Source organism: Actinocorallia longicatena (assembly GCF_039534125.1).
Lineage (GTDB): Bacteria > Actinomycetota > Actinomycetes > Streptosporangiales > Streptosporangiaceae > Actinocorallia > Actinocorallia longicatena.
The window spans coordinates 390,433-566,823 of sequence record NZ_BAAAUV010000002.1 but is presented as its reverse complement, the minus strand read 5'-3'; the positions used below and the strand labels follow the sequence as shown (position 1 = coordinate 566,823).

General features: G+C 71.4%; 171 protein-coding genes, 3 tRNA genes and 2 pseudogenes (1 of these 176 only partly in view). 92 read left to right on the top strand and 84 right to left on the bottom strand.

From position 1 onward, the window contains the following. The 6 genes from ABD785_RS05665 to ligD (ABD785_RS05640) form a co-directional block, all read right to left on the bottom strand. The coding region (locus ABD785_RS05665) for a DEAD/DEAH box helicase (protein WP_344822866.1) at positions 1-1,650 on the bottom strand (1,650 nt) is incomplete at its 3' end. 442 nt (positions 1,651-2,092) lie between these two features. Beyond that, entirely contained in the window at positions 2,093-2,713 is a 621-nt protein-coding gene (locus ABD785_RS05660; RefSeq protein ID WP_344822864.1) for a TetR/AcrR family transcriptional regulator, read from the bottom strand. Between the two features lie 128 nt (positions 2,714-2,841). Beyond that, on the bottom strand, positions 2,842-3,009 hold the full coding sequence (locus ABD785_RS05655) for a hypothetical protein (protein WP_344822862.1): 168 nt from the start codon (positions 3,007-3,009) through the stop codon (positions 2,842-2,844). Positions 3,010-3,021: 12 nt separating this feature from the next. Further along, entirely contained in the window at positions 3,022-4,470 is a 1,449-nt protein-coding gene (locus ABD785_RS05650) for an FAD-dependent oxidoreductase (protein WP_344822860.1), read from the bottom strand. A gap of 62 nt (positions 4,471-4,532) precedes the next feature. Further along, positions 4,533-5,390 (bottom strand): non-homologous end-joining DNA ligase, encoded by an 858-nt coding sequence (gene ligD, locus ABD785_RS05645; protein WP_344822858.1) that lies wholly within the window; start codon positions 5,388-5,390, stop codon positions 4,533-4,535. Continuing rightward, complete coding sequence (ligD, locus tag ABD785_RS05640) at positions 5,383-6,339, bottom strand: non-homologous end-joining DNA ligase (protein WP_344822856.1); 957 nt, start codon at positions 6,337-6,339, stop codon at positions 5,383-5,385. The genes ligD (ABD785_RS05645) and ligD (ABD785_RS05640) overlap by 8 nt, the downstream gene beginning before the upstream one ends. Positions 6,340-6,430: 91 nt before the next feature. Between ligD (ABD785_RS05640) and ku the strand changes: the two genes are divergently transcribed. Beyond that, the gene (gene ku / locus ABD785_RS05635; protein ID WP_425547734.1) at positions 6,431-7,255 is read left to right on the top strand and encodes a non-homologous end joining protein Ku; all 825 of its coding nucleotides are present in this window, start codon (positions 6,431-6,433) and stop codon (positions 7,253-7,255) included. A gap of 160 nt (positions 7,256-7,415) precedes the next feature. On the opposite strand, the gene ABD785_RS05630 is transcribed toward ku, so the two are convergent. Beyond that, on the bottom strand, positions 7,416-8,120 hold the full coding sequence (locus ABD785_RS05630) for a TetR/AcrR family transcriptional regulator (protein ID WP_344822852.1): 705 nt from the start codon (positions 8,118-8,120) through the stop codon (positions 7,416-7,418). Between the two features lie 106 nt (positions 8,121-8,226). On the opposite strand from ABD785_RS05630, the gene ABD785_RS05625 reads away from it, so the two are divergent. Next, positions 8,227-10,353 (top strand): MMPL family transporter, encoded by a 2,127-nt coding sequence (locus tag ABD785_RS05625; protein WP_344822850.1) that lies wholly within the window; start codon positions 8,227-8,229, stop codon positions 10,351-10,353. Between the two features lie 6 nt (positions 10,354-10,359). Here the strand turns inward: ABD785_RS05625 and ABD785_RS05620 are convergent, their stop codons facing one another. The 4 genes from ABD785_RS05620 to ABD785_RS05605 all read right to left on the bottom strand — a co-directional run bounded on the left by ABD785_RS05620 (position 10,360) and on the right by ABD785_RS05605 (position 13,937). Continuing rightward, a complete protein-coding gene (locus ABD785_RS05620; RefSeq protein WP_344822848.1) occupies positions 10,360-11,286 on the bottom strand; it encodes a serine hydrolase in 927 nt (308 codons plus the stop codon). A 1-nt stretch (position 11,287) separates the two neighbouring features. Then, positions 11,288-11,587, bottom strand: a complete 300-nt coding sequence (locus tag ABD785_RS05615) for an MGMT family protein (RefSeq protein ID WP_344822906.1) — start codon at positions 11,585-11,587, stop codon at positions 11,288-11,290. Between the two features lie 151 nt (positions 11,588-11,738). Then, a complete protein-coding gene (gene moeZ / locus ABD785_RS05610; RefSeq protein ID WP_344822846.1) occupies positions 11,739-12,920 on the bottom strand; it encodes an adenylyltransferase/sulfurtransferase MoeZ in 1,182 nt (393 codons plus the stop codon). 111 nt (positions 12,921-13,031) lie between these two features. Further along, positions 13,032-13,937 carry an ROK family protein gene (locus tag ABD785_RS05605; protein WP_344822844.1) on the bottom strand — a complete coding sequence of 302 codons (906 nt, stop codon included), beginning with the start codon at positions 13,935-13,937 and terminating at the stop codon, positions 13,032-13,034. Between the two features lie 195 nt (positions 13,938-14,132). Between ABD785_RS05605 and ABD785_RS05600 the strand changes: the two genes are divergently transcribed. Genes ABD785_RS05600 through ABD785_RS05590 form a run of 3 tightly spaced genes read left to right on the top strand, consistent with a single transcriptional unit; the run spans position 14,133 to position 17,635 of the window. Then, positions 14,133-14,834 carry a hypothetical protein gene (locus ABD785_RS05600; RefSeq protein ID WP_344822842.1) on the top strand — a complete coding sequence of 234 codons (702 nt, stop codon included), beginning with the start codon at positions 14,133-14,135 and terminating at the stop codon, positions 14,832-14,834. 42 nt (positions 14,835-14,876) lie between these two features. Next, positions 14,877-16,460: a serine/threonine-protein kinase gene (locus ABD785_RS05595; protein WP_344822840.1), complete on the top strand. Its 1,584-nt coding sequence runs from the start codon at positions 14,877-14,879 to the stop codon at positions 16,458-16,460. Next, complete coding sequence (locus ABD785_RS05590; protein WP_344822838.1) at positions 16,457-17,635, top strand: S8 family serine peptidase; 1,179 nt, start codon at positions 16,457-16,459, stop codon at positions 17,633-17,635. The genes ABD785_RS05595 and ABD785_RS05590 overlap by 4 nt, the downstream gene beginning before the upstream one ends. Before the next feature lie 7 nt (positions 17,636-17,642). Here the strand turns inward: ABD785_RS05590 and ABD785_RS05585 are convergent, their stop codons facing one another. Further along, entirely contained in the window at positions 17,643-18,107 is a 465-nt protein-coding gene (locus ABD785_RS05585; protein WP_344822836.1) for a PPOX class F420-dependent oxidoreductase, read from the bottom strand. 73 nt (positions 18,108-18,180) lie between these two features. On the opposite strand from ABD785_RS05585, the gene ABD785_RS05580 reads away from it, so the two are divergent. From ABD785_RS05580 to ABD785_RS05540, 9 genes are all read left to right on the top strand, one after another. Further along, positions 18,181-18,930: an SDR family NAD(P)-dependent oxidoreductase gene (locus tag ABD785_RS05580; protein ID WP_344822834.1), complete on the top strand. Its 750-nt coding sequence runs from the start codon at positions 18,181-18,183 to the stop codon at positions 18,928-18,930. A 61-nt stretch (positions 18,931-18,991) separates the two neighbouring features. Further along, entirely contained in the window at positions 18,992-22,180 is a 3,189-nt protein-coding gene (locus ABD785_RS05575) for an ATP-dependent helicase (RefSeq protein WP_344822832.1), read from the top strand. 67 nt (positions 22,181-22,247) lie between these two features. Further along, the gene (locus tag ABD785_RS05570) at positions 22,248-25,505 is read left to right on the top strand and encodes an ATP-dependent helicase (protein ID WP_425547738.1); all 3,258 of its coding nucleotides are present in this window, start codon (positions 22,248-22,250) and stop codon (positions 25,503-25,505) included. Positions 25,506-25,544: 39 nt separating this feature from the next. After that, a complete protein-coding gene (locus tag ABD785_RS05565) occupies positions 25,545-26,276 on the top strand; it encodes a hypothetical protein (RefSeq protein WP_344822830.1) in 732 nt (243 codons plus the stop codon). A gap of 132 nt (positions 26,277-26,408) precedes the next feature. Further along, entirely contained in the window at positions 26,409-26,774 is a 366-nt protein-coding gene (locus ABD785_RS05560; RefSeq protein WP_344822828.1) for a hypothetical protein, read from the top strand. Further along, on the top strand, positions 26,771-27,535 hold the full coding sequence (locus ABD785_RS05555; protein WP_344822826.1) for a hypothetical protein: 765 nt from the start codon (positions 26,771-26,773) through the stop codon (positions 27,533-27,535). Before ABD785_RS05560 ends, ABD785_RS05555 begins: the two co-directional genes overlap by 4 nt. Continuing rightward, on the top strand, positions 27,532-27,912 hold the full coding sequence (locus ABD785_RS05550; protein WP_344822824.1) for a roadblock/LC7 domain-containing protein: 381 nt from the start codon (positions 27,532-27,534) through the stop codon (positions 27,910-27,912). The genes ABD785_RS05555 and ABD785_RS05550 overlap by 4 nt, the downstream gene beginning before the upstream one ends. Before the next feature lie 73 nt (positions 27,913-27,985). Next, positions 27,986-28,474 (top strand): class I SAM-dependent methyltransferase, encoded by a 489-nt coding sequence (locus ABD785_RS05545; RefSeq protein ID WP_344822822.1) that lies wholly within the window; start codon positions 27,986-27,988, stop codon positions 28,472-28,474. Between the two features lie 76 nt (positions 28,475-28,550). Beyond that, positions 28,551-28,853, top strand: coding sequence for a hypothetical protein (locus ABD785_RS05540; protein WP_344822821.1), 303 nt, complete (start codon positions 28,551-28,553; stop codon positions 28,851-28,853). Between the two features lie 33 nt (positions 28,854-28,886). On the opposite strand, the gene ABD785_RS05535 is transcribed toward ABD785_RS05540, so the two are convergent. The 5 genes from ABD785_RS05535 to ABD785_RS05515 are packed head-to-tail and all read right to left on the bottom strand — an operon-like array spanning position 28,887 to position 35,198. Next, the gene (locus tag ABD785_RS05535; protein WP_344822819.1) at positions 28,887-29,543 is read right to left on the bottom strand and encodes a hypothetical protein; all 657 of its coding nucleotides are present in this window, start codon (positions 29,541-29,543) and stop codon (positions 28,887-28,889) included. Between the two features lie 41 nt (positions 29,544-29,584). Then, on the bottom strand, positions 29,585-31,192 hold the full coding sequence (locus ABD785_RS05530) for an AMP-binding protein (RefSeq protein ID WP_344822817.1): 1,608 nt from the start codon (positions 31,190-31,192) through the stop codon (positions 29,585-29,587). A gap of 60 nt (positions 31,193-31,252) precedes the next feature. After that, complete coding sequence (locus ABD785_RS05525) at positions 31,253-32,737, bottom strand: IucA/IucC family protein (RefSeq protein WP_344822815.1); 1,485 nt, start codon at positions 32,735-32,737, stop codon at positions 31,253-31,255. Next, entirely contained in the window at positions 32,728-34,116 is a 1,389-nt protein-coding gene (locus tag ABD785_RS05520) for an IucA/IucC family protein (protein WP_344822813.1), read from the bottom strand. Before ABD785_RS05520 ends, ABD785_RS05525 begins: the two co-directional genes overlap by 10 nt. Beyond that, positions 34,113-35,198: an ATP-grasp domain-containing protein gene (locus ABD785_RS05515; RefSeq protein ID WP_344822811.1), complete on the bottom strand. Its 1,086-nt coding sequence runs from the start codon at positions 35,196-35,198 to the stop codon at positions 34,113-34,115. Before ABD785_RS05515 ends, ABD785_RS05520 begins: the two co-directional genes overlap by 4 nt. A 69-nt stretch (positions 35,199-35,267) precedes the next feature. Between ABD785_RS05515 and ABD785_RS05510 the strand changes: the two genes are divergently transcribed. After that, entirely contained in the window at positions 35,268-35,894 is a 627-nt protein-coding gene (locus ABD785_RS05510) for an HD domain-containing protein (protein WP_344822809.1), read from the top strand. Here the strand turns inward: ABD785_RS05510 and ABD785_RS05505 are convergent. Beyond that, entirely contained in the window at positions 35,839-36,117 is a 279-nt protein-coding gene (locus tag ABD785_RS05505) for a DUF4031 domain-containing protein (RefSeq protein ID WP_344822807.1), read from the bottom strand. The two genes, ABD785_RS05510 and ABD785_RS05505, sit on opposite strands and share 56 nt — an antisense overlap. Positions 36,118-36,143: 26 nt before the next feature. On the opposite strand from ABD785_RS05505, the gene ABD785_RS05500 reads away from it, so the two are divergent. The 5 genes from ABD785_RS05500 to ABD785_RS05480 all read left to right on the top strand — a co-directional run bounded on the left by ABD785_RS05500 (position 36,144) and on the right by ABD785_RS05480 (position 40,797). Next, positions 36,144-37,520, top strand: coding sequence for a dipeptidase (locus ABD785_RS05500; RefSeq protein ID WP_344822805.1), 1,377 nt, complete (start codon positions 36,144-36,146; stop codon positions 37,518-37,520). 43 nt (positions 37,521-37,563) lie between these two features. Then, complete coding sequence (gene nudC / locus ABD785_RS05495; protein ID WP_344822803.1) at positions 37,564-38,460, top strand: NAD(+) diphosphatase; 897 nt, start codon at positions 37,564-37,566, stop codon at positions 38,458-38,460. Continuing rightward, positions 38,461-39,522, top strand: a complete 1,062-nt coding sequence (locus ABD785_RS05490) for an alginate lyase family protein (protein WP_344822801.1) — start codon at positions 38,461-38,463, stop codon at positions 39,520-39,522. Between the two features lie 79 nt (positions 39,523-39,601). Then, positions 39,602-40,219 (top strand): RNA polymerase sigma factor, encoded by a 618-nt coding sequence (locus tag ABD785_RS05485; RefSeq protein ID WP_344822799.1) that lies wholly within the window; start codon positions 39,602-39,604, stop codon positions 40,217-40,219. Continuing rightward, entirely contained in the window at positions 40,216-40,797 is a 582-nt protein-coding gene (locus ABD785_RS05480; protein WP_344822797.1) for a hypothetical protein, read from the top strand. The genes ABD785_RS05485 and ABD785_RS05480 overlap by 4 nt, the downstream gene beginning before the upstream one ends. Positions 40,798-40,883: 86 nt before the next feature. On the opposite strand, the gene ABD785_RS05475 is transcribed toward ABD785_RS05480, so the two are convergent. Continuing rightward, complete coding sequence (locus tag ABD785_RS05475) at positions 40,884-41,144, bottom strand: glutaredoxin domain-containing protein (protein ID WP_344822795.1); 261 nt, start codon at positions 41,142-41,144, stop codon at positions 40,884-40,886. 101 nt (positions 41,145-41,245) lie between these two features. Here ABD785_RS05475 and ABD785_RS05470 point away from each other — a divergent pair, with 101 nt between their 5' ends. Together ABD785_RS05470 and tesB are read left to right on the top strand one after the other, a co-directional pair. Further along, complete coding sequence (locus ABD785_RS05470; RefSeq protein WP_344822793.1) at positions 41,246-43,339, top strand: ATP-dependent DNA helicase UvrD2; 2,094 nt, start codon at positions 41,246-41,248, stop codon at positions 43,337-43,339. Positions 43,340-43,376: 37 nt separating this feature from the next. Continuing rightward, the gene (gene tesB, locus ABD785_RS05465) at positions 43,377-44,240 is read left to right on the top strand and encodes an acyl-CoA thioesterase II (protein ID WP_344822791.1); all 864 of its coding nucleotides are present in this window, start codon (positions 43,377-43,379) and stop codon (positions 44,238-44,240) included. Between the two features lie 64 nt (positions 44,241-44,304). On the opposite strand, the gene ABD785_RS05460 is transcribed toward tesB, so the two are convergent. Further along, entirely contained in the window at positions 44,305-45,213 is a 909-nt protein-coding gene (locus tag ABD785_RS05460; protein WP_344822789.1) for a hypothetical protein, read from the bottom strand. A gap of 271 nt (positions 45,214-45,484) precedes the next feature. Between ABD785_RS05460 and ABD785_RS05455 the strand changes: the two genes are divergently transcribed. The 3 genes from ABD785_RS05455 (at position 45,485) to ABD785_RS05445 (ending at position 46,504) form a co-directional block, all read left to right on the top strand. After that, positions 45,485-45,808, top strand: coding sequence for a hypothetical protein (locus ABD785_RS05455; protein WP_344822787.1), 324 nt, complete (start codon positions 45,485-45,487; stop codon positions 45,806-45,808). A 121-nt stretch (positions 45,809-45,929) separates the two neighbouring features. Continuing rightward, complete coding sequence (locus ABD785_RS05450; protein ID WP_425547733.1) at positions 45,930-46,223, top strand: WhiB family transcriptional regulator; 294 nt, start codon at positions 45,930-45,932, stop codon at positions 46,221-46,223. Next, entirely contained in the window at positions 46,223-46,504 is a 282-nt protein-coding gene (locus ABD785_RS05445) for a hypothetical protein (protein WP_344822785.1), read from the top strand. The genes ABD785_RS05450 and ABD785_RS05445 overlap by 1 nt, the downstream gene beginning before the upstream one ends. A 112-nt stretch (positions 46,505-46,616) precedes the next feature. Here the strand turns inward: ABD785_RS05445 and ABD785_RS05440 are convergent, their stop codons facing one another. Beyond that, positions 46,617-47,951 (bottom strand): ABC1 kinase family protein, encoded by a 1,335-nt coding sequence (locus ABD785_RS05440; RefSeq protein WP_344822783.1) that lies wholly within the window; start codon positions 47,949-47,951, stop codon positions 46,617-46,619. Positions 47,952-48,197: 246 nt separating this feature from the next. On the opposite strand from ABD785_RS05440, the gene ABD785_RS05435 reads away from it, so the two are divergent. Both ABD785_RS05435 and ABD785_RS05430 read left to right on the top strand, forming a co-directional pair. Next, positions 48,198-48,761 (top strand): M48 metallopeptidase family protein, encoded by a 564-nt coding sequence (locus ABD785_RS05435; RefSeq protein WP_344822781.1) that lies wholly within the window; start codon positions 48,198-48,200, stop codon positions 48,759-48,761. Then, positions 48,758-49,327 (top strand): hypothetical protein, encoded by a 570-nt coding sequence (locus ABD785_RS05430; protein WP_344822779.1) that lies wholly within the window; start codon positions 48,758-48,760, stop codon positions 49,325-49,327. Before ABD785_RS05435 ends, ABD785_RS05430 begins: the two co-directional genes overlap by 4 nt. On the opposite strand, the gene ABD785_RS05425 is transcribed toward ABD785_RS05430, so the two are convergent. From ABD785_RS05425 to ABD785_RS05405, 5 genes are all read right to left on the bottom strand, one after another. Continuing rightward, positions 49,324-50,100, bottom strand: coding sequence for an ABC transporter permease (locus ABD785_RS05425; protein ID WP_344822777.1), 777 nt, complete (start codon positions 50,098-50,100; stop codon positions 49,324-49,326). The two genes, ABD785_RS05430 and ABD785_RS05425, sit on opposite strands and share 4 nt — an antisense overlap. Continuing rightward, the gene (locus ABD785_RS05420; RefSeq protein ID WP_344822775.1) at positions 50,097-51,074 is read right to left on the bottom strand and encodes an ATP-binding cassette domain-containing protein; all 978 of its coding nucleotides are present in this window, start codon (positions 51,072-51,074) and stop codon (positions 50,097-50,099) included. Before ABD785_RS05420 ends, ABD785_RS05425 begins: the two co-directional genes overlap by 4 nt. Positions 51,075-51,220: 146 nt before the next feature. Then, a complete protein-coding gene (locus ABD785_RS05415; protein ID WP_344822772.1) occupies positions 51,221-51,886 on the bottom strand; it encodes a PadR family transcriptional regulator in 666 nt (221 codons plus the stop codon). 54 nt (positions 51,887-51,940) lie between these two features. Then, the gene (locus tag ABD785_RS05410) at positions 51,941-52,474 is read right to left on the bottom strand and encodes an NUDIX hydrolase (protein ID WP_344822770.1); all 534 of its coding nucleotides are present in this window, start codon (positions 52,472-52,474) and stop codon (positions 51,941-51,943) included. Between the two features lie 17 nt (positions 52,475-52,491). Beyond that, the gene (locus ABD785_RS05405; RefSeq protein ID WP_344822767.1) at positions 52,492-53,820 is read right to left on the bottom strand and encodes a zinc-dependent metalloprotease; all 1,329 of its coding nucleotides are present in this window, start codon (positions 53,818-53,820) and stop codon (positions 52,492-52,494) included. Between the two features lie 89 nt (positions 53,821-53,909). On the opposite strand from ABD785_RS05405, the gene ABD785_RS05400 reads away from it, so the two are divergent. The 3 genes from ABD785_RS05400 to ABD785_RS05390 all read left to right on the top strand — a co-directional run bounded on the left by ABD785_RS05400 (position 53,910) and on the right by ABD785_RS05390 (position 56,751). Continuing rightward, positions 53,910-54,968: an NAD-dependent epimerase/dehydratase family protein gene (locus ABD785_RS05400; protein WP_344822765.1), complete on the top strand. Its 1,059-nt coding sequence runs from the start codon at positions 53,910-53,912 to the stop codon at positions 54,966-54,968. Between the two features lie 184 nt (positions 54,969-55,152). Then, on the top strand, positions 55,153-55,593 hold the full coding sequence (locus ABD785_RS05395) for a molybdenum cofactor biosynthesis protein MoaE (protein WP_344822761.1): 441 nt from the start codon (positions 55,153-55,155) through the stop codon (positions 55,591-55,593). A 21-nt stretch (positions 55,594-55,614) separates the two neighbouring features. Continuing rightward, a complete protein-coding gene (locus ABD785_RS05390; protein ID WP_344822758.1) occupies positions 55,615-56,751 on the top strand; it encodes a YlbL family protein in 1,137 nt (378 codons plus the stop codon). Between the two features lie 20 nt (positions 56,752-56,771). On the opposite strand, the gene ABD785_RS05385 is transcribed toward ABD785_RS05390, so the two are convergent. Further along, positions 56,772-57,263 (bottom strand): PPA1309 family protein, encoded by a 492-nt coding sequence (locus ABD785_RS05385; protein WP_344822756.1) that lies wholly within the window; start codon positions 57,261-57,263, stop codon positions 56,772-56,774. A 113-nt stretch (positions 57,264-57,376) separates the two neighbouring features. Here ABD785_RS05385 and ABD785_RS05380 point away from each other — a divergent pair, with 113 nt between their 5' ends. The 3 genes from ABD785_RS05380 (at position 57,377) to ABD785_RS05370 (ending at position 63,762) form a co-directional block, all read left to right on the top strand. After that, entirely contained in the window at positions 57,377-60,349 is a 2,973-nt protein-coding gene (locus tag ABD785_RS05380; protein ID WP_344822753.1) for a UPF0182 family membrane protein, read from the top strand. A gap of 45 nt (positions 60,350-60,394) precedes the next feature. Continuing rightward, positions 60,395-60,468 (top strand) — tRNA-Met (locus ABD785_RS05375). Positions 60,469-60,681: 213 nt separating this feature from the next. Beyond that, positions 60,682-63,762, top strand: coding sequence for a M14 family metallopeptidase (locus ABD785_RS05370; RefSeq protein ID WP_344822750.1), 3,081 nt, complete (start codon positions 60,682-60,684; stop codon positions 63,760-63,762). Positions 63,763-63,814: 52 nt separating this feature from the next. On the opposite strand, the gene ABD785_RS05365 is transcribed toward ABD785_RS05370, so the two are convergent. Further along, the gene (locus ABD785_RS05365) at positions 63,815-64,957 is read right to left on the bottom strand and encodes a serine hydrolase domain-containing protein (protein WP_344822748.1); all 1,143 of its coding nucleotides are present in this window, start codon (positions 64,955-64,957) and stop codon (positions 63,815-63,817) included. 89 nt (positions 64,958-65,046) lie between these two features. Between ABD785_RS05365 and ABD785_RS05360 the strand changes: the two genes are divergently transcribed. After that, complete coding sequence (locus ABD785_RS05360; protein WP_344822745.1) at positions 65,047-65,727, top strand: hypothetical protein; 681 nt, start codon at positions 65,047-65,049, stop codon at positions 65,725-65,727. Between the two features lie 15 nt (positions 65,728-65,742). On the opposite strand, the gene ABD785_RS05355 is transcribed toward ABD785_RS05360, so the two are convergent. After that, positions 65,743-66,474, bottom strand: coding sequence for a FadR/GntR family transcriptional regulator (locus ABD785_RS05355; protein WP_344822742.1), 732 nt, complete (start codon positions 66,472-66,474; stop codon positions 65,743-65,745). Positions 66,475-66,602: 128 nt separating this feature from the next. Between ABD785_RS05355 and ABD785_RS05350 the strand changes: the two genes are divergently transcribed. The 6 genes from ABD785_RS05350 to ABD785_RS05325 all read left to right on the top strand — a co-directional run bounded on the left by ABD785_RS05350 (position 66,603) and on the right by ABD785_RS05325 (position 72,097). Further along, entirely contained in the window at positions 66,603-68,126 is a 1,524-nt protein-coding gene (locus ABD785_RS05350) for an amino acid permease (RefSeq protein WP_344822739.1), read from the top strand. A 2-nt stretch (positions 68,127-68,128) separates the two neighbouring features. Further along, a complete protein-coding gene (locus ABD785_RS05345; RefSeq protein WP_344822737.1) occupies positions 68,129-69,472 on the top strand; it encodes a glutamine synthetase family protein in 1,344 nt (447 codons plus the stop codon). Continuing rightward, the gene (locus tag ABD785_RS05340; RefSeq protein WP_344822735.1) at positions 69,472-70,827 is read left to right on the top strand and encodes an aldehyde dehydrogenase family protein; all 1,356 of its coding nucleotides are present in this window, start codon (positions 69,472-69,474) and stop codon (positions 70,825-70,827) included. Before ABD785_RS05345 ends, ABD785_RS05340 begins: the two co-directional genes overlap by 1 nt. Before the next feature lie 31 nt (positions 70,828-70,858). Further along, a complete protein-coding gene (locus tag ABD785_RS05335) occupies positions 70,859-71,623 on the top strand; it encodes a 3-oxoacyl-ACP reductase (RefSeq protein ID WP_344822732.1) in 765 nt (254 codons plus the stop codon). Positions 71,624-71,673: 50 nt separating this feature from the next. Beyond that, positions 71,674-71,747: transfer RNA gene (locus ABD785_RS05330), tRNA-Met, on the top strand. A gap of 276 nt (positions 71,748-72,023) precedes the next feature. Beyond that, a tRNA-Met gene (locus tag ABD785_RS05325) sits at positions 72,024-72,097 on the top strand. 91 nt (positions 72,098-72,188) lie between these two features. Here the strand turns inward: ABD785_RS05325 and bdeA are convergent. Beyond that, positions 72,189-73,055 (bottom strand): bis(hydroxyethyl) terephthalate hydrolase, encoded by an 867-nt coding sequence (gene bdeA / locus ABD785_RS05320; protein ID WP_344822730.1) that lies wholly within the window; start codon positions 73,053-73,055, stop codon positions 72,189-72,191. A 253-nt stretch (positions 73,056-73,308) separates the two neighbouring features. On the opposite strand from bdeA, the gene ABD785_RS05315 reads away from it, so the two are divergent. After that, positions 73,309-73,812, top strand: a complete 504-nt coding sequence (locus tag ABD785_RS05315; protein ID WP_344822728.1) for a hypothetical protein — start codon at positions 73,309-73,311, stop codon at positions 73,810-73,812. Here the strand turns inward: ABD785_RS05315 and ABD785_RS05310 are convergent. Further along, positions 73,809-74,060: a DUF5955 family protein gene (locus tag ABD785_RS05310; protein WP_344822726.1), complete on the bottom strand. Its 252-nt coding sequence runs from the start codon at positions 74,058-74,060 to the stop codon at positions 73,809-73,811. The genes ABD785_RS05315 and ABD785_RS05310 overlap by 4 nt on opposite strands. 253 nt (positions 74,061-74,313) lie before the next feature. On the opposite strand from ABD785_RS05310, the gene ABD785_RS05305 reads away from it, so the two are divergent. Genes ABD785_RS05305 through ABD785_RS05295 form a run of 3 tightly spaced genes read left to right on the top strand, consistent with a single transcriptional unit; the run spans position 74,314 to position 77,707 of the window. Further along, positions 74,314-74,607 (top strand): ubiquitin carboxyl-terminal hydrolase 14, encoded by a 294-nt coding sequence (locus ABD785_RS05305; protein WP_344822723.1) that lies wholly within the window; start codon positions 74,314-74,316, stop codon positions 74,605-74,607. After that, positions 74,604-76,274: an FAD-dependent oxidoreductase gene (locus ABD785_RS05300; protein WP_344822719.1), complete on the top strand. Its 1,671-nt coding sequence runs from the start codon at positions 74,604-74,606 to the stop codon at positions 76,272-76,274. The genes ABD785_RS05305 and ABD785_RS05300 overlap by 4 nt, the downstream gene beginning before the upstream one ends. Then, positions 76,271-77,707 (top strand): ATP-binding protein, encoded by a 1,437-nt coding sequence (locus tag ABD785_RS05295; RefSeq protein ID WP_344822717.1) that lies wholly within the window; start codon positions 76,271-76,273, stop codon positions 77,705-77,707. The genes ABD785_RS05300 and ABD785_RS05295 overlap by 4 nt, the downstream gene beginning before the upstream one ends. On the opposite strand, the gene ABD785_RS05290 is transcribed toward ABD785_RS05295, so the two are convergent. From ABD785_RS05290 to ABD785_RS05275, 4 genes are read right to left on the bottom strand one after another with little or no spacing between them, the layout of a single operon-like run. Further along, positions 77,688-78,869 carry an ROK family protein gene (locus ABD785_RS05290; protein ID WP_344822713.1) on the bottom strand — a complete coding sequence of 394 codons (1,182 nt, stop codon included), beginning with the start codon at positions 78,867-78,869 and terminating at the stop codon, positions 77,688-77,690. The genes ABD785_RS05295 and ABD785_RS05290 overlap by 20 nt on opposite strands. After that, entirely contained in the window at positions 78,866-80,095 is a 1,230-nt protein-coding gene (locus ABD785_RS05285) for an RNA polymerase sigma factor (RefSeq protein WP_344822711.1), read from the bottom strand. Before ABD785_RS05285 ends, ABD785_RS05290 begins: the two co-directional genes overlap by 4 nt. Positions 80,096-80,152: 57 nt before the next feature. Continuing rightward, complete coding sequence (locus tag ABD785_RS05280; protein ID WP_344822709.1) at positions 80,153-81,919, bottom strand: sigma-70 family RNA polymerase sigma factor; 1,767 nt, start codon at positions 81,917-81,919, stop codon at positions 80,153-80,155. A 41-nt stretch (positions 81,920-81,960) separates the two neighbouring features. After that, positions 81,961-83,415 (bottom strand): MFS transporter, encoded by a 1,455-nt coding sequence (locus ABD785_RS05275; RefSeq protein ID WP_344822707.1) that lies wholly within the window; start codon positions 83,413-83,415, stop codon positions 81,961-81,963. A gap of 38 nt (positions 83,416-83,453) precedes the next feature. On the opposite strand from ABD785_RS05275, the gene ABD785_RS05270 reads away from it, so the two are divergent. Continuing rightward, the gene (locus tag ABD785_RS05270) at positions 83,454-84,560 is read left to right on the top strand and encodes a VldE C-terminal domain-containing protein (RefSeq protein ID WP_344822705.1); all 1,107 of its coding nucleotides are present in this window, start codon (positions 83,454-83,456) and stop codon (positions 84,558-84,560) included. Positions 84,561-84,574: 14 nt separating this feature from the next. Further along, positions 84,575-84,892: a (2Fe-2S) ferredoxin domain-containing protein gene (locus ABD785_RS05265; RefSeq protein WP_344822703.1), complete on the top strand. Its 318-nt coding sequence runs from the start codon at positions 84,575-84,577 to the stop codon at positions 84,890-84,892. Between the two features lie 55 nt (positions 84,893-84,947). Here ABD785_RS05265 and ABD785_RS05260 read toward each other — a convergent pair whose 3' ends face one another. Beyond that, complete coding sequence (locus ABD785_RS05260) at positions 84,948-85,409, bottom strand: hypothetical protein (protein ID WP_344822701.1); 462 nt, start codon at positions 85,407-85,409, stop codon at positions 84,948-84,950. Between the two features lie 125 nt (positions 85,410-85,534). Between ABD785_RS05260 and ABD785_RS05255 the strand changes: the two genes are divergently transcribed. The 7 genes from ABD785_RS05255 to ABD785_RS05225 all read left to right on the top strand — a co-directional run bounded on the left by ABD785_RS05255 (position 85,535) and on the right by ABD785_RS05225 (position 93,684). Continuing rightward, complete coding sequence (locus tag ABD785_RS05255; protein WP_344822699.1) at positions 85,535-85,708, top strand: hypothetical protein; 174 nt, start codon at positions 85,535-85,537, stop codon at positions 85,706-85,708. Positions 85,709-85,766: 58 nt separating this feature from the next. Further along, on the top strand, positions 85,767-86,921 hold the full coding sequence (locus tag ABD785_RS05250) for a winged helix-turn-helix domain-containing protein (RefSeq protein ID WP_344822697.1): 1,155 nt from the start codon (positions 85,767-85,769) through the stop codon (positions 86,919-86,921). A 128-nt stretch (positions 86,922-87,049) separates the two neighbouring features. After that, the gene (locus tag ABD785_RS05245; protein ID WP_344822695.1) at positions 87,050-88,696 is read left to right on the top strand and encodes an AMP-binding protein; all 1,647 of its coding nucleotides are present in this window, start codon (positions 87,050-87,052) and stop codon (positions 88,694-88,696) included. A gap of 81 nt (positions 88,697-88,777) precedes the next feature. Then, on the top strand, positions 88,778-89,920 hold the full coding sequence (locus tag ABD785_RS05240) for an acyl-CoA dehydrogenase family protein (protein WP_344822693.1): 1,143 nt from the start codon (positions 88,778-88,780) through the stop codon (positions 89,918-89,920). Positions 89,921-90,017: 97 nt separating this feature from the next. Next, positions 90,018-91,349, top strand: a complete 1,332-nt coding sequence (locus tag ABD785_RS05235) for a cytochrome P450 (protein ID WP_344822691.1) — start codon at positions 90,018-90,020, stop codon at positions 91,347-91,349. After that, positions 91,346-92,131 (top strand): SDR family oxidoreductase, encoded by a 786-nt coding sequence (locus ABD785_RS05230; RefSeq protein ID WP_344822689.1) that lies wholly within the window; start codon positions 91,346-91,348, stop codon positions 92,129-92,131. Before ABD785_RS05235 ends, ABD785_RS05230 begins: the two co-directional genes overlap by 4 nt. Before the next feature lie 86 nt (positions 92,132-92,217). Then, complete coding sequence (locus ABD785_RS05225; protein WP_344822687.1) at positions 92,218-93,684, top strand: carboxylesterase/lipase family protein; 1,467 nt, start codon at positions 92,218-92,220, stop codon at positions 93,682-93,684. Here the strand turns inward: ABD785_RS05225 and ABD785_RS05220 are convergent. The 5 genes from ABD785_RS05220 to hisN all read right to left on the bottom strand — a co-directional run bounded on the left by ABD785_RS05220 (position 93,681) and on the right by hisN (position 98,885). Further along, complete coding sequence (locus ABD785_RS05220; RefSeq protein ID WP_344822685.1) at positions 93,681-94,454, bottom strand: VOC family protein; 774 nt, start codon at positions 94,452-94,454, stop codon at positions 93,681-93,683. The two genes, ABD785_RS05225 and ABD785_RS05220, sit on opposite strands and share 4 nt — an antisense overlap. A gap of 80 nt (positions 94,455-94,534) precedes the next feature. Then, complete coding sequence (locus tag ABD785_RS05215; protein WP_344822683.1) at positions 94,535-96,343, bottom strand: class I SAM-dependent methyltransferase; 1,809 nt, start codon at positions 96,341-96,343, stop codon at positions 94,535-94,537. A gap of 230 nt (positions 96,344-96,573) precedes the next feature. Continuing rightward, positions 96,574-97,815, bottom strand: coding sequence for an FAD-dependent oxidoreductase (locus tag ABD785_RS05210; protein ID WP_425547732.1), 1,242 nt, complete (start codon positions 97,813-97,815; stop codon positions 96,574-96,576). 32 nt (positions 97,816-97,847) lie between these two features. Continuing rightward, positions 97,848-98,039 (bottom strand): hypothetical protein, encoded by a 192-nt coding sequence (locus ABD785_RS05205; RefSeq protein WP_344822681.1) that lies wholly within the window; start codon positions 98,037-98,039, stop codon positions 97,848-97,850. Positions 98,040-98,090: 51 nt separating this feature from the next. After that, on the bottom strand, positions 98,091-98,885 hold the full coding sequence (hisN, locus tag ABD785_RS05200) for a histidinol-phosphatase (protein ID WP_344822679.1): 795 nt from the start codon (positions 98,883-98,885) through the stop codon (positions 98,091-98,093). 114 nt (positions 98,886-98,999) lie between these two features. Here hisN and ABD785_RS05195 point away from each other — a divergent pair, with 114 nt between their 5' ends. Continuing rightward, entirely contained in the window at positions 99,000-99,830 is an 831-nt protein-coding gene (locus ABD785_RS05195; RefSeq protein ID WP_344822677.1) for a hypothetical protein, read from the top strand. 160 nt (positions 99,831-99,990) lie between these two features. Here the strand turns inward: ABD785_RS05195 and ABD785_RS05190 are convergent, their stop codons facing one another. The 3 genes from ABD785_RS05190 to aroA form a co-directional block, all read right to left on the bottom strand. Further along, positions 99,991-100,770: an MHYT domain-containing protein gene (locus tag ABD785_RS05190; RefSeq protein WP_344822674.1), complete on the bottom strand. Its 780-nt coding sequence runs from the start codon at positions 100,768-100,770 to the stop codon at positions 99,991-99,993. A 73-nt stretch (positions 100,771-100,843) separates the two neighbouring features. After that, on the bottom strand, positions 100,844-101,650 hold the full coding sequence (gene rsgA, locus ABD785_RS05185) for a ribosome small subunit-dependent GTPase A (RefSeq protein ID WP_425547731.1): 807 nt from the start codon (positions 101,648-101,650) through the stop codon (positions 100,844-100,846). A gap of 196 nt (positions 101,651-101,846) precedes the next feature. Beyond that, the gene (gene aroA, locus ABD785_RS05180) at positions 101,847-103,109 is read right to left on the bottom strand and encodes a 3-phosphoshikimate 1-carboxyvinyltransferase (protein WP_344822672.1); all 1,263 of its coding nucleotides are present in this window, start codon (positions 103,107-103,109) and stop codon (positions 101,847-101,849) included. A 138-nt stretch (positions 103,110-103,247) separates the two neighbouring features. On the opposite strand from aroA, the gene ABD785_RS05175 reads away from it, so the two are divergent. The 6 genes from ABD785_RS05175 to ABD785_RS05150 are packed head-to-tail and all read left to right on the top strand — an operon-like array spanning position 103,248 to position 109,917. Further along, entirely contained in the window at positions 103,248-104,630 is a 1,383-nt protein-coding gene (locus ABD785_RS05175) for a cytochrome ubiquinol oxidase subunit I (RefSeq protein ID WP_344822670.1), read from the top strand. A 10-nt stretch (positions 104,631-104,640) separates the two neighbouring features. Then, positions 104,641-105,648 (top strand): cytochrome d ubiquinol oxidase subunit II, encoded by a 1,008-nt coding sequence (gene cydB, locus ABD785_RS05170; protein WP_344822667.1) that lies wholly within the window; start codon positions 104,641-104,643, stop codon positions 105,646-105,648. After that, entirely contained in the window at positions 105,645-107,231 is a 1,587-nt protein-coding gene (cydD, locus tag ABD785_RS05165) for a thiol reductant ABC exporter subunit CydD (protein WP_344822665.1), read from the top strand. The genes cydB and cydD overlap by 4 nt, the downstream gene beginning before the upstream one ends. Next, complete coding sequence (cydC, locus tag ABD785_RS05160) at positions 107,228-108,796, top strand: thiol reductant ABC exporter subunit CydC (RefSeq protein ID WP_344822663.1); 1,569 nt, start codon at positions 107,228-107,230, stop codon at positions 108,794-108,796. The genes cydD and cydC overlap by 4 nt, the downstream gene beginning before the upstream one ends. Before the next feature lie 10 nt (positions 108,797-108,806). Further along, positions 108,807-109,550, top strand: a complete 744-nt coding sequence (locus ABD785_RS05155) for an SOS response-associated peptidase (protein WP_344822660.1) — start codon at positions 108,807-108,809, stop codon at positions 109,548-109,550. A 34-nt stretch (positions 109,551-109,584) separates the two neighbouring features. Next, on the top strand, positions 109,585-109,917 hold the full coding sequence (locus tag ABD785_RS05150; RefSeq protein WP_344822657.1) for a TraR/DksA family transcriptional regulator: 333 nt from the start codon (positions 109,585-109,587) through the stop codon (positions 109,915-109,917). A gap of 54 nt (positions 109,918-109,971) precedes the next feature. Here ABD785_RS05150 and ABD785_RS05145 read toward each other — a convergent pair whose 3' ends face one another. From ABD785_RS05145 to ABD785_RS05120, 6 genes are all read right to left on the bottom strand, one after another. Further along, a complete protein-coding gene (locus tag ABD785_RS05145; RefSeq protein ID WP_344822654.1) occupies positions 109,972-110,343 on the bottom strand; it encodes a DoxX family protein in 372 nt (123 codons plus the stop codon). Positions 110,344-110,428: 85 nt separating this feature from the next. Then, on the bottom strand, positions 110,429-111,769 hold the full coding sequence (locus ABD785_RS05140; RefSeq protein WP_344822652.1) for an HD-GYP domain-containing protein: 1,341 nt from the start codon (positions 111,767-111,769) through the stop codon (positions 110,429-110,431). Beyond that, entirely contained in the window at positions 111,763-113,064 is a 1,302-nt protein-coding gene (locus ABD785_RS05135; RefSeq protein ID WP_344822649.1) for an HD-GYP domain-containing protein, read from the bottom strand. Before ABD785_RS05135 ends, ABD785_RS05140 begins: the two co-directional genes overlap by 7 nt. Positions 113,065-113,429: 365 nt before the next feature. Next, entirely contained in the window at positions 113,430-114,344 is a 915-nt protein-coding gene (locus ABD785_RS05130; protein WP_344822646.1) for an NAD-dependent epimerase/dehydratase family protein, read from the bottom strand. 9 nt (positions 114,345-114,353) lie between these two features. Beyond that, positions 114,354-114,653, bottom strand: a complete 300-nt coding sequence (gene rsrA, locus ABD785_RS05125; protein ID WP_344822644.1) for a mycothiol system anti-sigma-R factor — start codon at positions 114,651-114,653, stop codon at positions 114,354-114,356. Further along, entirely contained in the window at positions 114,650-115,258 is a 609-nt protein-coding gene (locus tag ABD785_RS05120) for a sigma-70 family RNA polymerase sigma factor (RefSeq protein ID WP_344822642.1), read from the bottom strand. The genes rsrA and ABD785_RS05120 overlap by 4 nt, the downstream gene beginning before the upstream one ends. Before the next feature lie 210 nt (positions 115,259-115,468). Between ABD785_RS05120 and ABD785_RS05115 the strand changes: the two genes are divergently transcribed. The 5 genes from ABD785_RS05115 (at position 115,469) to bioB (ending at position 119,667) form a co-directional block, all read left to right on the top strand. After that, entirely contained in the window at positions 115,469-116,245 is a 777-nt protein-coding gene (locus ABD785_RS05115) for a methyltransferase domain-containing protein (RefSeq protein ID WP_425547730.1), read from the top strand. 45 nt (positions 116,246-116,290) lie between these two features. Beyond that, complete coding sequence (locus ABD785_RS05110; RefSeq protein ID WP_344822638.1) at positions 116,291-117,652, top strand: acetyl-CoA carboxylase biotin carboxylase subunit; 1,362 nt, start codon at positions 116,291-116,293, stop codon at positions 117,650-117,652. Positions 117,653-117,662: 10 nt separating this feature from the next. Then, positions 117,663-117,848, top strand: a complete 186-nt coding sequence (gene bsaP / locus ABD785_RS05105; RefSeq protein ID WP_344822636.1) for a biotin synthase auxiliary protein BsaP — start codon at positions 117,663-117,665, stop codon at positions 117,846-117,848. A 99-nt stretch (positions 117,849-117,947) separates the two neighbouring features. After that, complete coding sequence (gene bioD / locus ABD785_RS05100) at positions 117,948-118,679, top strand: dethiobiotin synthase (protein ID WP_344822634.1); 732 nt, start codon at positions 117,948-117,950, stop codon at positions 118,677-118,679. After that, the gene (gene bioB / locus ABD785_RS05095; protein ID WP_344822632.1) at positions 118,672-119,667 is read left to right on the top strand and encodes a biotin synthase BioB; all 996 of its coding nucleotides are present in this window, start codon (positions 118,672-118,674) and stop codon (positions 119,665-119,667) included. The genes bioD and bioB overlap by 8 nt, the downstream gene beginning before the upstream one ends. 72 nt (positions 119,668-119,739) lie before the next feature. On the opposite strand, the gene ABD785_RS05090 is transcribed toward bioB, so the two are convergent. Together ABD785_RS05090 and ABD785_RS05085 are read right to left on the bottom strand one after the other, a co-directional pair. Beyond that, the gene (locus tag ABD785_RS05090; RefSeq protein ID WP_344822630.1) at positions 119,740-120,495 is read right to left on the bottom strand and encodes a GntR family transcriptional regulator; all 756 of its coding nucleotides are present in this window, start codon (positions 120,493-120,495) and stop codon (positions 119,740-119,742) included. Between the two features lie 87 nt (positions 120,496-120,582). Continuing rightward, positions 120,583-121,731, bottom strand: coding sequence for an 8-amino-7-oxononanoate synthase (locus ABD785_RS05085; RefSeq protein WP_344822628.1), 1,149 nt, complete (start codon positions 121,729-121,731; stop codon positions 120,583-120,585). 41 nt (positions 121,732-121,772) lie between these two features. Here ABD785_RS05085 and ABD785_RS05080 point away from each other — a divergent pair, with 41 nt between their 5' ends. Next, the gene (locus ABD785_RS05080; RefSeq protein ID WP_344822626.1) at positions 121,773-123,299 is read left to right on the top strand and encodes a sensor histidine kinase; all 1,527 of its coding nucleotides are present in this window, start codon (positions 121,773-121,775) and stop codon (positions 123,297-123,299) included. An 87-nt stretch (positions 123,300-123,386) separates the two neighbouring features. Here the strand turns inward: ABD785_RS05080 and ABD785_RS05075 are convergent, their stop codons facing one another. Both ABD785_RS05075 and ABD785_RS05070 read right to left on the bottom strand, forming a co-directional pair. Next, the gene (locus tag ABD785_RS05075; protein WP_344822624.1) at positions 123,387-123,647 is read right to left on the bottom strand and encodes a WhiB family transcriptional regulator; all 261 of its coding nucleotides are present in this window, start codon (positions 123,645-123,647) and stop codon (positions 123,387-123,389) included. A gap of 244 nt (positions 123,648-123,891) precedes the next feature. Next, positions 123,892-124,830 (bottom strand): diacylglycerol/lipid kinase family protein, encoded by a 939-nt coding sequence (locus ABD785_RS05070; protein WP_344822898.1) that lies wholly within the window; start codon positions 124,828-124,830, stop codon positions 123,892-123,894. A gap of 54 nt (positions 124,831-124,884) precedes the next feature. Between ABD785_RS05070 and ABD785_RS05065 the strand changes: the two genes are divergently transcribed. Then, the gene (locus ABD785_RS05065; protein WP_344822622.1) at positions 124,885-125,286 is read left to right on the top strand and encodes a hypothetical protein; all 402 of its coding nucleotides are present in this window, start codon (positions 124,885-124,887) and stop codon (positions 125,284-125,286) included. Positions 125,287-125,300: 14 nt separating this feature from the next. On the opposite strand, the gene ABD785_RS05060 is transcribed toward ABD785_RS05065, so the two are convergent. The 4 genes from ABD785_RS05060 to sodN form a co-directional block, all read right to left on the bottom strand. Then, on the bottom strand, positions 125,301-126,089 hold the full coding sequence (locus tag ABD785_RS05060; protein WP_344822896.1) for an RNA polymerase sigma factor SigF: 789 nt from the start codon (positions 126,087-126,089) through the stop codon (positions 125,301-125,303). 50 nt (positions 126,090-126,139) lie between these two features. After that, entirely contained in the window at positions 126,140-126,550 is a 411-nt protein-coding gene (locus ABD785_RS05055) for an ATP-binding protein (protein WP_344822620.1), read from the bottom strand. Between the two features lie 75 nt (positions 126,551-126,625). Next, on the bottom strand, positions 126,626-127,099 hold the full coding sequence (locus ABD785_RS05050; RefSeq protein WP_344822618.1) for a GNAT family N-acetyltransferase: 474 nt from the start codon (positions 127,097-127,099) through the stop codon (positions 126,626-126,628). A gap of 84 nt (positions 127,100-127,183) precedes the next feature. After that, the gene (gene sodN, locus ABD785_RS05045) at positions 127,184-127,597 is read right to left on the bottom strand and encodes a superoxide dismutase, Ni (RefSeq protein ID WP_344822616.1); all 414 of its coding nucleotides are present in this window, start codon (positions 127,595-127,597) and stop codon (positions 127,184-127,186) included. A gap of 76 nt (positions 127,598-127,673) precedes the next feature. Between sodN and ABD785_RS05040 the strand changes: the two genes are divergently transcribed. After that, on the top strand, positions 127,674-128,003 hold the full coding sequence (locus ABD785_RS05040) for a S24 family peptidase (protein WP_344822613.1): 330 nt from the start codon (positions 127,674-127,676) through the stop codon (positions 128,001-128,003). On the opposite strand, the gene ABD785_RS05035 is transcribed toward ABD785_RS05040, so the two are convergent. Beyond that, positions 127,961-128,467 (bottom strand): ABATE domain-containing protein, encoded by a 507-nt coding sequence (locus ABD785_RS05035; RefSeq protein ID WP_344822611.1) that lies wholly within the window; start codon positions 128,465-128,467, stop codon positions 127,961-127,963. The genes ABD785_RS05040 and ABD785_RS05035 overlap by 43 nt on opposite strands. Positions 128,468-128,654: 187 nt before the next feature. On the opposite strand from ABD785_RS05035, the gene ABD785_RS05030 reads away from it, so the two are divergent. Further along, positions 128,655-129,626, top strand: coding sequence for a right-handed parallel beta-helix repeat-containing protein (locus tag ABD785_RS05030; protein WP_344822608.1), 972 nt, complete (start codon positions 128,655-128,657; stop codon positions 129,624-129,626). An 18-nt stretch (positions 129,627-129,644) separates the two neighbouring features. On the opposite strand, the gene ABD785_RS05025 is transcribed toward ABD785_RS05030, so the two are convergent. The 5 genes and pseudogenes from ABD785_RS05025 to ABD785_RS05005 all read right to left on the bottom strand — a co-directional run bounded on the left by ABD785_RS05025 (position 129,645) and on the right by ABD785_RS05005 (position 136,547). Beyond that, positions 129,645-130,610 carry a zinc-binding dehydrogenase gene (locus tag ABD785_RS05025; RefSeq protein ID WP_344822606.1) on the bottom strand — a complete coding sequence of 322 codons (966 nt, stop codon included), beginning with the start codon at positions 130,608-130,610 and terminating at the stop codon, positions 129,645-129,647. A 14-nt stretch (positions 130,611-130,624) separates the two neighbouring features. Then, on the bottom strand, positions 130,625-131,809 hold the full coding sequence (locus ABD785_RS05020; protein ID WP_344822603.1) for an NAD(P)-dependent malic enzyme: 1,185 nt from the start codon (positions 131,807-131,809) through the stop codon (positions 130,625-130,627). 361 nt (positions 131,810-132,170) lie between these two features. Continuing rightward, positions 132,171-132,543 (bottom strand): annotated as a pseudogene (locus ABD785_RS41280) (PadR family transcriptional regulator); the annotation flags it as partial. Between the two features lie 71 nt (positions 132,544-132,614). After that, positions 132,615-132,800, bottom strand: coding sequence for a DUF6104 family protein (locus tag ABD785_RS05010; protein ID WP_344822598.1), 186 nt, complete (start codon positions 132,798-132,800; stop codon positions 132,615-132,617). A 96-nt stretch (positions 132,801-132,896) separates the two neighbouring features. Beyond that, on the bottom strand, positions 132,897-136,547 hold the full coding sequence (locus ABD785_RS05005; RefSeq protein ID WP_344822596.1) for a multifunctional oxoglutarate decarboxylase/oxoglutarate dehydrogenase thiamine pyrophosphate-binding subunit/dihydrolipoyllysine-residue succinyltransferase subunit: 3,651 nt from the start codon (positions 136,545-136,547) through the stop codon (positions 132,897-132,899). 206 nt (positions 136,548-136,753) lie between these two features. On the opposite strand from ABD785_RS05005, the gene ABD785_RS05000 reads away from it, so the two are divergent. Beyond that, positions 136,754-137,395, top strand: coding sequence for a DedA family protein (locus ABD785_RS05000; RefSeq protein WP_344822593.1), 642 nt, complete (start codon positions 136,754-136,756; stop codon positions 137,393-137,395). On the opposite strand, the gene ABD785_RS04995 is transcribed toward ABD785_RS05000, so the two are convergent. Then, a complete protein-coding gene (locus tag ABD785_RS04995) occupies positions 137,385-138,431 on the bottom strand; it encodes an NAD(P)H-dependent amine dehydrogenase family protein (RefSeq protein WP_344822590.1) in 1,047 nt (348 codons plus the stop codon). The two genes, ABD785_RS05000 and ABD785_RS04995, sit on opposite strands and share 11 nt — an antisense overlap. A gap of 207 nt (positions 138,432-138,638) precedes the next feature. On the opposite strand from ABD785_RS04995, the gene ABD785_RS04990 reads away from it, so the two are divergent. Together ABD785_RS04990 and ABD785_RS04985 are read left to right on the top strand one after the other, a co-directional pair. Continuing rightward, positions 138,639-139,538, top strand: coding sequence for an SDR family oxidoreductase (locus ABD785_RS04990; protein ID WP_344822588.1), 900 nt, complete (start codon positions 138,639-138,641; stop codon positions 139,536-139,538). Between the two features lie 14 nt (positions 139,539-139,552). Continuing rightward, positions 139,553-140,332 (top strand): enoyl-CoA hydratase/isomerase family protein, encoded by a 780-nt coding sequence (locus ABD785_RS04985; RefSeq protein ID WP_344822584.1) that lies wholly within the window; start codon positions 139,553-139,555, stop codon positions 140,330-140,332. Between the two features lie 73 nt (positions 140,333-140,405). Here ABD785_RS04985 and ABD785_RS04980 read toward each other — a convergent pair whose 3' ends face one another. The 5 genes from ABD785_RS04980 to ABD785_RS04960 form a co-directional block, all read right to left on the bottom strand. Next, positions 140,406-140,597 carry a hypothetical protein gene (locus ABD785_RS04980; RefSeq protein ID WP_344822582.1) on the bottom strand — a complete coding sequence of 64 codons (192 nt, stop codon included), beginning with the start codon at positions 140,595-140,597 and terminating at the stop codon, positions 140,406-140,408. A 127-nt stretch (positions 140,598-140,724) separates the two neighbouring features. Further along, positions 140,725-142,275: an endonuclease/exonuclease/phosphatase gene (locus ABD785_RS04975; protein ID WP_344822580.1), complete on the bottom strand. Its 1,551-nt coding sequence runs from the start codon at positions 142,273-142,275 to the stop codon at positions 140,725-140,727. A gap of 62 nt (positions 142,276-142,337) precedes the next feature. Further along, entirely contained in the window at positions 142,338-143,423 is a 1,086-nt protein-coding gene (locus ABD785_RS04970) for an alcohol dehydrogenase catalytic domain-containing protein (RefSeq protein WP_344822578.1), read from the bottom strand. A 46-nt stretch (positions 143,424-143,469) separates the two neighbouring features. Beyond that, on the bottom strand, positions 143,470-143,661 hold the full coding sequence (locus tag ABD785_RS04965; protein WP_344822576.1) for a ferredoxin: 192 nt from the start codon (positions 143,659-143,661) through the stop codon (positions 143,470-143,472). 8 nt (positions 143,662-143,669) lie between these two features. After that, positions 143,670-143,846 carry a hypothetical protein gene (locus ABD785_RS04960; RefSeq protein WP_344822574.1) on the bottom strand — a complete coding sequence of 59 codons (177 nt, stop codon included), beginning with the start codon at positions 143,844-143,846 and terminating at the stop codon, positions 143,670-143,672. 68 nt (positions 143,847-143,914) lie between these two features. On the opposite strand from ABD785_RS04960, the gene ABD785_RS04955 reads away from it, so the two are divergent. Further along, the gene (locus tag ABD785_RS04955; RefSeq protein WP_344822572.1) at positions 143,915-144,565 is read left to right on the top strand and encodes a class I SAM-dependent methyltransferase; all 651 of its coding nucleotides are present in this window, start codon (positions 143,915-143,917) and stop codon (positions 144,563-144,565) included. Positions 144,566-144,608: 43 nt separating this feature from the next. Here the strand turns inward: ABD785_RS04955 and ABD785_RS04950 are convergent, their stop codons facing one another. The 8 genes from ABD785_RS04950 to ABD785_RS04915 all read right to left on the bottom strand — a co-directional run bounded on the left by ABD785_RS04950 (position 144,609) and on the right by ABD785_RS04915 (position 153,741). After that, positions 144,609-145,709: a prenyltransferase/squalene oxidase repeat-containing protein gene (locus tag ABD785_RS04950; RefSeq protein ID WP_344822570.1), complete on the bottom strand. Its 1,101-nt coding sequence runs from the start codon at positions 145,707-145,709 to the stop codon at positions 144,609-144,611. Then, entirely contained in the window at positions 145,699-146,421 is a 723-nt protein-coding gene (locus ABD785_RS04945) for a class I SAM-dependent methyltransferase (protein WP_344822894.1), read from the bottom strand. Before ABD785_RS04945 ends, ABD785_RS04950 begins: the two co-directional genes overlap by 11 nt. A 50-nt stretch (positions 146,422-146,471) precedes the next feature. Next, a complete protein-coding gene (locus ABD785_RS04940) occupies positions 146,472-147,743 on the bottom strand; it encodes a glycosyltransferase family 4 protein (RefSeq protein ID WP_344822568.1) in 1,272 nt (423 codons plus the stop codon). Positions 147,744-147,931: 188 nt separating this feature from the next. After that, positions 147,932-149,170, bottom strand: a complete 1,239-nt coding sequence (locus ABD785_RS04935; RefSeq protein ID WP_344822566.1) for a cytochrome P450 — start codon at positions 149,168-149,170, stop codon at positions 147,932-147,934. A gap of 51 nt (positions 149,171-149,221) precedes the next feature. Then, positions 149,222-150,097: an SDR family NAD(P)-dependent oxidoreductase gene (locus ABD785_RS04930; protein WP_344822564.1), complete on the bottom strand. Its 876-nt coding sequence runs from the start codon at positions 150,095-150,097 to the stop codon at positions 149,222-149,224. A gap of 140 nt (positions 150,098-150,237) precedes the next feature. Beyond that, a complete protein-coding gene (locus ABD785_RS04925; RefSeq protein ID WP_344822562.1) occupies positions 150,238-151,206 on the bottom strand; it encodes an MBL fold metallo-hydrolase in 969 nt (322 codons plus the stop codon). A 77-nt stretch (positions 151,207-151,283) separates the two neighbouring features. Next, the gene (locus ABD785_RS04920; RefSeq protein ID WP_344822560.1) at positions 151,284-152,438 is read right to left on the bottom strand and encodes a steroid 3-ketoacyl-CoA thiolase; all 1,155 of its coding nucleotides are present in this window, start codon (positions 152,436-152,438) and stop codon (positions 151,284-151,286) included. Between the two features lie 103 nt (positions 152,439-152,541). Continuing rightward, positions 152,542-153,741, bottom strand: coding sequence for a cytochrome P450 (locus tag ABD785_RS04915; protein ID WP_344822558.1), 1,200 nt, complete (start codon positions 153,739-153,741; stop codon positions 152,542-152,544). A gap of 136 nt (positions 153,742-153,877) precedes the next feature. On the opposite strand from ABD785_RS04915, the gene ABD785_RS04910 reads away from it, so the two are divergent. The 7 genes from ABD785_RS04910 (at position 153,878) to ABD785_RS04880 (ending at position 160,599) form a co-directional block, all read left to right on the top strand. Next, positions 153,878-154,861: a 3-oxoacyl-ACP synthase III family protein gene (locus tag ABD785_RS04910; protein ID WP_344822556.1), complete on the top strand. Its 984-nt coding sequence runs from the start codon at positions 153,878-153,880 to the stop codon at positions 154,859-154,861. Positions 154,862-154,890: 29 nt separating this feature from the next. Further along, positions 154,891-155,625, top strand: coding sequence for a glycosyltransferase family 2 protein (locus tag ABD785_RS04905; RefSeq protein ID WP_344822554.1), 735 nt, complete (start codon positions 154,891-154,893; stop codon positions 155,623-155,625). Further along, positions 155,622-156,791 (top strand): cytochrome P450, encoded by a 1,170-nt coding sequence (locus tag ABD785_RS04900; protein ID WP_344822552.1) that lies wholly within the window; start codon positions 155,622-155,624, stop codon positions 156,789-156,791. Before ABD785_RS04905 ends, ABD785_RS04900 begins: the two co-directional genes overlap by 4 nt. Then, positions 156,788-158,272, top strand: coding sequence for a class I adenylate-forming enzyme family protein (locus ABD785_RS04895; RefSeq protein ID WP_344822550.1), 1,485 nt, complete (start codon positions 156,788-156,790; stop codon positions 158,270-158,272). Before ABD785_RS04900 ends, ABD785_RS04895 begins: the two co-directional genes overlap by 4 nt. After that, positions 158,269-159,150: a DUF4232 domain-containing protein gene (locus ABD785_RS04890; protein WP_344822548.1), complete on the top strand. Its 882-nt coding sequence runs from the start codon at positions 158,269-158,271 to the stop codon at positions 159,148-159,150. Before ABD785_RS04895 ends, ABD785_RS04890 begins: the two co-directional genes overlap by 4 nt. A 76-nt stretch (positions 159,151-159,226) precedes the next feature. Continuing rightward, entirely contained in the window at positions 159,227-160,105 is an 879-nt protein-coding gene (locus ABD785_RS04885) for a MerR family transcriptional regulator (RefSeq protein ID WP_344822546.1), read from the top strand. A 95-nt stretch (positions 160,106-160,200) separates the two neighbouring features. Then, a complete protein-coding gene (locus ABD785_RS04880) occupies positions 160,201-160,599 on the top strand; it encodes a hypothetical protein (protein ID WP_344822544.1) in 399 nt (132 codons plus the stop codon). 95 nt (positions 160,600-160,694) lie between these two features. Here the strand turns inward: ABD785_RS04880 and ABD785_RS04875 are convergent, their stop codons facing one another. From ABD785_RS04875 to ABD785_RS04865, 3 genes are all read right to left on the bottom strand, one after another. Continuing rightward, positions 160,695-160,979 carry a sulfurtransferase TusA family protein gene (locus tag ABD785_RS04875; protein ID WP_344822542.1) on the bottom strand — a complete coding sequence of 95 codons (285 nt, stop codon included), beginning with the start codon at positions 160,977-160,979 and terminating at the stop codon, positions 160,695-160,697. A gap of 122 nt (positions 160,980-161,101) precedes the next feature. Further along, positions 161,102-161,698: a Uma2 family endonuclease gene (locus ABD785_RS04870; protein ID WP_344822540.1), complete on the bottom strand. Its 597-nt coding sequence runs from the start codon at positions 161,696-161,698 to the stop codon at positions 161,102-161,104. 114 nt (positions 161,699-161,812) lie between these two features. Next, a complete protein-coding gene (locus ABD785_RS04865) occupies positions 161,813-162,199 on the bottom strand; it encodes a nuclear transport factor 2 family protein (RefSeq protein ID WP_344822538.1) in 387 nt (128 codons plus the stop codon). 56 nt (positions 162,200-162,255) lie between these two features. On the opposite strand from ABD785_RS04865, the gene ABD785_RS04860 reads away from it, so the two are divergent. Together ABD785_RS04860 and ABD785_RS04855 are read left to right on the top strand one after the other, a co-directional pair. After that, positions 162,256-162,822, top strand: coding sequence for a PadR family transcriptional regulator (locus ABD785_RS04860; RefSeq protein ID WP_344822536.1), 567 nt, complete (start codon positions 162,256-162,258; stop codon positions 162,820-162,822). 111 nt (positions 162,823-162,933) lie between these two features. After that, complete coding sequence (locus tag ABD785_RS04855) at positions 162,934-163,863, top strand: NAD-dependent epimerase/dehydratase family protein (RefSeq protein ID WP_344822534.1); 930 nt, start codon at positions 162,934-162,936, stop codon at positions 163,861-163,863. Positions 163,864-163,879: 16 nt separating this feature from the next. On the opposite strand, the gene ABD785_RS04850 is transcribed toward ABD785_RS04855, so the two are convergent. Together ABD785_RS04850 and ABD785_RS04845 are read right to left on the bottom strand one after the other, a co-directional pair. After that, positions 163,880-164,149: a DUF397 domain-containing protein gene (locus tag ABD785_RS04850; protein ID WP_344822532.1), complete on the bottom strand. Its 270-nt coding sequence runs from the start codon at positions 164,147-164,149 to the stop codon at positions 163,880-163,882. A 17-nt stretch (positions 164,150-164,166) separates the two neighbouring features. Then, positions 164,167-164,751 (bottom strand): TetR family transcriptional regulator, encoded by a 585-nt coding sequence (locus tag ABD785_RS04845; RefSeq protein ID WP_344822530.1) that lies wholly within the window; start codon positions 164,749-164,751, stop codon positions 164,167-164,169. Between the two features lie 156 nt (positions 164,752-164,907). On the opposite strand from ABD785_RS04845, the gene ABD785_RS04840 reads away from it, so the two are divergent. From ABD785_RS04840 to ABD785_RS04810, 7 genes and pseudogenes are all read left to right on the top strand, one after another. Next, complete coding sequence (locus tag ABD785_RS04840; RefSeq protein ID WP_344822528.1) at positions 164,908-166,482, top strand: AMP-binding protein; 1,575 nt, start codon at positions 164,908-164,910, stop codon at positions 166,480-166,482. Beyond that, positions 166,479-167,477 (top strand): annotated as a pseudogene (locus ABD785_RS04835) (acyl-CoA dehydrogenase family protein); the annotation flags it as partial. The gene ABD785_RS04840 and the pseudogene ABD785_RS04835, both read left to right, overlap by 4 nt. Positions 167,478-167,537: 60 nt before the next feature. Continuing rightward, a complete protein-coding gene (locus ABD785_RS04830; RefSeq protein ID WP_344822892.1) occupies positions 167,538-168,692 on the top strand; it encodes an acyl-CoA dehydrogenase family protein in 1,155 nt (384 codons plus the stop codon). Positions 168,693-168,768: 76 nt separating this feature from the next. Continuing rightward, positions 168,769-170,022 carry an OB-fold domain-containing protein gene (locus ABD785_RS04825; protein WP_344822527.1) on the top strand — a complete coding sequence of 418 codons (1,254 nt, stop codon included), beginning with the start codon at positions 168,769-168,771 and terminating at the stop codon, positions 170,020-170,022. Continuing rightward, on the top strand, positions 170,019-171,185 hold the full coding sequence (locus ABD785_RS04820) for a lipid-transfer protein (protein WP_344822525.1): 1,167 nt from the start codon (positions 170,019-170,021) through the stop codon (positions 171,183-171,185). The genes ABD785_RS04825 and ABD785_RS04820 overlap by 4 nt, the downstream gene beginning before the upstream one ends. Before the next feature lie 48 nt (positions 171,186-171,233). Then, positions 171,234-171,824, top strand: coding sequence for a Uma2 family endonuclease (locus ABD785_RS04815; RefSeq protein WP_344822523.1), 591 nt, complete (start codon positions 171,234-171,236; stop codon positions 171,822-171,824). Between the two features lie 52 nt (positions 171,825-171,876). Next, on the top strand, positions 171,877-172,329 hold the full coding sequence (locus ABD785_RS04810) for a pyridoxamine 5'-phosphate oxidase family protein (RefSeq protein WP_344822522.1): 453 nt from the start codon (positions 171,877-171,879) through the stop codon (positions 172,327-172,329). A gap of 135 nt (positions 172,330-172,464) precedes the next feature. Here the strand turns inward: ABD785_RS04810 and ABD785_RS04805 are convergent, their stop codons facing one another. Then, on the bottom strand, positions 172,465-174,033 hold the full coding sequence (locus ABD785_RS04805; protein ID WP_344822520.1) for a DHA2 family efflux MFS transporter permease subunit: 1,569 nt from the start codon (positions 174,031-174,033) through the stop codon (positions 172,465-172,467). 148 nt (positions 174,034-174,181) lie between these two features. Here ABD785_RS04805 and ABD785_RS04800 point away from each other — a divergent pair, with 148 nt between their 5' ends. The 3 genes from ABD785_RS04800 to egtB form a co-directional block, all read left to right on the top strand. Then, positions 174,182-174,811 carry a TetR family transcriptional regulator gene (locus ABD785_RS04800; RefSeq protein ID WP_344822518.1) on the top strand — a complete coding sequence of 210 codons (630 nt, stop codon included), beginning with the start codon at positions 174,182-174,184 and terminating at the stop codon, positions 174,809-174,811. A 105-nt stretch (positions 174,812-174,916) separates the two neighbouring features. Next, positions 174,917-176,089 carry a glutamate-cysteine ligase family protein gene (locus tag ABD785_RS04795; RefSeq protein WP_344822516.1) on the top strand — a complete coding sequence of 391 codons (1,173 nt, stop codon included), beginning with the start codon at positions 174,917-174,919 and terminating at the stop codon, positions 176,087-176,089. After that, positions 176,077-176,391, top strand: the 5' end (the start) of a protein-coding gene (gene egtB / locus ABD785_RS04790; RefSeq protein WP_344822514.1) for an ergothioneine biosynthesis protein EgtB. 948 nt of this gene lie beyond the right edge of the window; the window shows 315 of its 1,263 coding nt (coding positions 1-315); it begins with the start codon at positions 176,077-176,079; the stop codon falls past the right edge of the window. Before ABD785_RS04795 ends, egtB begins: the two co-directional genes overlap by 13 nt.

Sequence of the window (176,391 nt, the reverse complement as noted above, 5' to 3'; positions counted from 1 at the left end):
GGCGATGGGCTCGGCGGCCTTGCGGGTGCGGGTCCGGCGCGCGGGGGCTTCGACCGCGGCGGCCTCGGTGATCGGGGCCTCCTCGGTGACGGCCGCGGCGGCGGGCCTGCGGGTGCGGGTCCGGCGGGCCGGGGCCTCGGCGGGCTCGGCCGCCGGGGTCTCGATGGTGACGGCCTCGACGGGCACGGCCTCGACGATCTGTGCCGGAGCCTCGGACGAGCGCCGGCCGCGGGAACGGGACCTGCGCGCGGGGGCCTCGGCCGGAACGGCCTCGGTCACAGCGGCGGGCGACTCCTGCGCGACACCGCCGCGGGTGCGGGTCCGCGTGCGGCTGCGCCGCTGACGGGCCGGACGCTCCGAACGGTCGGAGTCCCTGTCCCTGTCACGGTCCCGGGAACGGTCGCCCTCACCGCGGCGCGGGGTCCGCTGGCGGCCGGTCTCGCCGATGTCCTCGAGGGCCTCGGCGTTCAGGCCCTCACGGGTGTTCCGCTGGTCCTTGGGCAGGGTCCCGGTCGCGGACCGGGGGATGTTCAGGACCTCGTACAGCGTGTCGGAGGTGGAGTACACCTCTTCGGGCGTCGGGACGTCCATGCCGAGGGCCTTGTTGATCAGCTTCCAGCGCTGGGTGTCGTTCCAGTCGACCAGGGTGATCGCGATGCCCTCGCGGCCGGCCCGGCCGGTGCGGCCGATCCGGTGCACGTAGGCCTTGTCGTCCTCGGGGCACTCGTAGTTGACGACGTGCGTCACGTCGTCGACGTCGAGCCCGCGGGCGGCGACGTCGGTGGCGATCAGGACGTCGATCTTGCCGGACCGGAACGCCCGCAGGGCGCGCTCGCGCTGGCCCTGGCCGAGGTCTCCGTGGACGGCCGCGACCTGGAAACCGCGCGAGGTCAGCTCGGTCGCGACCCGGTCGCAGGTGCGCTTGGTCTGGCAGAACACCATGGTCAGGCCGCGGCCCTCGGCCTGGAGGACCCGTGCGAGCACCTCCGGCTTGTCCATCTGGTGGGCCTGCCACACGTGCTGGACGACCCGGGGCTGGGCCTCGGACTCGGCGTGCGCCTCGGCCCTGACGTTGGTGGGCCGGGTGAGGTAGCGGCGCGAGAGCGTCATGATCTCGCCGGGCATGGTCGCCGAGAACAGCATGGTCTGCCGGACGGTCGGCAGCTTCGCGATGATCCGCTCGATGTCGGGCAGGAAGCCCAGGTCGAGCATCCGGTCGGCCTCGTCGAGGACGAGGACCTGCACCTGGGAGAGGTCGAGGTACTTCTGCTTCACGAGGTCGAGCATCCGGCCGGGGGTGCCGACGACGACGTCGACACCGTCACGGAGCGCCTCGATCTGGGGCTCGTAGGCGCGCCCGCCGTAGACGGCGAGGACGCGCGAGCCGAGCTTGCCGCCCGCGAGGACGAGGTCCTCGTGGACCTGGATGGCGAGCTCGCGCGTCGGGACGACGACGAGCGCCTGAGGGGCCTTGCCGCCGTGGGTGATCCGCTGGAGGAGCGGGATTCCGAACGCCAAGGTCTTGCCGGTGCCCGTGCGGGCCTGGCCGATGATGTCCTGGCCGCCGAGCGCGATGGGGAGCGCGAGGGCCTGGATCGGGAACGGCGTGGTGATGCCCTCGGTCGCGAGCGCATCGGCGATTTCGGGCATGACCCCGAGGTCGGTGAACGTAGTCAGGGCTTTCAGCCTCCGTAGTTGGGCGGCGAGTCTTGACACCTGCCTTGATGCGCGGCGCAGCAAGGCTCAGAAAGGCGAGCCGCGCGCCAGCGCGGGAGGGACCAGCCGTCGATCTTCGTTTGGGTGACCGCATTGAAGTGAGGTGTTGCGCGGGGTGGACGCAAGCCGCACAGTCGAGCGCGGCAGCGCGCGGTCACACTCCGCCACCCAGTGTACCGGTTGCCCGACGTTCCCCGCTATAGCAGATCCGTCACGTCCGCGGCGGCCCAATTCTGCAAAGTGAAGATCTCTCATTGAGGACCCATTGGCCCGCGGGCGTCACGACGGTCCCGGTCGATCCCGGGCAGGCCAAAGCCGTCCGGCACGCCACCGCGGCGGCCGGTACGGCCTGAGGATCAGCTGATCGCCGAGCGGATCAGGGGGTGCGGGGGAAACCGGAGATGCCGCGCCAGGCGAGGCGGGCGATGACGTTCTCCGCCGTCTCCTTGGGGATCGACTTCTGCTGCGACAGCCAGTAGCGGGCGCTGACCTCGGCCATGCCGACCAGGCCCATGCCGAGCAGATAGGCCTCGTCGACCGGGGCCTGGGTGTCCTCCTGGATCACCTTGGCGATCATTTCGGCGCACTTGTGGTTGGCGCGCTCCACCCGCGCCCGCACCTGGGCGACGTTCCGGAGGTCGGACTCGAAGACCAGGCGGTAGGCCTCGCCGTCGCCCGAGACGAAGTCGAAGAAGGCCTGCATGCTGGCGTGCACGCGGAGCTTGTTGTCGGTCGTCGAGGCGAGGGCGTCGCGGACGGTCGAGACCAGTCCTTCGGCGTGCTCGTCGAGCAGGGCCAGATAGAGCTCGAGCTTGCCGGGAAAGTGCTGGTAGAGCACGGGCTTGCTGACTCCCGCGCGCTCGGCGATCTCGTCCATCGCGGCGGCGTGGTAGCCCTGCGCGACGAACACCTCCTGCGCGGCGCCGAGCAGCTGCCGCCGGCGGGCCATGCGCGGCAGCCGGGTGCCTCGGGGTCGGGCGTCCGGAGTAGTCGTCACGACCGTGCTCCTCTTTGCTTTGCCATACACCCGTTGGGTGTGGGAACAACTTCATCTGCGGTTTCTTGCACCGCCGACCAATCCCATCATCCTACGCGCGAGTAACCTCGTGGGTCACCATTGAAAATTCACCGATATTCGTCTTCGTCCAGCCGGACCTCGCGGCGCTGCTCGGTGACGTCGGCCTCGTCGGCCTCCAGCGGGACCGGCCCGGACGTCGGGGACTCGGGTTCCTCCACGTCCGCGCGCTGTTCGAGAATGTCGCCTTCCGGTGCGTTCTCCAGCGGATCGGGCATGGTCAACACCTCCTATCGGGCGAGCTCCCGGAGCGAGGGCTCGATGGCTTCACCGTACGTCGGGAACGCCCGGACGACATCGGCCAGGGCCGCCACCGGCAGCTCAGCCCTGATGGCCAGGGCGATCTCGGCCATCCAGTCCGGGGCTCCGGGACCCACGGCCGCCGCCCCGGTGAGGACCCCGCGGGCCTCGTCGGCGTAGAGCTCGACCCGTCCGACGGCGCCGGGCGTCAGGGCGGCCCTGACGGTTCCGGCCAGGTCGCGTCCGGCCACCGCCAGCCCCGGGACGGGCGGCGAGCCCGCGGCCCAGACCGGGGGAGCGGTCTGGACGGTCCTCGGCAGCGCCCGGTAGTCGGCGGTCCTGTCGAGCCCCAGCAGGTTGTCGATCACGACCCTGGCCTGTTCCAGCGACGCGTCGGACCGGCCGGTCACGCTCCCGGCCGCCCAGACGCCCTCGGTGATCCGGCACCGCTCGTCGGCCTCGAGCCCGGCCAGGCCCAGGTTCTCCAGGCCGAGCCCGTCGATCCGGGGACGCCGCCCGGCCGCCAGCAGGATCCGGTCGGCCGTGAGGGCCGTCCCGTCCGACAGCAGCAGCCGCGGCGCCTGCTCGCCGCGCTCGGCCAGGCTCAGCCGGACGCCCGTCCTGACCACGACGCCCGACCGGCCGAGGATCTCCGCGAGCAGGAGGCCCGCGAACGGCGCCTCCGCCGGGAGCAGCCTGCCGGACTCGCACACCAGGGTGACCTGGGAGCCGTACAGGGCGTAGACCTGGGCCAGCGCGCAGCCGACGGGGTCCCCGCCGAGCACGACGAGCCGCCGGGGCAGCACACCGGAGTCCAGCGCCTCCGCGGTCGTCCAGGTGGGCACGTCCCGCAGGCCGGGGACGACCGGGAGGACCGGTTCACCGCCCGTCGCGATCACCAGGGAGCGGCTGGAGTGGGTGGCCGCGTCCTCCTCGCCGAAGACCGTCACCAGGCCGGGCTCGGTGATCTGCCCGATCCCGGGCAGCAGCACCGCACGCTCCCGCTCGCGCCGCGAGACCGCTTCCAGCGCCCCCATCAGGCCGCCGACGGGGTCGCCGCGCTCCAGCCGGAGGTCGTGCGAGGTCTCGGCGGGATCGCTCCAGCCGCCGTCGCCGTCGTGCTCGGACCCGTCGGACCAGGGCCCCTGCTCGGCGCCGCCCCCGGACCACGCGGTCCGGTCACCCCCGGCGGCCCGGCCGGGCTCGGCGGGCGGACGCGTCCGCACGGGCGAGGGGACCCGCGCCACCAGCGCCTGGGCGCGCGCCCAGGGATCGCGCCGCTGGGCGGCCTCCTGGAGCGCCGCGCACCGCTCGGCGAGCCGGTCCCCGCCGACCCGGTGGCTCTCGACCAGCGCCACGGAGCGCCCGGCCGAGGCCAGCGCGTCCGCGATCCGTGCGCCCGCGGTCCCGGCGCCGAGGACGATCACGTCAAAGTCCATGCCCGCCACCCTGCGGACGCGCCCGGCCTCCCCGCAGGGTTTTTACCGAAGCAGAGAACGCGCTATCCGAGGAGCGGGGCGAAGAGGTCTCCGTGCTCCTCCACGCGGGCCAGAACCTCGTCGGGGGAGGAGCGGACGGGATCACCGGCCTCGATCTCGGCCCAGGTCAGGGGGGTGGAGACGGAGGGGGAGGCGGCGGCGCGCAGGGAGTAGGGCGCGACGGTCGTCTTGGGGCCGCTGTTCTGGCTCCAGTCGAGGAAGATCTTCCCGGTGCGGAGCTTGCGTTCCATGCGGCTGAGGACCAGGCCGGGATGCTCGCCCTCGAGGCGCTCGGCGACGCGCTTGGCATAGGCCGGGGTGTCGACTCCCTTGACCGGCACGTACAGGTGCAGGCCCTTCTTGCCGCTGTTCTTCGGATGGGCGGTGAGGCCGTCCTCGGCCAGCACGTCGCGGACGAGCAGCGCCACCGCGCAGGCCTCGCGGAAGGTGGCGGGCTCGCCGGGGTCGAGGTCGAAGACCATCAGGTCGTTGTCCAGGATCCGGTCGCCCGGATCGACCCTCCACTGCGGGACGTGCAGTTCGAGCGCGGCCAGGTTCGCGCACCACACCAGGGTCGCGAGGTCCTCGATCATCACGTACTCGACCGACTCGCTGCGGCCGCCCGGCGTGGGGATCACGACGGTCCGCACCCAGTCCGGGGTGCCGCGCGGGGCGTTCTTCTCGAAGAACTTGATGCCGTCGACCCCGTTGGGGTAGCGGATGCGGGTCACCGGCCGCCCGGCCAGGTGCGGCAGCAGGACCGGGGCGATCCGTGTGTAGTAGTCGATCACCTCGCCCTTGGTGAAGTGCTCGTAGAGGGGCTTGTCGAGGTTGGACAGCGACAGGGACTTCCCCTCGACGGTGACCTGGACCTTACTCACGCGTGACCTCCAGCGGGTCCTGGTCGGATCTCAGCCCGCGCCAGGACGGATGCCGCAGCCGCCCCTCGGCGGTCCACTCGGCGAAGGCGACCTCCCCGACGAGCAGCGGCTCCACCCAGCGGGCGTCCTTGGCGACCTCGCGCGGGATCTCCCCGGCGCACGGGGTGCCCGGCCTGGCCAGCGGCTCCAGCAGCGCGGACAGCTCGTCGAGCAGGGCGTCGCTGAAGCCCGTCCCCACATGGCCGGCGAACACCAGCGCGTCGCCGTCGTAGAACCCGCAGAGCAGCGAGCCGACCGAGCCGAGCCGCCGCCCCTGGCCCGGACGCCAGCCGACGATCACGACCTCCTGGGTCCGCACGTTCTTGATCTTCCGCCAGGACGAGACCCGCTTCCCGGGCGCGTACCGGGAGTCCAGCCGCTTGGCGACCAGCCCCTCCAGGCTCTCCTCGCGGGTGTAGGTGAGCAGCTCCATGACCTGCTCACGGTCCTCGGCGGGCAGGTACGGCGGCACCTCGACGGGCCCGGCCGCGATGTCGAGCTCCTCCAGCAGCTCGCGCCGCTCGACGTAGGTGAGGTCCATCAGCGACTTGCCGTCGAGGAGCAGCAGGTCGAACACCACGTACCTGATGGGGACGGTCCTGATCAGGGTCGGCGAGGGCCGGGCGACGTGCATCCGGCGCTGGAGCCGCTCGAAGGAGGGCCTGCCGTCGGCGAAGGCGACGATCTCACCGTCCAGGACGGCTTCGTGCTCCCCGAGCAGATCGGCGAGGGCGCCGAGCTCGGGATAGTTCGACGTGACCGGCCGTCCGCGCCTGCCGCACACGCGGACGCCGCCGGATTCCACGTAGGCGAGCGCGCGGACCCCGTCCCACTTCAGTTCCAGGGCCCAGCGCTCCAGGTCGTCCGGTAGCTCTCCGAGGGTCGCCAGCATCGGTTCGATCAGGTCCACACCGATCTCCTACCCCCGAATCAGACCGAGACCTCCTGGGTATGGGCCCATTATGCGAAGCATCTGGAAGGGCGCCATCTCGTTCGGGTTGGTGACGATTCCCGTCAAGCTGTACTCGGCGACCGAGCAGCGCGACGTGGCGTTCCACCAGGTCCATCGCGAGGACGGCGGCCGGATCAAGTACAAGCGGGTCTGCCAGATCGACGGCGAGGAGGTCCCCTACGGCGACATCGCCAAGGGCTTCGAGCTGCCGAGCGGCGAGATGGTCGTGCTGACCGACGAGGACTTCGCCGACCTGCCGCTGACCACGTCGCGCCGGATCGACGTCCTGCAGTTCACGCCGCTGGAGCAGGTCGATCCGATCTACTTCAACAAGACCTACTACCTGGAGCCCGACGGGCACGGCGCCAAGCCCTACGTGCTGCTCAGGGACGCCCTGGAGCAGTCCGGGCAGGTCGCGGTCGTCAAGGTCGCGCTGCGCCAGCGCGAGTCCCTGGCCACGCTGCGGGTCGTGGACGGCGTGTTCGTCCTGGAGACGATGCTGTGGCCGGATGAGGTCCGCCAGGCCGCGTTCCCCTTCCTGGAGGAGGAGATCGAGGTCCGTCCGCAGGAACTCGCGATGGCCTCCTCGCTGATCGAGACGATGGCCGCCGACTTCGACCCGTCGGAGTACAAGGACGCCTACCGCGAGGCCCTCCAGGCCGTCATCGACGCCAAGGCCGAGGGCCGCGACGTCGTCCAGCCCGCCGACCGGTCCGACGACGCCCCCGCCGCCACCGACCTCCTGGCAGCCCTCCGCGCCAGCGTCGACGCCGCCAAGAAGTCCCGCACCCCGGCCAAGAAGACCCCGGCCCGCAAGGCCCCCGCCGCCAAGAAGGAACCCGCCAAGAAGCCGGCGACCCGTAAGTCCGCCTAGGCCGTGTCTTACGGATCTTCGGTCCTACTGCGCGACGCCCAGGCACGCACCTCGCAGGCTTGTCGTCGGTCGACGGCCAACCAGGCCGACTCCCTCCTCCGCACCTCCGAGGCACGCACCTGACCGCCGCTCGCTACGGACAAGATCCGTAAGACACGGCCTAGGGCTTCGCCAGGCCGATGTGGGTGGCGACCTCTTCGAGCATGAGGAGGAAGAGGGGCTCGGGGTCGTCGAAGGCGAAGGCCAGGTGGCCGAAGACCTCGAGGCTGACGGCGCCCTGGAGGCGGACCCAGCACTGGAGGAAGAACTGCATGCAGCCCAGGGGGAGGGCGGTGCCGACCGAGTCGCGGTAGCGGGCGAGCTGCACGCGCAGGCGCGGGTCCAGTGACTCCTCGGGCGGGACGGGGAAGGGGTTCCCGGCCCACAGTTCCTCGAAGAGATGGAGGAAGGTCAGTCCGAACTGGCGGCCGCATTCGGCCGCGAAGTCGTCGGTGTAGACGTCCTCGATGCCGGGGAACGGGGTGCCGAACAGCAGCGCGTACTCGCGCCGGTGCTCCAGGGCCCAGCGCCGGAAGGTGAGCGTCGCGGCGAGGAACTTGCCGCGCATGTCGGCGTGCGGGACGGCCTTGATCTCGGTGTGCAGGGCGATGGTGAGCTCGTTGAACAGGGTCCCGACCATGTGCCGCACCAGCTCGGCGTGGCTGGGGAAGTAGCGGTAGAGCGCGGGGGCGGTCATGCCCATCTCGCGGGCGATCGCGCGGAGGGTGACGGCCTCGGGCCCCTCGTCGATGAGGATCTTCCGGGCGGTCTCGGTGATCTCGACGATGGTCGCCGCGCGCACCCGCTCGCGCCGTCCCAGCGTCATGTGACCTACCTCTCTCTTGACCCCTGCCCTCGCCGGTGCGATGTTAACACCGACCCAGAAAATTAACGGTGTTTACCAACGTGACTGACGGTCACTAGGGGGAATCATGTTCGAGACCTGGGGGCGGGTCGTCCACCGGCGGCGCAAGCTGATCCTGTGGCTGTCCCTGGCCGCCGTCCTGTTCTTCGGCGTCTGGGGGACAGGGGTCTTCGGGGCGCTGACCACCTCCGGCGGCTTCGAGACGCCGGACAGCGACAGCCACACCGCCGCCACCGCCATCGAGGACGCCTTCGGCCGGTCCGAGCCCGACGTCATCGTCCTGTACGAGGGCGGGAGCGCCGACGACCCCGCCACCAGGGCCGCCGTGACGGCCTCGCTCGCCGCGCTGCCCCAGAGCAGGATCGCCGGAACGCAGACCTTCTGGTCGACCGGCTCTCCGGCGTTCGTGAGCGCGGACCGCAGGACGACCTACGCCGTCCTGCGGCTGGCCGGCGACGACGCCCAGGTCCGGACCGACAACTACCTCGCGATCAAGGACGACCTGAGGAAGGCCGACGGTCTCCGGGTGCGGCTCGGCGGCCACGTCGTCACCGAGGACGCGATCAACAGCCGGGTGAGCTCCGACATCGCCAAGGCCGACGCCATCTCGATCCCGATCCTCCTGATCCTGCTGGTCGTGATCTTCGGTGGGCTGGTCGCGGCGTCGCTGCCGCTGGTCATCGGCGGGGTCGCGATCCTCGGCTCGTTCACCGCGCTGCACGTCCTCACCTACTTCACCGAGGTGTCGATCTTCTCGATCAACATCACCACGTTCATGGGGCTCGGCCTCGCCATCGACTACGGGCTGTTCATGGTGTGGCGGTTCCGCGAGGAGCTGGCCCGCGCGCAGGACACCGAGGAGGCGGTGGCCAGGACCATGGCGACGGCGGGACGGACCGTCGTGGTCTCCGGAGTGACCGTCGCGGTGTCCCTGTCGGGGCTGCTGCTGTTCGACCAGCTCTTCCTGCGGTCGATGGGGCTCGGCGGCGTCGCGACCGTGGTCGTGGCGATGCTCGCCGCGATCGTCGTGCTGCCCGCCCTGCTGTCGGTGCTCGGCCCGCGCGTCAACTCCCGCAGGGTCCGCAGGTCCGGCGCCGTCCGGGCGGGGAACCGGTGGGAGCGGCTGGCCAAGGCCGTCATGAACCGCCCGATCGTGGTCAGCGTCGCGATCGTCGCGGTGCTGCTGGCGCTCGGCTCGCCCTTCCTGCGGATCAACTGGGGCGGGGTCGACACCCGGGTCCTGCCCGAGGGCACCGAGACGCGCGTCGTCGCCGAGACCCTCCAGCGCGACTTCCCCGCGAACGTCACCACCCCGATCGACGTGGTCGTCAGGAACGCGCCCACCCAGCAGTACGTGAGCGCGCTGCGGGAGGTGAAGGGCGTCACCGGGGCCGAGGTCGTGGGCACCGCGGGCCAGGTGACCCGGATCGCGGTCCGCTACGCCGAGCCGCCGACCTCGGTCGAGGCCCGCCGCATCGTCGAGCGGGTCCGTGACGTGCCCGCCCCCGGCGAGACCTACGTGGGAGGCGAGACCGCGACGCTCGCCGACCAGCTCTCCAGCCTCGGCCGGATGCTGCCGTGGCTCGCCGTGGTCGTCGGCGGGGCGATCTTCGTGCTGCTGTTCCTCGCGTTCGGCTCGGTGCTGCTGCCGGTCAAGGCGATCCTGATGAACCTGCTGTCGCTGTCGGCGACGTTCGGCGCGATCGTCTGGATCTTCCAGGACGGCAACCTGGCGGGCCTGCTGGACTTCACCGCCACCGGCGACATCGCCCCCGCGATGCCGATCCTCATGCTGGCCATGCTGTTCGGCATCTCGATGGACTACGAGGTGTTCCTGCTGTCGCGGGTCCGCGAGCAGTACGACCTGACCGGCGACAACACCACGGCCGTCGCGACGGGCCTCCAGCGGACCGGCTCGATCATCACCAGCGCCGCCCTGCTGTTCATCGTGGTCATCGCGGCGTTCTCGACCTCGGGGATCACCTTCATCAAGCTGACCGGGGTCGGCATGGTGATCGCGATCCTGGTCGACGCGACGATCGTGCGGGCGCTGCTCGTCCCGGCGACGATGCGGCTGCTCGGCGATCTCAACTGGTGGGCTCCCGGGCCGCTCAAGCGGCTCTACACCCGCTACGGGATCCGCGAGGAGGACGAGCCCGCCGTCCGCGAGCCGGCCGCGCCGGTCGCCTCCTGAGGGGGTTCAGACCGCCGGGGTCGTCGCGCGGAAGGCGTCGGCGACCCTGGCCACCAGGTGCTCGGCGGTGGTGATCCCGTAACCCATGGACGGGTTGTGGTTGGTCATCACCGCCACCAGCAGATCGTGCCCGTGGCCCTCGATCCGTCCGACGCTGTTGACCGCCCAGCGGTCGCCGTCGCGCTGGTGGGTCATCCAGCCGTTCTTGTTGTAGACCCGGTCGCCCTTGAGCGCCCCCGCGCCCACCCCCCACCGCTGGTCCTTGACGACCTCGCTCATCAGGCCGAGGACGAAGTCGCGGTGCTTCCGCTCCAGCGGCCCGGAGAAGAGGTTCTCCATCAGCCGCTCCTGGTCGCGCGGGGTGGTGCGGGTCAGGCTCCAGCAGAGCAGGTCGAGGCACTGGGCGTCGATCGCCTCGGTGTGCTTCAGCCGGAACGACCGCCGGTTCGCCGCGTTGACGCCCGTCGCGCTGCCGGCCCGCCGGAAGTTCCGGTCGGCGGCGAAGTTGTCGCTCTCGCGGATCATGATCCCGGCGTCGTACTTCTCGTCCGCGCTGAGGCCCCGGTGGGCCTTCTGCCGCTTCAGCAGCAGCGTCATGAGGATGTCGAGTTTGGCGACGCTGGCCGTCACGAACTCGGTGTCGGGCCGGTAGGAGTAGCGGCGGCCGGTGGTGCGGTCGAGCACGTGGATGCCCGCGCCGCTGGCCCGCCCGCCCAGGTACCTGCGCAGCTCACGGTCCAGCGCGGCCTTGTCGAACTTCTTCGGCTTCACCGGGACGGCCGTCGGCGAGGCCGTGGGAGCCGCCGTGGAAGAGGGCCCGGCCGGCGGCACCGAGGCCGAGGCCCGCTCGGCCCGCGGGGCCTGGCCCGACGAGCACCCGCAGCACACCGCGGCGGCGAGGCCGAGCCCGGCCGCCATCCTCCCGAAACCCATGTCAGGAACCATCCCACCGGGCGTTGCGCAGATCTACTCGATCTTCACCCCGAAGAGGCGTTCCTTCCTTCAAATACTGCTCACGGGCCCGCCGCTCGTGGCCGGGCAGCATCTTCCCGTCCGCCCGGATCACCCGCCACCACGGCACCCCGCCGCCCTGCGTGGCCAGGACCCGGCCGACCTGCCGGGGCCCGCCCACCCCGAGATACTCCGCGACGTCGCCGTAGGTCATGACCCTGCCGGGCGGAATCCGCTCGACCACCTGGAGCACCAGCTCCCCGAAGTCCTCCACCCGCCAGATCCTGCCACGAACCCCACCGGAAGCTACTCGACGCCTGCCGAGACGCTCCGGCGGATCGTCGGGCGGCCGCTGGTCGAGGCCGACGGGGGCGAGCACGGGTGAGGCCCCGGACCGGTGGGTCCGGGGCCTCACCCGTGGTGCTCGGTGGTGCTCAGTAGCTGGGCAGGCTCGGGTCGATCTGGCGGACCCAGGCCAGGACGCCGCCGCCGACGTGCACGGCGTCGGAGAAGCCCGCGCCCTTGACGACCGCGAGGGCCTCGGCGGAGCGGACGCCCGACTTGCAGTGCAGGACGATCTTGCGGTCCTGCGGGAGCTTCTCCAGGGCGTTGCCGTTGAGGAACTCGCCCTTCGGGATCAGGGTCGCGCCCGGGATCGAGACGATCTCGTACTCGTTGGGCTCGCGGACGTCGATGAGGAAGATCTTCTCCTCGTTGTCCAGCATGCTCTTGAGCTCGCCGACGGTGATCGTCGAGTCCTTGGCGGCGTCGGCGGCCTCGTCGGAGACGGCGCCGCAGAAGGCCTCGTAGTCCTCCATCAGCTCGGTGATGGTCGGGTTCTCGCCGCAGAGCGGGCACTCCGGGTCCTTGCGGACCTTGAGCTGACGGTAGGTCATCTCCAGGGCGTCGTAGATCATCAGACGCCCGACGAGCGGCTCGCCGATCCCGGTCAGGAGCTTGATCGCCTCGTTGACCTGGATGGAGCCGATGGACGCGCACAGCACGCCCAGCACGCCGCCCTCGGCGCAGGAGGGGACCATCCCGGGGGGCGGGGGCTCGGGGTAGAGGCAGCGGTAGCAGGGGCCGTGCTCGGACCAGAACACCGACGCCTGGCCGTCGAACCGGTAGATCGAACCCCACACGTACGGCTTGTTCAGCAGCACGGCGGCGTCGTTGACCATGTACCGGGTCGCGAAGTTGTCGGTGCCGTCGACGATCAGGTCGTACTCGGAGAAGATGTCCAGCACGTTGTCGCGGTCGAGCGCGACGTTGTGGACCCTGACCTCGATCAGCGGGTTGATGTCGCGCACCGTCTGCGCCGCCGACTCCGCCTTGGGCAGGCCCAGCGTGGACTGACGGTGGATGATCTGGCGCTGCAGGTTGGACTCGTCGACGACGTCGAAGTCGATGATCCCCAGCGTGCCGACGCCCGCCGCGGCCAGGTACATCAGCGCGGGCGAGCCGAGGCCGCCGGCGCCCACACAGAGCACCTTCGCGTTCTTCAGTCGCTTCTGCCCGGTCATCCCCACATCGGGGATGATCAGGTGCCGCGAGTACCGGTTGACCTCGTCACGGGTCAGCTCGGCCGCGGGCTCGACCAGCGGTGGCAAAGACACGTTCCACTCCAGAGTTGGGCACTCATATGACTGCTGTCCAGGGACAACTTTCGCACGGGCCGCCGCATTCCCGGAAACCCGGTCTCACCCTTCGGTACTCCCGGCCGGGCCTCAGGCCGTCCGGCCGAGGAGGGCGGCGCCGAGCAGGCCCGCCCGGTCGCCGAGGGCGGCCCGGACGATCCGCACCGGCCGGTGGAAGGTCATCCGGCGCTCGACCGCGGCCCGGACGGGCGCCAGCAGCGTCTCGCCCGACTCGGCCAGGCCGCCGCCGACGACGATCTGAGCGGGCGCGCAGATGCTCATGTAGGCGAGCATGGCCGTGGCCAGCCCGTCGGTGCAGTCCTGCCAGATCTCCATGGCGAGCGGTTCACGGGTCTGCACCCGCCGCGCGACCTCGGCCGCGCTGGTCTCGGCGCCCGCCCGCTCGGAGTAGCGGCGCGACACCGCCGACGCCGAGGAGATCGTCTCCAGGCAGCCGCGGGCCCCGCAGCCGCAGACGGTCCCCTTCGGGTCGATCTGCATGTGGCCGATCTCGCCGCCGTAGCCGTTGCCGCTGAACGGCCGCCCGTCCATGATCATGGCGGCGGCGATGCCGGTGCCCAGCGGCAGGAAGAGCATGTCGCGTTCGCCCTGGCCCGCGCCGAGGACCGATTCGGCCAGCCCGCCGGCCCGCACGTCGTGGCCGATCGCCACGGGCAGGTCGATGTGCTGGGCGAGATGGCCCCGCAGCGGGAAGTCGCGCCAGCCGATGTTGGCCGAGTTGCGGACGACCCCGCTGCCCTCGTCGATGATCCCGGGGATGACCACCCCGGCGCCGGAGGGCCTGAGTCCCCGCTCACGGGCGTTGTCGGTGAGCCGCTGGACGACGCTCACCAGCCGCTCGGTGACCGCTCCCGGCCCGTCCTCGCGTCCCGTGTCGTACATGGAAACCGTGATCACATGCGCACCGTCGCCGACGAGCCCGGCCTTCATGCGCGTCCCGCCCACATCGAGTGCGACGACACACGTGTCCGCCATGGGACGACTCCTTGGTTCGGGGGCTCGCGCGCGGGGACGGTACGGGGTCAATCAGCGGGTGGTACTAACAGCGGGTGGTACTAACGCCGTCCAGATAATGCCTTGTCCTGCGGTGAAGGCGGTAATCGAAAAGAAACTTTCCAGGTAGCGGACCCGATGGCCCGCGCCGTGCTCTTGTAGTAGAACAGGTCCATCATGCGCGACGCGTCCGGCCGGGTGATGGCCGCTCTGGCCTCCGCCGCCTGCCTGGCCGTGGTCGTGCTCGCGATCTTCCGGATCCAGGCCGAGCTGACCAGGCCCCCCTCCCCGGCCGAGTGGCGCGACGCGATGGCCGTCGAGCTGGCGAACCGCTGGCAGCACCGGCCCGTCGGGACGATCTTCCCCGACACCCTGGGCTACGCCCCCGACCTGGGCGGTACGGAGACCGCGACCCGGGTCGGGATCGGGCCGACCTCCGACTGCCCCGCCGCCTTCGACGAGGCGCTGAACGCCCTGCTCAAGGGCTGCCAGGGCGCGCTGAGGGCCACCTACCTCGACCAGACGCAGGGATTGGTGATCACGGTCGGGCTGGCGGCGTTCCCCGATCCACCGGCGGCCGAACGGGCGCTGAAGGCCGTCCCGACCGAGGGGCACGCCAGCCCCGGCCCGCACGCCCTCGGGTTCCCCGGCTCGGTCGTCGCCCGGTTCACCGACACCACCCGCCAGGCGAGCGCGTTCCGGCGTGCCGGGCCGTATCTGGCCGTCACCTCGACCGGTTACACCGACGGGCGCACCGGACGGGCGAAACAGAAACAACCCGATCTGTTCACGGTCGCGCCGCAGCTCGCCGAGCAGATCCTCGACCGGCTGACGGCCCCGCTGGCGCCCTCGTGCCGGATCACGGAGTACAGATGCTGAATTCTGGTGGGATCATGCACGGTAAACCGGACGGAGGCTGACGTGTCGGACGTGGTGGTGCTCGGGGGGCGTTACGAGCTCGAGCAGATGCTCGGCAAGGGCGGGATGGGCCAGGTGTACCTGGCCACGGACAACCGGCTGGGCCGGAAGGTCGCGGTGAAGGTGCTGCCGCAGGCCCCCGCCGAGGACCCCGAGGGGGTCGTGCGCTTCCTGCGCGAGGCGCGGCTCGCGGCGACGCTCCAGCATCCGGGGATCACCGTCGTGCACGACGTGGACCAGGACGGCACCGTCCTCTACCTGGTCATGGAGCTGCTGAACGGCGACGACCTGGCCAAGCTGCTGGAGCGGAACGCGGGCGGCCTGGCCACAGCGCAGGCGATCGACCTGGCGATCCAGATCGCCGACGCCCTCGGTGCCGCGCACTCCGCCGGGGTGATCCATCGCGACCTGAAGCCCGCGAACGTCATGGTCATCGACGGTGGCCGGGCCAAGCTGTGCGACTTCGGCATCGCCAAGCACCTGTCGTCGGCCACGGGCCTCACCGGCTCCGGAGTGCTGGGGACGCCGGTCTACATGGCGCCCGAGCAGTTCCTGGGCCGGCAGATCGACGCCCGCACTGACATCTACCTGCTCGGCGGGATGCTGCACGAGCTGTTCTGCGGGCAGCCGCCGTTCCCCATCGACGAGGGCATCGAGGCGCTGGTCCAGGGGCATCTGAAGTACGAGCCGAAGGGGCCGCGCCACCACACGCCGTCCGTTCCGGCCGAGGCCGACCGGCTGGTCAGGGACATGCTGGCCAAGGAGCCCGGCGACCGGCCCGCGGACTGCAAGGAGGTCGTGCGGCGGCTCAAGGCCATCGCCCAGCCGTCCGGGGCGCAGGTCCCCGCGCAGGCCCAGGCCCCCGCCTCCCCGGTCGACGAGTACGAGCAGCTCTCGCGCCGGGCCGCCCGCTACTGCCACGAGGGCCGGTTCGCCGACGCCGTGACGGCCGCCGACCAGGCCGCCCAGGGCCGTGCCCGGGTCCTCGGTCCCGAGCACCCCGACACCCTCAGCAGCCGCAACATCCTCGCCTCGGCGCTCTACCTCGCCGGGCGCGGCGCCGAGGCCGAGGGCGTCGCACGGACGGTCGCCCAGGCCAGGACCCGGCTGTTCGGCCAGGACAACGCCAAGACGCTGCGGAGCTGGCTCCTCCTCGCCAAGATCCTCTACACGATCGGCCGGGCCGGGGAGGCGCTGCCGATCGCGCAGGGCGTCTCCCGGGACCGCGGCCGGATCTTCGGCCCGGAGAACACCGAGACGCAGGAGGCCCGCAACACCGAGGGCTGGGCGCTGCACGCGCTGAACCGCAACCCCGAGGCGATGACCGTCGCCTACGAGACGGCGACCGCCCGCGGCCGGCTCCTCGGCAACGAGCACCCCGACACCCTCGAGACCCGGCTGCTGCTCGGCCAGGTCAACCACGCCCTCGGCCAGCTCCCCAAGGCCCAGGCGATCGCGACGGCGCTCCAGGCGGACTGCCTGAAGGTCCTCGGCCCGGCCCACCCGCTCACGGCCAAGGCCCAGACCCTGTACGCGGCGGTCGGCGCGCTCGGCTACCACGCACCGCCGGTGCCCTACTACAGGTGATCGGGAGGGCCGCCCTCGTCCTCGTGCCGGGACTGCTGCTGTGGAGCGGCGGCCCGGCGGCGGCCGACGCCGTCCGCGACAAGCAGCAGCCCGTCCTGAACGGGCTGAACGTCCCCGCTGCCTGGGCGATGACGCGCGGCGCCGGGGTGACGGTCGCGGTGCTCGACTCGGGCGTCGACCCCGCCCAGCCGGACCTCGCGGGCTCCGTCGTCGAGGGCCCCGACCTGACCGAGGGGGCCAACCCGCCGGGCGTGGCCCCGCAGCGGCTGCACGGCACCAACATGGCCTCGATCATCGCCGGGCACGGCCACGGTCCCGGCGGCGCCGACGGCGTCATGGGCGTCGCCCCAGAGGCGAGGATCCTCGCCCTGCGGGTGATCCTGGAGAACTCCGAACCGGGCTTCACGACCTACAACACCGACAAGCGCTACGACCGGGTGATCGCCGACGGCATCCGCTACGCCGCCGACCACGGCGCCCAGATCATCAACATGTCGCTCGGCAAGCCGATCCCGACCCGTGAGGAGCGGCAGGCCATCGCCCACGCCGTGGCCAAGGGCGTGGTCGTGGTCGCCGCCGCGGGCAACGAGGGCGCCTCGAAGACGGCGAAGAAGAACGGCAACGCCCCCTACTCCTTCCCGGCGTCCTTCCCCGGCGTGATCTCGGTGGCGGCCGTGGACTCCGAGCACCGGCACGCCGGGTTCTCCAACGAGAACTCGGCGGTGGTGGTCTCGGCGCCCGGGGTCGACATCGTCGGCGCGGGCCCCGGCGACTCCTACTGGATCGGCGACGGCACCAGCCCCGCGACCGCCTTCGTGTCCGGCGTGGCCGCCCTGATCCGGGCCAGGCATCCCTCGCTGGCCCCCGCCCTGGTCACCCAGGCGATCATCACCAGCGCCGCCCACCGGCCGGCGTCCGGCTACAGCCTGGCGGTCGGCTTCGGCGAGGTCGACGCCGCCGCGGCCCTCCGGACCGCCGACACCCTCGCCACGACCCGCCTCAACGGCCTGGGCGCCGCCCCCGGCGCCCCGCTGCTGCCCGCGGCCCCGCTCCAGGTCACCCACCACGACACCCGCCTGATCGTCACCAGCGCACTGACCGGCCTGATCGCCCTGGCCGCCACGGTCGCGACGGCCCTCCTCGCGGTCCGCCGCCCCCGCGAGGAAGAGCTCTAGCACGGGTTCAGGACGGGGCCAGATGGGGCGGGAAGCCGCCCGTGGAGATCGGGCCCCAGCGGGTGATGTCGAGGAGGATGAGGGACTTGTCCTGGCGGGCCATCGCCGCCCGGTAGCCGTCCCAGTCGGGATGCTCGCCGGAGACGCAGCGGAAGTAGTCGACGAGCCCGTCGAGGGCCTCCGGCATGTCGAGGACGGTGACGTCGCCGTCGACCTGGACGTACGGGCCGTCCCAGGTGTCGGACAGCACGCAGATCGACGCCCGCGGGTTCCGCTTCCCGTTCACGGCCTTGGCGCGGCCGGGATAGGTGGCGACGGCGATCTGCCCGGCTGAGTTCACCCCGCAGGTGACGGGCGAGAGCTGGGGCCGCCCGTCGGACCTGGTCATGGCCAGCAGCCCCCGGTGGCGGGGCCGCAGGAACTCCAGCAGGCCGTCGAGATCGACGCGGTCGGCGGTGGCGATGTTCGGCATTCGCCCACGCTAGCCGCGGGGGACGACATTCCGCGGGAGGCTTGATCGCCGCCGTTCCGGGCACGGCGCCGGGATGAGCGTGGTGGTCACCGGGGGAGCCCGGGGGGTGGGGCGGGCCGTGGCCGAGCGGCTCGCCGAGCACGGGACGGTCGTCGTGGTCGACCTCGACGAGGAGGCCCTGGCGTGGACCGAGGGCGTGGAGAGGATCACGGCCGTCGTCGGCAGCGCCGCCGATCCCGCGGTCGCCGAGCGGGCGGCCGACACGGCCGGGGCCCTCACCGGATGGGTGAACAACGCGGCGGTGTTCCGTGACGCCTCCCCGCACACGGCCCCACCGGAGACGATCCTGGAGCTGATCGAGCTGAATCTCGCCCCCGCGGTGGTGGGCTCGGCCGCCGCCGTGCGACGGTTCCTCGCGGCCGGGACGGGCGGAGCGATCGTCAACATGTCGTCGCACCAGGCCCAGCGGCCGGTCCCCGGATGCGTGCCCTACGCGACGGCCAAGGCGGCGATCGAGGGCCTGACCAGGGCGATGGCCGCCGAGTACGGCCCCGACGGCATTCGCGTCAACGCGGTCGCGCTCGGCTCGGTCAGGACCGGGCGCCACGACGACCTCCTGGCGGCCGAGCCCGGACGCGCCGGGGAGATCACCCGCCGGATGCGGGACCTGCACGCCCTGGGACGCATGGGGCTGCCGGGGGAGGCGGCGGAGGCCGTGGCGTTCCTGCTCTCGGAACGCGCCGGGTTCATCACCGGAGTCACCCTCCCCGTCGACGGCGGGCGTGCGATCCTGGCGCAGGATCCCGAATCCGCACGGGAGTGAACCATGCGACATGCAGTCGCATTGGCCCGAGTAGGCCGGATCTTGCGTTTGAATCACAAGGGTGTCCAGTGCTCCCTATCGGCTCGTGCGTCGCGGCGGTTCCGCCGGGGTCGTCGGCGCGCCGCGGCTGGACGAGGCGCAGCGCCGGGTCGTCGATCACCGGGGCGGGCCGCTGCTGGTGCTGGCGGGTCCCGGGACCGGCAAGACGACGACGCTGGTCGAGGCGGTCGTCTCCCGGGTCGAGGAGGGAACCGATCCGGAGCGGATCCTGGTGCTCACCTTCTCGCGGAAGGCCGCCGAGGAGGTCAGGGACCGGATCACCGGGCGCCTCGGCGTCACCACGAAGTCGCCGTTCGCGCTGACCTTCCACTCCTACGCCTGGGCGCTGCTGCGGCGGCAGGCCGTCCTGGACGGGATGGAGCCGCCCCGCCTGCTCACCGGCCCCGAGCAGCTCCTGGAGGTGCGGCGGCTGCTGGCGGGCGAGATCGAGGACGGCGCGAAGGGCTGGCCCGAACGCCTGCGCCCGGCCCTGAACACCCGGGGCTTCGCCGAGGAGCTGCGCGACTTCACGCTGCGCGCCCTGGAGCGCGGCATCGAGCCGCAGCGCCTGTTCGAGCTGGGCCGGCTGCACGGCCGCGACGACTGGTCGGCGATCGCCCACTTCATGCACCGCTACGCGCTCCGCTTCGACCTCGACCCGGTCGCCTCCTACGACTACACCGAGATCATCCGTGAGGCCGCGGGCATGCTGACCCACGACGAGGACGTCAGGGCCCGTGAGCGCGGCGCCTATGACGTGATCTTCGTGGACGAGTACCAGGACACCGACCCCGCCCAGGAGCACCTGCTGAAGCAGCTCGCCGGGGACGGGCGCGACCTGGTGGCCGTCGGCGACCCCGACCAGTCGATCTACGGCTTCCGGGGCGCGGACGTCCGCGGCATCCTGGACTTCCCGACCCGCTTCCCCCGTCTCGACGGAACCCCCGCCGAGACGGTCGCCCTCACCGTCTGCCGCCGGATGGGCGCGCCGCTGCTGGAGGCGTCCCGGCGGATCGCCCGGCGGCTGCCCGGCATGGCCGAGCACCGTGTGCTGACCGTCCCGGACCGGCAGCCCGCCCCCGAGGGCGCGGACCTGCCGGGGCTGCGCAAGGGCGAGCCGTCGCCCGAGGTCAGGGTCGTGGTCGCCGACAGCGCCAGCCAGGAGGCCGCGCTCGTCGCCGACGAGCTGCGCCGGGCCCACCTGCTGGAGGGCGTGCCGTGGTCGCGCTGCGCGGTGCTGATCCGCGGCGTCCACCAGGTGCCGGGGCTGCGGCGGGCGCTCGGCCAGGCCGGGGTGCCGGTCACCGTCCTCGGCGACGAGCTGCCGCTGTACGCCGAGCCCGCGGTCCGGCCGCTGCTGATGATCCTGCTGGCGGCGCTGAAGCCCGGCTACCTCGACGACGTGGTCGCCGAGGAGCTGCTGACCGGGCCGCTCGGCGGCGCCGACGCCCTGGCCATGCGCCGCCTCAAGCGCGCCCTGCGCGACCTCGAGGACCTCGCGGGCGGCTCCAGGCCCCTGAGCGAGCTGCTCGTCGCCGCCCTCGACGACGACCGGGAGCTGCTGCTCGTCCACGACAAGGTGAAGGCGCCCGCCCAGCGGATCGCCCATCTGATCAGGACGGCCCGCGAGGGCTCGGGCTCCGCCGAGGACGTGCTGTGGGCCGTATGGGAGCAGACCGGGCTGAGCGACCGCTGGCTGACCGAGAGCAAGCGCGGCGGGGCCAGGGGAGCGGCGGCCGACTCCTCTCTCGACTCGGTGGTCGCCCTGTTCGACCACGCCGCCCGGTTCGTGGACCGGCTCCCCAAGGCGGGCGCGGTCCTGTTCGTCGACGACCTCGCCGGCCAGGAGATCGCCGGGAACACCCTCGCCGAGCGCTCGCCCGACGGGGAGACCGTCCGGATCCTCACCGCCCACCGGTCCAAGGGCCTGGAGTGGGACGTGGTGATCGTCGCGGGCGTCCAGGAGGGGATGTGGCCGGACCTGCGGGTGCGCGGCTCCCTGCTGGGCATCGAGCAGCTCCTGGAGGATCCGGGCGACCTCGACGCCGTATCCGGCGCCGCGGTCACCGCGAAGATCATGGCCGAGGAGCGGCGGCTGTTCTACGTGGCCGTCACCCGGGCGCGCAAACGCCTCGTCGTGACGGCCGTCGGCGGCGACGACACCGAGGAACGGCCGTCGCGATTCCTCAACGAGCTGCTCCCCGGCGCCCTCGAACAGGCCCAGCTCGACGAGCGGACCCGCTGGCTGTCACTGCCCGCGCTGGTCTCCGACCTCCGCTCGATCGTCGCCGACCCCAAGCGCCCGGACGGGCTGCGCCGCGCCGCGGCCTCCCATCTCGGACGGCTGGCCAGGGCGGGCGTCCGGGGGGCCAGGCCCGAGAACTGGTACGCGATCACGTCCCTGTCCGACGCGGGCCCCGCCTTCGGCCCTGAGGAGCCGATCACGATCTCACCGTCCCAGGTGGAGACCTTCACCACCTGCGGGCTGCGCTGGCTGCTCACCAGCGCGGTCGGCGCCCAGGAGGGCGGCCCCGGCGAGTACAGCACCATGGGCAAGGTCATCCACGCGGTCGCCGAGCTGGCCGGGGCCCGCCCGGACGTCTCGGAGAGCGACCTCGCCGGACGCCTCGACGAGATCTGGAGCGAGCTCGACTTCCGCTCCGCCTGGTACTCCGAGAAGCAGCGCAAGCAGGCCTCGGCCATGGTCGACAAGTTCATGGACTGGCACAAGACCAACCCCAACGAGATCGTCGCGCTGGAGGAGTCGTTCCGGGTCGAGCTCGGACGGGTCGTGATCCGCGGCCGGATCGACCGCGCCGAACGCGACGCCCACGGGCGCGGCATCATCATCGACATCAAGACCGGCGGCTCGCCCGTCCCCGCCGACCAGGTCGATCGCAATCCGCAGCTCGGCGTCTACCAGTACGCCGTCATGCTGGGGGCGTTCGAGCGGCATGGGCTGGTCGAGCCGGGTGGGGCGAAGCTCGTCCAGGTGGGCAAGGCCGCCTACACCCGCAAGGCGCGCGAGCAGGCGCAGCGTCCGCCCGGCGAGGACGGCGACCCCGACTGGCCCAGAAAGCTGGTCGAGATCGTCGCCACCGGCATGGCCGGCGAGGTCTTCAAGGCGACCGCGAACGACAAGTGTCGGACCTGCCCCGTACAGTCCTGCTGCCCGGTGAACGAGAACGGAGGCGAGGTCGGGGAGCCGTGAGTGAGCGAAGCGAGGTCACCGACAAGTACAAGATCGGCTCCGGGCCGACGAAGGAGGCTCGGAGATGATGATCTCTCCGGGCGAGCTCTCCTTCCGGTTGCAGCAGAGGTTTCCGCCGACCGAGGAGCAGGCCGAGGTCATCCGGGGGCCGCTGGCGCCCATGCTGGTGGTGGCGGGCGCCGGGTCGGGCAAGAGCGAGACCATGGCCGCGCGGGTGGTGTGGCTGGTCGCCAACCGGCTGGTGCGGCCCGAGCGGGTGCTGGGGCTGACCTTCACCAGGAAGGCCGCCGCCGAGCTGGCCGGGCGGGTCAGGGAGCGGCTGGCCGTGCTGCACGAGCATCCCGACCTGGTCGATCCCGAGGTCCTCGACGGCGAGCCGACCGTCTCGACCTACCACGCCTACGCCTCCCGGCTGTTCGGCGACCACGCCCTGCGCGAGGGCCTCGAGCCGACGATGCGGCTGATCTCCCCGGCGGTGGCCTGGCAGATCGCGACGCGCGTCGTCGACGCCTACGACGGGCCGATGGACCAGATCGACTGGGCGCCCGACACCGTCACCCGCGCCGTCATCGAGCTGTCCGGCGATCTCGCCGAGCATCTGCGCGGCCCGGCCGACATCCGGCTGATCGGCCGGAAGCTGGAGGAGATGTACGCCTCGGTCGACAAGCCGCTGGCCAAGCAGAAGGACATCCTCGCCAAGCAGGGCACCCGCGAGCAGCTCCTTCCTCTCATCGAGGCCTACAGCGCGGCCAAGCGCCGCCGCGAGCTCGTCGACCACGGCGACCAGATGTCGCTGTCGGCGCGGATCGCCGACCGGCATCCCGAGGTCGGGGCGTTCGAGCGGTCGCGCTACTCGGTGGTCCTCCTGGACGAGTACCAGGACACCAGCCAGGCGCAGCTCGTCCTGCTGAAGGCCCTGTTCTCCGGCGGGCACCCGGTGACGGCCGTCGGCGACCCCTGCCAGTCGATCTACGGCTGGCGCGGGGCGTCGGCGGGCAACCTGATGAACTTCCCCATGCACTTCCCGGCCGAGGCGGGGCCCGCGCCCCGGCTGGAGCTCACCCAGAGCTTCCGCAACGGCGAGCGGATCCTCGACGCCGCCGCGCGCGTCCAGGCCGATCTGCGGTCCGAGCTGCGCGGGGTGTCGCCGCTGCGGCCGGGAGCGCCGCGGGTGGGCCGCGGCAGGGTCGAGTGCGCGCTGGTCACGACCGTCGAGGAGGAGGCCGAGCGGATCGCCGAGCGGGTCGTGGCCGTCCTGCACTCCGCGCACGCCCCCGACGGGGCGGAGGCCGAGGAGCCGCTGAAACTCAGCGACATCGCGGTCCTGTGCCGCAAACGCTCCCAGTTCGCCCTGATCCGCAAGGCCCTCGAGGAGCGCGGGATCGCCGTCGAGGTCGTCGGCCTCGGCGGGCTGTTGACCGTCCCGGAGGTCCAGGACGTGCTGGCGACCTTGCGGGTGATGAACGACCCGACCTCGGGGGCGTCCCTGGCCCGGCTGCTGACCGGGCCGCGCTGGCGGATCGGCTCCCGCGACCTCGTCGCCCTCGGCCGCCGCGCCCGCGAGCTGGCCCGCGAGGCCCGCCGCGACATCAACCGGGAGGACGCCGCGCCGCCCGAGCGGGCCCGCGAGGACGATCCGCTGAAGGCGCTCGTCCAGGAGCTGCAGGAGGAGCAGGGCAGCCTCGTCGACGCCCTGGACGACCTCGGCGACCCCGAGCCCTACTCCGCGGAGGCCCGCCGCAGGCTGCTGCGCCTCCGCGACGAACTCCGCTACCTGCGCCGCCAGTCGCATCTTCCGCTGCCCGACCTCGTCACCGAGGTGGAGCGGGTCCTCGGCCTCGACATCGAGGTCGCCGCCCGCACCGGCAAGGACCCGGTCGAGGCCCGCGCCAACCTCGACGCCTTCGTCGACGCCGCCGACTCCTTCGCGGGCGACAGCGAGGACCCGACGCTCAGCGCGTTCCTGTCCTACCTGGCCGCGGCCGAGACCGAGGAGTTCGGGCTGGAGGCGGGACGGGTCGGTGAGAGTGACTCGGTGAAGCTGCTGACCGTCCACGGGTCCAAGGGACTGGAGTGGCCGGTCGTGATCGTCCCGGGGCTGTCGTTCACCCCGCAGCGCAACGGCAACCCCGGCAAGGGCTCGATCTTCCCCACGCCCCCGGCGGGCGCGGGCACCAAGTGGACCACCAACCCGCGCATGATCCCCTACCCGCTGCGCGGCGACCGGCTGGACCTTCCGCGCCTCGACGGCCTCACCAAGCTCGACGTCGAGCGGTTCGAGGAGGCCTGCGCCGAACGCGACTTCAGGGAGGAGCGGCGGCTGGCCTACGTGGCCGTGACCCGGGCCAGCGCCCTGCTGGTCGCGACCGGCTACTGGTGGGGCGCGGCGTCCAAGGCGCTCGGGCCCTCGCCGTTCCTCAGCGAGATCCGCGAGACCGCCGACCATGTCTGGGCGTGGGCCGAGCCGCCCGAGGAGACGGCGCACAATCCGCTGCTCGCGGAGCCGAAGACCGCCGCCTGGCCGCCGCCCCCGCTCGGTGAGGGCGGCATCGTCGAGGGGGCCAGGCTCGTCCAGGACGCGATGGTCGGCACCCTCGCCCAGTGGACCCCCACCGGCGACCTCGAGGACGCCGACCGGGGCCGCATGACGGCCTGGGCCCGGGACGTGGAGCTGCTGCTGGCCGAACGCGACCAGGGCAGGGGCGGCGACGGGCTCACCGTGGAGCTGCCCGACCGTCTCACCGTGTCGTCGCTGGTGTCGCTGGCCCGCGATCCGGCGTCCCTCGCCGCCCAGATCCGGCGGCCGATGCCCCGCCCGCCGACACCGTTCATGCGGCGCGGCACCGCCTTCCACCGCTGGCTGGAATCGCGCTGGGGCCAGCAGCGGCTGATCGATCCCGAGGACCTGTTCGGCGCCGCCGACGACGGGGCCGACGAGCACGACTCCGACATCGGGCTGCTCCAGGCGCGGTTCGAGGAGTCGGAGTGGGGGGCGCGCGAGCCCGTCGACGTCGAGGTGCCGTTCGAGACGATGATCGGCGACCGGCTCGTGCGCGGCCGGATGGACGCCGTCTTCCGGCGCGGCGACACCTACGAGGTCGTCGACTGGAAGACCGGCCGCCCCCCGGAGGGCAGCGAGGAGCGGCACGTCGCCGTCCAGCTCGCCGCCTACCGCCTGGCCTGGGCGTCCCTCGCGAACGTCCCCCTCGACCACGTCGGCGCGGCCTTCCACTACGTCAAGGCCAATCACACCGTCCGCCCCGTCGACCTCCTCGACGCCGACGGTCTCGCCGCCCTCTTCGACCGCGTGCCCGTCACGAGCTAGGCCTGTCGCTTTCCGGCGGTCCTGTGCGAGGGTCCGGCCATGCGATCCCTCGGCTGGACGGCGGTCCTCCTCGTTCTCTGCGGCTGCGGGCCGGAGCCCGCGGCGGTCCCGCCCGCGGTCGCGCCGGTCGCGCCGGTCGCGCCGCAGGTCTACTGCCACCAGGACGCGGTCCCGCTGTCGGCGCTGGACCGGCCGAGGCCCGCGACCGGGCTCAGCGCCGACGGCAGGGCCGCGCTCGGGGGCGCGGGGGTCGGGCCCGTGGGCGACCTCGCGAGCTGGAGCATCGTCGAGGACACCCCGGCCCGGATGACGCTGATCCGCGAGCTGGGAGCGGGGACCGAGGGCGGGGCGTACCGGCTCCTGTCGGCCGAACGGCCGCAGGGGGCCGCCACCGGGGGAGCGAAGGGCGGCTGGCGGCTGCGCGTCTCCTCGCGGTGCGATCTGCACCGGGTGCCTCAGGGGCTCGGCGCGGCGGACGTCGTCCTCGATCCGGCGGGACCCGCCGTGACGCGGGACGCCCGCGAGGTGCGGCTGCTGGTCACCGAGCAAGCGTGCGCGAGCGGCGCGGACGCCGGCGGCAGGATCCGCGCGAGCGTGGAGAGGACCGCGACCGAGGTCCGGCTCACGATCGGCGTGGCCGGGGCCGGGGGCGCCCAGGACTGCCGGGGCAACCCGCCGACGCCCTACACCGCCGATCTCGGCGAACCCCTCGGCGACCGGATCCTCGTGGACGCCTCCAGCCATCCGCCGGTCATGCTGGCCCGCACCTGAGGCCGACTCGGGTCCTGTCACGGGGTAGGGATACCGGTCAGTACTTCATAACATTCCGGGACATCCGGGCATGTCGGCAACGGTTTCCTCCTTACATTGATCACGGGAAGAAAACCGCCGGAGGAGGCCCCGGTGTCAGCCATTGACGACTGTCTCGCCGAGGCCCTGACCCTCCCCGGTGTGCGGCTCGTGACCCTGCTCGACTACGTCGGCGGGCTGCCGATCGCGGCGCGCGGCGAGGATCCGCTGAGCGCGGAGGAGGACGCCTCGGGAACCGCGGACTTCGTCCAGCGCGCTCTCGCCACGCCCGCCCTGACCGCGTCGGAGTCCGGTGACAGCGTGGAGGAACTGATCGTGGTCGGCGCCGGGGGGACGCATGTGATCCTGCTGGGCGGCGAGGCGATGTGCCTGCACACCGTCCTGGAGCCGGGCACCGATCTGACGACCGCCCGCGCCCGTCTGCGGGATGTCCTGCACCGGCTGGTCGCCCCCGTATGAGCGAACTGCGCACGGCACTCGTGGGATTGGCACGTGACAAGGCGACCGGGAACGTGCGGGTGGGGCACGAGGGGGTCGTCCATCTCGTCGCCGGGGCGGCGGTCTTCGCCGAGTGCGTGTTCGTCCCCGGGCTCGGCCGGATGCTGTCGTCATCGGGACGGCTGCGCGAGGCCGACTGGCGGGCCGTGCAGGCGTCGGGGAGCGCGGAGGACTTCCTCGGGCGGGCCGAGCTGGAGGGCTACGGGCTGATCGCCCTGTTCGACGCGGCCTACTACCTGCTCGGCTCGGACGCGCCCGTCGAGTTCTCCGAAGGCGACCCGTTCTGGCTCGCTCCGCTGCGCGGCGTGCCGATCGAGACGCTGTACTACGAGACCGGCCGCCGCCGGGAGCGGCTGGACCAGGCCTGGCCGTCGGCCGTCCTCGACGACGCCCCGGTCGTCCCGGTGCGCCGGGTGCGGCGGCAGCGGGTGATGCTCACCGGGCTGCAGGCCGAGCTCCTCCTCAACGCCGACGGGCGGCTCGACGCCGCGGGCCTGGCCAGGGAACTCGGCCACACCCGGTACGGCTGCACGCTCGCGGTCAGAGGTCTGGCGGCGTCGGGCCTGGTGGCGGTGCCGCCCGGCTCGGCCCGCCGCAGAATCGGGGGAGCCCCGCGCGGTCGGCCCGACCGCGCGGACGGTTCCCCGGGCCCCCAGAAATGGGCCGAAGTCGACCAGAGCCTGCTGCTCAGGCTCACAGACGCGTTGCGGGAGCTCGAATGACTGACGATCTTGTCCTGGCCGAACTCCGTGCGCTGCGCGACCGCGTTCCGCACCTCAGGGGCGGTCTCGTCGCCACCTGCGACGGTTTCCTCGTCGCCGCCGACCTGCCCGAGGGGGTCGAACCCGACCATGTGGCCGCCCTGACGGCCACCGAACTGTCGCTCAGCAACCGCTTCGCCGACATCGTCTGCGAGGGCGACTTCCAGGAGGTCGTGATCCGCTGCACCGGCGGCCATCTGGCGATCTACGCCTGCGGCCCCCGGGCGGCCCTGGCCCTGCTCACCGGCCCCGAGGCCCTGATCGGCCACCTCCACCTCGAGGCCAGGCCGACGGCTCTCGCGATCGCCGGAGCGATGGCGGCCGCCACCCCAGCGTGATCCTTCTCACCCAAGGCTAGTCACCGAGCGATGTTCGGGGCATGCTCCTGGGAACTACTTCCCGGGAGGACGCGTGACGGTGACCCACGAGGAGACGTTCGCAGCCACGGTGCAGGATTTCGTCCGTTTCACGGAGCCGGAACTCGATCTCGAGGACATCTGCCTCGAGGTCTACGCCGGCTCCGCCGAGGTGTCGCGGGCGATCGCCCGGAGGGTCCGTCACGCCAGCGCGGTCGACACCAGGGCCGAGGTGCTGCTGGAGGGCAAGCGCGCCGCCGACCGCGACGCGCTGACGAACGTCACGTTCCTGGTGGGGCCCGCCGAGCGGCTGCCGCACCTCGACCGGACCTTCACCCTCCTGCTGTGCCGCGACGCCCTGGGCTCGGCCGCCGACCCCGCGGCCGTGGTCGGCGAGCTGGTACGGGTGAGCCGCCCGGGAGCGGGCATCGTGCTCGCCGACGCGGGGCTCGGGGTGGCCGCGCTCGTGGCCCTGCTGGAGGCGGCGGGAGCCGACGTCAAGCGCACGAACGACGCCGGATACGTCTGCGCGGCGGCCCCGTGACGACCGGATCCCGAGGCCGGTAACGCTTCGAACATCCGCTTGAATGTCGAACGCGTGTACGGGTAGGGTCTCGAACGTGGGTTCTACTGACGCTTCCCCCGCGGTCCTGGCGATGCGCATCGGCGTGGTCGCCGCCGAGGCCGCACTCGCCACGTTCCTGCACAACGTCGACTTCTCCGAGGCGGAGGAGGAGGGCTTCGACCTGCGCGGCTTCATCGCCCCCGCGGACTGGCCGGTGTTCTCCCTCGTCCTCGACACCCTCGCCGCCGCGACCCCGGGCGACCCCCGCCCCCTGGAGGAACGCCGCAGCCAGGCCCTGATCGACCTGGCGCGCGTCTGCCGCGCCGCCCGCGAGAGCGCCCTCGACCAGGTGGCTTAAGCCCTGTCCTGAGAGCTCCCGCCTCGCGTCCGCTCAGACGGCCGCGAGGTTCTTCGGCGGCAGGCCGCGGCGGATCCGGTCGCGGGCCACGCCCTTGCGGATCGCCGACTCGATCTTGGCGAGATTGCTGACCGGCGCGCGGAGGGTGAAGTCCGGGCCGTTCTCCGGCTGAAGGATGATCAGCTTGCCGGGCGTGATGTAGGCGAGCTTCACGTCGTCCCAGGCGATGGCGACGGGCTCGCCGGTCGAGGCGTGGACCAGGCCGTCCTCGAAGAGCACGACGGCCGGGGTGCGGAGCCTGGCCGTCCGGCGGATCAGCGCGCCGGCGATCAGGCAGAGCACGATGATCACCGCGCCGCAGGCCGCCAGCAGTCCCGTGTTCTTGTTGGCCAGGATGCCGAGGGCGGCCACGGCGGCGCACAGCAGCACCGCGTCCAGCACGAGGGCGATCTTCAGCGTGGTCAGGCGCGGGTCGGGCTCCTCCGCGACCGGCTCGCCGAGGGCGGCCCCGGCCTCCAGAACGTCCTCCGGCGGGGCGGAGGCGGCCGCTTCGGGCTCCTCGGCCTCGTCGAGGTCCGCGGCCTCGGCCGTTTCGGCGGCCTTTTCGGGCTCAGCGGCCTCTTCCGGCTCGGCGGACGCGGCGGGCTCGGCGGCGACGTCGGGGGCTTCGGGGGTCTCCTCGGCAGTCATGCCTGCCTATCTATCGCATATGCGGCGGTTGTGCGAGCGGATCACCGCTCCTGAAGCGCCTTGTGCCTGATTTTTCCCGTGGTGGTCCGGGGCAGCTCGGGGACGAAGGTGATCTCCCGGGGCACCTTGTAGCGGGCGAGTTCGGCCTTCACATGGGCCTGGAGCTCGGCCTCGGAGACCGACGACCCGGGGACCCGGACGACCCAGGCGGCCAGCCGCTGGCCGAACCGCTCGTCCTCGACCCCGGCCACGGCCGCCTCCGCGACCTCGGGATGGGCGTCCAGGACGTCCTCGACCTCGGCGGGGAAGACGTTCTCCCCACCGGAGACGATCATGTCGTCGGAGCGGCCGTCGATGAACACCCGGCCCGCCGCATCGAGGTGGCCGAGGTCACCCGTGCTGGTCATGCCGTCGATCTGCTCCTTGGTGCCGCCGCCGGTGTAGCCGCGGAACTTCAGGCCCGCGTCGAGGAAGAGGGTGCCGATCTCGCCCGCCGGGAGCTCGTGTCCGTCGTCGCCGAGGACGCGGGCCCTGGTGCCGAGCGTGGGGCGTCCGACGGTGCCGGGGGCCTCCCGCAGGTCGGCGGGGGTCGCGATGGTCGCCCAGCCGGTCTCGCTGGCGCCGTAGGCGTTGTAGAGGACGTCGCCGAACCGGTCGAGGAACCGGCACGCGAGGTGCGGATGCAGCGCCGCCCCGCCGGAGAGCACGACGCGCAGGGAGGCGAGGGAGCCGCCGCGGACCTCGTCGAGCAGCCGCTGGAGCATCACCGGGACGGCCACGAGGACCTCGGCGCGGTGCTCCTCGACCAGTTTCGCGGCGGTCGCGGCGTCGAAGCGGCGCATCAGCACGACGGGCGCGCCGATGCCCAGCCCGGCCATCAGATAGGTGAGCCCGAGCCCGTGGAAGAGCGGCGGCCCGACCAGGATGGGCCCGCCGCTGCGCAGCGGCACCCGCAGCAGGTGCCCGAACCCCTGGCTGAGCGCGGCCAGCGGCCCGAAGTCGTGCGAGGCGCCCTTGGGATGCCCGGTCGTCCCCGACGTCAGGATGACGATCTTCGACGGCCGCTCGGCGACCAGCGGGGCCGCCGGGGTCCGCGCCAGCCCGTCCAGGGTGGGCAGCTCGGCGGGCCGGTCGTGCCAGGCGATCACCCGGACGCCCTCGAATCCCTCGGCGACGGCCGTGAACTCCTCGTCGTGCACGAGCACCGCGACGTCCTCCTGGGCGAGGACCCGGGCGAGCTGGGGCCCGGAGAAGTCGGTGTTGAGGAAGACGACGTCGCGGCCGAGCCGGGAGGCCGCCAGAGCCGCCTCGGCGAAGCCGCGGTGGTTGCGGCAGAGGATCCCGACCTTCCGCCCCTCGCCGACCTCGAGGCGCAGGGCCGTCGCCTGGGCCGCGGAGCGGGCCTCCAGCTCGGCGTAGGTCAGCGAGCCCCGCTCGTCGATGATCGCCGTCCGGTCCGGCCAGCGCAGCGCGCCCGCCGCCCCGGCCAGCGCGGGCGTCGGCCCGTACCTGACGGCCTGGAGCGGCAGCCTGAGCAGCCGGTCGGGCCGCACGGGGCTCAGCATCCCGCTGTCGCGCAGCACCCTCACGGTCCCCGCGGCGAGGTCGGCGGCCGAGCGGAGCCGGTCGGTGAACGCGGCGAAGACCATGGGACGAGCTCCCTTTCAGCGGGGCCAAGAGCCGTACCCAAGCCTGACATACCGACACCTTCAGCAACGGAGCGGGTTGTCGACCTCCACGTAGGTCGCGGCCCGGTCCGCGGAGCGGGACCAGCGGGCGAGCAGGTTGGCCTTGGCGGGCAGCGGAGCCCCGTCGAGGACGGCGCGCATCCTGGACCGCCCGGAGAAACCGGCGAGGATCTTGCGGGCGGCCGTCCACAGCTCGTCCGCGACGCCCGGATCGCGGTCGGCGAGGGCCGCCGCGATCTCGGCGAGATTGTTCACGAACAGGCAGTAGGCGACCCGGTGCCAGCCGCGGTCCTCGTCATAGGTCATCGCGTCGCGGACGCGCCGCGGCAGACCGGGCAGATCGCGTCCGGGCAGGAGCTTGGTGCCCTCGAGGTCGCGGAAGATCGCCCGCTGCGGCGTCCCGTCGGGGTCGGGCACGACCAGGACGTTCTGCAGATGCGGTTCGAGGACCACGCCGTGGGCGAAGAACAACTCCAGCACCGGCACGGCGACCTTCTCCACATAGGCCGCGAACCACTCGACGGGGTCGGCGGGGGAGGGCAGGAAGGCGCCCTCGGGGTCGGCCAGTGCCGCGGCCATCACCGCCTCGGCGGGTGCGCCCTCGCGGAGGATCACCCCGAGCCCCTCGTAGAGGCCGCGATCGGCGAGCGCGACCGTCCGGTAGGCGGGCTCGCCGAGCAGCGAGTCGCCCATCAGCGGCTTGAGCATCCGGGTCAGCGCCGGTGCCGCCTCCAGCTCGTACCAGGAGTTCTTGCGGACGCAGTTGGTGATCCGCACGTCGAGGCTGAACTTGGCGAACATCCCCGCGGAGGGCACGTGGACGGTCCGCACCGAGGAGGTCGGCACGACCTCGGGGCCGTCCTCGGCCTCGCGCAGCAGGCCCCGGCCGAGCGCCCGCCGCATCGCGGGCCTGTCCCGCAGCAGCCGCCACTGCCAGGGGTGGACGGGCAGCAGCTCCCCGTCGAGCCCGGCGGGGAAATCGCCCTCGCCGCAGAGCAGCCCGGGGGCGACGGCCAGGCGCTTCAGCCGGAACCGGGCGCCGGTCTCCGGGGCGTAGGGCAGCCACGTCTCGGGCGTGCCCTGCCGCGACTTCGGCGACGGATGGAAGCGGTGCCCCACGACCAGCGACTGCTCGGAATCCAGCATCGGATCGGAGGTCCGGTGCTCACGCGTCGCCATGATCGCGGCCATCGCCTCGTGGCTGGAGACGACCTGGGCCAGGAACTCGGGGTTCTCCTCGCCCGTCACCGCGGTCAGCTCGGCCGCGACGAGTTCCGCCACCTCGTACCAGGTCAGCTCGGAGCCGTCCGCGACGAACGGCCCGCGGAGCCGCCAGGAGGGTCCCGCCGGCGCCCCCGACGCCGTCAGCACGGTGTGCGCGAGCGCGATCTCCACCCTGCCGGCCTCGGCCCTGACCCGCCCGGCGGGCACGGAGATCTCCCGGAGCAGGCAGTTGAGGAGGGCGGTTGCGGTGGCTTCGTCCGCGGTGACGCGGGTCAGCAGCACGTCGGCTCCCGAAGGTAGTTGGGGCCGTCCGGCCCGTAGTGTTTGTTGATGTCGGCCGCCCCGGTGCGCCGCTTCGGGACGAGGGTTCCGGCGGTGAGCATCGCCTTGGCGGGCAGCCGGTCGGCGTCCAGGGTGCGGGCCCGCAGGAACGGATCGGTGACGGCCTCGTCGAGCCGGTCCCTGACCAGGGCCAGGCCGGTGCGCAGCGGCAGCAGGCCCCGCTCGGCGAGGCCGAAGGCGAGCGCGCCCGCGCACAGGTGCAGGGTGATCGTCACGAAGACCCGGGCGAGGGCTTCCCGGTCGCCCTTCAGGCGGGGATCGTCGAACTCCTCCCCGGCATGGCGGATCTCGTCGAACAGCGCGCCGTCGTTGTCCTTGACGACCAGTTCGCCCCTCCGGGTGACCGCGACGTTCTGCTGGTGGGCCTCCAGCGCGATCCCGTACCGCTCGAACAGGGCGGCGTTCCAGCCGAACAGCACGCGCAGGTAGCCGGAGAAGAACGCCTCGACGTCGTCGCACAGCTCGTCCAGGACGCCCGGGGCGAGCAGCGCCGCGACCGGGACGGACCCGGCGGCCGGCATCCGCCGCACCAGGTACCCGAGATAGGGGTCGCGGGCGTGGCCGTAGGTCTGCTCGTCGGCGAGGAGCACCGGCGCCCCGGTCTCGGCCGCGGCCCGCGCCAGGATCCGCTGCACCTTCGCCCCGTCCTGCAGGGTGCCCGGCTTGATCGCCCGGACGTTCCTGGCGCCGAGCGTGCTCGTCGGCATCGGCACCTTGACGTGCTCGGTCGCGGTGACCGCGAGCGTCCGCATGGACAGGGTCGGCGCCACGCCGAGATGCCGGGCGACCGGGCCGGTCACCAGGCCCCGCGCGACGGTCAGCGGATGCACGGGGAAGACCGCCGCGCCCCGGAGGCCCAGCTCACCGGGGGAGGGCCACCAGCCGGGCAGGACGCCCGCCGTGACCGGGTCGGCGACGCCCGTCCAGCAGAGCTCGAAGGACGGCTGGAACTCCGGGGCGTAGGCGCGGAGCTCGGCGGGCGACAGCCCGAGCTTGCAGCGGCCCAGGGGATGGACCGGATGGCCGAGCCGGGCGGCCAATGCGTCGTGGCGGGTCGGTCCCGGCCGGACCTCCGGCAGCTCCATCGCGTGCAGGGCGAGGGTCTCGCGGCACTCGCGCTCGAAGGCGGCCACGTCGTCGCCGGGGTCGGCGGCGGCGCGGACCAGGGCGAGGACCTGCTCCAGCGGGACCGGCGGCGTGAACCGGGTGCCGGAGACGAAGCCGTCGGGCTCGCGCGGCAGGTCCAGCAGGTGCAGGCCCGCGTACCGTTCGCGCGCCAGGGCCGACAGCACCCGCGCGCCGAGTTCTCCGTCGTTCACGCGGTGAGGTCCCAGGAGCGGGCGGCGCGGAAGGCGAGCAGCGCGGCGTCCACCGCGGCGGTGGTGGGCCCGACGGCCTGGATCGTGCCGAGATAGTCCCGGTTGGTGTGGGTGTGCTCGACCCGGGAGCCGACAGGGAGCTGCGGCCGGTAGGTCAGCCGGACGTCGCCGATGACGGTCTCGGTGAAGGGCGGCGCGGACGTCAGGGTGCCCGAGGAGGTCGCGAGGACGTAGTCGACCGAGGCCGCGGCGGCCGGCCCCGGCGTGATCTCGACCGGCTCGCCGAGATGGGCGCGCAGGATGTCGGCGAACAGGTCGCGGCCGAGCAGGTCGGCGAGCAGGAAGTCGCAGTGGTCGCCGATGACCCGGTAGTTGACCTCGACGATCCGCGCCCGCCCGCCGCCGACGATGAACTCGGTGTGGCAGGCCCCGAGGCCGACGCCGAGCCCGGCGAGCGCGGCGAGCACCTGCGGGGTCTCCGGCGGCGGCTGAGCCCAGTCGAGCCGCTCCTCGATGAAGTACGGCTCGGGAGAGACCGTCGTGTGGAAGGAGCCGATGACCCGGCCGTTCAGGGTCTCCAGGGTGTGCAGCTCGCCCCGCAGGTACTCCTCGGCGACCATCGGACGCCCGAAGTCCGGCAGTGCGGCCAGCTCGGCGGCGGAGCGGACCAGCACGACGTCCTCGCTGGCCACGCCCTCCCGCGGCTTGACCACCAGCGGGAACGGCGCGTCGGCGGGGACGGGCCACTCCCAGGCGCCGACGTCGCCCAGCGCCCGCCGCATCAGCGCCTTGTTCTTGCAGCGCAGCGCGGCCTTCCAGTCCTTGCCCGGCAGGTCGTGGAAGGAGGCGGCGAGGGCCGTCGCGGCCTGGAGGTGGTCGCTGTTGGAGAAGTAGGCGTCCGGCCGTCCCACCTGGACGATCTCCCGGTAGTCGGTGACGTCGCAGCCGATCACCCGGTGCCCGGGGTAGTCGCCGGGCCGGTCGCTGAGCAGCGTGACGTCCAGCCCGAGCCGCGCGGCCGCGGGAAGGAACCCCTCGATCACCGAATCGGTGACCTTGCCCGTCACCACGAAAAGCCGCACCCAACCCCCTTAGGTAAGCCTTCCCTAACCTTATCGAGAGTGCCTTCCCTCTCGTGGGATATTGACCGCATGGATCTGGTGGAGCGCTGGACGGCACTGGCGGGCGAGCAGACCCGGAGGCTCGGCGAGGAACTCCTCGCACGGTACGCCGAAGAGCACCGGAAGTACCACACGATCGAGCATCTGGAGGCGGTGCTCGACCTCGTCGACGAGCTCGCCGGCGACGCGGACGACCCCGACGTCGTCCGGCTGGCGGCCTGGTTCCACGACGCCGTCTACGACCCGAGCCGCGACGACAACGAGGAGCGCAGCGCGATCCTGGCCGAGCGCATGCTCGGCGACACCGACCTGGAGCCCGAGCGCACCGCCCGGGTCGCCGCGCTGGTCAGGATGACCAGGACCCACGCCCCCGAGGACCGCGACGGGCGCGTCCTGTGCGACGCCGACCTCGCGATCCTCGCCGCCGGGGCGGAGGACTACGCCGCGTACACGGCGGCCGTCCGGGAGGAGTACCACTTCGTGCCGGAGGAGTACTTCAGGGCCGGGCGCGCCGCGGTCCTCGACCAGCTCCTCGGCCTGGGCGAGCTGTTCCACGGCCCCACGGCCAAGGCCCGCTTCGAGGAGCGGGCCCGCGCCAACCTCACGGCCGAGCTGGCCCTCTTGCGAACTTCGGACGCCGCAGGCCCGACGACCTGAGCAGCCCGAGCAGCTCCTGGCAGGAGACCTCGTGGGCACCCAGCCGTACCGCCTCGGCGTAGGCCTCTGATGGAATGTCGTAGTGGTCGCGCTCAAAGGCGCGGCCGGGTGCGCCCAGCCGAGCCGCGAACCCGTGCAGCTCGGCGAACGACACGTCACTGATCACATGTGACCAGAGCCGTCCCCGTGAACGCCAGATCGGCGGATCGATGTAGATGGCCACGGGGACAGAGTGCCATGGAGGAATCGATGGAGATTCGCGAGTACGTCGCCGGGCAGCGCGAGGACTTCCTCGCCGACCTGATGGAGTGGCTGAGGATCCCGTCCGTGTCGGGCGATCCGGCCCACGCGGGCGACGTCCGGCGCTCGGCCGAGTGGCTGGCCGCGCATCTGCGCGGGATCGGGTTCCCGCATGTGGAGATCATGGAGACCGGCGGGCTGCCCGCGGTCTTCGCCGACTGGCCCGTCGCGGACGCGCCGAAGGTCCTGGTCTACGGGCACCACGACGTCCAGCCGGGGGAGCCCGCCGAGGAGTGGGAGACCAGCCCGTTCGAGCCCGTGGTCCGCGGGGACCGGCTGCTCGGCCGCGGCACCTCCGACGACAAGGGCCAGATCTTCATGCACACCCTGGGGCTGAGGGCGAACCTGGAGGCGCGCGGCGCGGACGCTCCGCCCGTCCATCTGAAGTTCCTGTTCGAGGGCGAGGAGGAGTCGGGGTCGATGCACTTCCCGGCGCTGCTCGAGGCGAACAGGGAGAAGTTCGCCTGCGATCTCGTCGTGATCAGCGACACCACGATGTGGGGCGCGGACACGCCGTCGATGTGCACCGGGATGCGCGGCCTGGTCGAGTGCGAGATCGCCTTCTTCGGCCCCGACACCGACCTGCACTCCGGCTCGTTCGGCGGCGCGGTGCCCAACCCGCTGCACGCGATGGCCCGCCTGGTCGCGGAGCTGCACGACGACGGGGAACGGGTCCGGCTCGACGGCTTCTACGACGACGTCATCGAACTGTCGGACGAGGAGCGGGCGCTGTTCGCCAAGCTCCCCTTCGACGAGGCCGCCTGGCTGCGGACCGCGGGGAACAGCGGCGCCGCCCACGGCGAGGCCGGCTTCACCACCCTGGAACGCGTCTGGGCCCGGCCGACCGCCGAGGTCAACGGCCTGTGGGGCGGGCACACCGGCCCCGGCGGGAAGACGATCATCCCGAGGTCCGCGCACGCCAAGATCTCCTTCCGCCTGGTCGCGGGTCAGGACCCGGACAAGGTCGCCGCGTCGATCGAGAGGTTCGTCGCCGACCGCGTCCCCGCCGGGATCCGGGCGAACGTCGTCTTCCCCTCGGGCCGGGTCAGGGCCTGCCGGTCGGCGATCGACGATCCCGGCGTCCTCGCCGCGCGGCGGGCGATGGAGCGGGCGTTCGGGACCGAGGTGCTGTTCACCAAGGAGGGCGGCAGCGGCCCCGAGGCCGATCTCGCCGACATCCTCGGCGCGCCCCTGGTCTTCCTCGCCGTCGGGCTGAACGAGGACCGCATCCACGCGCCGAATGAGAAGGTCGAGATCCCGCTTCTCCTCAAGGGCGCCGAAGCCGTGGCCTACTTGTGGGACGAACTCGCGATGCCGCGTGGTTGAACCCGGAGTGGGCGAACGAGGAGTGGCAGAACAGAAGGTGGACATGACGCTCGGGTGGCTGGCACTGGCGAGGGGCGCGTTCGACCGCGTCGCCGAGCGGCGGCGTGACGAGGACTGGGTGGCCGCGGCGTGGGCCGGATCGAGGGTCCTCGTCGTGGACGAGCGCGGCCGGGTGCCGGTGCGGATGGACGACCGGGTCGAGCTGGCGTTCGTCGCCTCGCGCGAGGCGCCGAAGGGCGCGCGGTACCTGCTGGGCGTGGACGAGGACAAGATCGCCTACTTCGCGGTGCCGTCGGCGCTCCCCGAGGTGCAGGGGACCGAGCCCGCCGACCTGCGCCGGGTCGGGGCGCTCCTGGACGATCTGCACTCCGGGCTGATGACCCAGGCGACCGCGCTGGCGTTCTGGCACGCCACGCACCGGTTCTGCCCGCGCTGCGGCTCCGAGACGAAGGTCATCGCGGCGGGGCACGTCCGGGTGTGCCCGCAGGACGGCGCCGAGCAGTACCCGCGCCTCGACCCGGCGGTGATCATGCTGGTGGAGGACGGGGACGAGCGCGTCCTGCTGGCCCGCGGGACGGGCTGGCCGGAGCGCAGGGCGTCGGTGCTGGCCGGTTTCGTCGAGCCGGGCGAGTCGCTGGAGCAGGCGGTCGTGCGCGAGGTGTACGAGGAGGTCGGGGTCAGGGTCGAGGACGTCCGCTACCTCGGCAGCCAGCCCTGGCCGCTGCCCCAGTCGCTGATGCTCGGCTTCGTCTGCCGGACGTCCGATCCGGCGCTCACCCTCGATCCCGCCGAGATCGCCGAGGCCCAGTGGTACTCCCGCGAGGAGCTGAAGGCCGCGACCCTCGCCGGAGACCTCCTGGTCCCCGGCAAGGTCTCGATCGCCCGCCAGCTCCTGGAGCACTGGTACGGCGGTGAGCTCCCCGGAAGCTGGGGCCTGTAGGTGCGTGATCCGCTGGTTCTGCTCACGGAGCGCGCCGACGGGCTGCTCGGGAAGGGGCCGTGGAGCGTCACGGCCAAGCCGGGGCCGCCACCGGGCGGGGACGTCCACGACTACCTCAGTGCCGCGCCCTACTGGTGGCCCCGTCCCGGAACCCCGGACGGCCTGCCGTACGTGCGCCGTGACGGCGTCCGCAACCCCGCCGCGGCGACGGCCACCGACCACGCGGCCCGCGGTGCGATGTTCACCGCGGGCCACGACCTCACCCTGGCCTGGCACCACACGGGCCGCGCCCGGTACGCCCGCCGGGCCGCCCTGGTCCTGCGCACCTGGTTCCTCGATCCGGCCACCCGGATGAACCCGAACCTCGACCACGCGCAGATCGTCCCCGGGCGGGAGGGCGGCAGGGGAGCGGGCGTGATCGACTTCTCCCAGCGCTACGCCGACGTGCTCGCCGCGGTGGCCGTCCTCGACGCGGGGGCGCCCGGCTGGACCGGGAGCGACCGCGACGGCATGCGCGCCTGGAACTCCGCCTTCCTGGCCTGGCTGCGCGGCGGCGCGAACGGCCGGGCGGCGGCGGCCGCGGCCGGGAACCACGGCTCCTACCACGACCTCCTGCTGGCCGCCCTGGCGCTGGCGACCGGCGACGGGGCCCTGGCCGCCGCGACGGTGGCGGCGGCCGGAACCGGCCGCGTCGACGTCCAGATCGCCCCGGACGGAGCCCAGCCCCTCGAACTCGCCCGCACCCGGAGCTGGCACTACTCGGTGTTCAATCTGGCCGCCCTCACCCACCTGGCCCGCCTCGGCGAGGGTCTCGGCGCCGATCTCTGGCGGCACCGGACCCCGGGCGGCGCGACGCTGCTGAGGGCCGTGGACCTGCTCGTTCCCGCGGCCACCGGCGCCGCGCCCTGGCCGCGTCCGGAGTCCTCCTTCGACCCGTCGGCGGCCACCGGGGTGGTCCGTGCCGCCGCGGAGACGGGTGATCCCGTCGCGGCCGCGGCCGTCCCGCTCCTGCGGCGGCCGCCCGGCGACGTCTGGCCGCTGCGGCTGCCGGACGTGACCTAGCTCACACATGATGGGTGTGACATAGCGGGACGGGTGGGGCGCTTCACCTACGCTGGGACCCCCATCTTTCGGACAGGCCTTGAACGACCCAGACCCGAGCACCTCCGAAGAGGAGCTGGCGGAGCACATCCTCCGCGCCCAGAAGGGCGACGAGGGCTCCTTCTCCGTGCTCTACACGCGAACCCAGCCCAGGGTCCTGCGCTACCTGCGGCTGCTCGTCGGCGACGACGCCGAGGACGTGGCGTCCGAGGTGTGGCTCCAGGTCGCCCGCGACCTGCGCGGCTTCAGCGGCGACGGGCCCGGCTTCCGCGGCTGGACCGCCACGATCGCCCGCAACCGCGCCATGGACCATCTGCGCAGGGTCAGACGCCGGCCGTCGGTGCCGGTGGAGATCGACCGGCTCGTCTCCCTGGTCGGGGCCGAGGACGCCTTCGAGTCGACCCACTCCATCGACGCCGCGATCCGCCTCATCGGCATGCTGCCGCGCGACCAGGCCGAGGCCGTCCTGCTCCGGGTCGTCCTCGACCTGGACGCCGAGAGCACGGCCCGGGTGCTCGGCAAGCGTTCCGGGGCGGTCCGCATGGCGACCTCCCGCGGGCTCAAGCGGCTGGCCAAGATCCTGGAGAGCACCGGGGAACATCGGCCTCCCGCACGGGTGACGCGCGTGACCGCCGGTGCGCTTGAGGACAGGACATGAGCACGCCGAGCGAACCGAACCTGGCCCGCCTCCTCGACGTGGCGGCCGCCGACGGCCGTCCCGGGGAACTGGCGGGCCACGACCGCGCCCTGGCGGCGTTCCGGGCGGTCCACCACCGGCCGCCGAGGCGCCGCTTCAAGCGCCCGGTCCTGGCGGCCCTGGTCGCCGCGACCCTGCTCGGCGGCGCCGGGATGGCGGCCGCCACCGGGGACCTGCCCGGAACCGGCCACGGTTCGGGGCCCCACCGCAAGCCGCCGTCGCCGTCACCGGCGCTCCGTCACAAGTCGGCCGCGCCGGTTCCGCGGACCGCGGTGCCGCCGCCCCCGGCCGGGACGAACCTGACCGACCTGTGCCGGACCCTGCTGCGGCCCGGCACCCGTGTCCATGACCTCCGCGCCGCCCGCGCCCGGCGGATCAAGGCCTTCAGGACCCTGTCCAAGGCCGCCGGCGGCCATGACAGGATCCGCCGCTTCTGCGAGGGGCTGATCGGCCCGACTCCCCTGCACGACACCCGCGGCCACGATCACCGCCGCGACGATCCGCGCGACCGCGGGGACCGTCCCACGCCTGCCTGGTGAAGGAGCTCCGGAGGGAGCGGCGCCGCCCTCCGGAGCCTCACCGGCATGCGGAGGCCCCTGCCGGGGCGGGGGCCGGAGCGGACGGGTCAGGCGCCGATGAGGGCCTTGAGCGTCTTGGCGCTGGGGTTGGTGAGGACGTGCTCGGTGCCGTCCTGGGCGATCGCCACGACCGTCGGGACGGTCTGGTTGCCGCCGTTGACGCTCATCACGAACCTCGCGGCCTCGTCGTCGCGCTCGATGTCGATCTCGCGCATCGCGATGCCCTCGCGGGCCAGCTGGGACTTGAGGCGCCTGCAGTAGCCGCACCACTGCGTGGTGTACATGGTGAGCTGGCCTGTGGCGTTCATGGTTTCTGAGTCCTTACGTTGCGCGGTGATCGAGACGACCTAGGAGGAACGCCGGGGTGCGTTCCGGCATTCCTGTCGGTGGTCGCTGCGAGACTAGGGGAATGGACGCACGCGGGGTGTTGGCGGGACTGGACCCGGAGCAGCGGGCCGTGGCCGAGGCGGTGCGCGGCCCGGTCTGCGTGCTGGCCGGGGCCGGCACCGGGAAGACCCGGGCGATCACGCATCGGATCGCCTATGCCACCCTGACGGGGATCGTGGCCCCGCAGCAAGTCCTGGCGGTGACCTTCACCACCCGGGCCGCCGGCGAACTGCGCGGGCGGCTGCGCGGGCTGGGCGCCCCGGGCGTGCAGGCGCGGACCTTCCACGCGGCCGCGCTCAAGCAGCTCCTGTACTTCTGGCCCCGCACGGTCGGCGGGGAACCACCGCGCATCATCGACTCCAAGGTGGCGCTGCTGGCCGATGCGGCCAGGTCCTGCCGGATGTCGCTCGGCCGCACCGAGCTGCGCGACGTCGCCGCCGAGATCGAGTGGGCCAAGGTCACCCAGACCCGCGCAGAGGACTACGCGGCCGCCGTGGTCAGGACCTCGCGCAAGCCGCCGCGTGACGTGGTCGACATCGCCCGGCTGTACGTCATGTACGAGGAGCTGCGACGGGAGCGGAACCTTCTCGACTTCGAGGGGATGCTGGAGCTGACGGCCGCCCTGCTGCTCGACTACCCGGAGATGGCGCGGGCCGTCCGCGACCAGTACCGCTACTTCGTCGTCGACGAGTACCAGGACGTCAACCCGCTGCAGAAGCTGCTGCTCGACTGCTGGCTCGGAGACCGCAAGGAGCTGTGCGTCGTCGGCGACCCCAGCCAGACGATCTACTCCTTCACCGGGGCCACGCCGGGGTTCCTGATGAACTTCACCGCGCAGTACCCCGAGGCGACGGTCGTGAAGCTGGTGCGCGACTACCGGTCCACGCCGCAGATCGTCCATCTGGCCAACGAGATGCTGAAGCGCTCGAAGAACCGGCTGGAACTGATCGCCCAGCGTCCCGACGGCCCGGCCCCCGCCTACGCCGAGTACGACGACGAGCTCGCCGAGGCCGAGGACACCGCGCGCAAGGCCGGAAAGCTGATCGACGAGGGCGTCCCGGCCAGGGAGATCGCCGTCCTGTTCCGGATCAACGCCCAGTCCGAGGCGTTCGAGCAGGCCTTCGCCGACGCGGGCGTCCCCTACGTGCTGCGGGGGGCGGAGCGGTTCTTCGAGCGTCCCGCGGTCCGTGAGGCCGTGGTGCGGCTGCGCGGCGCGGCCAGATCCGGCTCCGACGCCGAGCTGGACGGCCTCGGCCTCATCCACCAGGTGCGCGCCGTGCTCGCGGGCAGCGGCTACACCGAGAAGGCCCCCGAGGGGCGGGGGGCCGTCCGGGAGAAGTGGGAGTCGCTCGCCGCGCTCGCCCAGCTCGCCGAGGACATGGCCATGGCCGACCCCGACGCGGGCCTGCGCGAGTTCGTCGCCGAGCTGGAGGAGCGGGCCGCCGCCGCGCACGCCCCGCCGCTGGAGGGCGTCACGCTGGCCTCGCTGCACTCCGCCAAGGGCCTGGAGTGGGACGCGGTGTTCCTGGCGGGCCTCACCGACGGCACCCTGCCGATCATCTACGCCGAGACCCCCGAGCAGGTCGAGGAGGAGCGGCGGCTGCTGTACGTCGGGATCACCCGGGCCCGGGAGCATCTCACCCTCTCGTGGTCGCTGGCCCGCTCGCCGGGGCAGCGCAAGAACCGGCGGCCGTCCCGGTTCCTCGACGGCGTCTCGCCGCGGACCTCCACCCCCACCCCGCCGCGTGTCGAGCGGGCCGCCAGGAACACCCCCGGCCGGGGTCCGCAGCCGTGCCGGGTGTGCGGACGGTCCCTCCAGGCGGCCGTCGAACGCAAGCTCGGACGCTGCCAGACCTGCCCGGCCGACGTCGACGAGGCCCTGCTGGAGGCGTTGAAGGAGTGGCGGGCCGCCACCGCGAAGACCGCCAAGGTCCCCGCCTACGTGATCTTCACCGACGCCACTCTCCAGGCGATCGCCGAGCGGAGGCCGTCCACGGAGGGGGAGCTGGTGGGGATCGGCGGGGTCGGCAAGCGGAAACTGGACCAGTTCGGCGAGGCGGTCCTGGCCCTGTGCGCGGGTGAGAGCCCCGGCGAGATCTTCGTCGACGGCCCCTGATGACGCGGATCCGGCTGCTCTTTGCCAGACTGGCAGGGTGAACGACGCCCTGAAGAACCTGCTGGACATCCTCGACCTGGAGCAGATCGAGGACGACATCTTCCGCGGACGAAGCCCGGAGGACCGCCAGCAGCGCGTCTTCGGCGGCCAGGTCGCCGGCCAGGCCCTGGTCGCGGCGGGCCGCACCGTCCCGGTCGCCCGCCAGGTCCACTCCCTGCACGCCTACTTCATCCGCCCCGGCGACCCGCTGGTCCCGATCGTCTACACCGTCGACCGGGTCCGCGACGGCCGCAGCTTCACCACCCGCAGGGTCGTGGCCGTCCAGCACGGCAAGGCGATCTTCACCCTGAGCGCCAGCTTCCAGGTGGCCGAACCGGGCCCCGAGCACATGTCCCCGATGCCCGAGGCCCCCGCCCCCGAGACCCTCCCCCCGGGCCGCGACCGCCTGGCCAAGATCTTCGGCGAGAAGATCGCCGACGAGTACGCGGGCCGCCGCCCCTTCGACCTCCGCCACGCCACCCCCCTGACCTGGGAGGCCGTGGGCAAGCCGGAACTGGCCACCCCGACCAGCCTCGTCTGGCTCAAGGTCACCGAAAAGCTCCCCGACGACCCCCTCCTCCACGTCTGCCTCATGACCTATGCCTCCGACATGACCCTCCTCGACACCGTCCTCCTCAACCACGGCCTGGCCTGGGGCGACGGCCGCACCATCGGCGCCTCCCTCGACCATGCGATGTGGTTCCACCGCCCCTTCCGGGCCGACGACTGGCTCCTCTACGCCCAGGAGACCCCGAACGCCGGCGGCGCCCGAGGCTTCGCCCGAGGCCAGGTCTTCACCCGCGAAGGCGACCTCGTGGTCAGCGTCGTGCAGGAGGGCCTGGTCCGCGTCTCCGACGCCTGACCGGTGCCTTCCGCACGACGGGCCGCTGTCCGAGGAATGGAGCATGCGCCGCTGGGCTTCGGGGTCAGGGGTGGAGGGAGTGGGCGGCTTCGAGGGCGGCGGTGAGGGTGGAGCGGAGCGCCTGGTCGAGGAGGGGGGTGGGGGTGGAGAGGTGGGTCAGGTGGGGGAGGGAGGTGTCGTGGCGGGCGGTCTCGGCCAGGAGGTCTCGGGAGCGGTGGTCCAGGGCGGCCAGGTGGGGGGTGTTGAGGTGGGCGCGGTAGGCGGCGTCGGCGGAGCGGACGAGGGTGGCGTAGTGCTCCAGGGCCTCCACGCGGCGGAGGACCGCGGTGGTGGCGGTGTCGAGGTTGCTGCGGTGGGAGGCGGTGATCCGGGTGCGGAGGGCGTCGTCCATGCCGTCGGTGGCCTCGGCCAGCTGGCGCAGGATGCAGGAGACCTCGCTGAGGGTCACGGCGATCTCCCAGAGATGGTGGGGGAGGATCACGGCGTTGGCGGTCGAGTCGAGGAGGTGGTCGCGTTCGACGGCCGAGTTCTCGATGAGGTCCACGGCCGCCTGGGCTCGGGTCATCAGGTCGCGGGGGGCGCCGGGGAGGAACTCGTGGGGGAGGCGGTAGCGGCCGTGGTGGGCGCGGAAGAGGTTCGCGAGTTCGCGTTCCCTGCGGGCTCGGCGGTAGTCGCCGGAGATCAGGCGGACCGGGGGAAGGGCCAGCGTGACGACCGAGGCGATGAGCCAGGTCACCAGCGACAGGACGAAGAGGACGCTCCAGAGCGTTTCGTCGGACTGGGCGAAGAGGATGATGCCGCCGAAGGCCGTGCCGCAGGTGGTGAGCAGCCCGCGCATCTCCCGGGAGACCCGGCGGCGCCGTGGCGGCTCGGGGGGCGGCAGGTGGGAGGCCCGGAGATGCTCCGGATGGGCGAGCATGATCTCGCGCTTGCTCCTCGGCACTCCTGGATCGAAGACCGTTCGCACCGTCATGTCCCCATGATGCAGGTAGGCCCCGGCGCGTTCCCAGGCCTAACGCGAAGGGTTCTTGTCTGGTCATGAACCGCGAGGCGTGCGACAGTTGTCTTGGATGCGGGGAAGGTCGGCTTCGTTCTGGCGAAAGCCGGTGGGATCCGACACAAAATCGCAGGTCATAAATAACTTGCCTGTGATTGAGAGCTTCTCGTAGGCTCATCGCAGCACTGAAGACAGGCGCGTGTCCGGAGGACACGAAGCCGCGAACTGAGAAGGAGGTGGCGAAGTGGTGAGCATGATCAACAGGGCGGTCGGCGTGAACAGGACCGACAAAGAGCTGAACCGCATTGCCGCCTTCGCCACGGGTTCGCCGGCGTATCTGCCTGCCTTCGATCTCTTCCTCGGCGGCGGCGATGCCGCATGGCCGTGCGCCACCGGAGCGTTCATCGCGCCGATCGCGTCGACCGTGCAGGGCGGGAGTGGCTTCAACGGAATGATCATGGAATCCATGGTCGGTGCATTGAAGCCGCAGAACTCCGTCCGGACGACCGTCCAGGCCAAGAAGCGCCACGCCGAAACGCTGGCTCCGTACCCCTGGAGGCCACCGGCTTAACAGCCGGGAGAGCCCCCAGGCCGCGGATCCAGATTTCGGATCCGCGGCCTTCGTGTTTTCACAGGCCATGTTCCACCCCTACACACGACACCGACGTTGAGATCCAACGAGAGGACCGAGGGTGAACCTCATCCAGGGGCTCGAGCCGACCACCATCAGCTTCGACGACCTGCCCTGCCGTACCGACCCGGAGATGTTCTTCGCCGAGTCCCCGACCGATGTCGAGCTGGCCAAGTCGCTCTGCGTGGACTGCCCTGTCCGCAAGAGCTGCCTCGCCGGCGCGATCGAGCGGCGCGAGCCGTGGGGCGTCTGGGGCGGCGAGCTCTTCGTCCGCGGCGAGATCGTGGCCCGCAAGCGGCCGCGGGGCCGTCCGCGCAAGAACCCGGCTCCGGCCGGGACCGAAGTGGCCGCCTGATGCGCGTCGAGACCAGCACCACCGCCGACCTGCGGGCGACGGCCCCCATGCCGTCGCCCGTCCCCCCGAAGGAAGAGAAGATGAGCTTGCTCAGCGTGGAAATCAGCCGTGAACGAATACAGGCCCTGGAAGAGGAGATCGCCTCCCTCCAATGGGCCGCCGAGATCCGCCGCAACCGTCGCGAGACCCTCGCGAAGGTCGTGTCGGACACCAGCCGCGCGACGCGCCAGGAGGCGGGGATCACTCTCCGCCGCGCGCGCCGCATCCTGCTCCGCCGGTAATCTGACGGCCTCTCCCGGCTTCTAGGGATGGTTTCCGGGAGAACAAAGGCCTCCCGGCAGAGCGAGAAAGCGGGGTCCCCGTCCACTGGGGGACCCCGCTTTCAGTGTCGCGTCATTCCTCTTCCGACGGCCCTTCAATGGCGTCGTCGGCGAATCCGGGAACCCATCGGATCGCCTCCGCGCGATAGGCGCCCTCGGCCTCGAGCTGGCAGAGGACGCCCGTTCCCAGGGCGATCGTGCGGTGCACGAGAACGTAGTCGTTCGGCAGGTCGAGAAAGCGCACGACGTTGTTCGGCCGCAGATCCGTCACCCGGACGGCCTGATCGCGCAGCCATTCGCGGCTGAACTTGAACGTGTCGGAGATCAGCGGGACGGCCAGCGGCTCGATGAACGCGGCCAGATCCTCGGCGTCGATCTCCACTCCCGGCCTGACCATGCCCTCGGCCTTGCACGCGGCGAGGATCTGGTCGGCGTCGCCGAGCGTCCCGATCCGCATCAGCCGGCCGATCTCCTTGTGGAAACCGCCCTCGATCCGGTCGACGGCGCCGAAGTCGATCACGCCGAGCCTCCCGTCGTCCATCAGCCGGAAGTTGCCGGGGTGGGGGTCGGCGTGCAGGTGCCCGCAGCGGGCGGGCGCGGAGAACAGGAAGCGGGAGAACAGGATCCCGGCCCGGTCCCGCTGCTCCTGCGTGCCCGAGGTGATGATCTGCGACAGCGGCGTCCCGTAGATCCACTCCGTCACCAGGACGTTCCCCGACTGGGCGACGACCGCGGGGACCAGGAAGTCGGGATCGCCGGCGAAGGCCTCGGCGAACGCGCTCTGCGAGGCGGCCTCGACGGTGTAGTCGAGCTCCTCCCGGACCCGGACCTTCAGCTCCTCGAGGATGTTCTTGATGTCGGCGCCGGGGAACAGGACGCCGAACATCTTCCCGACCCGCGCCATCTGGTTGAAGTCGCCGATGATCGCCTTGCCGGCGCCCGGGTACTGGACCTTGACGGCCACCTCGCGCCCGTCCTGCCAGACGGCCTTGTGGACCTGGCCGATCGAGGCGGCCGCGGCGGGTTTGTCGTCGAAGCTCTGGAAGAGGTCGCGCCAGTCCGCTCCGAGGTTCTCGGTGAGCACCCGGTGGACGGTCGTCACCGGCATCGGCGGCGCCGCCTCCTGGAGCTTGGTCAGGGTCGCCCGGTAGGGCCCGGCGATCTCGGGCGGAAGCGCCGCCTCGAAGATCGAGAGCACCTGGCCGAGCTTCATGGCCCCGCCCTTGAGCTCGCCGAGCACCTTGAACAGCTGCTCGGCGGTCCGGGTCTGGATCTCCAGCGCCACCTTCTCGGCGGACCTGCCGAAGGTCTTCTTGCCGACTCCGAGGGCCGTGCGCCCGGCGAAGCCCAGAGGAAGGGTGGCCAGCTTGGCGGTGCGCGTCACCGCGCGGAGTGGAAGATCGCTCACGTGGGTCATTGTCCGTGATATCGGGTCGTTCTCGCCACAACCACCCGTGATTAATGTAAGTGATTGTTTACGTACCCGGGTGATGACCTGCGTGTTCACGGACGAGGTGGCCGATCTCACGTGGGTCTCCCGGGCCCCGGGGCCTGTGGACAACCCCTGGGGATATCACCATATAGCTGGACTTGACCTGCGAAAACCTCCCGTCCACCCCTGTGGAAATCGCAAAGTTTGGGCTACGGTTGGCCCGTGCCCCCGAACGTCGAGGTTCGCCGCAGCGCCCGACGCCGCAGAACTGTTTCCGCTTATCGCGAAGGCGACAAGACGATCGTCCTCCTGCCCTCGAGCCTCTCCCAGGCCGAGGAGGAGTACGAGATCGCGAGAATCCTGGAACGCCTGGAGGGCCGCGAGCGAAGGCGTCGCGCGCCCGAGGCGGACGAGGATCTCCTGGACCGCGCGATGGGCCTCTCCCGCCGCTACCTGAACGGCCGGGCCAGGCCCAGCAGCGTCCGGTGGGTGGACAACCAGCGCAGCCGCTGGGGCTCCTGCACCCCCGACGACCGCACGATCCGCATCTCCTCGATGCTCAAGCAGATGCCGTCCTGGGTGGTCGACTACGTGCTGATCCACGAGCTGGCGCACCTGCTCGAACCGGGGCACAACGCCGCCTTCTGGAACCTCGTCGCGGCCTACCCGAAGACCGAGCGGGCCCGGGGCTACCTCGAGGGCGTGGCCGCCGCCGCCAATCTGGGCACCGCGGAGGACTTCCACTCGGGCGAGCCCGCCGAGATCGACTTCGGGGCCACCGGTTGAGGTTCGCCGCCGTCCTGGCCGCCCCGCACGCGGCCGCCCCGCCCGGCGTCGACCCCGAGGCCTACCGTGACGCCCTGTTCGAGGACGTCTACGAGGTGATCCACGCCCTCGATCTCGTCCGTCCGGCGGTGGCCGCCCCCGCGGAGCTCGCCGACCTGGCGGAGTCGGTGATCTGGCCCGGCACCCCGGTGGTCGTCGCGGCGACCCCGCTGGACGCCCTGCGCGGGCTGGAGCGGCTCGGCGCGACGGAGGCCGTGGTCGTCGCTCCCGACGCCCCCGACCTGCCGGGCCTGATCCTGGGAAAGCTCTTCCGCGCCCTCGGCAGCCGGGACGTCGCGGTCTCGCCCGCCGCCGGCGGCGGCCTGGTCGCGCTGGCGGCCCGCCTGCCGCTGCCGTCCTGGCTCCCCGAGATCGCCTTCGACGATCCCGAAGCCCTGGACGTGCTGCGGAAGGCGGGCCCGGTGTTCAAGAGCCCCGGCTGGCACCGCCTGCGCACCCCGGGCGACGTCCACCTGCTGGACCCGGGTCTCGAAGGCTGGGACAACACCCGGGCCCTGCTCAGCTAGACCGACTTCTGGTAGATCCGGAAGGTCCGGACCGAGAGGGCCACGCAGACCGCCGCGAGGACCAGCAGCCCGCCGCAGCGGATCGCGACGAACCCCCAGTCGACGTCGGCCGACATGGCCTCGCGTCCGGCGGTGACCGCCCAGTCGAGCGGGTTGGCCGCGGCGGCCTTCCGCATCCAGTCCGGCATCAGCGCGGGCGCCATGAACGCCGAGGACAGGAACGTCAGCGGCAGCATCAGCATCGTGCTCAGGCCGATGATCGCCTCACGCTCCCTGACCAGCATCCCGATCGCGTTGGACAGCGACCCGAACACGACCCCGACGAGGATCGCCGCCAGGAGGATCACGGCGGGACCGGCGGCCCCGCCCGGATACCGGGCGCCGCCCGCCCAGCCCAGCAGCATGATGATCACTGCCTGGACGACGTTGGTGACGCCCAGCTCGACCACGTTGGCGTTGATCAGCCCGATCCGGCTGGCGGGGGAGACCAGGAACCGGTTGAGGGTCCCGCGCTCGATCTCCTCCATCATCCCCATGCCCGCCCACATGCTCCCCGACATCGCGTTCATCGCGACGATCCCGGGGATCAGGTAGTCGAGGTAGGAGCCGCCGCCGAAACCGGGCAGATCGACCACCCGCCGGAACAGCTGGCCGAACAGGAACAGCCAGATCACCGGCTGGACCAGCGCGATCACCAGGAACGCCGCCTGCCGCGAGACGGCCCTCAGCCGCCGTCCGGTCAGGTACCAGGTGTGGTTCAGCACGGTCGTCATCGCGACGCCCCTTCCTGCTCGGCGGTCTGGCTGTAGCGGCGGCCGGTGTGCCGGAGGTACACGTCGTCCAGCGAGGGACGGGCCACGGTGACGGCCGCGACGGCCGTCCCCGCCTCGCCCAGGGCGCCGAGGATCGACGGGACGGCGCCCGCCCCGTCGTCACTGCGGGCGGAGATCGTCCGGCCGGCGACCAGGACGTCCCGGACGCCCGGCAGCCCCGCCAGCACCGACTCCGCCAGCGGGTCCGCCGGTTCCGGCAGCTCCACCTGGACGACGTCGCCGCGCAGCTCGCCCTTCAGCGCGTCGGGGGACCCCTCGGCGACGACCCTGCCGCGGTCCACGATGGCGATCCGGTCGGCCAGCCGGTCGGCCTCCTCCAGGTAGTGGGTGGTGAGCAGGACGGTCATGCCCTCCTCCCCGGCGAGATGGGAGATCTCCAGCCACATCGCGGCCCGCGCCTCGGGATCGAGGCCGGTCGTCGGCTCGTCCAGGAACAGCAGCTCGGGCCGGTGCATCAGGCCGAGCGCGACGTCCAGCCGCCGCTGCATCCCACCGGAGTAGCCCTTGACCAGGCGATCGGCGGCATCGGCGAGGTCGAACCTGGCGAGCAGCTCGCCCGCGCGGGCCCGCGGATCGGCGACGCCGTACAGGCGCCCCTGGAGCACGAGGTTCTCCCGGCCGGTGGCCATCGGATCGCTGCCGGACTTCTGGGCGACCACGCCGATCTTCCGCCGCACCCGGCCGGGGTGCCGCAGGACGTCGATGCCCTGGACCAGGGCGGTCCCGGACGTCGGCCGCGCCAACGTGGTGAGGATCTTGACGGCGGTCGATTTTCCGGCGCCGTTGGGGCCGAGCAGCCCGAACACGGTGCCGCTCGGGACGGAGACGTCGAGGCCGTCGAGCGCCCGGACGTCCCCGTAGGTCTTGGTGAGGCCGTGGGCCTCGATGGAAAAGGGCGTGCCTGTTTCGGGCATGGGAATGCCGCTCCTTCGTCGATGGGTTCGCGGCCGATCGACGGATAAGCTGGTGCAGCGGCACCGCCGGCTCCGGCCGTGGGGTCGTGCGATCCCGGTCGCGGCGCTTCAGATCTTGGCGGAGATGGGCGCCGGGCCGGGATGTCTCAGTTCTCGGGTGCCTCCTCGTTCAGGCCGAGTTCGGACGCTGCGAAGGGGCGGTCCTTCCACTCCTCGGGGAAGCCACCGCCGCCGAAGAACGACCGCCAGGCGGACATGCCGTCGATCGTCTCCTCCTTCAGTTCGGTCAGCAGCCCGCGCACCCAGTCGGCCTCGGCCCGCTTCTGGTGCGCCGCGTACTCGACCTCGATGAGGAACAGCCGCGGCAGCCGCAGGTCGGAGATCAGGTGGTCGTAGACCTCCCGTCCCTCGGCGAGCTCCCGTTCCAGCGCGGCGAGGCGCCGCTCCAGCAGCTCGACGGTCCGGTCGGGGCCGAGGACGCCGACCAGGGAGAGCGCGCCCTCGAACGCCGGATACTCCTTCTCCGGCAGCTCGATGATCTCGCTGAGCCGCCGGTCCATGGCCTCACGGCCGGTCCCGGTGACGCTGTAGACGGTCCGTTCCGGCCGGTTGCCCGCCCGGTCGGTGCCGTCGGCCTCGACGAGGCCCTGCTTCTCCAGGTTCTGCACGACCGTGTAGAGCGACCCGTAGCGGATCTTGATGCTCTGGTCCTTGCCCCGGCTGCGCATGAGCCTGCCGATCTCGTAGGGATGCATCGGACGCTCGGAGAGCATGACCAGGACGGCCAGCGCCAGCGGGCTCAGCTTCGCCATGCTCCCACCTCCTTCGCATCCGTATATTCGCTTACGAATATACGTGACCGGCTCTCACCGGGCAAGGGCGCGCCTGACCAGGGAGTGGACCACGGAGTCGGTCTCCGGGAGATCGTCCGTGCGGAACCAGCGCAGGTCGTCCGACTCCTCGGAGATGGCGATCTCGGCGCCCTCGGGCGCGGTCACGAGGTACTGGACGTCCAGATGGAAGGAGCCCCCCGGATGGCACTTCACGGCGTGCCGGTCGAGCTGGAGGGGGAAGGGGTCGATGATCAGCCCCGAGATCCCGGACTCCTCGGTGGCCTCGCGCAGCGCGGCGGCGGCCAGCGCGGTGTCCGAGGGCTCGCAGTGGCCGCCGAGCTGCAGCCACATCTTGATCTTCTTGTGCAGCGTCAGGAGGACGTGCGTCCGCTCCGCGTTCAGCACGGCGGCGCTGGCGGTGATGTGCCCGGCGGCGCACTCCCGGAACATCCCGTCCGGATGGGCGGCGAGATGTTCCAGGAACGTGCGGCGGGTCTTCTCCTGGGACTCGTCGGGAGCGATCCAGGCGGTCAGAACGCCGAAAGCGTCGTCGTACAGCGAGGTCATGGACCTATCTGTACTACCTACTGCTCCTCGGCGGGGGGAGTGTCGTCGAGCTTCGACAGGTCGAAGTCGATCTCCGGCGGGTGGAGGAAGGCGTCGGGGTTCTCCAGGTCCTCCGCGGTGGGCAGCAGGTCGGGGTGGTCCCAGACGGCGTCGCGGCCGTCGGTGCCCTTGAGCCCGCTCAGCGACTGCCACAGCGCGGCGGCCTCGCGGAGGCGGCGGGGCCGCAGCTCCAGGCCGATCAGCGCGGCGAAGGTGTGCTCGGCGGGGCCACCGGTCGCCCGGCGCCGCCGGACGGCCTCGGCCAGCCGGTCGGAGGAGGGCAGCCGGTTGGCCGAAGCGGTCGCGACGACCTGGCCGACCCAGCCCTCGACCAGCGCGAGCAGCGTCTCGAGCCGGACCTTGGCGGCCTTCTGCTCCGGGGTCTCCTCCGGCGTCAGCTGGATCTCGCCGCCGCCCAGGGCCTGCTGAAGGGCCTCGGGGTCGGCGAGGTCGATCCCGGCGATCTTCTCCTCGAGCCCGGACAGGTCGACCTTGATCCCGCGCGCGTAGTCCTCGACGGCGCTCAGCAGGGACTGGCGCAGCCACGGGACGTGCGCGAACAGCCGCTGGTGGGCCGCTTCGCGCAGCGCCAGGTAGAGACGGACCTCGTCGAGCGGGATCTCCAGGCCGTCGGCGAAGGCCGTCACCCCGGCGGGGAGCAGGGCGCCGACGCCCTCGGGTGCCAGCGGCAGCCCCACGTCGGCCGAGCCGATGACCTCCTTGGCCAGGGTGCCGAGCGCCTGCCCGGTCTGGCCGCCGACCATCGCCCCGGCCATCTGCTTGACCATCCCGATCAGCGGTCCCGCCATCGCGGCCATCTCCGGCGGGATCTCGCCGCCGGGGCCGCCCATGGCGCCGCCCATCGCCTCGACCATGCGGGCGGCGATCGGGTCGACCAGCTTCTCCCAGACGGGAAGGGTGGACTCCAGCCACTCCGACCGGCTCCAGGCCTGCGGGGTGCGGATGCCCGCGGGCAGGGAGGTCGCCTCGTCCAGCCACAGATCGGCGAGCTGGAGGGCGTCCTTGACCTGCTTGCGCTCGGTGTCGACCACGGACGGGTCACCCGACTCGACGGCCGTGTGCCGGGCGATGTTCTTGACCATCTCCCAGTTGACGGGACGCCCGTCGCCACCGGCGCCGCCCATTCCGCCGAGCATGTCGGCGAACTGGTGGAGCATCTGGGCGAACTGCTGCATATCGCCCCCACCTGGGCCGGCCGCGCCGAATCCCATGCCGAAGGGGTCGTTGGGCTTGTCGCCGCCGTCGTCGTCCGAAGGCCGGTTGAAGCCGAAGGGGTTATCACTCATCGGTTACGCCTTAGGCTGCGAAGATAGGCCATAACCTCAAGGTAGTCGCTTTCCGAAGCGATCAAAGGCCGGGGGAGGGGGCGTTCGCCGTGAGCACAGCCGAGAAGAAGGTCATAGCCATCACCGGGGCGGCGTCCGGGACGGGCCACGCGCTGACGGCGCGGCTGGCGGCCTCGGGCGCGTTCGCCAAGGTGATCGCCCTCGACGAGGAGCGGGGCGACGTGCCGGGAGTGACCTGGCGGGTCGTGGATGTGCGGGACCCCCTGCTGGCCCAGCGCCTGTCGGACGTCGACATCCTCGTCCACACCGCCTTCGACCGGTCGCCGGACACCGATCCCAGGGAACGCCGCACCTACAACGTGCGGGCCGCGCAGACCGTCCTGGCCTCGGCGGCCGGATCCGGCGTGCAGCGCGTGGTCCTGCTCTCCTCCGCCGCGGTCTACGGCGCGTCCGCGGCCAACGCCGTGCCGCTGCCCGAGGACGCCCCGATGGCGGCCGAGCCCGACAGCAGCATCATCGGCGACCTGCTCGAGATCGAGGAGTTCGCCTCCCGGCCGCTGCACCCGTCGATGCAGATCACGACCGTCCGGCCCGCGGCCCTGGCGGGGCCCGGCATCGACACGGTCGTCACCCGCCACTTCGAGGCGCCGCGCCTGCTCACGGCCAAGGGCGTGCCGCCGCGCTGGCAGTTCTGCCATGTCGAGGACCTGGTGTCGGCGCTGGAGCTGGCCGCGCTCGGCGAGGTCTCCGGGGTGGTCGCGGTCGGCTGCGACGGCCATCTCACCGGCGAGGAGGTCGAGGAGATCACCGGCAAGCGCAGCTTCGAGCTGCCGGCCGCCCTCACCTTCGGCACCGCGCAGCGGCTGCACCGGCTGGGCCTCACCCCCGCGCCCGCCACCGACCTCTACTACGTCGTCTACCCGTGGGTCGTGGACTGCGCGCAGCTCCGCGCCGCGGGATGGAAGCCCGCCCACGACAACGCCTCCACCCTGAGGGCCCTGCTCGCCGAGTCGACGGGCCGCCATGCCGTGGTGGGCCGCAGGGTCGGCGGCAAGGAGGCCACGATGGCGACCGCCGCCGGCGCGACCGTCGCGGTCATCGGCGCCGCCGCGGCCGTCCGCAGGGCCCGCAAGAAGCGGCGCATCTAGGGGCTGTTTCAAAGCCACCTGCCCTACTACGCGACGCCCAGGCACGCACCTCACGGGGTTGTCGTCGGTCGCCGCCCCAACCAGGCCGACTCCCTCCTCCGCCCCCGCGAGGCACGCACCTGGACGCCGCTCGCCACGGGCGCCGACTTTAAAACAGCCCCTGGCAGAAGGTAGGTTCAGCCCCGTGACGGTTATCAGACTCGCCGAGATCCGTGACGTCGAGCTGTCGGTCGACGAGGTCGTCGCCGCGGTGAAGGACGCCTCCGCGGGCGGAGTGGCGTTCTTCGTCGGCCAGGTCCGCGATCACGACCGGGCGCAGGGCGAGGAGGACTCGCGGGCGGTGACGCGGCTCTCCTACAGCGCGCATCCGACCGCGCAGGAGCAGCTCCGCGAGGTCATGGAGAAGATCGCCGCGGACTTCCCCGTGCGGGCGCTGGCGGCCGTCCACCGGGTCGGCGACCTGGAGATCGGCGACCTCGCCGTGGTGGTCGCCGCGGCCGCGCCGCACCGGGCCGAGGCGTTCGCCGCCTGCCGCCGGCTCATCGACGATCTCAAGCACCAGGTTCCGATCTGGAAACACCAACTGTTCGCCGACGGGGAGTCCGAGTGGGTCGGGGCCTGCTGATCGCGGAATAGGCTTGCGCGCATGGTCACCGAGATCCCCACGTCCTCGAACCCGGAGAACCCGGAGAACCCCGAGGGCAAGACCGGCAGGCTGCCCCACCGCAGGGCCCTGACGCTCTCCGTCACGAGCGTGCTGATCCTCGTGCTGGCCCTGATCGCCTCGATCATGCACGTGCCGTACGTGTCGCTGCGGCCGGGACCGACCATGAACACCCTCGGCGTCGGCGAGGACAAGAAGCCCCTGATCACGATCACCGGGCATCCGACCTTCCCCGACGACGGCCACCTCAACTTCACGACCGTCGCCTACACCGGCGGCCCGCAGAACCCGCTGGACCTCTTCGGCGCCCTGCGCGACTGGTTCAACCCCGACCGCGCGGTCGTCCCCCAGGAGACGATCTTCCCGAAGAACGAGACGGTCGAGCAGGTCGAGCAGGAGAACGTCGCCCAGATGGTCGACTCCCAGCAGACGGCCGTCGCGGCGGCCCTCACCCAGCTCAACCGCAAGAACGGCGAGAAGACGGAGCTGAAGACGGTGGCCGCCGTCGCCTCCGTCCAGCCCGGTCTGCCCTCCGACGGCAAGCTCAAGCCGAACGACGTGATCGTCTCGGTCAACGGGGTGAAGATCGTCGAGGCGGGCGACGTCGTGAAGACGCTCGCGTCCAAGAAGCCCGGCGACAAGGCGACCGTCGTGATCGAGCGCGACGGCAAGGAGCAGACCTTCGACCTCACGATGGCCCAGGGCAAGGACGGCCGGGCGGTCATCGGGATCACGCCCGGCGTGAAGTACGTCTTCCCGTTCGAGGTCAAGATCAGCGTCGGTGACATCGGCGGCCCGAGCGCCGGCCTGATGTTCTCCCTCGGCATCTACGACCTGCTGACCCCCGGCTCCCTCACCGGCGGCCGGTTCATCGCGGGCACCGGCACCATCGACGTCGCCGGGAAGGTCGGCCCGATCGGCGGCATCCCGCAGAAGATGATCGCCGCGAAGAAGGCGGGGGCCGTCATGTTCCTGGTGCCCCCCGGCAACTGCGCCGAGGCGCTCGGCGCGGCGCCCAAGGGCCTCAGGCTCGTGAAGGCCGAGACCCTCGACAGCGCGGTGACCTCGCTGGAGAAGGGCGCCGCCGCCACCGACCTGCCCCGCTGCACCGCGGAGTAGACCTCGGGAGCAGATCTCGCTCAGTCGTCGGGCAGGAGGGTCTGGGAGAGCGCGTCCGTCAGGTCGGGCACCAGGTCCTCCGCCGACAGCAGTTCGTCCTCGTGCCGGCGGATGCGCAGCACCGCGTGCCGCTGCCCGTCGCGCAGCACCCCCACCACGATCTTCAGCTCCTCGTGCAGCGGGTGCGCCGTCGCCCACGCCACCGCGTCGCCGTCCTCGGGGATCTGGTCCTCGACCTCCGGCGGGAGCGTGACCCGCACCATGGCCAGCGCGCACCCCTGGACGGTCTCCGGCCAGACGATTCCGGAGAGCATCGCGCCGATGTCGCCCTCGGGAAGTTCGCCCTGGTCGACGGCCGTCAACGTGTCGGACTCGTCGAGCCCCAGCGTGCTGGCCAGATCCGGCTGGACCCGCAGCAGCTCGGCGGTCTCCACCAGCGCGAACATCTGCGGCTGGGTGTCCCAGCCCACCTGCTGCTCGATGCTCTTCACGGCCTCTTCCAAATGCGTCATGAGTTCATTGTTCCGCTGTTGAAGCGGTGGTTCGATCGGGAACCGGCGCGGTTGTCGATAAGTTGCCTATGCAGTGCTCGTAAAAGCGTCACCCCTACGAATCGGAGGGAAGCGTGAGCTTCCGAACCCCAGGCGGCCTCGGCAGGCGCATCCCGGGCAGCAGACCCAGGCTGCTGGCCCCCGTGCTGATAACTCTCGCGGTCCTGGTCGCCCTGTACTTCGTGTTCGCGGGGATCTGGACTGATCTGCTCTGGTACCGCTCGCTCGGCGGCGGCTTCTCCGGGGTCTACAGCAAGCTGCTGTGGACCAAGGTGATGCTGTTCTTCGGCGGCGGCCTGCTCATGGCGGCGGCCGTCGCGGCGAACATGATCATCGCCTACCGGTTGCGTCCCGCCTACCGGCCCGTCTCGGTCGAGCAGCAGGGCCTGGAGCGGTACCGCAACGCGATCGACCCGCATCGCAGGCTCGCCGCGATCGGGCTGCTGGCCGCGATCGCCCTGTTCACCGGCCTGTCCTCGGCGGGACAGTCGGGCACCTGGCTGGCCTTCATGAACCGCACCCCGTTCGGGGTGAAGGACGCGCAGTTCCACATGGACGTGTCGTTCTACGTGTTCACCTATCCGTTCCTGCGGCTGCTGCTGGGCTTCCTGTTCGTCATGGTCGTCCTGTCGCTGCTGGTGGCCGTCGCGGTGCACTACCTGTACGGCGGGCTGCGGCTCCAGGGTCCCGGCGACAAGGCCAGCCCCTCGGCGCGCGCCCACCTGTCGGTCCTGGTCGGATCGTTCGTGCTGCTCAAGGCCGTCGCCTACTGGTTCGACCGGTGGGGGCTCGCGTTCTCCGAACGCGGCAAGGTCACCGGGCCGTCCTACACCGACGTCAACGCGGTCCTGCCCGCCAAGACGATCCTCGCGGCCATCGCGCTGATCTGCGCGATCCTGTTCTTCGTCAACATCTGGCGGCGCGGGATGATGCTGCCGGGCGTCGGCTTCGGGCTGCTCGTCCTGTCGGCGATCCTCGTCGGCGGCGTGTACCCGCTGCTCATCCAGCAGTTCCAGGTCAAGCCGAACGAGCTGGCCAAGGAGTCGCCCTACATCGCCCGCAACATCGAGGCCACCCGCAAGGCCTACGGGGTCGACGGCGTCCAGGTGCAGGACTACACGGCGTCCAAGACGCTCACCAAGGACCAGGTCGACCAGTACGGCAAGACGCTGCCGAACGTCCGGCTGCTCGACCCGATGCTGCTGTCGCCGACCTTCAAGAACGACCAGCAGCTCCAGGGCTTCTACAACTTCGCGAACCCGCTGGACATCGATCGCTACCCCAACGCCAAGGGCGGCAGGGACGACACGCTCGTGGCCGTCCGCGAGCTGACCACCGCGCCGGGCACCGCGCCCGGCTGGGTCAACGAGCACCTGACCTACACCCACGGCTACGGATTCGTGTCCGCGCCCGGCAACGAGGTGAGCCCCGAGCGCAAGGGCCCGGTCTACAACCAGTTCGGCATGCCGCAGGACTGCCAGCCGAAGGACAAGGCGGGCAAGTGCAGCCTGACCGTCACCCGGCCGCAGGTCTACTTCGGTGAGCGCTCGCCCCAGTACTCGATCGTCGGCGACCACGACGAGCTCGACTACCCGACCAGCGCGGTCACCCGCTACACCGGCAACGGCGGCGTCCCGCTCGGGTCGTTCGTGAACCGCCTCCTGTACGCGACCAAGTTCAAGGACCGCAACATCCTGCTGTCCGGCTCGGTGAGCGACCGGTCCCGCATCCTCTACGACCGCTCGCCCCGCGACCGCGTCCAGAAGGCCGCCCCCTGGCTGACCGTCGACAGCGACCCGTACCCGGTCGCCGCCGACGGCAGGCTCGTGTGGGTCCTCGACGGCTACACCACCTCCTCCGGCTTCCCCTACTCCGAGCGGCTCAACCTCCAGGAGACGACGCTCGACAGCAACAGCGAGCGGCCGTCCGGGGTCAAGCAGACCGGCGGCGACGTCAACTACATCCGCAACTCGGTGAAGGCCACGGTCGACGCCTACGACGGCACGGTCACCCTCTACACCTGGGACGAGAGCGACCCGATCCTCAAGACCTGGAAGAAGGCCTTCCCCGGCACCGTCAAGGACAAGGGCGAGCTGAAGACGGCCTACAAGGGCGAGCTCTACCCGCACCTGCGCTACCCGGCCGACATCTTCAAGGTCCAGCGCGGCATCCTGTCGCGCTACCACGTCACCGACGCCCAGTCGCTGTACAGCGGCCAGGACAACTGGCAGATCCCGGACGACCCGACCTCCAACGGGGGAACCGAGCCGCCCTACTACCTGACGATCCAGATGCCGCCGGGCAAGGGCCAGACCAAGATCGGTGACCCGGGCTTCTCGCTGACGACGACCTACCAGGCCAAGAACGGCACCAACCTGACCGGCTACCTGGCCGTGGACAGCGTGCCGGAGAGCGGGCAGTACGGCCAGCTCCGGCTGCTGAAGGTGCCCCGCGAGGTCGCGATCAACAGCCCCGGGCAGATGCAGAACGCCTTCAAGGGCAACCCGACCGTCGCCAGCAGCCTCAACCGGCCCGCGGGCAGCACCACCCAGGTCGTGTACGGCAACCTGCTGACGATCCCGTTCGGCGGCGGCTTCCTCTACGTCGAACCGGTCTACCAGCAGAGCACGAGCCCGCCGCAGTTCCCGCTGCTCGGCTCCGTCCTCGTCTCCTTCGGCGACAAGATCGGCTTCGCGCCGACCTTCAGCGAGGCACTCCAGCAGGTCCTGTCCGGCGGAGGCAAGGTCCCGCCGACCGAGGGCAGCGGCGACACACCCGCACAGCCCACGGCGCCGTCCGCGGGCATCCAGGCGCTGATCGACGACGTCAACAACGCCTACAAGGAGGCCCAGACGGCCCTGAAGAACCAGGACCTGACGGCCTACGCCGCCGCCCAGAAGAAGCTGGGCGAGGCCATCCAGAAGCTCGTCGCGGCCCAGAATGCCCAGAAGACGGGCACCCCGGCCACGACCCCGTCCACCCCGGCGTCCACGGAGCCGCCGACCGCACCGACGACCTCCGCCAGCCCCTCGGCCACTCCGAGCTAACCGATTTGCCCAAGCGGCCCCACCCCCGTAAGCTGAACCTACCGACGCGGGGTGGAGCAGCTCGGTAGCTCGCTGGGCTCATAACCCAGAGGTCGCAGGTTCAAATCCTGTCCCCGCTACTAAGATCAAAGAACCGCCGCGATCCGAGAAATCGGACCGCGGCGGTTCTTTTTCATCTGCCCATGTTTGGGTCCGGTTACGTAATGGCACCAACACGGTTGGTTCTGGCCGCATTGTGACGGGGCGATTGACCGGCCGGTCTTCTCGAACGAATCTGATCTTTCCCCCATCGGATGGGGCCGGAGGTACGGTCCCACGTTCAGGAGGCGCCAGTGCGTCACCGGTTGACGTCGTTCTGCGCGGCGATCGTGCTCGGGGCCGGGCTGCTGGTGGCAGGTCCTGCCACCACGGTCTCGGCCGCCCCCGATCCCGCCGACAAGCTCAGGGTCTTCGCAGGACAGGTCACGCCCGAGCAGCTGAAGGTCATCCGCGACCTCGGCTTCGACCACGAGGACATCGCGCTCGGCGCGATGGCCGACGGAAAGACGGCCGTCGAGGTCGTCATGAGCTACGGCCTGGGCCAGTCCCTCAAGGCCAAGGGCATCCCGATCGAGGCCAAGCCCGAGAAGAAGAAGTCGCTCAAGGCCAAGAGCGCCGGGGTCTTCCGGCCCTACAGCGGTGCCGGCAACATCCGGGAGGAGATCGTCCAGGCGGCGGCCGACCACCCGGCGATCGCCAAGGCCGTCGACATCGGCACCGCGGGATCGGGACAGCCGATCACCGCGGTCCGCGTCTCGAAGGGCGCGGGAACGCTCCCGACGCCCAGCAACCGGCCCTCGGTCGTCATCCAGGCGGCCCAGCACGCCCGTGAGTGGATCACGCCGGAGACCGTCCGGCGGCAGCTCCACCACTTCCTCGACAACTACGGCACCAACGCCGAGATCACCCAGATCGTCGACACCACCGACCTGTGGTTCATCCCGGTCGTCAACGTCGACGGCTACGACCTGACCTTCGACCCCGACTTCCGGCTCTGGCGCAAGAACACCCGGGACAACAACGGCGACGGCGTCATCACCAACGGCGACGGCGTCGACCCGAACCGGAACTTCGCCTACAAGTGGGGCTACGACGACGAGGGCTCCTCGCCGAGCCCGTTCAGCGAGACCTACCGCGGCTCCGCCCCGAACTCCGAGGCCGAGACCAAGACCCAGGACTCCTTCATCGCGAAGCTGCGCCCCGAGTACATGGTCAACTACCACTCGGCCGCCCAGCTCCTGCTGTACGGCGTCGGCTGGCAGACCCAGACGCCCACCCCCGACGACCACATCTTCGAGGCCCTGCTCGGCGACGACGCCACCCCGGCGGTGCCCGGCTACGACCCGGACCTCGGCGCGGAGCTGTACACCACCAACGGTGAGACCGACGGCCACATGACGCAGCGGTACGGCACGCTGACGATCACGCCGGAGATGTCGACGTGCCAGTCGGCCAGCGAGGTCGACCCCGACGACCCGTGGCTGCCCGGGGACTGCGAGAGCGTCTTCAACTTCCCCGACGACGAGACGCTGATCCAGCAGGAGTTCACCAAGAACCTGCCGTTCATCCTGTCGGTCGCGAAGTCGGCGAAGACCCCGGACGAGCCCGTCTCCTCGCTCGGCAGGACCGTCCCGGACCTGGTGATCGACCCGTTCACCGTCTCGCACGGCACGACCCAGCCGGTCGCGGTCGAGGCCCGCAGGTCGCTGCGGGCGCTCGAGCTCAAGTACAAGGTCAACGGAGGGGCCACCAAGACCGCCACCGCCGCGCGCTGGAACGGCGGCGAGCGGTACGGCGACGAGGGCGACCTCTACTTCGGCGAGTACCGCGCCTCGGTCACCGGCACCGCGCCGGGCGACTCGGTCGAGGCCTGGTACGAGGCGAAGAAGAAGGGCGTGCCGATCGCGAGCGGCCACTTCACCTACAAGGTCGCCACCGACATCGGCGGGGACGTGCTCGTGCTGTCCGGCGAGGACGTCACCGGCGCCAGCCCCGTCCAGGGCGTCACGGCGTCGAAGTACGCCGCCTCCTACACGGCGGCGCTCACCGCGGCGGGCTACACCTCCGACGTCTACGACATCGACGCCAACGGCAGGACCGCCCCGCATCCGCTGGGCGTTCTCGGCCACTACAAGGCGGTCGTCTGGGAGACCGGCGACGACATCGTGACCCGGGCGGTCGGCCAGCCGGGCGGCACCGCGGCCAAGCTGGCGCTGACCAGCGAGCTGGCGGTCCGTGACTACCTCAACGAGGGCGGCAAGCTGCTGTACGCGGGCAAGTCGGCCGGGCTGGCTTCCGGAGCGGACGGGGTGTACTGGTACGAACCGGACGTCCCGGCGCAGCCGGAGTGCGCGGTCAGGTCCGACCCGCCGTGCCTGCCGCTGCTCAACGACTTCCTCCAGTACTACCTCGGCGCCTACAGCTACATCGACGGCGGGGGCACCGACCCGGCCACCGGCCAGCCCTACCCGGTCAAGAGCACCGAGACGCCGTTCGCCGGCTTCTCCGGGACGCTCAACGGCGGCACGGGGGCGAACAACCAGGACCACACGGCGTCGTTCCTGACGACGTCGAGCTTCCTGTCGCCGAAGAAGCACAAGGACTTCGCGGGCACGGCCCCGATCAAGTGGGACCGTCCCGGCGGGGCCCCGTTCGACCCCAGGACCGGCAGCCAGTACGTGTACAGCCAGGTCGCGGACGACTCCTACAAGAGGCTGACCAGCACGGTCGACCTCACCGGCAAGTCGTCGGGCAAGCTCACCTTCCAGACGTCCTACGAGACGGAGGCGGCCTGGGACCACGTGTTCGTCGAGGCCCACACCGTCGGCCAGGACGACTGGACGACCCTGCCCGACCTCAACGGCCACACCACCCAGGAGACCGGGGACAGCTGCGCGTCGGGCTGGCGCACGCTGCACCCGTTCCTGGACCACTATCAGGGCGCCGACTGCTCGCCCACGGGCACGACCGGGGCGTGGAACGCGGCCTCCGGCAAGTCCGGCGGCTGGCAGGAGTGGGCTGTCGACCTGACCCCGTACGCGGGCAAGAAGGTCGAGCTGTCGATCACTTACGTGAGCGACTGGGGCACCCAGCTCCTCGGCGTCTTCGTCGACGACGCCACCGTCACCGCCGACGGTGCCACGCTGAGCTCCACCTCGTTCGAGGCGGATCTCGGCGGCTGGACCGTCCCCGGCCCGCCCGCGGGCTCGGCGGCCGCTCCCAACGACTGGATCCGCACCGTGCGGGCCTTCGAGGAGGGCGCGGGAGTCGTCACGAAGGACTCGGTCTACGTCGGGTTCGGCGTGGAGGGGTTCTCGACGGAGGCGGCGCGCACCGACTTCGTCAAGAAGGCGATGAAGCACCTGATCGGCTGACCGGGTGAGGGACGGCCCGGAACCCGCGAGAAGGTTCCGGGCCGTTTCCGCGTCAGCGGTCCGCGCTCGCCGTGACGGCCTCGATGAGGCGGGCGTTCTCCGGAGCCGCGCCGCCGGGGTAGGCGAACCGGCGGCGGACGTAGGCGTAGGACAGGCCCCGGCCGGCGTCGGCGAGGGCCAGCGACCCCGCGGCTCCGCTGTGTCCGAAGGAGCGGGGGCTCAGGGACGGGTGCACGAGCGGGAGGTTCTCGAAGCCGAGCAGGAAGTGGTCGGGTTCGCCGGTGACCAGGTCGGTGCCCGTCACCTGGAGGCGGGTGACCTCGTCCAGGGTCGCGGGGGACAGCAGCGGCGGGCGTCCGCCGGACGCGGAGACCACGGCGGAGTAGAAGGCGGCGATGCCGCGGGCGTTGCCGACACCGCCCGCGGAGGCCTGGCCCAGGGCGCGGACGTGCCGGGTGTTGACGAAGTCCACCAGGTCCACGGGCTGGTCGCCGGTCATGAGGAAGGAATGGGCCAGGAGCTCGGGCGGCGCGGCCGCGGCGAGTTCCGCCTGCTGCGCGGGGGTGGGGAGCATCGGCAGGATCGGCAGGCAGCGGCCCTCGGCGCCGGCGGGGAGGCCGAGGAAGAAATCGAGGCGGTAGGGGGCGCGGACGCGCTCCTCGAAGATCTGCTGGATCGTGCGCCCGGTGGCGCGGCGGACGACCTCGCCGGTCAGCGCGCCGATCACGAACGCGTGGTAGCCGTAGCCGCCGCCCGGTTCCCAGGCGGGCTTCTGCTCGGCCAGCAGCGCCGCCGCCACCCGGTCGTCGGCGAGCTCCGCGACGGTCAGCCCGGCGTCGATGTTGACCACCCCGGCCTGGTGGGTGACGAGCTGCCGGAGCGTTAGGTCCCCCTTGCCGTGGGCGGCGAACTCGGGCCAGTGCTCCGCCACCCGGCCGTCGAGGTCGAGGACGCCCTCCTGGACGAGCAGGGCCACCACGAAGTGGGCCGCCCCCTTGGTGATGGAGTAGACGGGTGCCAGGGAGTCCGCGGTGGTCTCCGCGCCCGCCCACAGGTCGACCACGCGCTCCCCGTCCCGGTGGACGGCCAGCTGCGCCTCCGGCGGATGCTCCTCCCCGGCCAGGAAGGCTTCGAACTCTTCCCGCACCGGCTCGAAGCCCTCGGCTACGGTGCCTTCGACGGTGTGATCGGACATGTCGGCCCCCAGAGGTGATGACGGATGCTGTGGCCAACCTCCGGGCGAAGGCCGCCATTCCCGGCACGACGCGCGAAAGAGGGAGAACTGTGAAGAAGGCCTTGGGGATCGTGGTGGCCGTAGTCCTGCTGGCGGCCGGGGGAGCGGGGCTCGTGGCGGGACGGCTCCAGGCCGGCGAGGGCGGCTGGTTCGCGACGCCGTCGGCGCGGTTCGCGACCCCGACCTCCGGTTTCAAGACCGACGAGATCGACGTGGGGGACGCCGAGGCGAGGACCGCGAACCCCTCCATCGACGTCGGCGAGCTGGCCAGGCTCCGGATCAGGGTCGCCGCCGAGGATCCCGAGGCGCCCGTCTTCGTCGGGATCGGGCCGAAGGGCAAGGTCGAGGCCTACCTGAACGGCGCCGGTTACGAGGAGTTCGAGAGGGCGCGGCTCGACCCGTTCGGGGCGGTGTTCCGGCCCGTCCAGGGCGATGCGCCGAAGGATCCGCGGGCCGAGGGGTTCTGGGCGGCCTCTTCGGCGGGGGCCGGTGAGCGGGTCGTGGAGTGGGACGAATCCGGCGGGGCCTGGTCGCTGGTCGTCCTGCGGCTCGACGGGCGTCCGGGGCTGTCGGTGACCGCCTCGATGGGCCTGCGCTTCGGCTTCCTGGTGCCGGCCGGTGCCGCCGGGGTCGCGGCCGGAGTGCTGCTGCTGGTGTTCGTGCTGTGGCCCCGCCGCCGCGCGGGCGCGCCGGGGGAGCGCACGGAGTTCGTCTCCGGCGGGCCTGCCTGAGCCCTCCGGCGCGCCTCAGCCGAGGAAGCCGCGCAGGAGGGCGGCCGTGCCCTCGAGGTGCTCGGCCATGGCCTGGTGGGCGGCCTGGGGGTCGCTCGCGAGGATGGCGTCGACGACGGCGGCGTGCTGGACGGCCGCGTGCTCGATGTTGGGCTGGAGGACGGGGATCGCGTTGAGGAGATCGGTGACGCGCAGCCGGGCGTCGGCGCAGGCCGAGGCCAGCAGGGGCGAGCCGGTGAGCTCGGCGATCGTGAGATGGAAGCGGATGTCGAGGCGGCGGTACTCGGCGATCGAGGCCGTGTTGACGGCGGCGAGGGCCTCCAGGAGCTGGGACTCCTGGTCGGGGGACAGCTCGACCGTCGCCAGGTGCTGCGCGGCGCCCGTCTCGACGGCGTGGCGGTAGATGAGCGCGTCGTTGAGCGCGTCGCCGTGGCGGGCCGCGACCCGGGCCAGGTCGCCCTTGCGGGGGCGCGGCGGCTTGTAGGTGACGAAGGTGCCGCCGTTGCGGCCGCGGCGGGACTCCACGTAGCCCTCCTGCTGGAGGACCCTGATGGCCTCGCGGAGCGTCACCCGGCTGACGCCCAGCAGCGGGGCGAGCTCGCGTTCGGGCGGGAGCCGCTCGCCGTGGTCGACGACCCGCAGTTTGATCACCTGGAGCAGCCGCTCGACGGTCTCCTCGAAGGCGTTGCCCGCCCGCACGGGACGGAGCACGGCCGCGAGGGCCGTCGCCTCGCTGTCGATGAGCATCACGATCCCCCGGTGGTCGGCTCCGCCCTCGATGTTACTTCCCGGTTTCGGGTCTTGACGATCTACCCCGGATAATCGTTAATGGTCTGACATTAGACCGTTTACGGCTCCCGACCCCCGGAGGCGTTGTGAGCGTCAAAGAACCCGCCGACCAACCGACCCTGTCCGACGACGAGAGACGGCTGCACGAACTGGGGTACGCCCAGGAACTCAGCCGCTCGATGTCCGGCTTCTCCAACTTCGCGGTCTCCTTCACCATCATCTCGGTGCTGAGCGGCTGCCTGACGTCCTACACAATCGGCCTCAACGGCGGCGGCCCGGTGATCATCACCTGGGGCTGGCTCGGCGTCGGCGCGATGACCCTCCTGGTCGCGCTCGCGATGGCCGAGGTCTGTTCCAGCTATCCCACCGCGGGCGGCCTGTACTACTGGTCGGCCAAGCTCGCCAAGCGCAACCAGGCGGCCTGGTCGTGGTTCACCGGCTGGTTCAACTTCATGGGCCAGGTCGCGGTCACCGCGGGCATCGTCTACGGCTCGGCGTTCTTCCTGAACACCTGGCTGGATCTCGAGTTCGGCTTCGAGGTGACGCTCGGCCACAAGTTCCTGCTCTTCGCGGTGCTGCTGATCGTCCACGCGCTGCTGAACCAGTTCGGCGTGAAACTCGTCGCGCTGCTCAACAACATCAGCGTCTGGTGGCACGTGGCGGGCGTCGCGGTCGTCGTGGTCGTCCTGGCGCTCAAGCCGGACCACCACCAGTCGGCGGACTTCGTCTTCACCGAGTTCGTCAACGGGACGGGCTGGCAGTCGGCCCTGTACGCCGGGCTGATCGGCCTGCTGCTCGCCCAGTACACCCTCACCGGTTACGACGCCTCGGCGCACATGACCGAGGAGACCCACGACGCCGCCCGCTCGGGGCCGAAGGGCATCGTCAACTCCGTGCTGATCTCGGTCATCGCGGGCTGGATCCTGCTGCTGGCCGTCACCTTCGCCATCCAGGACTACGCCGGGGCCCAGGCCGACGGCGTTCCGGGGATCTTCACCTCGGCGGCGGGCGAGACCGTCGGCGGGCTGCTCATCCTGGTCTCCTTCGGCGCGCAGTTCTTCTGCGGCACCGCCTCGGTGACCGCCAACTCCCGCATGATCTACGCCTTCTCGCGGGACGGCGCGCTGCCGGCCTCCGACTTCTGGCACAAGATCAACAAGCGGACCAGGACGCCCACCAACGCGATCTGGCTCGCCGCGGGCGGCGCGTTCGTCCTGACGATCCCCGCGCTGTGGAACCTCACCGCCTACTACGCCGTGACGTCCATCGCCGTGATCGGCCTGTACGTCGCCTACGTCATCCCGACGTTCCTGCGCATCCGGCAGGGCGAGGACTTCCAGCCGGGACCGTGGAGCCTCGGCCGGTGGAGCAGGCCCGTCGGCATCCTCGCCGTCATCTGGGTCGGCTTCATCGCGATCCTGTTCATGCTCCCGACGGCGAGCCCCGTCACCAAGGACACCTTCAACTACGCGCCGCTCGCCGTGGCCGTCGTCCTCGGCGGATCGGGACTCTGGTGGATTCTCTCCGCCCGCAAGTGGTTCAAGGGACCCAAGGTTCAGGGTAGTGCTGAGGAACTGGCAGCGATCGAGGACGAACTGAGGGCCGTTTAGCCGTGACGCTGGAAGAACTGGCCGTGGCCGTGGAGGCGGGCCGCATCGACACCGTGATCATCGCGATCACGGACATGCAGGGCCGCCTCCAGGGCAAGCGACTGTCGTCCCGCTACTTCCTCGAGGAGGTGGCGGGGCACGGCAGCGAGGGCTGCAACTACCTGCTGGCCGTGGACGTCGACATGAACACCGTCGACGGATACGCGATGTCGTCGTGGGAACGCGGCTACGGGGACTTCGTGATGCGTCCCGACCTGGGGACGCTCCGGGAACTCCCCTGGCAGGACGGCGCGGCGCTGGTCTTCGCCGACCTGGTGTGGGAGGACGGCACGGACGTCGCCCCCTCGCCCCGGCAGATCCTGCGCAGCCAGCTCGACCGGCTCGCCGAACGCGGCTGGGGCGCCTACGTGGGCACCGAGCTGGAGTTCATCGTCTACCAGGACACCTACGAGGAGGCCTGGAAGAAGGCCTACCGCGACCTGACCCCCGCCAACCAGTACAACGTGGACTACTCGCTGCTCGGCGGGGCGAGGGTCGAACCGCTGCTGCGGCGCATCCGCAACGAGATGACCGGGGCCGGGATGTACGTCGAGTCGGCGAAGGGGGAGTGTAACCTCGGCCAGCACGAGATCGCCTTCCGCTTCGCCGACGCGCTCACCACCTGCGACAACCACTCCTTGTACAAGACAGGGGCCAAGGAGATCGCGGCGCAGGAGGGCATGGCCCTGACCTTCATGGCCAAGCCGAACGAGCGCGAGGGCAACTCCTGCCACATCCACATCTCACTGCGCGACGGTGACGGCAGGCCGGTCATGGCGGGGCCGGGCCCGCACGGGCTGTCCGAGCTCGGCGCGAGCTTCATCGCGGGACAGCAGGCCTGCCTGCGCGACCTCACCCTGCTCTACGCCCCGAACATCAACTCCTACAAACGGTTCCAGCCCGGCTCGTTCGCGCCGACCGCGATCAAGTGGGGGCTCGACAACCGCACGTGCGCGCTGCGGCTCGTCGGGCACGGGCCGTCGCTGCGGGTCGAGAACCGGGTGCCGGGCGGCGACGTCAACCCCTACCTCGCCGTCGCGGGCCTGATCGCCGCCGGGCTCCACGGCATCGACAACGGGCTCGAACTGGAGGAACCCTTCACCGGGAACGCCTACACGAGCGGCGCGGCGACCGTCGTGGGGACGCTGCGGGAGGCCCGCGCCGACTGGATCGCCAGCCCGGTCGTCCGCGACGTCTTCGCCCCCGAGGTCGTGACCCACTACGCGAACTACGCGCAGGTCGAGCTCGACGCCTACGACCGGGCCATCACCGACTGGGAGATGTTCCGGGGATTCGAAAGGTTGTGATGGACGTCATCAATCCGGCGACCGAAAAGGTCGTCGCCACCGTCGCTCTCGCCTCCGCGGAGGAGACGGACGCCGCCGTGGAGCGTTCCGCCCGCGCCTTCGAGCGGTGGCGGGCGGTCGGCCCCGGCGACAGGGCCCGGCTGCTGCGCGCCTTCGCCGAGCGGATCGACGCCCACCTCGAAGAGCTCGCCGGGCTCGAGGTCGCCAACGCCGGCCACCCCATCGGGCAGGCCCGCTGGGAGGCCGGCAACCTCCGCGACGTCCTCGGCTACTACGCGGGGGCGCCCGAACGGCACACCGGGCTGCAGATCCCGGTGGCGGGCGGCATGGACGTCACGTTCAAGGAGCCCCTCGGCGTCGTCGGCGTGATCGTGCCGTGGAACTTCCCGATGCCGATCATGGGCTGGGGAGCGGCCCCCGCGCTCGCCGCGGGGAACACCGTGATCGTCAAGCCGGCGGAATGGACCCCCCTGACCGCGCTGCGCGTCGCGGAGATCGCCCTCGAGGCCGGGCTGCCCGAGGACGTCTTCCAGGTGCTGCCCGGTGAGGGGCCCATCGCCGGACGGCGGCTCGTCGACCACCCGTCCGTCCGGAAGATCGTGTTCACCGGGTCGTCGCGGGTCGGCAAGGAGCTGATGGCGGCCTGCGCCCCCCAGGTCAAACGGCTCACCCTCGAGCTCGGCGGCAAGAGCGCCAACATCGTCTTCGCCGACTCCGACCTCGAGAAGGCCGCCGCCAGCGCCCCCTACGCGGTCTTCGAGAACGCCGGGCAGGACTGCTGCGCGCGCTCCCGGATCCTCGTCCAGGAGACGGCCTACGAGCGCTTCATGGAACTCCTGGAGCCGGCTGTCAAGGGGGTGATCGTCGGGGATCCGCGAGCCGAGGCCACCGAGGTCGGGCCGCTCGTCAGCGCCGCCCACCTCGACCGGGTCCGCGCCTACGTGCCCGACGGGGCCCCCATCGCGTTCCAGGGCTCGGCGCCCGAAGGCCCCGGGTACTGGTTCCCGCCGACCGTCCTCGCCGGGCCCGGCCACGCCGGACTCCCCGCCTGGACCGAGGAGGTCTTCGGGCCCGTCGTCACCGTCGCGCCCTTCAAGGACGAGGCCGACGCCGTCCGCATCGCCAACGACACCGCCTACGGGCTGTCCGGATCGATCTGGACCCGCGACCTCGGCCGCGCCCTCCGCATGGCCCGCGCCGTCGAAGCCGGGAACCTCTCCGTCAACTCCCACTCCTCGGTCCGCTACTGGACCCCCTTCGGCGGCTTCAAGGAATCCGGATTCGGGCGCGAACTCGGCCCCGACGCCCTCGACGCCTTCACCGAGACCAAGAACGTCTTCATCTCCACCGACTGAGACTCCACCGACTGATGGGAAAGACCTGAACATGCAGCGCCTCGAAGGCCGGGTGGCCGTCGTGACCGGCGGAGCCAGCGGCATCGGCCTCGCCACCGCCCGCCGCTTCACGTCCGAAGGAGCCACCGTCGTCATCGCCGACCTCGACGAACCCCGAGGCGAGCGGTACGCCGGCGAACTCGGCGGCCTGTACGTCAAGGTCGACGTCACCAGCGAACAGGAAGTCCAGAACCTCTACGCCGTCACCCACGACACCTACGGCCGCATCGACATCGCCTTCAACAACGCCGGCATCTCCCCGCCCGACGACGACTCCATCCTCACCACCGGCCTGGAGGCCTGGAAGCGCGTCCAGGACGTCAACCTCACCAGCGTCTACCTCTGCTGCAAACACGTCATCCCCTACATGCAGGCCGCCGGCAAGGGCTCCATCATCAACACCGCCTCCTTCGTCGCCCGCATGGGCGCCGCCACCTCACAGATCTCCTACACCGCCTCCAAGGGCGGCGTCCTCGCCATGTCCCGCGAACTCGGCGTCCAGTTCGCCCGCGAAGGCATCCGCGTCAACGCCCTCAGCCCCGGCCCCGTCAACACCCCCCTCCTCCAGGAACTCTTCGCCAAGGACCCCGAACGCGCCGCCCGCCGCCTCGTCCACATCCCCACCGGCCGCTTCGCCGAACCCGAGGAAATCGCCGCCGCCGTCGCCTTCCTCGCCAGCGACGACTCCAGCTTCATCACCGCCGCCGAATTCCTCGTGGACGGCGGAATCTCCGGCGCCTACGTCACCCCCCAGTGACCCCCGATTTGCGTAACCCCCCGCCCGGGCATAGCCTCAACCCATACCGACGCGGGGTGGAGCAGCTCGGTAGCTCGCTGGGCTCATAACCCAGAGGTCGCAGGTTCAAATCCTGTCCCCGCTACGAGCCGTAGAGCCGGTGTGGTCGAAGCATTCGCTTCTTTCCGCACCGGCTCTTCGCATTTCCCCCGGGGGACGACCCCCGGACCCCCGGCGGTCAGGGGCTGCGCCCCCGACACCCCGCCCACCCGCGCAGGGCCGGGGTGGGTGGGCGGGTGTCGGGTGGGCGGGTGGGTCTTCTTTTCTCTGGCTTGTTCGTTTTCCGTGCAAGTGCTTCTCTGGGTGATTTTTCGTCGTGGTCGGAGGAGTGCTTTGGGGGCGGTAGAGTTGGGTTTACCGACGCGGGGTGGAGCAGCTCGGTAGCTCGCTGGGCTCATAACCCAGAGGTCGCAGGTTCAAATCCTGTCCCCGCTACTCACAGGCGAAGGCCGCATCTCTTTGAGATGCGGCCTTCGCTGTTTTTCGGGTTGGGGGTTCTGTCTGCTGGCTTTGTCCCTGGCCTTTTTTACGAGGTGTGGGGGCAGTTGCCCCTGTACTGCTCGATGGTGAGGCTGGCGGTGGGGAGGGGGCAGAGGAACTGCTCGTAGCGGGTGTCGTTGTCGATGAAGCGCTTGAGCCAGGAGATGGAGTACTTGGCGATGGTGGTGTTGGAGGAGTTCGGGGTGAAGTGGGTGGCGCCGTTCAGGCGGAGGTAGGCGCGGTCCAGGGAGGACGGGAGCGTGTTGTAGAAGGGCTCGGCGTGGGTGCCGGCCGGGGCGATGGTGTCACCGTCGGCGCCGAAGATCAGGGTGGGGGTGCGGACCTCGGGCCAGGTCTTGTCCGTGTCCCACGGGGTCAGGGGGATCGCGGCCTTCAGGGACGTGCGGTCCTTCGCCGCCTCCAGGGTGCCGCCGCCACCCATCGAGTGGCCCATCACGCCCAGGCGGGAAGCGTCGATGCGGGTGCGGACCGAGCTCTGCTGGGTCAGGTAGTCCAGCGCCGCCAGGAGCTGGTCGCCGCGGCTCGCCGGCTGGTCCGACGTGGTGTTGGTGTCGATCGTGAAGATCACGAAGCCCTGGGAGGCCAGGCGCGGGCCCAGCCAGGCCATGCTCGACTGGTAAGCCGTGAAGCCGGGGGCCACCGCGATCGCGCCGAACGTGCCGGAGGACGTCGACGTCGGGTAGTAGATCGTGCCGCCGCCGAAACCGGTCACCAGCGACGAGACCGTCGTCTGCGAGACCGCGAACGTGCCCCTGGACGCCTCGATGCTCGAGTTCGTCGGGGCCGGGCCTCGCTCGTAGGGGTTCTCCGCCGAGCTCGCGGACGTCGCACCGGCGACACCCGCGACGGCCAGGGCCGCGGTCAGGGTCAGGACCTTGATTCTGCTGAACATGGAGGCTCCTCTCGAACCGGCCCACAGCGGCGAGGGGGGGATGCCGGGGGCCGATGCCAGAACTATGGGCGCCCCGCGCCCGCCGCGAATCGGGCGAACCACCAGCGTTGCGGGCCGACGGATTGGCACGTGCCAATACGACCCCTTCGGGGCGTTCGAGTCTTCTGTCGTGAATACGGCCGTTATCGGCCTGGTGAGGCCAGGATCGGCCTTCATGTGGTGATCCCTGGGACTCTCATGAGACTGATGCGGGATGAGCCTCAAACGGGTTGCCCTGTGCCTGCTGCCGGTCGTCGCGGCGGGAGTGGTCTACGGAGTCCTGGCGGACGCGTCGCTGCCGATCGCGCGGTTCGAGTTCGCGGGGGACGCCGCGACGGCGCGAGAACTCACCGCCGGACGGGTGGAGGCCTTCCGCGACTCCCTCGCCGCCGACTACGTGTTCATCGCCGGATACGTCGCCACTCTCGTCCTCGCGTCCCTCGCCGGATGGCCGGGGCGGCGGCTCGGGATCGCAGGGGCGGCCTGCGCGGTCGGCGCGGGGATTCTCGACGTCGTCGAGAACGTCCATCTGGCGCTGGGGCTGTCGCGGTGGGAGGACGCCCTGTTCGCCCGGGCCGCCCTCGCTTCCGGAGTGAAGTTCGCGCTGGTGGGCGCCGCCCTGGTGATCGGCGTCACGGGGCTCGTCAGGGTCGCGCGCGGGCGCTCGCGCACGCCCGCGGTGACGGAGCGGGGGACCGAGGGGGCGGGGGTCCGCTAAGCCAGCAGGTTGCGGACGGACTCGACGGCCGTCAGCAGCGGGGCCACCGTGGAGACGCGGTGGGTCAGGCGGGACAGGGCCGAGTCGCGGCGGGCCACGTCCGGACGGGCGGAGGTGGCCTCCTCGCGGAGGTCGCGGAGGTCGCGGGCGGCGTGCTCCGGCTCCTCCAGGGCGTCGGCATGGGTGCCGAGGAGTTCCTCCACACGGTCGAGGGCGGCAGCCAGCGGGGTGGTGGGGGCGTGAGGCATATCGGGTCCGTTCTGAGGGGGCGGGGCTGGTCGAGGGCGTTCGCGGCGCCGGTCCACCCGGCGCCGGTACCGCGTAGTCCGCGTCATCACCGGCACGACCGTTCGCCACGGAAAGTTACCGTCACGGCCGTCGCATGAAGCGGTAAATGCCCGAACCGTGACAACGGCGCAGCAAGAGCCGCATCAGGGGGCGTGCGCCGAACGTCACGATCACGACGGAACGGTCCGGCGAAGCGCGACGTAGGATCTTGTCATGGCACAGACCTGTACACATCTGGATCAGATCAAGGCCGAGGCGCAGCCCTCGGCCGCGGGATGTGAGGACTGCCTGCGGCTCGGGGGACGCTGGGTGCATCTGCGGATGTGCCGTGTCTGCGGGCACGTCGGCTGCTGTGACTCCTCGCCCGCCAGGCACGCGACGGCGCACTTCCACGAGACCGGCCATCCGCTGATCACCTCCTTCGAACCGGGGGAGAGCTGGGGCTGGTGCTACGTCGACGAGGGCTCGTTCAGGGCCGCCGGCCTGGAGGACTTCTCCCACTCATGAGCGGTGAAGCCGAACGCGCGGTCCTGCTGTCCGTCGACGACGACCCGTCGGTCTCCCGGGCCGTCGCACGCGACCTGCGCAGGAAGTACGGCGAGAAGTTCAGGATCGTCCGGGCGGGCTCCGGCGCCGAGGGCATCGAGGCGCTGAAGGAGCTCAAGCTCAAGGGCGCCCGGGTGGCCGTCATCCTGGCGGACTACCGGATGCCGGAGATGTCCGGGATCGAGTTCCTCGAGCAGGCGATGGACATCTATCCCCGCGCCCGCCGCGCCCTGCTGACGGCCTACGCCGACACGGACGCGGCCATCGCGGCGATCAACGTGGTCGACGTCGACCACTACCTGCTCAAGCCCTGGGACCCGCCCGAGGAGAAGCTCTACCCGGTCGTCGACGCGATGATCACCTCCTACAAGGCCGAACCCGACTCCGCGGGCGCCGAGACCAAGGTGATCGGGCACCGCTGGTCGCCGCCGTCCTTCGAGGTCCGCGACTTCCTGGCCCGCAACGCCATCCCCTACCGGTGGTTCCAGATCGACGACCCGGAGGCCGTCAGGCTGCTCCAGGCCGCCGACCTCGAGCAGGGCGTCACGCTGCCCGTGGTGGTCACCCCGGACGGAGAGGCGCTGGTCGCCCCGTCGGCGGGACGGCTCGCCTCGGCGGTCGGCCTGTCCACGACCCCGGCGACCGACCTGTACGACCTGGTCGTGGTCGGCGGCGGCCCCGCGGGCCTCGGCGCGGCCGTGTACGGCGCCTCCGAGGGGCTGCGGACCCTGCTGGTCGAGCGGTACTCCACCGGCGGGCAGGCCGGGCAGTCCTCGCGGATCGAGAACTACCTGGGCTTCCCCGACGGGGTCTCCGGCGGGCAGCTGACCGACCGGGCGCGGCGGCAGGCCGTCAAGTTCGGGACCGAGATCCTCACCACCTGCGACGTCACGGGCCTGCGCGCCGACGGACCGGCCAGGACCCTGACGTTCGGGGACGGCCGCGAGGTCACGGCGCACACCGTGATCGTGGCGACCGGGGTGTCCTACCGCGAGCTGGCCGCGCCGGGCGTCCAGGAGCTGACCGGGCGCGGCGTCTTCTACGGCTCGGCGATGACCGAGGCGGACGCCTGCGCGGGCGACGACGTGTACATCGTCGGCGGCGCCAACTCGGCGGGGCAGGCCGCGGTGTTCTTCTCCCGGGTCGCCAAGTCGGTCACCCTGGTGATCAGGGGCGACTCGCTCGACCGGAGCATGTCGTACTACCTGATCGAGCAGCTCCGGGCGATCGAGAACGTGACGGTGCGGACCGAGACGGTCGTCGGCGAGGCGCACGGCGAGGAGAGACTCGAGGCGCTCACGTTGTGCAACACCGACGGAAGACTCGAACGCGTCGACGCCAACCACCTTTTCGTCTTCATTGGTGCGCAGCCACGCACGGATTGGCTGGCAGACACCCTTGACCGCGATGCCAACGGCTTCATCAGGACGGGCACCGATCTCTTCGTCGAGGGACGGCGTCCGGGCGGCTGGCCGCTCGACCGCGATCCCTGGCCGCTGGAGTCGAGCGTGCCGGGCGTGTTCGTGGCGGGCGACGTCCGCGCGGAATCGATCAAACGGGTCGCGTCGGCGGTGGGCGACGGCGCGATGGCGGTCTCGCTCGCCCATCGCTTCCTGGGAGCGTCATGAAGATCACCGAGTCGGAGGGGCGTCTGGCCCCCGAAGAGCTCCGCAGGCTGTTCCTGTTCGAGGCGCTGACCGACGACCAGCTCGGCTGGCTGTCGGAGAACGGCTGGGTCGCCTCGGCCCCCGCGGACGCGATCGTGTTCACCGAGGGAGAGCCCGCGGAGGTGTTCCTCCAGCTCCTGGAGGGGACCATCGCGCTGAGCTACCGGGTCGGCCAGGACGACGTCGAGACGGTCAGGACCGACCACTTCGGCGCCTACGCCGGGTCGGTCCGCGCCTACGTGACGGGCGAGGGGGCGGAGGAGGGCTACACCGCGACGCTCCGCGCCTGCACGGACTGCACCTTCTTCGTGCTGTCCAACACCGACTTCCGCTGGGTCATGGAGACCTGGTTCCCGATGTCGGTCCACCTGCTCGAGGGCCTGTTCCTCGGGATGCGCAACCGGCAGACCATGGTCGGCCAGCGCCAGCAGCTCCTGGCGCTCGGCCAGCTCAGCGCCGGGCTCATGCACGAGCTGAACAACCCGGCGGCGGCGGCCGTCCGGGCCACCGCGACGCTGCGCGAGCGGGTCGCGGGCACCCGCCACAAGATGGCGAAGATCGCCCACGAGCGGATCGACCCGCGGCTGCTGATGCTGCTCGTCGACTTCCAGGAGGAGGCCGTCCAGCAGATCAAGGACGCGCCCAAGCTCAGCGCGGTGCAGGAGTCCGAACGCGAGGACGAGGTCTCCGACTGGCTCGACGACCACGACTGCCGCAACGGCTGGGAGATCGCGCCGATCTTCGTCGGGGCGGGGATCGACCCCGGGTTCCTCGACCGGATCGCCGAGCAGGCGCCGCCGGAGCTGCTGGAGGGGGCGACCCACTGGCTGGCCTACACGCTCGAGTCCGAGCTGCTGCTGAACGAGATCGAGGACTCCGTCCACCGGGTGTCGTCGCTGGTCGCGGCCGCCAAGCAGTACTCCAACATGGACCGGGGGCCGTTCGAGCGGGCCGATCTGCACGCCGGGCTGGAGAGCACGCTGGTCATGCTCAACGGCAAGCTCGCCGGGCTGGAGGTCGTCACGGACTTCGACCGGTCGCTGCCGCCCGTCCCGGTGTACGCGGGCGAGCTCAACCAGGTGTGGACCAACCTGATCGACAACGCCGCCCAGGCCATGGAGGGCAGCGGCCGGCTCACCCTGAGGACCTCGCGCGACGGCGACCGGGTCCGGGTGGACATCACCGACAGCGGCCCCGGCATCCCCGACGCCCTCCAGTCGCGGATCTTCGAGCCGTTCTTCACCACCAAGCCCATCGGCCAGGGGACCGGCCTCGGCCTGGACATCTCCTACCGGATCGTCGTCAACCGGCACGGCGGCGACCTCGCGGTCTCCTCCCGTCCGGGGGAGACCCGGTTCTCGGTCTACCTGCCGCTCACCGAACGGCCGTCATAGGGTCCTCGAGCAGGGCGGCGAAGGCCAGCTCGGCGGCGCCCGCCAGGGTGGCGTCGTCGGCGAGGGCCGAGGTGGCGAGGCGGACCCGCTCGCGGGAGACCGGCAGCACGTGCCGGTCGATCCTGCGCCGGACGGGCTCCGCCGTGCCGCGGTAGAGGTCGCGCAGCACCCCGCCGAAGACCACCAGGCCGGGATTGAACAGGTTGATCAGGTTCACCACGCCGACGCCGAGCCAGTCCCCGATCCGGTCGAGGGCCTCGCGGGCGGCCGGATCACCGCCGTCCGCCAGCGCGACGACCGCGCCGACGCCCGCGCGGCCCACGAGTTCCCCGGCCCGTCCGGCGTGCTCCAGCAGGGCCTGCTCGCCGACCTCGGCCTCCAGGCAGCCGCGCGAGCCGCACAGGCACGGACGGCCGTCGAAGGGGTTCACCAGCATGTGCCCGACCTCGCAGCCGTAGCCGCCGTCACCGTCGAGGAGCCGGCCGCCGACGATGATCCCGCCGCCGACCCCGACGTCCCCGTGCAGGTAGACGAGGTTCCGGTGGCCCACTCCCGCGCCCCGCAGATGCTCGGCGACGGCCCCGAGATGGGCCTCGTTGCCGACCTCGACCGGGAGAGCGAGGCCGAGCCCGGCGGCGAGGGCGGGGCCGAACGCCTGGTCCTGCCAGCCGAGGTGCGGCCCGTACCTGACCATGCCGTCGGCGCGCCTGACCATGCCGCAGTAGGACGCGCCGATCCCCACGCAGGTGGCGTCCGGGTCGAGGAGGTCGCGCCCGAACCTTGCGAGGACGCCCACCACGTCGCCGAGATCCACGCCCGTGCGGGGCCGCACCGCCTCGCGCCGGGCCAGGACCACGCCGCCGAGCCCGACCCGCGCCGCGACCAGCCGGTCCACGGCCACGTCGAAGGCCAGCACGTAGCAGCGGCGCGACGCGGGCGACACGACGAGCGAGGGGCGGCCGGCCCGCCCGGTGTCGGCGGGGGCGTCCTCGGTGACCAGTCCCGCTGCGGTGAGCTCGGCCGTCAGGGCCATGATCGTGCTGCGGTTGAGGTCGAGCCGCCCGGCGAGGACCGACCGCGAGACCGGCCCGCCCAGATGGACCTCGCGCAGGACCGCCCCGAGGTTGCGGCGGCGGACCTCCTCCCCGCCCCTCGCCGTCACAGGTCCGCCGCGCGGGACAGCAGCAGGGCGCGCTCGCGGGCGTTCCGGGTGAGGGCAGCGGCCCGCTGGAGCTCGGCGCGCGCCTCCTCGCGCCGGTCCAGCCGGACGAGGAGGTCGCCCCGGACGGCCGGCAGCAGGTGGTAGTCCCGCAAGGACGGCTCGCCGGTGAGCTGGTCGAGCAGGGTCAGCCCGAGGGCGGGACCGTAGGCCATCGACAGGGCGACGGCCCGGTTCAGCTCGACGACGGGGGAGCCGGTGCGGCGGGCCAGCTCCTCGTAGTGTCCGGCGATGGCCCGCCAGTCGGTGCCCTCGACGGTGTGGGCGCGGGCATGGCAGGCGGCGATCGCGGCCTGGAGATGGTAGACGCCGCGCTCGGCGGTCAGGGCGTCGGCGGCGGCCAGGGCGGCGAGGCCGCGGGTGATCAGCAGCCGGTTCCACAGGTCCCGGTTCTGGTCGGTGAGCAGGACCGGGTCTCCCGCGGCGTCGGTGCGGGCGGCCGTCCGGGACGCCTGGATCTCCAGCAGGGCCTGGAGCGCCTGCGCCTCGGGTTCGGCGGGCATCAGGGCCGCGACGAGCCGCGCCAGCCGCAGGGCCTCGGCGCAGAGCTCCGGACGCATCCAGTCGTCGCCCGCCGTCGCCGTGTACCCCTCGTTGAAGACCAGGTAGACGACCTCGAGGACCGACGCCAGCCGTTCGGCCAGCTCCGGGCCCTCGGGAACCTCGAACTCCACCTCGGCCTTCGCCAGCGCCTTCTTCGCCCGGACGATCCGCTGCGCCACCGCGGGCTCCGTGGCCAGGAACGCCCGCGCGATCTCCCCGGTGGTCAGCCCGCCGAGCAGCCGCAGCGTCAGCGCCACCTTGGCCTCGGTCGGCAGCACGGGATGGCAGGCGGTGAAGACCAGCCTGAGGACGTCGTCCTCGATGAACTCGTGCCGCTCCAGGCCGGTGGTGAACGCGGTGGAGCGGCCGACCTCGTCGAGCTTGCGCCGGTAGTTCTCCTCGCGCCGGATGAGGTCGATCGCCCGGCGCTTGGCCACGGTCATCAGCCAGGCGCCGGGATTGCGCGGGACGCCCTCGGCGGGCCACTGCTCCAGGGCCGCCACCAGGGCGTCCTGGGCCAGCTCCTCGGCCAGCCCGACGTCGCGCACGAGCCGGGTCAGCGCGGCGACCACCCGGGCTGCCTCGATCCGCCAGACGGCCTCGACGGCTCCGTGGGTTCGGGTCACGGGGCCATCCCAGCACTGGGCCCCCGCCGCCGCAAGCCGCGCCGCGCGGCGCCCGGATCAGCGGGTTCGCGGCGCCCTGCGGAAGGCGGTGCCCATGGCCGTCGGCGTGCCGTCCGCGCGGTAGAGGCCGGTGCCGCTGTCCGGGGTCGAGGGAAGCCCGAACCAGGCGTAGCGCTGGACGTAGGGGAGCTTGCCGATCATCTTCGCGGACGCGGTGATGAACGCCGCCTGGTTCTTCGGCGAGGGGTACTTCGGCCCGCCGCCGAAGTTCATCAGCGCGTACTCGGTCAGCCAGATCGGCTTGCCGTACCGCTTGTGGACGGCCGTCAGATAGCTCCTGAGCTGGGAGACCGCGGGCTTGGTGCGGAAGTCGTAGCCGTACCAGTGGACGGTGACGAAGTCGACGCGGTAGTGCCGGGCCGCCGCGCCCCTGAGGAAGCGGTCGAGCCAGCCGCCGGGCGCCGCGGCGTTCACCGCGACGGCCGGGCTGCCCAGCTTCTTGCCGGTGCGCATCAGTCTCGGCCACAGGTCCAGGGCCTGCTCGACGGTCATGTTCGCCTGTTCGCGCAGGTCGGGTTCGTTGAAGCCGAGCAGGTACCTGCCCTTGGCCCGGGAGACGTCCTTGACGTCGGAGGCCGCCCGGATCATCGGCACGAACTCGACGCCCGAGGGGGAGGCGATCCCGTCGTGGCCCACGCCCCAGCTGTAGAACCAGCAGGCGCCCGAGGCCTTCAGCGCCTTCTTCGACGCGCTGAACCGCCAGCTCGCGACCCCCTTCAGGCACGCCTTCCCGGGCTTCGGCGCGGCCTTGGGCGCCGCCTTCGGCTTCGCGGCGGCGGGCTCGCCGGTCTGAGGCGTGCGTCCGGCGCCGGCCGTCACGGCGGCCGACGGCCCGGAGGTGACGTTCGCGGCCGGCCGGGCGTCGGAGCCGTGCAGGGTCCCGAAGGCGATCACCCCGGCGACCGAGGCGGCCACCGCGGGCACCGCGATCGCGCTCTTGCCCAGCCCGAGGCCCTTGCCGAACCCGCCGCCCGAGGACGGGGCGGAGAACTGCCGGGCGGCCAGGCGCGGCAGCGGATGGAACTCCACCGGGACGGGCACCAGGAGGATGCCCGCGAGCAGCCGCTCGGCCGGGATGAGCCGTTCGGGCGCGCCGGAGCAGGCCCGGCACTCGGCGATGTGGCGGGCGAACCGCTTGCGGGCCACCGAGCTCGGCTCGCCGTCCCAGCCGGGCAGCCCGGGGCAGCGGGTCTCCGCCTTCAGGACCCGGACGATGGACCGCGCGGTGTCGAGCTGTTCGCGCATCCGCTGGACCCGGACCGCGACCTGGGCGGGCGGCAGTTCCAGGGCGACGGCCAGGTCGGCGCGCGTCAGCTCGCCCGCCTGCTCCAGCCACCACAGCGAGAGCGTCTCGCGGTGCGAGGGGTCCAGCCAGCGGGTGGCCTCGGCGATCTCGCGGCGCTCACCGGACAGGCCGAGCCGCAGGACCGTCAGATCGGCGAAGTCGGGGGCGGACGCCCGGTCGAGGGTCGTGTGCCGGTCGGCGACCTCCCGCCGGACGGCCTGGTGGTCGCGGATCTGCCGGACGGCGATCGCGATCAGCCACGACCGGAACTTCGCGGGCTCCCGCAGCGCGGGAAGCCCGCGCAGGACCTTGACGACGGTCTCCTGCACGACGTCGTCGACGTCCGGATGACCGTCGAGGGCCCGTCCCACCACGTTGTACAGCAGCGGCAGGCAGGCCTCGACCAGGGCGGCAACGGATTCCCGGTCGCCGGAACGCGCGGCGACGACCGTCTCCTCGAGCATCGGGTTCTCACTCACTTATCGGAGACACCGCAACATACCGCCAGATAACAGAAATATCAGATCTTCTCCGGTAGGCGGTCGCCGACGCAGCCGTGGTTCAGGGACGGCTGGGCGCGGTCCACGTGGGTGCCGGCGCGGGAGACCGTGAACCAGGAGATCGCGCCGCCCGCCGCGCACAGGGCCGCGGAGATCCACATCGCCCGCGCGTAGCCGTCGCCGAGGCCGCCCGTCCCGCCGACCGCGTCGAGCCCGGCGGCCAGCGGCAGGATCGCGATCGCCAGCAGCCCGGCGAGCCTGGCCACGGCGTTGTTCGCCCCGGACGCCGCCCCCACGTGCTCCTCGTCGACCGAGGCCAGGACCGTCGAGGTCAGCGGAGCGACCGTGATCGACATCCCGAGCCCGAACACGACCACCCCGGGCAGCACCCCGGTCAGGTAGGACGTTCCCGGCTGGGCCAGCGTCATCAGGGCCAGGCCCGCCCCCGCGACGACCGGGCCCGCGGTCATGAGCGGCCGCGGCCCGGTCCGCTGGGCCAGCGCGCCGATCCGGCTCGACAGCAGCATCATGATGACGGTCATCGGCAGGGTGGAGACCCCGGCCTGGAGGGCGGAGTAGCCCATCGAGTTCTGGAGCTGGAGGGTGAACAGGAAGAACGCGCCGCCCAGGGCCGCGTAGACCGTCAGGGTCGTGAGGTTGACGCCCACGAACTGCCGGGACCGCAGCAGCTCCGGCGGGATCAGCGGGTTGCGCTGCCGCCGTTCGAGGAGGGGGAAGGCGGCCAGGGACAGCAGGCCGATCACGCCGAGGCCGATCGTCAGGGCGTTCCAGCCGCGCGAAGGGCCCTCGATCAGGGCGAACACCGATCCACCGAGGCCCACCGTGACGGCCAGGGCGCCGGGAAGGTCCAGCGGGCCCTCGATCGTGGACGTCCGGCTCTCGGGGACGTGCCGGTGGGTCACCGCCAGCGCGATCGCGGCGAGCGGCAGGTTGATCAGGAAGACCCAGCGCCAGCTCGCCGCGTCCACCAGCCAGCCGCCGACGAACGGCCCGACGGCCGACGACACCCCGGAGAACCCGGCCCACCGGCCGATCGCCCGGCCCCGGTCGTCGGGGTGGATCGTCGCGTCGATCAGGGCGAGGCTGCCGGGGATCAGCAGCGCCCCGCCGACCCCCTGGACCAGCCGGGCCACGATGAGCGTCCCGGAGTCGGGGGCGATCCCGCAGCCGAGCGAGGCGATCGTGAACACGACCAGCCCGATCATGAACACGCGCTTGCGGCCGTAACGGTCGCCGAGCGCGCCGCCGAGCAGCAGCAGGGCGCTGAGGGTGAGCAGGTAGCCGTCGAGGATCCATTGCAGGACGGCCATCCCCCCGCCCAGATCCTCGCTGATCGAGGGCAGCGCCACGTTGACCACCGACCCGTCGAGGAAGGCGATACCGGAACCGAGGACGGTGGCGAGGATGATCCACCGTCCGGTGGAGGAGGCGAGCGGAACCTTGGAGGTGGCCATGTAAGTTAATCTGCCAGGTCCAGTCGGGGGGTGTCGTGGTGCGCGGTCGTTTCGACGCGAGGGCGGTTCCCGCCGCCATCGGCGTGGCCGTGATGCTGACCCTCGCCGTCGACGTCGCGATCATCGCCGCCCACGACGGCGAGGCGGCGGTGCCCCAGGATTTCCAGTTCTCCAACGAGGTCGCGGGCAGCCCCCAGCAGGCCAAGCAGATCACCGTCGCGCCGCTGAAGAAGCGCTACACCCCGCATCTGCTCATCGCCTCACCGGCCGAGCTCCCCGCCGACGCCGCGGCCAGGGCCAAGCGGATCAAGGGCGTCAAGGTCGCGGAGGTCGTCGACGGGGCCCAGACCTACGTGGCGGGACGGCTGGTCGGGCTGCTCGGCGTCGACCCGTCGACCTTCCGGAACCTCGCCCCCAAGGAGTCGGCCAAGCTCGACGCCCTGTGGAAGAACGTCGCGGGCGGCGACGCGGCGATCTCCTTCCAGGGACCACGGCTCGGGACGGTCGTCGCGGCGGGCGCGCAGCAGCGGGGCGCGAGCGTCCGGGTGGGGGCCTTCGCGGCCCTGGGCGTGCCGACGGTCCAGGCGATCGTCTCCCGCGAGCAGGCCCGGCGGCTGGGGCTGGCCCACGGCAACGCGATGCTGGTCAGCGCGCCGAAGCAGAACCTGCCGAAGCTCCGCAAGAGCCTGCTGAAGCTGCTGCCCAAGGGCGTCAAGATCTCGATCCTCAAGCAGCAGGCCACGGCGCCCGTCCAGGTGGCGCAGACCGCCCGCTCGCCGCTGACCGGCGTGAACGGCTGCTCGGTCCACATGCAGGCCGTCCGCAACGAGATCGACGCCGCCACGGGCCCGTACCTGGTGATCGGCTGCGCCCGTCCGGGGGACCCCCAGGACCACGGCACGGGCGACGCCACCGACTTCATGGTCAGCTCGGGCGGCCGGATGCCGGGAGCCGCGGGCGTCGCCAAGGGCAACGCCGCCGCCGGCTACGCCATCTCCAACTGGCAGCGCCTCGGCATCAAGTACGTCATCTGGCAGCAGCACATCTGGAACCCCTCGGTCTGCAAGTGCTGGCGCCCCATGGCCGACCGGGGCAGCATCACCCAGAACCACTTCGACCACGTCCACATCTCCGTGCTGCACTGAACCCAGTGGTGATCATGACCCCCCGTCTCGTCGTGTGCCGCGGCTGCTGCTGCGGAAGCGAGCAGAAGAGCCCCCAGGTCGACCACGCGGGGCTGCTGGCCCGGCTGCGCGGGATCGACGGGGTGGCGGTGCGGACGAGCGAGTGCCTCGGCCCGTGCTCGCAGGCGAACGTCGTGGTGGTGCGGCGGCCGGGGGAGCGGCCGGTGTGGCTGGCGCTGATGAACAGCGCGGCGGCCGTGGGCGATCTCGAGGAGTGGCTGTCGCGCGGCGGGCCGCTGCCCGACACCCTGGAGCTCCTGCACCGCATCCCCGCCTACGGGCCGTCGCGATGAAAGAGGGTGACGGGGCGCGCCCCCGGGGGAAGGCCGCACCCCGCCACGTCGGGGGTCAGCGGTGCCGGGAGGCCGCCCACAGCCCGGCGCCGACCATCAGGAGCGAGCCGAACAGGGCGAGGACCCAGCCCGTCTCGAGGCTGAGCGAACCGTCGACGATCTCGCCGACGGCCTCGGCGTCCTTGCCGTCCGCGACCGCTCCGGCGAAGGCGTCGTGCAGGCGGAAGGCGAACACGACCTCGGCGATCAGCGCGCCGACCCCGGCCATCGCGGTGGCGAACAGGGCGCGGCCGTCGCGGGCGAGGAAGGCCACCAGCGCGGTCAGCAGGCCGACGGCGCCGAGCGCCAGGGCGACCTTGCCCTCGTCGGTGCGGTAACCGCGTACGGAGACCGCCACGAGGACGGTCAGGCTCACCCAGGACAGCAGCGCGCCGAAGACGGTCAGCAGGGCTCCCGCGAAGGCGACCCCCACCGCGGCCTGGGGCCGTGTCCTCTGCCGGGTGATGATCGGATTCATGGTCCCTGCCCTTCTACGGAGTCCGGCGCGTCATGGAACGCTTACTACCCTTCGTGCGTTGTTCAACCTTTCCCCAGGTCGGCCCGGCCGGGGTTTCGATCCCCGGACGGGGGAAGGGCTGGGACATGACCGTTCCACCGCTGCCACCGCCGCCCGTTCCGGAACCCGGCCCCGGGCCGCTGCCCGCGCCGGGCCCGCCGGTCCCCGAACCCGCACCCGTGCCGCCGGCGCCGGGTCCCGACCCGCAGCCGCCGGCGCCCGAGCCCCAGCCGCCCTCGCCCGAGCCGCAGCCGGCCTGACCCGCGGCCCTTCCTCCGCGGGGGAAGAACTGTCGGTGGGGGTTCGTAGGGTTGGTCCATGGAGCTGTCGGCTGATGAGGCGCGCAGGATCGCACTGCGCGCGCAGGGGTTTCTCGGGGCGCCGGACCGGCGCGGCGGCGTGCGCGGGGTGCTGCGGCACCTCGGCGCGGTGCAGCTCGACACGATCTCGGTCCTGGCGCGCTCGCACGAGCTGATCCCCTACGCCCGTCTCGGCTCCGTCGGCCGCGCTCAGGTCGAGGACGCCTACTGGGGGCGTGGGACCTCCTTCGAGTACTGGTCCCACGCCGCCTGCGTGCTGCCCATCGAGGAATGGCCGCTGTTCGCCTTCCGCCGCAGGGCCTTCGTGGAGCGCGGGCACCGCTGGCACCGGATGGAGGACGCCGAGAAGTCCATCGCCGAGATCAAGGCCCGCCTGCGCGACGAGGGTCCGCTGATGTCGGGCGACATCGGCGGCTCCAAGACCGGCGGGGTGTGGTGGGACTGGTCCGAGGCCAAGATCGCCATCGAGTGGCTGCTCGACGTCGGCGAGGTCGTCTGCGTGGAGCGCCGCGGCTGGAAGCGCGTCTACGATCTGGCCGAGCGGGCGATCCCGGCGGACCTGCTCGCCGAGGACCTCGACGACGACGCCTGCGTGACCCGGCTCGTCGGCCAGGCGGGCCGGGCGCTCGGCGTGGCCACCAGGGCGGATCTCGCCGACTACCACCGGCTGAGGAAGGCCCAGGTCGACCAGGTGGTCGAGGCCACGGGACTGGTCCCGGTGAGCGTCGCGGGGTGGAAGGACCGCGCCTGGGCCGATCCGGCCGCCCTGGAGTCCGAGCCCAGGGGCCGCCACCGCACCACCCTGCTGTCCCCGTTCGACTCCCTGATCTGGGACCGCGCCCGCACTGAGCGGATCTTCACCTTCCATCACCGGCTCGAGGCCTACGTGCCCAGGCCCAAGAGGATCCACGGGTACTTCGCGATGCCGCTGCTCGCGGGCGGGCGGCTGGTCGGCCGGGTCGACCCGGGCCGGGAGGGCACCACCCTGGTCGCCCGCCAGGTCTCCCTCGACGGCCCGAAGCACGTCGAGGCGGCGGCCAGGGCCCTGTGGGAGGCGGCCGGATGGGTCGGCTGCGACACCGTCCGGGTCGAGCGCGTCCTCCCCGAGACGCTCACCGAGCCCTTGATCCACACTTTGTCACGGGAGGCCTAAGACTCGCCTGTCCAACTAGGCCGCCAGTGAGTAACATCGCCGGAATTATGTGGTTACCCTCGGGTTCTACTCACCGGTAGACCCCTTCGGGCTGCCCTCACCCCCTGGCGTCTTGGAAGGACTGCGCGATGACCTGGCTACGGGACTGGATCGACGAGCCCCATCCGGATCGCGGCGTGCATCTGGCGAACGAGCAGGGCGGGTGGGACTTCCGGAGCTACCCCGAGATCGCGTCGTCGGCCAAGAAGATCGCCGCGGCGCTCGCCGAGGAGGGCGTCGGCCCCGGGGACATCGTCTGCGCGATCATTCCCACCGACTACGAGCTGATCTCGACCTACTTCGGCGTGTGGGCGTCCGGCGCGGTGATGTGCCTGGTCACGCCCCCGCTGTTCCAGACCGGCGAGGAGTACGTCGCCCATGTGGCGGCGATCCTGCGGCAGGCGAAGCCCAAGCTGACCATCGCCTCCGCCGACCTGAGGGACCTGGCGGCGCAGTGCATGGAGCGGGCCGGGCTGGAGGGTGAGCCGTGGCTGCCGCGCGAGGCCGCGCACGAGGCTCCGCTGGCCCCGGCCTCGGAGCTGGCGCTGCTCCAGTTCACCTCCGGGTCCAGCGGCGAGCCGCGCGGTGTCCGGGTGACCTGGGACAACCTCGAGGCCAACAGCTCGCTCATCGCCCGCTTCGCCGGGTTCAAGGACGGCGACGAGGTCAACTCCTGGCTGCCGCTCTACCACGACATGGGCCTGATCGGCGCGTTCATCACGCCCGTCACCCGGCAGGCGACCCTGCACCTGATGCGGCCCGACCAGTGGATCCGCGACCCGAAGCGCTGGCTGGAGCGGTTCGCCCTCGCCGAGCACGCCGCCGCCCCGCCCTTCGCGTTCGCCTACATGGCGCGGCGGATCAAGCCCGAGCAGGTCGAGGGGCTCGACCTGTCCCGCTGGAGCAGCGTCATCGCGGGCGCCGAGCCCGTCGACGCCGCGGGCATGGAGGCCTTCGCCCAGCTCATGGAGCCGACCGGCTTCAGGCGCACGGTCTTCCGCCCCGCCTACGGCATGGCCGAGACCACGCTCTGCGTGACGATGTTCGACGGCAGCGACTCCCCGCTGTCGATCCGCCCCGAGGCCGACTCCCTGAACTTCGGCGAGCGGGTCAGGGTCGCCGAGGAGCGCCGTATCGGGCCCGACTCGCTCAACGACAAGTCCGGCTGGATGGTCGGCTGCGGCTCGCCCGACCCCGAGCTGCCGGTCCGGATCTGCGACGAGCACGGCGAGGAACTGCCCGAGGGCCATCTCGGCGAGATCGTCGCGGGCGGCGCGTCGGCCTGCGACGGCTACCACGCCGGTGCCGAGGGCAAGTCGACCCGCTTCATCGACGGCGAGGTCTGGACGGGCGACGCCGGTTTCGTCTACAAGGGCCAGCTCTTCGTCCTCGGCCGGATGGGCGACAGCCTCAAGGTCCGCGGTCGCTCGGTCTACGTCGAGGACCTGGAGGCCAAGCTGTCGGAGGTCACCGGCCTCCACAAGGGCCGCCTCACCGTCGTGGCCGTCCCCGGGGTGGGCTCGCGGGGCGTGGCCCTGTTCGTCGAGGCCGAGGAGGGCGACTGGACCTCCGAGGCCCGCCGCTTCCTGTCCCGCCGCCTCGACGACGCCGACCTCACCATCGTCACCGGCCCCCGCGGCCTCATCGAGCGGACCTCCTCCGGCAAGCCCCGCCGCCGCTACATGTACGAGCGCCTCCAGGCCGGGACGCTCACGGACGTCACGGTCCTCGCCTGAGGGCGGGGCCCGGCGCACCCTCCTGTGCCGGGCCCGCGGGCGTGCGTCGTAGAGTCGGGGCGGACTCTACGAGGAGGACGAATGCCCGCTGAGCGGAGGATGCCGACGACGGAGTCGGCCGAGCTGATCGAGCTGACCCGGGAGATCGTCGCCAAGGAGCTGCTGCCCCGGGTGGCGGAGGCGGAGCGGAACGCCGCCTTCCCGCGCGAGGTCTTCCGGCTGCTGGGCAGGGCCGGGCTGCTGGGCCTCGCCTACCCCGAGGAGGTGGGCGGGGGAGGCCAGCCCTACGAGGTCTACCTCCAGGTGCTGGAGGAGATCGGCGCGGTCTGGGCCTCGGTGGCCGTGGGCGTCAGCGTGCACACGCTGTCGTGCTTCCCGGTGTTCACCTTCGGTTCGGACGCCCAGAAGGAGCGCCTGCCGGACATGCTCGGCGGCGACCTCCTCGGCGGTTACGCCCTGTCGGAGACCCAGGCCGGCTCCGACGCCGCCGCGCTGACCACCCGCGCCGCCCGCGACGGTGACGGCTATGTGGTCAACGGGTCCAAGGCGTGGATCACCCACGGTGGCGAGGCCGACTTCTACGCCCTGTTCGCCAGGACCGGAGACTCCGGCGCCCGGGGGATCAGCGCCTTCCTGCTGGACGGGGAGATGCCGGGCCTGAGCGCGGGCCGTCCCGAGGAGAAGATGGGCCTGACCGGCTCGACCACGGCCCCGCTGCACCTGGACGGCGTCCGGGTGGGCCGGGACCGGCTGCTGGGCGAGGAGGGCGCGGGATTCTCCGTCGCCATGGCCGCCCTGGACTCCGGCCGTCTGGGGATCGCCGCGTGCGCCGTCGGCCTCGCCCAGGGCGCGCTCGACCACGCGATCTCCTACGCCAAGGAGCGCGAGCAGTTCGGTTCGAAGATCATTGAATTCCAGGGCCTCGGCTTCCTGCTGGCGGACATGGCGGCGGCGGTCGAGTCGGCCCGGGCCACCTACCTGGAGGCCGCGCGCCGCCGCGACGCCGGGCTGCCCTACGCCCGTCAGGCCAGCATCGCCAAGCTGGTCGCCACCGACGCCGCCATGAAGGTCACCACGGACGCCGTCCAGGTCCTGGGCGGCAACGGCTACACCAAGGACTTCCCCGTCGAGCGGTTCATGCGCGAGGCCAAGGTCATGCAGATCTTCGAGGGCACCAACCAGATCCAGCGCCTGGTGATCGCCAGAAACCTGGCCAGATCGTAGAAAAAGGCCCCCCGGCCGGACCTGAGGCCCAGGTCACTCTTGACGTTACGTACAGCGTAAGTAAAGACTTACGGCAGTCGTCACGAGAGGCAGTCGAATGGTCATGCTGGCGCCCGCGCCGGAGGGGCTGAAACCGGTCCCCGGTGATCCCGGCCTGCCCTACCTCGGCTACATCCTGCAGTCGCTGCGGGACCCGATGGGCACGGCGGCCGCGCGCCGGGAGAAGCACGGCGACGTGTCGTGGTCGAACTTCCTCGGTAAGAAGCTGGTGATGCTCCAGGGCCCCGAGGCCGTCCAGACGGTGCTCGTGAACCGGGACAAGGCGTTCGCGAACGCCCCGGCCTGGGGGTTCTTCATCGGGCCCTTCTTCTACCGGGGCATCATGCTGCTCGACTTCGAGGAGCACCTGCACCACCGGCGGATCATGCAGCAGGCCTTCACCAGGGACCGGCTGCGCTCCTACATGGACAGCATGGCCGGGACCATCACCGAGGGCCTCGCGACCTGGGAGCCCGGGAGGTTCCGGATGCTGCCGGCCGGCAAGCAGCTCACCCTCGACCTCGCCCTGGACGTCTTCGTGGGCGTCCAGCTGGAGAAGAAGGAGGCCGACCGGCTCAACAAGGCGTTCATCGACGCCGTCAGGGCCGGTCTCAGCCTCGTCCGCTTCCCGGTGCCGGGCCTGCGCTGGTCGCGCGGGCTCAAGGCGCGCAAGCACCTCGAGAAGTTCTTCTACGACCACATCGCCGCCAAGCGGCGCGACGGCGGCGAGGACCTGTTCGCCGCTCTCTGCCAGGCCGAGTCCGACGACGGTCACCGCTTCACCGACGAGGACGTCGTCAACCACATGATCTTCGCGTTGATGGCGGCGCACGACACCACCACCATCACGATGACGTCGATGGCCTACTACCTGGCCAGGAACCCCGAGTGGCAGGAGCGCTGCCGCGCGGAGTCCCTCGCCCTCGGCAAGGACGTCCTGGAGTACGGCGATCTCGACGCGCTGGTCTCCCTCGACCTGGTGATGAAGGAGGCCCTGCGGATGTGCTCGCCGGTGCCGGGACTGCCGCGTCAGGCCGTCAAGGACACCGTCGTGCTGGGCCACCACATCCCGAAGGGCACGCTGGTGAACGCCGCGACGTTCACCAACCACTACCTGGAGGAGTACTGGCCCGAGCCGGAGCGGTTCGATCCGGAGCGGTACGCCCGCAAGGAGGACCGGGTGCACCCCTACGCCTGGCATCCGTTCGGCGGGGGCGTCCACAAGTGCATCGGCCTCCACTTCGCCGGGATGCAGATCAAGGCGATCCTGCACCAGGTGCTGACGCGTTACTCATGGTCGGTGGCGGACGACTACGTCTGGCCGCTCGACATGTCCACCCTCCCGGTGCCCAAGGACGGGCTCCCCGTACAACTGGAGCGTTTGAAGTGATCGTCGCCATTACCGGAGCCGCGAGAGGCATCGGCTACGCCACCGCCAAGGCACTGAAGGCCGGCGGCGCCACCGTCGTCATCGGTGACATCGACGAGGAGGCCGTCGCGAAGGCGGCGTCCGAGCTCGGTGTCGAGGGACACGTCCTCGACGTGACCAACCGGGCCTCCTTCGAGGTGTTCCTCGAGGCGGCGGGCGAGTACGACGTCCTGATCAACAACGCCGGCATCATGCCGATCGGCCCCGTGCTCGAGGAGACCGACGCCGACGCCAAGCGCTGCTTCGACATCAACGTGCACGGCGTCATGCTCGGCACCAAGATCGCTCTGGCGCGGTTCGTGCCCCTCGGCAAGGGCCACGTGATCAACATCGCCTCGCTGGCGGGCGTCCTGTCGACGCCGGGCCTGGCCCTCTACAACGGCAGCAAGGCCGCGGTCCTGGGCTTCACCGAGGCGGCCCGGCTGGAGGTGAAGAGGCACGGCGTCGAGGTCAGCGCGGTCCTGCCGACCTTCACCAACACCGAGCTGGTCGCCGGGACCCGCAGCCCGAAGGGGCAGAAGAACTGCGAGCCCGAGGACATCGCGAAGGCGGTCGTGAACCTCATCGCCAAGCCCCGCCCGCAGGTGACGGTCCCGTCGAAGCTCGCGGCCTCGGTGAAGATCAGCGGCCTCATGCCCCAGTCGGTGAAGGACGCGATGAACCGCCGTCTCGGCCTCGACACGATCTTCCTCGACTTCGACCACGACGCCCGCAAGGCCTACGACTCCCGGATCCGCTCCTGAGCATCCGCCCAACGGCTCCTGGGCGGGTGCCCAGGAGCCTGGCCGTGCGCTTTACCGGCGGGTAGGGGATGCCTACGATGGCGTCCATGGACCAGATCGTCAGTACGGCGTACGGCAAGGTGAGAGGCCGGATCGGCGACGGGATCGCGCGATTCCTCGGGATCCCGTTCGCCGCGGCGCCGTTCGGGGAGAACCGCTTCCGCGAGCCGCGGCCGGCAGAGCCGTGGGAAGGGGTGCGGGACGCCCTGGAGTTCGGCCCGACCGTGCCCAAGGCCCCCTACCGGCCGCCGCTGTACGACCTGCTGCCCGAGGTGACGATCCCGGGCGAGGACTGCCTGAACCTCAACGTCTGGGCGCCCGAGGGAGCCGAGGCGCTGCCGGTCATGGTCTGGATCCACGGCGGCGCCTTCCGCAACGGCTCGGGTTCCGTCCCCGTCTACGACGGATCGGCCTTCGCCCGCGACGGCGTCGTCTGTGTGACGATCAACTACCGGCTCGGCGTCGAGGGCTTCGCCGAGCTCCCCGGGGCGCCCCGCAACCGCGGGCTGCTCGACCAGATCGCCGCCCTGGAGTGGGTCCGCGACAACATCGCGGCCTTCGGCGGCGACCCGGCGCGGGTGACCTTGTTCGGCGAGTCCGCGGGCGGGATGAGCGTGACGACGCTGCTCTCCCTCGACCTCGGCCTCTTCCAGCGGGCGATCGCCCAGTCCGGCGCGGGCCACATCCTCCAGGAGCCCGAGGACGCGCTGAAGATCACGGAGGAGCTCGCCCGGCGGCTCGGCGTGGAGCCGACCGCCGAGGCCTTCGCCGAGTTCACGCCGGAACGGATCATCGAGGTGCAGGCCGAGGTCCAGGCCGAGATCGCCGCGCTGCCCGATCCGGGCCGCTGGGGACGCTCGACGGTCCAGGGCGGGATGCCGTTCATGCCCGTCCGCGGCGATCTCGTGCAACGCCGCCCCATCGACGCCATCCGCGACGGAGCCGGGCACGACGTCCCCCTGCTCACCGGCACCACCACCGACGAGTTCCGCCTCTACCTCGCCCCCGGCGGCCTGACCACGATGCTCAGCCCGGAGCTGGTCACCGGGCTGCTGTCGACGATGGGCATCGAGCCGTCGGCGGCCGAGACCTACCACTCCAACCGTCCCGGGGCGACGCCCGGCGACGTGATGGCGGCCGTCGTCACCGACTGGTTCTTCCGGATCCCGGCCTACCGGCTGGCCGAGGCCCGTCCGGGGGGAACCTGGATGTATGAGTTCGCGTGGAACTCCTCCAACAAGGACCTCCCGGCCCCGCTGAAGGCCTGCCACGCCCTGGAGCTGGGCTTCACCTTCGATGCCCTGGACCGCATGGCCGGGGCCGCGATGGCGGGGCCGGGCGCCCCCCAGCCGCTGGCCGACGAGATGCACGCCGCCTGGGTCGCCTTCGCCACGACCGGCGACCCCGGCTGGCCCGCCTACGACGCCACCCGTCCCGTCCGGGTCTTCGACACCGTCTCGTCCCTGGTCCAGGACCCGAGGGCCGACGAACGCGCCCTCTGGCCCGACCGCTAGCCTTCGGCGCGGTGCGGGACGAGCGTGATGAGCGCGAAGGTCGCGCCCTGCGGGTCGCGCAGGACGGCGAGGCGGCCGGCCGGGCTGTCGACGAAGGGGCTGACCTGCTCGGCGCCCAGGGCGATGGCCCTGACCGCGGAGGCGTCCACGTCGGTGACGGCGAAGTAGACGAGCCAGTACGGCGGGACCTCGGCGGGCACGCCCTCGGGCATGGGCATCATGCCCGCCTGGGACTCCCCGCCGAGCTGCCACTCGGTGTATCCGGGGTCGGTCCGCGGCTCCCAGCCGAAGACCTGCGGGTAGAAGGCGAGGGCCTTCTGCTCGTCGCGGGTGTTGAGCTCGTTCCAGCAGTAGGCGCCGTCCTCGCTGACGATCTGCGACCCCGGGTGCTTCAGCGCCTGCCAGACCAGGAAGAACGCGCCCTCGGCGTCGAGGAATCCGGCCATCTTCCCGGCGTCGAAGACCTCCATCGGCGGCATGACGACCTGCCCGCCGGCGTTCCGGACCTTCTCCGCGGTGGCCTCGACGTCGTCGGTGGCCACGTAGCTGTTCCACATGGCGGGCATCGCGTCGTTGAACTGCGGCCCGATCCCGGCGACCCGGCGTCCCCGCATCGTGAACTGCCCGTAACCACCGGCGGCCGGGTCGGGCTCCCACAGGGCCTCCCACCCGAACAGCCGCTCGTAGAAGTCCGCCGCGGCGTGCCTGTCCTTCGCCGAGTAGTCCACCCAGCACGGCACCCCGGCCTTGTATGAGTCCCTGTCAGCCATGACCCCATCCTCACCCCGCTCCCCGGCGCACGGCCGGGACTTGTCGAGATATCTCCCGGTGTTTACGCGGGGCGGGGACGTCAGGCCTTGCGGGCCAGGACCCGGTAGGTGTTGGCGCCGCCGTACCTGCGGATGAGGGGGTGGAGGGCGTGGTCGGCCGCCGTCGCGGCGGCGATCAGGGGGGCGGCGGCGAGGTAGCCGGCGATGCGGGCCGTCCAGGCCAGCCGGGGATGGCGGGGGGTCCGCCAGGGGCTGCGCGGTGAGGGCAGGACCCGGTTCAGCATCAGCAGGACGACCATGAGGAGGTCGAGCTGCTGGTGGGCCGGGCCGCGGTGGACCTCGAGGATCGTGAAGCCCCTGGCCTCCAGCGCCTCGGTGAGGTTGTTCAGCGGCACGAAGTGCAGGTGCTGGGGCTGGAACCAGTTGTGCCACCAGCGCCCCACGGCCCGCGCGAACGGCGACTCGGGGTCGGGGACCTCGATGAGCAGATGCCCGCCGGGGGGCAGGACGGCCGCCGCCGCGTCGAGCTCCAATGCCGGATCGAGGGTGTGCTCCAGATAGTGGTGCATCGAGACGACGTCGTACCGCCCGGTGAGGCCGCTCGCGAGTTCGGGGAACAGGCCGTGGTGGGCGGTGTCGACCCAGCCCTGACGCTCGGCCTCGGCGATGCTGGTGCCGTTCATGTCGAGGACGTCGAAGGTCGTCTCGGGCCAGGAGTCGCGGGCGGCGTTGCAGAAGTGGCCGTGACCGCCGCCGACGTCCAGCCAGGACCTCGGGGTGGTGTGGCCGCGGAGCATCTCGGCGCGCTGGCGGTAGTGGCCGCCGCTCAGCCGGAAGCCGCGCTCGACCTCGGGCTCGCCCAGGCCGTCGTAGTAGTCGCGGTAGTAGAAGTCCAGGCCGTCCAGGTTGAGCCGGGGGTTCTGGAAGACGTGACCGCACGAGGCGCAGCGGTCGACGGTGAAGACGCCGGGCTTGCGCTGCTGGTAGTCGCGGCTGGTCAGCAGCCGGGTGAGCGCGGTGGAGGAGCACCACGGGCAGTCGGTCCTGGGCTCCTCGAAGAACCGGTCGGTACCGCGCTCGATGTCGGCGAGGTAGGCGGCGCGGGCCTTCTCCTCGGCCGGGTCCTCGGCCTCGGCGGCGACCACGGTGCCGAGCACGCGGCAGGGGGCGCCGACCGGGCGGAGCAGGGCGAAGCGGGCCAGGTCGCGCGGGGCGAGCCGGGTCCCCGCCGTCGCGATGAGGGGATGGACGGCCGCGGCGGCCAGGGCCACCGCGCCCATCCTCGGCGACCGGAGGGCCGCGGCGCCGAACGCGGCCATCGCGGTGAGCATCGCGGCCTGCTGGACCGGGAGGTCGTTGTGGTAGCGGCGGCGCAGGATGGCGCGGCGCTGCTCCGGCGGGCATCCGCGCACCCCGAGGGCGTCGACGACGACCACGTCCGTGCCGGTCGAGGAGTACTTCTTCAGCTTGACCGAGAGGGCGTCGAGCTCGTCGGCGTCGAGATCGCTCCAGCGGCTCACCTCGGCGCGGCGCAGCAGGTCGGCCGAGACGACGATCGCGTGGCCGCCGCTGACGCCGCGGGCCGCCCGGTCGGACCGGTAGCCCGCCGGGTCGAGCCGGCGCACGAGCTCCAGCGCGCGGGCGGTGTCGAGCGACGAGGGGATGAGTTCCAGGACGTCGAGGCCGTGGCCGGCGGCGTGGGCGATCGCCGCCGCGCGGACCTCGTCGGAGATCCGCAGACCGGCCCTGCCGACCAGCAGGTAGGCCGAGGCGGACTCCTCCGGCGGCAGCTCTCCGGGGACCAGGCCGTTGAGCCGCAGGGCACGCCGCCGCAGCCGGACGGCGTCCAGGACCAGCCCCGCTGCGACAAGCCCGAGCACGCGCTTCATAGGGACCTCAACTTCGCATATGCACCAAAACTGCGGCCGAAGTTACTGACGCGTTGAAGAGCGCCGCTAGGGATGTCGCGCGTCACTTGCGAGAGCTGATTTATGAAAAAGCTGACAAAAAGCAAGAATTGTTGACGGAAAATCCGTTCTGTAAAGCGGAAAACGCTCACTTCCCTACAGAAAGCGCGATCTTGGTCACGCAGGGTGCACCATCCCGGCGGGCGGCGGGGCTATTCCTTGAGGAGCAGCGTCACCAGGTGCTCGGCGATGGCCAGCGAGGAGGTCGCGCCGGGCGAGGGGGCGTTGCGCACGGTCAGGACCGCCCCGATCCGGCCGAGCCGGAAGTCGTCGACGAGGGAGCCGTCGGCGTCGACGGCCTGGGCCCTGACCCCCGACGGGGCGGCGACCACGTCGGCGGCGCGCAGGCCGGGCACGAACGAGCGGGCCTCCCGCACGAACGCCCGCTTGGAGGCCGAACCGTAGAGCTCCTTCGCGCCCGTCCGCCAGTGCTCCAGGGCGAGGGCGGGAAAGCCCGGCCACCGCAGGACGTCCCACAGGTCGCGCACGCTGACGTCGCGCCGCCGGTAGCCCTCCCGCGCGCCCGCCAGGACGGCGTTGGGGCCGATGTCGACGCTGCCGTCGACCCGCCGGGTGAAGTGGACGCCGAGGAAGGGGTAGCGCGGATCGGGGACCGGATAGATCAGCCCGCGCACCAGCTCGGGGGAGCGCAGCCGGTAGTACTCGCCGCGGAAGGGCAGGATCGCGGGCTCGGGGGCGTCGCCGGCCAGCATCGCGACCCGGTCGGAGTGCAGGCCCGCGCAGACCACGAGCCGGTCGAACGCCTCGGCCGAGGCGACCATGCCCGAGTCGCCGGAGTGCCCGTCGCCGAGCCCGGCCTCGAGGCCGGGCAGCGCCCGCACCTTCGAGGTGACGACCGCGTGCCCGGTGTCGGCCTTGATCCCGATGACCTCGTGGCCCAGGCGCACGACTCCGCCGGTCAGCCGGACCTCCTCGGCCAGCGCCCGGGCGACCCCGGGGAAGTCGACGATCGCGGTGGTGGGGGAGTGCAGGGCCGCCAGCCCGTCGGCCGCGGGCTCGATCTCCCTGAGCCCCCGCCGGTCGAGCCGCCGCAACCCGGGCACCCCGTTCAGCGCGGCGCGCCGCTCGATCTCCAGCAGCGGCTCCAGCTCCCGCTGGTTCCGCGCGACGACGATCTTGCCGCACTCGTCGTAGGCGATGCCGCGCAGCTGGCAGAACTCCTTGAGCAGCCCGATCCCGCGCCGGCACAGCTCGGCCTTCAGCGATCCGGGCGCGTAGTACAGCCCGGCGTGCGCGACCCCGCTGTTGTGGCCGGTCTGGTGCCCGGCGACCCGGTCCTCCTTCTCGAGGACGGTGACCTCGTGCCCGAGTTCACCCAGCCGCCGGGCGACGGCCAGCCCCAGAATCCCCGCCCCGATCACACCGATACGCACTTTTCAGACGTTACCGGTCGATCAGGGTGATGTCAGCGGCCGAGGCGCTTGCGGGCGTGGCCCCGGACGCGGCGGCGCTGGGAGGTGTCGAGCATCAGATAGGCGCCGACGGGGACGGCGATGATCCCGAGGATGAGGAGCGTGGCGATGAATCCGGGCAGGATCCACCACAGGACGATGGCGGCTACTGCTCCGCCGAGGACGACTTTTCCGCGGGGCGACATGGGCTCCACCTTTCGTAGGCAGTTCCACGATATATCGCGTTTGCCGCGAAGTCAGGCCCCGGGGTCGCCCAGCCTCGCCAGCGCGGCGTCGTGCAGGTGGCCGTTGGTGCACAGGACGCTGCCGCCGTCGGCCGTCGCGATGCCGGACAGGTCGGTGAAGACCCCGCCCGCCTCCTCGACGATCACCTGGAGGGCGGCCAGGTCCCAGAGGGAGACCTCGGGCTCCGCGGAGATCTCGATCACGCCCTCGGCGACCATCATGTGCGACCAGAAGTCGCCGAAGGCCCGGGTGCGCCAGACGTCGCGGGTGAGGTCGAGGAAGCCCTCGAGCTTCCCGGCGGCCTCCCAGCCGCTGAGGCTGGAGTAGGAGAACGAGGCGTCGCTCATCCGCGTGACCTGCGAGACCTGCATCCGGCTGGCCTTGGCGAGGCTGCGGCCCGTCCAGGCGCCGCCGCCCTTGGCCGCCCACCAGCGGCGGCCGAGCGCGGGCGCCGAGACCAGGCCGACGACGACCTCGCCGTCCTCCATGAGCGCGATCAGGGTGGCCCAGGCGGGGATGCCGCGGACGAAGTTCTTGGTGGCGTCGATGGGGTCGATCACCCAGCAGCGCTGGCTGAAGCCGGTCTTGCCGAACTCCTCGCCGATGACCGCGTCGCGGGGGCGGGCCCGCTTGAGGGTGCCGCGGATCTGCTCTTCGACCGCCCGGTCGGCGTCGCTGACCGGGGTCAGGTCGGGCTTGGTCTCCACGCGGAGGTCCAGCGCCCGGAAGCGACGCGCGGTCAGATCGTCCGCCGCGTCCGCCAGGACGTGAGCCAGACGAAGATCATCAGAGTATCCATCAGCCACGACGTGGCAATCTATCGCGAAAACGATCCTTACCAGTCAGTAACATACGGACTGTGACCGATCAGGTGGTCCGTCATGGACGTACCGTGCGGTGCCGGATGGGAGCATGGCGGAATGGCTTACGAGTTGCCGGAATGGGTCGCCGAGCTCACCGATCCCCGCCGTGCGCGGACCACCGAGGAACTCGCCGACCGGCTGGTCCCGCTCGCCGAGCAGGCGATCGACATCTCCCGGCGGTTGCAGGCCCAGCTGACGGAGCTCAACGCCCCGTTCGAGACCGAGGCGCTCCAGGCGCTGGTCGACGTGCTGCACACCCGGTCGGCGCAGGCGTTCGGCGAGGTCAACGGCGAGATCGAGAACACGGGCCAGGACCGGGTGGCCCGGATCCTCAAGCGGGCCGACGCCGCCCCCGCCGGGCAGCGCGCCGAACTGCGCGAACGCCTGGCCGCCGAGGTCTTCCCCGCGCTCAAGGCCCAGCAGCGGGTCGTGTGCGAGCGGATCGGCGACCGCACCGCCGACGCCGTCCAGGCCGCGGCCAAGACCCTCCTCGACCGCACGGGAGAACTCGCCGCCGCCGTCACCGACATGGTCCACCAGGTGCTGCCCGCCGCCCAGGAGGGGCTGACCCTCGCCGGGCGGGTCTCCGCGCTGACCGGCCGGGTCCGTAAGGCGGGCCGCGGCGACATCCCCGGGGACCTGCGCCGCGAGGCCGCCGAGGTGGCGGGCTCCTGCGAGGAGACCCTCGGCCGCCTCGAGATGGAATGGTCGATGATCGGTGCCCGCGCCTCGACCGTCCGGGCCGCGCTGCGCGCCGTCGAGGAGACGGCCTTCAGCGAGGTCACCCAGGCGATGGCCCACTGCGTCGCCGAACTCGCCCCGGCCCACGTCAAGGTGCTCAACGACACCGAGGACCTGGCCATCGCCCTGCTGACGGAGGGATCCTAGGGCCTGTCTCGCAGTCAACTGCCCTGCTGCGCGACGCCCAGGCACGCACCCTGGAGGCTTGTCGTCAGTCGCCAGCCGCACCAGGCTGACTCCCTCCTCCGCACCACCAGGGCACGCACCTGAACGCCGCTCGCCACGGGCGCCGACTTCGAGACAGGCCCTAACCGCGCATCTGGCGTTCGAGGCGGGCCACGAAGTCGGCCTCGGCGGTGCGTTCGCGGGGGCTGGCCGAGCCGCCGACGGCGACGAGCAGGACCGCGGTGATGACGCAGCCCGCGATGACCATCGGTAGGAGCAGCAGCGTGGGGTCGGCGCCCTCGACCTGCGGCACGACCGGGCCGTCGGCGGACAGGGCGGCCATCCCCGTGTAGTGCATGCTCGTGACGGCCGCGGCCATCACGAGCGAGGCGGCCAGGGAGGCGCGCCAGCGGGTCAGCCGGGTGGCGAACCACAGGGCGGCCGTCGAGGCGGCGATCGCGATCGCCATCGACGCCGCCACCAGGGCCGGGTCGTAGGCGAGCGTCGCCCCGGTGTTCATGGCCGCCATGCCGGTGTAGTGCATGGCCGCGACGCCGCCGCCGGTGAGCACGCCGCCGATCACGATCGGCCTGTCGCGGGCCACGAGGGCCAGGCCCGCGCCGACCACGACGATCGCCAGGATCGCGCTGGCCAGCGTCAGCGGGACGTCGTAGGCGATCGGGGAGCCGTCGACGCCGAAGCCGAGCATCGCGACGAAGTGCATGGCCCAGATGCCCGTCCCGCCGATCGACACCGCGGCCCCGGCCAGCCAGGCGGCCTCGGCGGCGGTGCCGGTGACGGCGCGGGCGCGGGCGGCGCACTGGAGGCCGAGCAGGCAGCCCAGGACGGACAGCGCGTAGGCGACGACGGGGTTCAGGGCGCCATGGGTGGTGTGGTGCAGGGGGACGTGCGCGAGGAACACGAGAATCCTTCGGATAGAGCTCCGGAGAGCCTACCGCTCGGTAGAACCGTGTCCTGGCCGGGAAGCCCTCCGGTCAGGCGGGGTCGTCGCGGTTGGTCAGCAGCCGCCGGAACGACTCCAGGCGTTCGGGCGTGGCATGACCGTCGGCGACCCAGGCGTCCAGCGCGCAGGACTGCTCGGCGTGGGTGCACAGCGGCGGGCAGCCGGCCGAGCCCTCGACGAGGTCGGGGAAACCGAGGATGAGGTCCTCGGGCGGGATGTGGGCGAGGCCGAAGCTCCGCACGCCCGGGGTGTCGATGATCCAGCCGCCGCCGGGGAGCTCCAGGGCGAGGGCGCTGGAGCTGGTGTGCCGGCCCCGGCCCGTCACGGCGTTGACATGCCCGACGGCCCGGTCCGCGGCCGGGACGAGCGCGTTGACCAGCGTGGACTTGCCGACCCCGGAGTGCCCGACCAGGACGCTCATCCGGTCCTTGAGCATCCCCCGCAGCACGGACGGGTCGTCGCCGCGCTGGGTGACCCAGACCTGGACGCCCAGCGGCCGGTAGATCTCCAGCAGCCGGTCGGGCGGGGCGAGATCGGCCTTGGTCAGGCAGATCAGGGCGTCCATCCCGGCGTCGCGGGCGGCCACCAGGCAGCGGTCGATCATGCCGATGCGGGGCTCGGGATCGGCCAGCGCCGTGACGATCACGAGCTGGTCGGCGTTGGAGACGATGACCCGCTCGACGTCGTCGGTGTCGTCGGCGGTGCGCCGCAGGATCGAGGTGCGCGGTTCGACCCGCACGACCCTGGCCAGCGCGTCGGGCTTGCCGGAGGTGTCGCCGACCAGCCCGACCCTGTCACCGACCACGACGCCCTTGCGGCCCAGCTCGCGGGCGCGCATCGCGGTGACCGCGATCCGCGGCTCCTTCTTGCGCCCCGTCTCGACCAGGCAGCGGTACCGGCCCCGGTCGACCGCGACGACCAGCCCCTGGACGGCGTCCTCGTGCGCGGGCCTGGTGCGCGTGCGGGGACGCGAACTCTTCCCGGGCCTGACCCGGACGTCGTCCTCGTCGAGATGCTTCCAGTCGCGCGCGATCTTATTTCTCCAACATCCGGGTCCAGAGCGAGACGAACTCGGGGAGGGTCTTGCCCACGGTTCCGGGGTTCTCCACCTCGATGCCCGGCACGACCAGGCCGAGGGTGGCGGCGGCCATCACCATGCGGTGGTCGTCGTAGGTGTGGAACAGGCCGCCGCGCAGCGGGCGCGGCCGGATCTCCACGCCGTCCTCGAGCTCGTTCGCGTCGCCGCCGAGCAGGTTGATCTCCTTGACGATCGCGGCGAGCCGGTCGGTCTCGTGCCCGCGGATGTGGGCGATCCCGGTGAACCGGCTGGGGCCGTCGGCGACGGCCGCGACCATGGCCAGCACCTGCGCCAGTTCCGGCGCGTGCGACAGGTCGACGTCGATGCCGTGGACCGTCCCGGTGCCGCGGACGGTCAGGTCGCCGCCGGCGAGCGTCACGGAGCCGCCCATCAGCTCCAGCAGGCCGCGCAGCCTGTCGCCCGGCTGGGTGGTGACCGAGGGCCAGTTCCGGACGGTCACCTCCCCGCCGGTGACGAGCGCGGCGGCCAGGAACTGGGCGGCGTTCGACAGGTCGGGCTCGATCAGGACCTCGCCGCTGCGCAGCGCGCCCGGCGCGACCCGCCACACGTCGCCGCCGGTCTCGACCTCGGCGCCCGCGGCCCGCAGCATCTGGACGGTCATCTCCAGGTGCGGCGCCGACGGCACCGGCGGGCCCAGATGGCGCAGCTCCAGGCCCTTGGCGAAGCGGGGGGCGCTGAGCAGCAGGCCGGAGACGAGCTGGGAGGAGCTGGAGGCGTCCAGGGTGACGGTGCCGCCGTCGATCCCGCCGCGCCCGGCCAGGGTGAAGGGGAGCAGCCCGCGGCCCTCGTCGCGGATCTCGACCCCGAGGTCGCGCAGCGCGCCCAGGATCGGGCCCATCGGACGGGTCCTGGCGTGCGGGTCGCCGTCGAAGAGGATGTCGCCCTCGGCGAGCGCCGCGATCGGCGGCACGAACCGCATGACGTTGCCCGACAGGCCGCAGTCGATCGTCGCGGGCCCCGACAGGTCGCCCGGCAGCACGAACCAGTCGTCGCCCTCGTCGTTGACCGGGACGCCGAGCGAGCGCAGCGCGGCCGCCATCAGCAGCGTGTCCCGGCTGCGCAGAGCGCCCTTGAGCACGCTGGGGCCGCCGCCGAGCGCCGCCAGCACCAGCGCCCGGTTGGTCATCGACTTCGACCCGGGCAGCGTGACGACGGCCTGCACCGGCCCATCTGCCAGGGGGGCGTTCCACACGGTCATACGGCCAGCCTATCGGTCCCCGCCCCGGTCAAGTTCCGATTAATCGGGCCCCAATCTCCGGTATGCGAGTCGCCGTGACCGCTTGATCGACTTCCTCTCGGGAAATGCTGGTGCCAGTTGTTTCGCGAGGGAGCCGAAGTGGACGAGTTGTTGCTGGCACGCCTACAGTTCGGCGTCACCACGGTCTATCACTTCCTGTTCGTGCCGATCACGATCGGGCTGTCGCTGCTGGTGGCGATCCTGCAGACGCAGTACTTCCGCACCGGAGACGAGAAGTACAAACGAGCGGTGAAGTTCTGGGGAAAGCTCTTCCTCATCAACTTCGCGCTCGGGCTCGTCACCGGAATCGTGCAGGAATTCCAGTTCGGCATGAACTGGAGCGACTATTCGCGCTTCGTCGGCGACATCTTCGGGGCGCCCCTCGCGATCGAGGCTCTGCTGGCGTTCTTCCTGGAGTCCACGTTCCTCGGACTGTGGCTCTTCGGCTGGGACAAGCTCCCGAAGGGGATCCACCTGGCCTGCATCTGGGCCGTCGCGATCGGGACCACGCTGTCGGCCTACTTCATCCTCGCCGCCAACTCCTGGATGCAGAACCCGGTCGGTTACACCTACGACAAGGCCGCGAACCGGGCCGAGCTGACCAGCTTCGGCGACGTCCTCACCAACAAGGTCGTCCTGGCCACGTTCCCGCACACGATCTTCGCCGCCTGGGTGACCGGCGGCATTCTCATGATCGGCATCTCGGCGTGGCACCTGGGACGCCGCCGCAACCTCGACGTCATGCGCCCCTCGCTCCGGCTCGCGCTGGTCGTGACGCTGATCGGCACCGTCGGCTTCCTGCTCTCCGGCGACCAGCTCGGCAAGGTCATGACCGAGACGCAGCCGATGAAGATGGCCGCCGCCGAGGCGCTCTACGAGACCGAGCAGCCCGCGGCCTTCTCGCTGTTCACCATCGGCAGCCTCGACGGCAAGACACCGATCTACTCCCTGGAGGTGCCGGGCCTGCTGTCGTTCCTGGCCACCGGCTCCTTCGACGGGAAGGTCGAGGGGATCAACGACCTCCAGGCCCAGTACACCGCTCAGTTCGGTCCCGGCGACTACCGGCCCTACATCCCGATCACCTACTGGGGCTTCCGGATCATGGTCGGGGCGGGGCTGCTCATCGGGCTGGTGAGCGTCGTCGGGCTCTGGCTGACCCGCGGCGGACGGCTCCCGGAGAAGAGGTGGGTGTGGCGGCTGGCGATCTGGTCGATCGCGCTGCCCCTCATCGCCTGCTCCTTCGGCTGGATCTTCACCGAGATGGGGCGGCAGCCGTGGCTGGTCTTCGGGGTGCTCAAGACCGAGAACGGAGTCTCGCCGACCGTCCCGGCCGGGACCGTGCTCACCTCGCTGCTCGTCTACACCGGCCTGTACGGGATCCTCGCGGTCATCGAGGTCGGGCTGATGCTGCGCTTCGCCAAGAAGGACCCGCCCGCCGAGACCCCCGCGGACGACGACGCCACACTCGATTTCGCCTACTAGGGGCCCGGTCATGCACCTGTACCACCTGTGGTTCATCGCCATCGCGGTCCTGTGGACCGGCTACTTCTTCCTGGAGGGCTTCGACTTCGGCGTGGGGATCCTCACCCGGTTCCTCGCCAGGAACGACCTCGAGCGCCGGGTTCTGATCAACACGATCGGGCCCGTCTGGGACGGCAACGAGGTCTGGCTGCTCACGGCGGGCGGCGCGATGTTCGCCGCGTTCCCCGAGTGGTACGCGACCCTGTTCAGCGGGTTCTACCTGCCGCTGCTGCTGATCCTCGTGGCCCTGATCGTCCGGGCGATGGGGATCGACTACCGCGGCAAGGGCACCACCCCGCGCTGGAGGGACCGCTGGGACCTGTGCATCTTCTTCGGCTCGCTGGTCCCCGCGTTCCTGTGGGGCGTGGCGTTCGGGAACATCGTGCGGGGCGTCAAGCTGGACGAGAACCACCACTACGTCGGGACCTTCTGGGACCTGCTCAACCCGTACGCGCTGCTCGGCGGGCTGGTCACCCTGTCGCTGTTCACGCTGCACGGCTCGGTGTTCGTCGCGCTCAAGACCGAGGGCGAGATCCGTCACCGCGCGAGCCGCTTCGCCCAGCAGCTCGGCCTGATCGCCGCCGTGCTCGCCGTGATCTTCCTGGTCTGGACGCAGCTCGCGCACGGCACCGGCTGGACCGCCCTGACCGCGGTCCTCGCCGCCCTCGCCCTCGTCGGCTCGCTCGCCATGACCAGGGCCGGACGCGAGGGCTGGGCGTTCGCCCTGTCCGGCGGGTGCGTCATCCTGGCGACCGCGACGCTCTTCCTCGCGCTCTACCCGGACGTGCTGCCCTCGACGATCTCCGACGCCAACAGCCTGACCATCGAGAACGCCTCGGCCACGCCCAAGAGCCTCGGCATCATGACCTGGGTCGCGGTGATCTTCCTGCCGCTCGTCCTGGCCTACCAGGCCTGGACCTACTGGGTCTTCCGCAAGCGCATCGGCACCCACAGCATCCCGGTGGCGGCCTCCGCGTGAGGCCCTTCGACCCGCGCCTGGCCCGCCACGCCCGCGGAGCCCGACGGTACCTGGCCGTCTGCACGGGGATCGGGGTGCTCGGCGCGCTGTGCGCCATCGCCCAGGCCCGGCTGCTCGCCGAGGCGCTCAGCACACTGACCGTTCCGCTCGCGCTTCTCGCGGTGTTCGCGGTGCGGGCCCTGCTCGCCTGGGCACAGGAGGCGGCGGCGCACCGGGCCTCGGCGGGCGTCAAGGCCGACCTGCGGCGGGCCGTCCTGGCCTCGGCGCTGTCGGGTTCCGCACCGGGCCCGGCGGGAACGGTCGCGGCCCTGGTCACCCGAGGTGTCGACGCCCTCGACCCGTACTTCTCGCGCTATCTCCCGCAGGTCGTGCTGGCGGCGATCGTGCCCGTCATGGTGCTGGCCGTGCTGGCGGTCACCGACCCGGCGACGGCCGCGATCGTCGCGGTGACCCTCCCGCTGATCCCGGTGTTCGGCTACCTCGTGGGCAGCTGCACCGAGGCGCGCACGGCACGGCAGTGGCGGACCCTGGAACGGCTGGCCGGGCACTTCGCCGACGTCGCGGGCGGGCTGATGACGCTCAAGGCGTTCGGCCGGGCGCGGTTCCAGTCGGAGCGGATCGCGAAGGTCTCGGCCGAGCACCGCAGGGCGACGATGGCGTCGCTGCGGATCGCGTTCTGCTCGGCGCTGGTGCTGGAGCTCGCCGCGACGCTGTCGGTCGCGGTCGTCGCGGTCTCGGTCGGGCTGCGGCTGCTGGAGGGGAACCTCTCCTTCGGGACCGCGCTGTTCCTGCTGATCCTCGCGCCGGAGGCGTATCTGCCGCTGCGGCAGGCCGGGGCGCACTTCCACGCCGCGCAGGAGGGGCTCGCGGCGGCCGAGAGCGTCTTCGCCGCCATCGCGCCCGTGCCCGCCGCCGCGCCCGGGCCGGTGCCGGACGGGATCGTGGGCGTGCGGGGGCTCGTCGCGCGGGAGGGTCTCGCCCCGGTCACCTTCGACGCACCGCCCGGGGTGATCACCGCGCTGACCGCGCCCTCGGGCGGCGGCAAGTCGAGCTTGTTCGCGGTCCTGCTCGGGCTGCTGCCACCGGTCGAGGGGAGCGTCCGCGCCGGAGGGGCCGAGGTCGTGCCCGGTGACGCCTGGCGCCGGCGGGTCGCCTGGCTGCCACAGCATCCCCATCTGTTCACCGGGACGGTCGCGGAGAACATCGCGGTCGCCGTTCCGGGCGCCTCCGCCGCGGCCGTCCGGGACGCCGCCGGGCTGACCGGCGTCCTGGAGTTCACCACGCTGGAGACCGTGCTCGGCGCCGGCGGGCACGGGCTGTCGGCGGGGCAGCGGCAGCGGCTCGCCCTCGCCAGGGTGGCGCTGCGCTGCGCGCTCCTCGACCCCGTCCTGCTGCTGCTCGACGAGCCGACGGCCCATCTCGACGTCGCCACCGAGCTCGACGTCGCCGACCTCATCGACAGGCTCGCCGCCGGGCGCACCACCCTGGTCGCGACCCACCGCCGGGCCTTGGTGGAGCGGGCCGGGAACGTCCTGGCATGGCCGTCCGCACCGGTCGCGCCGCGGGAGCCGGTGCCGGCGTGAGGGGACGGACGGCGGCGGGGGCCGTCCTCGGGGCGGCGGCACTGGCCTGCGGGATCGGGCTGATGGCGACGTCCGGCTACCTGATCTCGCGGGCGGCGGAACGGCCGCCGGTGCTGTACCTGATGGTGGCGATCGTCTCGGTGCGGGCCTTCGGGATGGGCCGCGGCGTGCTGCGGTACGCCGAGCGCCTGGTCTCCCACGACGCGGCGCTGCGGCTGCTGGAACGGACCCGGGTGCGCGTCTACGACCGGCTCGTGGACCTCGCCCCCGGCGGTCTCGGCGCCGCGCGGACCCTGGGCCTCGTCGTCACCTCCGCCGACGGCGTCGCCGAACGCTGGGTGCGGGGGCGGATCCCGTTCGCGAGCGCCGCGCTGGCCGGTGCGGCGGCCGTCGCGCTGGAGTGGTGGGTGCTGCCGCCCGCCGGGGGAGTGCTCCTGGCCGGGCTCCTGGCCGGTGGCGTCGTCGCGCCGCTGCTCACCTGGGCGGCCACCGGACGCGCCGCGGAGCGCGCCGCCGAGGCGCGCGACCGGATGACCGCGCTGACCGTCGACACCCTGCACGGGCTGCCCGAGTTGGTCGCCTGCGGGGCGGCCCCCGCCCGGCTGGCCGAGCTCGCCGACAGGGACGCAGCCCTCGACGACGCGGCCCGCCGCGCCGCGGGCTCGCTCGGGCTCGGCTCCGCGCTGACCGCGCTGAGCTGCGGCGCGACCGTGGCCGGAGCGCTGGCGCTGGCGGTGCCCGCGGCCCGGTCGGGCGAGCTGGCGCCGGTGCTCGTCGCGGTCGCCGTGCTGACACCGCTGGCCGCCTTCGAGGCCGTGACGTCCCTCGCGGCGGCAGCGCGGCAGTTCCTGGAGTCGCGCGAGAGCGACCGGCTGCTCGGCGCGGTCCTGGCCGCGCCCCCACCCGTCGCCGAGGGCGGCGCGGAACCGGGCGAGGGCATCGGGATCAGCGTGCGCGGGCTGCGCGCCCGCTGGCCGGGGGCGGACAGGGACGCCCTGGCGGGATTCGATCTGGAGGTGCCGCCGGGCCGCAAGGTCGCGGTCTTCGGCGAGAGCGGCGCGGGCAAGTCGACGCTCGCGGCCGTCCTCACCCGCTTCGTGGAGTACGAGGGCAGCGTGACGCTCGGCGGCGTCGAGCTGCGGGACATGGCCGGCGACGACATCCGGCGGATCATCGGGCTGTGCGCCCAGGACGCCCATGTCTTCGCCACGACCGTCGCCGAGAACATCCGGCTGGCCAGGCCCGGAGCCTCGGACGCCGAGGTCGCCGCCGTCATGCTGCGCGCGGGCCTCGACCTGGACCCGTCCCGGCGGCCGCCCGTCTCCGGCGGCGAACGCCAGCGGATCGCCCTGGCCAGGGCCCTGCTCGCCGGCTTCCCCGTCCTGATCCTCGACGAGCCCGACGCCCACCTCGACCCCGCCACCGCCGACCGTGTCCTGGCCGACCTCCTGCGCGCCGCCGGCGACCGCACCGTCCTGCTCATCACCCACCGCCCCGGCGTCCCCGGCGCCGACCCCGTCCTCCGCGAGATGGACGAGGTCCTCACTGTCACAGCCCCCACCTAGGCTGAGAGGCATGTGTGGCAGATACGCGACGGCACGGGCGCGGCAGGAGCTGCTGGACGAGTTCCGCATCGACGTCGACGAGACGCTGACCGAGGACGGGAGGGACCTGCTGGAGGCCGACTACAACGTCGCGCCGACCAAGCTCGTGCCCGCCGTGATCCAGCGGGCGGCGAAGGACGCGCCCGAGGAGGCCGTGCCGGAGCGGCGGCTGCGGATGCTGCGCTGGGGGCTGGTGCCGTCCTGGGCGAAGGACCTGTCGATCGGCAGCCGCATGATCAACGCGAGGGTCGAGACGGCCGCGGAGAAGCCCTCCTTCCGGAAGGCGTTCGCCGCCCGCCGCTGCCTGCTGCCCGCCGACGGCTACTTCGAGTGGTACACCGGCGAGGACGGCAAGAAGCAGCCGTTCTTCATCACGCCGAAGGACCGGTCGATCCTGCCGATGGCGGGGCTGTATGAGCTGTGGAAGTCGCCCGAGGGCGAGTGGGTGTGGACCACGACCGTCCTGACCACCGAGGCCGCCGACGAGCTCGGCCACATTCACGACCGGATGCCGATGGTCGTCACCGACCGCGACGCCTGGCTCGATCCGGGCGTCAGGGACCCTTCCGGGCTGCTCGTTCCCGCGATGGCGGGCGGTCTGGAGGCGTTCCCGGTGTCCAAGGCGGTGGGGAACGTCAAGAACAACGGTTCCGCACTCATAGAACCACTGACAAATGGGCAAATTCCGGGTGAAAGTAACCCGTCCCTGTTCTAACGGACAGGCTCTCACGCCGAAGTGGGAGGTCAGCTTGCCCCCGACCACCGTGACCCTGGACCGCCTGCACGACATGCTGGCGGAGCTCGACGCCTCGATCGCCGCACTGCGCGGCGAGAGCTCCGACCGGGGCCATCCGGCCGACGCCGGATCCGCGCTCGTCGAGGCCGACCGCACCCACGCGACCCTGGACGCCATGACCCGCCAGCGCCGCGCCGTCGAAGCCGCCCTGCGCCGCGTCGTGGACGGCACGTACGGCACCTGCGTCACCTGCGCCCGTCCCGTCCCGGCGGGCCGCCTCGAAGCCCGCCCGGAAGCCGCCCGCTGCGTCCCCTGCCAGGCCAAGTACGACCGCCTGAACCGCTGACCACGGTGGGGGCCGGACCGGCGCCACGCGGCCGGCCCGGGATCCGGCGCGCCCTCAGAACGCGTACGGCCCGAAGCGCCCCCAGGCGACGACGGCCGCGACCACCAGGATGACCACGTTGACGACGATGCCCTGGGTCTCCTTGCGGCGGTAGTGGGTGATCGCCGCCAGCACCATGATGATCACGAGACCCGTGGCGGCGAGGGGCGTGAGCACCGTCGCGATGTCCGTCGCGGCCGGGAGGATCAGGCCGAGCGCGGCGGCCAGCTCGGCGACCCCGATGATCCGCAGGGTCGTGAGGGAGACGTCCTCGACCCACGGCAGCTGCGGGGCGAGCTTCTCCTTGGGCTGCGTCGACTTCAGCACCCCCGCGAACAGGAACATCGCGGCGAGCAGCCCTTGCAGAATCCAAAGGAACACGTTCATGGCGGGGGCCTCCGAAACGAGGGGAGCGGCACGTCCGTTCCCGTCAGGCAGAGAGTAGAGCCGGGAAGCCTCCTCCGACGAGTCCCTAGAGGCGGCGGTGGGCGGTGCGGGTGACGAAGGAGAGGCGGTCGAGGACGCGGCCGAGGGCCTCGACGACGGCCGGGTCGTACTCGGAGACCGAGTCGAGGCGCAGGCGTTCGAGGACGGCGGCGCTGCGGTCACGGTCGGGGGAGTCGCCGACCAGGTCGTCGTAGGCGTTGGCGGCCTTGATGATGCGGGCCGCCAGCGGCGGCGGCTTGACGGCGGCCTCGTCGCCCGCGGGGGCGGAGCGGTAGGGGTCGGACTGGCGGCGGACCAGGCGCGCGACCCGGTCGAGGACACCGGTCTGCTCGACGACCGCGGCGCCGAGCTCGGCGATGCGCGCCTGCTCGGCGGGGGAGGCGAGGACGGTCGCGCCGCCGGGGATCGGGTCGGGCAGCGAGAGCTGGCCGATGTCGTGCATGAGGGCGGCGTACTCGAGTTCGAGCAGCTCCGCCTCGGTCATGCCGAGCTCGCGGCCCATCGCGACCGACAGTTTCGACACGCGCCGCGAGTGCCCGGTCTCGACGTAACCGCCGACCTCCGTCACCCGCGACAGCGCCCGGACGGTCTGCAGATAGGTCGTGCGGACGGCCGCGAACCGCCGGAAAGCGAACTGGGTGGTGAGGATCGGCGCGGTGAACAGCAGCAGCGCGGCCAGCCCCATCACCGAGGTGGCGACCGCGATGAGCATGCCGGTCGCGGCGGTCGCGCAGTTCAGCAGGATGCCGGCGTGGAACTCGTCCTTGAACGCGATCCCGAACCGCGCCCGCACCGTCTCGGCGCGGATGGTCGCGGCGATCGTCATGTCGACGGAGAACGCGGCGAACGCCACCCCCGACATCAGGGCCAGCGCCGCCCACCACTCGCCGTGGCTGAGGCTGCCGTCGAACAGCAGCCCGGTCAGCGGCCGGAACAGGAACGCCACGATCGCCGCGACGACCAGCCGCCGCGCCATGGCGTCGAGCCGCGGCGACCGGCCGACCGCGACGTGCGGCAGCGACCCGGCGAGCATCCCGGCGGTCGTCACGGCGACGACCTGGAGCGCGGAGTAGGACACCTGCTCGGTCGCGACGCTCATCAGCATCCCGTAGCCCAGCGCGCCCGCCGTCGAGATGGGCGCGACCTCGCGTCCGCCGGGCATGTTCATCCGGAACAGCTCGCCGAGCGCGATCAGCACCCCGAAGATGACGGCCGGGGTCGGCTCGTCGGGCCCCCCGTTCGCCGCGACCGACCCGACCGCCGCGACGATCAGGGTCCCCGCCGCCCCGAGCAGCACGAGCTGCCCGGAGTCGAGGTTCTGCCAGGCGGGACGCTCCCGGTTGGTCTGCAGTCGGCTCGCTACCATGCGCCCTCGCCAGCGATCTTCAGGGGAACGGTCGGGTCGTCGTGGTCCTGACGCGTGGTCTGGACGGGCACGTCGAGGGGGAGCACGACCGGTGCGGGCGGCTCCCAGCCCTTCTCGGCGAGGGCCCGCAGGAAGGCCGCGACCATGTCGGGGTCGAAGTCGGAGCCCGCGCACCGCCGCAGCTCCGCGACGCCCTCGGCGATGGACCGGGCGGGCCGGTAGGACCGGGTGGAGGTCATCGCGTCGAAGGCGTCGGCGACGCCGATGATCCGCGCGAACTCCGGGATCTCGTTCCCGGCCAGGCCGCGGGGGTAGCCGCGCCCGCTGAGCTTCTCGTGGTGGTACATGATCCCGTCGAGGGCCTCGTCGAGGAAGCCGATCTCCTGGATGATCTCGAGTCCGCGCATCGGGTGGAGCTGGATGGCCGCGAACTCCTCCTCGGTCAGCGGCCCCTCCTTCTGCAGCACCTTGGTCGGGACGCCCAGCTTGCCGACGTCGTGGAGCATCCCGGCGAACCGGATCGCCTCGATCCGCGCCGCGCTCATCCCGATCTCCTCGGCGATCATCACCGAGCCGCGCGAGACGCGCTCGCTGTGCCCGCGCGTGTAGTAGTCCTTGGTCTCGACGGCCTGGCACAGCGTGGCCAGGACGGCCTCGTGCGCCCGCTCCTGCTCGCGCGTCTGGGAGAAGGCCCACCGCGCGACGAACAGCGGCAGCAGGACCAGGATCGGGGCGGCGGCCTCGACGGCGTCCCAGGTGCCGGCGATCAGCAGCCCGAACGAGCCGTAGCCGAGCAGCCCCGGCGCGAGCTGGACCATCTGGTCGAACAGCTCCCGCATCTTCGACTGGTTGGCCAGCAGAAGGATCCCGCCGACCAGGGCGAGGTTGACCGTCACGTAGGTGAGCAGGGCGGCCGCGAACGGCACGATCAGCTCGTCGCCGCGCAGCCCGGCGCCGTGGCTGAGCGCGTCGCCGGGGGCGAGGGCGACGAAGACCGTTCCAGCGGCGAACCCACAGAGCGCGAACTGGGCGCCGTTGTAGGCCCGCTTGACGGGCGCGACCTTCTGCCAGGTCGCCACGGCGCAGGCGCCGACGAGCGCGGCGCCGCCGGGGCCGAGCAGCACCACGGAGGCCAGGCAGGCCGAGAAGCTCAGGGAGACGCGTGCCCGCTCGATGCTGAGCAGGACGGGCGCCGAGTCGCAGATGACGAACAGGGCCGCCAGCACGCACAGGGTCGACCAGTTGACGTGCTCATAGGACGACGTAGCGATGAGGGTGGCCGCGAGAACGACCACCCCCCCTACGTACGCCCAGGCAGCGAGGGGTAGGCCACGCATGTGCCGCCTCCGGGAGGTGACTCGGTTGACCGCCGCCGGGTTCCAGCCGCTGCTAGACCCAGGAAACGCCTGTTGGATCAGTCAGCAGCAGTACAAACGCTGCCGCCGCGACCACGGTGGTCACGACGGACGCCAGCATGTACCTGAGCATGGAATGACTCCCCCCAAAGAATCCGACAGGAAAACCCGGATCCCGTACCTTGCTCCCCGCCACTGATTGGTCAACCACAAGACTAACCAACGCGACCCCCGCCACACAGGAACACGGGAAATCGAGAGCAAAGCGTGAACATATCGTCACTCGGAGTCGGATGCCGGATCGCTCACCTGCTGCGGGCCCATTCCACGGTGGCCCTCAGGCCGTCGGAAAGGGGGGTTTTGGGCGTCCAGCCGAGCACTTCCGCACCCGGTGCGGGGTCGAGCGCCATGGCGGGCAGGTCGCCCAGCCTGAAGGGCGCGGTGCCGGGGGCGTCGGGGGCCCCCGCGGCCTCGGCGATCAGGGTGTGGAGGAGCCGGTCGCTGGTCTGGACCCCGGTGCCCAGGTTGACCCTGGCCCGGGAGCCGGCGGTGAGCGCGCGGGCGTAGGCGTCGACGACGTCGGCCACATAGATGTAGTCGCGGGTGTTGGATCCGTCGCCGTACACGATGGTCGGCTTCCCCTCCAGCAGGGCAGCGGTGAAGATCGAGATCACTCCGGCCTCGCCCTCGGGGGTCTGCCGGGGCCCGTACACGTTGCCGGGAACCATGATCGTGTAGTCGAGGCCGTGGAGTTCGGCGTACATCCGCACGTAGGCCTCGCCCGCGGCCTTGGACGCCGCGTAGGGGGAGGCGGCCCGCAGCGGGCCGTCCGGGCCGACGGGCAGCGCGTCGGGGACGCCGTAGACGGCGCAGCTCGAGGTGGAGATGACCTTGCGGGTACCGGCCCGGTGCGCGGCCTCCAGCACGTTGACCGTGCCCAGCACGTTGACCTGCCCGTCGCGCAGCGGATCCTCGACGCTCGCCCGCACGCTGACCTGGGCGGCGAGATGGCAGATCACCTCGGGGGCCTCGGCGGCGACCAGATCGGCGAACTCCGGCGCCGCGACGTCCACCCGGTGGAGCGCGGTCCGGCCCCCGAGGTTGGCCTCGGAACCGCCGGAAACGTCGTCGGCCGCGATGACCTCATGCCCGTCGTCGAGCAGGCGGTCGACCAGATGGGAACCGATGAACCCGGCCGCGCCGGTGATGAGGATGCGCACCCGGAGAGGCTACAGCCCCCGGGACCCGCCCTCAGTGGTGTGCTCCTCGGGGTGGCCCGCGAGGGCCTCCTGGATGCGGCCGAGGACCTTCGCCTTGAGGTCCTCGGGAACCGGGTCCTTGCCGCAGGACTTGCTCACCAGCTTCTTGACCGACTCCTCGAGCCCGTACTCGCGCAGGCAGGGCCCGCACTCGTCGAGGTGCTGCTTCACCTGGGAGCAGCCGGAGTCCTCGAGCTCACCGTCGATATAGGTGTAGACCCGGGCGAGCACCTCGTTGCAGGGCGTCTCGTGGTGGTTGCCGCAGCTCATTTCGAACCCTCCCGCGTGAGGCCGCGCTCCAGCGCGTAGTCCTCCAGCATCGACCGCAGCTGCCTTCTGCCCCGGTGCAGCCGTGACATCACCGTACCGATGGGGGTGCCCATGATGTCGGCGATCTCCTTGTAGGCGAAGCCCTCGACGTCCGCGAGGTAGACCGCGAGACGGAACTCCTCGGGCAGTTCCTGCAGAGCGGTCTTCACGTCCGAGTCGGGCAGATGCTCGAGCGCCTCGACCTCGGCGGACTTCAGCCCGGTGGAGGTGTGCGACTCGGCCCGCGCGAGCTGCCAGTCCTCGATCTCCTCGGTCCCGCTGTTCTTCGGCTCCCGCTGCTTCTTGCGGTAGGAGTTGATGAACGTGTTGGTGAGGATGCGGTACAGCCACGCCTTGAGGTTCGTGCCCTCTTTGAACTGGTGGAAGGACGCGAAGGCCTTGGCGAAGGTCTCCTGGACGAGGTCCTCGGCGTCCGCGGGGTTGCGCGTCATGCGCATCGCGGCCGAGTACAACTGGTCCAGGAACGGCAGCACGTCGCGCTGGAAGCGCTCCCCGCGCTGCTCCACGGTCTCCGCAGTGCCCGGAACGGTACCCACCCCCTGCATAGGAACCAGACGATCGAACGAGTACGAGACTATCGCCCCGGTAGTGTCGATCTTGTCAGTGACCCCAGAGAGAACCGGCACTTGTCCCTCCCGACTGTGCGCCCAGCATCTGTGTCGGTCCAACAGCGGCCAAGGTCGCGCCATTCCCTACCAGGGGGTAGATTCCTGCAACCTTCACGGAGGGTGACGCGAAGCCCCTTTGGGGGAAAGATGTCTCTACCGAAGACAGGAGCCCCCGCTTTGCTGCCGCAGCCGGGCAGACCCCCCGATCTCGACCGCCTCGAGGACGATGATCCATTGGCGGGCTATTGGACGTTCTATCGCGCGGTCGCCACCGCGCAGCTCGCTCGCTGGCTTCCCCGGCGCAGCTCCATGATCCTCGACCTGTCCGGCGGTTCGAGCGCCCAGCAGGCGGCCGCGGCGGGGCACCACGTCGTCGAGGTCGTCGAGAGCCCGCGGACCGGCGACCACCAGCAGATCGTCGGCGATCCCTCGCGCCTGGAGTTCCTCATCGACGGCTCGATGGACGCCGTCATCGCCGAGGACGGCGTGCTGTCGCGCTGCCTGGCGACCGAGGAGACCGTCGAGGAGATCTCCAGGGTCCTGCGGCCCGGCGGCAGGGTGCTGCTGTGCGTCGACTCCCTGACGCTCGGCCTGGCCGTGCTGGCCGAGCAGAACCTCTGGCCGCACCTGTCGGACGTGCCGAAGGCCGAGGTCGTCCTCGTGCCCTGGCCGGACGGGACCATCACCCGCTGTTTCTGGCAGGCGCAGGTGCGCGAGCTGCTCCACGACGTCGGCCTCGAGATCGAGTGGATCAGGCCGCGGACCGTCGTGTCTCCCTCGACGGCCGACCATGTGCTGGCCAAGGACCCCAAGGCCCTGTCACGCCTGGTCCGCACCGAGCTCCAGACCCCCTACGACTGCCGGGTGGAGGACGAATCCCTGGGCATACACCTGCTCGCATCGGCGATCAAGAAGCCCTTCTAGATCTCCGGTAGGTTCGGAGATCCGCCGCTCAGAAGGGAACGCGCCGTGTTCGAGTCCGTGCTGGTGGCCAACCGCGGGGAGATCGCGAGCCGGGTGATCCGGACCGTCCGGGCGATGGGCCTGAAGGCGATCGCGGTCCACTCCGAGGCGGACGCGGACCTGCCGTTCGTCGCCGAGGCGGACGAGGCCGTGCTGATCGGCCCGGCCGATCCCGCCGGTTCCTACCTCGACCAGGACGCGGTCCTGGAGGCGGCGGCCCGCACCAACGCCCAGGCCGTCCATCCGGGGTACGGGTTCCTGGCGGAGAACGCGGGCTTCGCACGCCGGGTCGCCGAGGCGGGCCTGGTGTGGATCGGCCCCGATCCGGCGGCCATCGAGGCCCTCGGCGACAAGATCAACGCCCGGAACCTGATGGAGAAGGCCGGCGTCCCGGTCGCGGCCGGCACCCGCGAGCCCGTCCGCACGGCGGAGGAGGCCGTCGCGGCGGCGGCCGTCATCGGCTATCCGGTGATGGTCAAGGCGGCCGCGGGCGGCGGCGGCATCGGCATGTCGGTCGCGCGGGACGACAGGGAGCTGGCCAAGGCGTTCGCGTCGGCGCGCAGCCGGGCCGAGCGGTTCTTCGGCGGCCCCGACGTCCTGGTCGAGCGCTATGTCGAGCGGGCCCGCCATGTGGAGATCCAGATCCTGGGCCTGGCCGACGGGACGGTCCTCGCGCTCGGCGACCGCGACTGCTCGGTGCAGCGCCGCCATCAGAAGATCGTCGAGGAGGCGCCGTCGCCCGGGGTCTCGCCCGCGCTGCGCGAGCGGATGCTGGCGGCGGCCGTCCGGGCGGGGGAGGCCGTCGGCTACCGGGGCGCGGGGACCGTCGAGTGCCTGGTCGACCCGGACGGGCAGGACTTCGTCTTCCTGGAGATGAACACCCGCCTCCAGGTCGAACACCCCGTCACCGAGCTGACCACCGGGATCGACCTGGTCGAGCAGCAGCTCCTGATCGCCGCGGGACGTCCGGTGTCGTTCGCCCGGGTCGAGCCGCGCGGCCACGCGATCGAGTTCCGCGTCTACGCCGAGGATCCCGAGCGGTTCCTGCCGGGCCCCGGAATGATCGTCACCTGGGTGGAGCCCGAGGGGCCCGGCGTCCGCGTCGACGCCGGATACGCCGAGGGCACCCGGGTCACCCCCTTCTACGACCCGCTGCTGGCCAAGCTGATCGTCTTCGGGGAGACCCGCGAGGCCGCGCTGGAGCTGGCCGCCGAGGCCGTCGGCGCCTTCCAGATCGTCGGCCCGAAGTGCAACCTGCCGTTCTTCACCGAACTGCTCGGCGATCCGGAGTTCCGCGGGGGCGCCTACGACACGCGGCTGGTGGAGCGGATGAGGGCGACCTCATCGCGGCCGTCGCCCAGGGCGTAGGGTGCCCGGCATGGAGTACTGCGCGCACTGTGGTGAGGAGACCCGCGAAGCGGGTGGGCACGCGGCCTGCGGGGCCGCCCTCCAGATGGAGCCGCCGCGCTTCTGCGGGCACTGCCGCCGCCGGATGGTGGTCCAGGTGACCCCGCGCGGCTGGACGGCCCGCTGCGTCGAGCACGGGTTGCTCACCAACGCCTGATCCCCCGGGGGATCGAGGGCGGTTTACAAAGCGGAGGGCCGGATTTCTGTCGGATTCCGGAACGGATCCGGATGACGCGGCGGCGCTAGTGTCGATCTCGTGAGCGTCCTCGTCGTGACCGGAACCGACACCGGAGTGGGAAAGACCGTGGTGACCGCGGCCCTGGCGGCCCTGGCGGCCGCCCGCGGCTCGAGCGTGGCCGTGGTCAAACCCGGGCAGACCGGGGTGGACATCGGCGAGCCTGGCGATCTCCAGGAGATCGCCAGGCTCGCCGGGATCACCGACCTCCACGAGGGCTCCCGGTTCCCCGACCCGCTGTCCCCGGCCGCCGCCGCGCGGGTGTCGGGCAAGCCGCCCGTGCACCTGTCCGCGAGCGTCGCGGAGATCAGGGAGCTGGCCGCCGAGCGGCAGCTCGTCCTGGTCGAGGGGGCGGGCGGGCTCCTCGTCCGGTTCGACGAGGAGGGCTCGACCATCGCCGATCTGGCCCGCTGGCTGGGCGCGGCCGTCGTCGTCGTGGCCAGGCCCGATCTCGGCACCCTGAACCACACCGCGCTGACCTTCGAGGCCATGGCCCACCGGGGCGTCCAGCCCGCCGGCCTGGTGATCGGGTCCTGGCCGGGCGAGCCCGACCTCGCGATGCGCTGCAACATCCGGGACCTGGAGACGATCACCGCCCGCCCGCTGGCCGGGGTGATGCCGGCCGGCTCGGGACTGCTGGACCCGGCCGAGTTCCTGCTGGCCGCGAGCGCAGGGCTCTCCCCGGCGTTCGGCGGGACTTTCGACGCTGGTACGTTCCGTGAGACCCACCAGAAAGGCACATCGCGTGACTGACATCCTGACGATCGCCAGGCAGCAGGTCCTGGAAGAGGGCAAGGGTCTCGACCAGTCGCAGGCCCTCGAGTGCCTGAACCTCCCCGACGACCGGCTCGAGGAACTGCTGGCGCTCGCGCACGAGGTCCGCATGCGCTGGTGCGGCCCGGAGGTCGAGGTCGAGGGCATCATCTCGGTCAAGACCGGCGGCTGCCCCGAGGACTGCCACTTCTGCTCCCAGTCCGGCCAGTTCCAGTCCCCGGTCCGGGCGGCCTGGCTGGACATCCCCTCCCTGGTGGAGGCCGCCAAGGAGACGGCCAAGACCGGCGCCACCGAGTTCTGCATCGTCGCGGCGGTGCGCGGCCCGGACGAGCGGCTGATGTCGCAGGTCAAGGCCGGCATCGAGGCGATCAACGAGGCCGTCGACATCCAGATCGCCTGCTCGCTGGGGATGCTGACCCAGGAGCAGGTCGACGACCTGAAGTCGTGGGGCGTCCACCGCTACAACCACAACCTCGAGACCGCGAAGTCCCATTTCGGCAAGGTCGTCACCACGCACTCGTGGGAGGAGCGCTGGGACACCCTCCTCATGGTCCGCGACGCCGGCATGGAGGTCTGCTGCGGCGGCCTCATCGGCATGGGCGAGACCCTGGAGCAGCGCGCCGAGTTCGCCGCCCAGCTCGCCGAGCTGGAGCCGCACGAGGTCCCGCTGAACTTCCTCAACCCCCGCCCGGGCACCCCCTTCGCGTCGTTCCCGCTGGTCGAGGGCGCCGAGGCGCTCAAGACCATCGCGACCTTCCGGCTGGCGCTGCCCCGCACGATCCTGCGCTACGCGGGCGGCCGCGAGCTGACCCTGGGCGACCTCGGCACGCAGGCGGGCCTGCTCGGCGGCATCAACGCGATGATCGTCGGCAACTACCTGACGACCCTCGGCCGCGACGCCGACAAGGACCTCGATCTCCTCACCGAGCTCCAGATGCCCATCAAGGCCCTTTCGAAGACGCTCTAGAAAAGCCTCGCACCAGCCGGAAGCGGCGGCGGACCGGACGTCCGCCGCCGCTTCCGGCGTTCTCCGGCGGGTTCAGCCGCCCGGACGGCGCAGGCGCGTGACGAACTTGTACCGGTCGCCGCGGTAGAAGGACTGGGCCCATTCGACGGGCTCGCCCGCGGTGTCGAAGGACTGGCGGGACAGGAGCATCAGCGGCAGGCCGACGTCGACGCCCAGGACCTGGGCGTCGTAGGGCGTGGCCAGGACCGTCTCGATGGTCTCCTCGGCCTCGGCGAGATGGACGTCGTAGGCGGCGGCCAGGGTCTCGTACAGGGAGAGGTTGCGGCTCAGCTCCTTGCGCAGGCCGGGGAAGCGGCGCGCGGGGAGATGGGTGTAGTCCAGCGACATGGGGTCGCCGTCGGCGAGGCGCAGCCGGTGGATGCGCAGGACCCGGCCGCCGGGACGGATGCCCAGCAGCGAGGCCAGCCGCTCGTCGGCCGTCAGGTAGGCGACGTCGAGGATGCGGGTCTCGGGCAGCAGGCCGTGGTGGCGCATGTCCTCGGTGTAGCCCACCAGCTGGAGCTGGTGGGGCACCTTCGGCTTGGCCACGAAGGTGCCCTTGCCCTGGATGCGCTGGAGCCTGCCCTCGATCACCAGCTCGGCCAGGGCCTGGCGGACGGTCGTCCGCGAGGTGCCGTACCGCTCGGCCAGGGTGCGCTCGGGCGGGAGCGGGCTGCCGGGCGGGAGCGAGGTGATCAGCTCGACCAGGAGCTCTTTCAGCCTGTAGTACTTCGGGACGCGCGGAGCATTGGCGAGGGGATTGCCCACATGGGGCCGCCCGAATTCCACCGGTACATGTTCGGCTGTCACCAAGGCTCCCTATACACCTGAACGGTTCTTGTTCACCGCCGGTTTGCTCGATGTTACGCGAGCAGATTACGGGGCAGTAGGGTCACCCACCGAACGCAACCCCAGGTCTAGACCAGTGAGTTCCGTCTCGCTCAGGCTGGCGCGTGCGGTGATTCTCAAGCAGGCCCGTCCCGCGGGCACCGAAGGTGGCCGGAAGCAGCCAACCCTGAGACCCAGTTCCAGGCACTTTTCGGCCGCCCGGAGGGCCGTTAGCGGCTCGCCGAGGAAGACCGGAACGACCGCCGCGTCCGGAACCCTCGACTCCAGCCCGTGCGACTCGGCGAGCTTCGCGATCCGCCGGGCGTTCGCCCGCGCCCGGGCGGGAAGCTCGGGGGAGTTCTCGATGATCTCCAGCGCGGCCAGGGCGGTGCCCACGGCCGCCGGGTTGAGCCCGGTGTCGAAGATGAACGACCGGGCCGTGTCGATCATGGTCTCGACGACCTCGGGGGCGCCGAGGACCGCCCCGCCCTGCGAGGCGAGGGACTTGGACAGGGTCAGGGTCAGGACGACGTCGGGTTCGCCGGCGATCCCCGCCGCCGCCGCGGCTCCGCGGCCGCCCTCCCCGACGACGCCCAGCGCGTGCGCCTCGTCGATGATCAGGAAGGCGCCGTGCCTGCGGGCGACCCGGTGCATCTCCGCCAGCGGGGCCAGATCACCGTCCACCGAGAACACGGCGTCCGTGACGACCACCGCGTGCTCCTCGGTCCGCTCCGCGAGGGCCGCCTCGACGGCCGCCGTGTCCCGGTGCGGGGTGATCGCGATCCGGGCCCGCGACAACCGGCAGGCGTCCACGATCGAGGCGTGGTTGACCTGGTCGGAGACCACCAGGGAGCCCGGCCCCGACAGCGCCGCCACGGCCCCCAGGTTGGCCAGGTAGCCCGAGGAGAAGGTCAGCCCGGCCGGAGCGCCCACGAACGACGCCAGCCGCTCGTCGAGGGCCTGGTGCAGCCGGGTCGTGCCCGTGACCAGGCGTGATCCGGTCGAGCCCGTCCCGTACTCGCGGGTCGCCTCGACGGCCGCCTCGATGAGACGGGGGTCACGGGAGAGCCCGAGGTAGTCGTTGGAGGCCAGGTCGATCAGGCCGTCGTGGTCGGCGGTGCGGGGCCGCAGCCGCCGCCGCAGCCCGGCGGTCTCCCGCTCCGCCGTCGCCGCGCGCAGTCTCTCCAGTGGGTTCACCTGCCCATCCTCCCAGCAGGCCCTCCTGGAATGATGGGCAGGTGCCTACCTTGTCCGATCTCGTTCGCCACCAGACCGACCTCGACCAGCAGGACCTGGAGTGGCTGCATCTGCTGGTCTCGGACTGGCAGCTCCTGGCCGACCTGTCCTTCGCCGACCTGGTCCTCTGGGTGCCGCAGAAGGCGGCCGAGACCGCGCACCCCGACGCCTGGCCGCCGCGGACCGTCGACGGCTGGGTGTGCGTGGCCCAGATGCGTCCCACCACGGGGCCGACGGCCTACCCCGACGACCTCGTCGGGCGGATCGTCCGGACGGGCAAGCGCGGGCTGATCGACGTGGCCTGGCGGGAGCGGCGGATCGTCAGGGAGGGCGACCCCGAGTGGGGCAGCGGCATCCCCGTCCGCGAAGAGTCCATCCCGATCATCGCCCGCTGGGGGCCGCGCTCGAAGATGCTCGGCGTCATCCAGCGTTCGACCAACCTGAGCTCGGCCCGCACGCCGTCCCGGCTGGAACTGACCTACCTGCAGAGCGCCAGCGACCTCGCCCAGATGATCTCCGAGGGCCGCTTTCCCGTGCCCGGCGCCGAGCCGAACCTGATCAGGTCGCCGCGCGTCGGCGACGGGCTGCTCCGGCTCGACCGGGCGGGCAAGGTCACCTACGCCAGCCCCAACGCCCTGTCGGCCTTCCGGCGGCTCGGCCTGGCCACCGACCTGGTCGGCGTCCAGCTCGGCGAGCTGACCCGCGACCTGTCCGACACCGGGGAGCCCACCGACGAGTCCCTGGTCACCGTGCTGTCGGGCAAGGCGCCGCGCGAGGTCGAGGTCGAGGCGAACGGCTCGTTCGTCCAGCTGAGGATCATCCCGCTCATCGTGTCGGGGGAGCGGATAGGAGCCATCGCGCTGATCCGCGACGTCACCGAGCTGCGCTGGCGCGACCGCGAGCTGATGACCAAGGACGCGACCATCCGCGAGATCCACCACCGGGTCAAGAACAACCTGCAGACGGTCGCCGCGCTGCTCCGCCTCCAGTCCCGCCGGATGCGGATCCCCGAGGGACGCGCGGCGCTGGACGAGGCGGTCCGGCGGGTGGCGTCGATCGCGATCGTTCACGAGACGCTGTCCCACACCCCGGACGAGCTGATCGACTTCGACGACATCGCCGACCGCGTGATCATGATGTCGGGCGAGATCATGGCGATGGAGACCCGGGTCCTGCCGCGCCGCAACGGCAGCTTCGGCGTTCTGCCCGCGGCGATCGCGACCCCGATCGCCATGGTCATCACCGAGCTGCTGCAGAACGCGCTCCAGCACGGGTTCGCCGAGAAGGGCGGCCGTCTCGAGGTCATCGCCCGGCGCACCGAGGAGCGCCTCGCGGTGACGGTCTCCGACGACGGCCAGGGCCTGCCCGCGGACTTCGACCCGGAGAGCACCGACAGTCTCGGGCTCCAGATCGTCCGCACGCTGACCGAGGGCGAGCTCGGCGGCACCCTCGACTTCGCCGCCCGTCCGGGCGGCGGCACCGAGGTCACCCTCGACATCCCTCTCGTCCACCGGCCGCCGGAGCGGTGACGCTCCCTGAGAGGTCCCGGGGGTTACGGGCCGGGGAGCGCGGGTGGTGAGAAGGGGCCGGTTCCAGGTCGGGTTCTCGACCTGTTTCTAGACCTGGGCGTTGGCGCGGGCCCGGGCGCGAGCGGCACGGCGCTTCAGCGCACGACGCTCGTCCTCGGACATCCCGCCCCAGACGCCGGCGTCCTGACCGGACTCGATGGCCCAGCGCAGGCACGACTCGGTGACGGTGCACTTGCGGCAGACCTGCTTCGCCTCCTCGATCTGCAGGAGGGCGGGGCCGGTGTTGCCGATCGGGAAGAACAGCTCGGGATCCACGTCACGGCAGGCAGCGATGTGGCGCCAGTCCATGCGGTCCACTCCTTCTCAAGATGGCACTTGTGAATTTCTTCACGAAGAGGTATGCGGGCCCGAGCCTGAACGGCTTCGGGGGCTGCGCCAACGGGATATCTCCGCCGTGGCACGCTTTGAGCATCCCCCAGCGGCAATACACCGCACAAGTACTTTGAGAAACGATTCTCAAAGTATGGATGTCGGGTGTGTCACACCGCTGGAACGTGACCGTCACATGATCGTACGCTGCGATTACCGTTTCTCAGATGACGACGCGTATCGCCTTGGGCACGCTGCGGAACGCCATCCTCGTGCGTGTGCCCAGGTAATCGCCGTCCACTTGGAGTGCGATGGGACGGTCGGAAGTAACGGTGAGTTCCGGGGCGTCATGCAATTCCACGACATGCCTGCCGCGCGGTCCGCCCGTTGCCGGGATCATCATCTGCAAGATCGCGCTCAGTGTCGGAAGGACGTTCAGAGAACGCATTCCGAAAAGGTCTAGACCGGTGGAGAAACCCGCACGCGGAGACGGATAAACGGCCCGCGGCCCGAGATAGGTCCACGGAGAAGTGTTCGCGATGAACGCGAGGTAGACCCCGCGGGCCTCACGCCCCCGGGCGTCCCTGATCGTCAGGGCGGGCCTCGAACGGTCGGTCAGGGCGAAGAACTGCCGGACCGCCGACTGCACGTAGAGCCGGTTGGACGCCTTGTTCCCCGGGCTGCTCCGCCGCGCCACGTCCACCGCGTGGACGACCTCGGCGTCCAGGCCGATGCCCGCGGTGAAGGTGAAGTAGCGCTCCTCCTCCGCGGTCTCCACATGGCCCAGGCTGATCGTCTTGTGGTGCCGGGTGCGCAGCGCGCCCAGGATGGTCGCCAGCGACCTGATCGGGTCGTTGGGCAGGCCCAGCGCCCTGCCCAGCACGTTCGCGTTGCCGCCCGGCAGGATCGCCAGGGCCGGACGGTCGAGGGCGTCGCCGCCGTGCGTCATCAGGCCGTTGATCACTTCGTTGACGGTGCCGTCGCCGCCCAGGGCGATCACGAGGTCGTAGCCCTCCCGGGCCGCCCGCGCCGCCAGCTCGATCGCGTGCCGCCGGTGCTGGGTGTCGGCCAGCTCCACCTGGACGTCACCGGCGAACGCCCGCACGAGCAGATCACGGGCCCGCTGCGTCGTCGAGGTGGCCTTCGGATTGGCGATCAGCATGGCGCGCACACGCGTCAGGGTATGCCACAAGTCAGTGCAGGTACGCTTGCGGGCGTGTCGAACCGTCCCCGTACCCTGCTCGCCGCCGCGCTCCTCGAGGGCCTCCTCGGCCTCGGAGCGCTCGGCTTCGGACTCTATGTCGCCTTCGAGAGCGTCCTGGGCGAGCCGAAGGACCGGATGTCGGCCGTCGGCGTCACGGTGCTCGCCCTCGCCGGCGGCGCGGGCATGGTGTGGGTCGCCAAGGGGCTGGCCGGCGCCGAGCGCTGGAGCCGCTCGCCCGCGGTCCTGACCCAGCTCTTCGCGATCCCCGTCGCCGTGTCGCTGATCCAGAGCGACCAGCCGTTCTGGGGCTGCCCGCTGGTCGTCATCGCGGTGGCCGCGCTCCTGGCCCTGCTCAGCCCGCCGACCTCCGCGGCCCTGTACGACGAAGGGGACTCCGAAGAGTCCCCCGCCTGATCATCTGAACTTCTCTAGTCCTCGGCCGTGAGGCCCTCGCGGAGCTGGGCCAGCGTGCGCGCCAGCAGCCGGGAGACGTGCATCTGGGAGATGCCCAGCTCCGTCGCGATCTGCGACTGGGTCATGTTCCCGAAGAACCGCAGCAGGAGGATCTTCTTCTCGCGCGGCGGCAGCTTCTCCAGCAGCGGCTTGAGGGACTCGCGGTACTCCACGCCCTCCAGCGACTCGTCGATCATGCCCAGCGAGTCGGCCACGGCCGGCGCGTCCTCGTCGCCCGAGTCGGGAGCGTCCAGCGAGACCGTCGAGTACGCGTTCGCGGACTCCAGCCCCTCCAGGACCTCCTCCTCGGTCATCTGGAGGTGCGCGGCCAGCTCGGCGACGGTGGGGGCGCGCCCCTCCTTCTGCGCGAGCTCGCTGATCGCCTTCGTGAGCGAGAGCTTCAGCTCCTGCAACCGGCGCGGGACGCGGACCGCCCAGCCCTTGTCGCGGAAGTGGCGCTTGATCTCACCGACGATGGTCGGGGTCGCGTACGTCGAGAACTCGACACCGCGCTCCAGGTCGAAGCGGTCGATCGACTTGATGAGGCCGATCGTCGCGACCTGGATGAGGTCGTCCAGCCACTCGCCGCGGTTGCGGAAGCGGCGCGCCAGGTACTCCACCAGCGGCAGGTGCATCTCGACGAGCTGGTCGCGGATGCGCTGGCGTTCCGGGTCGCCCTCGGGCAGCGCCTGCATGGTGTGGAAGAGCTCTTTGGCGCGGGTCCGGTCGGGCACGGCCGACGGCCGCTCCGGTGGGAGGGTCATCTCCTCCGGCTCGGGGACGATCGCCTCTTCCTCGGCCTCAGTTCTTTCGGTCACGGGGCCCCCGCGCCGCGCCGCTTCTGCAGCGTCACGGTGACCTTGTCGTCGGCTCCGACCGTCGCGTCGACCTCGCCCGCGAGGGACGACAGGACCGTCCAGGCGAAGGTGTCGCGGCTGGGCAGCCTGCGGTCGGCGGTGAGCACCGAGACGGCGATGCGCATCGCCTCACCGGTCAGCTCGAACTCGCACGTCAGGTCGGTGCCGGGGACCGCCTGGGGCAGGAGCATCGCGCACGCCTCGTCCACGGCGATGCGCAGGTCCTCGATCTCGTCGATCGTGAAGTCCAGGCGCACCGCCAGTCCTGCCGTAGCGGTCCTCAGCACGGAAAGGTAGGCACTCGACGCTGGCAGCCGGACGGTCACCACGTCGCGCAGTGCCGTCATTGCTGCGGTTTCCTCAGTCACGGATCTCCCTGCGAGGTGATACTTCACTACTTCGAAACTACCGCGCCGGGACCCTGTTTCGCTGGCAAGCCACGCTCATCCGCCTCCGACCGACCGCAATGTGTCACCCGCGAGGCGGTAGACGGTCCACTCGTCCTGTGCCCTGGCGCCGAGCCCCTTGTAGAACCCGATGCTCGGTTCATTCCAATCCAGGACGGACCACTCGAAACGCCCGTATCCGCGCTCCACCGCGATGGCCGCCAGCCGCTGGAGCAGCGCCTTCCCGTGCCCGCCCCCGCGCGCCTCGGGAGTCACGTACAGATCCTCGAGATAGATGCCGTGCCGCCCCTCCCACGTCGAGTACGACAGGAACCAGAGGGCGAAGCCGACCGCCTCGCCGGAGGCGTCCTCGGCGATGTGCGCGAACACCGCGGGGCTCTCCCCGAACAGGTCCCGGCGCAACTGTTCCTCCGTCGCCTTGACCTGGTCCGCCTCGCGCTCGTACTCCGCGAGTTCCCGCACGAACCGGAGCATCGTCGGCACGTCTTCCACAGTGGCTTCACGAATCACCCGCCCACCCTACTGACGCCCGAGGGCCCGGCCTCCCCGCGTGCGGGGAGGCCGGGCCCTCGGGTCGGAAGAGCGGTGAAGGCGTCAGGCCTTCTTGGTCTCCCAGAAGATCGAGTCGATCTCGGCGATCTTCGCCAGAAGGTCGTCGGCGACCTTGACGTCGAGGCTGCCCTTGGTGCCGCCGGCGCCGGCGAGCTTGGTGGCCTCGTTGAACAGCTCGTGCAGCTGCGGGTACTTCTCGAAGTGCGGCGGCTTGAAGTAGTCGGTCCAGAGCACCCACAGGTGGTGCTTGACCAGGTCGGACCGCTCCTCCTTGATCTGGATGGCGCGGGCCCGGAAGGCCGGGTCCTCGTTGGCCGCGTACTTCTCGATAACGGCCTTGACGGACTCGGCCTCGATGCGGGCCTGAGCGGGGTCATAGACACCGCAGGGCAGGTCGCAGTGCGCGGACACTACCGTCGTCGGACGAAGAAGGCTCACCGGAGTGGTTCCCCTCATGAGTTGGCGGACACGGATCATGCTGTACGACAGACATTACTCCGGGCCGGGTGCCCTGATGCGCGTGAGGTAGGCCATGGCGTTTTCCAAGGCGGCGGGGTTGCGGGTGGTCCGCGTCGAGGGCCTGTCGATGCTGCCCGCGCTGCGTCCGGGGGACCGCCTGCTGGTCGGGCCCGGCCGGGTCAGGGCGGGAGATCTGGTCGTCGCCCGGCACGGGGACCTGCTCGTGGTGAAGCGGGCCGCCTTCCGCCAGGACGGCGGCTGGTGGCTGGAGAGCGACAACCAGCGGGCTCCCGGACGCCGCGACAGCTGGGACTTCGGCGCGGTTCCGGATGACCGGATCCTGGGGAGGGTCCTGTTCCGTTATTGGCCGCTGTCCCGCTCGGAGCATCCCTCCGAACAGTAGCGTTGCGAGCTGTCGGACTCCTTGTGGAAATAGATGTTGAAACAGCCGGGACAGGCGCAGATCCCCAGCGCCCCGAATCCCCGTTCGCCGATCACGAGTGCGAGTCCCATGGCCGCGCCGGCCGCGTAACGGTCGGTGATGGTCCCGTCCTCGGTGAGGTGCAGATGCCACGGGGAGTCACCGTGGTTGGAGAGCGCCGGATGGATCGGGTAGAGGATCAGCAGGTTGTTGAGCCCGTCGGCGGCCAGGGCGTGGTCACCGGCGGCCGCGGCTTCGAATATGGCCCGGAAGTTGGCCCGGAGCTGGCGGAAACCGTCAAGATCGCGGGAGGTCAGCCGGCCGGTCAGATGGGGCCGGATGGTCAGCAGGTCACGCAGGGTCTCCAGATCCTTGAGGGAGTCCTCGGCCGGATGCTGCGTGTTGACCAGCTCGACCACCAGGTCCGCATAAGAAACGAGGTCCACATTCGCCCCTTGCGAGAGACCAAGTGAGAGTTGCGCCATCCCCTGCACCGAGTATTACACGATTCACGGCGGGTGCGCCGATTTCATGGCGTCACGGCTGAATTTCGTATGTCCAAGCGATGTCCACACGGCACTTTCGTCGCGGGAAAGCCCAGGTGAAGGAGATTTCTATGGGAAGATCGCTGGCATGTCTGCTACCTCCCGAATCGTCGCCACGGGCCTCGCCGCCGCCGTGGCCGGCGCCGTCCTGTCCGCAGCCCCGGCCGGAGCGGCCGTTCAGGTGCGCACCGCGGGCCAGCTGAGCAAGGCCCTGCGCACCGCGAAGGCGGGGACGACGATCCGGATCGCCAAGGGCGTCTACACCGGGACCTTCCGGCTGAAGGCCAAGGGCACCAAGGCCCGGCCGATCACCATCGCCGGCGCCAAGGGCGCGGTCCTGCGCGGGGAGAAGGCCAAGAAGGGCAAGGTCCTGTCGGTCGACGGGTCGGCCTGGGTGAAGATCACCGGCATCACGGTGACCAACGCCCAGAAGGGCATCATGCTCAACGGCTCGCGCCGGGTGCTGATCGACCACGTGACGGTCCACGGCATCGGCATGGAGGCCGTGCACTTCCGGCACAACAGCACCGACAACGTCATCCGCTACTCGCGGATCTACGACACGGGCGTCCACAAGGCCAAGTTCGGCGAGGGCGTCTACATCGGCAGCGCGGTGAGCAACGGCAGGAACGACCGGAGCGACCGCAACTCGGTCCACCACAACACCTTCGGCCCGAACGTCCGCGCCGAGGCGATCGACGTCAAGGAGTACAGCTCCCAGGGGAAGATCTACAAGAACCTGTTCGACGGCCGCGGGCTCAGCGGCGCCAACTTCGCCGACTCCTGGATCGACGTGAAGGGCAACGGCTACCTCATCCAGGCGAACAAGGGCCGGTACACCCTCGCCGACGGCATGCAGGTCCACTCGGTCGTCAAGGGCTGGGGCTGCGGCAACGTCTTCAAGGGCAACAGCCTGGACGTGCGGGGAGCGCGCGGCGACGGCGGCCGCAAGGCCTACGGGATCTTCGTGGCCAACCCGCCGGCGGGCTGCAAGACGACCGTCACCGCGGACAACAAGGTCGTCGGCGGAGCGGGACTCACCAACATCGCCGTCGGCTGAGCCCCTCTCGTCCGCCGGTCAGTTCGTGAAGACGATCTTTCCGAAGAGCTCGCCGTCGTGCATGGCGGCGAACCCGGCGCGGGCCTCGGTGAGCGGCATGACGTCCGCGATCCGGGGCCGCACCCCGGTGACGTCGAGGAAGCGGGCCAGCTTCACGAGCTGGTCGCGCGTCCCCATCGTCGAACCGACGATCTGCAGCTGAAGGAAGAACACCCGGGCGAGCTCGGCGGACGGGGCGTCGCCGCTGGTCGCTCCGGAGACCACGATCCGGCCGCCGGGACGCAGCGTCCGCATCGAGTGGGACCAGGTGGCCCGGCCCACGGTCTCCATCACCGCGTCGACGCGCTCGGGAAGCCGGGCGCCGGTCTCGAAGACGGCGTCGGCGCCCAGTTCCAGGGCGCGCTTGCGCTTGGACTCCGATCTGCTGGTCGCCCACATCCGGTATCCGGCGGCGGAGCCGAGCGCGATGAGCGCCGTCGAGACGCCGCCTCCCGCGCCCTGGACCAGGACGGTCCCGCCGGGCTGGACGCCCGACTGGTCGAACAGCATGCGGTAGGCCGTCAGCCATGCCGTCGGCAGGCAGGCGGCCTCTTCGAAGGTCAGCGAGGGGGGCTTGGGCACGAGGTTGCGCCGCGGTACGACGACCTTCTCCGCGAAGGTGCCGTCGAACTTCTCCGACAGGAGGGTCCGCCTGGGGTCGAGGGTCTCGTCGCCGGCGTGCTCGGGGTCTCCGATCACACCGTGGACGATCACTTCGTTCCCCTCCTCGTCGATCCCGGCCGCGTCGCAGCCGAGAACGATGGGGAGCTGCTCGGCGCGGACGCCGACCCCCTTCAACGTCCACAGGTCGTGGTGGTTGAGGGAAGCGGCCCTGACGGTGACCGTCGTCCACCCGTCGGGTGCGACGGGGTCGGGACGGTCACCGAGGACGAGCCCGTTCAGCGGATTTCCGGCGTCGAAGGAGCCGGCAGTGACAGCGAACATGCGCCTCACCCTAGTCAGATGCGGTTGACGCCCTCTGCCCGGGCCTGGGCGGAGACGGCGGCGATGACGGCCGGTGCGACCCGGGAGTCGAACGGGCTGGGGATGATGAAGTCCTCGGCCAGTTCCTCGTCGGTGACGACGGCGGCGAGCGCGTCGGCGGCGGCGACCTTCATGCCCTCGGTGATCGTGTGGGCGCGGACGTCGAAGGCGCCCTTGAAGATGCCGGGGAAGGCCAGCACGTTGTTGATCTGGTTGGGGTGGTCGGAGCGGCCGGTGGCCACGACCCTGGCGTGCCGGCGGGCGACGTCGGGCTCGACCTCGGGGGTCGGGTTCGACAGCGCGAAGACGATGGCGTTCTCGGCCATCGTGGCGATCGCGGCCTCCTGGACGGTCGAACCGGACAGTCCGATGAAGAAGTCCGCACCGCGCAGAGCCTCTTCGGTGGAGCCGGTCAGGCCCGCCTTGTTGGTGTCCTCGGCCAAGGCCACCTTGACGGGGTTCAGGCCGTCGCGGCCCTTGTAGATCAGGCCCTTGGAGTCGGAGCAGGCGATGTCGCCGACACCCGCGTTCAGCAGGATGCGGCAGACGGCGACGCCGGAGGCGCCCGCGCCGGCGATGACGCCGCGCATCTGCGACAGCGGCTTGCCGATGAGCTTGGCGGCGTTCTTGAGGGCGGCCAGCGACACGATGGCGGTGCCGTGCTGGTCGTCGTGGAAGACGGGGATGTCCAGGGCGGCGCGCAGACGGTCCTCGATCTCGAAGCAGCGGGGTGCGCTGATGTCCTCGAGGTTGATGCCGCCGAACGACGGGGCCATCCGGATGACGGTCTCGACGATCTCGTCCACGTCGGTGGTGGCCAGCGCGATCGGCACCGAGTCGACGTTCGCGAACTCCTTGAACAGGAGCGACTTGCCCTCCATGACGGGCATGGAGGCGGCCGGTCCGATGTCGCCGAGGCCGAGGACGGCGGTGCCGTCCGTCACGACCGCGACGACCCGGGACGTCCAGGTGTAGGTGTGGGCGAGCTCGGGGTTGTCCGCGATCGCGGTGCAGACGCGTGCCACGCCGGGGGTGTAGGCGAGGGACAGGTCGTCCTTGTTGCGCACCGGGATGGTGGAACGGACCTCGAGCTTGCCGCCGACGTGAAGCTGGAACGCCGGGTCATCGGAGAAGGAGAGATTTTCGGGCTGACTAGCCACAGCGACCCCACAGAATGGTTTTGGGTTTCGGGCAGACGCCACATGGGACACCCGAGATTCGGTGGGGGGTGTCTGAGTGGTCGCCTCTCGACGTACGGGGGTCACCCGTTCAGCGATTGTGGCACATCACCCGCGCGGGCCAAAGCACGGGGGGTGTGTCACCCGGGTCCGCTGAGCTTGCGGATCCGTTCGACGGCCTGCTCCAGGTCTGTTCTGACCTTGTCCAGGTCGTTTTCGGTGAGTTCGGTGTCCCCGACCGCATTCTTCACGTCCAGGCAGAACCCGCGCAGGAGATCATCCAGACCGTTACCGGCCGGACTCCAGTTCTTCTTCATGTCGCGCCAGCCCTGGCCGTTGCGCAGGGCGCTGCTGAGGTCCTCGCGCATCGACCGGACGGTCGCCCGCACGTCCTCCTTGACGCCCCGCGCGAACTGCTGGGCCGTCGCGGTGATCTCCTCTTCGAGCACGGCGAGCTCGTCGAGGCGCTTGCCGAGTTCGGCGCGCCCCTTGTCGGTGATCGAGTAGACCTTCTTGCCCTTGAGCACCTCGTGGGTGACCAGGCCCTCCTCCTCCAGCCGGGCGAGCCGCGGGTAGATCGTGCCGGGGGAGGGGGAGTAGATGCCGAGGAAGCGGTCCTGGAGGAGGCGGATCACCTCGTACCCGTGTCGCGGGCTCTCCTCCAGCAGCTTCAGGAGGTAGAGGCGCAGGCGCCCATGGGCGAACACAGGGCTCACGCGGGGTCCTTCCGTTCATCGTTCGGCTCTCAACTGTACTCAGCCCGTGCCCGGCCGAGGCCCCGGACCGCTCAGCCGTCCTCGGGGTCGTCGTCGTCCAGGCGGGCGAGCCAGGTCGCCAGGCGTTCGATCGGCGTCTCGAACTCGGGGTTCAGGTCGACGAAGTCGCGCAGGCGCTCGCCGATCCAGGCGAAGGAGACCTCCTCCTCGCCCCTGCGCTCGACCAGCTCCTCGATGCCGCGGTCGGTGAAGTACACGTGTCGCTCCCGGAGAGGGCGGCCGCCCGGAGACGACCGCCTGGTAAATGGGCGAAGGCCCCGGAGGGAACCCGGGGCCTTCGCTTCAGACGGTCATCAGGCGGGCGGGAACAGACGGTTGAGCATCGCGTCCTGCTCGGCCTGGTGCATCTTGATGGAGCCCACGGCGGGGCTCGAGGACGCCGGGCGGGACACGAGGCCCAGCTTGCGGCCGTCCAGGTAGTGCGGCAGGACCAGGGCGAAGAAGGGCCAGGCGCCCATGTTCTTCGGCTCGTCCTGGACGAACGTGATCTCGACGTCCGGCGAGTACTTCGCCAGCTCGGCCTTGATCTCGTCGATCGGCGTCGGGTAGAGCCGCTCGACCCTGACCACGGCCGTGTCGGTGACGCCCGCCTTGTCGCGGGCGGCCGTCACGTCGTAGTAGATCTTGCCGGTGGTGAACAGCACCCGCTTGACGCCGGCCGCGTCGACCTTGGAGTCCGGGATGACGGGCTGGAAGGCGCCCTCGGTGAACTCGCGGGTCGGCGAGGTCGCGGCCTTGGAGCGCAGCAGCGACTTCGGGGTGAAGACGATGAGCGGCTTGTTCCGGCCGGACCGCGCCTGCCAGCGCAGCATGTGGAAGTAGTTCGCCGGGGTCGTCGGGTAGACGACCGTCATGTTGTCCTGGGCGCACATCTGGAGGTAGCGCTCGATCCGGGCCGAGGAGTGGTCCGGGCCCTGGCCCTCGTAGCCGTGCGGCAGGAGCAGCGTGACCGCGGAGCGCTGGCCCCACTTCTGCTCGCCGGACGAGATGAACTCGTCCATGATCGACTGAGCGCCGTTGGCGAAGTCGCCGAACTGCGCCTCCCACATGACCAGCGCGTCCGGCCGGGTGAGGGAGTAGCCGTACTCGAAGCCCATGGCCGCGAACTCGCTGAGCAGCGAGTCGTGGACGTAGAACTTCGTGGTGCCGGAGTAGAACTCCTGCAGCGGCGTGTGGGTGTTCCCGGTCTTGCGGTCCACCAGCACGGCGTGCCGCTGGCCGAAGGTGCCGCGGCGCGAGTCCTGGCCGACCAGGCGGACCGGGTGGCCGTCGGTCAGCAGCGAGCCGAACGCGAGGAGCTCGCCGGTCGCCCAGTCGATCGCGTCGTCGTCGATCATCTTCACGCGGCGGTCGAGGACCGGCTGGAGGCGCGGGTGCACCTGGAAGCCCTCGGGCAGCGTCACCTGGGTGTCGATGATCCGCTTGACGGTCTCCAGCGGGATCGCCGAGCCGGCGGCCGCGTGGTCGATCGGGATGCGGTCCTCGTCGGGCGGGCGGACCACGGCGCCGGGCGCCTGCGGGGCCTTGACGGCCTCGCGCACCTCGGTGAAGGCCCGCTCGAGCTGCTGCTGGTAGTCCTGCAGCGCCTGCTCGGCCTCTTCGACGGTGATGTCGCCGCGGCCGATGAGGGCCTCGGTGTACAGCTTGCGGACCGAGCGCTTGGCGTCGATCAGGTCGTACATCAGCGGCTGGGTGAACGAGGGGTTGTCGGCCTCGTTGTGACCCCGGCGCCGGTAGCAGACCAGGTCGATGACGACGTCCTTCTTGAACGCCTGCCGGTACTCGAACGCCAGCCGCGCGACCCGGGCGCAGGCCTCGGGGTCGTCGCCGTTGACGTGGAAGATCGGCGCCTGGATCATCCGCGCGACGTCGGTGCAGTACACCGAGGAGCGCGAGTACTCCGGAGCCGTGGTGAAGCCGACCTGGTTGTTGACGACCAGGTGGACCGTGCCGCCGACGCGGTAGCCGCGCAGCTGCGACAGGTTCAGGGTCTCGGCCACCACGCCCTGGCCGGCGAAGGCCGCGTCGCCGTGGATGAGGACCGGCATGACGGAGAAGCCGTCCTCACCGGTGTCGATCATGTCCTGCTTGGCGCGGACGACGCCCTCGGCGACCGGGTTCACGGCCTCCAGGTGGGAGGGGTTCGCGGTCAGCGAGGTCTTGATCTTGTTGCCGTCCCAGGCGACGAAGTCCCCGGCCGCGCCGAGGTGGTACTTCACGTCGCCGGAGCCCTGCGCGGAGCGCGGGTCGAGGTTGCCCTCGAACTCGCCGAAGATCTGCGAGTAGGACTTGCCGACGATGTTGGCCAGCACGTTCAGGCGGCCGCGGTGGGCCATGCCGATGACGACCTCGTCGAGGCCGTCCTTGGCGGCGGCGCTGATCACGGCGTCGAGCAGCGGGATCAGGGACTCGCCGCCCTCGAGGGAGAAGCGCTTCTGCCCGACGAACTTGGTCTGCAGGAAGGTCTCGAACGCCTCGGCGGAGTTCAGGCGCCGCAGGATGTGCAGCTGCTCCTCGCGGGAGGGCGGCTCGAAGGGGACCTCGACCCGCTCCTGGATCCACTTGCGCTCTTCGACGTCCTGGATGTGCATGTACTCGATGCCGACGGTGCGGCAGTAGGAGTTGCGCAGGACGCCGAGGATGTCGCGGAGCGTCATGAACGGCTTGCCGCCGAACCCGCCGGTCGCGAAGTCGCGCTCGAGGTCCCACAGCGTCAGCCCGTGCTGGAGGATGTCCAGGTCGGGGTGGCGGCGCTGCTTGTACTCCAGCGGGTCGGTGTCGGCCATGAGGTGGCCGCGCACGCGGTAGGCGTGGATCAGCTCGTGGACGCGGGCGATCTTGGCGATGTCGTTCTCGTGGGACGCCGCGATGTCGCGGACCCAGCGGACCGGCTCGTAGGGGATCCGCAGCGACTCGAAGATCTCGTCGTAGAAGCCCTCCTCGCCCAGCAGCAGCGCGTGCACGCGGCGCAGGAAGTCGCCCGACTGCGCACCCTGGATGATGCGGTGGTCGTACGTCGAGGTGATCGTCATGATCTTGGAGATCGCGGCGCGGGCCAGGGTCTCCTCGTTCGAGCCCGAGTACTGCGCCGGGTACTCCATCGCGCCGACGCCGATGATCGTGCCCTGCCCGGGCATCAGCCGCGGCACGGAGTGGACCGTGCCGATCGTGCCCGGGTTGGTCAGGCTGATCGTGGTGCCCATGAAGTCGTCGAGGGTGAGCTTGTTGGCCCTCGCCTTGCGGACGATCTCCTCGTAGGCGGCCCAGAACTGGCGGAAGTCCAGCGTCTCGGACGCCTTGATCGACGGCACCACGAGCTGGCGCTGGCCGTCGGACTTCTTGATGTCGATCGCCAGGCCGAAGTTGACGTGCTCGGGCTTGACCAGCGCCGGCTTGCCGTCGATCTCGGTGTAGTAGGCGTTCATCTCCGGCATGGCCCGGAGGGCCTTGACGATCGCGAAGCCGATCAGGTGGGTGAAGGAGACCTTGCCGCCGCGACCCCGCTTGAGGTGATTGTTGATCACAATGCGGTTGTCGATCAGCAGCTTGGCCGGAACGGCCCGAACGCTCGTGGCGGTCGGGACGGTCAGGCTGTTCTCCATGTTGGCTACCGTCTTGGCGGCCACGCCCTTGAGGCGCACCTCCTCGGCACCCGCCGCGACCGGAGCGCTCGCGGGCTTGGCCGCCGCGGGCTTCGGTGCGGCCGCCGCCGGCGCGGGAGCACTCTTCGGCTCCGCGGCGGGGGGTGCAGGAGATGCCGCAGGCGCGGCACCGTTCAAGGGCTGAGCGGGCTTGGAGCCAGGCTTGTAATCAGCGAAAAAGCTCCACCAGGCCTTGTCGACCGTCTCAGGGTCTTCCAAGTACTTCTGGTAGAGCTCATCGACCAACCATTCGTTGGCACCGAAGTCACTCAGATCGGCAGGTGTGTGCGACTCGCTCGACACGGCGGAGATCGCCCTCTTCCGCAGCTTGGTGGGTGTTTAAACGTCCCTAAGGCTACTCGCATGAAGCACCCGGTGCGGCATGTGTCGGCGACCCATGCGTCACATCGTCCTCATGGGGGATCGCGCCATGGCCCACTGTGCCTACGATGGCGTGCAGGCAAGGGTTCTGAGCGGGGGTTGCGGTGCTGGACGCATTCAATGATTTCGTGAGCGGACTGCCGACCCCGCTGATCTACGCGGTGATCGCGGCACTGGTCTTCGCCGAGGCCGCCCTGTTCTTCGGGTTCGTCTTCCCGGGCGAGACCGCGATCATCGTCGGCGGGCTGCTGGCCTCCCAGGGCCACATCAGCCTGACGCTCCTGCTGATCATCTCGATCGTGGCCGCGATCGTCGGGGACTCGGTCGGCTACGAGATCGGCAAGCGGTACGGCCCCCGGCTGCTGGACACCAAGGTGATGCGCAAACACGCCGCCAAGGTGGGCTCCGCCCAGGACCTCATCCGCAAGCGGGGGGCGTTCGCGGTGGTCATCGGCCGGTTCACCGCGCTGCTGCGGGCCCTGATGCCCGCGCTGGCCGGGAGCTGCGGCCTGCCCTACGCGCGGTTCCTGTTCTTCAACGCCCTGGGCGGGATCATCTGGGTGCTGATCTTCACGCTGGGCGGCTTCTACCTCGGCGAGGGCATCGAGCACTTCGCCAAGCTGGCCGGACGCGTGATCAGCGGCGTGGTCGTGGCGGTGGGCGTCCTGGCCTTCGTCATCTACTCCGTGCGCAAGCACCGCGAGTCCGGCAGCGGTTCCCCCGCAGAGGAGCCGGTCGCCGCGCTCGCCCAGGAGGGCGTCAGCGACTGAGCCTGCCGGTGATCAGCGGCAGGTCGAGCAGGGTGCGGATGCCGGGCGCCGCCTCGCAGACCGGGACGATCGAGTTCAGGGCGTGCGCGGCTGCGGCCGAGATGGCGTTGGAGATCCAGTCGTCGGCGGCCGTCAGGGACAGGCTGGGCAGGCCCTGGATCCGCAGGCCGTAGCCGGGGTCGTGCCAGTCCCTGATGCGGGAGGCGTCGGCCTTGTGGACCGTCTCCAGGGTGATGAACGGCTGGCCGTCGACGCGGCCGGTGAAGGTCCAGCGGGCGGCGGCCACGGTGCCCCGGGGGATCAGCCCGGCGGCGATCGGCAGGTCGCCGGGGGCCAGGACGTGCTCGTGGTCGAGGTCGATCTCGTCCAGGACCACGTTCAGGCCCGCGGCCAGCAGGTGGAGGCTGTCGGCGAAGGTCGCGCGCATGACGGCCCTGGCGCAGGGCAGCGCCTCGACGTACTTCTCCTCGGTGTGGCCGAAGCGCAGCATGTCGTTGACGAAGCCGCGCGAGGGGTGCCCGGCCACGTCGAAGCACTCGCGGACGTAGAGATGGTCGACCTTGCGGCACAGGCCCGACATGACCAGGGGGAGCTTCTCGCCCATGAAGCCGGGGCTGACGCCCGTGCCGTGGATCGAGGTGCCGCCCTCGGCGCAGGCCCGCTCCAGGGCGTCGGCGAACTCGGGGCCGTGGGCGCGGGGGTAGACGAAGCCGGACATGGCGATCACGTTCTTGCCCGACGCCAGCAGCGCGCAGACCGTCTTCAGGTCGTCGTTGCCGTGGACGGAGCCGGGCAGCGGCGCGTAGACCACGCAGTCGGCGTCGAGGGCGAGGATCTCGGCCTCGTCGGCGGTGGCGGCGATCCCCACCGGAGGACGGCTCGCGAGGATCCCGGCGTCCATGCCGATCTTGGCGGGGTCGTAGACGCGGACGCCCGCGACCTCGAACCCGGGGCGTTCGAGCAGGCCGCGCAGGACGCTGCGGCCCAGCGCACCGCTGGCCCACTGGACGACGCGCAACGGACGGGCTGCGTTCATCGGTGGATCCTCCAGGACGGGGGTGGACGGAGGTTCCGGGGACCCTACCCCCGGGTCACTTCGCATAAATGTCAAATGACACAAGCGGTCGGATCCGGCCACGAGGCGACCGGGGAGGGGTCGGATTAGAGCGCGGTTCGGTTTGCTGCTACCAATGGGTACGCCCCGGGTGATTAGCTAGGTCGGCAGACGCTTACAGGAGGAACCATGTCTGAACTGCGGTATGACGGTCGGGTCGCCATCGTGACCGGTGCGGGCCACGGCCTGGGCCGTCAGCACGCGCTGGAACTGGCCTCGCGTGGCGCGAAGGTCGTCGTGAACGACCTCGGCGGCGACGTCAGCGGCGCCGGGGCCTCCGCGGGCCCCGCCCAGGAAGTGGTCGAGGAGATCGTCAAGAACGGCGGCGAGGCCGTCGCCAACGGCGGCAACGTGGCGACCGAGGAGGGCGCGGCCTCCATCGTCCAGTCCGCCGTCGACGCCTTCGGCAAGGTCGACATCGTCATCAACAACGCGGGCATCCTGCGCGACAAGTCGTTCAAGAACATCTCCGTGGCCGAGTGGGACTCCGTCCTGGCCGTCCACCTGCGGGGCTCGTTCCTGGTGTCGCTCGCCGCCTGGCCGATCCTGCGCGAGCAGGGCTACGGCCGCATCGTCAACACCTCCTCGCCGTCCGGCCTGTTCGGCAACTTCGGCCAGGCCAACTACTCCTCGGCGAAGATGGGCCTGGTCGGGCTGACCAAGACCCTCGCCATCGAGGGCGCCAAGAACAACATCAAGGTCAACGCGATCGCGCCGATCGCCGCCACCCGGATGACCGAGGAGCTCTTCCCGGCCGACCTGCTGGCCAAGCTGGGCGTCGAGAAGGTCACCCCGCTGGTGGCCTACCTCGCCCACGAGGAGGTCGCCGACAGCGGCCAGACCTTCACCGTCGGCGGCGGCCACATCTCCAAGATCTTCGTCGCCGAGGGCCCGGGCTTCACCAAGGCCGGCGACCTGAGCGTCGAGGACGTCCGGGACAACTGGGCCGCGATCAGCACCACCGACCCGTACGCGGTCCACGCCAACATCGGCGAGCAGACCATGGCCTTCCTGTCGGCCCTGCAGTAGGGCGAGCAGCCGACATGGTCGACTTCGACCGGCGGGACGGGGTGGCGACCATCACCCTGTCCCGGCCCGACCGCCTCAACGCGATCACCGACGAGATCGTCGAGGAGCTCCTGCGCATCCTGGGGGAGCTCGCGACGGACACCGCCACCCGGGTCGTCATCCTGACCGGGGAGGGGCGGGCGTTCTGCTCGGGCATGGACATCCAGGCCGACACGCCGGACTCCGATGAGGGCAGGGTGCAGCGGATCTACCGCGGCCTGGTGCGGGCCGGCGAGGTGGTCTGCGCGCTGCGCGAGATCCCGCAGCCGGTCGTCGCGGCCCTCCACGGGCCGGTGGCGGGGATGGCGATCTCGCTCGCCCTCGCCTGCGACCTGAGGGTGGCCTCGCCGACCATGAAGATGGTCACCCCGTTCCTCAAGCTGGGGTTCTCCGCGGGCGACCTCGGCCTGTCGTGGATGCTGCCGCGGCTGATCGGGACGGCCAGGGCCGGGGAGATCTTCTACCGCGCGCAGAACATCACGGCCGAACGCGCGCTGGAGCTCGGCCTGGTCACGATGATCGTCGAGGACGACCTGGCCGGCGCCCGCGAGCTGGCGGCGGAACTGATGACGCGCTCGCCCTTCGGGCTGCGTCACACCAAGGAACTGCTGAACCTCGCCATGGACGCCCCCAGCCTCCGCACCCACATGGCGATCGAGAACCGGACGCAGACGATGGCCTTCCTCACCGAGGACCTCCGCGAGGGCTTCACGGCCACGCTGGAGCGGCGGGATCCGGAGTTCCGGAACAGATAGGCCGGACACAGGGGAACGTGGGCCCGCGGCCGAGGGGGAGTGACGACGGGCCCACGTTCTCCGGGAGTGGTCCCTACGCGTGGATGTGGAGGTCCACGCCCAGCAGGATCAGGAACCACAGGAATATCGCCAGCAGAGCGCTGGCCACGCGTCGCACGAGATCCTCGTTGATGTAGCCGCGGTCCCAGGCGACGAAGATGCCGATGATGATGTAGATCAGCCCGATGAGGCCGATTCCCCGCCGGTGATATCCGTAACGCGCCATCGCGGCGCTCCTTCCGCTCGTTGACGGGCCCTTGATCCCCGCGGACCGGAAGGTGATGCCGGGTGATCTCTATGAACCCGCCGAAAACCGAACAAAAGGGCGACCGTAAACGGCCGGCGCCCGACGCTTAGGGGACGAGCCGGACGATGGCCGGGTCGGCGTCGCCGTGGGACCAGGAGAAGTCGGCGTTCCAGCGGACGTAGGCGAAGTCCTTGGCGTGGGGAGCGGTCGAGGGCGTGACCAGGATGCGGTCCGTGGCCGTCCTGCGGCCCTCGACGACCTTGCTGTACCGATCCTGCCGGGGAAGGCGCTCGGAGAGGTCCTGGAGGCCCTGGAGGGGGATCGTGTCGTTGAACTCGCCCGCGACGACCACGAGCGTGGCCGGGTCCCTGATGGTGGCCACGAAGGCCGCGACGTTCTTCGCCTGCTCCTTGCGCTGCGGCGCGGCGGAGCCGCTGGGCGGGCCGTCGGCCGTCCAGTGGCCGTTGACGACGACCAGGCGCCTGCCCGCCCAGGAGAACTGGGCGGCCAGCGGCTTGCGGGTGTCCTTCCACGCCGGGTCGGCGGGGGACAGCCGGCCGGGGCTGAGGGTGAGGTCGCCGTCGGCGTCGACCGAGGTCGCGGTGACGGAGTCGCCGGGGCGGTCGGTGAAGCCCAGGCCGCGGTCGGTGCGGAACAGGTAGCCGACGCGCGGGTTGCCGCCGGGCTCGCCGCCGTCGGAGTCGTCGACCGGGTCGACCGCGCGCCAGTCGTAGTCCGGGCCGCCGACGGAGGAGATCTCGTCGATCAGCTGGGCGATGGTCTGGTCGTCGGCGACCGTGCCGTCCTGGTCGGGGCCGCTGTTGTCCTCGACGCCCTGGAGCAGCACCAGATCGGGGGCGGCCAGCCCGTTGACGATCTCGTCGGCCAGCGCGGAGAAGCGGCCCGGGTCGTCGGACGGGTCGAGGTTGCGCACGTTGACCGAGGCCAGGGCCAGCTCGCCGGGGAACTGCGCCCGGGTGGCCCGCGGCGTCACCGGTCCCGGCACGACCTGCGGGGCCGCCGACAGGACGACCACGTGGGTCCCGTCGACGATGCCGGTCTGCGGGCCGAGCAGCGAGTCGCCGGTGTTCATGTCGGGGACGCCCGCCAGGACGAGGCCGGGCTTGATCGCGACCCTGCCCTCGGAGCTGGGGCCGAGCGCGACCGTGCTGCTCGGGGCGACGCGCATGCCCTCGAGGCTCTCGGCGTCGCGGCCGTCGAAGGGGACGGGGACCGGCAGCGGGGCGCCGTGCGACATGACCTCGACGGTGTCGGCGGTGAACTCGGTCAGGCCGTCCCGCTCGGCGACGACGCCGTGCGCGAGTACCAGATCGCCGGTCTCGGCGGCGGCGCCGGTGCGGACGAAGATGCCGTCGGAGGTCTTCGGGTCGTCGTCGGGCAGTGAACTCTGCGCCCAGAAGCCGCCGTCGGCCGTGGCGGTCACGACGAGGGACAGGGTGCTGATGGCGCCCACGATCTGCGAGGCGGGGCCGGTGCCCTGGATCTCCGAGACGCGCAGCGAGGTCGGTACCGAGGGCTCGGGCCTGGCGTGGGCCTGGGCGGGCACCAGGGCGGCCAGGACGGCCACCGCCGTGATCGCCTTTCCGCCGTGCCTGACCACCGGAACCTCCATGATCGCCCGCTGTGCGAACCCCATCTCATCACAGAAAAAGGGATGCCCCCACCCAGCCGGAGCACCCCCTGTCAAAACCCTGAAAACTAGTCCATCAGGACGACCTGGCGGATGACGTCGCCCGCGTGCAGGGCCTCGACGGCGTCGTTCAGGTCCTCGAAGCGGATGCGCCGGGTGATCAGCGACTCCAGGTCGAGCTTGCCCGCCCGCCACAGATCGACGAAGAGCGGGACGTCGCGGCCGAGGTCGCAGCCGCCGTACAGCGACGCCTTGACCGACTTGCCCTCGAACAGCAGCGAGAAGGCGTTCATCGACCAGTCGTCGTCCATCGCGCCCGCGCCGACCACGATCACGTCGCCGCCGCGGCGGGTGACCGCCCAGGCCGTCTGGATCGCGGCCGAGCGGCCGACGACCTCGAAGGCGTAGTCGAAGCCGCCGCCGGTGAGCAGCCCGCTGGTCTCCTGGAAGTTGTCCAGGGTGGCGGTGTGGGTGGCGCCGAACTTCTTGGCGATCTCGTGCTTGGCCTCGTTCGGGTCGATCGCGAGGATCGTGGAGGCGCCCGCGATCCTCGCGCCCTGGATCACCGAGAGGCCGACGCCGCCGGCGCCGATGACCGCGACCGTCGAGCCCGGGGTGACCTTGGCGGTGTTGAAGACGGCGCCGACGCCGGTCGGGATGCCGCAGCCGAGCAGGGCCGCGTACTCGAACGGAACGTCCTCGGCGATCTTGATGGCGGACTGCCACGGGACGACGAGCTCGTCGGCCCAGGTGCCCGCGCCCGCCATGCCGAACGCGCCCTCGCCGCCGGGCAGGGTGAAGCGCGGCACGCCGAACGCGTCGCCGATGAAGGTCACGCAGAGGTAGGGCTCGCCCCGGCGGCACTCGCGGCACTGGCCGCAGTCCGGGCCCCAGTTGACGACGACGTGGTCGCCGACGGCCACGTTGGTGACGTGGTCGCCGACCTCGGTGACGATGCCGGCTCCCTCGTGCCCGAGGATCGCGGGGATCGTCGCGGGCAGGATGCCGGTCATCACCGACAGGTCCGAGTGGCAGACGCCCGTCGCCTTGATCTTGATCTTGACCTGGGTGGGGCCGGTCTCGATCGTGGTGACGTCGTCGCGCAGCTCGAGGTGCTTGTCGCCGATGTTGCGCAGGACCGCGGCGCGGGCCATGGAACCTCCAGGGGGTGGGTTTTCGGGGAATGCTCGGGGGAGGGGCCTACTCTTCGATGCTGAGCGCGGCCTTGGGGCAGGAGCGCACGGCGTGACGGACCTTGTCGATCTGGTCGACGGGGACCTCGGAACCGAGGATCTCGAGATTGTCGTCGTCGTCCAGGTCGAAGACGTCCGGGGCGAGGCCCACGCAGACGGCGTTCGCTTCGCAGACCAGGGGGTCGACGGTGACCTTCATATTTCCTCCTAAAGCTTTCTGTGGTCCCAGGAGGCGACCTTGGTGACGTCCGCTTGGTGAGTCCGGCGTTTCGACGCGTCCTCGACCTCGGGGTACATCGCCTTGACGACCTCACGACCAACATGCCGAATCTCGTTCGGCTCGGTCAAGGCCTTCGTGCTGCCGTCATTTTCGAAGTAGAACACGTTCTAGTGAGGGTGGGCAAGGGGTCGCGTATGGGATGTTCGTTACGTCCCGGTAAGGTCTCGGACCTATGACGGAGATGCCGCTGGAGCTGCGCAGGGCCGCCGAGGCCGCCAAGGGGTTCATGCCCAAGGACGAAGGCCTCGCCCTGTACGAGACCGCCCTGGTCTACGGGCGCCTCGGCCCGCTGCTGGAGGTCGGCACCTACTGCGGTAAGTCCGCCGTCTACTTCGGCGCCGCGGCCCGTGAGGCGGGGACGGTTCTGATCACGGTCGACCACCACCACGGCTCGGAGGAGAACCAGTCGGGCTGGGAGCACCACGACCCGTCCCTGGTGGACCCCACGACGGGCCGGATGGACACCATGCCGACCTTCCGCAAGACGATCGCCAACGCGGGTCTCGAGGACGTCGTCATCGCCGTCGTGGGCGAGTCGGCGACCGTGGCGCCGCTCTGGAACACCCCGCTCGGCCTGCTGTTCATCGACGGGGGCCACAGCGAGCACTTCGCCCAGGCCGACTACGCCAACTGGGCGGCCAAGATCGCGGTGGGCGGCTGCCTGGCCATCCACGACGTCTTCGAGCGTCCCGAGGACGGCGGCCAGGCCCCCTTCAACGTCTACACGCGCGCGCTGAAGTCCGGGGTCTTCGAGGAGCGCCGCGTCCAGGGCTCCCTGCGCGTGCTGGAACGGGTCACCGAAGGAGACCCGCTCGCCGTCTGATCGGGGCCGGTCCAGGGGCCTGTGCAGGCCCCTGGAACGCGTTCTAGCTCGAAGTGCGGGCGGGGACGTGGGCGCAGCCGCAGGCGACCGGATCCGACGGCTTCGACGGAGCCAGCGGACGGCCCGCGATCTCCTTGAAGATCCGGGCCCCCGGGGAGGCGTCCGCCAGGGCGTCGGCGGCGAGGATCACCGCCGCGGCCGTGTAGGTGGAACGGTCGCCGGGGAAGTGCCGCTGGTCGCGGTACTGCCAGCCGGTCCAGTAGGAGCCGTCCTCCTCACGGAGGAACTGGATCTTCTGGAAGACCTCGGCCGCCCGCGGGTCGCCGATGGCGTCCAGGGCCATGACCAGCTCGCAGGTCTCCGCTCCGGTCACCCAGGGCTGGTCGGAGACGCAGCGGCAGCCGAGCCCCTCGACCATGAAGACGTCCCACTGGGAGGCGATCAGGGCGTCGGCCTGCGAGCCGCGGACCGCGCCGCCGAGGACGGGGTAGTACCAGTCCATCGACCAGCGGGACTTGTCGGCGAAGACCTCGGGGTGCCGGGCGATGACATGGCCGAGCTGGTCGGCCGAAAGCTCCCAGCCGGGCTGGGGCTCGCCGAGGCGCTCGGCGAGCGCGACGGCGCAGCGCAGCGCCTGGTAGATCGAGGAGCAGCCGGTGAGGAGGGACTCCCCGCCGAGGGAGCCGTCCTCGTGGCGGATCCACTTGATGTCGCCGAACGGGGTCTGGAGCGTCAGGACGTAGTCGATCGCGCGGCGGACCATCGGCCACATCCCGCGGACGAACTCGGTGTCGCCGGTCATGATCAGCTCATGCCAGATCCCGACCGCGACGTAGGCGGCGTGGTTGGACTCGCCGCCGGCCTCGGTGACCTCGCCCGCGACCCACTTGGCGGGCCACGAGCCGTCCTCGCGCTGCTCGTCACGGAGCCAGAGGTAGGCGCGCCTGGCCGGTTCGGTGAGGCCCGCGACGGTCAGCGCCATCGCGGCCTCGACGTGGTTCCAGGCGTCGACATGGCCCGGGGGATAGCCGTCGAAGGCCGCGTACCAGGGGATGGCGCCCGAGGGGTCCTGCTGGCGCGCGATGCTCCGCGCCGTGGCCAGGACCTGCTCGGGTGTCAGGATCTGCCCGACCTCAGCCCGCATAGGAGGGCTTGGTCAGATAGACGACGACGGACTTGCCGATGACCGGGTTGAGGAGCTGCTCGGCGACCCGGGTGGCCAGCGGGCGCTTCATGATGTCCCACACCAGGAGCTGGTGGTAGGCCTTCACCGCGGGGTTCTCGGTGTTGTCGATGCCGACCGCGCACTTGATCCACCAGTAGGCGGAGTGCAGGCCGTGCGCGTGGTGGTGGCCGTCGATGCGGAAGCCGATCGACTTGAGCTTGGCCTCCAGCTCCGCGCGCGTGTAGATGCGCACGTGGCCGCCGGGGGAGGTGTGGTAGGCCTCGCTGAGCAGCCAGCAGATCCGCTCGGGCAGCCACGACGGGACGGTCACCGCGACCTGGCCGCCGGGCTTGAGGACCCGGAACAGCTCCTTCATCGCCAGCATGTCGTGGGGGATGTGCTCCATCACCTCGGCGGCGATGATCTTGTCGAAGGTGCCGTCCTCGAACGGCAGCTCCAGGGCGTCGCCGACGACGGTCTCGGCGGAGGCGCCCGCGGGCGGCTCGCCCTCGAGCTCCATCGCCCCGAACATCTTCTGGACGCCCTTGAGCTCCTCGGCGTCCATGTCGAACGCGGTCACGGCTGCGCCGCGGCGGTACAGCTCGAAGGCGTGCCGTCCGCCACCACAGCCCATGTCGAGGACGCGTTCACCCAGGCTGATGGGGAACCGCTGGAAGTCAACGGTAAGCAGAGCGGCGCTCCTTCCACAGGCGGCCTCGCGGCCGCGAATCGATCTGAGGGTCAGTGTGCTTTGATCGCTGCCCTGTAGTGCTCGACGGTCGCGATGGCGACCGCCTTCCAGGTGTAGCGCTCCTGGACGCGCTGGTAGCCGGCGAGCCCGACGCGTTCACGCTCCGCGGGGGAGTCGTGCAGACGGCGGATGGCGGCTGCCAGGTCTTCGACGTCGCCGGGCTTGACGAGGACGGCGGCGTCGCCGACGACCTCGGGAAGCGCTCCGGCGGCGGAGGCGACGAGCGGGGTGCCGCTCGCCATGTGCTCGACCGCGGGGAGGGAGAAGCCCTCGTAGCGGGACGGGACGGCGGCGATCTCGGCGGTGGCCATGAGGTCGCCGAGGTCGTCGTTGGAGAGGCCGGACACGAACGTGACCCGCTCACCGAGGGCGAGCTCCTTGACGAGCTTGACCGTGGGGCCGTCGTCGCGCGGCTTGCTGACGATGATCACGTGCACGTCGCGCTCGGTGGCGATCTTGGCGACCGCGCGGAGCAGCACGTCGACGCCCTTGAGGGGGCTGTCGGCGCTGGCCATCGCGACGATCCGGCCGGGGACGCGCTCACCGAGCGGCTTGGCCTCGGTGGCGCCGCGCGGATGGAAGATCTCGGTGTCCACGCCGAGCGGCAGGACGTGGATCCGCTCCGGCGCGGTCCTGAAGTCCTTGGCGATGTCGCGCTTGGAGGAGGAGGAGACGGTCAGGATCCGCTCGAGGCGGGCCGAGACCTGGCCCTGCATCCGCACGAAGCCGTACCAGCGGCGCTTGCCGAAGTGCTGTCGCCAGCCCCTGGCCGCGTCGATCTCGATCTTGCGGTCCTGGCTGATGGGGTGGTGGATGCTCGTGACGAACGGGAACAGCTTCGGGATGCCGAGGTTGCCGTAGCCGAGCACCTGGTTGTCGTGGACGACGTCGAAGGCGCCGCCGCGCTTCTTGAGTTCGCGCAGCACCCGCAGGGAGAACGTCAGCGGCTCGGGGAAGCCGCCGGTCTTCATGTGCGCGAACTCCAGGACGTCGATCCAGTCGCGGAACTCCCCGAGGCGGGGGGTCCGGAAGGGGTTCTCGTCGTCGTAGAGGTCCAGGCTGGGGACCTTGGTCAGGACGATCTCGTCGCGGTCCAGCTCCGGATAGGGCTGACCCGAGAAGATCTCCACCGAGTGGCCGAGGTCGACCAGCTCACGGCTCAGATGGCGGAGGTAGACCCCCTGTCCACCACAGTGGGGCTTGCTGCGGTAGGAAAGCAGGGCGATCTTGAGTGATCCCTGCTGTTCGTCCTCTGCGCTCACGCCCACCTCTTAGTATCTGCGCCTATTGGTCCCCATGTGTAATGGGTTGCCCTGACTCTAGCCTGCCCACGTTACCGGTGAGTTCCGAGGGACCTGACTTACGTGCTGACCGTACGGTCACTTCGTACGGCGTAAGAACAGGCGCCCCGGCCGCGGTCGGCGGCCGGGGCGTCCTGCCCGCAGGGGGATCAGCCGCGACGCGGGGTGGGCGTGAAGCGGACCGGGATCTCCTTGAAACCGTTGACGAAGTTGGAGCGGAGACGGCGGGGCGTGCCGTTGAGCTGGAGGTCGGGAAGGCGCTGGGCCAGGGCGTCGAACAGGACCGTCAGGTTCAGCCTGGCCAGGTGCGTGCCCAGGCAGAAGTGCGGGCCGCCCGCCCCGAAACCGATGTGCGGGTTGGCCGCGCGGCCGATGTCGAAGGTGTAGGGGTCGTCGTAGACCGTCTCGTCCCGGTTGCCCGAGCCGTAGAACAGGACGACCTTGTCGCCCTTCTTGATGCTCTTGCCGCCCAGCTCGACATCGCGGGTGGCGGTGCGCCGGAACAGGTTGATCGGGCTGGTCCAGCGGACGATCTCGTCGGCGTAGGTGGTGGCGACCGACGGGTCGTTCTTGAGGCGCTCCCACTGGTCGGGGTGCTCGAAGAAGGCCAGGATGCCGCCCGCGGTCGCGGTGCGGGTGGTCTCGTTGCCGGCGATCGTCAGCATGAGGATGAAGAGGTTGAACTCCTCGTCGCTCATCACGTTGCCCTCGGCGTCGGGCTCGAGGAGCTTGGTCGCGATGTCGTTCTTCGGCTCCGCCCGGCGGGCCTCGGCGATCTCCTGGGCGAACATGTAGATCTCGAGCGCCGCGGTCTTGGCGATCTCCGGGCCGTCCTGGAGCTCGGGGTCGTCGAAGCCGACGAGCTGGTTCGACTTCTCGAACAGCCAGTCCGCCTTGTCCAGCGGGGCGCCCATCAGCTCGCAGATCGTCTGAAGCGGCAGCGGCGCGGCGATCTCCCGGACGAACTCCGCCTCGCCCTTCTCACAGATGTTGTCGATCAAGCTGTGGGTGATCTCCACGATGTGCTCGCGCAGCTGCCCGATCATGCGCGGGGTGAAGCCCCGGTTGACCTTCGCCCGCTGCTTGGTGTGGCGCGGCGGGTCCATGAACAGCAGGTTGTTGCGCTGGAGCTCGAGATCCTCGTCGCCGTACTCGGTGAACATCGAGGTGCGCTCGGCGGCCGAGAAGAGGTCGGCGTTGCGGGAGACGAAGGTGATGTCCTCGGCCAGGGTGATCGCCCAGAAGCCCTCGACGCCCTCGTGCGGGTCGGCGTGCCAGTGCACGGGGTCGTTCTTGCGCAGCCAGTCGAACTGCTCGAACGGGATGCCGCCCTGCTCGTAGACATCGGGGTTGATGACGTCGATCTTCGGGATTTCGGGCGCGGACATGACACTCCTCGTGCTGCGCGGAGGGAAAGGGGTGCTTTTACTCGGGTGGGGCTAGTCGAACTTCAGGGCCGCGTTGGCGGAGAAGCCGCCCTGCGGGACCTCCAGGGCCTCGGCGAGGGCCGCCGGGGTCCAGGTGCCTTCGGCGCGCACGACCTGGGCGGTGGTCGGCGGGGCCATGACGGCGACGACGCCGCCGTAGACGACGAAGACCTGGGCGTTCACGGAGTCGGCGGCGGGGGAGGCCAGGTAGGCGACCAGGGGGGAGACGTGCTCGGCGCCGAGCGGGTCGGGGCCGGTCTCGGGGGCCGCGCCGAAGACGGCGGCCGTCATGCCGGTGCGCGCCCGGGGGCAGATCGCGTTGACCCGGACGCCGATGCGCCCGACGGCGTGGGCGGTGGAGAGGGTGAGCGCGGTGATGCCGCCCTTGGCCGCCGCGTAGTTGGGCTGGCCGGGGGAGCCGAGGAGGAAGGCCTCCGAGGAGGTGTTGATGATGCGGCCGTAGACGTTCCCGCCCTCGGTCTTGGAGACGCCGCGCCAGTAGGACACCGCGTGCCGGGACGTCACGAAGTGGCCCTTGAGGTGGACGCGGACGACGGAGTCCCACTCCTCCTCGGACATGTTGAAGAGCATCCGGTCGCGGGTGAAGCCCGCGTTGTTGACCAGGATCTCCAGGGAGCCGTAGGTTGCCAGAGCCGTCTTGACCAGGCCTTCTCCGGTGTTCCAGTCGGCGACGTCGGCGCCCAGGGTGGTCGCCTCACCGCCCGCCGCGCGGATCTCCTCGGCGGTGGCCTCGAGGGCGTCACCGGGGAGGTCGTTGAGGACGAGGCGAGCGCCTTCGGCCGCGAGGGCCAGTGCTTCGGCCTTGCCGAGGCCCTGTGCGGCTCCGGTGACGATGGCCACCTTGCCGTCGAGGCGGGTGTCGCTCAAGGGTCTCTCCAGATGATCAGTGGTGACCATGCGCTTGCTTGGTCACAGCCAACAATGAGACTCCAGTCTCGTCAAGAGTCTCATTCGCGGAAGTGATATGTGTCGCACTCCGCCCGGTAATCGGGCGAACGCGACACGTTTCAGCGGTGGGCGAAGCGGATGGGGTCCTCCGCGCCGACCCGGTGCACGATGCCCCGGTTCTCGAGGGTGCGCAGGTGGGCGGCCGTCTCGCCGGTCGCGAGATGGCGGGAGATGGGGAGCATCTCCTCCCACGTGTAGGACCAGTGGCAGCGCTGGGCGACCTCCCACAGGGTCGCTCCGGACCGCGGGACGATCGCGGCCACCTCGGCCAGCCGCTCCTCGTGGTGCTCGATGATCTCCTTGGCGCGGCGCGGGATGCCCGAGAAGGCGTACTGGTGGGCGGGCATCGCGTCGTCGACGCCGAGTTCGGCGGTCATCTGGAGGGCGTCCATGTAGGTCCGGAGGGGGTCCACGTCCGGCCGGTCGTAGGGGTAGAGGCCGACGTGCGGGGTGATCTCCGGCAGCAGGTGGTCGCCGGTGAACAGCAGGTCGCGGTCCTCGTCGTGCAGGCAGATGTGGCCCGGGGTGTGGCCGGGGGTGAGGATGGCGCGCAGGGTCCGGCCGGGCAGGTCGACCAGCTCGCGGTCCTCCAGGATCCGGTCGGGGCGCGCCGGGGCGTGGACGCCGGAGTCGAACTCGGTCAGGGCGATCCGCTCGCTGGGCGGGGCCCCGGCCCGGGTGACCCACTGGCCCATCTCGCCGCGCGGTCCGGTCCGGATCATCTCGACGAGCTCGGCGTCGTTGCGGTGCATCGCGATCCACGCCCCCGAGCGCTCGCGGATCCGGCCGGCCAGGCCCGCGTGGTCGGGGTGCATGTGGGTGACGACGACGCCGTAGACGTCCTCCACCGAGGTGCCGATGTCGAGCAGGCCGGCCTTCAGGACCTTCCAGGACTCCGGATGCTCCCAGCCCGCGTCGATGAGGACCGGGCCCTTCGGGCTCTCCAGGACATAGACGAGCGTCTTGCCCAGGGGGTTGCCCGGAATCGGTACTGGAACGCTCCACAAGCCGTCGCCGTGATCGGGCACTGGTCTCCTTCGGGCGGTGTTCGAGGGGCCGTCACGGAGGGATGTTCCCCGTGACGGCCGTCTTGGTACAGGCGCTGTTATACGCGCTCGAGGATCGTGGCGGTGGACAGGGCCCCGCCGCAGCACATCGTCACCAGGGCGGTCGAGCCGTCGCGGCGCTCCAGCTCGTGCAGCGCGCTGGTGATCAGGCGGGCGCCGGTGGCGCCGACCGGGTGGCCGATGGCGATGGCGCCGCCGTTGGGGTTGACCACGTCCATGTCCGGCTTGTGGACGCTCGCCCAGGACAGCACGACGCTCGCGAACGCCTCGTTGATCTCGATGACGTCGAAGTCGGTGATGGACATGCCGGAGCGGTCGAGGACGCGCTCGGTCGACTGGATCGGGCCGTCGAGGTGGTAGTACGGCTCGGAGCCGACCAGCGCCTGGGTCCTGATCCGGGCGCGGGGCGTGAGGCCGAGCTCGGCCGCCTTCTCCTCCGACATGATCAGCACGGCGGAGGCGCCGTCGGAGATCTGCGAGGAGTTGCCCGCGGTGTGCGCGAGGCCCATGACCGGCTTGAGCCCGGCCAGGCCCTCGAGCGTGGTCTCGCGCAGGCCCTGGTCGCGGGTGACCGTCAGGGTCTCGCCGGTCTCCTCGCCCTCCTTGTCGATCTGGGGGGCGTCGATCGGGACGATCTCGCGCTCGTAGCGTCCGTCGGCCCAGGCCTTGGCGGCGAGCTGCTGCGACCGCAGGCCGAAGGCGTCGAGGTCGGCACGGGTCAGGCCGCGCCGCTCGGCGATCCGGTGCGCGGCCTCGAACTGGTTCGGCATGTCGATCGACCAGTCGGCGGGGCGCGGGTTGGCGGGCAGCACGTTCGACCCGAGCGGGGCGCGGCTCATCACCTCGACGCCGCAGCCGATCGCCACGTCGACGACCCCGGCCTCGACCAGCGCGGCGGCCAGGTGCACCGACTGCTGGGCGGAGCCGCACTGGGCGTCGATCGTCGTCACGCCGGTCTGCCACGGCAGCCCCGCGTACAGCCAGGCGTAGCGGCCGACGTGGCCGCCCTGCTCGCCGGCCTGCGTGACGCATCCGGCGAAGACCTGGCCGACCTCGACAGGGTCGATGCCCGCCCGCTCGACCAGCGCCTTCAGCGTGGAGCCGAGCACGGCCTGCGCCTTGAGGCCCGCGAGCCACCCTCCGCGCCTGCCCTGCGCGGTGCGCACGGCCTCGACGATCACCGGGCTTCCCATACCAACCTCCTAGAACGTCATTCCAATCCTGACTGTAACGCGTTCTATTTAGCTCCGGTAGTCCGGGGATACCGCTGAGGCGATGACCTAATAAGAACATGTTCTAGTTTGATGGAGGTGCCGGGACCCGCCGCGACCGGACCAGAAGCGACCGGTAGGTCGGGACCAGCGCGCCCCTGGCCGCCTCGCGTCCGACGATCTCCCATTCCGCGCCGCTCTCCGTGAGGGCCTCCAGCATCCGCGCGACCTGGGTGCGGGCCACGGCGGCGCCCAGGCACAGATGGCGTCCGGCCCCGAACCACAGCTGCCGGGTCTGCGTGACGTACTCGCGCTCGATGTCGAAGGGTCCCGCGTCGTTGTCGGCGCGGTAGGTGAGGATCACGGCGCGCTCGCCGGACCGCAGGCGGCGGCCGGAGACGGTCACGTCCGCGGCCACGTGCCGGCCGATCACCGGCGCCGGGGTGGAGACCCGCAGGCCCTCCCGGACGGCGTTGGGGAGCAGCGCCGGACGGGCGAGCAGCAGGCGCATCTGGCCGGTGTCGTGGAGCAGCGCGACCGTCCTGGACGTCCCCGAGGCCCCGGTCTCGGTGCCGGCGACCGACAGCAGCGTCGCCAGGCCGCGGGTCAGCTCGAGGCTCATCCCGATCTCCCGGCACCGGCCGAGGATCGTGTCGGTCCCGGCGTGCTCGTAGGCGTGGGGGACGGCCCGGGTGATCTCCGCGACCAGCTCCTTCGCCTCGGCGATCTTCCCGGGCGGCAGGTCGGTGCTCGCGGCCGTGCCGAGGGCGAGGGAGGCCAGCCGCTCGCCGAGCGCGAACAGCTCCAGCGGGGGCCCGTCGGCGTCGTTCTCCGGATCCCTGCCGTGGTCGAGGCCGAGCAGATGGGAGACGAGGCGGCCCGAAAGGACCCGGGTGGCCAGGGCGATGTCGACGGTCTCGCCGTTCGCCAGGTCCTTGGCCAGGCGCCGGTAGCGGGCGCCCTGGGTGCGCTCGACCAGGTCGGCGGCGGCGGCCTCGGTGAACAGGTCACGGGCGGCGGCGCGGACCCGGGAGTGACCGGATCCGTCGAAGAGCCCGGCCATCTCGGGCCCGAAGAGCTGGGTCCACAGGTGGCCCACGCCGCCCTCGCCGCCCATGGAGAAGTGGGCGTGGTCGTTGAGGATCCGCCGTGCGATCACCGGATCGGTGACGAGCCAGCCCAGCCGGGGCACCCGGCGGATCGGCCCGGTGAACCGGGACGCCCGCACGAGCGCGTAGAGCCAGGGGTTGCCGCTTCTCAGCAGCCGGGCCTCGTGCCGATCCATCGAACTCCTTCCGAAGGTGGTGCCAGTTGGTGCGATGATGCCGCGACGGATACTGACAAAGATGAGTATTTCTCCTCATATTGGACTAGGTATCCGCGCCGATGTGCGCGGGCCGAAAACGGACGAGGCTGGGCGCATGAGAGCACGGATCGCGGGTGTGGCGGCCTACCTCCCGGAGCAGACCGTCACCAGCAGAGAAGTCGAGGCGCGGATCGGGCCCTACCGGCCGCATCCGACGATCGTCGAACGGATGACCGGCATCAGGTCGCGGCACGTGATGCGCGACGACCAGCAGGCGTCCGACCTGGCGGCGGAGGCGGCGGCCAAGCTCCTCGCCGACCAGGGGGCGGAGCCGGACCTTCTGGTCTTCGCCTCGGCTTCGCAGGACATGATCGAGCCGGCCACCGGCCACATCGTCGCGGCGAAACTCGGCCTGACCTGCCCGGTCTTCGACATCAAGAACGCCTGCAACTCCTTCCTCAACGGCATGCAGGTCGCCGACGCCCTCATCAGGACCGGCCAGTACCGGCGCGTCCTGGTCTGCGGCGGGGAGACCCCGTCCCGGGCGATCCGCTGGACGGTCCGCGACCGGCCCCAGTTCGTCGACGCCTTCGCGGGCTACACGCTGTCGGACGCGGGATCGGCGATGATCCTCGAGGAGACCCGCGGGGGCGGCCTCTTCGAGTTCGCCTTCTCGGCGGTCTCGGCGGCCTGGGAGATCGGCACGCTGCCGGGGGGCGGCTCGGCCCATCCGCGCGACGAGGAGTTCTCCTACTTCTCCGGCGACGGCCGCAAGCTCAAGGACGCCTTCGTCGGGCAGGGTCCGGCCCTCTGGCTCGACGCCCTGGCCAGGCACGATCTGACCTGGGACGACTTCGCGGTCGTCCTGGTCCACCAGGTCACCCTGCCCTATCTGGAGATCCTCCGGGTCATTCTCGGGATCCCGGCGGGGAAGCTGGTCGTCACGCTGCCCGAGCACGGCAACGTCGCCTCGGCCACGATGCCGCTCCAGCTCGCCACGGCCGTCGCGGAGGGGAGGCTGGCCCCCGGGGACCGGGTGGCCTTCGTCGGGCTCGCGGGCGGGGTGAGCCTCGGGGTCGCGTTCGCCGAGTGGTCATGACGGGCGGGACGGGCGCGGAGGGGGTGCGGATGGATCTCTGGGTCGTGATCCCGGCGTACAACGAGGAGAAGTCGATCGGGGCGACCCTGACCCGGCTGGCGCGGCAGACCGACCGCGACTTCACCGTGGTGGTCGTCGACAACGGCAGCACCGACGGGACCGCGGTGATCGTCCGGGGGTTCCGCGGCGTCCGGCTGATCTCCGAGGGGCAGAAGGGGACCGGCGCCGCCGCCGACACCGGGTTCCGGCACGCCATCCTCAACGGCGCCACCCACATCGCCAGGACCGACGCCGACTGCCTGCCCGACGACGAGTGGACCGCCTCGGTGCGGGCGGCGTTCGCGGAGGGGCTCGCCATGGTCAGCGGCCCGCTGCGGCCCCGCACCGACGAGTTCCCGCTGAAGTTCTGGGAGCGGCGGCTGCTGCCGGCCGTCATCGGGGTCGCCGCGGCCTTCGGGCGGTTCCGGCCCGGCAACCGCGATCCCGGATACATCGGGCCGTACGTGATGATGCCGGGCTGCAACATGGCGATCACCGCGGAGCTCTACGAGAAGGCCGGCGGCTTCCCCCGCACCCGGATCGAGGACGTCCACGAGGACCGGGCGCTGGTCAACCGCGTCCGCAGGCTGACCCGCTCCTACGGGCTGTCCCGCCGGATGATCGTCTACGGGTCGGTCCGGCGGCTGCGCGCCTACGGGCTGCGCGGCACCCTCGGCTGGTACGCCGACCACCGCTACACCCCCGAGGTCGTGGACATCAGATGAACTGGGAGCGCAGGCTCTACCTGACGGCCCACCCGTTCGCCTATCCGCTGCTGCGCGGGCTGGCCAGGCGCGGTCCGGTCGTGCGGGTGCCGGGCCTCGGCTGTGTGGTCAACGACGCGGCGGCGGCGCGGGCGGTGCTGATGGACGGCGAGGCCTTCCGGAAGGACGGCCCCGGCTCGCCCGGCGACCTCTGGACGCCGATCCTCGGCCCCTCGGTCCTGCTCAACATGGAGGGCGAGGGCCACCGGGCCCTGCGCCGGAGGCTCACCGAGCTGTTCACGCCCGCGACGACCACGGCCCTGTGCGCTCGCGTGCTGGAGGCGCCGCTGAAGGACCTGGCGGCCCGGCTGGAGCGCGGCGAGGCCGTCGACCTCGTCGACGAGATGCGGACCATGGCCGGTTCGGTGATCTGCGAGGTCATCGGGCTGCGGGCCCCCGGCGAGGCCGACGCACGGCACTGGTTCGAGCAGGGCGAGCGGGTCGTGTCGATGGTGAGCCTGCGGAGCAGGACGCTGAAGCCGTCCCAGGTGCGCCGGGCCAAGGAGGTCCTCGGGCCGCTCGGCGACATCGCGGCCGAGGCCTACCGCGCGGGCGACGAGGCGACGGTCATGGGCCGGATGAAGGTCCTCGGGCTGTCGGAGGCCGAGGCCAGGGGGGCGGCGGGGGCGTTCTTCCTGACCGGCACCGAGACCGTCGCGACCCTCGTGCCCCGGCTGTTCGCCCTGCTCCACGACACCGGGACGCTGGACCGCGTCGCCGCCGATCCCGAAGGGCTGCTGGACCGCGCGGTCGACGAGGCGATGCGGCTGACGACGCCCACGCCCGTCATGCTGCGGAGCGTCCATGCCGAGCGGACCGTCGCTGGGGTCGTGGTCCGCCCCGGCGACCGTGTCGTCATCGCCACCCACAACTGCTGCGCCGACGCGGGGCCCTTCTCCCTCGACGGCGACGCGCCCGACCTGAAGCGCCTGTGGTTCGGTGCCGGTCCGCACTTCTGCATCGGCTTTCCGCTGGCCATGGCCGAGATCAGGGCCGTCGCCCGGGTCGTCCTGGACGGTCCCGCGCTCGAGGTCGTCTCGCGGCGGGCCGCGCGGCGGGTCCTCCTGCCGACCTACTCCTCCCTCGTCGTCCGCGCCCGCACCGCTCCGGGAAGGGAACGCTCATGAGCCTGGTCCGGCAGGTCCTCGCGCGGGCCGACGCCACGCCCGATCAGGTCGCCCTGATCTCCGGGGACGGCGTCCCGATGTCGTACGGCGAGCTGCGGAGGCGCGTCCTGGCGGTGCGGGACGGCTTCCTGAACGCGGGCCTGGAACCCGGTGACGGGGTGCTGTTCTCGGTGCGTCCCTCGCCGCAGGCGCTGGTCCTCGCCCTCGGCGTGGTCGCGGCGCGCGGAGTCGTGGTGTTCGCCGATCCGGGGGCGGGCCCCGAGATGTTCGAGGCCCGGTTGAGGCTGGCCGCGCCCCGCTGGTCGGCGGCCGAGTCGGTGCTCTACGCCGCCAGCCGGATCGCGCCCGTCCGGGCCTATGCCCGGCGGCGGGGGCTGCTGCTGCCGAAGCTGTCGGAGCTGCCGATGCGGCACGTCCACACCGGGCGGTGGCTGCCGGGCGTCCCGCGCGGCGCCCACTCCCTCGACCGCTGGCTCGCCCGGCGCGTCCCGCACGAGGGGCCCGCGGAGGCCGAGCCGGGGGCGCCCGCCGTGGTGATCTTCACTTCGGGCACGACGGCGGCGCCGCGGGCGGTCGTGCACACCGAGGACTCGCTCTCCGCCGGGCTGGCGCTGTTCCGCGAGCGGGTGCCGCTCGGGACGGGCGACATCGTCCACACCGACCAGCTCATGCTGGGCCTGCCGACCCTGGTCGCAGGGGCGTGCTGGTCGATGCCGCCGCTGTTCTGCCCGGCGGCCGATTTCGTCGGCCAGCTCGCGGAGCGGGCCGCCACCCACACCTTCTGCGTGCCCGTCCATCTCGGGGAGCTGCTGGACGTCGCGCCGGAACTGCCGGAGTCGCTGCGGCACGTGATCCTCGGCGCGGCCCCCGCCCCCGCGGGGGTGCTGCGCAGGGCGGTCGATGCCGCGCCCGGTGCCGAGGTGCTGTCGGTCTACGCGATGACGGAGATCGTGCCCGTGGCGATCGCCTCGGCGCGGGAGAAGCTCGCCCACACCGGCGGCGGCGACCTGCTCGGGCCGCTCCTGCCCGGGGTCACCGCACGGATCGCCGAGGACGGGGAGCTGTTCCTGGGCGGGCCCAACATGAGCAGGTCCTACCTGGGCGAGGAGGACCACACCGAGCTGGCGACCGGTGACCTGGCCCGTCTCGACGGCGACCGGATCGTCCTGCTGGGACGCAAGAAGGACATGCTGATCCGGGGCAAGTTCAATCTCTACCCGGGGCTCTACGAGCCGGCGATCACGGCGCTCGACGGGGTGCGGGAGGCGGCGATCGTCGGGGTTCCCGATCCGGAGACCGGGGACGAGGAGGTCGTGCTCGCGGTCGTCGGCGACGTCTCGGAGCAGTGGCTCCGGCGGCGGCTCGCGAAGATCCTCGACGCCGAGGCGCTGCCCGACCGGGTCGTCCTGGTCGGCGAGCTGCCCTACGCGGGGCGCGGCCGGAAGCTCGACCGGGCGACGCTCAGGGAGCGGCTGTCATGAGGACGCCGGTCGTGCTGGCGCTGCTGGTGCTGGTCGCGGGGTGCGGCGAGGAGCGGGCGCCCGGGGCGGGGGAGGCGACAAAGCCGCCGGTCGAGGAGTGCCCGGAGTCCGGAGTGCGGCTGGGCTCAGGACCGGTCGACGCGGCCGGCGGGGAGCACGTGCTGGGGCTCGACCTGTGGAACTGCGGGACGGTCCCGTACCGGGTCGCGGGGCGTCCCGAGGTGGTGTTCTCCGACGCCGCGGGGAGGGCCGTCCGCGTGCGGATCGCGGCGGCTCCGTCGTTCGGGCGGGCCGAGCGGTCGGTGGTCCTCGCGCCGGGCGAGACGGCCTCCGCCGCGATCCACTGGCGGAACCCGGCGGGGCGGAGGCCGGTGACGGCCGTCCTGGACGTCGGGCGGCCCGCGCTGCGGCTGGACGGCACGACGATCGAGGTGAGCGCGGGGGCGACGGTCGGGGTCGGGCCCTGGGTGAGGTCCCGCGACGCCACCGGAAGCCAGACCGGGGACGGGGCGCCGCACCACGCCGACAACAACGGGTGGAAGCGGCGCAGGGAGCTGAGCGCGGCCGACCAGGCGGCGGGGGATCTCGTTGCCGGGAGGATCCGGCCGGTGCTGGAGCGGGTCAGGAGGCGGGGCGACGTCGCTCCGGGGACGGTGCGGGCCGCCCTGCTGGCGGCGGGGCTGCGCGAGGACCGGGCGTTCACCAGCGCGTTCCGCGCCTCGGCCGCGACCGGGGAGGCGGCGCCGCCCGGTGCGGTCGTCGACGTCCGGGTGGGCCGGGCCGCCTGCGTCACCGGCTCGGTGACGCCCCGCGAGGTCACCCTGTCCGTCCACGGCCGCAACGGCGAGGGCACCTGTATCGAGGCCTTCTCCCACTGAGGTCCGGGTATGGGTCCGGGCATGGGTCCGGGCGTGGGTCCGGGACGAGGGGCGTCCGCGGGCCGACAATGGCCGGGTGGACGACGAATCGGGGCCGGCGCTCGGAGCGGGGGCCGTCGCGACGCTGCTGGGCGTCGCCGTGACGACCCTGCGCAGCTGGGACCGGCGGTACGGGATCGGGCCGAGCTCGCGCGAGAGCGGACGGCACCGGCGGTACACGCCCGCCGACCTGGAGCGGCTGCGGGAGATGCGCCGCCTGGTCTACGCCGGGGTCCCGCCCGCGGAGGCGGCCAGGGCGGCGCTGCGCGGACGGTCCGCCGACGGCGGGACGAAGCGGACGGGAGGGGGCCGGACCATCCCGGTCGGCCGCGCCGACCGGGCCGCACAGGGCCTGGCCAGGGCCGCCGTCGCCCTGGACGGGCAGGGGCTGCTGGCCGCGATGCGGGAGCAGCTCGCCGAGCACGGGACGCGGGCGGTGTGGACGGAGATCCTGACGCCGCTGCTCGTCGGGATCGGGATGCGGTGGGAGGAGAGCGGCGGGGATTTCGTGGAGGTGGAGCATCTCGTGTCGTGGTGCGCGTCCACGGCCCTGCGGGAACGGGCGTCCGGGGAGGCGTCCGGGCCGGTGGTGCTGCTGGCGGCCGCCCCCGGCGAGGAGCACACGCTGGCGCTGGAGGCGCTCGCCGCGGCCGGGGCGGAGCGCGGCAGGACCGTGCGGATGCTGGGCGCGCGGGTCCCGGGCACGGCGCTCGCGGCGGCGGCCGGACGGCTGGCGCCCGCCCGGATCGTGGTGTGGGCGCAGATCCCGGAGCACGCCGACGCGGACGCGCTGCCCGAGGCGGGAGAGCGGCTGATCCTGGCCGGTCCCGGCTGGTCGGAGCGCGATCTCCCGCCGGGAACGCGGCTGGTCACGACCTTCGACGAGGCCCTCGACGCGCTCGAAGATCTTCCGTGAGCAGACCAAGATGATGCTTGTTGCGTCGTTTCTGCGTCGATTTTCGAGGCATGCTGGAGAACAGGAACAGAACGCGTTTCGAGGGGAGCACGACCATGACCGCGAGCATCGACCTGAACGTCCACACCCGGAGGCGCCCCCGGGTCCGCCCCAGGGTCCTGGCCCACCCGACGCACGACAGGGTCCCCCGCCCGGTCTCGCAGCACGGCAACCCGCGCGGCAAGACCTCGTCCTGGATCCTGGTCGCCACCGTGATCACGGCCTTCGCCGCCGGCGGCATCGCCATGATCACCGGCACCTGGATCCTCTTCGCCGCCTGCGCCGCGATCATCGTCGCGGCGATCCCGGCCGGCGCCGCGATCCACATCATGTCCGACACCGTCGGCTGGGAGGCCGCCCTCCCGCCGCACATCGCCCCGGGCAACATCGTCGTCTCCGCCACCGAGATCCACAACCGCCGCCAGGAGCGCACCCGCCTCCGCGACGCCGCCTGACCCCCGCCTCCGCCCGGGCCCCGGCCACGACGACCGGGGCTTCCGGCCGCTCAGGTCCACTCCGCCCGGGAGGCACCGGGCCCGGCACGCGAGCGTCAGGAGGCGGCTCTGCGCCAGGGAGAGGCCGGATCGGTCGGGACGGGCCGGGCGGCGGAGCGGAGCGCGTAGGTGGGCGGAGCAGGCGCGACGACACCCAGGTAGGCATGGCCCGTCATATGGCACCAGGCGGGAAGGTCGATGGGCGCCGCGGGGTCCAGGGCGATCAGGTGAACGACGGTCTCAGGCGGCAGCGCCGCTATGTGCGCCCGCAATTCGAGCAGCAGGCGCACACAGGACTTGTCGCCCCCGTCGATGACCACCGGGTCCTTCGCTGTCTCCACCGCCGCCTCCAAGCCGAGTGAGCCCAGCGTAAGAGACGCTCCGGACATTCCAGACGTTCATCGAACCTTCCACAAAAGTCACGAATCCAGTCCGAGCGTCCCGCCCCGCGATCCGGCGGGCGTCAGCGGGGCAGATCGCCGAGATCGATGGAGATCTCGAACGGCACCCTGACCTGGAACGCGCCGTGATGGATGCCGGTCAGGGCGTAGACGCCCGTGGCGGGGTCGAGTTCGTAGACATAGACCACGGGCGTCCCCTCGCCCTGCTCGACCCGCCAGAAGTGCGGGATCCCCGCCTCTGCGTAGCGAAGGGGCTTGACCTTCCGGTCGCGTTCCTCCGACTCGGGTGAGACGACCTCCACGGCGAGACGGACCTCGGCGGGGAGGTAGTAGGTCCGGTCGTCGTCGTCGGCCGCCTGCGCGTCGATGATGACGACATCGGGGCAGGGCCGGGTCCGGTGGCCGAGCTTGACGTCCATCTGCTGCACGGCGACGAGGTCCGGTGGCGAGATCGCGTTCAGGCGGTTCGTGAGACCGCGGATCATGCGCTCATGAAATCGCTTCTGGGGGGACATGAAGAGGAGGGCTCCATCGATCAACTCGACGTGCTTGAAGAAGTCGGGTTCTCCGTTCGGGCCCTCGGAGGGGAGCCGATCGAGATCATCCGCCACCCACCCCCATGGAGGCGGCGACGGCCAGTACTCCAGCGCGCTGGTCATATCCGGCATGCCAGGGCCCTCTCCGCTACCGTCGGTGTTCATTCAGGATATTCCCGTGATCGGCTCCATGTCTCCCCAGTCTGGCCTCTGGTGCGTGGGGATGCCAGGTGGGGGTCAGGGGTTGAGGGCTTCGGACTGGATCCGGGGGAACTGGGCGGCCATGGCCTCGGAGAGGGCGGTGGCGGCGGAGAGGGGGCGGATCATGACGGTGAAGTCGTCGATGAGGCCCTGGTCGTTGAGGTGGATGAAGTCGCAGCCGTTGACCTCGCGGCCGTTGACCTTGGCCTTGAAGATGAGGGCGTGGTCGGGGCCGTCGGAGATCTCGCGGACGTACTCGAAGTCCTCGAAGACGCGCAGGACGCCGCGGAGGATCGCCGCGGTGATCGCCTTGCCGGGATAGGGCTTGAACGCGACGGGGCTGGTGAAGACGACGTCCTCGGCGAGGGTGGCCTCGATGGCGGCGGTGTCACGGGCCTCGACGGCGGCGCGGAAGGAGATCATGTTGGCCTCGATTACTCAACTAGTTGAATAGTTGTCTTTGACACTACGATGGCCGCATGGCGTTGCGCAATGCGGTCATGGCCGCGCTTCTCGAGGGCGAGGCGTCGGGGTACGACCTGGCGAAGGCGTTCGACCCGCCGGTCGCCAACTTCTGGATGGCCACGCCGCAGCAGCTCTACCGGGAACTGGACCGGATGGAGGCCGAGGGGCTCGTCGAGGCCAGGGTCGTCCGGCAGGAGCGCAGGCCCGACAAGCGGATGTTCTCCCTCACCGACGCCGGCCGCCTGGCCCTGCACGACTTCACCGCGCGTCCCGCCAGGCCCGGGATGATGCGCGAGGAACTGCTGGTCAAGGTCCAGTCCGTCGACGGAGGCGACGTCGCCGCCGTCATGGCCTCGGTCGCCGAGCGGCGGGCGTGGGGGCGGACCAAGCTCGCCCGCTACGAGCGGGCCAGGGAGAACATCCTCGCCGGACGCTCCGAGGAGGAGTTCCTGTCCGGAACCCAGCGCATCGGCCCCTACCTCACCCTCCTGCGCGGCATCGCCTTCGAGGAGGAGAACATCCGCTGGGCCGACCGCGTCCTGACCGTCCTCGGCCGCCGCACCGACCCCGCCGATCCCTGATGTGCTCCACTTCCCGCATGACGGAGGCGACCGGTGGGCACCGGCCGGTGGACGAAGCGGGTGCGTGGCAGACTTGCCGGTCCATACAGTCGGTCGGACGGGCGGTGGGGCGTGCGGGTCGCGGTGACGGGTGCGTCGGGATTCGTCGGCGGGGCGGTCTGCCGGGAGCTGGCGCTGCGCGGGGTGCGGGTGTTCGCCTACGGGCGGCGGGCCAGCGTCGGGGAGCGGCATCTCGGCGGGGCCGTCTACCGGTCGTGGGACATCGCCCGGGGGGTGCTGCACGCGCCGCCGCCGGTCGACGCGGTGATCCACTGCGCCGGGACGGTCACCGACTGGGGGCCGGTCCCCGGCTTCTTCGCCACCAACCTCGAGGGCACCCGCAACGTGCTGGCGAGCTTCCCCGGCACCCGGTTCGTCCACGTGAGCACGGCCAGCGTCTACGACCCGCATGTCCCGACCGTCATGGCGACCGAGGACCAGGCGCCCGTCACGCGGTACGAGAACGCCTACGGGGTGTCGAAGGCCGCGGCGGAACGGGCGGTCCTCGCCGCCGGCGGGCCCTCGGTGATCCTCCGGCCGCACGCGATCTACGGCCCCGGCGACACGACCCTGCTGCCCCGGGTGCTGGGGGCGGTGCGCGGCCCCGTGCTGGTCGCGGTGGGGACGGGACGGCAGCTCCTCAGCCTGACGGCCGTCTGGAACCTGGTGCAGGCCTGCGTGCTGGCGGCCGGGAAGGACGTCACGGGCGTGTTCAACGTGACCGACGCGGAGCCGCTGCCGATCGACGACGCCTTCGCGATGATCCTTCAGGAGCGGGGGATCCGGGCCCGGCGGATCTACCTGCCGGAACGGGCGCTGCGTCCGGTGGCGGCGGCGGCCGAGGGGCTGTTCCTGCTGGCCGGGAGTGCGAGGCCGCCCCGGCTGACGCGGTACGCCCTCGGCCATCTGGCCGTGGAGCGGACCCTGGACATCGGGGCGGCGCGGGAGGTTCTGGGGTACCGGCCGGGGCCGACGTCCTTCGCGGGCGCGTACGCCTGGTGATCTTTCCGGCGGGCGGTTACTCGACGTAGTCGTCGGGCGGGAGGTCGTCGAGGAGGTCGTCGAACTCGCCGTCCTTGACGCCCGCGACGAAGGCGTCCCACTCACCCTGGGTGAAGTAGAGGACGGGGCCGTTCGGGTCCTTGGCGTCCTTCATGACGATCGCCTGCTCACCGGGCAGGAAGATCTTGTTGTCCTTGCGGAACTCGTCGGGCACCTCCTCCGACGGGATGTACTCGATGATGACGCCGTCGTCCTCGTCGCCGTAGATCTCAATACGTCGCTCCATGTGAGCAAGCGTAGACCTCAGTGAGCGTCCAGGAGGCGGGCTGCGGCGATGTCGAGACGGACGTGGATCTGCTCGGTGGTGGCGTGCCCGCGCAGCATCTCGATCATCTCCATGACCCAGACGCTGTTGAGCGCCCCGACCAGGACCCGCTGCTCCTCGGTGGCGTTGTCGGCGTAGGCGACGCGCATCAGCATGCCGGTCATCCGGGAGCCGAAGTTGGTCTTCACGTCCGACAGCAGCAGCGAGCGGATCAGCGCGTCGGCCAGTTCCGGCTCGCGCATCAGTCCGCGTGTCGCGCGCATCAGCAGCTCGACGGCGCGGGAGGCACCGGTCGAGGAGCCGGGCGGGCGCCGTTCCATGCTGCCCTCGAGGAGGTCGAGTTCCTCGCTGACGACGGCGACGACCAGGTCCATCTTGGAGGGGAAGTACCGGTACAGGGTGCCGAGGGCGACACCGGCGCGTTCGGCGACCGTCCGCATCTGCATCGCCTCGACCCCGCCCCGTGAGGCGAGCGCGGCGGCGGCCTGCACGATGCGCTTGCGGCGCTGGTGCTGGCTCCTGGAGCGGGCCGGGGAGTCGGCGGTCGGTTCTGCGGCGGTCATGCACACCCCTGTGTAGTCATTCGATGCACAGAGTACAGGTTAGGGCGAGAACGTGTTATCCCGATTCGGAACGCTGTTCCGGGCGGTTCTACGTCAGCAAGCACTGACTTTCATGCCATCTGGACAGAAACTAGAATCTGTTCTAGTTTCGCCCTCATGAACACCGTGGCGGAACTGCTCCACGCCAGGGCCGGCGATGACGCACCCGGGCTGTCCTTCGAGGGCCGCACCTGGTCATGGCGCGAGGTCGTCGCGGAATGCGCGATCAGGGCGGCGTGGTTCGGCGGGCTCCGGACCGTCGATCCGGGACGTCCCGTGCATGTCGGGATCCTGCTCGACAACGTGCCCGAGGTGCTGTTCCTCATCGGCGGCGCCGCCATGTCCGGCTCCGTCATCGTCGCGCTGAACACGACGCGCACCGCCGTCGAGCTCGAGGGCGACGCGGCGCGGGCCGACTGCGACCTCATCGTCACCGAGCCGAGGCACCTGCCGACCGCCCAGGACTTCGCCCACGACGACCTCGGCGTCGTCGACTACGAGTCGCCCGGCTACGCCAAGCTGCTGGCCGGCTACGAGGGCGCCGAGCCCCCCGCCCTCGCCGGGGTCACCGCCGAGACCCTCCTGATGCTCATCTTCACCTCCGGGACGTCGGGCAACCCGCGCGCGGTCCGGATCACCCACCGCAAGGTCGTCGTGCCCGGCGAGAGCCTGGCCGGCCGGATGCTGAGCAGCGACGACGTCCTGTACAGCCCGATGCCGCTGTTCCACTCCGGTGCGATCATGGCCGCCTACGCGCCCGCGCTGGCCTGCGGCGGACGCCTGGTGATCCGGCGGCGCTTCTCCGCCTCCGGCCTCCTGGACGACGTCCGCGAGCACGGCTGCACCTATCTCCACTACGTCGGCAAGGCGCTGTCCTATGTCGTCGCCGCGACCCCCGGGAAGGTCGACAACCCGCTGAAGATCGCGTTCGGCAACGAGGCCGCCCCCGCCGAGCAGAAGCTGTTCGGCGAGCGCTTCGGCTGCTTCGTGATCGACGCCTACGGCTCCACCGAGACGGCCATCGCGCTCACCCCCGACCCGTTCGGCCCGCCCGGAGCCCTCGGCAAGCTCGGCCCCGGCATCAAGATCCTCGACCCGGAGACCGGCGCCGAGTGCCCGCCAGGGGCGACCGGCGAACTCGTCAACACCTCCGACATGGGCCTGTTCGACGGCTACTACCAGGAGCAGGCCGACGACCGTCTGCGCGACGGCATGTACTGGTCGGGCGACTACGTCCGCGCCGACGAGGACGGGTACGTGTTCTTCGTGGGCCGCTCCCTCGACCGGCTCCGCGTGGACGGCGAGAACTTCGGCGCCGTCGAGGTGGAACGCGCTCTCGACCTCGACGGCCTGTTCGCGGTGTACGGCGTCCCGGACGTGTCGGCGGGCGACCAGGTGATGCTCGCGACGACCGGGGCCTTCGACCCCGCCGCGTTCGCCGAGGCCGTCGCCGGGCTCAACCCGAAGTGGGCGCCCCGCTACGTCCGGGTCGCGAGGGAACTGCCCGTGACGGCCTCCAACAAGATTCTCAAGAGGGCGCTGGCCGCGGAGGGCTGGCGCACGGAGGATCCGGTCTGGTTCCGGCCCGGACGCGACCTGACCTACCGACCCATGACCCCCGACGACGTCACCGCACTGCGCGAGGAGTTCGCGCGCACGGGCAGACTCCACCTCCTGGAAGGGCAACGATGAACTTCAACCTCGACGAGGACCAGACGCAGCTCCAGAGTCTGGCCGCCGATCTTCTCGGCAAGGAGGCGACACCCGAGAAGCTCGAGGCGTTCGAGAAGACCGGCGCTGCCTACGACGCGAACCTCTGGAAGGCCTTCGCCCAGGCCGGGCTGCTCGGTGTGACCCTGCCGGAGGAGGCGGGCGGCGCCGGGCTCGGCGCGATCGAGTACACGGTGATCGTCAAGGAGCTCGGCCGTGCGGCCGCTCCGCTCCCCGCCCTCGCCACCCTGACCGCCGCGGCCGTCATCGCCGCCCACGGCGACGGCGCCTCGCTGGCCCCGGTCGCCGAGGGCGAGCAGATCCTCACCGTCGCGCAGCGGACCCTGGGCGAGATCACCGTCGACGGCGGCCGGCTGACCGGCGTGGCGACCTTCGTCCCCTTCGCCGCCGACGCGGCCGGGATCGTCGTGCCCGCCGGGGAGGACGCCTACCTCGTCGACCCCGCGAACGCGACCCTCCTCCAGCACCCGTCCGCGACGACCGACCCGCTGTACCGGGTGGCGCTGGACGGGGCGGAGGCCGTCCGGCTGCCCGGCGGCGCCGCGACGCTCCGCCGCTACGTGAAGCTCGGCGCGGTCGCCCTGGCGTCCGGCGCGATCGAGGCGGCGCTGAAGCTGACGACCGAGTACGTGAAGACCCGCGAGCAGTTCAACCGGGTCCTGGCCGAGTTCCAGGCCGTCACCATGCAGGTCGGCGACGTCTACATCGCCAAGACCGCCCTCGACGTGACGGTCTGGGCGGCGGCGTGGCGGGTGGCCAACGACCGTCCCGACCAGGACGAGGTCCTCGCGATCGCCGGCTACAACGCCGCCGACCCGGTGGTGAAGGCCGTCTACACCTGCCAGCACCTGCACGGCGGCATCGGCCTCGACGTCACCTACCCGCTGCACCGCTACTTCGCCCACGTCAAGCAGGTCTCCGCGGTCGTCGGCGGCGCCGAGGCGCAGCTCGACCAGGTCGGCGCGGCCGTCAGGGTCCCCGCCGGGCAGCCCGCCACCACGCCCGTCACCGACGGCCTGCTGGTCGACCTCACCGACGAGCAGAAGGCCCTGCGCAAGGAGCTGCGCGACTACTTCAGCACCTGCATCGACGAGAACGGCCGCTACGCCATCGCGAACGACCCCTTCGGCAACGCCTACATGGCGCACTGCCAGAAGCTCGGCCGCGACGGCATGCTCGGCGTCGCGTTCCCGAAGGAGTACGGCGGCCGCGGCTACGGCCCGATGGAGCAGCAGATCTTCGCCAACGAGATCGCCCGCGCCGAGGTGCCCTACCCGATCATCACGCTGAACTCGGTCGCGCCGACCATCATCGAGTACGGCACGGACGAGCAGAAGGCGTTCTTCCTGCCGAAGATCCTCGCCGGTGAGTGCCACTTCGCGATCGGCTACTCCGAGCCCGGCGCGGGCACCGACCTGGCCTCGCTCCGCACGACCGCCGTCCTGGACGGCGACCACTTCGTCGTCAACGGCCAGAAGATCTTCACCTCGGGCGGCCACTACTCCGACTACATCTGGCTCGCCGCCCGCACCAGCGACGAGGGCGCCAAGCACAAGGGCATCACGATGCTCATCGTCGACTGCAAGGACCCGGGCTACTCCTGGACCCCGATCGTCACGATGGACGGCCGCCACCACACCAACTCCTCCTACTACCAGGACATCCACGTCCCGGTCTCGGACGTCATCGGTGAGGTCAACAAGGGCTGGAACCTGATCGTCAACCAGCTCAACCACGAGCGCGTGACGCTCGGCCCGGCCGGCAACATCGCCCACCGCTTCAACCGGTTCGAGGCCTGGGCCAGGCGCACCGGCGCGATCGAGGAGCCCGCGGTGGCGCGCGCCCTCGGCCAGGTGTACGCGTTCCTGCGGACCAACGAGTTCCTGAACTGGCAGGTCGCGGCGAACGCGGCGCTCGGCTGGCTCGGCGCCGCCGGGGCGTCGGCGACCAAGATCTACGGTTCGGAGCGGATGCAGGACTGCGGCCGGATCCTGTCCGACGCCCTCGCCCGTTTCGGCGACCCGGGCGACCCCGAGACCGCCGAGTTCGCCTCGGTCCTCGACCACGGCGTCAAGGGCGCGGTCGTGCTGACCTTCGGCGGCGGCGTCAACGAGATCCAGCGCGAGCTCATCGCGATGATCGGTCTCGGCCTGCCGCGCGCGCCGCGCTGACGCCCCTTCCGCGGCGGGCGAGCCCCGCCCCGCCCGCCGCCGCTCGTCCTGGAGTAATCGTGTCTTTGGAGCTTGCATGCATGACGAGCTGATGGCGCTCGCCGAGAAACTGACCGGGCTGGGGGAGCGTCCCGCGCCCGTGCCGCTGGACCCCGTGAACGCCCCGATGATCCGGAACTGGCAGCAGGCGCTGGGGGAGAAGGGCTCGTGGGAGGCCGAGGCGCCGCCCGCGATGCTCCAGGTCTGGTCGATGCCCGGGCTGGTGGACACGAAGGCCGGATCGGCGGCGGACGAGATCCTGCAGAAGCTGAACGCCGGCGGCTTCACCGGGGTCGTGGCCGTCAACTGCGAGCACGCCTACGACCGTCCGATCCGGATCGGGGAGCGGCTGCGCTCGACGATGCGGTTCGGGGGGATCGCCGGGCCGAAGCGCACCGCGATGGGCGAGGGCTACTTCGTCACCTGGCACCAGGCCTGGTACTCGGGCGACGAGCGGGTCGGCGAGATGCTGTTCCGCGTCCTCAAGTTCCTGCCGGTGAAGCGCAGGCCGGCGGGCAAGCCGATCCTGCCCGCGATCGGGCTCGACACCGAGTTCTTCTGGGCGGGCGCCCGCGAGGGCGAGCTGCGGATCCAGAAGTGCGGGGAGTGCGGCGTGCTGCGGCACCCGCCCGGCCCGATGTGCCCGTCCTGCCATGCCACGAAGCGGGACTTCGTGGTCGCCTCCGGCCGCGGGACGGTCTACAGCCACGTCGTCCACCACCATCCGCCGGTGCCCGGACGGACGCCGCCCTACGTCGTCGCCCTGGTCGAGCTGGAGGAGGGGCCGCGCATCATCGGCAACCTCCTCGACATCGCGCCGGAGGACGTCACGGTGGGGATGCCCGTGCAGCTGACCTTCCAGCAGATCTCCGACGACGTGACGCTCCCGCAGTGGCAGCCCGCCGGCACCCCGCCGCCCGCGCCCAGAGCCGTCCGGGAGACCCGCTCGGACTGGGACGCCCTGGAACTGCCCCTCACCCCGACCCTCATCGTCGCGACGGCCATCGCGACCAGGGACTTCACCCCGGTCCACCACGACGTGGCCCTCGCCCGCGCGCAGGGCTCCAAGGACATCTTCCTCAACATCCTCACCACGATGGGGCTCGTCCAGCGGTACGTGCTGGAGAACAACCCCGGCGCCTCCGTCGCCGGCATCAAGGTCAGGCTCGGCGCCCCCGCCTACGCGGGCGACACCCTGACCCTGACCGGAACCCGCGAGGGGGACGTCGTGACGGTGCGCGGCGCCGTCAGCCTCGGTGACCACGTGAATGCGACGGTGACGCTCCGATGAGCCTCTCTGGCAAGACCGCCATCGCCGGGATCGGCGCGACCGAGTTCTCCAAGGAGTCCGGACGCTCCGAGCTCCAGCTCGCCGCCGAGGCGTGCCTGGCCGCCATCAAGGACGCGGGCCTGTCACCGTCCGAGGTGGACGGGCTGGTGACCTTCACCCAGGACGTGAACACCGAGATCGCCGTCGCCCGCGAGCTGGGCATCGGCGAGCTGACCTTCTTCTCCCGCGTCGAGTACGGCGGCGGCGCCGCGGCGGGCACCGTCGCCCACGCCGCCGCGGCCGTCGCCGCGGGGCTGGCCAAGACCGTCGTGTGCTACCGGGCGTTCAACGAGCGCTCCGGCCACCGCTTCGGGCAGGCCAACGCCTCGACGCGCGGCGCCACGCCGCAGGGCCTGGAGTTCTCCTGGCACCTGCCCTACGGCTTCGCCACGCCGGCGAGCTGGGTGGCGATGTACGCCCGCCGCTACATGCACGCCTACGGCGTCACCAGCGAGGACTTCGGACGGGTCGCGGTCGCGATGCGGCGCCACGCCTCGACCAACCCGGCGGCCTGGTTCTACGAGCGGCCGATCACGCTGGAGGAGCACCAGGCGTCGCGGTGGATCGTCGACCCGCTCCATCTGCTGGACTGCTGCCAGGAGTCCGACGGAGGGGTCGCGATCGTCGTCACGTCGGCCGAGCGCGCCCGCGACCTGCCCAACACGCCGGCGATCATCTCGGCCGCGGCACAGGGCTCGGGCGCCGACCAGTACATGATGTTCAGCTACTACGGCGACTCCGACCTCACCGACCTGCCCGCCATGGGCGTCGTCGGAGGGCAGCTGTGGGCGCAGTCGGGGCTGACCCCCGCGGACGTCCAGACCGCGATCCTCTACGACCACTTCACCCCGTTCGTGCTGGTGCAGCTCGAGGAGCTGGGGTTCTGCCCGCGCGGCGAGGCCGGGAACTTCATCGCGGACGGCGGCATCGAGATCGACGGCCACCTCCCGGTGAACCCGCACGGCGGCCAGCTCGGCGAGGCCTACATCCACGGGATGAACGGCATCGCCGAGGCGGTCAGGCAGCTGCGCGGAACGGCGGCCAACCAGGTCGCGGACGTCTCCAACGTGCTGGTGACGGCGGGCACCGGCGTCCCGACGAGCGGGCTCATCCTCACTCTCTGAAGCGGCGGAACATCACAGAGAGGTCACCGCGCGGCTAGGCTCGACGGCATGCTTCCCGACCAGACGATCGTGTCCGCCGGCCTTCACCTGACCGAAGAGGAGTACGACGCTCTGCCGAGGGAGGTCGCCGACCTGATCGAGGTCGTCGACGGCCGGGTCGTCCACCGCGAACCGCCGTCGTCGGAGCGGCGGCGGGTGGTCCGCAACCTCGTCGCCGCGCTCAGCCCGGTGCGGCCGACCCCCGGTTCGGCCGAGGTCCGCAGGGACGCCGACATGAAGTTCTCGACCCGGCGCGGCCGCTCCCGGTTCACGATCCGGCGGCCCGACGTCAGCGTGTTCCGTCCCCTTCCCGAGGGGGCGGAACCGACCTCCGCCGACGTCTGCACCGCCATCGAGGTCACCGACCCGGCCTCCCGGACGGGCTTCGCGCAGAAACTGGCCGAGTACGCGGGCCAGCGCATCCCCGTCTTCCTCGTCGTGGCCGTCGACAAGGGCCGCGTCCAGTCCGTCGACGAGTACCGCCTCGACGGCTCCGGCCGCTCCTACGAGGTCGCGGCCGTCCACAGCGAGCGCCTCGCCGTCGAGCTCTCCGAGGGCCTCAACCTCAACGCCACCTTCGCCGACCTCGCGAGGGTCTAGACGACCGGGTCCACCACGGTGCGCGGGGCGGGGTGATCTTAAGCTGGTCCGCATGGAAGCACCCCGTACCGCCGAACGGCGCCGCCGCGACACCCTCGACCGCCTCGAGAACGACGTGGACGCCTGGATCGCGACCGCCGATCCGGGGACCGGCACGCCGCACCTGGTCCCGCTGTCCTTCCTCTGGGAGGGGGAGACGCTCCTGATCTCCACGGCGGCGGCCACGCCCACGGCCCGCAACCTCGCCGCGTCCGGTCTGGCCAGGGTCGGGGTGGGTCCCACCCGTGACCTGGTCCTCATCGAGGCGTCGGCCGAGGCGCTCGACCCGGCGTCCCTGCCGGCCGCCCTGGGCGACGCCTTCGCCGCCAAGACCGGCTTCGACCCGCGCGCCGAGCCGAACCCCTACCTCTACTTCCGGCTGACCCCCTCCCGCGTCCGGGCCTGGCGCGAGGTCAACGAGCTCAAGGACCGCGACATCACCCCGCTCGTGGCGCGGGAGCGCTGACGGGCGTCACGATCCCGTGCAGGGCCAGCCCGGCCAGGCGCGCGGGCGCGGACCAGGTGAACCTGCATGTGATCACCGAGGGGTCCGGCCGCCCGCCGCGCGGTGGCGGGAGCTCGCCGGTGCGCTCGACCGAGGTCAGACGCCGTGACCGGGGGTCACGGGGGAGGCGCCCTTGCGGACGGTCAGGGCGACGAGGGTGGCCGCCAGGGCGACGGCGCCCGCGACCGCCATGGACGTCTGGAAGCCGTCCATGAAGGCCAGGTGGGCGGCCGAGGTCACGGCGTCGGTCAGGGCGGGTTCCGTGGCGGGCGCGACGCCCTGGGAGACCGCGCCCGTCGAGGAGGCCAGGTGCTCGGTGGTGGCCGCCGGGACGCCGGCCTCGGTGAGCCGGGCGGCGAACGCGCCGTCCACGCGGGTGGCGAGGATCGTGCCGAGGACCGAGGTCCCCAGGACGCCGCCGAGCTGTGAGGCGGTCTGCTGGAGCCCGCCCGCGACCCCGGCCAGATGGGCGGGGGCGTTCCCGACGATCGCCTCGGTCCCCGCGACGATCACCAGCCCGAACGCGGTGCCGATCAGCACGAACCACGGCCAGATCGCGGAGTAGGCGGCGTCCACGCCGATCCGCGACAGCCCGAACATCGCGGCGGCCGTGATCGCCATGCCGAGCATCAGCGGCACCCGGGGCCCGAACCGCTGGGTCAGCGCCCCCGCGATCGGCGAGGCGACGATGAACACGCCGGTCATCGGAAGCATCCGGACGCCCGCGTCGACCGGGCTCATCCCGTGGATCTGCTGGAGGTAGAGCGTGATGAAGAAGATCGTTCCGAACATCGCGAAGAAGCCCAGCACGATCAGCACCGTCGCGGCCGACAGGGACGCCGACCGGAACAGCCCCAGCGGCAGCAGCGGATGCTCCGCGCGCAGCTCGTTGGCGACGAACAGCGCCATGAGGACGGCCGCCGCCGCGAACGACGCCATCGGCACCTGGGCGCCGAAGCCGTCGGATCCGGCCTTGATCAGCCCCCAGACGAGCGCGAAGAGCGACCCCGACAGCAGCGCGACGCCCGGCAGGTCGAACGAGCCGTGCGGGTCCTCGCCGCGCGACTCGCGGATCACCCACAGGCTCATGACCAGGGCGATCAGGCCGAGCGGCGCGTTGAGGAAGAACACCGACTCCCAGGTGGCGTGCTCGACGAGCAGGCCGCCGACGATCGGCCCGCCCGCGATCGAGATGCCGACGGTGGCGCCCCAGATCCCGATGGCGGCGTTGAGCCTTTCCGGCGGGAAGGTGTTGCGCAGGATCGCCAGCGAGGCGGGCTGCAGGAGTGCCCCCGCGAACCCCTGCAGCACCCGGAAGGCGATCACCCAGCCGAGGCTCGGGGCGAGCCCCACCGCGACGGAGGCGGCGGCGAAGCCGATGATCCCGGCGACGAAGGTCGCCCGGCGGCCGAAGCGGTCGGCGATCTTGCCTGCCGGGATCAGCGTGACGGCCAGCGCCAGCAGATAGGCGTTGGTGACCCACTGGAGCCCCGACAGGTCGGCGCCCAGGTCGGCGGCGATGGCCGGGTTGGCGATGGAGACGACGGTGGCGTCGAGGCCGACCATCATCACGCCCAGGGAGACCGCGACGAGGGTGAGCCAGGGATGGCCGAGGCCGGTGCGTGGGCGGGGTGTGATCGGGCGTTCGAGCGTGGTCTGGGTCAAGGGGTCCTCCTGTTCGGCTTCCGTCAAAGTGTCATGATGTGACAGATGTCGTCAAGCGACGAACGTATGCTTGAGACATGAGTCACGTGAAGACAGTTGGCGGACCGAGACCTTTGTCCTCCGCTGACGAGCGGCGTATCATGCGCCCATGACGGTCGACATGGGGCGCCGCGAGCGCAAGAAGCAGGCCACCCGCGAGGCCCTCGTCGACGCCGCCTTCCGCCTGTTCGAGGAGCGGGGGTTCGAGGAGGTCACCGTCGAGGAGATCTCGGACGCGGTCGACGTGTCGTCCCGGACCTTCTTCCGCTACTTCCGGTCGAAGGAGGACGTGGTCCTCACCTTCCAGGAGGAGATGCAGGAGGCCGTCCTGGCGGCGCTGCGCTCCAGGCCCGCGGCCGAGCCGGTCCTGACGGCCGTCCGGGCGGCGGCGACGGTCATCGCCGAGGACTGCGAGGGCGGGGCCGGCGGCTTCTCGCCCGCCCGCTTCGACCTGTTCCAGCGCATGATGATGACCAGTCCCGGGGTTCTGGGCAGCAGCCTGGAGCACCAGCAGAAGAAGTGCACCGACCTGGCCGCCGAGATCGCCCTGCGGATGGGCGTCGATCCGCTGGAGGACGACCGGCCCTACGTCGTCGCCGCGATCGCGAGCACGGCGTTCCAGACCGCTGCCGACCTGTGGCGCAGGCGCCCCGGCACCTCGCTGCCGAGCCTGATCGGGACGATCTTCGACATGCTCGAACAGGGCCTCGACTACCCGAGCGCGCTCCCTAGGGATTGACCCAGTATTTCGGCATGTTGCGTAGTTCACTCAGATTTTCCGATTCAGGGGGATCGGTGATCCGGTTCACAAGGGGAGGGTGAAAGACGGACCCTGGGAGGGCGAGTGGGGCTTACCGTCGACGACGTTTTCGAGCATGTGCACGGGGTGTGCTTCAAGAAGGGCCCGCCGCGGCGGGTGGGGGCCGAGACGGAGTGGTTCGTCCGGGAGGGCGGCGAGGTCGTCGCGATCTCGCGGCTGCGGACGGCGCTGGCGGCGGACCTGCCGGCCGGGAGCAGGGTCACCTTCGAGCCCGGCGGCCAGCTGGAGCTGAGCACGCTGCCGTTCGCCACGGCCGGGCAGGTGTGCGAGGCGCTGGAGCGAGACCTGGAGGCGGTACGGGAGCGGCTTCCGGGGGTCGAGCTCCACGGTTACGGGGTCGACCCGGCCGGGGTGCCCCCGATGCAGCTCACCGAGCCGCGCTACCGCTGCATGGGCGAGTACTTCGGTGATCTGACCATGATGTGCGCGACGGCGTCGGTGCAGGTCAGCGTCGATGTGGGGCTCGAGGTGGAGCGCCGCTGGCGGCTGGCCCACATGCTCGGCCCGGTGCTGGTGGCCGCGTTCGCCAACTCCGCCACCCACGAGGGCAGGCTGACCGGCTGGCGCTCCACCCGGCAGGCCGTCTGGGCCCGGATGGATCGCTCCCGCACCGGTGCGCCGCGCGGCGGCGACCCCGTGACGAGCTGGGCGGAGTACGCCCTCGACGCCCGGGTGATGCTCGTGCGCGGCGAGTCCTGGACCGCCGATCCCGGCATGACCTTCCGCGAGTGGCTGCGCTCCGGAGACCCCACCCTCGACGACTTCGCCTACCACCTGACGACGCTGTTCCCGCCGGTCCGCCCGCAGGGCTGGCTCGAACTGCGCATGATCGACGCTCTTCCGGAGCCCTACTGGCGCGTTCCGGTGGCCGTCGTCTCGGCTCTGATGGACGCCGTCCCGGACGCCGCCGAGGCCGCCGCCGAGCCGGTCGCGGGCCGCTGGGCGGTCGCCGCCCTCGACGGCCTCACCGACCGGGCCCTGGGCCGCGCCGCCCTGGCCTGCTTCGAGGCCGCGCTGGCCGCCCTGCCCGACGGGCCGCTGAAGACCGTCACCGCCGAGTACGCCGACCGCTACGTGGCCAGGGGCCGCACCCCGGCCGACGACCGTCCCGGGCCGGTGCGCAGGGAGAGGGAGCACCAGGCGAAGGAGCGTCAAGCGGAGGAGCGTCAAGCGAAGGAGCAGATGTGGACGCGCTGAAGGAACGGATCGCGGCGGACCTGACGGCCGTGCGCGAACGCAGCCATCTGCTGACCGCCCTGGAGGACGACCAGCTCGTCTCCCAGGTGTCGCCGTTGATGTCGCCGCTGGTGTGGGACCTCGCCCATGTCGGCAACTACGAGGAGCTGTGGCTGCTGCGCGAGGCGCACGGCATCGCGCCCCTGCGCCCGGAGATCGACACCCTCTACGACGCGTTCGAGCATCCCCGCGCGTCCCGCCCCGCCCTGCCGCTGCTGCCCCCTGCGGAGGCGCGCTCCTACATCCGGACCGTGCGGAACAAG

Excerpts from the sequence above, each read along its gene's own strand:
- bdeA (WP_344822730.1), bottom strand. The coding sequence starts at position 73,055 with ATGTTCAGCAGAATCAAGGTCCTGACCCTGACCGCGGCCCTGGCCGTC.
- ABD785_RS05415 (WP_344822772.1), bottom strand. The coding sequence starts at position 51,886 with ATGGCGAAGCTGAGCCCGCTGGCGCTGGCCGTCCTGGTCATGCTCTCC.
- ABD785_RS04955 (WP_344822572.1), top strand. The coding sequence starts at position 143,915 with ATGACGGAGATGCCGCTGGAGCTGCGCAGGGCCGCCGAGGCCGCCAAG.
- ABD785_RS05115 (WP_425547730.1), top strand. The coding sequence starts at position 115,469 with ATGTCTCTACCGAAGACAGGAGCCCCCGCTTTGCTGCCGCAGCCGGGC.
- ABD785_RS05300 (WP_344822719.1), top strand. The coding sequence starts at position 74,604 with ATGAGCGGTGAAGCCGAACGCGCGGTCCTGCTGTCCGTCGACGACGAC.
- ABD785_RS04965 (WP_344822576.1), bottom strand. The coding sequence starts at position 143,661 with ATGAAGGTCACCGTCGACCCCCTGGTCTGCGAAGCGAACGCCGTCTGC.
- ABD785_RS05585 (WP_344822836.1), bottom strand. The coding sequence starts at position 18,107 with ATGCCGAACATCGCCACCGCCGACCGCGTCGATCTCGACGGCCTGCTG.
- ABD785_RS05365 (WP_344822748.1), bottom strand. The coding sequence starts at position 64,957 with ATGTCCGATCACACCGTCGAAGGCACCGTAGCCGAGGGCTTCGAGCCG.
- ABD785_RS04860 (WP_344822536.1), top strand. The coding sequence starts at position 162,256 with ATGGCGTTGCGCAATGCGGTCATGGCCGCGCTTCTCGAGGGCGAGGCG.
- ABD785_RS05215 (WP_344822683.1), bottom strand. The coding sequence starts at position 96,343 with ATGAAGCGCGTGCTCGGGCTTGTCGCAGCGGGGCTGGTCCTGGACGCC.
- ABD785_RS05075 (WP_344822624.1), bottom strand. The coding sequence starts at position 123,647 with ATGGACTGGCGCCACATCGCTGCCTGCCGTGACGTGGATCCCGAGCTG.
- ABD785_RS04845 (WP_344822530.1), bottom strand. The coding sequence starts at position 164,751 with ATGACCGCCGCAGAACCGACCGCCGACTCCCCGGCCCGCTCCAGGAGC.
- ABD785_RS05630 (WP_344822852.1), bottom strand. The coding sequence starts at position 8,120 with ATGACGCTGGGACGGCGCGAGCGGGTGCGCGCGGCGACCATCGTCGAG.
- ABD785_RS04970 (WP_344822578.1), bottom strand. The coding sequence starts at position 143,423 with ATGGCCCGCGCCGCGGTCCTGCGCAACATCGGCGACAAGCACCTCGAG.
- ABD785_RS05275 (WP_344822707.1), bottom strand. The coding sequence starts at position 83,415 with ATGGCCACCTCCAAGGTTCCGCTCGCCTCCTCCACCGGACGGTGGATC.
- ABD785_RS05260 (WP_344822701.1), bottom strand. The coding sequence starts at position 85,409 with ATGAATCCGATCATCACCCGGCAGAGGACACGGCCCCAGGCCGCGGTG.
- ABD785_RS04870 (WP_344822540.1), bottom strand. The coding sequence starts at position 161,698 with ATGACCAGCGCGCTGGAGTACTGGCCGTCGCCGCCTCCATGGGGGTGG.
- ABD785_RS05225 (WP_344822687.1), top strand. The coding sequence starts at position 92,218 with ATGGACCAGATCGTCAGTACGGCGTACGGCAAGGTGAGAGGCCGGATC.
- ABD785_RS04825 (WP_344822527.1), top strand. The coding sequence starts at position 168,769 with ATGCATGACGAGCTGATGGCGCTCGCCGAGAAACTGACCGGGCTGGGG.
- ABD785_RS04975 (WP_344822580.1), bottom strand. The coding sequence starts at position 142,275 with ATGGGGTTCGCACAGCGGGCGATCATGGAGGTTCCGGTGGTCAGGCAC.
- ABD785_RS05480 (WP_344822797.1), top strand. The coding sequence starts at position 40,216 with ATGAGCACGCCGAGCGAACCGAACCTGGCCCGCCTCCTCGACGTGGCG.
- ABD785_RS05295 (WP_344822717.1), top strand. The coding sequence starts at position 76,271 with ATGAAGATCACCGAGTCGGAGGGGCGTCTGGCCCCCGAAGAGCTCCGC.
- cydB (WP_344822667.1), top strand. The coding sequence starts at position 104,641 with ATGCACCTGTACCACCTGTGGTTCATCGCCATCGCGGTCCTGTGGACC.
- ABD785_RS05420 (WP_344822775.1), bottom strand. The coding sequence starts at position 51,074 with ATGCCCGAAACAGGCACGCCCTTTTCCATCGAGGCCCACGGCCTCACC.
- bsaP (WP_344822636.1), top strand. The coding sequence starts at position 117,663 with ATGGAGTACTGCGCGCACTGTGGTGAGGAGACCCGCGAAGCGGGTGGG.
- ABD785_RS04850 (WP_344822532.1), bottom strand. The coding sequence starts at position 164,149 with ATGGAGCGACGTATTGAGATCTACGGCGACGAGGACGACGGCGTCATC.
- ABD785_RS05355 (WP_344822742.1), bottom strand. The coding sequence starts at position 66,474 with ATGCTCATCGACAGCGAGGCGACGGCCCTCGCGGCCGTGCTCCGTCCC.
- ABD785_RS05030 (WP_344822608.1), top strand. The coding sequence starts at position 128,655 with ATGTCTGCTACCTCCCGAATCGTCGCCACGGGCCTCGCCGCCGCCGTG.
- ABD785_RS05145 (WP_344822654.1), bottom strand. The coding sequence starts at position 110,343 with ATGAACGTGTTCCTTTGGATTCTGCAAGGGCTGCTCGCCGCGATGTTC.
- ABD785_RS05250 (WP_344822697.1), top strand. The coding sequence starts at position 85,767 with ATGGAGCTGTCGGCTGATGAGGCGCGCAGGATCGCACTGCGCGCGCAG.
- ABD785_RS04935 (WP_344822566.1), bottom strand. The coding sequence starts at position 149,170 with ATGTCCGCGCCCGAAATCCCGAAGATCGACGTCATCAACCCCGATGTC.
- sodN (WP_344822616.1), bottom strand. The coding sequence starts at position 127,597 with ATGAGGGGAACCACTCCGGTGAGCCTTCTTCGTCCGACGACGGTAGTG.
- ABD785_RS05390 (WP_344822758.1), top strand. The coding sequence starts at position 55,615 with ATGGTCACCGAGATCCCCACGTCCTCGAACCCGGAGAACCCGGAGAAC.
- ABD785_RS05570 (WP_425547738.1), top strand. The coding sequence starts at position 22,248 with ATGATCTCTCCGGGCGAGCTCTCCTTCCGGTTGCAGCAGAGGTTTCCG.
- ABD785_RS05335 (WP_344822732.1), top strand. The coding sequence starts at position 70,859 with ATGCAGCGCCTCGAAGGCCGGGTGGCCGTCGTGACCGGCGGAGCCAGC.
- ABD785_RS04915 (WP_344822558.1), bottom strand. The coding sequence starts at position 153,741 with ATGGATCGGCACGAGGCCCGGCTGCTGAGAAGCGGCAACCCCTGGCTC.
- ABD785_RS04865 (WP_344822538.1), bottom strand. The coding sequence starts at position 162,199 with ATGATCTCCTTCCGCGCCGCCGTCGAGGCCCGTGACACCGCCGCCATC.
- nudC (WP_344822803.1), top strand. The coding sequence starts at position 37,564 with ATGACGCTCGGGTGGCTGGCACTGGCGAGGGGCGCGTTCGACCGCGTC.
- ABD785_RS05140 (WP_344822652.1), bottom strand. The coding sequence starts at position 111,769 with ATGGTAGCGAGCCGACTGCAGACCAACCGGGAGCGTCCCGCCTGGCAG.
- ABD785_RS05305 (WP_344822723.1), top strand. The coding sequence starts at position 74,314 with ATGGCACAGACCTGTACACATCTGGATCAGATCAAGGCCGAGGCGCAG.
- ABD785_RS05340 (WP_344822735.1), top strand. The coding sequence starts at position 69,472 with ATGGACGTCATCAATCCGGCGACCGAAAAGGTCGTCGCCACCGTCGCT.
- ABD785_RS05625 (WP_344822850.1), top strand. The coding sequence starts at position 8,227 with ATGTTCGAGACCTGGGGGCGGGTCGTCCACCGGCGGCGCAAGCTGATC.
- aroA (WP_344822672.1), bottom strand. The coding sequence starts at position 103,109 with ATGACCGTGTGGAACGCCCCCCTGGCAGATGGGCCGGTGCAGGCCGTC.
- ABD785_RS05265 (WP_344822703.1), top strand. The coding sequence starts at position 84,575 with ATGACCCCCCGTCTCGTCGTGTGCCGCGGCTGCTGCTGCGGAAGCGAG.
- ABD785_RS05195 (WP_344822677.1), top strand. The coding sequence starts at position 99,000 with ATGGCTTACGAGTTGCCGGAATGGGTCGCCGAGCTCACCGATCCCCGC.
- ABD785_RS05500 (WP_344822805.1), top strand. The coding sequence starts at position 36,144 with ATGGAGATTCGCGAGTACGTCGCCGGGCAGCGCGAGGACTTCCTCGCC.
- ABD785_RS05650 (WP_344822860.1), bottom strand. The coding sequence starts at position 4,470 with ATGGACTTTGACGTGATCGTCCTCGGCGCCGGGACCGCGGGCGCACGG.
- ABD785_RS05220 (WP_344822685.1), bottom strand. The coding sequence starts at position 94,454 with ATGGCTGACAGGGACTCATACAAGGCCGGGGTGCCGTGCTGGGTGGAC.
- ABD785_RS05535 (WP_344822819.1), bottom strand. The coding sequence starts at position 29,543 with ATGACTGCCGAGGAGACCCCCGAAGCCCCCGACGTCGCCGCCGAGCCC.
- ABD785_RS04900 (WP_344822552.1), top strand. The coding sequence starts at position 155,622 with ATGAACTGGGAGCGCAGGCTCTACCTGACGGCCCACCCGTTCGCCTAT.
- ABD785_RS05510 (WP_344822809.1), top strand. The coding sequence starts at position 35,268 with ATGGATCTGGTGGAGCGCTGGACGGCACTGGCGGGCGAGCAGACCCGG.
- ABD785_RS05600 (WP_344822842.1), top strand. The coding sequence starts at position 14,133 with ATGCGCGACGCGTCCGGCCGGGTGATGGCCGCTCTGGCCTCCGCCGCC.
- ABD785_RS05410 (WP_344822770.1), bottom strand. The coding sequence starts at position 52,474 with ATGACCTCGCTGTACGACGACGCTTTCGGCGTTCTGACCGCCTGGATC.
- rsrA (WP_344822644.1), bottom strand. The coding sequence starts at position 114,653 with ATGAGCTGCGGCAACCACCACGAGACGCCCTGCAACGAGGTGCTCGCC.
- ABD785_RS04990 (WP_344822588.1), top strand. The coding sequence starts at position 138,639 with ATGTCTGAACTGCGGTATGACGGTCGGGTCGCCATCGTGACCGGTGCG.
- ABD785_RS04800 (WP_344822518.1), top strand. The coding sequence starts at position 174,182 with ATGACGGTCGACATGGGGCGCCGCGAGCGCAAGAAGCAGGCCACCCGC.
- ABD785_RS04920 (WP_344822560.1), bottom strand. The coding sequence starts at position 152,438 with ATGGGAAGCCCGGTGATCGTCGAGGCCGTGCGCACCGCGCAGGGCAGG.
- ABD785_RS05475 (WP_344822795.1), bottom strand. The coding sequence starts at position 41,144 with ATGAACGCCACAGGCCAGCTCACCATGTACACCACGCAGTGGTGCGGC.
- ABD785_RS04890 (WP_344822548.1), top strand. The coding sequence starts at position 158,269 with ATGAGGACGCCGGTCGTGCTGGCGCTGCTGGTGCTGGTCGCGGGGTGC.
- ABD785_RS05315 (WP_344822728.1), top strand. The coding sequence starts at position 73,309 with ATGAGCCTCAAACGGGTTGCCCTGTGCCTGCTGCCGGTCGTCGCGGCG.
- ABD785_RS05460 (WP_344822789.1), bottom strand. The coding sequence starts at position 45,213 with ATGACGGTGCGAACGGTCTTCGATCCAGGAGTGCCGAGGAGCAAGCGC.
- ABD785_RS05155 (WP_344822660.1), top strand. The coding sequence starts at position 108,807 with ATGTGTGGCAGATACGCGACGGCACGGGCGCGGCAGGAGCTGCTGGAC.
- ABD785_RS04895 (WP_344822550.1), top strand. The coding sequence starts at position 156,788 with ATGAGCCTGGTCCGGCAGGTCCTCGCGCGGGCCGACGCCACGCCCGAT.
- ABD785_RS05245 (WP_344822695.1), top strand. The coding sequence starts at position 87,050 with ATGACCTGGCTACGGGACTGGATCGACGAGCCCCATCCGGATCGCGGC.
- ABD785_RS04810 (WP_344822522.1), top strand. The coding sequence starts at position 171,877 with ATGGAAGCACCCCGTACCGCCGAACGGCGCCGCCGCGACACCCTCGAC.
- ABD785_RS05255 (WP_344822699.1), top strand. The coding sequence starts at position 85,535 with ATGACCGTTCCACCGCTGCCACCGCCGCCCGTTCCGGAACCCGGCCCC.
- ABD785_RS05470 (WP_344822793.1), top strand. The coding sequence starts at position 41,246 with ATGGACGCACGCGGGGTGTTGGCGGGACTGGACCCGGAGCAGCGGGCC.
- ABD785_RS05310 (WP_344822726.1), bottom strand. The coding sequence starts at position 74,060 with ATGCCTCACGCCCCCACCACCCCGCTGGCTGCCGCCCTCGACCGTGTG.
- ABD785_RS04995 (WP_344822590.1), bottom strand. The coding sequence starts at position 138,431 with ATGAACGCAGCCCGTCCGTTGCGCGTCGTCCAGTGGGCCAGCGGTGCG.
- ABD785_RS04985 (WP_344822584.1), top strand. The coding sequence starts at position 139,553 with ATGGTCGACTTCGACCGGCGGGACGGGGTGGCGACCATCACCCTGTCC.
- ABD785_RS04910 (WP_344822556.1), top strand. The coding sequence starts at position 153,878 with ATGAGAGCACGGATCGCGGGTGTGGCGGCCTACCTCCCGGAGCAGACC.
- ABD785_RS04840 (WP_344822528.1), top strand. The coding sequence starts at position 164,908 with ATGAACACCGTGGCGGAACTGCTCCACGCCAGGGCCGGCGATGACGCA.
- ABD785_RS05385 (WP_344822756.1), bottom strand. The coding sequence starts at position 57,263 with ATGACGCATTTGGAAGAGGCCGTGAAGAGCATCGAGCAGCAGGTGGGC.
- ABD785_RS05565 (WP_344822830.1), top strand. The coding sequence starts at position 25,545 with ATGCGATCCCTCGGCTGGACGGCGGTCCTCCTCGTTCTCTGCGGCTGC.
- ABD785_RS05070 (WP_344822898.1), bottom strand. The coding sequence starts at position 124,830 with ATGCTGATCGCCAATCCGAAGGCCACCTCGACGACGCAGCGGGCCCGT.
- ABD785_RS05025 (WP_344822606.1), bottom strand. The coding sequence starts at position 130,610 with ATGTTCGCTGTCACTGCCGGCTCCTTCGACGCCGGAAATCCGCTGAAC.
- ABD785_RS04980 (WP_344822582.1), bottom strand. The coding sequence starts at position 140,597 with ATGGCGCGTTACGGATATCACCGGCGGGGAATCGGCCTCATCGGGCTG.
- ABD785_RS05205 (WP_344822681.1), bottom strand. The coding sequence starts at position 98,039 with ATGTCGCCCCGCGGAAAAGTCGTCCTCGGCGGAGCAGTAGCCGCCATC.
- ABD785_RS05555 (WP_344822826.1), top strand. The coding sequence starts at position 26,771 with ATGAGCGAACTGCGCACGGCACTCGTGGGATTGGCACGTGACAAGGCG.
- ABD785_RS05550 (WP_344822824.1), top strand. The coding sequence starts at position 27,532 with ATGACTGACGATCTTGTCCTGGCCGAACTCCGTGCGCTGCGCGACCGC.
- ABD785_RS05425 (WP_344822777.1), bottom strand. The coding sequence starts at position 50,100 with ATGACGACCGTGCTGAACCACACCTGGTACCTGACCGGACGGCGGCTG.
- ABD785_RS05580 (WP_344822834.1), top strand. The coding sequence starts at position 18,181 with ATGAGCGTGGTGGTCACCGGGGGAGCCCGGGGGGTGGGGCGGGCCGTG.
- ABD785_RS05040 (WP_344822613.1), top strand. The coding sequence starts at position 127,674 with ATGGCGTTTTCCAAGGCGGCGGGGTTGCGGGTGGTCCGCGTCGAGGGC.
- rsgA (WP_425547731.1), bottom strand. The coding sequence starts at position 101,650 with ATGCGCGCCCGCGAGCTGGGCCGCAAGGGCGTCGTGGTCGGTGACAGG.
- ABD785_RS04815 (WP_344822523.1), top strand. The coding sequence starts at position 171,234 with ATGCTTCCCGACCAGACGATCGTGTCCGCCGGCCTTCACCTGACCGAA.
- ABD785_RS05445 (WP_344822785.1), top strand. The coding sequence starts at position 46,223 with ATGCGCGTCGAGACCAGCACCACCGCCGACCTGCGGGCGACGGCCCCC.
- ABD785_RS05605 (WP_344822844.1), bottom strand. The coding sequence starts at position 13,937 with ATGGCGGACACGTGTGTCGTCGCACTCGATGTGGGCGGGACGCGCATG.
- ABD785_RS05120 (WP_344822642.1), bottom strand. The coding sequence starts at position 115,258 with ATGCAGGGGGTGGGTACCGTTCCGGGCACTGCGGAGACCGTGGAGCAG.
- ABD785_RS05405 (WP_344822767.1), bottom strand. The coding sequence starts at position 53,820 with ATGAGTGATAACCCCTTCGGCTTCAACCGGCCTTCGGACGACGACGGC.
- ABD785_RS05240 (WP_344822693.1), top strand. The coding sequence starts at position 88,778 with ATGCCCGCTGAGCGGAGGATGCCGACGACGGAGTCGGCCGAGCTGATC.
- ABD785_RS05235 (WP_344822691.1), top strand. The coding sequence starts at position 90,018 with ATGGTCATGCTGGCGCCCGCGCCGGAGGGGCTGAAACCGGTCCCCGGT.
- ABD785_RS04905 (WP_344822554.1), top strand. The coding sequence starts at position 154,891 with ATGGATCTCTGGGTCGTGATCCCGGCGTACAACGAGGAGAAGTCGATC.
- ABD785_RS05620 (WP_344822848.1), bottom strand. The coding sequence starts at position 11,286 with ATGGGTTTCGGGAGGATGGCGGCCGGGCTCGGCCTCGCCGCCGCGGTG.
- ABD785_RS05060 (WP_344822896.1), bottom strand. The coding sequence starts at position 126,089 with ATGACCCTCCCACCGGAGCGGCCGTCGGCCGTGCCCGACCGGACCCGC.
- ABD785_RS04880 (WP_344822544.1), top strand. The coding sequence starts at position 160,201 with ATGACCGCGAGCATCGACCTGAACGTCCACACCCGGAGGCGCCCCCGG.
- ABD785_RS04950 (WP_344822570.1), bottom strand. The coding sequence starts at position 145,709 with ATGCGGGCTGAGGTCGGGCAGATCCTGACACCCGAGCAGGTCCTGGCC.
- ABD785_RS04820 (WP_344822525.1), top strand. The coding sequence starts at position 170,019 with ATGAGCCTCTCTGGCAAGACCGCCATCGCCGGGATCGGCGCGACCGAG.
- ABD785_RS05655 (WP_344822862.1), bottom strand. The coding sequence starts at position 3,009 with ATGCCCGATCCGCTGGAGAACGCACCGGAAGGCGACATTCTCGAACAG.
- ABD785_RS05530 (WP_344822817.1), bottom strand. The coding sequence starts at position 31,192 with ATGGTCTTCGCCGCGTTCACCGACCGGCTCCGCTCGGCCGCCGACCTC.